Source organism: Blastococcus sp. VKM Ac-2987 (assembly GCF_026967805.1).
Lineage (GTDB): Bacteria > Actinomycetota > Actinomycetes > Mycobacteriales > Geodermatophilaceae > Blastococcus.
This window is the reverse complement of record NZ_JAPVBG010000002.1, coordinates 1-178,529: the sequence shown is the minus strand read 5'-3', so window position 1 is coordinate 178,529 and position 178,529 is coordinate 1. Positions and strand designations below refer to the sequence as shown.

The window sequence follows — 178,529 nt, the reverse complement described above, 5'->3', positions numbered from 1 at the left end:
CCCCGTGACTGAACAGTCCGTCCTCTGACGTGTTGCGCGCGGCCGGTCGGCCGGGGCCGCCTAGACTCTCCAAGGTGGCCACCCTCCCGCCCGGCACGCCTGCCGGTCCCGGACAGCAGGGGGCGCACCCTGGTGCGCACCCCCATCCCGCGCCGCGGCATCCGCGGCTCGACCCGCTGGCCGACCGGTACGCAGCACGCACGCACGGGATGAAGAGCTCGGAGATCCGGGCGCTGTTCTCCGTGGTGAGCCGTCCCGAGGTGGTCTCCCTCGCCGGCGGCATGCCCGCCGTCACCGCCCTCCCGCTGGACGCCGTCGGCTCGATGATCGGCGACCTGGTCTCAGGGATGGGCGCGCAGACGCTGCAGTACGGCTCGGGTCAGGGCGACCCGCGGCTGCGCGAGCGGATCTGCGACGTCATGGCGCTCGAGGGCATCACCGACGCCTCACCCAGCGAGGTCGTCGTCACCGTGGGCTCCCAGCAGGGCCTCGACCTGGTCACCCGTGTCTTCTGCGACCCGGGCGACGTCATCCTCGCCGAGGGTCCGTCCTACGTGGGGGCTCTCGGCGTCTTCCAGGCCGCCCAGGCGCGCGTCCGGCACGTGGCCATGGACGACGACGGGCTGGTCCCCGAGGCCCTCGAGGAGGCGCTGGTCGCCTGCCGCGCCGCCGGCGACCGGGTGAAGTTCCTCTACACGGTGCCCAACTTCCACAACCCGGCCGGCGTCACGCTCTCCGAGCCGCGCCGCGAGGCGATCATGGCGATCGCCGAGCGCTGGGACCTGCTCATCATCGAGGACAACCCCTACGGGCTGCTGGGCTTCGAGCAGGAGCCGATGCGCGCGCTGCGCGCGCGGGACGCCCAGCGGGTCATCTACCTCGGCTCGTTCTCCAAGACCTTCTCCCCGGGGCTGCGCGTCGGCTGGGTCCTCGCCCCGCTGGCGGTCCGCGAGAAGCTGGTCCTGGCCACCGAGGCGCAGGTCCTCTGCCCGCCGTCGCTGACCCAGTACGCGGTCGCCCGCTACCTGGACACCCAACCCTGGCGGGAGCAGATCAAGCTGTTCGCCGAGCTGTACCGCGAGCGACGGGACGCCTGCCTGGAGTCCCTCGAGGCGATGATGCCGGCCGGCACCACCTGGACCCACCCGTACGGCGGGTTCTACGTCTGGCTGAAGCTGCCCGCCGGTCTCGACGCCAAGCTCATGCAGCCCCGCGCCGTGGGGTCGCTGGTGGCCTACGTGCCGGGGATCGGGTTCTACGCCGATGGCAGCGGCCAGGAGTACATGCGGCTGTCCTACTGCTACCCGGAGCCGGACCAGATCCGCGAAGGGGTGCGCCGCCTGGCGCGCGTCATCGAGGCCGAACTGGACCTGCACGCCACCTTCGACAAGGTCGACACCGGGACGTTCCGGGCCGTCCGGGCCGGTTCCGGCCACGACGCCGAGTCCATGGTCGGACCGGCCAACAGCGACCGATTCGAGGACGGCCGAGCATGACCGAGTCCGCCGCCGCGCCGGCACCGGCACCGGACACCCCGCCGGATCCGCTGCGCGCCGTCGTCCTCGCCGGTGGGCTGACGTTCGAGCGCGAGGTCAGCCTCTCCTCGGGCACCCAGGTCGTCGAGGAGCTGACCCGCGCCGGGCTGGACGCGGAGCTGCGGGACGCCGACGCGGAGCTGCTGCCCGGCCTTGCCGCCGCACCCGCCGACGCGGTCTTCATCGCCCTGCACGGTGCCACCGGTGAGGACGGCGCCCTGCGGGCCGTCCTCGACCTGGCGGGGGTGCCCTACGTGGGCTCCCCTGCGGCCGCCTGCCGCCTCGCCTGGGACAAGCCCGCCGCCAAGTCGGTGATCCGGACGGCCGGGGTGACGACGCCGGACTGGGTCGCGCTCCCGCACAGCACCTTCCGCGAGCTCGGCGCCGGCGCGGTCCTGGACCTGATGGTCGCCCGGCTGGGCCTGCCGCTCATGGTGAAGCCGGCCTCCGGCGGCTCCGCCCTGGGCGTGCAGAAGGTCGACCGGGTCGAGGATCTCCCCGCCGCCATGGTGAGCTGCTTCGCCTACGGCGACACCGTCATGGTCGAGCGCTTCGTCGAGGGGGTGGAGGTGGCCCTGGCCGTCATCGACCTCGGCGACGGGCCGGAGGCGCTGCCCGCGGTCGAGATCGAGCCGGAGTCGGGCGTCTTCGACTACACCTCCCGGTACACCCCGGGGCTCACCGAGTACCACGCGCCGGCGCGCATCCCCGACGACGCCGCTGCCCGCGCCGCCGACGTGGCCGTCCGGGTGCACGAGGTCCTCGGGCTGGCCGACCTCTCCCGCACCGACGCGATCATCACGCCGGACGGCGACGTCCACTTCCTGGAGGTGAACGTCTCGCCGGGGCTCACCGAGACCTCCATGTTCCCCATGGCGGTGGAGGCAGCCGGTTACGAGCTCGGCGACGTCCTGGCCCGGCTGCTGGCCCGCCGGGCAGGAGTCGGCGGCTGATCCGGGCGATCACACGTGTAAGGCCCCTTACGTCAGTGACGTAAGGGGCCTTACTCGCGTGGTCGGAGGTTCTCAGACCTCCGGACGCCGTCCGGTGATCTCCGGGGCCATGACGCCGATGATCCGCTGGAGGTCGTCCACCGATCCGAACTCGACGACGATCTTGCCCTTGGCCCGGCCGATCTGGATCTTCACGTTCGTCTCGAACATGTCGGACAGGCGCGACCCCAGCTCCTCGACCCCGGGGGCGCTGATGTTGCGCGCGCGGCGCTTGGCCGTCGGCTGCTCGGCCGCCGCCATGGCCACGGCCTCCTCCGTCGCGCGCACCGACATCCCCTCGGCGACGATGCGGGTGGCCAGCGCATCCTGGGCCTCGGCGTCCGGCAGCCCGAGCAGCGCCCGCGCGTGACCCGCGGAGATGACGCCGGCGGCGACCCGGGTCTGCACCTTCACCGGCAGCTTCATCAGCCGGATCGTGTTGGTGACCTGCGAGCGGCTCCGGCCGATCCGCTGGGCGAGCTCCTCGTGCGTCGCCCCGAACTCCTCGAGCAGCTGCTGGTAGGCGGCGGCCTCCTCGAGCGGGTTCAGCTGGACGCGGTGGATGTTCTCCAGCAGGGCGTCCCGCAGCATGGCGTCGTCGGTGGTGTCGCGGACGATCGCCGGGACGCTCTCCAGCCCGGCCGCGCGCGATGCGCGCAGCCGGCGCTCGCCCATGATGAGCTCGTACCGGCCGTCGCCGGCCTCGCGGACGACGATCGGCTGCAGGAGGCCGAACTCCCGGACGCTGTGGGCCAGCTCCTCGAGCGCTTCGTCGTCGAACACCTGCCGCGGCTGCTTGGGGTTCGGGACGACGTCCTCGACCGCGACCTCGCGCAGCTGGGCGCCGGGCACGCCGACCGCGGCGGTCCCCGGGGCGGCCACGGGTGCGGGGACCAGGCTCACCGGCGAGGCCGGGGTCCCGGGCACCGGCCGGCCCGAGCCGTCCGCCGCGGAGCCGTCCGCGGCGGACCCGCCCGGCTGCGCCTCGGGCCGGGCAGCGTGCTCGGCCGGCTGCGGAGCGGGCGGGGCAGTTGTCGGGGGCGGCCCGGTAGGGATCAGGGCCGCCAGCCCGCGTCCCAGGCCGCCTCGCTTCGTCATGACTGCTCCTCGCTGGCAGTGGTGCTCACTGGGAATCCTGGGTGCGGAAGGGGACCGCCGTCTCGCCGAAGGCGAGGGCGCCGACCGGGGTGGCCCCGTTGCTGCCGGCTCCGCTGTCGAGCGGCTGCAGAGCGGCTCCGCGCTGGGCCAGCTCGCGCGCCGCCTCGACGTAGCTGGTCGACCCGCGGGACCCCGGGTCGTAAGTGAGCACGGACTGCCCGTAGCCCGGCGCCTCGGAGACGCGGACGTTCCGGGGGATCACCGCGTTGAGGACGAGCTCGCCGAAGTGGTTCCGGACCTCGTCGGCCACCTGGTCGGCGAGCTTGGTCCGCCCGTCGTACATCGTCAGGAGGATGGTCCGCACCGCGATCCCCGGGTTGAGGTGCTGGCGGACCAGGTCGATGTTGTTGAGCAGCTGGCCCAGCCCCTCGAGCGCGTAGTACTCGCACTGGATGGGGATGAGCACCTCGTCGCCCGCCACCAGGGCGTTGAGCGTGAGCAGCCCCAGCGACGGCGGGCAGTCGATGAGCACGTAGTGCGGCCGGCGCTCCTGCGGGAGGGCCGCGACGTAGGCCTCGATCGCGCGGCGCAGCCGGTGCTCGCGGGCGACGACCGAGACGAGCTCGATCTCCGCGCCGGCCAGGTCGATGGTCGCGGGGACGCACAGCAGGTTCGGGCTGGCCGTCGTCGGGTGCACGACCTCCGACAGCGTGCTGTCGCCGACGAGGGCGTCGTAGATGCTCGGCGTGCCCACGGTGTGCTCCACCCCGAGGGCGGTGCTGGTGTTCCCCTGGGGGTCGAGGTCGATCACCAGGGTCCGCAGCCCGTAGAGCGCGAGCGCCACCCCGAGGTTGACCGTGGACGTGGTCTTGCCGACCCCGCCCTTCTGGTTGGCGATGGTGATGACCCTGATCCGGCCGGGTGCCGGGAAGGGCTCCTGGTCGGCGGCGTGGAGGACGCGCGTGGCACGCAGCGCCTCCATCGCGATCGGGCTGTCGAAGTCCGCCAGGCTCCCGGAGGACGGCGCCGACGACTGGTCTGCGGCGAGGTTGCTGCGCAGCCGCTCGCCCGGGTCGGTCATCGCGAGTCCTTCCTCTGCCGCTGGCGTTTCACGTGGAACGGGTCGGGTACCGGCACCTGTTCCACGTGGAACAGGACTCCGCGCGAGGAGACTGTCACCGTTCTCCACGCGTCATGACCACCACGGTAGTGGCAGCGTCTCCCAGGGACGCACCGACGGCACGCGCCTCGATGTCGCGCATCCCCGCAGCCCGGAGTTCCGGCAACAGGCCGGGGAGCTCCTCCAGGGCCCGCGCACCGACGAGGGCCACCAGCTGGGCGCCCGGGCGGAGCAGGCCGCGGCACCAGCCCACGAGCCGGGGGAGCGGTGCGACCGCCCGCGCGGTGACCACGTCCACCCGGCCGACGGCCGTGACGACGCCCCGGTCCTCGGCACGCCCCCGCACGACCCGCCACGTCGACGTACCTGCGAGGTCCGCCACCGCCTCCTCGAGGAACTCCACCCGGCGGGCCATCGGCTCCACCAGCGTCAGCTCGACGTCCGGCCGGGCCAGGCCCAGCGGGATCCCCGGCAGCCCCGCCCCGCTGCCGACGTCGACGACGCGGGCGCCCGGCGGTACTGCCTCGGCCACCGCCGCGCTGTTGAGCACGTGCCGCTCCCACAGCCGGGACACCTCCCGCGGACCGATCAGCCCGCGGGTGACCCCGTCGGTGGCGAGCCGGGCCACGTACCGCTGGGCCGCCGGCAACGCACTGCCGAAGACGCCGGCGGCCGCGGCCGGCGGCGCGGGCGGGACCGGTTCCCCGGGACCGGCCTCCGTGCCCGGCGCCGGACGTCCGTCGGTCACTTGTCGGGCAGGACCACGACGCGGCGGTTGGGCTCCTCACCCTCCGACTCGCTGTGCACGCCGGCGACCGACGCGATGACGTCGTGGACGACCTTGCGCTCGAACGGGTTCATCGGGCTCAGCCGCTCCGGCTGGCCGCTGGCGGAGACCCGGCGCGCGGTCTCGCCGGCGAGGGCGGTGAGGTCGGCCCGTCGCTTGGCCCGGTAGCCGCCGACGTCGAGCATCAGCCGGCTGCGGACACCCGTCGACTGGGCGACGGCGAGCCGGGTCAGCTCCTGCAGCGCCTCGAGGGTGGCGCCGTCGGGGCCGATCAGGTCTGTGAGCCGGCCGCCGACGATGGCGACCGACGCACGGTCGCCCTCCACGTCGAGATCGATGTCGCCGTCGACGTCGAGGATGTCGAGGAGGCGCTCCAGGTAGTCACCGGCCACGTCCCCCTCACGGACCAGCAGGTCGTCACCGGACCCACCGGCCCCACCCGCCTCACGCGTCTCGACGTCGACGGGCTCCACGACGGCGTCGTCGCTCGCCGGGTCGGCGTCGGGCAGGGCGGGCGGGTTGTCTGTCACGGGCTGCTGCGGAGCACTCACGGGTGTTCCTCCCAGTTCGGTGCGGCGGCCGGGTGTCCCCGGTGGTCGGTGTGCCGGACGTGCCGGCGGGGGAGCGGTCGAGCGGTGGTCAGCGACGCTTCCGCTTGCCTCGGTTGGCCGGGCCCTGACCGGAGCCGGGGCGGGACCCGCCACCGGCGCGGGGCGTCCCGTTGGCCGAGCCGCCGGACGCGGGCCCCGCGCCGTTGCTCCCGGCCGTCGGCGACCCGTCCGCTCCGGACGCCGTCCTGCCCGACGCCGTGCTGCCGCTCGCCTCGGCGGTAGGGGTGGCCGGGGGCGCGCTGGGCCGGCCCTGCTTCGGGCGGACCGGCTTGGCGCCGGGCTTGGGCGCGAGCGTGCGCGGGTCGACCACCGGCTTGCCCTCCGCGGCCTTGGCCTTGGCGGCGTCGGAACCGGGGGGCGGCATCTTGCGCAGGATGAAGAACTGCTGGCCCAGCGTCCAGAGGTTGTTGACCATCCAGTAGATGAGGACGCCGATGGGGAAGATGAAGCCGGAGACGAAGAGGCTGATCGGGACGCCGTAGAGCATCAGCTTCTGGATCATGGCGGCCTGACCCTCGACCGGGCCCGAGCGCGACATGATCTGCTTCTGCGTGAAGTACGTCGTGAAGACCATGACCAGGATCAGCGCGAAGGCGACGACCCGGATCGTGGTGTAGCTGGCGATCTCCAGGATCGCCTGCTCCTTGGGCCCGCTCATGTTGAACGAGGCGGAGATCGGGGCGCCGAAGAGCTTGGCCCGGGCGGCCTGGTCGGTCAGCTCGTCCGACCACGAGTACAGGCCCTGCTTGTCCGGCGCCAGCCGGCGCAGCACGTGGAAGAGCGAGAGGAAGATCGGGATCTGCGGCAGGATCGGCAGGCAGCCGGCCAGCGGGTTGACCCCGCGCTCCTTCTGGAGCTGCTGCATCGCGACGGCCATCCCCTGGCGGTCGCTGCCGTACTGCTTGCGCAGCTTGGCGATCTCCGGCTGCAGCTCCTGCATCGCCCGCTGAGACTTCACCTGCTTCACGAACAGCGGGAAGAGGATCAGCCGGATCGTGACGACCAGGAACACGATCGCCAGGACCCAGGTGAGCCCGGACAGACCGGACTCGGCCGGCGGGTCGCCGAAGACGGTGTTCCACAGCGAGTGCCACCGGGCCATCACCCAGGAGATGGCGGTGTACAGCCAGTCAAGCAACGGAGGACTCCTCCTGCGGGGTCCGGCACGCGGCCGGCGGGGTGGCCTCGCGGCCGGGGTCATCGGACGGCGCACCCGGAGGGCGTGCCGCTGTGCTGGACGAGCGGGCGCCCGTCGCGGTTCCGCGCTGCTCGCTCACCGGCGGGACGAAGTCGACGCCCCCGGGGTGCCAGGGGGCGCACTTGAGCAGCCGCACGAGAGCGAGCCAGGTGCCGCGGCCCGCGCCGTGCCGGGCCACGGCCTCGGCCGCGTAGGCGCTGCAGGTCGGGTAGAACCGGCAACGCGGGGGCAGCGCCGGGCTGATGGCGCGGGAGTAGAAGCCCACCGCCCGCAGCAGCAGCCGGGCGACGGGGGAGTGCGACGTGGCGCGGGAAGCGTTCACCGCGGACGCGCCCGGTCGCCCAGCAACCGGTCCAGGCCCACGGCCAGGTCGCGGTGCAGCACGGCGGAGTCCGCCGCGGCGGCCTCCGGACGGGCACGGACCACGAGGTCCGCCCCGGGCGGCAGCCGGTCCAGCTCGGCTCGGACGACGGCGCGCAGGCGACGGGTCACCCGGTGGCGGACCACCGAGTTGCCCACGCTCCTGCCCACCACGAAACCGGCCCGCGCAGCGACCGGCGACGCGGGGTCGCCGGCCGGCTGCTCGGGCCGTTCGGGGAGGAGGTGCAGCACCATGGTCGGCCGCCCGGCGCGGCGGCCGGAACGGACGACCGCGGTGAAATCCGGGCGCCGGCGCAGGCGTGCCTGCGCAGGCAGCACGTCAGGCGGAGAGCTTCTCGCGGCCCTTGCGCCGGCGGGTGGCGAGGATCGCCCGGCCCGCGCGGGTCCGCATGCGCAGCCGGAAGCCGTGTGTCTTGGACCGGCGACGGTTGTTCGGCTGGAACGTGCGCTTGCTCACGAGGTACTCCCACTACACGGCATCGGCGGTGCGACCCCGTCGGTGGACGGGGACGCGCAGGGTGTCGGGTCGGCGCGACGGCCACCCCCGGCACCCCGGAAGCTGGCACTGCGGAGCGCCGGACCGGTACCCGACCGTGCAGGCGCGCTGCAGCGGCCGGGAACGGGCAGACCCGTCCACAGACTCCGGCCAGCATAGCCGAGGACCGGTCGTCGCCGGTGAGCGACCGCCCATGATGGCCCGGCCGGTCCGCCGGCGGTCCCCCGGCGCGCCGGGGGCCGGGCGCCATCGAGGGACGGCCGCCGGCCACCTGCCGGGCGCCCGTCGGCCACCGCGGCGTTGCCGGGCTGTGGATGGGGCTGTTAGCGTCGCCGTCGCTCCGCGTCGGGCGTCAGGGTCACGGCGCGCGGGCCGACCCCGTCGGTCGACCGACCGCCGAGCCACTCCTCCAGCCGCCCGATCCCGGCCGTGACCAGCGAATCTGCTGCACCGGCCGACGTCCCGTGCGGAGCCGGCACACGATTCCGCCGGCCGTGCACAGCCTGTGGACACCGATGTGGACCACATGCGTTCGTGTGTCCACAGCCGGGGCATCCACCGGTGGACGGACCGCCGGCGCGGGGAGACGGGCACGGCAGGTGCCGGGCACCGGGAGCGGCCGCGGGGTCGACTGCATGGGAGGACGACACGGCATGGCCGATGCCACGCTGGACCTGGCCACGGTCTGGGACCAGATCCGGGAACGACTCGCGACCAGCCTGTCCCCGCAGCAGAACGCGATGCTGAACCTCACCCGGCCCCTGGGCCTGGTCGAGGACACCGCCGTGCTCGCCGCGCCCAACGAGTTCACCCAGACGGTGCTGGAATCGCGCATGCGACGAGTGCTCGCCGAGGCGCTGTCCGAGCAGTTCGGCCGCGACATCCGCGTCGCCGTCCAGCTCGAGGACGCGCCCCCCGCGCCCCCGGCCGACAGCCGCGACGACGAACCGGTCCGCCGGCCGTGGTCGGCGGCCGAGGCGCAGCGGGCGGAGGAGGACCGCGCCACCCGCGACCGCGCCGACGACGGTCGCAGCGCGTTCGGGGTCCGCACCGACGTCGTCGGGACCGCGGCCCCCTGGGACCGCGACGCCACGGCCGAACGCCCCGCGCCCTCGGACTTCCCCGAGGTCCGCGAGCTGCACCCCGCCGACGGGCCGCAGCGACCCCCCGTGGACCGCGGCGCCCCGGAGGACTGGAGCACCACGACGTGGGGCGCCGGCGGGGCGAGCGGCTCCGGCGGTCGCGACTGGGGCGGCGCCGACGAGCGCAGCGCGGACGTGCTGCCCTTCGACGTCGACGGCCCCGGGGGTGACCAGCGCCGTCCCGGCGCCGGCCCCGCCGGCCGGACGCGCCGTCCCGAGGCCGGCCGCCCCTCCGGGCTCGACCCGGGCCTGAACTCCAAGTACGTCTTCGACAGCTTCGTCATCGGCAACAGCAACCGGTTCGCCCACGCGGCGGCGGTCGCGGTCGCCGAAGCCCCGGCGCGTGCCTACAACCCGCTGTTCATCTACGGCGAGTCCGGGCTCGGCAAGACGCACCTGCTGCACGCGATCGGGCACTACGCGGCGCGGATGTTCCCCAACGTCCGGGTGCGCTACGTCAGCACCGAGGAGTTCACCAACGAGTTCATCAACCTGGTGCACTCCGGCCGGGCGGAGGAGTTCCGCCGCCGGTTCCGCGACATCGACTTCCTGCTGATCGACGACATCCAGTTCCTCGAGCGGGCCGAGCGCACGCAGGAGGAGTTCTTCCACACCTTCAACACGCTGCACAACGCCAGCAAGCAGATCGTGATCACCTCCGACCGTCCGCCGAAGAAGCTGACGACGCTGGAGGACCGGCTGCGCACCCGGTTCGAGTGGGGCCTGATCACCGACGTCCAGGCGCCGGACCTCGAGACCCGCATCGCCATCCTGCGGAAGAAGGCCTGGGGCGAGCGGCTCCAGGTCCCCGACCCGGTGCTGGAGTTCATCGCCAGCAAGGTGCAGACCAACATCCGCGAGCTCGAGGGCGCCCTCATCCGGGTGACCGCCTTCGCCAGCCTCAACAAGCAGCAGGTCGACCTGCCGCTCGCCGAGCTGGTGCTCAAGGACCTGATCAGCGACGAGCAGGGCCCGCAGATCACCGCGGCGATCATCATGGCGGCCACGGCGGAGTACTTCTCCGTGACGATGGAGGAGCTGCAGGGCACCAACCGCAGCCGCACCCTCGTCAACGCCCGGCAGATCGCCATGTACCTCTGCCGCGAGCTCACCGAGCTGTCGCTGCCGCGGATCGGTGCCTCGTTCGGCGGCAAGGACCACACCACGGTCATGCACGCCGTCAAGAAGATCACCAACCTGATGAGCGAGCGTCGGGCCACGTACACCCAGGTCACGGAGCTGACCGCCCGCATCAAGAGCCGCGCCCGGCAATGACATCGCGGTCCTCGGGACCGCACCGAACAGGGCGGTTCGGGCACGTGGCGCGGCTCGGAAGCGGGGCTGTCGGGCGGGGGATCCGGGGCTGCCGGCGGTGACGGTGCGGTGCCGGGGCGGTCACCGTCCGGACGCCTCCCGGTCACCGTCGCGACGTGGTCGACAAGTCGTTGTCCACACCTGTGTGGATCCCTGGGGACGACGGAATCGCCGGATCTCCGCACGATGCGCCGCAGGACGTCGGCGACCGCCGTCGACACATCGAGAAGTTGTCCCCAGGGATGTGCACAGCTGGGGGAAAGTCGTACCGACGCCGTTCCGCGTGGTCCCGGCCCCGCACCGCCGCCGCCCGGGCAGAAGCAGCCCCGATCGCCGTCGCACGTCGCTGACCTGCGCCGATGCCGCGACGGCGCATCCGGCCCCCCGTCACCACCCCGGTGGCCGGCCGCGCCGTGCACACGACCTGGGGACGGACCGGGGAGACGCAGGGGACAGCAGGTGGACCACCGCCGGTCACGGTGCACAACCGTCGATCTGTCCACGTGTCGACAACAGGAAGACGCCGACCACCCACATCCGGCCAACAGCCCCGAACACCCGCTGACCTGCGGGAAGGGGCCCGATCCCCAGCTTCCACACGTGTGATGACGAGGATGAGGGAGTTATCTCGAGAAATTCTTGAACCACACTCTGGGTGGGGACGCTGCGCTCCGGGGCTCCCGGACCGCATCGGGAACGACCGATCAACGACCCACCGAGGGACCGGGGTTTCCCCACCGGGCACTGCAACAGGCACGATGAGCAACGCAGCGGAGCCCTCGCCCCGCAGCAGCACGAACGACGAGCTCCGTGCCGTGCCGACCGCCGCTCCCGGTGGCCGCAGGGACCGGACCGAACATGGGTGGGTCGAGAGATGAAGTTCCGGGTGGCACGTGAGGTGCTCGCCGACGCCGTCGCCTGGACGGCGCGCAGCCTGCCGCCGCGACCGTCGGTGCCGGTGCTGGCGGGCATCCTCCTCGAGGCCGACGGGAACGTGCTGTCGGTCTCCGGTTTCGACTACGAGGTGTCGGCCCGTTCCGAGGTCGACGTCCAGACCAGCGAGAGCGGGCGGGTCCTGGTCCCCGGCCGTCTCCTCGCCGAGATCACCCGTGCGCTGCCGCCGCACCCGGTGGAGATCACCGCCGAGGGCCCGCGGCTGGCCATCACCTGCAGCAACGCGCGGTTCAGCCTGCCGACCCTCCCGGTCGAGGACTACCCGTCGCTGCCGTCCATGCCGTCCGCGGCCGGGATCGTCGACAGCGACGTCTTCGCCGAGGCCGTGGCCCAGGTGGCCGTCGCCGCGGGCCGGGACGACACGCTGCCGATGCTCACCGGCGTGCGGCTGGAGATCGAGGACGACCAGATCACCCTCGCCGCCACCGACCGGTACCGCCTCGCCGTGCGCGAGTTCAGCTGGCGGCCGGGGACCCCGGGGCTGTCGGCCGCGGTGCTCGTCCCCGCCCGCACGCTCGCCGAGGCGGCCAAGACGCTGACCAGTGGCCCGGAGATCACCCTGTCGCTGTCCTCGGGCAACTCCGGCGAGGGCATCCTCGGCCTCTCCGGCAAGGACCGGCAGACCACCACCCGGCTGCTGGACGCCGAGTTCGTCAAGTACCGCGCGATCATGCCCAACGAGTCGCTGGCCAACGCCACGCTGCCGGTGGGACTGTTCACCGACGCCGCCAAGCGGGTGGCCCTGGTCGCCGAGCGGGGCACGCCGCTGCGCTGCGAGTTCACCCCGGGCCAGGTGACCCTGCGGGCCGGCGGCAGCGACGACGAGGGCCAGGCCGAGGAGCGCTGCGACGTCGACTTCGACGGTGAGCCGCTGACCATCGGCTTCAACCCGACGTTCCTGCTCGACGGGCTGGCCGCGGTGCACACCGGCCGGGCGCGGATGGACTTCACCAGCCCGCTCAAGCCCGCCGTGCTGTCGGGCGTCGAGGAGCCGGCCGCCGACGACGACAAACCGGCGCCGGTCGAGCGTCCCGGGAGCTACCGGTACCTGATCATGCCGGTGCGGCTGCCGGGCTGACCGATGACCGGCCCCTGGCTCCTCCGCGGAACCGGGGTCGGCCGCCGGGCGGGAGTCGCCCGGCACGAGCACGATGGATCGCGACCACGACGGCGGAGAGAGGCGGGACCGTGCAGCTGGGGCTGATCGGGCTGGGCAAGATGGGCGGCAACATGGCCGAGCGGCTGCGCCGCGCCGGGCACGAGATCGTGGGATACGACCACGCTCCCGGCAAGCGCGACGTCGACAGCCTGCCCGCACTGATCGAGGCGCTCGAGGCGCCCCGCGTCGTGTGGGTGATGGTGCCCGCGGGTGACCCGACGAAGGCGACGATCAAGGAGCTGGGCGAGCTGCTCAGCCCGGGCGACGTCGTGATCGACGGCGGCAACTCGAAGTACACCGACGACCAGGTGCACGACGTCATGATGCGCGAGAAGGGCATCGGCTACATCGACGCCGGGGTCTCCGGCGGCGTCTGGGGTCTGGAGAACGGCTACGCCCTGATGGTCGGCGGGACGAAGGAGGACGTCGCGAAGGCCCAGCCGATCTTCGACGCCCTCAAGCCGCCGGCACCGCACGACGAGTCCGGGCAGGAGATGCCCGGCGCCGGGTTCGTGCACGCCGGGCCGGTGGGCGCCGGCCACTTCAGCAAGATGGTCCACAACGGCATCGAGTACGCGCTCATGCAGGCCTACGGCGAGGGCTACGAGCTGCTGGCCGCCGTCGACCTCGTCGAGGACGTCCCGGGCGTGATTGCCTCCTGGACGCAGGGCACCGTCATCCGCTCCTGGCTGCTCGACCTGCTGGTCCGGGCGCTGGACGAGGACCCGGAGCTCGACCAGATCAGCGGCTACGCCGAGGACTCCGGCGAGGGCCGCTGGACCGTCGAGCAGGCGATCGAGAACGCCGTCCCCGTGCCGACCATCGCGGCCTCGCTGTTCGCCCGCTTCTCCTCCCGGCAGGAGGACTCCCCGACCATGAAGGCGGTCGCCGCGCTGCGCAACCAGTTCGGCGGGCACTCGGTGCGCGCCGTCCAGGCGCAGGAGGCCGAGCGGCCGGCGTGAGGAAGGACCCCCGTGCCCCCCACCACCCGCAGGCTCGTGCCGGGACCCTGCACGGGGGCCGTTCCACTCACCCACCACGGGTGCTGAGGTGTACCTGAGGCACCTGCAGGTCGGCTCCTTCCGCAGCTGGGACCGGGTGGACCTGGCCCTGGGGCCGGGTCCGACGGTGTTCGTCGGCCGCAACGGCGAGGGCAAGACCAACCTCGTCGAGGCGGTGGGCTACCTCGCGACCATGAGCAGCCACCGGGTCTCCGGTGACGCCCCGCTGGTCGGTCACGGTGCGGCTCAGGCGGTGGTCCGCGCGGCGCTGCGCCGCGGTGACCGGGAGCTGCTCGTCGAGATCGAGATCAACCCGGGCAGGGCGAACCGGGTGCGGGTGAACCGGGCCGCGCTGCCCCGCCCGCGCGAGGTCCTCGGGCTGGTGCGCACGGTGCTGTTCGCGCCGGAGGACCTCTCGCTGATCCGCGGCGACCCCACCGAGCGGCGCCGCTTCCTCGACGAGCTGCTCGCCACCCGGACGCCCCGCCTCGCCGGCGTGCGCAGCGACTACGAGCGGGTGCTCAAGCAGCGCAACGCGCTGCTGAAGACCGCCCGCCTGGCCCGCGGCAAGGCGATGGAGACCCTCGACGTCTGGGACGGGCACCTCACCGACCTCGGCGGCCAGCTGCTGGCCGCCCGGCTCCGGCTGGTGGCCGACCTGGCGCCGCACGTCGCCGAGTCCTACGCCGGCGTCGCCGGGGAGGGTGCTGCGGTGGCGGGCCTGGGTTACAGCTCGACCGTGCCGTCGGCCGGGGACGGCGCCGCGCTGCGGACCGGCGACGAGCTGCCCTCGGCCGCCGAGCTCACCGAGGCGATGCGGGCCCGGGTCGCCGAGCGCCGCGGCGACGAGCTGGACCGGGGCATGACGCTGGTGGGGCCGCACCGCGACGACCTGGTGATCCACCTCGGCCCCGCTCCCGCCAAGGGTTTCGCCAGCCACGGCGAGAGCTGGTCGCTGGCCCTGGCGCTCAAGCTGGCCACCTTCGCGCTGCTCCGGAGCGACGGCGAGGACCCCATCCTCATCCTCGACGACGTCTTCGCCACGCTCGACGCCGAACGGCGGGCCGCCCTCGCCGAGGTCGCACGGTCGGCCGAGCAGACGCTGATCACCGCGGCGGTCATCGACGACGTGCCGGCCGAGCTCCGGGAGACGCGCGTCGAGGTGGGCGGCGGGATGGCGCTGGTCGTGAAAGATGCGATCCCGGTGGGCGAGGGGGGCATGCCATGAGCGACGACCGGCCGGCGCGGCCCAGCGACATCGCGCGCGCCGCCCTGGAGGCCGCCCGCGCGGCCTCCGCCGCGCGACCGAAGCCGACCCGCCGGCGCATCGCCGGCCCGCGGCGCGCCTGGAGCGGGCCCCGGCCGGGCGCCGACGACCCCCAGCCGCTGGGCCGCCTGGTCGACTCGCTGGTCAGCTCGGAGGACTGGTCCTCGCGTACGAAGGTGGGCTCGGTGTTCGGCCGGTGGGACACCATCGTCGGACCGGACATCGCCTCGCACTGCCGGCCGGAGACCCTCACCGAGGGCGAACTGCTCGTCGTCGCCGAGTCCACCGCCTGGGCGACCCAGCTGCGCCTGCTCGCACCGTCGATCCTCGGCAAGCTGCGTGCCCAGGTCGGCGGGGACGTCGTGCGGACGTTGCGCGTTGTCGGTCCGACGGCTCCCAGCTGGAAGAAGGGCCCGCGCTCCGTGCGTGGGCGGGGGCCCCGCGACACCTACGGATGAGGCGCCCGCCGGACGGGCCGGCGCCGGGAGGACGATGCAGGGATGAGCACCCCCCGCGACGGTGACCGGGACGGCTTCGACGACGACGGCGGCCGCGGCTGGCGCGAGCCGCCGCACCTCGGCTCCGGCGCCGGAGGCGACGACGACGAGGACCGCCCCAACTTCGTCGACCGCCGGAAGAAGCCCCGGGACGAGCAGCCCGCCGGCCAGGCCTGGCAGCCCCCGGGCTGGGACCTGCCTGCCGTGGAGCCGACCCGTCCGGCGCAGCAGCCGCCGGCCCCGGGCCCCCAGGACGCCCCTCCGCCGGTCGAACCGCCGGCCCCGGGCCCCCAGGACGCCCCGCCGCCGGTCGAGCCGCCGGCCCGCGGGGGCGGCCTGTTCGGCCGCCGCCGGAAGCCGGGCGCCGTGGAGCGGGTGTTCTCCTACGGGGGTGACCTCGTCGGCGCCCAGGGCTGGGCGCTGCAGCACGGTTGGACGGTGTCCGACGGCACCGCTCCCGAGGACGCCGCTCTCGCCGAGCTGATCGCGACCTCGCCGGTCCGTGCCACCAAGGAGCACCGCGCCGGCAACGTGCTGCGCGGCCGGGCCGGCGGGCTGGAGCTGGTGGCGTTCGACATCGTCTTCGTGGAGCGGCGCGGCGTCGTCCCGGAGTACGCGGTGACCGCCTTCCCGATGCTGGGCAGCGTGCCCGGCTTCCGGCTCAGCCCGGCCCGGTTCTGGCGGCACCGCACCGGCGGCATGATGCCCATGCCGAGCGGCGACGAGGCCTTCGACGCCCGCTGGCTGCTGCTGGCCGCGGAGGACGACCCGCGGCTGCGGCGGCTCGTCCAGGACCCGGCCGTGCGCGGCCTCCTGCTCGGCAGCGACGACGGCGACGAGTTCTGGTCCGGCGCCGGCTACGTGGCCGCGGTCCGGCCCGACGGGCACCGGCCGGAGCTGCTGGAGCACCACTCGCGCCTGCTCACGGCCATCGCCGGCGCCCTCGCCGCCGGCGCCTGAGGGAGCCGGAGCGGGTGGCCACCGCGGTCCCGGACCTGGGCCCCGACACCGGCGTGGGCCTCCGGGACCTGCTGCCGCTGCTGCGGCCCCACCGCCGCTCGTTCCTGCTGGCCGCCGGGCTGTCGCTGCTCGGTGCGGCCGGCGCCCTGGCCCAGCCGGCGCTGGTCGCCCGCGTGATCGACGTCGTCGGTGCGGGTGAGCCGCTGCTGCCCGCGGTGGGGCTGCTGGTCGTGGTCCTGCTGCTGGCCTCGGCGCTGGGCGCGCTCCAGCAGTTCGTCCTCCAGCGGACGGCCGAGGGCGTCGTCCTCACCACCCGGCTGACCCTCACCGACCGGCTGCTGCGGCTGCCGGTGGCGGAGTACGACCGCCGGCGCACCGGCGACCTGATGTCCCGGGTGGGCTCGGACACCACGCTGCTGCGGGCGACGGTGACCTCCGGCGTCGTCGAGGTGGCGGGCTCGGCGGTGGTCGGCGTCGGCGCGCTGGTGGCCATGGCCGTGGTCGACGTCTGGCTGCTGCTGGTCACCGTCCTGGCCGTCACGATCGGTGCGGTGACCGCCGTCCTCGCGTCGCGCGGGGTGCGGCGGCTCTCCCGGCGGGCCCAGGAGGAGGTCGGCGCGATGACCGCCGCCGTCGAGCGGGCGCTGTCGGCGGTCCGCACGATCCGGGCCAGCGGGGCGACGGCGCGGGAGGTGGCGACCGTGGGCGCCAGCGCCCGGCGCGCCTACCAGGCGGGCGTGCAGGTGGCCCGGCTCGAGGCGCTGGTCTCCCCGGCCGGCTCCATCGCCGTCCAGGGCGCGTTCCTGGCGGTGCTGGGTGTCGGCGGCTACCGGGTGGCCGACGGGACCATCTCCGTGTCGGCCCTCGTCGCCTTCATCCTGTACCTGTTCCTGCTGGTCATGCCCCTGGGGCAGGCGATCAGCGCCTGGACCCAGCTGCAGACCGGGCTGGGTGCCCTCTCCCGCATCCAGGAGGTCCTCCGGCTGGACCCGGAGGACGACGAGCGCCCGGAGCGGGCCGGCGGCGGTGCTCCGGTCGTCCGCACCGGCGGGGCGCCGCTGCTGGAGCTCGACGACGTCTCGTTCGGCTACCCGGACGGCACCCCGGTGCTGCGCGGGGTGTCGCTGCAGGTCCCGGCCGGCAGCCGGGTGGCCCTGGTCGGCCCGTCCGGTGCGGGCAAGTCCACGGTCCTGACGCTGATCGAGGGCTTCTACCCGCTCACCGGCGGGGCGATCCGCTGGTCCGGTACCGACGTCCGGGACCTCCCGCGTGCGGGGCTGCGCGCGCGGCTGGGCTACGTCGAGCAGGAGGCGCCGGTGCTGGCCGGGACGGTGCGGGACAACCTGCTGCTGACCCGCCCCGACGCCACCGACCCCGAGCTGTGGGCGGTGCTCGCCGACGTCGGCCTCACCGAGGTCGTCCGGCGGTCGCCGCGCGGGCTCGACGTCCTCGTCGGCGACGAGGGGGTGCTGCTCTCCGGCGGCGAGCGGCAGCGGCTGGCCATCGCCCGCTCGCTGCTGGCGCGGCCGGAGCTGCTGCTGCTCGACGAGCCGACGGCCAGCCTGGACGCGCGCAACGAGGGGCTGCTGCGGGCGACGCTGGCCGCGGCGTCGTCCGGCCGCGCGCTGCTGGTCGTCGCCCACCGGCTGTCCACCGTGCTCGACAGCGACCAGATCGTGGTGCTCGACGAGGGGCGGGTCGTCGCCCGCGGGACGCACGCCGAGCTCGTCGACAGCAGCCCGCTCTACCGGGAGCTCGCCGCCGCCCAGCTGCTCGTCTGACGCCCGTGATGATCAGGTGACCTGGTCGTCCGGGGTCCTGGCTCAGCACCGGTGGTGAGCCAGGACCCCGTGCGGTGAGCCAGGAAGGCGGTCGCCGGTCAGCGACGTCGCTCGGCGGCGCGGGCCATCCCGCGGAGCATGCCCCCGAAGACGAACCCGTGGAACGCCGCGACCGCCCACCAGTACAGGTGCCCGAACAGGCCCCGGGGCGCGAAGGTGGCCCGCTGGCGCAGCGCCGTCCCCCCGGTCTCGGCGTCCTGTTCCACGTGGAACTCCAGCCAGGCGAGGCCCGGCACCCGCATCTCCGCGCGCAGCCGCAGCAGCTCCCCCTCCTCGCGTTCCTCCACCCGCCAGAAGTCGAGGGCGTCGCCGACGTAGAGCCGGTCGGGGTCGCGACGGCCGCGCCGCAGCCCCACCCCGCCGACCGCCCGGTCGAGCCAGCCGCGCACCCGCCAGGCCAGCGGCCACGAGTACCAGCCGCGATCCCCGCCGATCCCCTCGACGACCGCCCAGACGTCCTCGGGCGCAGCCGCCACCGGACGGACCCGCTCGTCGAGGTAGAGGCTGCCGCCGGCCCAGCCGGGGTCGGTGGGCAGCGGGTCCGAGGGGGCGCCGGGCACCGATGCCGAGGCCCAGCGGGTGGACACCGCCGAGTCCTGGACCCGCTTGACGGCCAGCCGGACGGCCTCGTCGAACCCGAGCAGGCCCTCCGGCGGATCGGGCACGTACTCCGCGATGTCGTGCTCGGCGCAGACGACGGTGTTGCGCAGCGACTCGACCAGCGGGCGCGCGATGCCGGCGGGCACCGGGGTGATCACGCCGACCCAGTGGCTCGACAGCGACGGCGTGAAGATCGGCACCGGCAGGATCCGGCGCCGCGGCAGGCCGGCGACCCGGGCGTACCGCTGCATCATCTCCGCGTAGTTCATGACGTCCGGGCCGCCGACGTCGAAGCAGCGGTGCACGTCGGCCGGCAGCCGGGCGCAGGCCACGAGGTAGCGCAGCACGTCGCGGATCGCGATCGGCTGGATACGGCTGTGCACCCAGCGCGGGGTGACCATCACCGGCAGGCGCTCGGTCAGGTGCCGGAGCATCTCGAACGAGGCCGACCCGGACCCGAGCACCACGGCAGCGCGCAGCACGACCGTCGGGACGCCGGAGCCGAGCAGGATCCGGGCGACCTCGGCCCGCGAGCGCAGGTGCGGCGAGAGCTCCTCGTCCTCGGGCTCGAGCCCGCTCAGGTAGACCAGCCTGCCGACCCCGGCCTCGCGCACGGCCCGCGCCATCACCGTCGCGGTGTGCCGGTCGGCCGCCTCGAACTCCGGGCCCGAGCCCAGCGCGTGGATCAGGTAGTAGACGACGTCGACCCCGGTGCACGCCTCGGCGACCGATGCCGCGTCGCCGGCGTCGGCGCGCACGATCTCCACGTTCCCGGCCCACGGGTGGTCCCGCAGCCGTTCCGGCGAGCGGCTCATGACGCGGACCCGGTGGCCGGCGGCGAGCAGCTCGGGCACCAGCCGGCCGCCCACGTACCCGGTGGCCCCGGTGACCAGGCAGGTGAGCGGGGGGCCCGCCGGCGCGGGGGCCGGCGGGACGTCGGGGGATGCCATGCGGCCGAGTGTGCGCCCCCGCCGTCGCGCCCGTCCGGCCCTCCGGGCCGCGCATCGGGCCGACGACGGCGTGTCGACCCGGGGGGCAGGATCGATGGTGGCGGACCTCCCGGGAGACGCGCAGACACGACGTCAGGGCGTGGACGGCGCTGTTCCTGTCAGACCTCGCGGTATCGTCTCGGTTGGAAACCGTCAGCAACCGGCTGAGCGCCGTTCTGCGCCGTTCCGCCCCCGTCCCCCGAGTCGGGGCCCGAGGTCGCCGGTTGCTCGAGAGGAAGGCCCCACGTGGTCGCAGCACCCCAGACCGAGTCCGCCTACTCGGGCAGCTCCATCACCGTCCTCGAGGGGCTCGAGGCGGTGCGCAAGCGCCCCGGTATGTACATCGGCTCGACCGGTGAGCGCGGCCTGCACCACATGGTGTGGGAGGTCGTCGACAACGCCGTCGACGAGGCGCTGGCGGGCTACTGCGACACCGTGCGCGTGACGCTGCTGGCCGACGGCGGGGTCCGGGTCGAGGACAACGGCCGCGGCATCCCGGTGGACATGCACCCGGTCCAGAAGCGGCCCACCGTCGAGGTGATCATGACCGTCCTGCACGCGGGCGGGAAGTTCGACGGCAAGAGCTACGGCGTCTCCGGCGGTCTGCACGGCGTCGGCGTCACCGTCGTCAACGCCCTCTCCACGCGGCTGGACGTCAGCGTCTGGCTCAACGGCGACGAGTGGCACCAGACCTACACCGAGGCCAAGCCCGGCCCGCTGGAGCAGGTCGGCCCGACGAAGAAGCGCGGCACCTCGATCACCTTCTGGGCCGACCCCTCGATCTTCGAGACGACGACGTACTCGTTCGACACGATCAGCCGGCGCCTGCAGGAGATGGCCTTCCTGAACAAGGGCCTGACCATCATCGTGCGCGACGAGCGCCCCGGTCAGGGCAAGGCCGAGACCGGCATCGGCGAGGAGTCGCTGGCCGAGGCGGCCGCGCCGGTCGAGGCCGAGGGCGAGGCGTTCGAGCCCACCGAGGTCACCTACCGCTACGAGAACGGCCTGGTCGACTACGTCGCCCACCTGAACAAGCGCAAGAGCGCGATCCACAAGTCCGTCATCGGCTTCGCCGCCGACGGCGTGGGCAAGAACGACACGGCGATGTCGCTCGAGGTCGCGATGCAGTGGTCCGACGCCTACTCCGAGTCGGTGCACACCTTCGCGAACATCATCAACACCCACGAGGGCGGCACCCACGAGGAAGGCTTCCGGGCGGCGCTGACCTCCATCGTGAACCGCTACGCGGTGGAGAAGAAGCTGCTCAAGGAGAAGGACGACAAGCTCACCGGCGACGACATCCGCGAGGGCCTGGCGGCGATCGTCTCGGTCAAGCTCGGAGACCCGCAGTTCGAGGGCCAGACGAAGACCAAGCTCGGCAACACCGAGGTCAAGGGCTTCGTGCAGCGGGTGTGCAACGAGCAGATCGGCCACTGGTTCGAGGCCAACCCGACCGAGGCGAAGACGATCATCACCAAGGCCGCCTCGGCCGCCCGCGCGCGCCGTGCGGCGCAGGACGCCCGCAAGCTGGCCCGCAAGAGCCTGCTCTCGGTCAGCGGACTGCCCGGCAAGCTGGCCGACTGCCGCTCCACCGACCCGCGCAACTCCGAGGTCTACATCGTCGAGGGCGACTCGGCCGGCGGCTCGGCGAAGTCCGGCCGCGACTCGATGTACCAGGCGATCCTGCCCATCCGAGGCAAGATCATCAACGTCGAGAAGGCGCGCATCGACCGGGTGCTCAAGAACACCGAGGTCCAGTCGATGATCACCGCGTTCGGCACCGGCATCCACGACGAGTTCGACATCTCGAAGCTCCGGTACCACAAGATCGTGCTGATGGCCGACGCCGACGTCGACGGCCAGCACATCAGCACGCTGCTGCTCACCCTGCTGTTCCGGTTCATGCGCCCGCTGGTCGAGGGCCAGTACGTCTACCTGGCCAAGCCCCCGCTCTACAAGATCAAGTGGGGTGGCAAGGTCGGTGACGAGTACGCCTACAGCGACAAGGAGCGCGACGCGGTCGTGCGTGCCGGCGTCGAGGGCGGCCGCAAGATCAAGGACGAGATGATCCAGCGGTTCAAGGGGCTCGGCGAGATGAACGCCAGCGAGCTGTGGGAGACCACGATGAACCCGGAGACCCGGATCCTGCGGCAGGTCACCCTCGAGGACGCCGCCGCGGCCGACGAGATCTTCAGCATCCTCATGGGCGAGGACGTCGAGGCCCGGCGCAGCTTCATCACCCGCAACGCCAAGGACGTCCGCTTCCTCGACGTCTGACCGGCGCGCCGGCGGCGGTCGGGTGAACACCTCCCCACCGCCGCCTGACGCCCCGGTTGACCAGCACCTTTGTCCACCTCTGTGCACCGACCTGTGGAGACCTGAACCGTGACGGAGACCCCACCCCGCGACCGCGTCGAAGCGGTCGACCTCCAGCAGGAGATGCAGCGCAGCTACATCGACTACGCGATGAGCGTGATCGTCGGGCGCGCGCTGCCCGAGGTGCGTGACGGCCTCAAGCCGGTCCACCGGCGCGTGCTGTTCGCGATGTACGACCAGGGGTTCCGCCCCGACCGCGGGTACGTCAAGTGCGCCCGCCCGGTCGCCGAGGTGATGGGTAACTACCACCCGCACGGTGACTCGGCGATCTACGACGCCCTCGTCCGGCTGGCCCAGCCCTGGTCCATGCGCTACCCGCTGATCGACGGGCAGGGCAACTTCGGCTCCCCGGGCAACGACCCGGCGGCCGCCATGCGGTACACCGAGTGCCGGCTGACGCCGCTGGCCATGGAGATGCTGGCCGGCATCGACGAGGAGACCGTCGACTTCCAGGGCAACTACGACGGCCGCACCGAGGAGCCCGTCGTCCTGCCCGCGCGCATCCCGAACCTGCTGATCAACGGCTCGGCCGGGATCGCGGTCGGCATGGCGACGAACATGCCGCCGCACAACCTGCGCGAGGTCGCCGCCGCCGTCTTCTGGATGCTCGACCACCCCGAGGCGGAGGCCGAGGAGGCCCTCACCGCGTGCATGGAGCGGATCAAGGGCCCGGACTTCCCGACCCACGGCCTGATCGTCGGCCGCGAGGGGATCGAGGACGCCTACCGCACCGGTCGGGGCTCGGTGCGGATGCGCGCCGTCGTCACCGTCGAGGAGGACGGTCGTGGCCGGGTGCAGCTGGTGGTCACCGAGCTGCCCTACCAGGTCAACCCGGACAACCTGGCCGAGGCGATCGCCGAGGGGGTCAAGGAGGGCCGGCTGCAGGGCATCAGCGAGATCGCCGACGAGTCGAGCGACCGGGTCGGCCGCCGGCTCGTCATCACGCTGCGCCGCGACGCCGTCGCCAAGGTCGTGCTGAACAACCTCTACAAGCACACCCAGCTGCAGACCTCCTTCGGCTGCAACATGCTCTCCATCGTCGACGGCGTGCCGCGCACGCTGCGCCTCGACGAGCTGGTGCGGAACTGGGTGCTGCACCAGATCGAGGTCATCCAGCGGCGCACCCGCTACCGCCTGCGCAAGGCCGAGGAGCGCGCGCACATCCTGCGCGGGTACGCCAAGGCGCTCGACCAGCTGGACGCGGTCATCGCCCTCATCCGGAGCAGCGAGTCGGCCGACGCCGCGCGCACCGGCCTGATGGAGCTGCTCGACGTCGACGAGATCCAGGCCGTCTCGATCCTGGACCTGCAGCTGCGCCGGCTCGCGGCCCTGGAGCGGCAGCGGATCATCGACGAGCTCGCCGAGATCGAGGCCCGGATCGCCGACCTCGAGGCCATCCTCGCCTCGCCCGAGCGGCAGCGGCAGATCGTCCGCGACGAGCTGGCCGAGATCGTCGAGAAGTACGGCGACGACCGGCGCACCCAGTTCGTCGCGAACGAGGGCGACGTCTCCATGGAGGACCTCATCGCCGAGGAGGAGGTCGTCGTCACCATCACCCGCACCGGGTACGCCAAGCGGACTAAGAGCGACCTCTACCGGTCGCAGCGCCGGGGTGGCAAGGGCGTGATGGGCGCCCAGCTGAAGCAGGACGACCTCGTCGACCACTTCTTCGTGGGCTCCACCCACGACTGGATCCTGTTCTTCACGAACAAGGGCCGGGTCTACCGGGCGAAGGCCTACGAGCTGCCGGAGGCCAACCGCACCGCCCGCGGGGCGCACGTGGCGAACATCCTGGCCTTCCAGCCGGACGAGAAGATCGCCCAGGTCATGCAGATCAAGGACTACGGGGTCGCCCCGTACCTGGTCCTGGCCACGGCGAAGGGCCAGGTCAAGAAGACCCGGCTGACCGACTTCGACTCCCCGCGCCAGGGCGGCGTCATCGCCATCAACCTGCGCGACGGCGACGAGCTCGTCGGCGCGGCGCTGATCGACCCCGAGCAGGACCTGCTCCTGGTCACCCGGAAGGCCATGTCGATCCGGTTCAAGGCCGATGACGCCGCGCTGCGACCGATGGGGCGGGCGACCGAGGGCGTCCGCGGCATCTCGCTGACCGACGACGACCGGCTGCTGTCGATGATGGTCGCGCAGGAGGGGGTCGACGTCCTCGTCGCCACCGAGCGCGGGTTCGCCAAACGGACGGGCATCGAGAACTACCCGAACCAGGGCCGGGGCGGCAAGGGCGTGCTCACCGCCGACCCGAAGGCGCGGAAGGGGGCTCTCGTCGGCGCCCTGGTCGTCACCCTCGGCGACGAGCTCTACGCGATCACCTCCGGCGGTGGGGTCATCCGTACGCCGGTCAACGGCGTGCGCCACAACAAGGATCGCGCCACCATGGGTGTCAAGCTCATGAACTTGCCGGAAGACGTCACCATCGTGGCAATTGCGCGTACGACGGACAACGACGAACCTGCGGCCTAGGGTGAGTGGTCAGACAGGCATGCGACCGCGGCTCCGTGGCGCCCTCACGGGGTCGCCGCGGAGGCGGGCATCGAGGGAGCGGCACCGCCGCCGGGGAACGGGAGACTTGTATGAGCGACCGGACGCAGGGTTCGGTGCGCAGCGACTCCCGGGCCGGGGACGGTGCTCCGGTGGAGGGTGCGTCCGCCGGCGGTAACGCCTCCGCGACGCAGTCCATCCCGACCACCGGCGCCCAGCGGGCCCAGGGCACAGGTGCGGCGCCCGCGGCCGCCCAGCCGGTCGGCCCGGAGACCGGTAGCGGTGCGGCGCAGACCGGCTCCACGCCGGCGACCGCAGCCACCCCGGACCCCACCGGCCCGGCGGACGGCTCCAGCGGTGGTCTGGGTCTCGGTGACGGCGCGACCGGCCCGGTGAACGGCGCCGCAGCGGCGCCCAAGCCCGCCCGCGGCAAGCTGTCCGGCCGTGGCCCGCGCCGGGCGCGGCTGCAGCTCCGTCACATCGACACGTGGTCGGCGCTGAAGATCTCGCTGGTGCTGTCGATCGCGCTCTTCTTCATCTGGATGGTCGCCGTCGGCCTGCTGTACCTCGTGCTCAACGGGCTCGGTGTCTTCGACGCCGTCAACGACCTGTTCGGGCAGATCGGCAGCGCCTCGGGGTCGGAGGACACCGGCGATCTGCTGACGCCCGGTGTGGTGTTCGGTGGCGCCGCGGTCATCGGCGCCATCAACGTCGTCCTGCTCACCGCGCTGTGCACGGTGGGGACGTTCATCTACAACCTGTGCTCCGACCTGGTCGGCGGCCTCGAGGTCACCCTCTCCGAGCGGGACTGAGCACTCTGTCGTCCTCCGGACGACACCGCGGCCAGGTGCCGTCCCCAGTTGCGACGAGCGTGTCAGTCGTGCAGGCGCGCTCTGGGGGTCCATCTCGCGCTCGGGGAGTCCTGCAGGAGCCTGGGAGCACGAGGAACACCCCTAGAGCGGCGCGCAGCGATCGGGCGCGGACAGGGGGCACCCCGTGCGGGTGGGCCCCCTGCGGGCGGAGACAGCGGGTCAGGTACGCTTTTCGAGGTTCACGGGCCTGTAGCTCAGGCGGTTAGAGCGCATCCCTGATAAGGATGAGGCCGGAGGTTCAAGTCCTCCCAGGCCCACCCGTGTGCCGGAGCTCCGGCTCCGCGCCCCCGCGCACGTCGCCTCCGCGGCGAGCGAAGCGCTCGAGGAGGTTCTCCGCGTGCTGAAGAAGCTGGCGCTCGCCGCCGCCGCGGCCGGCGCCCTTGCCGCCGTCCGCAAGAGATCGACCGGCAAGCACGAGGCCGACCTGTGGCACGAGGCCACCAGCGGTCCGGGGGCGGTCAGCACCCCTACCCGCTGAACCACCGGCCCTCGGGCCACCCGGGGACGTAGCTCAATTGGCAGAGCACCGCCTTTGCAAGGCGGGGGTTAGGGGTTCGATTCCCCTCGTCTCCACGCATGACGCCGAGGCGTCCTGCTCCACGTGAAACCGGGCCCGCGACACCCGGCCGGCGCGACGGTGGGAGAGTGGAGCCGTGACTGAATCGACTCCCGCCCGCCGCGCGGTCCTGCACACCAACCACGGCGACATCACGGTGGACCTGTTCCCCGACCACGCCCCCAAGACGGTCGCCAACTTCGCCGATCTCGCCGAGGGTGCCCGCGAGTGGACGCACCCCGCGACCCGCGAGAAGACGACGGACAAGCTCTACGACGGCACCGTCTTCCACCGGATCATCTCCGGCTTCATGATCCAGGGCGGTGACCCGCTGGGTCAGGGCATCGGCGGCCCCGGCTACCAGTTCGGCGACGAGATCCACCCCGACCTGGCGTTCACCAAGCCCTACCTGCTGGCCATGGCCAACGCCGGCCCGGGCACGAACGGCTCCCAGTTCTTCATCACCGTCGCCCCCACGTCGTGGCTGACCGGCAAGCACACCATCTTCGGTGAGGTCGCCGACCAGGCCGGCCGCGACGTCGTGGACCGGATCGCCGCCGTCCCCACCGGCCGCAACGACCGCCCGGCCGAGGACGTCGTGATCGAGTCCGTCGAGGTGCAGCGCAGCTGACCACGGAACCGCACGGCGGGGGTGCGGGCGACCAGCCCGCACCCCCGCCCCCGGTCTGCTACCGCCACCCCGAGCGGCCCACGGGCATCTCGTGCACGCGGTGCGGCCGTCCCATCTGCCCCGACTGCATGATCCCGGCGTCGGTCGGCTTCCAGTGCCCCGCCTGCGTGCGGGAAGGCGCGGCCACGGTCCGCGCACCGCGCCGCGGCTCCGGGCTGCGCGCGGCCGCCTCCCGCTGGGGCACGGTCACGCTGACGCTCATCGCGATCAACGTCGTCATGTTCCTGGTGACCGCGGTCTCGGCCGGGCTGGCGGGCAACGCGCCGCTCGAGAACTACCGCTCCCCGGTCTTCGCCGACCTGTCCCAGTACCCGCTGGCCGTCGAGTTCGGCGAGCCCTGGCGGCTGCTCACCGCGGCGTTCCTGCACATCGGCCTGCTGCACCTGGCGCTGAACATGCTGGCGCTGCTGGTCTTCGGCTCCGAGCTGGAGCGGCAGCTGGGCCGGTGGCGCTACCTGGCCCTCTACCTCGTGGCTGCCCTGGGCGGCTCCACGGCCATCCAGCTCCTCGGTGACCCCCTGCGGCCCGTGGCGGGGGCCTCGACGGCCATCTACGGCCTCCTGGGAGCGTTGGGGGTGTTCATGGTGGTCCGCCGGCAGGACGTGCGGGGCATCCTGGTCCTGCTCGGGATCAACATCTTCATCAGCTTCCTGCCCGGCGTCTCGCTGCTCGGGCACCTCGGCGGCCTCGTCACCGGGGCGGCCGTCGCCGGGCTGATCGTGCTCACCCGCCGGCGGACGGGGCTTCAGGCCGCCGGCCTGGCGGTGCTGGTCCTGGTTCTCCTCGCCCTCGCCCTGGGTGTGCCCACGGGCACGGTGGGCTGAGCCGCCGGGGCGTGCCTACGCCCGGCCCGGAGCGGCCCGCTCCAGCTCCCGGGCCACGATCTCCGGGTCGGCGCCGAGGTCCCACCGGCCTAGGACGACGAGGACGCCGTCGTCGTCCGCGGTCCCGTCCGTCTCCAACTCCAGCGTGCGTACCGTCGTCCCCCATCTCCGGGCGCTGCGGACGCGCACCCGGACCAGCGCCCAGGGCAGCACGCGGGCACCGGTGAGCGTGCGCACCGCGACGCCGTCCGGCCCGGCGCGCAGCCGCGGGCGCAGCACCGCCTCCCGGGCGGCGAGCGCGACCAGCAGCAGCGCCGCCCCGCCCACCAGCACCCGGCCGGGCGTGTCCAGCAGCAGGGTGGTCGCGCCGAGCAGCACCGCACCCGCCAGGAGGACGGCGGGGACGTAGGCGGGAGGGGACCAGTGCACGCCGCCAGCCTGCCAGGGGTGACGTGGAACATACGATCGCAGCGGGGTGGCCGAATCCCGGCCGCGCCGGACCGTCGTCGACGAGGAGTGGGTCCATGCGTGATGCCGTCATCTGTGCCGCCGTCCGTACACCGGTGGGCAAGCGCGGGGGAGGTCTGTCCGGCGTGCACGCCGTCGATCTCTCCGCGCACGTGCTGAACGCGCTCGCGGAGCGCTCGGGCATCGACCCGGCCGTGGTGGAGGACGTCTTCTGGGGCTGCGTGAGCCAGGTCGGCGAGCAGACGTTCAACATCGGCCGCAACGCCCCGCTGGCCGCCGGTTGGCCCGAGTCGGTGCCGGGCACCACGATCGACCGGCAGTGCGGCTCCTCCCAGCAGGCGGTCGCCTTCGCCGCCGCCACCGTCATCAGCGGGCAGGCCGACGTCGTCGTCGCCGGTGGCGTCGAGTCCATGAGCCGGGTGCCGATGGGTTCCGCCCGCGCCGACGGCGTGGCGGGCAAGCCGCTGGGCCCCCGGTTCCTCGAGCGCTACGACGGGGTCTTTCCCAACCAGGGCATCGGCGCCGAGATGATCGCCGAGCGCTGGGGCTTCTCCCGCACCCAGCTCGACGAGTTCGCGCTGGCCTCGCACGAGAAGGCGGCCAAGGCCCAGGCCGACGGCGCCTTCGACGAGGAGATCGCCCCGGTGACCCTCGCCGACGGCACCGTGATCAGCGCCGACGAGGGCATCCGGTCGGGCGGCACGCTGGAGAAGCTGGCCTCGCTGAAGACGCCGTTCAAGGAGGACGGCGTGATCAGCGCCGGCAACGCCAGCCAGATCTCCGACGGCTCGGCCGCGCTCCTGGTCACGACCAGCGAGAAGGCCCGCGAGCTGGGGCTGCGCCCGCTGGTGCGGATCCACACCACGGTCATGGCCGGCGACGACCCGGTCATCATGCTCACCGCCCCCATCCCGGCGACGCAGAAGGTGCTCGCCCGCTCCGGCCTGTCGGTCGACGACATCGGCGTCTTCGAGGTCAACGAGGCGTTCGCCCCGGTGCCGCTGGCCTGGGCGGCCGACATCGGCGGCGACCCGGCACGGATGAACCCTCTCGGCGGCGCCATCGCCCTGGGCCACCCGCTGGGCGGCTCCGGCGCGCGCATCATGACGACGCTCGTCCACCACATGCAGGCCACCGGCACCCGCTACGGGCTGCAGACGATGTGCGAGGGCGGCGGCACCGCGAACGCGACGATCCTCGAGCTGATCGACGCCTGACCCTGCCGCGCACCGGCGTCCCGGTGCCCCGCCAGCCCCCGGCCGCCCGGCCGGGGGCTGGCGTCGTCGTGGGGCCGCTGCGGTCGAGGACCCGATCGCCGGCTGTGGAGATCCGTGCCGGTCCGTGCACGGTCGGGAACGGGATGTGACCGGACAGGTCCGTCCCCCCGCGCCTCCGCGCGGGGTGTAACCGCAGGTCAGGGCGGGTAAGGCAGGCCGGCGGTCACCGCCTCGGGAGACGGACAAGTCGACTCGTCCACAGCTGGGTACACAGCTGGGGACAGACTCACACTGCTGTAGTTACGGCGATGGACCCCTCGTCACACGCGTCCCATGCGGGGAGAAACCGCAGGTCACCGGCGAGTGGACCCGATCGGTCCCTCCACACTCGGTGGACAACCCTGGGGGTGGGGCGCCATGTCGACCTGTGGACGCAGCCGGTCGCTGTGCACAGCGTCCCCCGGCGCCCGGAGGCCGTCCGGGAAAGCGACGAGGCCCCCGTCCCAGGGAGGGACGGGGGCCTCGTGAGCGCCGGTGCGGCCGGGTCGTCAGCGCCAGCGCATCGACATGATCAAGCCGGCCACCATCGCGCCGAAGCCGATGGCGAAGTTCCACGCCCCCAGCGACACCATGAACGGGATCTGGTCACCGGCGACGTAGTAGACGACGATCCACAGCAGACCGAGCAGCATCAGCGTGACCATCACCGGCGCGTACCAGCGCGGGCTCGGCTGCAGCGCCTTGGCCTGCGCGCCCCGCGAGCGGAGCGCGTCCTCCGGCGGCGTGTACACCGACTTCTTGCGCACCTTCGACTTGGGCACGTGCGTACTCCCTCCCGGGGCCGGGCTCAGTCCTCCCCGGCCGGATCTGTCACCCAGACTAAACTTCGCGGGGACGACGACGGTGGTACGGCACCTGCGCGTGCCGCCGTCCGTCCCCGCCGGAGGAGGTGCTCGTGTTCCGCTCCCCGCTGCGCGGCCGGCGCCCGTCCGGCTGGAGCGTGCTGGTGCCCGTGGTCGCCGTGGCGGCCGGGCTGCTGTTCGCCACGTCCGGGCGGACCGCGCAGGGCACCGATCTGCGTGCCGGGGAGGTCACCCAGCTCTCCGAGCTGATGGAGCAGCGCGACGCCGCGGTCGCCCGGCTGGGCCGCCAGCTGACCGGGCTCGAGCAGCGGGTGCAGCTGCTCACCCAGGAGGCGGCCACCAGCGACGGCGCCGTCGCGGAGGCCCGGGCCGTCGGCGAGGCGGGCGCTCCCTCCGCCGGTCTGACACCGGTGGAGGGCTCCGGGGTGGTCATCACCCTCGACGACGCCCCCCAGCGCTCCGACGGCAGCCTCCCCGGGGGTGCCCGCCCCGACGACCTCGTCATCCACCAGAGCGACGTCCAGGCGGTCGTGAACGCCGTGTGGGCCGCCGGAGCCGACGGCGTCGCGGTCATGGACCAGCGGCTGATCTCCACCTCCGCGGTGCGCTGCGTCGGCAATACGCTGCTGCTGCAGGGGCGCACCTACTCGCCACCGTTCGTCATCACCGCCGTGGCCGACGCCGCCGCGGTGGAGGCGGCCCTGGACGCCTCGCCGCAGATCGCCGTCCTGGAGCAGGCCGTCGACGCGTTCGGCCTCGAGTTCGAGGTACGCGCCCGGCCCCAGGTGACCGTGCCCGCCTACGATGACGGGCTGACCCTGCAGTACGCGGACGCCGGCTAGCCGGACGGTCGCGCACCGGCAGGTGCCCGCGCTGCCCGCCCGCCCTCCGAGGAGCCCCGACCGCGATGACCGCCGCCGACCGTCCGGTCCTCGTCGTCGACAACTTCGACAGCTTCGTCTACAACCTGGTCCAGTACCTGGGCCAGCTGGGCGTCCGCTGCGTGGTGCGCCGCAACGACGCGGTCACCGTCGAGGAGCTGTCCGACCTGGACGTCGCCGGCGTGCTCCTGTCCCCCGGCCCCGGCACGCCGGCGGACGCGGGCGTGACCGTGCCCATGGTCCGGGCCGCCGCCGAGCAGGGCACCCCGGTGCTGGGCGTCTGCCTGGGTCACCAGGCGATCGCCGAGGCGTTCGGCGCCGAGGTAGTCCGGGCGCCGGAGCTGCTGCACGGCAAGACCAGCCAGGTGGTCCACGAGGGCTCCGGCGTGCTGGCCGGGCTGCCCTCGCCGTTCACCGCGACGCGCTACCACTCGCTCGCCGTCGACCCGGGGACGGTGCCCGATGAACTCGAGGTCACCGGGCACACCCCTTCCGGGCTGGTGATGGCCCTGCGGCACCGGGAGCTGCCCATCGAGGGCGTCCAGTTCCACCCGGAGTCGGTGCTCACCGAGGGTGGCCACCGGATGCTGGCCACCTGGCTGGCGGCCTGCGGCCTGGCGCCCGACGAGGACGTGGTGGCCGCCGCCACGGCGACCGCCCAGCGGCTGACCTCCGCCACCGCCTGAGCCCGCCCCGGGCCGCGACGCAGCCCGCAGATGCAGCAGGGCCCCCTCCCGGGCGGGAGGGGGCCCTGCTGCGTTCCTGCGGTCGATCAGCCCTCGGTCTCGGTCTCGGTCTCGGTCTCGACCGCAGGGTCCGGAGGCGCAGGGGTGGTCGTCGGGGTCACCGGGGGCGCGGTGGGCGTTGTGGGCTCCTCCGCGGGCGTCGGGACGGCCACCACCAGGGTGATGGTGTCGCCGGAGCCGACGTCCTGGCCGGCCGCCGGATCGGTCTCCACGACGGTGCCCGGAGCGACGTCGTCGCGCTCGACGTCCTGCGTCTGGATCTGGCCGGCGCCGAAGCCGGCCTCCTGCAGGGCGGCCCGCGCCTGGGCCTCGGACCGGTTGACGACGTTCGGCAGCTCGATCGTGCCGGTGGAGACGCTCAGCGTGATGACGTCGTCCTCGCCGGCCTGGCTGTTCTCGGCCGGGGTGACGGCGGCGACCTGGCCCTCGTCGTACTCGATCGAGTCGACCGGCCGGACCGAGATGTTCGTGAAGCCCTGCTGCTGCAGGTTCGCCCGCGCCTGGCTCTCGGTCAGCCCGACGACGTTGGGCACCAGCACGGTGTCCGGGCCGCCGCTGATGACCAGCGAGACCGCCGACCCCTCCTCGACCTGCACGCCGCTGCGCGGGTCGCTCTCGACGACCTGCCCCTCGGGGACGGTGGCGCTCGCCTGGGTCTCGACGCCGCCGAGGACGAGGCCCGCATCGGCGAGGGCCCGCTCGGCGGCGGCCTGGTCCAGGCCGGAGAACGGCGGCACCGCGACCTGGGTGGCGACCGGGGCGTCCTCGCCCCCGTTGAGCGCGACGGCCGCGGCGATGGCCCCGCCGAGCAGCAGCACGGCGAGCACCGACACGATCGCGATGATCCGGCGCTTGCGGCGCCGGTCGGCGTCGTCGTCCCAGTCGTCGTCGCCGTAGCCGCTGGCGTAGCCGCCCACCGGGGCGCCGATGATGGCGGTCTTCTCGGCGTCACCCATGACCGGCGTCGCCTCGACCCGCTGCCCGGCCAGCGCCCGGAGCAGGTCGTTGCGCATGTCCGCGGCGGACTGGTACCGGTTGGCCGGGTTCTTGCTCATCGCCTTGAGCAGGATCGCGTCGAGCTCCGGCGGCACGTCGGGGTTGATCGACGACGGCAGCCGCGGGTCCTCGCGCACGTGCTGGTAGGCCACGGACACCGGGGAGTCACCGGTGAACGGCGGCGCGCCGGTGACCAGCTCGTAGAGCAGGCAGCCCAGCGAGTAGACGTCGGAGCGGGCGTCGACGCCCTCGCCGCGGGCCTGCTCGGGGGAGAGGTACTGGGCGGTCCCTATCACCGCCGCCGTGGAGGTCATCGTGGCCGCGGAGTCGGAGACCGCGCGGGCGATCCCGAAGTCCATGACCTTGACCGTGCCCTGCGGCGTGATCATCACGTTCCCGGGCTTCACGTCCCGGTGCACGATGCCGTTCCGGTGGCTGAAGTCCAGCGCGCCGCAGATGTCGGCGGCCAGGCTCATGGCCCGCTCGATGGGCAGCCGGCCCTCGCGGCGGAGCACGTCGCGCAGCGTCTCGCCCTCCACGTACTCCATGACGATGTACGGGGTGGCGCCGGTGGGCGTGCGGTCCTCGCCGGTGTCGTACACGGCGACGATCGCCGGGTGGTTCAGCGACGCGGATGCCTGCGCCTCGCGCCGGAAGCGCACCTGGAACGACGGGTCGCGGGCCAGGTCGTGGCGCAGCACCTTCACCGCCACCTCGCGCCCCAGGCGCAGGTCACGTCCGTGGTGCACCTCGGCCATGCCGCCGCGGCCCAGCACGCCACCGATCTCGTAGCGCTCGCCGAGCACGTTCGGCGTGGTCATCGGAGGTCCTCTCGGGCGGTTCGGTACGGCCTCCGCGGCCCAGCGGTGCACGCCGCTCGGGCGGTGGTCACCGCGGACGGGGAGCCGGCGGCGAGCCTAACCGCCGCACCGGCCGGAACTCGGGATGCGAGAACCAGGGGGCTCACCGGGCGCCACCCGCCACTCCCGGTGCACCGGGGCTGCCGGTGGCGGTAGATCCGTCGGCCTCGGGGTCGATGACGGTGCCGTCGCCCGGCGGCGGGGGGGTCGAGGTGACCGGCGGCGGGGGAGCCGTGGTGCCCGGGGCCGACGTCGACGTCGCGGAGGTCGTCGTGGTGGTGGTGGTGGCCGTCGTCGTGGGAGCGGTGGTGGCTGTGGTCGCCGGCGGCGTGCTCGTCGAGGGGGTGGGCTCGGCGGTCGGCACCGGCTCCTCGTCCACCTCCTCCTCCTGGTCCTCCTCGGCGTCGGGCCGCCAGCCGTCGACGGCGACGTACAGCGTCACCTCGGTATCCGGCCCGGCCTCGACACCGGAGGGGTCCAGGCCGGCGACGTCGTCCTCGTCCAGCGGCTGCCCGAGCTCGGCCAGCAACTGCTCGGGTGCCTCGCGGCGCGAGATGAGCGTCAGACCCGCCTCGCGGAGGTCCTCCTCCACGTCGTCGGCGTCGCGGCCGACGAAGAGGGCCGGGTCCAGGAGGACGCCGATCGCCTCGGCGGAGGTGGTCGCCGCGCTGGTGGCGGTCGGCTCGGCCTGCGGCCGCGCCGCGTCATCGCCGTCCCCGGAGAGCAGCACGACGGTGGTGCCCACGACCGCGAGCAGCAGCACCAGGGCGGCGGCCAGCCAGGCCCACCGCCGGCTGCCGCCACCGGCCGGCGGCTCCGCGTCGCCCGCCCAGTCGTCGTCCTCCGGCGGACCGGACAGCGGGGGCATGGGACGCCCGCCGGTGGCCGGGGACACCGCCGGGATGCCGGCGGCCGGGGTGGCGAAGACCTGGGTGTGCCCGTCGGACCCGGTCCCCACGGTCACGATCTGGGTGGGGGCCGTGGCCGGCCCGGAGGCCGGGACCCCGGCCAGGGCGCCGCCGTCGGCGATCCGCCGCACCGCGTCGGCGAACGCGCCGCCGTCGGCGAACCGGTCGGCCGGATCCTTCGCCAGGGCGCGCTCGATGAGCAGCCGCACCGCCGGCGGGATGTCGGCGGGCAGCGGCGGCGGCGGGCGGTTGATGTGCGCCAGCGCGATCGCGACCTGCGAGGCGCCGTCGAAGGGCCGCACCCCGGCCAGGCACTCGAACCCGAGGACGCCGAGGGAGTAGACGTCGGAGGCGGCGTTGACCTCCATGCCCTGGGCCTGCTCGGGCGAGAGGTACTGGGCGGTGCCGACCACCATGCCGGTGCGGGTGAGCGGGGCGGCGTCCCGCGCCTGCGCGATGCCGAAGTCGGTCAGCTTGACCACGCCGTCGGGGCGGACGATCAGGTTGCCCGGCTTGATGTCGCGGTGCACGACGCCGGCCCGGTGGGCGGCGGAGAGCCCGTCCGCGGACTGACCGAGGACGTGCAGCGTCCAGTCGACCGGCAGCCGGCCCTCCTCGTGGAGGATCGTCACCAGCGGCTGGCCCTCGACGAACTCCATGACCAGGAACGCCAGCGTCTGGACGCCGCTGTCGTCGGTCGTCTCGCCGTAGTCGTAGACCGACGCGATGTTGGGGTGCGAGAGGGCTGCGGTGTGCCGCGCCTCGTTGCGGAACCGCGCCAGGAAGCTGGGGTCGTTGGTGTACTCGGTCTTGAGGACCTTGGCCGCGACGATGCGGTCCAGCACGCGGTCGCGCGCCTTCCAGACCTCGCCCATCCCGCCGGTGGCGATGGGGGCGGTGATCTCGTAGCGCCCGGCCAGCATGCTCCCGATGCCCAGCGCCATCAGCCCTGCCCCTCGAAGTAGGCCGCCATCACGTCGCGTGCGATGGGGGCGGAGAGGTCGCCCCCGGTGCTGCCGCCGTTGGCCACGAAGACGGCGACGGCGATCTCCGGGTCGTCGGCCGGCGCGAACCCCATGAACCAGTTGTGGTCGGGAACGCCCTCGCGCACCTGGGCGGTACCGGTCTTGCCGGCCACCTCCATGCCGGGCAGCCGCGCCGCCCGGCCCGATCCCCGGGCGACCACGCTGACCATCATCTCGGTGAGCTGGTCGGCGATCTCCGCGGAGATCGGCTCGCGCAGCACCTCGGGGTCGGTCGACTCGAGCACCGACAGGTCCGGGGCGCGCTGCTCGTCGATGAGGTAGGGCCTCATCTGCCTGCCGTCGTTGGCCACCGTGGCGGCGACCAGAGCGGCCTGCAGCACGGTCATCCGGACGTCGCGCTGACCGATGGAGGTCTGCCCCAGGGCGGCGGCGCTCTCGATCTCGCCGATCGTGCTCGGTGCGACGTCCAGCGGGATCTCCTGGCCCTCGTCGTCCAGGCCGAAGGCCTCCGCCATCTCGCGGATCGACTCCTCGCCCAGGTCGATGCCGAGCTGGGCGAACGCGGTGTTGCAGGAGATGGTGAGGGAGTCGATGAGCCGCTGCTCCTGGCTGCTGCTGCAGCTCGAGCCGTTGAAGTTGCTCAGCGTCTGCGTCGTCTGGGGGAGGGTCAGGAGGTCGACCGCCGGGACGACCGTCTCGGGGGTGTAGCCCTCCTGCAGGGCGGCGGCCGCGGTGATCACCTTGAACAGCGAGCCGGGCGGGTAGTTGTCCGCGATCGCCCGGTTCACCCGCGGGTCGGGGTCGGAACCGGTGATCTGCTCCATGTTCTGCCGGATGGCCTCCGGGTCGTGTCCCGCGACCAGGCCCGGGTCGTACGTGGGGGTGCTCGCCATGCCCAGGATCGCGCCGGTCGCGGGGTCGAGCGCCACGACGGCGCCGGTGAGGCCGTCGAGGCCGGCCATCGCGGCGGCCTGCACGTCCGGGTCGAGGGTCAGCACGACGTCGCCACCGGCCGGGTCGCGCCCGGTGAAGAGGTCGGCGATCCGCCGGACGAAGAGCCGGTCGTCCTCCCCGGAGAGCACGTCGTCCATGACGTCCTCCAGGTAGGTGTTGCCGTACACCAGCGAGTGGTACCCGGTGATCGGCGCGTACAGCGGCCCCTGGGGGTAGGTCCGCAGGTAGGTGAGCCGGCCGTCGGTGGGCACGGACATCGCGACCTCGTTGCCGTCGACGATGATCGAGCCCCGTTCCCGGTCGTAGGTCTCCGCCAGGACGCGGGTGTTCCGGTTGTCGCCGCGCAGCGACTCCGACCGGACCACCTGGATGATGTTGACGTTGACGATGAGCAGCGTGAACAGCACGAGCACGCTGATCGCCACCCGCCGCAGCGGTGCGTTCACGGGGTGACCACCTCCGTGGGGGCGTCCCCGAGCCGCATCGACGGCGCGTGCGGGGTGGCCGGGCGCCGGGCGGCGTCGCTGATCCGGACCAGCAGCGCCACGAGCACGAAGTTCGCCACGAGCGAGGACCCGCCGTAGGCGAGGAAGGGCGTGGTCAGGCCGGTGAGCGGCAGCAGGCCGGTGACCCCGCCGAGGACGACGAACACCTGCCACGCGATGGCGAACGCCAGGCCGGCGGCCAGCAGCTTGCCGAAGGCGTCGCGGACCACCAGGGAGGTGCGCAGCCCGCGCTCCACCAGGATCAGGTAGACGACGATCACGGCCACCAGCCCGAACAGGCCGAGCTCCTCGCCCACGGCGGCGGCGATGAAGTCGCTCTTCGCGACCGGCACCTGGTCGGGGCGGCCACCACCGAGGCCGGCGCCGAACAGCCCGCCGGTGCCCAGCCCGAACAGCGACTGCATCAGCTGGTACCCGGCGCCGTCGTAGTACGCGGAGGGATCCAGCCAGGTGTCCACGCGGGCCTGCACGTGCGCGAAGATCTGGTAGGCGATCATCGCCCCGCCGGCGAACAGGGCCAGGCCGATGAACAGCCAGCTGGCCCGCTCGGTGGCCACGTAGAGCATCACGACGAAGATGCCGAACAGCAGCAGCGAGCTGCCGAGGTCGCGCTCGAACACCAGCACCAGGATCGACAGGATCCAGGCGAGCAGCACCGGCCCGAGGTCGCGGCCGCGGGGCAGCTCCAGGCCCGCGACCTTCTTGCTGGCCAGCGCCAGCACGTCGCGCTTGTCGACCAGGTAGGCGGCGAAGAAGACGACCAGGCAGATCTTCGCGAACTCCCCCGGCTGGATGGAGAAGCCGGCGACCCGGATCCAGATCTTGGCGCCGTTGACCTCCGAGATGGAGGCGGGCAGCACGGCCGGCAGCGCCAGCAGGGCGATCCCCAGCAGCGCGAGCGTGTAGGCGAAGCGCGACAGCGTCCGGTGGTCGCGCACGACGACGAGGACGGCGACGAACAGCGTGACGCCCAGGGTGGCCCAGACCAGCTGGACGGGCGCGTCCTCGCGGGCCACCTCGCCGGCCCGCTCGGAGGCGAGGTCCAGCCGGTGGATGACGGTCAGGCCGAGCCCGACCAGGAGCGCGACGGCCGGCAGCAGCAGCGGGTCGGCGTAGGAGGCCCACCTGCGCACGACGAGGTGCGCGACGACCCAGAGGACGGTGATCCACGCGCTGAACGTGGCCATCTCCGGGCGCAGCGAGCCGGTCACGGTCAGGTCGACGATCGCCTGGGCGACGACGGTGATGAGCACGGCGAAGGCGAGCAGCGCCGCCTCGGTGCCCCGCCGGGTGGGCGTGGTGGCCCCGGGGCCGCGCGGGTCGGTCACGGGCCCGGCCATCAGCTCGCCTCCCGGCAGTCCACCCCCGGCTCGGACGACGAGGTCGTCCGAGCCGACGACGAGGTCGTCGTCTCCTCGGCCACCGGCACCTCGGGGAGGGCCGGCTCGCCGGGGGCGGGCTCCTGCGCGGTGGTGGGCGCGGCCACCGGCGGCGGCCCCGGCTGCGTCGCGTCGTCGTCGGACGCCGTGCGGCACAGCGGCAGCCGCTGGTCCGCCAGCGCCGAGAGGATCCGGTCGGCGTCGCCGGGGTCGTCGGCGGTGATGCTGTCGCGGACCCGGCTGCGGGCCGCCGGGACCAGATCGGTGACCGCGAGGTCGGTGCCGCGGTCCAGGCGGAAGAAGTCCAGGCCCAGGACGGAGACGTCCAGACCCCGGTAGACGGCGACCTGCTCGTCGTCGCCCGAGCCGCTCACACCCACGAACCAGTGGTTGAGCGCCCACACGTACATGCCGATCGCCCCCGCCACCAGCACGGTGAGGAGGGCCCCCGCCACCAGGAGGATGCGTAGCGGGCGGCGGCGGGCGGAGGGGCCGCCGCCCGTCGGCAGTGTGGGTGGCGGCGGGGGAGGAGGACCGGGATCGGCGAGCGCCGCTCGGCCGGCGGCCGAGCGGGCGTCGACCTGGCGCTGCCCGACGTTGTCACCGGCCGCCCCGTCGACGACGGGGTCGAAGCGGCCGTTGCCGCCGGTGTCCTCGAGGACGTCGGCGACGATCACGGTGATGTTGTCCGGCCCGCCGCTGCGCAGCGCCAGCTCGATCAGGCGGTCGGCGGTGGCCTCGGGGTCCGGGTCCTTCAGGGCCTCGGCCAGGGTCTCCTCGCTGACGACGCCGGAGAGGCCGTCGGAGCACAGCAGGTACCGGTCGCCGGGACGCGCCTCGCGCATGGACAGGTCCGGCTCGACCTCCTGCCCGTTGAGCGCGCGCAGCAGGAGCGACCGCTGCGGATGGGTGTTGGCCTCCTCCGGGGTGATCCGGCCGTCGTCGATCAACGTCTGCACGAACGTGTCGTCGTGCGTGATCTGGGCGAACTCGCCGTCGCGCAGGAGGTAGGCGCGGGAGTCGCCCACGTGGCACAGCGCCAGCCGGCCCCCGGCGAAGAGGATCGCGGTGAGCGTGGTGCCCATGCCCTCCAGCTGCGGCGACTCCCGGATCACCTCGCGCAGGTGCTCGCTGCCCTCGAAGACCGCCGCCCGCATCGCCTGCAGCATGTCGCCGGAGGGCGTGTCGTCGTCGAGGTGCTCGAGGGCGGCGATCACCACCTTGCTCGCGACGTCACCGGCGGCGTGGCCGCCCATGCCGTCGGCCACGGCCAGCAACCGGGGCCCGGCGTACACCGAGTCCTGGTTGTTGCCGCGGATGAGGCCGCGGTCGGAACGCGCGGCGTAGCGGAGAACCAGGGTCACGAACGAAGCTCCAGTGCGGTCTGGCCGATGCGGATCGGCTGGCCGGGGGCCACCAGCAGCGGGCCCTGCACGCGCTGCTGGTCCAGGTAGGTCCCGTTGGTGGAACCCAGGTCCTCGACGTACCACTGGCCGCCCCGGTTGGTCAGGCGGGCGTGCCGGGAACTGGCGAAGTCGTCGGTGAGGACCAGGGTGGAGTCGTCGGCCCGGCCGATGAGGATCGGCTGGTCACCGAGGGTGATCTTGGTGCCGCTCAGCGGGCCGGCGGTGACGACCAGGGACTTGGGGCCGCGGGCGCCCCGCTTCTTCGGCGTCGCCGAGCGCGGCGGCACGGCGGCCACCCGGCCCGGGCGCCCGCCGAACAGGTCGGCCCGCACCACGCGGAACGCGGCGAAGATGAACAGCCACAGCAGGAGGAGGAAGCCGAAGCGGAAGATCTGGACGACGAGCTCGGTCACGGCGTCGCCCCCGCAGGAGCCGGCCCGGCATCGCGGCGGAGCCGGCCCTGCCGGATCCCGTCGTGCTGCGACCGCGGGTGACCGGTCACGCCCCGTCCTGCCGGTAGACCAGGACCGAGTGGCCGATGCGGATGACGTCGCCGTCGCTGAGCGGCTGGCGGGTGACGCGGCGGCCGTTGACGAGCGTGCCGTTGGTCGACCCGAGGTCCTCCACCACGGCGACGTCGCCGTCGAGGACGACGTCCACGTGCTTGCGGCTCACGCCGGTGTCGGGCAGCCGGATGTCGGCCTCGGTGCCCCGGCCGATGACGTTGCGTCCGGTGGTGAGCTCGTGGCGGGTGCCGGGGCCGTCGACAAGGAGCACGTGGGTGGAGGTGCTCCGCGACCCGGCCCGCCCGACGACCGACGGCTCCTGCTTGCCGGTGTCGGTGGCCATCCGGCCGCGCAGCGGCGGGAGCGGGGGCAGCGGCGGGTGCCCGCCCACGGGGGCCGACGCCATGGGCGGGACGTCGACGCGGGCGGACCGGCGGGCCGGGTCGGCGACCTGGGAGCTGACCTCGAAGACGCCGGTGGTCAGCTCGTCGTCCTGCTCGAGCGCGACGGTGACCTTGTCGAAGACCTGGTAGCCCTCGTCGTCGATGTGCTCGGTGACCATGTCGGCGAGCTCGCCGGCCAGCTGGTCGGACCACTGGCCCAGGTGCGCGAAGTCGGTCTCGCCCAGGCGGACGACGTAGACGTTGGGGGCGAGGACGCGGCCCTCGCCGATGATCGAGCGCTGCTCGTCGGCCTCGCGCTGCAGCGCCTTGGCGATCTCCGCCGGGTGCACCTTGCCCTTGAAGAGCCGCGCGAAGGCCAGACCGACCATGCCTTCCAGCCGGCGCTCGAAGCGCTGCAGCACACCCACAGTCGCTCCCTCGCGCTCGCCCGGACGTCCCACTCTGCCACCCGTGATCGTAGCCGGGCCCGGCGCGCCTGACCGCCCAGCGACCCGCGACGCCCCGCACGTCGTCGCCGGACGCGCCCGCCGATCAGCCCCCCACCGGGGGCCGGGCGCGCGGCTGCTACTGTCTTCCCTCGCCAGGGCAAGTGGCGGAATGGCAGACGCGCACGGTTCAGGTCCGTGTGTCCGAAAGGACGTGGGGGTTCAACTCCCCCCTTGCCCACCAGGCACGACGAGCGCCGGTCCCCTCGGGGGCCGGCGCTCGTCGCACGTGGCGGTCAGGCCGATCCGCCGGTCCCCTGCACGAAGGCCGCCGAGTCGTAGTAGGTGCGGACGCCGCTGAGCCGGTCCTCGTCGCCCTCGATGACCGTGACGCCCCGGTAGGTGAACGGCTTGCCGCTGCGCAGCGTGCCGGTCGAGGTCCACTCGAGGGCGGCGCTGCTCTCCCCGATCACGGAGGAGGTGAAGGTCGTCTCCAGGTCGCCGAAGACGTTGCGGTAGTCTTCCCAGAAGGCCTTCGCGCCGTCCTTGCCGGAGGTCTCGTGGTGCTCGTCGAGCTTGACGAGCTGGGCGTCGTCGCCGGTGAGGTCGAGCATCGGCCCGACGTCGCGGTCGCGGTCGATCGTGTGCAGTGCGGCGGTGAAGCGCTCGGTCATCGAGTGCACGGTTCCTCCTGGGACGTCGGTGCGGCGGTGCTCCGCCGCGGGCCGGGCCTCGCCCCACCCCGTCGCGCCCTACCCCGTCGTGCGCGGCCCACCCGTCCGCTCCGCGTGCCGAGCCCGGTCCCGGGCTCCCCGGCTCCCCGGCGGGCGGCCGCCGATCGGGAGGGCTCGGGCCGGGCCGGCCGTCAGGTCAGCCGTGCAGCCGGCGGTGGTCCCGGTCGCCGGGCCGCAGGCGGTCGCCGAGCGTGCCGAACGCGAGCATGGCGCCCCAGGGGACGATCACCCAGAACGGCCAGAAGTAGAGGAACTCCCCCGCGCCGATGGAGCTGACCGCCCACACCGCCAGCACGATCAGCGCGGTGCTCGCCCAGGAGCCCCACACCGCCCAGAGGTGCCGGCCCGGGACGCCCCCGCACGCCGCGGCCGGGTCGGCGGCCGTCTCCGCCACGGCACCCGCCGGGCGGGCGGCCGACGCACCGGCGCTGCGGGGCAGGTCGGCGGTGAGCGGTGCCAGCTCGCCGAAGGTGCGGGCCGTGTAGGCCCGGGCGAGGCGCTCGTCGTACTCGGCGACGGTGAGCCGCCCGTCCGACATCGCCTGGCCCAGGACGGTGGCGACGGCGGCGCGGTCGGAGTCGGCCGCACGCAGGTGGGGCTCGGGCATGTCGTTCTCCTCGCTCGGGATGCCCCCAGTCTGATCCGGCGCGACGCACGCGGTCCACTGACAGGTGTCACCGGTTCCACGTGGAACGCGTCAGGTCCGACGCCCCGGCTCAGCCGGCGGGAGGCACGGCCTCCGCAGCGAGGTGCCGGCCGATGACCATCCGCTGGATCTGGTTGGTGCCCTCGAAGATCTGCATGACCTTCGCCTCGCGCATGTAGCGCTCGGCCGGGTGGTCGCGGGTGTAGCCGGCGCCACCCAGCACCTGGACGGCGTCGGTGGTCACCTTCATGGCGGCGTCGGTGGCGATCAGCTTGGCGATGCTGGCCTGCCGCGAGAACGGCTTGCCGGCGTCCTTGCGGCGGGCGGCGACCAGGTAGGTGGCGCGGGCGGACTCCACGGCCGCGGCCATGTCGGCCAGCAGGAACGCCACCCCCTGGTGGTCGGCGATCGGGCGGCCGAAGGCCTCCCGCTCCACCGCGTAGCCGACGGCGACGTCGAGGGCCGACTGCGCCAGCCCCACGGCGACCGCGCTGATCCCCAGGCGCCCGGAGTCGAGGGCGCCGAGCGCGATGGCCATGCCGCGGCCGGGCTCGCCCACCAGCCGGTCGGCCGGGATCGGTACGTCGTCGAGCCGGATGGCCGCGGTGGTCGAGCCGGTCAGCCCCATCTTCTCCTCGGGCTTCGCGGTGCTGAACCCGGGCAGGTCCGGGGTCAGGTGGAAGCAGGAGATGGCCCGGTCGCCGTCGGCCGGCGTGCGCAGGAACGTCGAGTAGAAGTCGGCGTGCCCGCCGTGCGTGACCCAGGCCTTCTCCCCGCGGGCCACCCAGCCGTCCCCGGCGGGCGTCGCGTTCGCGCGCATGGCCGCCACGTCGGAGCCGGCGTGCGCCTCGGACAGCGAGTAGGCGCCGATCAGGGTGCCGCCGACCATCTCCGGCAGGAGGTCGCGACGCTGGGCGCCGGTGCCGAAGACGGCGATGGGGGAGCAGGCCAGGGTGTGCACGCTGATGCCGAGGGCGACGCTCGCCCAGCGGGCCGCCAGCTCCTCGAGCACCTGCAGGTAGACGGCGTAGGGCTGGCCGCCCCCGCCGATCTCCTCGGGGAACGGCAGGCCCATCAGCCCGGCGTCGCCGAGGAGGCGGAACACCTCGCGCGGGAAGCGCTCCTCGCGCTCGTACCGCGCCGCCTTCGGGACCAGCTCGGCGTCGGCGATCTCGCGGACGAGGGCCAGCAGGTCCTCGGCCTCGGAGGTGGGCAGTTCGCGGTCGACCGGCACGGTGCTCCTTCGCGGTGGGGCGTCCAGCGGACGGTACCTCCGGAGCGGCTCCCCGGCCGTTGGCAGGATCCGCTCCGTGATCATCGAGGCGGCTGCCTGGGACGACCCCGACGTCCGGCGGCTCACCACCGATCAGCAGACCGAGATCCGGGCCCGCTACGGCGGCAAGGAGGAGCCGGGCCGGCCGCCGTCGGCCGCCGACGTCAGCGTGGTGCTGGTCGCCCGGGACGACGACGGCACGGCGCTCGGCTGCGGTGCCCTGCGGGAGCTGGGTGACGGGGTGGCCGAGGTGAAGCGCATGTACGTGGCGCCGGTCGCGCGGGGGCGCGGGGTGTCGAGGTCGGTCCTGGCGGGGCTGGAGGCCGGCGCCCGCGCCCGCGGCTGGTTCGTGCTCCGGCTGGAGACCGGGCCGCTGCAGCCCGAGGCGGTCGGTCTCTACACCGGCGCCGGCTACCGGCCGATCGGTGCGTTCGGGTCCTACGCCGGTGATCCGGACGCGGCCGGCTCGCTGTTCTTCGAGAAGGTCCTGGACGCCGGCTGCTGAGGTTCGGGTACGGCCCGGTCCGGTCCTCCGGCCGGGGTGTGTGAAGGTGGTCGGACGTCGTCGACCGCGAGGCCGGGCCGCCCGCCCCGGGAAGGAAGCCCCATGCGCATCCGGAAGATCGTCCTGGTCGCCGCCGCGGTCACCCTCCCCGTCGGGCTGAGCGGCTGCGGTGGTGGCAGCGTCGAGGAGTTCTGCGCGCAGTACCTGGCGACGGCCGAGATCGAGCCGAGGGACGGGGACGAGGCGCAGCGGGTGCTGGAGTCGATGGCCGACAGCGTTCCCGACGGGGCGGACGAGGTCGAGGACGCCGTCCGGTACATGGCCGACACCTTCCCCGACGACGCCGACCTGGAGGGGGCGGTGGCGGGCGGCGAGCTGGGCGACGAGCAGCTGGCGGAGTTCCTCGCGGCCGCCGACACCGTGAGCGCCTACGGCGACGAGAACTGCTCCGGATAGCTGCTTCTCCGCGGAAAGTCCGGTGCGCTTCTCCGCGGAAGAGCTCGGGAGGGCGGGGACGTCGGCAGCGGACCGCGGACCGGCCGTGAACCCGATCCGCCGCTCCGGACATCAACGGGTGTGACGACTTCACCGATCGCGGCCGGATCATCACCTGCCGTGACCCCGACGGCGCTGCACCGGTCCGCCGGTCCACCCGCCGAGCCCCTCCGGCTGCGCGCCCTGCCCGACTCGCTGCCGGGCGACGCCGAGCTGATCGCCCGGTCGGTGGCGGACCCGGCCGAGTTCGCGCCGCTGTTCGACCGGCACGCGGCGACCGTGCACAGCTACCTGGGCCGCCGGGTGGGGGAGCTGGCCGACGACCTGCTCAGCGAGACCTTCCTGATCGCCTTCCGACGCCGGGCCGCCTACCGGCCCGAGCACGTCGAGGTGCGGCCGTGGCTGCTGGGCATCGCGACCAACGTCGTGCGCGGGCACCTGCGCACCGAGCAGCGCCGGTACAAGGCCCTGGCCCGGGCCGCCGCCGAGCCCGAGCGGCACGGCACCGATCCGGGCGACGCGGCGGACCGGCTGGACGCCCAGGCGCTGCGCGGCCCGCTCGCCGCGGCGCTGGCCGGGCTGAAGCCCCGTGACCGCGACGCGCTGCTCCTGCTCGCGTGGGGGGAGCTCGGCTACGAGGAGATCGCGGCCGTCCTCGACGTCCCCGTCGGCACGGTGCGCTCCCGGTTGCACCGCGCCCGCCGTCAGACCCGCGCCGCGCTCAGCGGCCTCTCCGTGCTCGACCCGACCTCCGAGGAGGGGGACCGATGAACGACCTCACGCTGCTCCGCGAGGGGGGCCCCGACGCCCCGCCGCTGTCCTCCGCCGCCCGCTCGGCCGCTCGCGCCGCGCTGCTCGCCGAGATCGACGGCCCGGCGCCCCGGCGCGCGCGGGTGCCCGGCCGGCGGGCCGTCCTCCGCCTCGGGCTGGCCGCCGGCACGGTCGCGGCCGCCTGGGCCGCCGCCGTCGTCATCGCCGCGCCGGACGGTCCCGGCACCCCGGCGGAGAGCGTCACCCTCGTCGACTTCCGGATGCCGACCTTCCCGCTGTCGCTCGACCCCGAGCCGGCCGGGATGCGGCCGGCGTTCAGCGGGGACCGCGACTCGGCGGGATTCGCCGAGTACGACTCCGCGGACGGCGACGACCGGTTCACTATGGGGGTCCACGAGGACGAGCCCGACTGGCTGGAGGAGGCCTACGAGCACGTCCACGTCACCGAGCGCGCGGAGGTCGGCGTCGACGGCAGGGATGCCGACGTGGTCCGCGGATCCCGGGACGTCTACTGCGAGGACGGCCTGACCGTCTGCGAGCGCGACCTGTTCGCCGAGCTCGTGTGGGAACGCCGGGACGACCAGTGGGTGGTGCTGACCGGCGAGGGCGCCTACAGCCGGACCTCCGAGCTCGTCGCCGTCGCCGAGTCCCTGGTCGACCGGCCGCAGCGGGCCACGCTGACGGCCGAGCTGGCGCCGGCCGGCTGGTCCCTGCAGGCGTACAAGATGGGGCGGGTCCTGACCCTGGTCAACGACGCCTACGAGCAGCAGACGATCACCGTGCACGTGCCGCTGCCCGAGGACGTCGTCCCCGTGGACCAGCTGCTCGACCAGCTGATGGGGCCGGTCGGCCCGGTCGTGCCGGTCACCGTGCACGGTCGGCCCGCGCAGCTGGTCACCGTCGACAACGGTCCTGGGACGGCGGGTTGGTTCCTGCAGGCGCAGTTCGAGGACGGCACCACGTTCACGGTGCAGGCGCCGGACGCGTTGACCGAGCAGCAGGTGGTCGAGCTGGCCGAGCAGGTCACCTACCACCCCTGACCGGGGGCGCCCGCATCCGTCCCGCGGTGGTCTCCGGGCGGCCGGACACCACCGCGCGGCGGATGCGGGTGCGTCGGGTGTGGTGAGCTGACGCCATGCCCGACACCTGGCCCGACGCCGACCGCACCGAGGTGGAGCTGACCGCCGGCGACGCCCGGCTGGCCGTGGACCTGCGCGGCGGCACGCTGCGCCGGCTCGCCGTCGGGGGCTGGGAGGTGCTGGACGGCTACGCCGCCGGCACCGTCGCGCCCGGCTGGCGCGGTGCGGTCCTCGTCCCCTGGCCCAACCGGCTGCGGCACGGCCGGTGGACCTGGGCCGGCGAGGAGCTGCAGCTGGAGGTCCGGTCGCCCGAGGAGCCGCACGCCATCCACGGGCTCGTCGGCTGGCAGCCGTGGGAGGTGCTGGGCGAGGCGGACGGTTCCGTCACGGTCGGGACGACGGTCGAGCCGCACCCGGGCTACCCCTTCCGGCTGGACGTCGCGGTCGACCACCGGCTCACCGCCGACCGGCTCACCAGCACCCTGCGGGTGCGGAACCCCGGCGGGGCGCCCGCCCCGTTCGGCGCCGGGTTCCACCCCTACCTCTCCGTCGGGGCGACGGCGGACGGCGGCATCGGGGCCGCCGAGCTGACCCTCCCCGCCCGGACCGAGCTGGTCCTCGACGGCGGCCTGCCCACCGGTGAGCGCCGGCCGGTCGAGGGCGCGGTCGGCGAGATCGGGGACCGCCCCCTCGACGCCCCGCTCACCGATCTCGACCGCGACGCCGACGGCTGGGCGCACGTGCGGTTGCGCGGCAGCGCGGGCGAGCTGGTGATCTCCGCCGACGCGTCCTGGCCGTGGCTGCAGGTCTACAGCGGCGACGACCTGCCCGCCGGTCAGCGGCGGCGCAGCCTGGCCGTCGAGCCGATGACCTGCCCGCCGAACGCGCTGGCCGACGGCGTCGACCTGATCACCCTCGGGCCGGGGGAGACCTGGTCGGGCACCTGGTCCCTGGCGTGGACCCCGGAGGGCTGAGATGCGGGTGCTGGAGCTGTGGCGCTACCCGGTGAAGTCGCTGCAGGGGGAGCGGCTGGCCGAGGCGGCGATCGGGCCGCTCGGGATCGCCGGTGACCGGGCGTGGGCGCTGTTCGACCGGGACACCGGGCTGGGCCTCACCGCCCGGCGGGTGCCCGACCTGCTGTTCGGCGCGGCCCGGCTGCGGCCCGACGGCGGCGTGGAGGTGGTCCTGCCCGACGGCACGGTCACCGCCGACGAGGCGGTGCTGTCGCGCTGGATGGGCCGCCGGGTGGAGTTCCGGGCGGCACCGGAGGACGACGCCGACGTCCCCGTCTACGAGTCCGCGGTAGACGACGACGAGCCCGATCCCGCGGAGTGGCTGCAGTGGGAGGGGGCGCCCGGGCCGTTCCACGACAGCCCGCGCATCCGGCTCTCGCTGGTCTCCACCGGCACCCTCGGTACCTGGGACCGCCGTCGCTTCCGGGCCAACGTCTTCCTCGACGGCGAGGGCGAGGACGCGCTGCGCGGCAAGGAGGTCGAGCTGGGCGGGGCGCGGCTGCGCCTCGGCAGCGGCATCCCGCGGTGCGTGATGACCACCCGGCCGCAGCCCGGCGGCATCGCGCGTGACACCTCGGTGCTCAAGACCGTCCACCGCGAGCGGGACGGGCTGCTCGCGGTGCGGGCCGCCGTCCTGGCGTCCGGGACGGTCCGGGTCGGCGACGTCCTGGCGCCGGCGGCAGACTGAGCACCGTGCGCACCATCGACCTGCGGCCCGGCGAGGACAGCATCCGGCTCGGCCAGCTGCTGAAGCTCGTCGACGCCGTCCCCACCGGCGCCCAGGTGAAGGACGTCCTGCTCTCCGGGGCGGTGACCGTCAACGGGGAGCCGGAGGAGCGCCGGGGGCGGCAGCTGCGCTCCGGCGACGTCGTCGCCATCGACGGCACCGAGGACATCCGGATCGGCTGACCGGCGAACGTGGGAGCGGCACAGCGGTTCCACGTGGAACGAGCGGGGAGGAGCACGGTGCGGGATCCACTAGCGTCCCGGCTGCACGGCTTCGGGACGACGGTCTTCGCCGAGATGAGCGCGCTCGCGGTCGCGACCGGCTCGCTCAACCTCGGCCAGGGCTTCCCCGACTACCCGGGCCCACCCGAGGTGCTCGACGTCGCCCGGGCCGCGATCGGCACCGGCGCCGACCAGTACCCGCCCGGCCCGGGCATCCCCGAGCTGCGGGCCGCCGTCGCCGAGCACCAGCAGCGCTTCTCCGGGCTGGCCTACGACCCGGACACCGAGGTGCTGGTGACCGCGGGCGCCACCGAGGCGCTCGCCGCGGCCATGCTGGCGCTGCTCGAGCCCGGTGACGAGGTCGTCCTCTTCGAGCCGATCTACGACAGCTACAGCGCGTCGGTGGCCATGGCCGGCGGCGTGGTCCGGCCGGTTCCGCTGCACCCGCCTGCCGGGTCCTCCCCCGACCGGCCGGGCCGGTGGACCTTCGACGAGGCCGAGCTGCGCGCCGCCGTCACGCCGCGCACCCGCATCCTGCTGGTCAACTCGCCGCACAACCCCACCGGCACGGTGCTGACGGCCGCCGAGCTGGCGGTGCTCGCCGAGCTGGCCACCACCCACGACCTCCTGGTGGTCACCGACGAGGTGTACGAGCACCTGGTGTTCGACGGCGCCCGGCACGTCTCCCCGGCCACCCTGCCGGGCATGCGCGAGCGCACCCTCGTCGTCTCCAGCGCGGGCAAGACCTTCGACGTCACCGGCTGGAAGGTGGGCTGGGTCTGCGGCCCGGCGCCCCTGGTCGCCGCCGTCCGCACCGCCAAGCAGTTCCTCACCTACGTCAACGCCGGGCCGTTCCAGCCCGCGGTGGCCGCCGGGCTGCGGCTGCCCGACGCCTACTTCACCGGCGTCGCCCGCGACCTGCAGGCCCGTCGGGACGTGCTGGTCCAGGGGCTGCGGGACGCCGGTCTGCCGGTGATCAGCCCGGAGGCCACCTACTTCGCCACGGTGGACGTCCGCGGGGTCCGGCCGGACGGGGACGGGCTGGCGTTCTGCCGGGAGCTGCCGGAGCGCGCCGGCCTGGTGGCCATCCCCACCGTGGTCTTCTACACACCGGCGCACGCCTCCCTGGGGCGGCACCTGGTGCGGTTCGCGTTCTGCAAGAGCGATGCGGTGCTCGCCGAGGCGGTCGAGCGGTTGAGGAGGCTGGGATGAAGGTCGCGGCGGTGCAGCACGACATCGTCTGGGAGGACCGGGAGGCCAACTTCGCCCGGCTCGCCCCGCAGGTCGGCCGGGCGGCGGCCGCCGGTGCGGAGCTGGTGCTCCTCACCGAGACGTTCTCCACCGGCTTCTCGATGACGCCGGGCATCGGGGAGCCCGAGGACGGCCCGTCGGCCCGGTTCCTCGCCGCTCAGGCGGCCGAGCACGGGGTGTGGGTGGGCGGCAGCTGCCCGGAGATCGCCGACGACGGCGGGGGAGAGGCGGCGCTGCCCTACAACTCGTTCGTCCTGGCCGGTCCGGACGGCACCACCCACCGCTACCGCAAGCTGCACCCGTTCACCCACGGCGGCGAGCACGAGCGCTTCCGGGCCGGCGACGGGCCGGTGACCGTGGAGATCGGCGACCTGCGGGTGACCCCGTTCGTCTGCTACGACCTGCGCTTCGCCGACGTCTTCTGGCGGGCGGCGCCGGGCACCGACCTCTACGTGGTGGTGGCCAACTGGCCGGCCGCCCGCCGGCTGCACTGGCAGACGCTGCTGCAGGCCCGGGCCATCGAGAACCAGGCCTACGTCGTGGGCTGCAACCGGGTGGGCACCGCCGGCGACGGCACCGAGCACACCGGTGACAGCCGGGTCGTCAGCCCCATGGGGGAGCTGCTGGCCACGGCCGCGGGCACCGAGACCCTCGTGCTGGCCGACGTCGACCCCGCGGAGGTGACGGCGACCCGCGACCGGCTGCGCTTCCTCCCCGACCGGCGCGGCTGACCGGGCCGGCCGCTCAGCGCCGCTCGGTGCCGTCCTGGTCGACGACGACCTGCTCGCGCTGGATCTGCTCGGTGACGGTCTCCTGCCCCTCGACCAGCTCGGTGCGCAGCCGCACCCGCTCGGTGGGCACGACCTCGAGGCTGATCAGCGGCCGCTCGGTGTGCAGGATGATCTCGCCCGGGAGCCCGGGGCCGGCCGTCGTGCCGTCCGGGACCAGCGACTCGCCGGCGTCCACCCCGCCGGTGGTGTCGTCCGCTCCTACCGGGATCTCCTCGAGGCGGATCTCCTCGCGCCGGATCGGCACGGTGACCTGCACCTCCTCGGTGACGACGTACTTCACCAGGCGGACGCGGCGCGTGGCCACCTGCTCGGTGCCGATCCGCAGCTGCTCCTCGCTGCGGGTCATGGCGCCGTCGGTGCCGCCGGCCGTGTCGGTGGGCCCGGCCGGTGGGGCGTCCGCGATCGGCGTCACCGGGTCGGGGCTCCGGTGGCGTCCCTCGCCGTTGGCGGCATCGATGCCGTAGTGGCGGCGCAGCTCGGCCTCCTCGCCCGGGTCGAGGTGGTTGCCGCCGACCGACGGGGCGTTCTTGACGGCGTCGGCGCTGACCGGCAGCTGCAGCCGTCCGTCGTCCCAGGTCGCCTGACCGGCCGGCACGATCGAGTGCCGGGTGCCGAACATGCCGGTGGTGACCGCCACCCAGGTCGGCTCCCCCGTCCGGTCGTCGACGAAGAAGTGTTCGACGGTGCCCAGCTTGTCGCCACCGTCGCCGTAGGCGGTGCTGCCGATGGCGGCGGACACCTCGCGCTCGCTCAACATGGGTCGGCTCCCCTCCGTGCGGCGCTCGGGGCGCGCCACGCCCTCAGGCCTGCCCAGCGGAGGGCGTCGGTGAACATCGCGCCCGAGGTCAGCCGCGCGGCAGCACCAGATCGACGACCAGGGACCGGTGGTCGCTGCCCGTCACCGGCACCGTCGCGCAGCCGGTGACGGCGAGGCGCGGGTCGACCAGGACGTGGTCCAGCACCAGCCGCGGGAGGCGGAGGCGCAGCGGGCGCCAGGTCCACGCGCGGCCCCGGCCCACCGCCCGGGCGGCGTCCCGGTACCCCTGGCGCAGCACCGCGCGCAGCGCGGCGTGGTCGTGGGTGGCGTTGAAGTCGCCGGCCAGCACGCGCAGCACCGACGGGTCGGGCGCCGGCAGGTCGGCGAGGTCCTCGGCCCAGCCGCGGACGGCGGCCGGGGAGGTCGACGGGGGCCGGGTGTGGACGGCGCCGACCTCCACGTCGGGCCCGGCGCCGCCGGGCAGCCGGACCGTCGGCTGCTCGAAGCCGCCGGGCAGCAGCCCGCGGCCGGTGATCGGCCACCGGCTCCAGACGGCGCCGGACGCGGAGGCGACGCTGCCCGGCCGCGCCGGGACGACGTGGGCGTGCGGGAGCGCCCGGTCCAGGCCGGCCGCGGCGAGGCGCCGCTGGGCGTCCGGGGTGAGCTCCTGCACCGCCAGGACGTCGACGTCGTGCTCGCGCACGAACTCGACGACCGGTTCGGCGGGGACCAGGCCCAGCCGCAGGCTGACGGTGGCGATCCGCAGGCGGGTGCCCGCCGGGGCCGGTCCGGCCGGCGGCTCGCCCCGCGCGGCCCGGACCGCCACCCCGAGCGAGGCGCCGGCGGCGGCGGACAGCAGGGCGCCGGTCAGCGAGCGGGCCCGCACGGCGGCGGCCAGCGGGAGCACGGCGGTGGCGGCCGCGTACGGGGTGAAGGCCAGCGCTGGCACGAGCGGGAAGCCGCGCTCGGTGCCGGTGCCGCGCACGGCCGCCCAGACCGCCCACGGCAGCGCCGCCGCCACCGCCCACCGCTGCTCGGGGCGCGTCGGGGGCATGGTGGTCACGGTAGCCAGCGGGCGCAGGAGCCGCCGACCGCCGGCTGCCCTACGGTCGGGTCCGTGGTCACCGAGCAGCTGGAGGTCGAGCGCAAGTTCGACGTCGACGAGGCGTTCGCCCTGCCCCCGCTCGAGGCGGTCCCCGGCGTCGCCGCCGCCGACCCGCCGGAGGCGCACGAGCTGGAGGCGGTCTACCACGACACCCCCGGGCTGCGGCTGGTCCGCGGCCGGGTCACCCTGCGCCGCCGCACCGGCGGGCCCGACGCGGGCTGGCACCTCAAGCTGCCCGCCGGCGCCGCCCGCCGGGAGCTGCACCTGCCGCTGGACGACGGCGCCGGCAGCGCTCCCGCTGAGCTGCTGGACGCGGTCGCCGGCCTCCTGGCGGGCGAGGTGCCGGAGCCGGTCGTGACCATGCGCACCCGGCGGGTGGTCACCGTCCTCCGGGACGCCCGGGGCCGGGCTCTGGCCGAGGTCGCCGACGACACCGTGACGGCGACCGTGCGGGCCGCAGCCCGGGGCGGGACCCCGGAGGTGCGCTCCTGGCGGGAGGTGGAGGTGGAGCTGGTGGAGGGGGAGGAGCCCCTGCTGGGTGCCGTGGGCGAGGTCCTGGTGGCCGCGGGCGCCCGCCCGTCCCCGCGCGCCTCGAAGCTGGCGTTCGCGCTGTCGTCCAGGCTGGGCATCGCCGGCTGACCGCCCGACGGGAACGCGGCGCAGCTCTCCGTCGTCTCCCCTCTGCACCGGCGCACACCGCGCCGACGCCCCACCCGTTCGCGTGCTCCGGAGGCCTGCCCTGTCCCTCATCGGTCTGCTGGGCTTCGGGACGGTGGTCCTGCTGGCCGTGGGGCTGCTGCACGCCTACCTGTGGCTGCGCCTGGTCCGCGGGACCACGCGGCCGGGCCGGCTGCGCCGCCGGCTGACGGCGCTCACCGCCGTCCTCGCGGTGCTGCCGGTCCTGGCGGTCACGCTGCGCGGCGCCCTTCCCCAGGACGCCCTCACCCCGCTGAGCTGGGTCGGGTACAGCTGGCTCGGCATCGCGCTCTACGCCGTCGTCGCCCTGCTGGCGCTCGAGCCGGTCCGCCTGGTCGGGAACGCCCTGATCAGGCGCAAGGAGGGCACGCTCGTCCCGAGCGGGCCCCGGAGGGGTTCGCGCAGGGACGACGCAGCGGCTCCGCCCGACGGGGGGACGGCACCTGGTGGCGGTGCTGTCCGGGAGGACGGCAGTGTCACGGCCGGTGTCATCGCCGAGGTCAGGACCGGTGACGTTGCGGACGACGGGGCTGCCGCCCCCGGCGCCGACCCGGGCCTCCCCCGGCGGCTCTTCCTGGCCCGGGGGCTGGCGGTGACCGCGGGGGCGGTGGCGCTCGGCACGGCCGGGACGGGGGCGTACTTCGCCAACTCGGCGCCGGTGGTCCGGCGGGTCCCGGTGACGCTGCAGGGGCTGGACCCGGCGCTGGACGGCCTGCGCGTCGTCACCTTCTCCGACGGCCACCTCTCGGCCACCTACGGCGGCCGGCGCTTCGAGCGGGTGGTCGAGATCGTCAACGAGCAGCGACCCGACGTGGTGGCGATCGTCGGCGACCTGGTCGACGGCGACGTCGACGACCTCCGCGAGGACGTCGCGCCGCTGGCCGACCTGGTGAGCGAGCAGGGCGTCTACTTCGTCACCGGCAACCACGAGTACTTCGTCGACACCCGGGCCTGGCTGCGCCACCTGCCGACCCTCGGCGTGGACGTGCTCCGGAACGAGCGGGTGGCCATCCGCCGCGGCGGCGCGTCCTTCGACCTCGCCGGCATCGACGACCGGACGGCGGCGGCCTCCGGGCTGCCGGGCCACGGCGCCGACCTCGACGCCGCCCTGGACGGGCGGGACGACGCCACCCCGGTGGTGCTGCTGGCGCACCAGCCGGTGCAGGTGCAGCAGGCGGCGGCCGCCGGGGTGGGCCTGCAGCTGTCCGGGCACACCCACGGCGGGCAGCTGTGGCCCTTCGACTACGCCGTGCGGCTGGACCAGCCGGCGGTGGAGGGTCTCTCCCGGCACGGGGACACCCAGCTGTACGTCACCTCGGGAGCCGGGTACTGGGGGCCGCCGATGCGGATCGGGGCGCGGCCGGAGGTCACGGTCGTGGAGCTGCGGGCGCCGCGGAGCTGACGGTCAGGCCTGCTCGAGGGCGTCGAAGGCCGCCTGGACGCACTCCTCGAGGGAGGTTGCGTCGCCGCTGTCGGCCCAGGCGAGCAGGCCGGTCGTGTAGGCGGCCATGTAGGCGCTGGCCACCACCAGGTCGACCGTGCGCGGAGGGCCGCCGTCGGCGAGCGCCTCGGCGACCATGGTCGCGGTGATCCGGTCGAACTCGCCGGCCCGGTGCCGCAGCGCGGGGCTGCCGGCGATGATCTGCCAGCGGGCGTGCAGCTGCGCGCGGTGCTCGCCGTCGACGCCGTCGAGCGAGCTGACCGCGGCCCGGCGGATGCGCGCTGCCAGGGGGAGCGTGAGCGGCTGGGCGGCGATGAGCGCGGCCACCTGCTCCGGTGCCGTGAGCCGCATGACGAGGTGTTCCTTGCTCGGGTAGTGCGCGTAGAAGGTCGGCACGGACACGCCGGACGCCGTGGCGATGGCGCCGACGCTCACCTGGTCGAAACCGAGCTCCTCGAACAACCCCACGGCGGCGGTGAAGATCCGCTCGTGGGTGGCCTCCCACCTGCGCCTTCGCCAGTCCGGAGCATCGGTCACCGGCTGATCTTCGACCCCCGGCCCGGATCCGTGCCACCCGGCCCCGGCTGTCATCTCTCCGTGGCGTGCCGCCCGTCCCGGACCCGTTCGGATGTGACGTCTCATACGACATGACGACCAGACGTCTGCCCGGGCAGTACCTTTGTCCCGTGGCCAGCCCCGTGTACGGACCGAAGTACCTGTCGGTCCGGGAGCATCTCCGCCGCCGCGTGGCCGCACTGCCGGAGCTGACCCTCCTGCCGCCCGAGCCGGTGCTCTGCGCCGAGTACGGGGTCAGCCGCATCACGCTGCGCCGCGCCGTGGACGGCCTGGTCGCCGACGGCCACCTCGTCCGCGAGCAGGGCCGGGGCACCTATGTGACCCGCCCGGCCATCCGGCACGAGTACCGCGAGAGCTTCGTGCACCGCATCGCCGGGTTCAACTCGGTCATGACCGAGCAGGGTGCCCAGGTCGGGACCACGGTCCTCACCCAGCGGATCGTGCCGGTGCCGGCTCCGGTGGTCCCGGAGCTCAAGCTGGAGCCCGCTGCCGACGTGGTGGAGCTGGTCCGGCTGCGCAGCGTCGACGGCACGCCCAACCACGTGGCGCACAGCTTCCTGCCCGCCGAGCTCTACCCGCGGGCCGCGGAGGCGGACTTCGGCGAGGGGTCGCTCTACGAGTTCCTCCGGCGGGAGTACTCCGCCGACCTGGCTCACGCGCGGATCGTCGTCGACGTCGGGACCGCCGCGCCCGAGGAGGCCGACCTGCTCAACGTGGTGGCCGGTTCCCCGCTGCTGGTGGTGCGGACCACCGTGCGGGACAGCGACGGGCGGCCGCTGGTGCACAGCTTCTCCCGGCTGCGACCGGACGTCAGCCAGGTCGAGTTCGAGGTCTCCGTGGGAGGGCGCTGAGGTGACGACCGCGAGCGGTACCCGCGAGGTGCCCGAGCCACGGGCCGACGTCTGGCGGGCCCTGGCGGTGCTCGAGCCCTACTGCGCCGTCTGCGACGTCTCGTACGTCCTCGGGGGTGCCGGGGCGCCGGGGGTCGGGACGACGTTCGTCTGCGCGCCCGGGCAGCTCGACGGCACGCCCCCGGGCGCCGGTGCCCCGCGGGGCGAGATCCTGGAGTGGGACGAGCCCCGGCTGGTCGTCTCCCGCCTGGACCTGACGCCGGAGCGCTGGACGACGCGGATCGAGCTGGCCGAGACCCCGGCCGGCGGGACCCGCGTGTCGATCACCCTGACGCACGAGCCGGTCGGCGGCAGCCGGGTGGTCCGCAGCCTGCAGCGCAGCGCCCTCCGGAAGCTGGTCGCGCGGACCGTCGAGGAGGAGCTGGCGAAGGTGCCCGCACATGTGGCGCGGGCCACGGGTACCTCCTGACCTGCTGTGATCGCCACCCCGATCGGGGGATCGACGCATCACTGTCACATGACCGGGTACCTGCTCCAGTCGTGCACCGGCGTGGTGTGCCCGGCCTCCTGCCGGTAGCGCAGCGCCGGTCGAACGAAGGAGAACCCTGTGCTTTTCGACATCCTCGGCCTCATCGTGATCGGTCTCGTCATCGGCGCCCTCGCCCGGCTGCTGCTCCCGGGCAAGCAGCACATCAGCATCGTCGCCACCCTGGTGCTGGGTGTCCTCGGCGCCATCATCGGTGGTCTCATCGCCAGCTTCTTCGGCACCGGTGACATCTTCGAGCTCAACATCCTGGGCTTCGTGCTCGCCGTCGTCGCCGCCCTCGTGCTGGTCGGCGGCTACGCGGGCACGGCGGGTCGCTCGAACCGCTCCGTCCGGCACTGACCCGGCCGGCCCCGGGGGGACTCAGAGCTCGACGGTCTCCCCCGGGGTCAGCAGGCTGACGGGGGTCGGGGTCCCCGGACCCCGCTCCCCGAGCAGCCCGCCGACGACGCCCTTCCCGGTGTCGTTGAGCAGCCCGTCGTGCACCGCGAACGCCTGGTCGGCGTGCACCGCCCGCAGGTAGTCGATGACCTCGGCCGTCCGGGACCACGGCGCGTGCAGCGGCAGCAGCAACGTCGCGACCGGCGCGTCGGGCACCGTGAAGGCGTCGCCGGGGTGGAAGACCGTGCCGTCGACGAGGAAGCCCACGTTGGCCACCCGGGGCAGGTCCGCGTGGATCTCCGCGTGCAGCTCCCCGTGCACCTGCACCTCGAAGCCCGCGGCGGTGACCACGTCGCCGGCGCCCACCACGTGCACCCGGTCCCCGGCACCTTCCAGCTGGGCGGCCACCGAGCGGTTGGTCCACACCTCGAGACCCGGGCTCGCCTCCATCGCCGCGCGCAGCCGGTCGGGCACGAAGTGGTCGGCGTGCTCGTGCGTGACGAGCACCGCCGTCGCGCCGTCCAGCGCCACCGGATCGGTGAAGGCGCCGGGATCGATGACCAGTCGCCGGTCCCCCTCGGCGAGGACCACGCAGGCATGACCGTGCTTGGTGAGCTCCATGCCGCCGATCCTGCACCGCGGGCGGCGCCCCTCACCCTTCGGGGTGGGACGCGGCCCCGGCCCCGTCTCGCGGGCCGCCCGCCCTGCCGACGTCCTCCGCATGATGCTGCAGACGACCGTGTTCGCCGCCGCGCGCAGCCGCGCCCACGGGCCCACCGCCGCGCTGTGGCACGCCGTGGAGCTGCACCGGCCGCCGGCCGAGCTGGACGGGGCCTGCGAGCTCACCGTCTGCGGTTCGCTGGCCCGCATCGCCCCGGAGCAGGCGTGGCCGCTGCGCGCCGCCGACGTCTGCCCCTCGTGCACCACGCTCGCCCGCTGATCACGTCGCCGGCGACGGCGACCCCCTGACGCCCTGCCGTCGGCTCGGACCCGCCCGCCCGACGGCAGGTGCACGTATCCCGGCGCGAGCGGCCCGGCGTCAGCGGCCGGTGAAGCGCGGCGCCCGCTTCTCGAGGAACGCCTCGACCGCCTCGCGGTGGTCGGCGGTCTGCCCGACCTCGGACTGCAGCCGCGCCTCGAGGGCGAGGGTCTCCGCCAGCGAGTCGGTGGCCGCGGTGGCCAGCACGGTCTTCACCGCGCGGTAGGCGGCGGTCGGGCCCGCGGCCAGCCGCATCGCGAGCTCCTGCGCCTCGGGCAGCACCTGCTCGGGCGCCACGACGCGGTGCACCAGCCCCCACTCCGCGGCGGTCTCGGCCAGGAACGGCTCGGGCATCAGCAGCAGCTGCGCCGCGCGGGAGCCGCCCACGCTGTGCACCAGCCGCGCCGCCAGCGCCGAGTCGCTGGACAGCCCGATGCCGGTGAACGCCGTCGTGAACTTGGCCCCGGCGGCCGCGACCCGGAGGTCACCGGCCAGGGCCATGCCCAGCCCGGCGCCCGCGCAGGCCCCGTTGATGCCGACGACGACCGGCACCCGGAGCCCGGCCAGCGCCAGCACCAGCGGGTTGTACTCGCGCTCCACCACCGACAGCGGCGGCTCGCCCTCCCCCTGCAGCTTCTGCAGGTGCTCACCGAGATCCTGGCCCACGCAGAACGCCCGACCGGTGCCGGTGAGCAGCACGGCCCGCACCGACTCGTCCGCCGCGACGTCCTCGACCGCGGCGCGCAGGTCCTGACGCAGCGCCGACGTGAGCCCCGCGCGCAGCAGGGTGAGGGTGGCGACGCCGCCGGCGTCCTCCCGGGTCACGGTGTCGGACATCGTCGTCCTGCCTTCCGGCTCGTTCGGTGCGGCCACGGCTGCGCGGCCCTGTCGGCCGTCACCTTGCCAGGCTGCACCGGGGCGTGGTCCGCGTCCTCGGTCGAGCCCTCCGGCGCCCGTCGCCACCGGGTCGACCCGGGCGCGGCGAGGTGGAGCCGGCTGCGCACCCGGCTCCACCCTGTCCGATGGGGGTCGACCCGGGTCGCGGCGATGACGGGACGACCGCGGAGCGGGTCGAGGAGCGAGCGACGACGTGGCGCCGCGCCTACGCGGCGCAACCGGCACGCCGGGGATGGCGAGCGTCGCAGCAGGACCGGTCCGGAGCACCCGCACCCGTCGGGGACGATGTGGCCGAACCGTGATGTGTAGCCCGGGCCCGGGCTGGACACCAGACGTCGGGGTGCTGCGCGGTTCCCCGGACGGACAGGGCCCGGCGCACGGGCCGGACGAGGAGCGACCTCCGTGGTGGAACCGGGACGCAGGTGCCTGGGCAACCGCTACGAACTGCACCAGCTGATCGCCGCCGGCGGCATGGGCCAGGTCTGGCGGGCGCTGGACACCGCACTGGACCGCCCGGTCGCCGTGAAGGTCCTGCGCAGCGAGTACACCGGCGACCCGACCTTCGTCGCCCGCTTCCGCGCCGAGGCGCAGCACGCCGCCTCGCTCGGGAACCCGAACATCGCGGCGGTCTTCGACTACGGGGAGGAGACCGCCCAGGACGGGTCGGGGGAGACGCTCGCCTACCTGGTGATGGAGCTGGTGGAGGGGGAGCCGCTGTCGGCCCTGCTCCGGCGCGAGGGCCCGCTCCGCCCGGAGACGACGCTGTCGCTGCTGCACCAGACCGCCTCGGGGCTGGCCGAGGCCCACCGGCTCGGCATGGTGCACCGCGACGTCAAGCCCGGGAACATCCTGGTCCGCCCCGACGGCACGGTGAAGATCACCGACTTCGGCATCGCCTGGTCGGCGCGCAGCGTGGCGCTCACCCGTACCGGCCAGGTCATCGGCACGCCGCAGTACCTGTCCCCCGAGCAGGCCGAGGGGCGGCACGCCACCCCCGCCAGCGACGTCTACGCCCTCGGGCTGATCGGCTACGAGTGCCTCACCGGGCACCCGGCGTTCGAGGGCGACAACGCCGTCACCATCGCGCTCAAGCAGGTGCGGGAGGACCCCGACCCGCTGCCCGGCGGGCTGCCCCCCGGCGTCCGGACCCTGATCGGCCACGCCCTGGTCAAGGACCCCGACGCCCGCATCCCGGACGGCGCCAGCTTCGCCGCGGCCGTCGCCGACCTGCAGGCCGGCCGCCGGCCCCGGTACGCGACCACCGGCGCGGACCGGCCGCGGCCCCGGCGGCGCCGGGCCGGCGGGTCCCGCCCGGCCGGGGCGCACCCGTCGGGGGCACCGACCGAGCTCGGCGTCGCGCGTCCGCCGGGAGCCCGCCGGCGCGGGAGGGCGACCGTGGTGCTCCTGCCGCTGCTGGGCCTGCTGGCCGGGGCGGGGATCAGCGCGGCCGTGCTGCAGTCGCTCACCGACGGGCCGCCGCCTCCGAGCCCGGTGGCCGCCGAGCAGCGCCTCGCGGGCAGCCTCGTCCTGGCGGAGGGCGACTACCTGGGCCGGCCGGTGGGCGAGGTCGCCGAGCGGCTGGCCGCGCTGGGGCTGACCGTCACCGTGCGGGCCGAGGTCCGCGACGACGTCGTCCCCGACCGGGTGACCGGGATCTCGCCCGCGGGCCGTCCCCTGCAGAACGGCGACCGGGTGGTCGTCCGCTACGCCGCGGCCGCGCCCCAGCAGCGCGAGGAGCCCCGCGGCTCGGTGGTGACCGGCGCGGCGGTGGAGCGCCCCGCGCCGTCGACCACGCGGCGCACGACCGAGCCGGTGGCTCCACCCCCTCCCACGCCGGCGGCGACGACGACCCCCACGCTCCCGGCGACGACCACCAGCGAGCCGCCCGAGGAGACGGCGACCGAGCCGACCGCGACGACGCCGACCGGGACGACGACGGCCACGTCGACCAGCGCGGCCCCCACGTCGACCTCGACGTCGACCCCCACCTCGTCCTCGCCCCCGCCCCCTACGACGACGTCAGCGCCGTCGACCGCGCCCCCCGCTCCGTGACGGCGGGGCGCCGGCCGCCCTCGACGAGACTGCTCGGCGGCCGCTACGAGCTGCTCTCCCTGCTCGCCACCGGCGGCATGGGCCAGGTGTGGCGGGCGCGCGACGTCGTCCTCCGGCGGCCCGTCGCGGCGAAGGTGCTGCGCAGCGAGTACACCGGCGACGCCACGTTCGTGGCCCGGTTCCGCGCCGAGGCCCAGCACAGCGCGCTGCTGACCCACCGCAACATCGCGGCGCTGTTCGACTACGGCGAGGGCGTCGCGGACGACGGGGAGCCGCTGGCCTACCTGGTGATGGAGCTGGTCGAGGGCGAGTCGCTCGCGCAGCTCCTGGAGCGGGAGGGGCGGCTCACCGTCGCCCGCACCCTGGAGGTGCTGCGCCAGACGGCCGCCGGCCTGGCCGCCGCGCACGACGCCGGGCTGGTGCACCGGGACGTCAAGCCGGGGAACGTGCTGGTGGGCACCGACGGCACCGTGAAGATCACCGACTTCGGCATCGCCTGGTCGGCCGCCAGCGCACCGCTGACCCAGACCGGGCAGGTGGTGGGCACCGCGCACTACCTCTCCCCCGAGCAGGCCGCCGGCAGCAAGGCCGGCCCGGCCAGCGACGTCTACGCGCTGGGCATGATCGGCTACGAGTGCCTCGCCGGGCGCCGGGCCTTCGACGGCGAGAACTCGGTGCAGATCGCCCTGCGCCAGCTCCGGGAGGTGCCCGACCCGCTGCCGGCCGACGTCCCCGCGCAGGTGCGCGCGCTCATCGACCGGGCCCTGCTGAAGGACCCGGCCGAGCGTTTCCCCGACGGTGCCGCGTTCCGGGACGCCGTCGACGACATCCGCGCCGGCCGGCCGCTGCCGCCGGTGGCCCCGCGCGGCGACACGCGGGCCTTCGCCGCCACCGCGTTCCCCGCCGCCTCCGCCGGCGCGAGTGCTCCGGCACCGCGTCCTGCCCGCCGGCGGCTCGTCGCCCCGCTCGCCGCGCTCCTGATCGGCGCGGGGCTCGGCGTGGCCGCGCTGCAGGTGTGGGGCGACGCCCCGGTCGGCCCCGGAACCGGTACCACCGAGGCTCCGGAGACCGTGGTGCTCGCCGCCTCCGACCACCTCGGGCGGCCGGTCGCCGACGTGGCGGCCGAGCTGACCGCCGCCGGGCTGGGCGTGGACCTGGTCGGGGCGGAGAGCTCGGCCGTGCCCGCCGACCACGTGCTCGACCTCGGCCCGGTGGGCACGCTGACCCGCGGCTCCGTCGTCACCGTCACCTACGCGATCGCACCGCCCGACCCCGAGCCGGTCCCGGCGCCGGACCCGGCGCCCGTGGTCCCCGCCCCGGCGCCCGTGGTCCCCCTCCCGGTGGACCCCGGACCGGTCCCCGACGGCGAGCAGGACCAGGGGGACGACGACAGCGACGACGGGGCCGACGACGAGCCGCCCGGCAACCCCGGCGGGAACGGCAACGGCAATGCGGGCGGGAACGGCAACGCGGGCGGGAACGGCAACGCGGGCGGGAACGGCAACGGCAGCGGCAACGGCAATGCCGGCGGGAACGGCAACGGGGCCGCCAACGGACGGGGTCGCGGCCTGAGCCGGGCGACCTAGCCGCTCACCCCGCGGCGGTCCGGTCGGCGCGACCCGTGGCGAGCCACACCGCGCCGCCGAGAGCGGCGAGTGCGGCGGTGTGCAGGAAACCGCGGTCGGTGTCGGCGTTCGGCAGCACGACGAGCACCCAGAACACCGCGAGGCCGGCCAGGCCGCCGGCGGCGATCCGCCGGCCGGTGCGCTCGCCCAGCCGCCGGCCGGTCGGCACCAGCCCGGCGAACCCGGCGAGGCCCAGGAGGACGCAGCCGGTGGCGAACGCCGACCACAGCGGGATGGCCGACCAGAACGACCCGGTGCCGAACGCCAGGGCCAGCCCCAGCTGGAGCAGCACCAGGGCGAGCGCCACCAGCCCCGCGCCGGCGAGCGCGGTGCGGTCCCGGGGGGCGCGCGGCTGCTTCGTGGCCGCGGCCTCGTCCGCGGACTCACCGGCCTCGAGGATCTCCGGCCAGGACGACGTCGCCGGCTGGGCCGGCGGAGCAGGGGAGCCGGCGCCGGGCGGGCCGGGGACGAAGTCGACCGGGCCGGTGGGCTGCGGCGCCGTCGCGGGGTCCGGCTGCGGCACGGACGCGGACGGAGCTGCCGACGCCGACGTGGCTCCCGACGCCGACGTGGACTCGGACCCGGCCCTCGGCGAGGAGGGCGGCGGGAGCTGCTGCACCGTCGTCCTGGCCGCGGCGGGTGCGACCACGGGGATCTCCGCCGTGTCGGGCTGCGCGAAACCCGTGCCCGGGGCGGGGGTCTGCGGGTCGGACGGCGTGCTCACGGGTGCCTCCTCGGGACGGCTCCGGCGGGAACCGGTCGGTGCGGTGCCCCCGCACGCTAGCGGCGGCGGGTGCCCGCGTCCGCACGCCACCCGGGGACCGCGTCGGTCGTGCGCCGGAAGCGGCACGCCTAGGGTCGGGCCGTGGTCACCCGAGCGGGAATCGTCGTCACCGGGACCGAGGTCCTCACCGGTCGGGTCGCCGACCGGAACGGTCCCTGGCTCGCCGAGCAGCTGCGGCGGGCCGGCGTCGACGTCGGCCACGTCGTGGTGGTCGGGGACCGGCCCGAGGACCTCCTGGCCGCGCTGGCCTTCCTGACCGCTACCGGCGCCGACCTGATCATCACCACCGGCGGGCTCGGGCCCACCGCCGACGACCTGACCGCGCAGGTGGTCGGCGAGTTCCAGGGCCGTCCCTCGGCCGTCGACCCCGGGCTGGAGGAGCGGGTCGGGCAGGTCGTCGAGCGGCTGATGGCCCGCCGCGGCTGGCGTTCGGACCCGGCGGCGACCGCGGCGGGCGTCCGCAAGCAGGCCCTGGTCCCCGACGGCGCCACGGTCCTCGAACCAGTGGGCACCGCCCCGGGCCTGGTGGTGCCCCCCGCGGCGGGCCGCACCGGCCCGCCGGTGCTCGTGCTGCCCGGGCCGCCCGGGGAGCTGCGCGGCATGTGGCCGGCGTCGGTCGCGGCGGAACCCGTCCGCGCGGCGTTGTCCGGCGCTACGGAGCTCCGGCAGGAGACGCTCCGGCTGTGGGGCACCCTCGAGGCGCAGCTGGCCGCCACGCTCCGGGAGGTCGAGCCCGAGCTCGCCGAGCTGGAGATCACCACGTGCCTGCGCGAGGGCGAGCTGGAGATCGTGACGCGCTTCCCCGCCGCCGCCCAGCCCGCCTACGACCGCTTCGCCGCGGTCCTCGGCGAGCGGTACGCCGGCACCCTCTTCTCCACCGGGCCCACCCTCGACGAGCTCGTCGCGGCGGCGCTGACCGGGCGGGACCTGACGGTGGCGACCGCCGAGTCGTGCACCGGTGGCCTCCTGGCGGCGCGGCTCACCGAGCGCCCCGGCGCCTCGGCCGCGGTGCTCGGCGGGGTGGTGGCCTACGCCGACGACGCCAAGGAGCAGCTGCTCGGCGTCCCCACCGCGGTCCTCGCCGAGCACGGTGCCGTGAGCCCCCCGGTCGCCCGCGCCCTCGCCGAGGGGGCGCGGTCCCGGTTCGGCGCCGACGTCGGCGTCGGCATCACCGGGGTGGCCGGCCCCGGCGGGGGGACGGCGGAGAAGCCGGTGGGCACGGTGCACCTGTGCGTGCTCGGCCCCGACGGCGAGCGGACGCGGTCGCTGGCGCTGCCCGGGTCCCGGTCGGCCGTCCGGGACCGGTCCGTCACGATGGCTATGCACCTGCTGCGCGAGCTGCTGCTGGGCGGCCCGCCCGCCTGATCCGGCAGGTGTCCGTCCCGCCCCTCGCGGGCACCCCCTCGCCGTGACGACCCTCACCCTGCGCGCGACCGGGACCGCTTCCCCCGACGAGGTCTGGGACCGCTACGCCGTCCCCGCCCGCTGGCCGGAGTGGTCGCCGCAGATCACCGGCGTGGAGCTGCCGGTCGAGCGGCTGACCGGCGGGGTCTCCGGCCGGGTGCGCGGCCCGCTGGGGCTGGCCGTGCCCGTCACCGTCGAGCACGTCGACGAGGCCGCCCGCCGGTGGTCGTGGCACGTGGCGGTCGGCCCGCTGCGCCTGTCGCTGCTGCACTGGGTGTCCGACGGGCCGGACGGCGGCACGACCACCGGCCTGCGGCTCTCCGGGCCGGCACCGGTCGTGCTGGCCTACGCCCCGCCGGCGCGCCTGGCCCTGGGCCGCCTGGTGCGCCGCTGAGCCCTTCCCCGCGCCGCCCCGCCGGGGAACGGCGGGCACGGCCACGCGCGGGCGCCGGTTAGCGTGCGGGCATGACCGCCACCCACGAGGTCACCAACCAGGTCCCGTCGCTGGTCGGGCACGACCCGATCGCCGGGGACGCCGCGCTCGCCGAGGCGTGCACCCGGCACGCCGACGAGGCCACGCTGCGGTCCCTGCGCGACCTCGGGGAGCTCGCGGGCAGCGCGCAGGCCCAGGAGTGGGGCCGGCTGGCGAACGAGAACCCGCCCACGCTGCGCACCCACGACCGGTACGGCCACCGGGTGGACGAGGTGGAGTTCCACCCGGCCTGGCACGAGCTGATGCGCACGGCCATGCAGCACGGCCTCGGCGGCGCCCCGTGGGCGGACCAGGACGGCGGTGACCCGCACGCCCACGTGCGCCGCGCGGTGGGCTACCTCGGCTGGACGCAGGTCGAGATGGGCCACGGCTGCCCGACCACCATGACCTACGCCGTCGTCCCGGCGCTGCGCGGCGCCCCGGAGCTCGCCGCCCGCTACGAACCCGGCCTCACCGCGCGCGCCTACGAGTTCGGCCTGACCCCGCCGGCGGCCAAGAGCGGCCTGGTCGCCGGCATGGGGATGACCGAGAAGCAGGGCGGCTCCGACGTCCGCGCCAACACCACGCGGGCCGTCGCCCGGCCCGACGGGAGCTACGCGCTCACCGGCCACAAGTGGTTCACGTCGGCGCCGATGGGCGACCTGTTCCTCGTGCTCGCCCGGCTGGAGGAGGGCGTCTCATGCTTCGCCGTCCCGCGGGTGCTGCCCGACGGAAGCCGCAACGTGTTCCGGCTGCAGCGGCTCAAGGACAAGCTGGGCGACCGCTCCAACGCCTCCAGCGAGGTGGAGTTCGACGGCACCACCGGCTGGCTGGTGGGGGAGCCCGGTCGCGGCGTCCCCGCGATCATCGAGATGGTCAGCACGACCCGGCTGGACTGCGTCCTCGGTTCGGCCGCGACGGTCCGGGCGGCCCTGACGCAGGCGATCCACCACGCCCGGCACCGCCGGGCCTTCGGAGCCCTGCTGGCCGACCAGCCGCTCATGCAGAACGTGCTCGCCGATCTCGCCGTGGAGAGCGAGGCCGCCACCGCGCTCGGCATCCGGCTGGCCGCGGCGGTGGACGCCGGGGAGGCGGCCTTCCTGCGGCTCGCGGGGGCGGCGGCCAAGTACTGGGTCTGCAAGCGCACGCCCGGCGTCGTGGCCGAGGCCATGGAGGTCCTCGGCGGCAACGGCTACGTCGAGGAGTCGGGGCTGCCGCGGCTCTACCGGCAGGCGCCGCTGAACTCCATCTGGGAGGGCTCGGGCAACGTCATCGCGCTCGACGTGCTGCGCGCCCTGGAGCGCTCGTCGGAGTCGCTGGCCGCCGTCTCGGCCGAGATCGAGCTGGCGCGCGGCGCCGACCGGCGGTTCGACGACGCCGTGAAGGGGCTGTCGGCCGAGCTCGGGAACCGCGACGGGCTGCCCTTCCGCGCCCGGCGGGTCGCCGGGCTGCTCGCGCTGTGCCTGCAGGGCTCGCTGCTGCTGCGGCACGCCCCGGCGGCGGTGGCCGACGCCTTCTGCGCCTCCCGCCTGGGCGGGGAGGCCGGAACCGTCCTCGGCACCCTGCCGGCGGGGACCGCCGCGGCCGGGATCGTGCAGCGGTCTGGCATCGTCCCGCGCTGAGGTGGCCCCCGGGCTATTACTCTCGGGGACGGCTCACGTGCTGCCCGTGCCCATCTCGGGCGGCCGTGCCGTCTCCGTGCGAGCGGACGCGAACCACCACCGGACGAGAGCGGGCAGCGTGCTACCAGGTGACGACCGGCCCGGGGAGGGCCGGCCCGACCCGTTGAGCGGCGTGCCCGATGCGGTCTACCGCCTGGACGCGCAGGGGCGTTTCGCCTACCTCAACGAGGCCGCCGAACGCCTCCTGGGGCAACGTGCCGACGAGCTGCTCGGCCGCGACGTCCGCGAGGCGTTCCCGGGACTGCGCGGCTCGGTGGCCGAGGAGCAGGTCCGCCAGGTGCTCGACGACGGCCGGTCGCGGGAGTTCCACTTCTTCTACGAACCGACGTCCCGCTGGTACGAGGTGCGGGTCTTCGCCGATCCCGCGGGCGCGGCGGTGCTGTTCCGCGACATCGACACCCGCCGGCGCAGCGAGCAGGAGCGCGACACCCAGCTCCGCGAGCTGGCCGCCGTGCTCGACGCACTGCCCACGCCCACGGTCCTCATCGGCCCGGACGGGCGGATCCTGTCGACGAACGGGGCCTGGAACCGCAACGGCCGGCGGCTGCTGCCGGACGCGGCCTGGCCCGGGCGGGTGGGTGAGGACTACCTGGCGAGCATGACTCGCAGCCTGGACCGCTCCGCGCACGACGACCTCGCCTCGGGCGTCCGGTCGCTGCTCACCGACGCCGCCCGCTCCGACGGCCGATCCTTCCACCTCGACTACGCCTCCCCGACGCGGGAGGGGGTGCTCTGGTTCCACCTGCAGGCCACCCGGGTCGACGCCGAGGGACGCGTGGTCATCACCCACACCGACATCACCGATCAGGTGCGGGCCCGCGACGAGCTGGTCTGGAAGGTCCGGCACGACGACCTCACCGGGCTCCCCAACCGCGCCCGCCTGCTGGAGCTGACCACCGAGGCCCTGGCTGCCGACCACCGCGCCGGTGTCGCCCTGCTGGTCCTGGACCTGGACGCGTTCAAGACGGTCAACGACTCGCTGGGGCACCAGATCGGCGACGAGCTGCTGCGCCTGGTGGCCGGCCGGCTCTCCGAGCAGCTGCGCCCGGGTGACGCCGTCGCGCGCCTGGGAGCCGACCAGTTCGTGGTGCTCGCGCACGGGTGCGACGCGTCCGAGGCCGCGGCGCTGGCCTTCCGCCTGCAGACGGTGTTCGCCCGCCCCTTCGCGGTCGGGGAGATCACCGTCCCGCTGAGCGCCAGCATCGGCGTGGCGGTGGCGCGACCCGACGTCCGGGACGCCCACCACCTGCTCAGCGACGCCGACGCGGCGATGTTCGCGGCCAAGAGCTCCGGCCGGGACCGCGTGCACCTGTTCTCCCCCGTGCTGCGGGAGGCGGCCCGCTGGCGGCTGGAGGTCGCCACCCGGCTGCGCGGCGAGGCCATCGACCAGCTGGTGGTGCACTACCAGCCGGTCGTGCGCCTGGACACCGGGGAGATCGAGGGCGTGGAGGCGCTGGTGCGGTGGCAGCACCCCGAGCGCGGCCTGCTCTCCCCGGACACCTTCCTCTCGGTGGCGGAGGAGACCGGCCAGATCATCCCGATCACCCGCTGGCTGCTGCGGGAGACCACCCGCAAGGCGGCCGAGTGGGCCGCCCAGGGCCTGAACCTGCGGATGTCGGTGAACGTCAGCGCCCGGCACTTCTCCGCCGAGACGCTGGTCCGCGACGTCCGGGTCGCCCTGCAGCAGTCCGGCCTGCCGGCGGACCAGCTCGTCCTCGAGCTCACCGAGACCAGCGTCGCGGAGGACCCCACCCGGGCCGAGGACCAGCTCTCGGTGCTGCGCGGGTTCGGCGTCCGGGTGGCCATCGACGACTTCGGCACCGGCTGGTCCTCGCTGGCGCAGCTGTTCTCGCTGCCGATCGGCACCCTCAAGATCGACCGCTCGCTGCTCGCCGCGGCCGAGCGGGTGGCCGCGGGCGAGACGGGTGCGGTGCTCGCGGCGATCGTCGGGCTCACCCGGACGCTGGGCATCCGCTCGGTGGCCGAGGGGATCGAGACCACGGAGCACCTCCGGATGGTCCGCGAGGCCGGCTGCGACCTCGCCCAGGGCTGGCTGCTGGGCCACCCCATGCCCGCCGACCGGCTGCCGGGCTGGGTCCGCGAGGTGCAGCTGGCCGGCGGGGACCTCTGCGCCCTCGCGATGGCCGGCCACGCCGTTCCCGCACCCGGGTGATCCTCCGCCGTCCCGGGCGCCGTGCGACCGCGCCCGCCGGTCCGCCGCGCCCGGCCGCCACGCCCGCACCGTCGCCCCCGGGGACGCCGGGCACCGGCGCCGGGCAGACTGTCCCCGTGCTGGACACTTCCGAGGCCACGGCCGGGATCGGTGCGAAGCCGGCGCGGGCCGCCGACGACGGGCGGCCGCGCCCCCCGCTGGACCTGCTGATCTGGGACGCCCCCAACATCGACATGACCCTGTCGACGGTCATCGGTGCCCGGCCCACGGCAGCCTCGCGGCCGCGCTTCGACGCGATCGCCGCCTGGTTCGTCGAGGGCGCCGGCGGGGCCGAGACCGCCCCCGACGTGCCCGACGTCGAGGCCTGCGTCTTCGCCAACATCCCGCCGCAGCCGGGCTCGCTGCAGCGCTGGGTGGAGGCGCTGCGGGGCTTCGGCTACTCGGTGTTCGCCCGGCCGAAGTCGCAGCCCGACGACGACATCGACCAGGACATGCTCGACCACATCGCCGTCCGGCAGCACAGCCACCGGCTCCGGCGGCTGGTGGTGTTCTCCGGTGACGGCCGCAACTTCGCCGAGCCCCTCGAGGAGCTCGTCCGGCAGGGCACCGAGGTCGTCGTGGTGGCCTTCAGCGAGGTGGCCGGGTACGCGATCGGCTCGGACCTGCTGCAGTTCATCGACATCGAGGACGTCCCGGGCGCTTTCGTCGAGCCCCTGGACCGGGTCCGCCTCGACGCCCTGCCGCCGGACGGTGCCTGGCTGCGGCCGACCCGCAGCCTGCGCGAGTTCGTCGCCGGGTTCACGGCCCGCCGCAACGGCTGACCTGGGCGGCTGACCTGGGCGGATGCCGTCCGGGTCACCCGTCCGGGTGGCATCTCCCCGGATCGTTCAGGGAGCCCCCGGACCTGCCGATCGCAGAACCGTGCCGTTCTCGATCCCCCTGCGCCTGCTGGGGATGCTGCGCCGGAGCGACGTGCTGCCCGCAGTGGCGCCGTCCCCGGTGCCCGGCGGCATGCCGGTGGGCGGGCGGGGAGGCGCCGCGACGGTCGGCCAGCTGGCCCAGGCCGTCCCCGGCCTGCCCGAGGAGCTGGCCGACCGGGCCCGCACCGCCGGGCTGCTGGTCGCCGGGGTCGCCGTCGCCGCCGTCCCGCTGTGGTCGCTGGTCGACCTGGTGACCGAGGCCGAGGCCGAGAACGCCACCACCTTCCTGGCGGTGCGCCTCCTGTGCGAGATCCCGATGCTGCTGGCCCTGCTCGCGCTCTGGCGCCTGCCGCTGGGCCGTCGCCGACCCGAGCTGCTCACCTTCCTGGTGCTGGCCGTGGTGCAGTCGGAGGTGGCGTGGATCGTGACGCGGTCGGCCGATCCGCAGTACCACCTGCTCGGCTTCACCCTCGCCATCTACGGCAGCGGCTGCGTGCTCGTCGCGCGGCCGCGCTGGACCGTGGCCCTGGTCGCCGTCTCCTGGGCCGCCCTGGGGTTCTTCTCCCTCAGCACCGGCACCGGGCTGTCGGCCGCGGACCTGCTGGCCGTGAGCGTCTACCTGGCCACCGCGTCCCTGATCGCCGTGCTCGCCCACCTGCGCCGGCACACGCTCACCACCCGGGAGCTGCTCACCCGGGCGCGGCTGGAGCACGAGCAGCAGCGGACCGGCCTGCTGCTCGCCCAGCTGGAACGGCTCAGCCACGAGGACCCGCTCACCGGGCTGGCCAATCGCCGCCGGTGGGACGCCGAGCTGACCGCGCTGTGCACGAGGGCCAGGCAGCGCGGCGAGGTCCTGAGCGTGGTGCTCGTCGACCTCGACCACTTCAAGGACGTCAACGACCGGCACGGGCACGGCGGCGGTGACGACGCGCTGCGCGCGGTCGCCGGCCTGCTGTCCGCCCGGGTGCGCGGGGGCGACCTCGTCGCCCGCCTCGGTGGCGACGAGCTCGCCGTCCTCCTGCCCGGCGCCGACGCGGTGCGGGCGGCCGAGGTGGCCGAGCAGCTGCGTCGCGAGGCCCGCCTGCTGCAGCCGCCGGGGTTCTCGCCGGGGGAGCTCAGCCTGTCCCTCGGGGTGGCCGCCGCAGCCGGCGCGGACGCCCACCCGCCGGAGCTGATGTCCCGGGCCGACGAGCGGCTCTACCGGGCCAAGACCACGCGGAACGCCGTCGGCGCCGCGGAACCCGTCGCCGCAGCGGCAGCCCGCCCGGTGATCGGGACCCGTCCGTCCCCCTGACCTGCGGGGACGGGACGACGGCGAGTCGCCACGGCGCGTCGCCGGGCGGGCGCACCGGCGGCCGCCCCGGACCGGGTTACCGTTCCCGCGCGGGTCGGCGGAGCACCAGGGCGCCGGCGCGAGCACCGAATCGGAAGAGGATCCATGACCAGCGTTCCCGGCGTCGACCACCCGGCCGAGCAGACCGAGGCCGAGGTCCGGCTGGCCGGCACGAACGTCGCCGTGAGCTCGCGGGTGGAGGTCGTCCACTCCGGGGTGATCTCCGTGCGGCCGTCCGCCGGCGAGTACGTGGCGGAGACCGTCGTGCAGCCCGGCGACGCGGTCGAGGTGTTCTGGCGCACCACCGAGGGGCAGCGCGCGCTGCCGGCCGAGGTGCTCGAGGTCCAGCAGGGTGCGGTCGTGCGCTGGCGGCTCACGGTCACCGGCCCGGCCGAGCACAGCCAGCGCCGGGCAGCGGTCCGGGGCCGGGTGGTCCTGCCGGTGGAGGCCGGCCTCGGCTCCGTGGAGCTCTCGGGCGAGACGCTGGACGTCAGCGAGGCCGGCCTGCGGGTCCAGTTCGAGGGCTTCGGCATCCCGCCCGAGCCCGGGACCACGCTGGCGCTGACCCTCCGCTTCGAGGACGGACCGCTCCGGGTCACCGGCGAGGTGATCCGCCTGCAGGCCCGCGGCGCCCGCTGGGTGATGAGCATCCGGTTCGTCGGCATCGCCGAGAAGGAGGAGGACCGGGTCCGGCGGAGGGTGTTCCAGGCGCTGCGCGAGGAGCGCGCGCGGCTCGCCGAGTGACCGCGGGAGAACCGGCGGGTAGCGGGCGGCGTCCCGGGGCAGAGCAGCAGGTGTGACCACGTCGACGCCTCGCCTGCCCGAGGCCCTCATGGTCCTCCGGGACCGGCTGGCCACCGCACCGCTGGGGCTGGCGACGCCGGCGCGCGACGACGCCGTCCGGGCCGCCCGGAGCGTCGCCGACCAGATCGACGACTACCTGTTGCCCCGCCTGCTCGACCTCGACGCCCCGCTGCTCACCGTCATCGGCGGCTCCACGGGCGCCGGGAAGTCGACCCTGGTCAACAGCCTGGTCGGCGCGCCGGTCACGACCGCCGGGGTGCTGCGCCCGACGACGCGGGCCCCGGTGCTGGTCTGCTCCCGGGCCGACGCCGGCAGCTTCTCCGGCGACCGCGTCCTCCCCGGGCTGGCCCGGGTCACCGGCGGCGACGGCGGGCCCGGGACGGTGCAACTCGTCGTCCGCGACGACGTCCCCGCCGGCCTGGCCGTCCTCGACGCGCCGGACGTCGACTCGGTGGTCGCCTCCAACCGCGACCTCGCCGGGCAGCTGCTGGCCGCCGCCGACCTGTGGGTCTTCGTCACGACGGCGGCCCGCTACGCCGACGCGGTGCCCTGGGACCTGCTGCGCACCGCCGAGGAGCGGGGCACGGCGCTGGCCGTCGTCCTGGACCGGGTGCCGCCCGAGGCGGCCGCGGAGATCACGGCCGACCTCGCGGGCATGCTCGAGCGGTCCGGCCTGGCCGCGGCCCGGTTGTTCGTGATCGAGGAGCGCCCCCTCACCGAGGGCCGGCTGCCCGAGGACCAGGTCGCCCCGCTGCGGAGCTGGCTGCACGGCCTGGCGGCCGACCAGGAGCAGCGGGCGGCCGTGGTGCGCCAGACGCTCGGCGGTGCCCTGGACAGCCTGCAGGAGCGCACCGCCGTGGTGGCCGCGGCCGTGGACGAGCAGCTCGCCGTCGCCGGGGCCCTGCACGACGCCGCGGCCGCCGCGTACGACGCGGCGCGCGACGGGATCGACGAGGGCGTCCGTAGCGGCAGCCTGCTGCGCGGGGAGGTGCTCGCCCGCTGGCAGGAGTTCGTCGGCACGGGGGAGTGGATGCGGACGCTGCAGAACCGGGTCGGGTGGGTGCGCGACCGGGTCGCCGCGGCGCTGACCGGCCGTCCCGCGCCGGCCGAGAGCCTGCAGGGCGCGCTGGAGAGCAGCGTGGAGCAGCTCCTCCGGGCCGAGGCGGACCGGGCCGCGGAGCGGACGGTCACGGCCTGGCGGTCGCTCCCGGCCGGCCCGGCGCTGCTGGCGGGCGACGAGCGCGAGCTCGCCGGCGTGTCCCCGGACTTCCCCGAGGCCGCCGCCGCGCAGGTGCGTGACTGGCAGGGCACGGTGCTGGACCTGGTGCGCAGCGAGGGCGCCGACAAGCGCTCGCGCGCCCGGCTGCTGTCGTGGGGGGTCAACGGTGCGGGGGCGGTGGTCATGGTGGCGGTCTTCGCCCAGACCGGCGGGCTGACCGGCGGCGAGGTCGCGGTGGCCGGCGGGACGACGGCCGTCGGCCAGCGGGTGCTGGAGGCGGTGTTCGGCGACGCCGCGGTGCGGGCGCTGGCCGAGCGGGCGCGGGCCGATCTGGACGATCGGGCGGAGACGCTGCTGGCCTACGAGCAGGACCGCTTCGACGACCGGATCGCCGCGGCGGCCCCGCTGCCACCCGCCGCGGACGAGTTGCGCGCGGCCGCCCGGGCCCTGGCCGGGATCCGCCGGGCATGAGGGGCAAGGACACGTCGCTGGCCGACCGGCTGGCGGCCCTGCGGGAGGCCGTCGAGGTCGCCGACGGACGGCTGGAGGTCCCGGAGATCGCCCAGGCCCGGGCCGTGCTCGCCAAGGCCGGGGCCCGCGAGGCACTCGGCGACGCCACGGTCGTCGCGCTGGCGGGGGCCACCGGCAGCGGGAAGTCGACCCTGTTCAACGCCCTGTCCGGCAGCGAGGTGAGCACGCCGGGCGTGCGGCGGCCCACCACCGGCGTCGCGCACGCCACCGTCTGGGGCCGGCCGGACGACGGCACCGACCGGTTGCTGGACTGGCTGGAGGTGCCCCGGCGGCACCGCCGCGAGCCGGAGGCCGCCCTGGACGGGCTGGTCCTGCTCGACCTGCCCGACCACGACAGCGTGCGCGTCGAGCACCGGCTGGAGGTCGACCGGCTGGTCGGGCTGGTCGACGTCCTGGTCTGGGTGCTGGACCCGCAGAAGTACGCCGACGCCGCCGTCCACGAGCGCTACCTGGCGCCCCTGGCCGGCCACGCGGGGGTGCTGCTGGTCGTGCTCAACCAGGTCGACCGGCTCGACGAGGCGGCCGCCCGCGCGTGCCTGGCCGACCTGCGCGGCCTGCTCGACCGGGAGGGGCTGGCCGCCACGCCGCTGCTCGCGGTCTCCGCACGCACCGGCGCTGGGCTGGCGGAGCTGCGCGGTGAGATGGCCCGCCGGGTGGGCGCCCGGCGGGCGGCCGGCGAGCGGCTGCTGGCCGATGTGCGCGGCAGCGCCGCGGGCCTGGCGGCGCACTGCCCCGAGTCCCCGGACGGCGGCGGCCGCCGCTGGGGCCGGTCGGCCGGCGGGCCGCCCGACGAGGGGCTCGCCGAGGACCTCACCGGCGCCCTGGCCGACGCGGCCGGGGTGCCCACGGTGACCGCCGCCGTCGAGCGCTCGACCCGCAGGGAGGGGACCGGGTACACCGGCTGGCCGCTGCTGCGCTGGACGCGCAAGCTGCGCGCCGACCCGCTCGACCGCCTGCACCTGGGCGACGCCCGGGCGCGCACCTCCCTGCCGGCGGCCGGCGTGGTGGAGCGCGCGCGCATGGCGACCGCCGTGCGAGAAGCCCGCGAGACCGTCGGGGAGGGGCTGGCGCCGGCCTGGCGGGACGAGCTGCGGCGGACGGCCGAGGTGTCCGAGGACCGGCTGGCCGATGCGCTGGACCGGGCGGTCGGCGGTACCGACCTCGGCCCCGACCGGGTGCCGCTCTGGCAGCGGGCGGCCGCCGGGCTGCAGTGGCTGCTGCTCGCCACCGCGCTCGTGGGCGCGCTCTGGCTGCTGGCGCTCGTCGCGCTCGGGTTCTTCCAGCTCGACGAGATCGTGCCGCTGCCCCGGGTGGAGGGCGTGCCGCTGCCCACCCTGCTGGTGGTCGGCGGGCTGCTGGCCGGCCTGCTGCTCGCCGTGCTGTGCCGCCCGCTCGTGGCGCTGCGCGCTCGCCGGCGGGCCCGGACGGCCGACCGGCGGCTGCGGGCGGCCGTCCGGGAGGTGGCGGTGGAGGAGCTGCTGGCCCCCATGGGGGAGGTGCGCACCGACGCCGGCCGGTTCTGCGCCGCGGTGGCCGCCGCCCGGCGCTGAGGTCAGTCCCGGGGGATCCCCGGGGAGCGCTGCTCGGGGAGCCGGTCGCGGAACGGCTCGGCCACCTCCCGGCCGGTGGGCAGCAGCGCCCAGACGTGCTTGCGGCCGGGCCGCTCCTCCCACCCGTAGGCGGTGGACAGCTGGGCCACCAGGTGCAGGCCCATGCCGCCGAGCGCGGGATCGCGGTCCACGGCCGGTACCGGCGGGCGGTCGGGAGCCTCGTCGCTCAGGTCCAGCAGCCAGCCGGCGGGGCCGGCCACCACCAGGGCGCGCACGTCGCCGCCACCGTGCCGCAGCGCGTTGGAGGCCAGCTCCTCGAACACCAGGAGCAGCCCGTCGCGGGCGTCCTCGGTCGACGCCGCGGAGACCGACGGGTGCGCGATCCGGGCGCGCAGGTCGGTGCGCACCCGGGAGACGACCTGCATGGCCTCCAGCTGCCAGTGCCAGACGTCGCCGGGGACGGAGGGGACGGGCGCGCTCGGCCACGCGTCGTGGGCCAGCTCGTCGGCCATCGCTTCCTCTCGCGTCTGCTCCGCAGGCGGCACCGGGACCCGGCTTGGTCGCACCATCCTGACCGATGCCGCGCCGGCGCGCGAAGGGGGGCGACCGGCGAGTTCCGCACCAGGCACACTGGACGGGTGGACGACGCGCTGCGCGAGCTCAGCCGGGTGGCCCTCGGTGGGCGGGAGCTCGCCGACGTCCTGGGCGACATCACCGCCATCGCGGCGCGGGTGATCCCGGGCGCCGAGTCCGTGTCGACCACCCTCATCCGGGGTGAGAAGGCCTTCACCGCCGCGCACGCCGGGGCGATGTCGCTGGAGGCCGACGAGCTCCAGTACGAGGAGGGCAGCGGCCCCTGCATCGACGCCGGCCGCGGCGGGGTCGTCCTGCGCATCGACGACGTGCGCACCGAGGAGCGCTGGCCGGACTACATGGCCCGGGTCCGGACGACCCGGGTGCGCAGCTCGCTCTCGGTGCCGCTGCCCTACCAGGGCACGAGCATCGGCGCCCTGAACGTCTACTCGACCGAGGTGGCGGCCTTCGCGTCGCCGGACTCGCTGGCCGCGGGGCTGGGGGCGGCGGAGATGATCGCGGTGGCCGTCGCCAACGCCGACGCGCACGCCCGGCTGGCCGACGACGCCCGGAACATGCGCATCGCCATGGAGTCGCGCGCGGTCATCGAGCAGGCCAAGGGCGTCCTCATGGCGCAGCAGGGCGTCGACGCCGAGCAGGCGTTCGAGGTCCTCCGGCAGGCCTCCCAGCGGTACAACCGCAAGCTGCGCGACATCGCCGCCGGCATCGTCGACGGGGTCGTGGCGCGTTCCTAGGCGAGGTCCAGGCGGGCCAGCCGGGACACCAGGAACTCCACCGCGGCCGCGGGGTCGACGTGCTCGGCCACCTCCACGGCCGTGCCGGCCGCGGAGACCGACCGCCGGTCGACCAGCGTCTGGCCGCGGCCGGCACCGAGCGTGGTGTCGACGACGACGTCGCGCCGCACGGTGCCCAGGGTGCCCGGGACGATCGCCTCGGTGAGCGCCAGGGCGTCGTGCACCACGACGCCGGCCGTGCCGTACGCGTCCCGGGCGTGGTCGACGTACTGCTGCAGGATCGCCGCGGCGGAGCGGCCGACCGGACCGGCCGCGGCGAAGCGGGCGATGCCCTCCACGGTCAGGACCGTGGGCAGGGTGACGTCCAGCCCCACCAGCACCGTGGGCAGCCCGGAGGTGAACACCGCCTGGGCCGCCTCGGGGTCGGACCAGATGTTGAACTCCGCCGCGGCGGTGACGTTGCCGCCCCGGCCGGCGGAGCCGCCCATGACCACCAGCCGCCCGATGCGCGCGGCCGCGTCCGGGGAGACGGCGAGCAGCAGCGCGATGTTGGTGAGCGGGCCGATGGCGGCCACGGTCACCGGCTCCGGGGAGGACAGCAGCAGCTCGGCCAGGGCGACCACGGCGGGGCGCGGGTCGACCGCGGCCGGGGACGGCGGTAGCTCCACGCCCCCGAGCCCGGCGGCGCCGTGCACGTGCCCGGCCCGCTCCGGCTGGGGGTGGATCAGCGAGGCCCGCGCGCCGGCGGCGACCGGCACGTCCGAGCGGCCGGCCAGGTGCAGCACCCGCAGCGCGTTCTCGGTGACCTGCGCCAGCTCGACGTTGCCGTGCACGGTCGTGACCAGCCGCAGGTCCACCTCCGGGCTGGCCAGGGCGAGCAGGACGGCGAGGGCGTCGTCGATGCCCGGATCGGTGTCGATCACCAGCGGGGTGCGGTCGGTCACCGCGGGATCCTCCCAGCCGGCTCGGCGGGTGCGTCCGGGCCGGCCCGGTCGGCTCCCGCCCACCACGGCGCCCGCGCCAGGAGGTAGAGGAGCACGCCGACGGCCAGCTCCGCGCCGGCCAGCAGCCAGGTGCGGCCCTCCTGCTGCCACAGCAGCAGCAGGCAGGAGGCGATCGCCAGCACCGGCAGCACCGCCGGCGCGCGGAAGTGCTCCTGCTCGACCCGGTCGCGGCGCAGCACGAGCACGGCGACGTTGGTGCTGAGGAAGACCAGGAGCAGCAGCAGGACGACGGCGTTGGCCAGGGCGCCGAGGTCGCCGACGAGCGTGAGCCCCATCGCCACCAGCGTGGTGAGCACGATGGCCACCCACGGGGTGCGGCGCCCGGGCAGCACCCGGCCCAGGGGGCTGGGGAGCAGCCGCTGCTCGGCCATCCCGAAGACCAGCCGGCTGGCCATGATCATGGTCAGCAGCGCGCCGTTGGCCACCGCGATCAGCGCGACGAGGCTGAACAGCTGGTCGGGCACGCCGACGTCGGCCGCCTGGACGACGGCGAGCAGCGGGCCGGAGGAGGCGGCCAGCTCGTCCGGCGCGAGCACCACCGACGCCGCCAGGCCCACGAGCAGGTAGACCAGCCCGGCCACCAGCAGCGAACCGAACAGCGCCCGCGGGTAGACGCGGCGCACGTCGCGCACCTCCTCGGCGATGTTGGCCGAGGTCTCGAACCCCACGAAGGAGTAGTAGGCCAGCAGCGCCGCGGCCAGCACGCCGGAGGTCACCGACACCCCCGCCGGGAACTCGAGCACCCGGCCGGGGTCGCCGTCGCCCCGGCCGAGCACCAGCGCCCCCAGCACCACGACCAGGACCAGCCCGGAGACCTCGATGACGGTCATCCCGACGTTGGCGCGCACCGACTCATGGATGCCGCGCGCGTTGAGCAGCCCGACGAGCAGCAGGAAGACCACGGCGGCCGGGACGGCGGGCACGTCGAGGAAGACGCCGAGGTAGTCGCCGGCGAAGGCCAGCGACAGGCCCGCCGCGCTGGTGACACCGGCCGCGAGCATGCAGAACCCGACGAGGAACGAGATCAGCGGGCTCCGGTAGGCCCGCTGCGCGAACACCGCCGAGCCGCCCGCGCGGGGGTACTTGGTGACCAGCTCGGCGTAGCTGGCGGCCGTGAGCAGCGCGAGGCCGAGCGCGACCAGCAGCGGTAGCCACACGGCCCCGCCCACCTCGCCGGCGATGACGCCGATCAGCGCGTAGATCCCGGCGCCGAGCACGTCGCCGAGGATGAACAGGAACAGCAGCCGCCCGCTGACCGCGCGGCGCAACCGGGTGGGGTCCGCCTCGGCGGGGTCGCTGCCGTCGGCGGCTCCATGATCACTCACCGGCTGAGTCTGCGAGCGGCCCGGAGCGGCGGCAATTCGGCGGGCGCCCGACCGGGCGAGACGTCCGACACGCCAGGCGCAGCGCGCAGCCCCCGGCATGACCGGGCCCTCCGTCCGCTCTTTCCACGCTCAGGGCGCACCGGTAAGTCGACAAGGGAATGCGCCGGGAAAGGGGTCACCGGCCATTCGGGAAAGGCCCGGCAACGGTTGGGTCACGCGCTTCCGGAGGCGTGTCGGAACAGCGCCGTCAGGACGCTCCCGGTCCCTACCTTTCTCCTTGTCCGCAGCACCTTCCCCGGCTGCGGACACGACTTCGGGAGGCGACATGAGCAGCAGCCAGCCAGCCGTACGGCCGGCCGCGGCGGCCGTGCGCGCCGGCCTGCCCGGGCGGGAGCCGGCCGGCACGCTGGCGGGGCTCATCGGCGTCCTCGACCGGGCCGACGAGGCCCGGCCGCGCCAGCGCCCCCGTCCGGCTCCGCACCGCGCGGCCGCCCGCCCCGTGCCGCTGCGGTCCGTCCCGCCGGCACCGCCGGCCCGCGCCGCGCGGGTGCCCGCCCCGCTCACCCCGCGCGTCGTCGTCGTCCCCGAGCGGGTCCGCCGGCCCCTCGGCGGGCTGCGCGGGATCACCCGGCGGATGGCGCTCTGGGGCGCCGGGGAGCAGGGCGAGAACCTGGCCTGGCGCGTCGCCGCGCACCCCGCTCCGGAGCCGGGCCGCCGCCGCGCCGCCGTGCGCGCCTTCGGCCGCCGGATGGCCCTCTGGGGCGCCGGCGAGCACGGCGAGCACCTCGCCTGGGGCGGGCCCGCCCGCTCCACGCGGCCCGGCGTCGACGCTCCCGTGGTGCTGCGCGAGCTGCCCAGCACCCCCTCGATCCAGCCCGTGGCGTCTTCCCCCGTCGCGGCGCTCCTTCCCGCGGGACCGGCCTCGTCGCCGGGGTCGCGAACCGGTACGGCCGCACCTGACGCGACCGCCCGTCCCACCGCCCCGAGCTCCACGGAGCCCTCGGCACGGAGCCGGCCAGGCGTCGGCTGGCGTCCACCGCGGGACCGGCCGTCCTCGGTTCGGTACGGGGCGCGGTCCACGCCGCCGTCCTCCCCGGTCCGCACCTCCGGCCCGACGAGCCGCACCCCCCGGGTGCCGGCACCGAGATCCCCCGGGGGGTCCGGTGGCGCCGGGGCACGGGGCGATCCGTCCGGGTGCCCGGTCCGGGGTTCGCCCCTCCCGCCGCGACGAACCTGGCCCGCGAACGGACCTCCTCCTGAGCCGTTCCCCGTGCGGCCACCCTCGTCGCACCCCCGCCCGGCGCCCCCCGCGCCGAGCTGAACCTGCCGCGCGACCACGGCACCCAGCCGCGGAACGCCGTCTCCCGCTCTCCTGTCGAGCACGCCGGAACCGGCCACCCTCTTCCCCGGGTGGCACGGATCGTCGACTCGGTTCCCGAGCACGTCCCCCCTCGGCCGACCTCGGCCGCACCTGGCCCACCTCCGACGGTGCCCCTCCGGGCGCCCGCAGACCGCTCCGCTCGACGTATCCGGCCTCGTCCCCCCGCACGGCTCCTGCTCCGCAGGCAGCGCGCGGACCCTCCAGGGAGGCACGGATCGCCGGCGGCCGGACCGCGGACCCGGAACCGTCCCGCGAGGTGGACGACAGGCCTCCTGCCGGTGCCCGCTGGCGCGATCCCCCTCGCGACCACCGGGTCTCTGACCGGCCGGTGCCTGGCCGGGTTGCGGCGCGGCGCGCCACCGGCCCGCCGGCCGGCAGGGGTGCCGACGTCCCCGGGACCCGGGGTCCGACGTCCACGGACCAGCGCTCCGGGGCAGCGCGGGGACGACGTCCCGGCGACCGTGGCCCGTGCCGGTGGACGGGACGCCCCGTCCGCTCTCCCCGCCGGACGGCGGGCGCCCCGCCGGAGCGGGCCGGACCGCTGGACGGTCCGGCCCCCGGCCGGGCGCCCGCCCCGGCTCCGGGTACCGCCCGGTCCCCTTCCCCTTGCGGACCCCGCCCGAGTCGCGCACGTCCGGTCCGGGGGTGTGACAGGCTCTACCTCCCGCCGCGGCACCGGAGCCGACCGTGCCGTCGGCCCCGCGGACCGTCTGTGGAGGCAAGTCCCGTGAGCGCCGCCGAGCTCCCCGACGGGCCGGCCCCCCAGGGGTCCCCGGACGGGGTCGCGTCCGGTCCCGGGGACCGCGCCGAACTGGTGCGCCGGCTGGCCGGCGAGGCCCTCGGCAACCGCAGCCTGCAGCGGCTCACCGATCTGGCCACCCGGCTGCTCGACTGCGACTCCGCCCAGGTGTCGCTCGTGGGCGAGGTCCAGACCGCGGTGGCCGGCACGGGGCTGCCGCCCGGCGGCATCGGGGCACGGCTGCCGCTGACCGAGTCGCTGTGCGCCGTCGCCGTCATGGCCGACGAGCCCCTCGTCGTGCCGGACGCCGCCCGCGACGAGCGGGTGTCCGACCGGGAACCGGTCCGCGCGGGGGAGGTCGGCGCCTACCTGGGCATCCCGCTCCGGGTCATGGGCGGCGAGCCGATCGGTGCGCTGTGCGTCTACGAGCCCCGGGCGCGGACCTGGACCGACCGGGACGTCGCCCTGCTCCGCCAGCTCGCCGACTCCGTGGGCACGGAGCTGCAGCTCATGGCCCTCACGGCCGAGTACGAGGCCCACCGGCTGCGCTTCGAGCTGGCGATCGACGCCGCGGGCATCGGCAGCTTCGACTGGAACCTGGAGACCGGGCGGCTGCTCTGGGACGACCGGCTGCTCGCCCTGTTCGGCTACGAGCGGGCGGAGTTCGACGAGACCATCGACTCCTTCCTCGCGCGCATCCACCCCGACGACCGGGAGCGGACGACGGACGCCCTGCAGGCTGCCGTCGACGGGGAGCGCGACTACGACGCCGAGTTCCGCGTCGTGCTGCCGACGGGGGCGACCCGCTGGGTGCGGGGCAGCGGCCGCGCGGTCGCCGACGACGGCGGGACGGCGGTGCGGCTGCTCGGGGCGGGGTACGACACCACGCCGCAGCGGCAGGGGGACGTGCGGATCGCCCGTCTGCTCGAGGCGATGAAGGCCTCGTTCTTCTCCCTGGACCGGGAGTGGCGCTTCACCTACGTCAACGCCGAGGCCGAGCGCGTCCTGGGCGCCTCGCGCGAGGAGCTGCTCGGCGGGGTGGTCTGGGAGCTGTTCCCGGCGGCCCTGGGCAGCGACTTCGAGCGGCACTACCGGGCCGCGGTGACCAGCGGCGACGAGCAGCTGTTCGAGGCCTACTACCCGCCGCCGCTGGACGCGTGGTTCGAGGTGCGCGCCTGGCCCACGCCCGACGGGCTGTCGGTGTCCTTCCTCGACGTGACCGAACGCCGGGCGGCCGAGGAGCGGGCCCGGCGCAGCGCCTCCCGCCTCGCACTCGTCGCGCACAGCACGACGGCCATGGCCGCCTCGCTCGACAGCCGGGGGCAGGAGGAGGCCGCGCTGCAGCGGGTCGCCGGGTTGCTCGTCCCCGAGCTCGGGGACTGGGTGATCCTCAGCCTCGTCGACGCCGAGGGGCGGATGCGCGACGTCGCCAGCGCGCACCGCGACGCGGACCGCGGGGGCGTGGTCGCCGACTACGCGGCCACCCGGCTCGCGGCCCTGCGGCCGGACGCCCCCGTCCTGCGGGCGCTCGCCTCGGGCCAGGCGCTCGTCGTCCCCGACGTCGGCGCGGCCGTCGGCCGGACGCTGCCGCCGGGTCCGGCGAGCGACGCGTTCTGGTCGCTCTCCCCGCGGTCGGCGATGACGCTGCCGATGGCGACCCGCGGCCGGACGCTCGGCGCGATCAGCCTCTACCGGTCGGCCGACCGGCCGGTACCCGGTGAGGAGGACGTCGCGACGGCGCGGGACATCGCCGGGCGGGTCGCGCTGGCGCTGGACAACGCGCGGCTCTACCAGCAGCAGCGGCGGCTGGCCGAGGGGCTCCAGCGCAGCCTGCTCACCGCCCCGCCGCAGCCGGACCACTCCGAGATCGTGGTGCGGTACCACCCGGCGATGGCCGTCGCCGAGGTCGGTGGTGACTGGTACGACGCCTTCCTGCAGCCGTCGGGCGCCACGATGCTGGTCATCGGCGACGTCGTCGGCCACGACACCGAGGCGGCCGCGGCCATGGGGCAGCTGCGCGGCATGCTGCGCGGCATCGGCTACCGGGACGGCATCGGCCCGGCCACCGTCCTGGCCGACCTCGACGCCGCCGTCCAGGGGTTGGGCATGGGCACCCTGGCGACCGCCGCGATCGTCCGCGTCGAGCAGACCGCCGAGGAACGCGTCGCAGGCGTCACCCGGCTGCGCTGGTCCAACGCCGGTCACCCGCCGCCGCTGGTGCTCCGCCCGGACGGCCGGATCGAGGAGCTGGCCGGCGAGCGCGCCGAGCTGATGCTGGGGGTGGACGCCGGCGCGCGACGGACCGAGACGGTGGTGACCGTGCCGCGGGGCACGACCGTGCTCCTCTACACCGACGGCCTGGTGGAGGGGCGCGACCTCTCGCTCGACGAGGGCACGGACCGGTTGCGGTCAGCGCTGGTCGAGCTTGCCGACCGGCCGCTCCCGGAGCTGTGCGACGCGGTGATCGAGCGCCTGCGGCCCGAGGGGCTGCAGGACGACGTCGCCCTGGTGGCCATCCGCCTGCACCCGCAGGACTGAGCGGGCTCAGCTCGCGAGCAGGGCCCAGACGTGCTTCGCGCCGTCGCCGACGTACCACCCGTGCTGCGGCGCGAGCTCGGCGATGAGGTAGAGCCCGAGCCCGCCGAAGCTGGGATCGCGGCCCACGGCCGGCGTCGGTGGGGTCTGCGTCGCCTGGTCGGAGACCTCGACGAGAAAGGCGCTGCCGGTGCTGCGCAGCGCCGCCCGCACCTCCCCGCCGCCGTGGCGCAGCGCGTTGGAGGCCATCTCGTCCAGGGCGAGCACCAGCCGGTCGAGGAGGTCGTCGACCGCGCACCCGTGCACGCACCGCCGCACCTCCGCGCGGACGGCGGGGAGCTGCGCGACGTCGCGCAGCTGCCAGGAGAGCACGGTCTCGGCGGGAGGGGGGAACGCCGACGGCCAGATGGTGCCGGCCGCCTGCCCTGTCACGCGCGCTCCTCGATCCCCCGGGCCGGCGTGGTTCCGCGTCGGCCGAACAATCTCGTATCGGCCTCTCCGGCGGGGATCAAACCTGAAGTCGCCCAGATCACACGGATCGGTCAGCCGATGAACACCGGTGACCAGTACCCGGTGAGGACGCTGACGGTGACGGCGACCGCGCAGACGGCTCCCGTGGCCAGCACGAACCAGGTGTCGCGCGGGTGGAGCAGGGACCCCCGCGCGTTCGTGCGGGTGATCCCGGAGTCGAAGCCCCGGGCGTCCATCGCCGTCGCCAGCCGGGAGCCGCGGCGCACCGCGCCGACCAGCAGCGTGAAGCCCACCCCGGCCAGCAGCCGGACGCGGGCCACGGGGTTGCGGCCGGCCTCCACCCCGCGGGTCCGCCGGGCCAGCCGCACCGCCTCGAACTCCGCCACCAGCAGCGGGGCCAGGCGCAGCGCGGCCAGCGCGCCGTAGGCGAAGCGGGTGGAGACCCCCCAGTGGATGGTCAGCGCGTCGGCGAGCCGGACGGGGTCGGTGGAGGCGACCAGCAGCACCCCCGGCAGGGCCAGCCCGATCACCCGCAGCGCCAGTCCGGCGCCGGTCACCGGATCGGCGTCGGAGGCCAGCAGCACGTTGACCACGCCGACCGAGGCGGCGCCGAGCAGCAGCGGCCAGGTGCGCCGCCACAGGTCGCGCAGGTCGGTGAGGCCGGCGGCCGGCAGGAGGCACAGCTCGGCCGCGAGCACGATCGCCGGGGTGACGATGTCGAGGCTGGTGAGCAGCACGACGGTGACGATCCCGATGGCGGTCAGCTGCGCCACCGGGTTGATCCGGGACAGCGGGACGTCGGCCACCGGCCCCAGCACCATGACCATCAGAGCGCCAGCTCTGCGTCGGCCAGGACCTCGACCAGGTCACGGTCGTGGGTGACCGTGACGACGGCGCAGCCCCGGGCCCGCTGCTCGGCGAGCAGGGTCACCACCTCGCGCCAGGTGGCGGCGTCCTGCCCGAAGGTGGGCTCGTCGAGCACCAGCACGCGCGGGGAGGTGGCCAGCACGGTGGCCACCGACAGCCGGCGCTGCTGCCCGCCGGAGAGCGTGTAGGGGTTGGCGTCGGCGAACGCGGTGAGCCCGAGCCGCTCCAGCAGCTCCTCGGCCGTGGCCCGGGCGGCGGCGTCCCCGGTGCCCGACCGCAGCGGCCCCAGCGCCAGCTCGTCGCGCAACCGCCCGGTCAGGAACTGCTGCTCGGGGTGCTGGAACACCGTGCCGATGCGGGTGACCAGCTCGCCGGCCCGCCAGCGGATGGGCGCCCGGTGCCCGCCGCGCACCCCGGCGGCCAGCTCCCCGGCCGCCTCCACGCGGCCGGTGGTCGGCGAGCGGAGGCCGGCCAGCAGGAGCGCGAGCGTGGACTTGCCGCTCCCGTTGGGCCCGGTCACCGCGAGGGCCCGTCCGCCCTGCAGGGCGGCGCCGGTGGGGCGCAGCGCCGGGGTCGCCGTCCCGGGGTAGGTGAAGCCGGCCGCGTCGGCGGTGAGCAGGACCGGTCCGTCCGCTCCGGGGAGGAGCTCGAGCCCGGCGGTGCGGCGGGCCGGCCGCCAGCCCGGGGGCTGCTCGACCAGCCCGCCCGGCAGGAGCTCCACCACGCGGTCCACCAGCGGCAGCCACGGGCCGGCGTCGTGGTCGACGACGACCACGGTCGCCCGCCGGTCGGCCGTCGCCCGGGCGACGGCGGCCCGGACCACGTCGGCTCCCGCGGGGTCGAGCTGGGCGGTCGGCTCGTCGAGCAGCAGCAGGCCGGGGCGACGGGCCAGCGCACCGGCGAGCACCAGCCGCTGCTTCTCCCCGCCGGACAGCGCCTGCGTCGGCCGCTCCCGCCCGTAGCCGAACCCGACCGCCGCCAGGGCCTCGTCCACGCGCGGCCAGATCTCGTCGGCGGGCAGGCCGGCGTTCTCCAGCCCGAAGGCGACGTCGTCACCGGCGCGGGTCATGACCAGCTGGCTGTCGGGGTCCTGGGCGAGCATCCCGAGCCGCCCGCGGGCGGCGTGCGGCGCGACGCCGTCCACGGTGAGCTGGCCGGCCTGCTCGGCGGCCTCCGGGTCGAGGATGCCGGCCAGCGCCGCCAGCAGCGTCGACTTCCCGGCCCCGGACGCACCCGTCAGGAGCACCCGTTCACCGGGTTCGACGGTCAGGTCGACGTCGGCCAGCGCCCAGGCCCGCCGCGAGGCGTGCCGGACGCCGAGGCCGCGGGCCACGATCCGGGACGGGCCCCCGGCGACGGTCCCGGACGCACCGCCCTCCCCGGACGGTCGGTCTCTGCCCACGGTGGTGGGCAGAGACCGACCGCCGGGGGTGCTCCTCCTGAGCACGCGGCGCCGGGTCAGACCCGCTGGCGGCCCGCGGCGAAGGAGCTGAGCGCTCCCGTGCGGGCCAGCGCGCGCACCAGCAGCAGCCCGACGACGCCGGCGAGCAGCACGCTGGAGAGCACGGTGAACACGGCGTAGGCGACGTTCAGCCCGAACGCGACCTCGGCGTAGTAGAGCGTGATGTCGAGCGTCGCCGTGGAGAGCCCGGCGGTGACGGCGGCCAGGATCGCGGTGCCCCAGCCGAAGCTGCGGTAGCGGGTGAGCAGGAAGCCCAGCTCACCGCCGAGGCCCTGCACCAGGCCGTAGACGACGATGATGCCGCCGTAGGGGGACCCCAGCAGCAGGCTGACCGCGGCGGCCAGCGTGGAGGCGAACACCGCCGCCCCCGGCTTGCGCACCAGCAGCCCGGCGACCACGCCCGGCATCAGGTAGACGCCGTTCAGCAGCCCCTTGATCGGCGGGAAGAAGTCCAGCGGCGTGGACGCCGCCTCGCCGACCAGGTTCCAGGCCCAGAAGACGACGCCGAAGGCGACGCCCAGGACGGCGGTGACGACGATGTCGACGGTGCGCCAGCGCACGCCACCAGGGTTGCGCTCGGTGGTGTCGGCGGACGACGGATGGACGGCCGGTCGGGCCATGTCTCTTCCTCCAGGCTCCCTGCGCCGGCATGACCCGGATCAGGTTCGAGGGTCTGCGGTGTCCCGCACTCTCAGCGCCGAAGCGCTCCCCTGCTGTGAATGTGTCTTCAGTTGTGCCGCCGAGCGTAGACCAGCCCGCCGACCGCCGCCCCACCCCCGCTTTCCGCGGGGACCCGCCCCGCCCCGCGGAGGAGCGGCTCAGCCGAGCAGGCCGAGGAGCAGGTGGGCGTTGAGCCCGATGATCAGCGCCGCGATCACGGCCCCGGCGATCGTGGTGACCCGGCGGTTCACCCAGCCGGCCATCAGGTCGCGGCGGCTGGTCAGCCACAGCAGCGGCACCAGCGCGAACGGGATGCCGAAGGACAGCACCACCTGCGACCACACCAGGGCGGTCGTCGGGTCGCCGCCCAGCACCAGCACCGCCAGCGCCGGCGCCAGGGTGATCAGCCGGCGGGTGAGCACCGGGATGTGCCTGCGCAGGAAGCCGGCCATGACGACCTGACCGGCGTGCGTGCCGACCGAGGAGGAGGCGAACCCGGAGGCCAGCAGGGCGACGGCGAAGGCGAGCGCGGCACCGGTGCCCAGCTGGTCGCCCAGCCCGGCGTGCACGCCCTCGAGGGTGTCGGCGCCGCTGCCGCTGGTGAACAGCTGCGCGGCGATGATCAGCATCGCGGCGTTGACCAGCCCCGCCAGCCCCATCGCCAGCAGCACGTCCAGCCGCTGGGCCCGCAGCAGCCGCCGCCGTCCCTGGTGGGTGCGGCCGGCGGTGACCGCGTCGCCGTAGCGACCGGGGGTGAGCGCGGAGTGCACGTAGATGACGTGCGGCATGACCGTGGCGCCGAGGATGCCGGTGGCCAGCAGGATGCTGTCGGCGCCCTCGAACGAGGGCACCATGCCGCCGGCCACGCCGCCCATGTCGACCCCGGCGCCGACCAGCGTGTAGCCGAAGCCCAGGCCGACGACCAGCAGCAGCCCGGTGATGACCCGCTCGAACGGCCGGTGCCCGCGGGACTGGGCCGCCAGCAGGATGAAGGCGACGACCGCGGTGATCAGCCCGCCGATCGGCAGCGGCACCCCGAACAGCAGGTTCAGGGCGATCGCGCCGCCGACGATCTCGGCCAGGTCGGTGGCGATGGCGACGGCCTCCGCCTGCAGCCACAGGCCCCAGGTGACCGGCCGGGGGAGGCGCTCGCGGCAGAGGGTGGCCAGGTCGCGGCCGGTGGCCAGCCCGAGCTTCGCCGTCAGCGACTGGATCAGCATCGCCATGAGGTTGGCCGCGACGATGACCCACAGCAGCGTGTACCCGAACGCCGCGCCACCGGAGAAGTTGGTCGCGAAGTTGCCCGGATCGACGTAGGCGACGGCGGCGACGAAGGCCGGGCCCAGCATCGACCACAGCCGCCGGCGGCCCGGCGCGGGCGGTGCGGGGCGCACGGGCGCCCCGAGGGTCGTCGGCAGCACGGCGGCCTCGGTCTTCGACAGGTACACGTAGGCCTCCGGGCGGATCAGGACTGGGCGGTCGCTCCTGTCCTGCCCGCCCGGGGTGTCACGCCGGGGCCGACCGGTGGCCCCCGGGGGCCAAGGTCAGGCTCGCCTTGCCGGCGACGGCCGGGGCGCGCGGACGGCGGGGATCCGGATGGGTCGGCAGCGGCCCGGCTGGGCAGGGACGGGGGCACACCCGTCGCTCCTGGAGGTCCCGTGCCCGACACCGCCGTCCGCCCCCTCGCCCTCGTCACCGGTGCCTCCAGCGGCATCGGGCTCGAGCTGGCCAAGCAGTTCGCCGAGAACGGCTACGACCTGATCGTCGCCGCGGAGGACACCGCGCTGGAGGCGGCGGCCCTGCAGCTGCGCCAGCGCGGCGCCGCCGTCTCCCCGGTGCGCGCCGACCTGGCCCGCCGCGAGGAGGTGGAGAAGCTGGTGGCCGCCGTGCGCGGCGCGGGCCGCCCGCTCGACGCGGCCGCCCTGAACGCCGGCGTCGGCGTCGGCGGCCGCTTCGTCGAGACCGACCTGGAGGCGGAGCTGGACCTGGTGGCGCTGAACTGCGTCTCCACGATGCACCTCGCCAAGCGGGTCGCCCAGGACATGGTGGTCCGCGGCGAGGGGCGCATCCTGTTCACCTCGTCGGTCGCCTCCCAGGCGCCGCAGCCCTTCCAGGCGGTCTACGGGGCGTCGAAGGCGTTCGTCCAGTCCCTGGCGCTGGCGCTGCGCGAGGAGGTCGCCGACACCGGCGTCACCGTCACCGCCATGCTCCCCGGCCCGACCGACACCGAGTTCTTCGACCGCGGCGACCTCACCGACACCAAGCTGGGCGCCTCGGACAAGAAGGACGACCCGGCGCAGGTGGCCGAGCAGGGCTTCCGCGCCCTGATGAAGGGCGAGGCCACCGTGTTCGCCGGGTCCCTGGCCAGCAGGGCGATGGGGCGCATGTCGGCGATGACCCCCGACACGGTCGCCGCGAAGACCATGAAGCCGATGACCGCCCCGGGGTCCGCCGACGGGTGAGCCGTCGGGCACGATCGGGCGCGGGACGCCGCCGGAGCTGACCGCTGGTCCGCTGCGGATGCGGCCGTGGCGGGAGACCGACGTGGACGCCGTGTTCGCCGCGCAGACGGCGGACCCGGCGTCCCGGCTGTGGGCCGGCGGTGGCGCCCTCGACACCCGCGAGGACGCGGTCGCGCTGGTCGAGCGGCTGCGCATCCAGCCCGGCCGCGCCTCGTGGGCGGTGGTGGACGGCGGCACGGGCGACCTGCTCGGGTCCGTGACGGTGCACTCGATCGACCTGCGCCAGGGCAACGCGCGGATCGGCTACCGGACGACCGGGGCCCCGGGGACCGCCCCCGGCAGCTGACCCGCAGCTGATCCGCGGGACGGCGGCGGTGCGTCCTCAGAGCGGGACGGCCAGGCCCTCCGGCGCCGGCCGGGCCAGCGCCGCGGCGACGTCGGGCCGCATCGGCGCCAGCCCCGCCCCGGCCAGGACGACGTCACGGGTGAAGGCGTGCCAGCGGTGCGCGGAGCGCAGCATGCTGTGCCCGCCCGGAACGGTGAACCGGGCCACCCGGGCGCCCGCCCGCTGGGCCCGCACGGCGAAGTCGGCGGAGAGCTGGGCGGGGACCCACCGGTCCCCGCTGCCGTGGAGGATCGCGACGGTGCGGTCCCGCAGGTGCCCCACCGGCTCGCCGGGCGGCGTCCAGGGCGCGAGCGCGCACACCGCCGTCACGCCGTCGTGCCCGCCGGCGCGCAACGCCGCCCGGCCGCCCATCGAGTGGCCGACGAGCACCACCGGCAGGTCGCCGTGCTCGGCGCGGATCCGGTCCAGCGCCCAGCGCACGTCGGCGTAGGCGTCGGCCGCCGCACCGTTCCAGCCGGCCACCCGGTAGCGCAGCAGGCAGGTGGTCAGCCCCTGGCCGGCGGCGGCCGAGGACACGAACTGCTCGATCGCCCGCATCCGCACGACCGACAGGGCGCGTTCCTTGGGCGGCTCCACGCTCGCGACCGTCCCGCCGTGGCAGAACAGCGCGACCGCGCGGGGCTCGGTGGTCGCCGCCCGGGTCTCGAGAACCGGCTCGGTCACGCCCGGCGGGATCGGCGGGACCGGCGTCCGCCGCCCAGGCTGGCCCGGGCTCGGTCGCCGAGGTCACCGGCCTTGAGCAGGGCGTTGCTGATCGTGGACGGGCCGCGGCGCCGTTCGAGCGCCCGCCCGAGCCGGCGCAGCACGCCGGTGGCCAGGGGGACGACGAAGGTCAGGAGCAGCCACATGCGCAGCCGGCGGGTGAAGAAGAGCCACATGAGGTGCAGTCTGCCCGCCGACGGCCGACGGTGAACCCCGGGCACCCCTCACCGGGGTGGGGCCTCGCGGTCGCCGTCCTGCCACGACCAGAATCGGGTCGTGCCCGACTCCCTGCGCCCGACCCGCTGGCTCATCCCGTTCGTGGTCGTGACGCTCGGTCTCGTCGTCCTCAGCGGTGCCCTGGCCTGGTCGGCCTCGCCGATGCTCGTCGAGCGCGGTCAGTGGCGGATGTACGTCGACGTCTACGACGAGACGAACCTGACGACGTGGTGGTCCACGGTCGTGCTGGCGCTCGGGGCCGTCTCCTACGCGGTGGTGGCCGCGCTGTCAGGGCCGGGCTGGCAGCGCCGCCGGTGGGCGGTGCTGGCCGCGGTCGTCGCGTTGCTCTCCCTCGACGAGGCGACGGTGCTGCACGAGCGGCTGGACAGGTTCGTGCTCGACTGGCTGAGTCCCGAGGACTTCCCCTACCTGTGGGTGGTGCCCGGGCTGGCCATCGGCGCGGCCGTCGTGATCTGCGTCGTCGTGCTCACCTGGACCGCGCCGCGTCAGGCCCGTCGCTGGCTGGTGCTGGGCTTCCTCCTCCTGCTGGGCTCTGCTCTCGGCGGGGAGCTGGTGCAGGGCTGGCTGGTGTCGGAGGGTCGGCTGGGCCTGCCCTTCGTCCTCTGCTACCACCTCGAGGAGGCGGGCGAGATGCTCGGTGGGGTGGCGCTGCTGGGCGGTGGCCTGCGCATGCTGGTGCTGCGGCGTGCCGCGCCGGGGGTCCGGCTGGAGCTGGTGGGGGCCGGAACGGCGGACCGGGCGGACGACGTGACCACCGACGTCGCAGCTCTCCGCTAGCAGACCTCGTCGGCGCGCCCGGTCCTCGGGAACCGCCCGGGTCAGTCGGCCAGCTTGACGATCATCTTCCCGGTGTTCCCCCCGCGGAGGAGGTCGAGGAACGTGTCCACCGCGTTGTCCAGCCCCTCGCGGACGGTCTCGCGGACGACGAGCTGCCCCGAGGTGAGCAGGCCGCCGACCTTCTCGGTGAACTCGTCGCGCATGTCCGCGTGGTCGCCGACGATGAAGCCGCGCAGGCTGAGCTTCTTCGTCACCATCATGAACATGTTGCGCGGCCCGGGCTGGGGCTCGACGGCGTTGTAGCCCGAGATGGCCCCGCACAGCGCGCCCCGGCCGAACTCGTTGAACGCGCCGATGGCCGCCTCGAGGTGCTCACCGCCGACGTTGTCGAAGAAGACGTCGATGCCGCCGGGCGCCGCCGCCGCGAGCTGCTCCCGCACCGGCCCGTCGTGGTAGTCGAAGGCCGCGGTGAACCCGAGCTCCTCGGTCAACCAGCGCACCTTCTCCGGCGTGCCCGCGCTGCCGATGACCGCGGAGGCGCCGTTTAGCTTCGCGAACTGGCCGACCAGGCTGCCCACCGCGCCGGCGGCGCCGGAGACGAAGACGGCGTCGCCCTCCTGGAAGCCGGCCAGCCGGAACAGCCCCACCCAGGCGGTGAGGCCGGGCATGCCGAGGACGCCGAGGTGGTAGCTGGGCGGGATGCCCGGCAGCTCGGGCAGCACCCGGACGTGCGCGGCGTCGAGCACGGCGACGTCCCGCCAGGCCGCGTCGGCGAGGACGAGGGCCCCCTCGGGCACGTCGGGGGAGCGGGAGGCGACCACCCGGCCGACCGCCCCGCCCTTCATCGTCTCGCCGATCTCCCAGCTGGCGGCGTAGGACTTCCCCGCGTTCATGCGGCCGCGCATGTACGGGTCGACGCTCATCACCAGCATCCGGACGACGACCTGGCCGTCGGCCGGGTCGGGCCGCTCCAGCTCGACCAGGCGGAAGTCGTCGGGGGTCGGCTCGCCGTGCGGCCGGGCCGCCAGCTGCCATTCACGCGTCGTCACGGGCACACCCGCGATCCTGCCCCGTGCAGGTCAGGGCCGCAGCGGCCGGTCCGGTCGTGCACCGCCGGGTTGCGACGCGGGCCTACGCTCGGGGCATGTTCCTCTCCCGGTCCAAGACGCAGCCCGTCCCGGCCGAGGACGCGCTGCCCGGCCGTCCCGACCCGCTGCCGCACGTGCCCGAGGTGCACGCGATCAACGGCAACCGCATCCAGCCGCCCTTCCCCGACGGCATGCAGACCGCGGTCTTCGGCGCCGGCTGCTTCTGGGGCGTGGAGAAGGTGTTCTGGGAGCTGCCCGGGGTCTACTCCACCGCCGCGGGCTACGCCGGCGGGCACACGCCGAACCCCACCTACGACGAGGTCTGCTCCGCGCGGACCGGGCACACCGAGGTGGTCCTCGTGGTCTTCGACCCCGCCGTGACCTCCTACGAGCAGCTGCTCAAGGCGTTCTGGGAGGACCACGACCCGACGCAGGGCATGCGGCAGGGCAACGACATCGGCACCCAGTACCGCTCGGCGATCTACTACGCCTCGCCGGAGCAGGAGAAGGCCGCCCTCGCCACCCGCGACGCCTACCAGGAGCGGCTGAAGGCGGCCGGCTACGGCGAGATCACCACCGAGATCGCGCCGCTGGGGGAGTTCTTCTACGCGGAGGACTACCACCAGCAGTACCTCTACAAGGTGCCCAACGGTTACTGCCCGGTGCACTCGACCGGCGTCTCCTGCCCGGTGGGCCTGCCCGGCGTCTGACCCGCTCTCCCCGGGCATAGGAGGCAATGCCTACGGTTCAGACCCCGAAACCGTAGGCATAGCTTCCTATGCCTGGAACGGAGAGGCTGGTTCATGGAGACCCTGCGGACGCCCGACGAGTGCTTCACCGACCTGCCCGACTTCCCGTACGAGCCCCGCTACGTCGAGGTCGACGACGACGAGGGCGGACGGCTGCGGATCGCGTACCTGGACGAGGGCCCCGCGGACGGCGAGACGGTGCTGCTCCTGCACGGCGAACCGTCGTGGTCGTTCCTCTACCGCCGGATGATCCCCGTGCTGACGGCGGCGGGCCTGCGCGTCGTGGTCCCGGACCTCGTCGGCTTCGGGCGCTCGGACAAGCCGGTCGACCGCGCGTCCTACACCTACGCCCGGCACGTGGCGTGGATGCGGCAGGCGCTGCTGGACGAGCTGGACCTCCGCGACGTCACGCTGGTCTGCCAGGACTGGGGCGGGCTGATCGGGCTGCGGCTGGTCGCGGAGGACCCCGACCGGTTCGCCCGGGTCGTGGTGGCCAACACCGGCCTGCCGACCGGTGACCAAAAGATGAGCGAGGCGTTCCTGGCCTGGCAGCGGTTCTCCCAGGAGAGCCCGGAGTTCCAGATCGGCCGGATCGTCGGGAACGGCACCGCCGGCGGGCTCGCGCCCGAGGTGGTCGCCGCCTACGACGCCCCCTTCCCGGACGACCGGTACACCGCCGGGGCCCGGCAGTTCCCCGCCCTGGTGCCGACCTCGCCCGACGACCCGGCGGCCGCGGCGAACCGGGCGGCCTGGGAGGTGCTGACCCGCTGGGAGAAGCCCTTCCTGACGGCGTTCTCCGACGGCGACCCGATCACCGGCGGGGGCGAGCGGGTGTTCCAGAAGCTCGTGCCCGGCGCTCGGGACATGGCGCACACGACGCTCCCCGGTGGCGGGCACTTCCTCCAGGAGGACGTCGGCCCCGAGCTCGCCCGGGTGGTCGCCGATCTCGTCGCCGCCACCCCCCGGTCCTGAGCGCGGACGTGCCCGTCCCCGCGGCGGAGGTGCTCGGGGCGCTGCGGCGGGAGCCGGACGTCGAGGCGCCCGACCTGGTCGCCGTCGACGCGACCGACCGGCTGCTGCTCGACCTCGCGGCCGACCTCGTCGCCGGCTGCGCGGGCGGGGAGGTCGCCGTCGTCGACGACTCCTACGGCGCGCTGGCCCTGGGGCTCGCCGCCCGGCACGGCCTCACCGGCGTGCGGGTGAGCCAGGACCTGCTGGTGGGGGAGCGGGCGCTGGCCGCGAACGCCGAGCGGGTCGGCCTGGCCGGCAGCTCCCGGTCGCTGCCGCTGGGCCCGGAGCTGGCCGCCGGCGCCCGCGTGGTGCTGGTCAAGGCGCCCAAGGCGCTGGACGCGCTGCGCGAGATCGCCGAGGTGATCGCGGCGTCCGCGGCCCCCGACGTCACCGTCCTGGTGGGTGGTCGGGTGAAGCACATGACGCACGCCATGAACGACGTCCTCGGGGCGTCCTTCGGCGAGGTGTCGGCGACGCTGGCCCGGCAGAAGTCCCGGGTGCTCGTCGCGCGGGGGCCGAGGCCCGGGCCGTCGTCGTTCCCCCGGCAGCAGGTGCACCCCGATCCGGGGCTGACCGTCTGCGCCCACGGCGCCGCGTTCGCCGGCACGAAGATCGACGTCGGCACCCGGGCGCTGCTCCGCTCGCTGCCGGAGATGGCCGCCGACGCGCGGACCGCCCTGGACCTCGGCTGCGGCACCGGCGTGCTGGCCACCCTGCTCGCCCGCAGCCGGCCGGAGCTGCGGGTGCTGGCGGTGGACCAGTCCGCGGCGGCGGTCGCCTCCGCCGCGGCGACCGCCGCCGCCAACGGGGTCGCCGACCGCGTGACGGCGATCCGGGACGACGCCGCGGCCACCGTCCCCGACCGCAGCGTCGACCTCGTCGTCTGCAACCCCCCGTTCCACGTCGGCGCCGCGGTCGTGACCACGGCGGCCGACCGGCTCTTCGCGGCAGCCGCGCGGCTGCTGCGGCCCGGGGGCGAGCTCTGGACGGTCTACAACTCCGCGCTGCGGTACCGGCCGGCGCTGAACCGGGTGGTCGGGCCGACGCGCGTCGCCGGGCAGGACCCCAAGTTCACGGTGACGGTGTCCCGCCGCCGCTGAGGCTTCTGCGGACCGCGGTGATCCACGTGGAACATGCTCGTGCCCGACGGCACCCCGGGAGCCGCCCCATGGGGTGAACCGACCCGGTCCCGCCGCGCCCCGGCGGCGAGGCGCGGCGGATGATGTCGCAGAATGCTCAACCAGTCGGCCGGGACGTCCCGGTCCCGGATGGCGCAGGGGTCGGGATGTCTCAGGTGGTCGGAGGGGACGCGGCCGTGGCCCGCCCCGCCTCCGGCGCCCGCGCGCCCAGCGTCCACCTGGCCGCACTGGTCGGTTCCGACGAGGAGCTGCTCGCCTGCGTCCTGCCGTACCTGGACGAGGGCCTGCGCGACGACGAGCTCGTCGTCCTCTCCTGCCTTCCGGACACCGCGGCGCTGATCTCCGACGCGCTCGGCGAGCGAGCGGGGTCGGTCGAGTCCGACACCCGGCTGTGCCTGCTGGACACCTCGGTGCCCGACGCCGCCGCCGCCACCTGGGAGCTGATGCGGCGGGCCAGGGAGACCCCCTCGGGGCGGCTGCGCCTGGCCGGCGGGCTCGAGTTCGGCCCCGAGCCGCGGAACTGGCGGGAGGGGCTCCGCTACGAGGCGGCGATCAACATGCTCCTGGCCGCCCGGCCGGTGTCGGCGCTGTGCGTGTTCGACGGGCGGGTGCTGCCGGCCGAGGTGCTGGCCGGCGCCGCCGCCACGCACCCCCAGCTGCTGGACGGGCGCGGCACCCGCGCCAGTGCGCAGTTCCAGGAGCCGGCCGACTTCGTGCGCCGGCTGCCCCTGCCGCGCGAGCCGGTGGAGGACGCCGCCCCCGACGTCGCCATCGACGACGCACCGTCGCTGGCCGTACTGCGCCGCGAGCTGCGGGTGGTCCTCGAGAGCCGGGTGCCCGACCCCGACCAGGCCGCCGACCTGCACTTCGCGCTCAGCGAGATCGCCTCCAACGCCTTCCGGCACGGCGCCCGGCCGGTCTCCGCCCGGGTGTGGGCGACCGCCGACCGGCTGGTGTGCGCGATCACCGACTCCGGTTGCGGTTTCGACGTGCCCTTCGCCGGCTTCCGGCCGGCCCACGGCGTGGACCTGGCCAACGGCGGCATGGGCCTGTGGCTGGCCCGCAAGCTCTGGGACCACGTCGACGTGCTGCCGGACCAGGTGGGGTGCACCGTCCGGCTCAGCGCCCGGCTGCGCTGACGCGCGGCGTCCGGGCTGGGCGGGCGGGGCAACTACGGTGAGCGACGTGGAGGACGCCGTCGACCTGATCCTGCGGCAGTGGGCCCGGGAGCGGCCGGACCTGGACTGCTCGCCCATGGGGGTCGTCGGGCGCATCACCCAGCTCCAGCGGGAGGTGCACCTGGCCCAGCGGGCGACCTTCGCGCGGCACGGCCTCGACGCGCCGTCCTTCGACGTGCTGGCGGCCCTGCGCCGGGCGGGGGAGCCCTACCAGCTCACGCCCACCGCCCTCATGCGCACGGCGCTGGTGACCTCCGGGGCCATCACCCAGCGGCTGGACCGGCTCGAGGAGAAGGGCCTGATCACCCGCGAGCGCAGCGAGGCCGACGGCCGCGCCGTCGTCGTCACGCTGACCGGCGCCGGCCGGGCGGCGCTGGACACCGCGCTGCCCGACCACCTGGAGACCGAGCGGCGGCTGCTCGACGCCCTCCCGTCCGAGGACCGGGAGCAGCTCGCCGCGCTGCTGCGCCGCCTCCTGGTCGGCCTGGGCCGGGTGCCGCAGGAGCCCTGACGGGCCCGCCCGTCAGGACAGCGCGGTCTCGGCCACGCCCAGTAGGGCGCGGGAGTCCTTGCCCGCCCGCTTGGCGGTGTACATCGCGGTGTCCGCGCGGTGCAGCAGCTGCTCGGCGGTGCAGCCGGCGTCGGCCAGCGCGCCGCCGATGCTCGCCGTGACCGTGACCGTGCGGTCGGCGAGCTGCACCGGGGCGCGCAGTGCGGCGAGCAGGCGGTCGGCGACGTCGCGCAGCCGCGCTCCGTCGGCGTCGGTGAGCAGGACGGCGAACTCGTCGCCGCCCAGCCGCGCCACCACGTCCTCGCCCCGCACGTCGGCGGAGAGCCGGGCCGCCACGGTCAGCAGCAGCTCGTCGCCGGCGGCGTGCCCCAGGGTGTCGTTCACGCCCTTGAAGTCGTCGACGTCGACGAAGAGCACCGCCGGGCGGGCGTCCGGGTCGGCGGCGGCGGTGGCCGCGGCCAGCCGCTCGTTGAACGCCGCCCGGTTGAGCAGGCCGGTGAGCGGGTCGGTCCGGGCCTGGCGGCGGAGCTCGTCCTCGAACAGCTTGCGGTCGGTGACCTCGCGGAGGACGACCACCCAGCCCTCCAGGCCGGCCTCCTCCACCTTGCCGCTGATCCGCACCTCGACCCAGCGGCTGCCGCCCGAGCTGTGCTGGACGCGGATGTCGGCGTCGACGAACCCGGCCACGGCGGCGCCGGCCTCGCCCGCGGCCGCGACCGCTGCCCGCAGCCGGACCTGGTCGCGGGGATCGGCCAGCGCGATGGCCGAGCGGCCGACGTAGCTGCTGCTGGGCTGGCCGAGCAGGCCCTCCGCGGCCGGGCTCAGATAGGTGATCGTGCCGGTGGGGTCGATGGTGGCGATGACGTCGGAGGCGTTCGCCAGCAGCAGCCGCATCCGCCCCTCGCTGGCGGCGAGGGCCGCCCGGGTCCGCTCGCGCTCGCGGCTCAGCGTCACCAGCCGCCACAGGGCCAGTCCGGTGAGCAGCGCGCTGCCCCCGCCGAGCAGGTAACCCTCGCCGCCGTGGCTGAAGCTCCACAGCAGCAGGAGCGCGGGGCTGACCAGCAGGGTGACGCACAGGCCGAGCACCCGGCTCGACGCGGCGTCGTGCTCGGAGTCCGGCCGCCGGCCCAGCGCGGCCACCGACGGGTGCCGCCCGGCGAGGACGAGGGCGGCGACCGCGAGCAGCGGCAGCGGGTCGATCAGCGGGGTGTCGCGCAGCGCCCCGAAGAGCAACCGGCCGGTGTAGCCGGCCACGGTGAGGACCGCGGCGGCGAGCAGGGCCAGCGAGCTGACCGAGCGGCGGCCGCGGGCCGCGACGAGCGGGAGGCAGACGAGCAGGAGCACGACCGTGAGCAGCGGGGTGCCCACGCCGGTCTCGACGTGGTCGGCCGTGACGGCGCCGTCGTCCCCGCGGACGGCCAGCAGGGCGAGCCCGGCGGCCAGCAGCAGGGTGGCGGTGTCGGCCCAGGCGGCCCAGTCCCGGCTGCGGCGACCGTCGCGGACGACGCCGAGCGCCCCTACGACCAGGGACGCGTACGCCGCGACGTCGAAGCCGGACTCCAGGCTCCCGAAGGTCCCGGGGAGGACGCCGGCCTGCGCGGGCACCTCCACCGCGCAGCTCAGGGCGAAGAGGACGAGCGCGGCGGTCAGCGCACCCCAGGCGACGCGCTGCGGCGCGGCGTGGCGGCGCAGCGCGGTGAGGGTGCCGGCGATGCCGAGCAGGAAGAGCGGTATCTCGGCCGCGGGCCGCCACGGGCCCACCGGGACGAGGAGGACCACGACGGCGACCACGAGCACGGCCAGGCCGGCGTGCAGCCACGCGGCACGAGCGGTGGCCGGGGGCGCGGGAGTGGTCACCCGGTCCCATCGGCGGGCAGCGGCCACCGGTCGACCCCCGCTCATCCGCAGGGGGGATGCGGTGCGCCGGCTCAGACCGGGGGGAGGTCCTCGGGCCGGAGGTCGGGGCGGACCCGGACGAAGCGCAGGGGGTGGCGGAACACCCCGGCCTGCAGCGCGGCGTCGGCGCTGACCTCGACGACGGTGGCCGGCTCGACGCGGGTGAGGGGGACCGACAGCCGGCCGCCGCCGAACCGGCCGGTGCCGATCCGCTCGGGCCAGGGGTGGTCCGGCCCCGCCGGGCGCAGCACCGCGGCCAGCTCCGCCGACTGCGCGGGCGTGAGCGGGCTGGTCCGGCCGACGACGACCAGCTCGCCGTCGCGGTAGCGGCCGGCCACCAGCTGGCTCGGTCGTTCCAGGGCGCCGATCACGCCGCCGGCGAGCACCTCGGTGGTCTCCCAGCTCTTCACCTTGAGCCACTCCCGGCGGCCGGGGGCGTACCGGGTGGCCGCGCCCTTCACCACCAGGCCCTCGACGCCGGCGGGCCGGAAGTCGTCGAACCACTGCCGCGCCTGCGCGGCGTCGGCGGTGACCGGGGAGAGCTGCAGCGGTGGCGCCCACCGGCGGGCCAGCCGCTCCAGGGCCGCCCGGCGGCGGGTGAGGGTCTGGCCGCGCAGGTCCTCCCCGCCGGCCGCGATCAGGTCGAAGGCGACGTAGGAGGCCGGTGCGGCGGCGGCCAGGGCGGCGATGCGGCCGGCGGCGGCGACCATCCGGCGTTGCAGCAGCCCGAAGTCCAGCCGGTCCCCGTTCCAGATGACGACCTCGCCGTCGACCACCGAGCCCGGCGGCACCTGCGCCAGGGCGGCCGCGGCGACGTCGGGGAAGCGGTCGGTGAGGTCCCGGCCCTGCTTCGACCACAGCCGGGCGGTGTTCCGCTCGCGCACGACCACCAGGCGGTAGCCGTCCCACTTGGGCTCGTAGCGGCAGCCGCCGGTCAGGGCGCCCGGGTGCGGGATCTCCCGGACGGGCTTGGCCAGCTCCACGGCGACCGGCCCGGCCAGCTCGGGCGGCAGCGCGGGCAGACCCGGGACGGACATCGGCACGGCGCCCAGCCTGTGGTATCGCGATCCCGCGTGCAGCGCCGTGAGCTCGCGGTTCACCCCTTCGTGGCCGGTCGCCACGCTCCGCAGCCGGGCTCGGGCCCGGGCGAGCAGGAGCGGTGCGCAGGCCGGGAGCGAGGCCCCGTCGGTGGACCGGCCGTCCACGGGGCGCGGTGGACCCCCCTGCTGTCCGTCGCCCGCACGGTGGCGCGCCTCTGGCACAGGCGTGGACCATGGACGGTGATGACCGAGCGGAAGCCACCGGGGGTCTCCTTCGAGACGTGGGTGGACACGCAGATCGCGCGGGCCCGGGAGCGCGGGGACTTCGACGGTCTCAGCGGCGCCGGCAAGCCGATCGCCGACCTCCACCGGGATCTGACGGCCTACGACTGGGCCGTGGCCAAGGCGCGGCGGGAGGGCGTCGAGACCGCGGAGATGCTGCCGCCGGGCCTCGCGCTGCGCCGGGAGCGCGACGTGCTGCCCGAGCGCGCGGCGCGGCTGGGCACCGAGGCCGCCGTCCGGGCGCTGGCCGAGGACTACAACGCCCGCGTCGAGGCGTTCTGGCGCACGCCGCAGCCCAGCCGCTGGGCGCCGGTGCCCGGCCTGGCCGACGTCGAGGCGCTCGTCGACGGGTGGCGGCTGGCCCGCCCGCCGGAGCCGCCGCCCGCCCTCCCGGTGGTGGTCGCGCGGCGGCGGTCCTGGTGGCGCCGCCGCCGGCCCTGATCCCCGGCTCAGTCGTCGTCGGCCGCCGCCTCCTGCTCGTGGGCGGCGAGCTCGCGGGTGGCCATGCCGCCGGTCCCGCCCTCGTCGTGCTGCCCCGGCCGGAGGTTCGGCTGGTCGGTCTCCTGCTGCGGCTCACTCATGCAGCCGAGCCTGCCGCCGCCCGCGGAGACCGGCGACCCGGAGGGCGCGCTTCCTCAGCACGGTGACCCGCTTCGGCCACCGCCGTCGACCGGCGTGCGCCGGGAGCGAACGCGCGCCTGCCTCCGGGTCGGCCGGGTAGGGGACCGGCACCCCATCCCGAGGAGGTCCCATGACCGAGGTGCCCGGCACCGACCGCGACCAGGCCCGCGAGAACGTGGAGGAGCAGACCCCGCTCGTCCCCGATGACGTCGAGGGGGCCGGCGACGAGGCCCGCCCGACGGGCGACGAGGGCGTGACGGGCGACGACGCCAAGCCGTCGTCCGGCAGCACCGACCCCGTTCGCTGATCCGCGCGAGGTCCGGCTCTGCCCAGCCTCGCCGGGCAGAGCCGGACCGTCCGCGGAGGAGTCAGCTCCGCCGGGCGTCGCGGACGAAGACCAGCCCGTCGACGCCGGCCAGGTGCGCCGGGTCGAACGGGGCGTAGCCGAACCAGGGGGACACCCGCGGCGCGGGTGCAGTCCCGTCGAGGGCCGTTCCCAGCCGCCGGGGGTCGACGACGTACCGGTTCTCCGGCAGCGCGTGCAGCAGCCCCTCGACGGTGTCCGGCGGCGGGGTGTGCACGCCCTCGTCGCGGAGCGTGCCGAGGGCCGTGGCCAGGAACGCGTACCCGTCGCGCAGGTGCGTGCCGACGAGCGCGCCGGCGCTCCACCACGCCACCGGCAGGTCGCCCATCCGCATCCGGCTCAGCTCCCGCTGCAGGTGGGCGTTGTGCGCGTGCACCAGGGTCGGGCCCCGCTCGGCGAGGGCGAGCAGGTTGGCGGCCATCATCGAGTCGCGGACGCCGAGCAGCTGCGCCAGGCGGCGCGGCGACGGGTCGGCCATCGCGGAGTGGTAGCGCAGCAGCCCCGTGGCGGTGCGCCCGTGCAGTCGTGCCCGGTCCCACTCCTGCCGCGAGGACGCCGCGACCAGCCCCGGCGTCTGCGCGTCGAGCAGCGCTCCCAGGTCGTCGGCGAGCAGCCGCAGCTGCCGGGCCTCCGGCGTCCGCCCCACCGAGCGGGCCGGGTCCCGCATCACGGCCGGGTCGGTCCACCGGTCGTCGGCGCCGAGCAGCCGGTCCAGCGTGCCGGCGTCGCAGGGGAGCAGGTCGGCGTCGACCCGGTCGGCGAGGTAGCCGTGGAGCGCGGTGAGGGCCTGCCGGGCGCTCGCCGCGCCGGTGATCTCCAGCGGGCCGTCGAACCCGGCGAAGCGCAGCTGCTCGGACGCCGGCCGGCCGTCGTTGTGCGCGCGCATCCAGCGCACCAGCTCCCGGTTGGCCGGGTAGGCGCCCCAGCCGTGGCTGAAGCCGCGCGCCACGACGTCGTCGAGGGTGCCGGTGCCGGACCGGACGTGGTCGTCGACGACCAGGCCCCTCAGGCAGTCGCTCTCCAGGGCGATCGTCCGGTAGCCCTGCTGCTCGACGAGCTGCCGGAAGAGGTCGTTGCGCAGCTCGAGCAGCTCGGTCGCGCCGTGGGTGGGTTCGCCCAGGGCGAGCAGCCGCGGTCGGGCCGGGAGCAGCGCCATGACGGCCGCGGCGTCGACGGCGCAGGTGGACTCTGCGATGCGTGCGTTCATGCACCTGAACGGTATCGTTGAAACGACGGTGGAGACTCCGCGGCGACGAGGGCGGGATGGCGCGGGCGAACTCTCAAAGCGGCGTGCGGCTCAGGCCCGTCGACCTGGCGCGCGCCCACGGACTGTCCACCCAGGCGATCCGCAACTACGAGGCGGCCGGCGTCCTCCCGGCGGCGGAGCGCACGCCGTCCGGCTACCGCACGTACACGCCGCTGCACGCGCAGGCGCTGCGGGCGTTCCTCGCGCTCGTGGCCGGGCACGGGCACCGGACGGCCACGGCGATCATGCGGGCGGTCGACCGGGGCGCGGTCGAGGAGGCGCTCCGGCTCGTCGACGAGAGCCACGTGCAGCTCGTCGACGACCGGCGCACCCTGCAGGCCGTCGAAGCCGCCGTCCGCGATCTGGAACCGGAGGCGCCGGGGCGCGGCGACGTCTTCGTCGGGCCGCTCGCGCACCGGCTCGGCATCGGCCCGGCCACGCTGCGCACGTGGGAGCGCGCCGGCCTGGTCCGGCCGCGCCGCGATCCGCGGACCGGCTACCGGGTCTACGGGCCGGCGGACGTGCGCGACGCGCTGCTGGCCGCCCAGCTGCGACGGGGTGGCTACCTGCTGGAGCAGATCGCCCCGGTGATCGCCCAGGTCCGGTCCGCCGGCGGCGTCGCAGAGCTGGAGGCCGTGCTCGACGACTGGCACGCCCGCGTGGCCGCCCGGGGCCGCGCGATGCTCCGCGGCGCTGCCGCGCTGGACGCCTACCTCGACCGGCGACCGGCCCCGGCCGCCGGACCGGCCGGAACCGCGCAGGAGCCCCCGCCGGCACGCTGACGGGGGCTCCTGCGCAGAGCGCGCGGGGTGGGTCTACAGGACGTCGAACTCGTTGAACGCGGCGCCGCCGGAGAGGGTCGCGTAGCCCGGGCCGCGGTCGAAGAACGGCTCCTCGCCGGTCCGGGCGCCCCGCAGCTCCGCGCGCAGCGCCTCGGTGGCGGCCTCGTCGGCCGTCCCGTCCTCGCGGACGACCACGCCGTAGTCCGCGCGGGCGCCCTCCACCGACACCTTGCGCCAGGCGATGTCCCGCAGGACCTCCTCGACCGGCCGGTCCAGCGGGTCGCCCCAGCCGCCGCCGCCCGTCGTCCGGATCCGCACGACCGTGCCGGCGCGCAGCGGCTCGGCGTCGGCCAGCGCGTCCACCTCGTGCTCGTCCGGCCCGCCCGGGTCCACGGTGATCTGGAACGGCCGCCCGGCCTTGCCGCCCTTCACGCCCCAGCACGCCAGGATCGACCGGTCGGCGATCGACATGAAGTGCGCGTCGCGCAGCACCCGGATGTGCTTCTCGTAGCCGCAGCCGCCGCGGTAGCGCCCCGGGCCGCCGGAGTCCATCGCCAGCCCGAGCCGCTCGACGCGCAGCGGGAAACGGCCCTCGGTGAACTCGGTGGGCAGGTTCCGGGAGTCGGGGACGACGTGGATGGTGTCCTCGCCGTCGGCGTAGTACCGCCCGCCCGAGCCGCCGCCGAGCACCTCGCGCATGAGGTAGGGCTCGCCGTCGACGTCGGTCCCGTAGACGCCGGTGTAGCGGATCGTCTCCTGGTCGGCGGGCATCCGGCCGCCGGTCGCCTTGGCCAGCACGCCGGCGAGGACGCCGAGCAGCCGTAGGATCACGAACGTCCGGGCGTTGGTCGGTGCCGGGAAGATCGGGGTGAGCAGCGTGCCCTTCTCCGGGAAGCGCATCTCGATCAGCGGCACGACGCCCTCGTTGACGTCGAGCTGGGCCATCCGCTCGGGCGACTCCGCCAGGTTGCGCAGGATCGGCGCCAGCCACTTCTTCAGGAAGTTGCCGTCGGCGTAGTCCCCGCAGTGGTTGATCGGGCCCTTCGCCTGCGGGCCGGTGCCGGTGAAGTCGATCACCAGCGGCGTCTCCTGGGTGGAGTCCATGATCAGCGTGATCCGCTGCCGGTGCAGCTGCGGCTCCTCGACGCCGTCGTGCTCGGCGTAGTCCTCCCAGACGTAGGTGCCGTCGGGGATCTGCGACAGGATCTCGCGCCGGTAGATCTCGGTGGAGCTGTCCAGGATCGCGTCGAAGCAGGCCTCGACCGCCTCGACGCCGTAGCGGTCGAACAGCTCGCCCAGGCGCCGCGCGCCGGCCAGGCAGGCCGAGCACTCGGCGTCCAGGTCGGCGGCCAGCGAGTCGGGCATCCGCGAGTTGCGGGTCATGATCTTCAGCGCGCTCTCGTTGGGCACGCCGCGGTCCCACAGCTTGATCGGGGGGACCATCAGGCCCTCCTCGTACACGCTGGTCGCCGCGCTCGGCATCGAGCCCGGGACGGCGCCGCCGATGTCGTCGTGGTGGCCGAAGGCCTGCACGAAGGCGACCACGCGCTCGGCGCCGTCCACGGTGGCGAACACCGGCACGGTCACGCAGAGGTCCGGCAGGTGGCCGATGCCGCCCTCGGAGAGGTAGACGTCGTTGTGGAAGTAGACGTCCCCGGCGTTCATCGTCTCGAGCGGGTAGTCGCGCACCACCGGGTGCACCAGCGCCGAGTACGAGCGCCCGGTGAGCTTGCGCAGCTCACGGTCGTGGATGCCGGCCCGGAAGTCGTGGGCATCCCGGATCATGGGGGACCTCGACGTCCGGCCGATGGAGGTCTCCACCTCCTTCTCGATCGCGGCCAGCGTGCCGGCGACGATCTCGACGAGGACGGGGTCGGCGGCGACGGAGCTGTCGGTGAGGCTCATCGGCCGGTCTCCTTCGTGAGCAGCAGGTTCCCGTAGGCGTCGACGGTCGCGGCGAAGCCCGGGTGGACGGGGACGGTGGAGCCGAACTCCTCGACGATCGCCGGGCCGGGGACGACGTCGCCCGGGGCGAGGCGGGGCCGGTCGTAGGTGGGCGTGTCGACCCAGTCGTCGAAGAAGACCGGGCGGGAGCCGGTGCGGGCCCGCTCGGGCCCGCCGTCCTGGGCGGGCAGCTCGACCAGGTCGGGACGGCGGATCGGCCCGATCCCGCTGACCCGGAGGTTGACCCACTCGACGGCCTGGCGCGGGTCGTCGGCGAAGTCGTAGCCGTAGAGCTGGCGGTGGGCCGCGTGGAAGGCCTGGGCGACCTCCTCGGCCGCGGCGCGGTCGAGCTCCCCGTCGGTGACCGGCACCCGCACCTCGAACGCCTGGCCGACGTAGCGGAGGTCCGCCGTCCGCTGCATGCGCTGCTCGTCGGGGCCGAAGCCCTCGCCGTCCAGCGCCTCGCGGGCCTGGCCCTCCAGCCCGGCGTAGACCGTGGCCACCCGGTCCAGGTCGAGGTCCAGGTGCTTGCTGACGACGGTCTGCACGTAGTCGTTGCGGACGTCGACGGTCAGCAGCCCGAAGGCGCTGACGTTGCCCGGGTTCGGCGGCACCAGCGTGCGCGGCAGGTTGAGGATGTCCATCAGCCGGCAGGCCAGCAGCGAGCCGGAGCCGCCGAACGTGGTGAGCGTGAAGTCCCGGACGTCGAGGCCCTTGGCCACCGTCACCTGGCGCAGCGCGTTGGCCTGGTTCCAGGCGGAGATCTCCAGGATGCCGGTGGCGGCGCGCTCCAGCGAGAGGTCCAGCTTCGCGCCGAGCTGCTCGAGACCCTCGCGAGCGGCATCCACCGACAGCGGGATCTCCCCGCCCAGCAGGTGCGGGGGGATCCGGCCGAGGACGACGTGCGCGTCGGTGACCGTCGGCTGGTCGCCCCCGTCGGGGTAGCAGATCGGGCCGGGGTCGGCGCCGGCCGACTTCGGGCCCACCTTGAGGGTGCCCTCCGGCGAGAGCCAGGCGATCGAGCCGCCGCCCGCACCCACGGTGACGACGTCGATCATCGGGATCTTCGACGGGTAGTCGCCGACCGAGCCCTCGGTGGTGAGGGCCGGCTCCCCGTCGATGACGACGGTGACGTCCGTTGAGGTGCCGCCGCCGTCGCAGGTGAGCACCCGGTCGAAGCCGGCGGTGCCCGCGATCAGCGCGGCGCCCAGGGCGCCGGCCGCCGGGCCGGAGAGCATCGTGGTGATCGGCTGGTGCACCACCTCGGCCGCCGACAGCACGCCGCCGTTGCTCTTCATCACGTAGAACGGCACGCCGGGCGCGATCTCGTCGAGGCGGGTGCGGATGTTGGTCACGTAGGCGCCGACCTTGGGCTTGACCGCGGCGTCGACCAGCGTGGTCACCGAGCGCTCGTACTCGCGGTACTCGCGCAGCACCTGCGAGCTGATGCTCACCACCGCGCCGGGGTGCTCCTCGCGGATCACCTCGAGCATGGCCTGCTCGTGGGCGTCGTTCGCGTACGCGTGCAGGAAGCAGACGCCGACGGTCGTGATGCCGGCGTCGCGGAAGAACCGGGCGGCGGCGCGGGCGTCGTCCTCGTCGAAGGGGCGCACCTCGGCGCCGGTGTGGTCCAGGCGCCCGCGCACGGTGCGCACGAGGTCGGCCGGGACGATCCGCGGCGGCTTGACCCAGAAGTAGCTGTTGCCGTAGCCGTCGGGCACCGACTGGCGGGCGATCTCCAGCACCGACTCGTAGCCCTCGGTGGTGATGAACCCGATCCGGTCCAGCTTGCCCTCGAGCAGCTGGTTGGTGGCGACCGTCGTCCCGTGGCTGACGGCGGTGACCGACTCGCCGGTCAGGCCCATCAGGTCGAGCACCTTGCGGACGCCGGTGAGGAAGCCCTCCGCCGGGTCGGCGGGGGTGGACGGGGTCTTGGTGGTGGTGGTCGCGCCGGTCTCCTCGTCCACCGCGACGACGTCGGTGAACGTCCCCCCGGTGTCGATGCCGATGCGGACCCGGCGCGCAGTCATGGCGGAAACCTTAGCGGTGAGATACCTGCTCCGGGAAGCACCGGCGGAGAGGTTCCCGCACCGAGCGGCGCGTTGGGCCCCGCGCGGCGGGCGGCGCGTCCGGACCCACCCCGCGGGCGGCGCGCCGGGACCGGCCCTAGGGTCGGGCGGCAGAGAGGGGAGCCGACCGGTGGAGGTGATCGTGGCACCGCCCCTGTGGCAGTCGAGCGGCGTGCCCCGCGGCTTCGCCGAGGTGTGGCACGAGGAGCTGCACTCGATCGCCGCGCTGGCGCGGCTGCGGTCGCGGCTGCGCGCCTCGCTGACCGGCAGCTCCACCGTCGACCACCCGGAGCGGGAGCACTGGTCGGAGCGCATGGTGCTCGTCGTGGACGAGCTCGCCTCGAACGCGCTGCGCCACGGCGCCGCCCCGGCCGGTGCCACGCTGAGCCGCTCGGGCGACCGGTGGCTGATCGCGGTCAGCGACTCCGCGGGGGCCACCCCGCCCTTACCGGCCGTGGGCCGCGATCCGGGCAGCGGCGGCTTCGGCCTGTACCTGGTCGCCGACCTGTCGCAGCAGCACGGGTGGTGCCCGGACGGGAACCGGAAGGTGCTCTGGGCCGTCGTCGTCGACGACGGCTCCTGACCCGCCGGCTACGGCCCGGTCACCTCGACCGCGCCCAGCCGCAGCCCGCGGAACGCGGCCAGCCGCTCGGCCTGCTCGTGGAGGGCGGCGCGGTCCGCCGGGGCCCACAGCTCCACGGCCACCGAGACGCTGTCCCGGGCCTTCCGCGCCCGCCACGTGCCGACGACCTCGCCGTCGGCCAGCACACCCCCGGGCCGGCCGAGCACCCGCCACAGCTCCTTGGCGCGGGCGCCGTCCGGCACGACCAGCGCGCGGTCGCGCGCCTGCAGGAAGAGGTCGAACGGGCCCAGCAGCCGGGTGACCGGCGCGGGGTCGACGGTCAGCCGGTCGACGTCGCCGGCCAGGACCCAGCGCCGCTCGCCGTCGACGGTCACCTCCGCCGCGTCTGCCGGCCAGTGCGCCGCCACGTCCTTGACCGGCGCGTCCAGGTAACCGGCGACGTGCTGGCGGGTGGCCGGGCCGAGCAGCCGCAGGTAGCCGCGGACCACGTCGAGCCCGGCCGGCACCTCCGCCGCCGGCCCGGGACCGGGAACGGGCCGCAGCACCGGCGGCGACGTGCCCTCCTCCAGCTCCAGGCCGGCGCGCAGGGCGGCCAGCCGGAACGGCTGCTCGTGGACGTGGACGGCGTTGCAGGGCCGGCACTCGCGCAGGTAGGGGGCTGGCAGCACCTCGTTGAGCCGGCCGGACACGTCGCCCTTGACCATCGGCCCGGTGACGATCGAGCGCAGGGCCGCCGCCACCTCGTCGAGGGCGGTGAGGACGGGGATCCCCGCGGCGTGGAGCGGCTTGGCGGCGTCGAAGACCCGCTTCGCGGCGTCCGCCTCGGAGAACGGCTGCGTGGCGGCGGCGACGCCGGGGATGTCGGCGCGGCGGTACAGGTGGGGGGCGCCGCGCAGGGTCCACGCGAGGGCCAGTGCGTCGTCCGGCAGCGCCGCGACGTCCACGCCGCGCAGCGCCAGCGCCCAGCGGCCGCCGTCCGCGCCGGTGTCCTGCACGCCCAGGTCGAGCACCGCGGTGTCGGCGACGGTGCCCGCCGCGCGGTCGAGCTGCTGGGCGCGCACCCGGAAGCCGAGGACCTGGCGCCGGCTCACCGTGGGGGTCACGAGGGGACCGTAGCCCGGACCACCGACGTCGCCCCTGTGCCCGGTCGCGCGGCCGGGAACGGCTCCCTACGGTGGGTCGATGGACACCGCCGACCTGCTCGCGCTGCGGTCCGACGACCGCGCGGCCCTGCTCCTGATCGGCCTGCGGGGCGACTGGTAGCCCTACTGCTGCGCCCAGGCGGTCCGCCTGGCCCGGTCACTGTCCCGGCTCGCCGCAGCGGGCACCGAGGTCGTCCTCGCGTCGGTCGACCCCCCGGAGGTCCAGCTGGCCTTCGACCGCACCTGGCACGTCCCGTTCCGCTGGGCGAGCGATCCCGACGGCGCCCGGCTGGCCAGGCCCCTGGGCGCCTGGGACGAGGACGCCTCGATCTTCCGGCCGCTGGTGGTCGCCGTCGCCCCGGACGGCACCGAGGTCTTCCGCGAGCTCTCCCGGGACTTCACCGACCGCACCGACGACGAGCCCTTCCTGACCGCCCTGGAGGGGCTGGGGCTCCCGGCGCTGCCGGAGCCCGCGCCGTGGGCGCTGGAGGGCGTCGAGCCCCGGCCGTCGAAGCGGGCCTTCACGCCCGGCTCGTTCATCCCCTACTTCCGCGCCATCAAGTTCAACACCCTGGCGCTGACCGACCGGATGCGCGACGACCGGGACCGGGAGGAGGTGCGCGCCGAGCACCGGATGGCGGTGTCGTTCCTCGACGCCTTCGACGAGTGGCGCGCCGAGCACCCGCCGGAGCGGTAGCGGTCAGGACGACGTCCGCCGGGCGTCGGGCTCCGCTGCCCCGCAGAGGCGCTCGGCGCCGGGCACGTCGGAGAACAGCCACGGGTCCAGCGGCTCCGACCGGCGCACCACGCTCACCGCCCCGGTGCGCTCGAGGACGACGCAGCGCACCTCGGCGAGGTTGCGGATCCCGGCCAGCCGCAGCTTCTGCCGCAGCTCGTCCTCCGCGACGTGGGCGGCCCGCATGTTCTCCCGCAGCGGGGTGTCCCCGGCCATGAGCAGCACCGGGCGGCGGTTCATCAGCCGGTCGGCCCACCGGTTCCGGCGGAGCAGGGAGAGGATCGCCTGCGTCGCGAACAGCGTCCCCAGAGCGACCACCCCGACGCCCAGGGTGGGATCGAGCAGCAGTGCGGTCCGGCCCACCACGGCGCCCAGCGCCACGACGCATCCGAGGTCGAAGCTCGACATGGTGGCGAGGCTGCGCTGGCCCACCAGCCGGACGCAGAGCACCAGCAGCAGGTACATGGCGACGGTGGACAGGACGACCAGCCCGGCCCGCTGCCAGTCGATCCCCAGCTGATCCATCATCGGGCCTCCCCCGGACGGCGGCGGACGGGTAGCCCGACCCCCGTCCGCGGACCCGCGCGGGATGGCCGGCTGCGGCGGTGGACCACCGCGGCTCCCTCCCACCGGGGAGGAGCCTGGCCACGGTAGGTCACGGACCGGTGGGGGCGCGCCGATCGTGGCGCAGAGCTCGACCTCGCCGTCGCCGGGTCAGTCGGCGAGCGTGCGCAGGATCCGGGCCAGCGTCGCCCGGTCCTCGGGCCCCAGCCGGGCGAAGAGGTCCGCGGAGTCGGCGGTCCGGGCGCGCCCGACCTCGGCCCGGACCCGCCGGCCCGCGGCGGTGGGGCGCAGCAGGACCGCGCGGCGGTCGCCGGGATCCGGGCTGCGCTCGACCAGGCCGCGCTCCTGCAGCCCGTCGGCCACCTCGGTCGCCGACCGCGGGGCGATGTGCAGCGACTCGGCGAGGTCGGACAACCGGACGCCGTCCCGCTCGCAGACCACCCGCAGGGCGCGGGCCTGGTGCGGGGAGAGGTCCCAGGGGGCGAGGGCCTCCCGCCAGCGACGGCGCTGGGTGCGGGCGACCCGCATCAGCAGGTCGCCCAGCTCGCCGGTCCCGTCGTCCGCCACGGGGGAACAGTAGCCGAACAAAGAGGCGCTACCACATCATGAGGTAACCTCAGCACCGATCGGCGCCCCCACCGCGGACCCGCGGGCAGGTGCACCGCGACGACCCCCGGTCCGCGAGCGGGCCGGGGGTCGCCGGGTGGGGGTGGAGCGGTGTCACTGCGCCAGGGTGATGTCCTCCACCTGGACGTAGAAGTCGCCGGTCGTCAGCTCCTCCGAGGCGTCGTAGAGCCGCAGCTCGGAGAGGAACTCGTCGTCCACCTGCTGGAGCGCGCCGGTGAAGCTCACCGTGTCCCCCGCCTCGACCTCGAAGGGCGACTCGGGGGCGTCCCCGCCGGCGAAGCTCTGCAGCCGGACGAGGATCGTCTGCCCGGCCTCCGGGCCGACGTAGAACGCCTCGTCGGCCACGACCTCCTGGACCTGCACGGTGTCGGCCTCGACCGGCTGGTCGAGGTTGGCGCTCAGGTCGACGTCCGGGGCGAGCGCGTCGAGGTCGCCGACGAGGACGGCGCCCGGGACGGCCACGGCCGCGGCGGTCGGCGAGGCCGGAGCCCCGTCCGTGGGGTCGGCCTCCGTGGTGGTCTCGGTGGCCTCGGTCGTCTCGGTGACCTCGGTGGTGGTCGTGCCGGGCGCCGCGTCGGTGTCGACGTCGGCGTCGTCGTCACCGGTCAGCGCGGCGACGAGCCACCAGACGAGCAGCGCGGCGATGAGGGCCGCCAGCAGCAGCCACGGCCAGAGCGTCCGCTTGTCGTCCTCGGCCACTCTGGTGGCGCCGTGCGGAGGGGTCTGCGTCATGGGGAAGAGTCCTTGATCGGTAGCGGCGGTCACCTCTCCCTGCCCCCTCTCCGCCGCGCGGCCGCCCTCGACGGCGGAACGTCACCCGATGGACATGTGCAGCCCCGCCCGGGAAGAGCGGCGGAAGAAGAGTGGTTACCGCACGGTGAGGTAACCTCAGCAATCGGGACGGAGGTGGCGACATCAGCGAGATGATGACGGGCGGCCGGGGCGGCGGCCGGGGCGGCGGCCCCGGTGGCGGCGGCGGTGGTGGGCGGAGGCCCGACCCCGCCGACCGCGCCCAGCTCGACCGGTCCCCCGTCCGCTGGAGCCGCGTGGCCGCGCTGTTCCGCCCCTACCGGTGGCAGCTGGCCGTGGTGGTGGCCCTGATCGTGGCGTCCTCGGCGGTCGCGCTGGCCACCCCCTTCCTCATCCGGCTGGTCATCGACGAGGCGATTCCCGAGCAGGACGTCGCGCTGCTGCTCTGGGCCGTCGGCGGGATGCTCGCCGTCACCGTGGTGACGTCGGTCTTCGGCGTCGTCCAGACCTGGCTGTCCACCACCGTCGGGCAGCGGGTCATGCACCGCCTGCGGACGGCGGTCTTCACCCACCTGCAACGCCAGTCGCTGGGCTTCTTCACCCGCACCAAGGGCGGGGAGGTGCAGTCGCGGCTGATGAACGACATCGGCAGCATGCAGTCGGTCGTCACCTCGACCGCGACGTCGTTCGCCTCCAGCGCCACCACGGTCATCGGGACGGTCGTCGCCATGGCGGTGCTGAGCTGGCGGCTGTCCCTGCTGTCGCTGGTCGTGCTGCCCCCGGCGGTCTGGCTCACCCGCCGGGTGGCCCGCATGCGCCGCACGATCACCGCCCAGCGCCAGCGCCACCTGGCCGACCTGCACTCGCAGGTGGAGGAGGGGCTGAGCGTCAGCGGCGTCCTGCTCGGCAAGACCCTGGGCGCGGGGCCGGCGCAGTCGCAGCGGTTCGCCGGCACCTCGGAGTTCCTGGTCGACCTCGAGGTGCGCTCGCAGCTGGCCGGCCGCTGGCGGATGGCCACGATGAGCGTGGTCTTCGCCGGCATCCCGGCGCTGATCTACCTGGCCGCAGGGCTGCCGGCGACCTCCGGCGGGATGACCATCGGCACCCTGGTCGCCTTCACCACGCTGCAGGGCGCGCTGTTCCGCCCGCTCATGCAGCTGCTGGACATCGGTGTCTCGCTGACCGCCTCGATGGCGCTGTTCAGCCGGGTCTTCGAGTACCTCGACCTGCCCGTCGACATCGACGACCCCGCCGACCCGGTACCGCTGGACGCCGCCGCCGTGCGCGGCGACGTGCGGTTCGAGCACGTCGGCTTCGCCTACCCCGACGGCGTCCGCCCGGCGCTCAGCGACGTCGACGTCGCCGTGCCGGCCGGTGCGACGCTCGCGCTGGTCGGCGAGACCGGCTCGGGCAAGAGCACGCTGGCCTCGCTCGTGGCGCGGCTGAACGATCCCACCTCCGGGCGGGTGCTGATCGACGGCATCGACGTCCGGGAGGTGGCGCTGGCCGATCTCGCCCGCGTCGTCGGCGTCGTCTCCCAGGAGACCTACCTGCTGCACGGCACCGTGCGGGAGAACCTGCTGCACGCCAGGCCCGACGCCACCGACGCCGAGCTGGTCGATGCCGCCCGCCGGGCCCAGGTGCACCAGGTGATCGCCGCGCTGCCCGAGGGCTACGAGACGGTCGTCGGTGCGCGCGGGCACCGGTTCTCCGGCGGGGAGAAGCAGCGGCTGGCCATCGCCCGCACGCTGCTGCGCGACCCGCGGGTGCTCGTGCTCGACGAGGCGACCAGCGCCCTGGACAACGAGACCGAGCGCGCGGTGCAGGCCGCGCTCGACGAGGCCGCCCGCGGCCGCACGACGATCACCATCGCGCACCGGCTCTCCACCGTGCGCGACGCCGACCGGATCATCGTCCTGGACGCCGGGCGGGTGGCCGAGCAGGGCACGCACGAGGAGCTCCTGGCGCTCGGCGGCCGGTACGCCCGGCTGGCCGGCATCGCCCAGCGCGACGCCGTCCTCGCCGGCTGAACCGCCGGGAGCGCCCTCGCCACCCCGCGGTCCTGTCACCCGCCCGCGGACGTAGCCGGCCTCGCCGCCGACCGCGAGGCCGGCTGCACCACCGCGAGGTCGAGGGGGTCCCCCGCGGCGGCGTGATGATCGCCGCACCGCGGAATCCCGGCCGCTCGGCGGGTGGTTGCGCCCGGCATGGACCTGTTCTCCCCTGTCCGGCTCGGTGACCTCGAGCTGGCCAACCGCGTCGTCATGGCCCCGCTGACCCGGATGCGCTCCGGCCGCGCCGGCATCCCCCGAGACATCGTCGTCGAGCACTACGAGCAGCGGGCCGGTGTCGGGCTGATCATCACCGAGGGCACCTTCCCGAACGACGAGTCCCGCGCGTTCGCCGGTCAGCCGGGCATCGTCACCGACGAGCAGGCCGAGGGCTGGCGGAAGGTCGCCGACGCCGTCCACGCCCGCGGCGGCCGCCTCGTCCTGCAGGTCATGCACGGTGGCCGGGTCTCGCACCCGGAGCTCACCGGCACCCGGGTGGTTGCGCCGAGCGCGCTGGCCATCAGGGGTGAGGTGCACATCGGTGGGGGAGTGAAGAAGCCCTTCCCGGTGCCGCACGCGCTCACCACCGAGGAGGCGCGTGCCACCATCGCCGACCTCGTCGCCGCCTCGGTGCGGGCCGTCGAGGCCGGGCTCGACGGCGTCGAGCTGCACTCCGCCAACGGCTACCTGCTGCACGAGTTCCTGTCGCCGGCGTCCAACCAGCGCGACGACGTCTACGGCGGGAGCCCGGAGAACCGCGCCCGCTTCGTCGTCGAGGTGGCCACGGCCGTGGCCGGGGCGATCGGCGCCGGCCGGGTCGGCATCCGCATCTCGCCGGAGCACAACATCCAGGACGCCCTGGAGACCGACCGCGAGGACGTGCTCGCCACCTACGGCGCGCTCGTCGACGGGCTGCGCCCGCTGGGCCTGGCCTACCTGAGCGTGTTGCACGTGGAACCTGCCGGCGACCTGGTGCAGGAGCTGCGCCGCCGGTTCGGCGGGCCGCTGATCGCCAACAGCGGTTTCGGCACGGTCACCACCCGGGAGGAGGCGCTGGCGCTGATCGACGAGTCGCACGCCGAGGCCGTCGCCGTCGGGCGCCCCGTCCTGGCCAACCCCGACCTCGTCGAGCGGTGGCAGGGCGAGCACCCCGAGAACGAGCCCGACCCGCTCACCTTCTACGCGTCCGGGCCCGAGGGCTACATCGACTACCCGTCGCTGGCCGCCGCCCGCTGACGGCCGGCGTGCACCCGCCGCGCCCTCGGGGCGCGGCGGGTGCACGCGCCGGTGCTCAGTCGAGGTCGGCCTGCCACAGGTCGGGACCGAACACCTCGTACTGGATGTCCCTGGCCGGGACGCCGCGGTCGATGAGCTCGCTGCGCACGGCCTGCATGAACGGCAGCGGGCCGCAGAGGTAGTAGACCGCACCCTCCGGCAGCTCCACCCGGGACAGGTCCATCTGCCCCGCGTGCACGCCGTCGACCGGCAGCGAGCACTCGGCGCCCCGCTCGAACCAGACGTGCACCGACGACTTCGGCAGCTTCTGCACGTCACCGACGACCTGCTCCCGCAGCGCCCACGACGCCTCGTCGACGTCGGCGTGCCACAGCCGGACGTCGAGGCCTGAGCCGGCGTGCGCGAGGTGCGAGAGCATCCCGGCCATCGGGGTGATCCCGATGCCGGCGCTGGCGAACACCACCGGGCGCCCGGAGTCGTCGAGGACGACGTCGCCGAAGGGGACCGACATCTCCAGCCGGTCGCCGACGTCCACGGAGTCGTGCAGCAGGGTGGAGACCTCCCCGTCGGGCTTGTCCCCGCCGTGCACGCGCTTGACCGAGAACTGGCGGTGCTCGCCGTCGTCGGCCCGGGTGAGGCTGTACTGCCGCGGCTGGCGGACGCCGTCGGCCATGACCAGCCGCACGGTCACGTACTGGCCGGGCAGCGAGGTCTTGACCAGCCGGTCGTCGACCCGCCGCACCCGGAAGGTGACGACGTCGTCGGTCTCCCGGGTCTTCTCCGCCACCTCCCACTGCCGCCAGACGGTGTCCGGCCGCACCCCGCGGGCGCTGTAGAGACCGCGCTCCTGGTTGATCAGCGCGTGGGCCATCAGCCAGTAGACCTCGTCCCAGGCGGCGGCCACCTCGGGCGTGACGGCGTCGCCGAGGACGTCGACGATCGCCCAGAACAGGTTGTCGTGCACGACCTGGTACTGCCCGGGCGTGATGCCCAGCGAGGTGTGCTTGTGCGCGATCCGGCTCATCAGGTGCTCGGGCAGCCGGTCGGGGTGGTTGACCAGCGCGCTGGCGAAGACGGCCACCGAGCCGGCCAGCGCGAGCTGCTGGGTCCCCTCGGCCTGGTTGCCGCGGTTGAAGGTCCCGTCGAGCAGTTCGGGGTGCTCCCCGAACAGGTGCGCGTAGAAGCGCCGGGCGATCTCCTGGATGTTCTCGGCCACCACCGGCAGCGTCGCCTGGATGACGGGTGCGGACCTCTCGGAGAGCATGCGGATTCCTTCCCCCTGGTATCGCGGCGTACTGGTTGCTCGATCCACGTTAGGCAACCCGGGGTGTCGGGGCAGCTCCGGAAGGGTCCCGCGACGCCGTGCGCCGCCGTATGTTCGCGGCCCCAGGTGCGGAACGAGTCCGTCCGACGACTGCCGGGAGTGACGCCTGATGTCTGCGCAGGGAGGCTCGTGCTCGCCGGGCGCCGCGAGCCCCGCGCTGCTGGAGGCGGACCTGGCGCAGGCCTTCATCCAGTCGGTGGACGCGCTGCTGTGCATCATCGACGCCGACGGCCGCATCGTGCTCGCCAACCCGGCGCTGCAGCGCTTCACCGGCCAGGACGGCGACGCGCTGCTCGGCCGGCGGTTCGTCGACGTGTGGGTGATCCCCCGGGACGTCCCCTACGCCGAGGACGCCGTGCGGATGGCGATCGCGAGCGGCAAGGCCTTCCCGCAGGAGGCCGACTGGATCGACGCCCGGGGCGAGCTGCGCCGGGTGACCATGCGCAACACCGTCCTGCACGACGAGGAGGGGCGGCCCTACGGGATCGCCTGCGTGGGCCTCGACGTCACCGACGACCGGGCGCGCGAGGCCCGGCTGCACGAGCAGACCCGGACCGACCTGCTGACCGGCGTGGCCAACCGCGGGGCGCTGTTCGACCAGCTCGGCACCCTGCTCGGAGCCGGCGGCTGCGGCTTGCTGTTCTGCGATCTCGACGACTTCAAGACGGTCAACGACCAGTACGGGCACGGGGTGGGCGACCGGCTGCTCGCCGAGGCGGCCACCCGCCTGGTCGAGGTGGCCGGTACCGACCAGCTGGTGGCGCGGTTCGGCGGGGACGAGTTCGTGATCCTCTGCCCCCGGGGCGACGAGCAGGAGCTCTCCGGCCTCGTGCGGCGCGTCGTCGCCCGGCTGGACGCGCCGTTCCACGGCCCGGACGGGCCGCTGTCGATCGGGGTGAGCGTGGGGGCGACCGTCGGGCACCCCGGCGAGGTGGCCGACGACGTCATCGCCCGCGCCGACCGCGCCATGTACGGCGCGAAGAGCTCGCAGCGCCGGCGGACCGCGCGCCCGACCTGACCGGACCGATGAGTTCGCGCGCCGCGGACCGTCATGACCGGGCGTACCGACTGCCGACAGGAGGAAGCCGTGCGCCCGCTCGTCGTCACCACGTTCCTGACCATGGACGGGGTCATGCAGGCCCCCGGCGGCCCGGAGGAGGACCCCTCCGGCGGGTTCCGCTGGGGAGGCTGGCTGGTCCCTCTCTTCGACGACGCCCTGGGCGCCCAGATGGAGGCGTGGTTCGCGCCGGCGCAGGACTTCCTGCTCGGGCGCGGCACCTACGAGATCTTCGCCGCGCACTGGCCCAACGTCCCCACCGAGGGCGACCCGGTCGGGACGGCGCTCAACACGAAGACCAAGTACGTCGCTTCGCGGTCGCTGACGTCGCTGGACTGGGCGACCGCCCGTCTGCTGGAGGGCGACGTCCCCACCGCGGTGCGCGCGCTCAAGGAGCAGGACGGCGGTGAGCTGCAGGTCCACGGGTCGGCGGGTCTGCTGCAGACCCTGCTGCGGGACGACCTGGTCGACGAGCTGCGGTTGATCACCTTCCCGGTCGTGGTGGGGGAGGGGAAGCGGCTGTTCACCGCCGGTACCGCGGCGCTGACCTGGCAACTGGTGACGTCGTCGGTCACCTCGACCGGCGCCGTCATGGCCGCGTACCGACGGGTCGGGGAGGTCATGACCGGTGACTTCACCCTCCCGGGCTGACCGGAGCGGGGTGCGTTCCTCCTGGATGCCCGGCCGGTCGGGCGGTCAGCAGGCGACGGTGAAGCGCGCCCGGCGGTGAGCCGGGTGCTCGATCTCGTCGACCAGGGCGACGGCGAAGTCGGCGCCGCCGATGGAGGAGCCGCCCCGCTCGTCGGTCAGCAGGTCGCCGCGATGAGAAGTGCCGCCGCCCGCGGTCTGCCCTGCACGTCGTCGAACCCGACCGGAGGTGGCTGATGGAGACGGTGGACGAGTACCTGGGAGCGCTGCCCGGCGACGTCCGGGAGCGGATGGCCGAGCTGCGGGTGCTGGTGCACCGCGAGCTGCCCGAGGCCGGTGAGCGGATCAGCTACGGGATGCCGACGTTCACCGCGGCCGGCCGGCCGGTGGTGCACCTGGCCGCGTGGCGGCACCACATAGCGCTGTACCCCCTGCCGGAGCTGCCGGCCGGGCTCGCGGACCGGGTCGCCCCGTGGCGCGGGACGAAGGACGCGATGCGCCTGCCGCACGACCGTCCGCTGCCGTCGGACCTCGTGGCCGAGGTGGTCCGGGTGCTGCTGGCCGCGCACGCGGCCTGAGCCAGGAGCGAGAGGAGGGGCGGTGGGGCCGCGGGTGGCGGACCCCGGCGGCGGCGGCGAGTGTGTGCGTGGTCCCATCCGGGCAGGCGGCAGACGGGTCGCGACGACGAGGAGGAGTTCATGGCCGAGGTCCACGGCAGGTGCGACGAGCGCTTCGCGGGGGTGCGCGAGGCGCTGGCGCAGCAGCTGGACGGCGAGGAGCTCGGCGCGTCGGTCGCCGTCGACCTGGACGGCGAGACCGTCGTCGACCTCTGGGGTGGCTACCGGGACGAGGCGCGCACCCAGCCCTGGTCGGAGCACACGATCGTCAACGTCTGGTCGACCACCAAGTGCGTGCTGGCGCTCGCCGCGCTGCTGCTGGTCGAGCGCGGCGAGCTGGACCTGGACGCGCCGGTGGGCGACTACTGGCCCGAGTTCTGCGCCAAGGGGAAGAAGGACGTGCGGGTGCGGCACCTGCTGGCGCACACCTCCGGCGTCTCGGGGTGGGAGCAGCCGTTCTCCATCCGCGACATGTACGACTGGACCTCCGCCACCGAGCGGCTGGCCCAGCAGCGGCCGTGGTGGGAGCCGGGTACCGCGTCGGGCTACCACGCCAACAACCAGGGGCACCTGGTCGGCGAGGTCATCCGGCGGATCACGAACACCACCTTCAAGAAGTTCGTCGCCGACAACATCGCCGACCCGCTGGGCGCGGACTTCCAGATCGGGGCGCGCGAGTCGGAGGTCTCCCGGATCGCGCCGGTGGTGGCGCCGCCGCGTCCCGACGTCGACCCGCGCACGCTGGACCCGGAGTCGGTGAGCGTCAAGACCTTCACCGGCCCGACCGCGTCGGCGAAGGCTGCGAACTCCCCGGAGTGGCGGGCCGCCGATCTCGGCGCGCTGAACGGGCACTCCAACGCCCGCGGTGTCATGACGGTGCTGCGGACCCTGTCGCTGGGCGGCGAGGCCGGCGGGGTCCGGCTGCTCTCGCCGGAGACGGTCGAGAAGGTGTTCGACCAGCAGGCCGACGGCGTGGACCTGGTGCTCGGCGCGCCGTTCCGGTGGGGGACCGGCTTCTGCCTGGGCTCCCCCACGGTGCCCTACGTGCCCCCGGGCCGGACCTGCTTCTGGGGCGGCTGGGGTGGCTCGCTGGTGGTGATGGACCTCGACCGGCGGCTGACCATCAGCTACATGATGAACAGGATGGGCGCCGGGCTGATCGGTTCGCCGCGCAGCGAGGCCTACGTCCGCGCGGTCTACGGCGCGCTCGGCTGATGGAGCTCGACGACGTCCTCCCCCGGCCCGAGCACGTCACCCGGCAGGCGCGGTGGATCGCCGCCCCGCCGCCGGTGGTCTGGGCCGCGCTGCACGAGGTGCGGCTGTCGGGGCTGCCGGTGACGCTGGCGCTCGGCGCCGCCCGGTTCCTGCCGGTCGCGCTGTCCGGCAGGGGCCTCGGCCGGCTGCACGACCGGCCGTTCCTCGATGCGCTGCCGGTGCCGCTGCTGGCCGCCGAGGCGCCGTCGTCGGTGGTGTTCGGCGGTGCGCTGCAGCCGTGGCGGCTCGACGGCGGCGACGCCGGGCCGGTCCTGGACGCCGGGGAGTTCCGCCGCTTCACCCAGCGCGGCTGGGTGAAGGCCGCGATGGACTTCCGGCTGACGCCCCGGGGCGACGGGACGGAGCTGAGCTCGGAGACCCGGGTGACGTCGACCGACGCCACGACCCGGCGACGGTTCGACCGCTACTGGCGGCTGATCCGGCCGGGCAGCTCGGCGATCCGCTGGGAGGTGCTGACGGCGGTCGAGCTGCGGGCCACCGGCCGTCTCCGCTGAGCGCGTCGCGACGACCGGGTGCGCCGGCGGCACCGCACCGGTGCCGTGGTCAGCCCTCCGGGTGCCAGTCGTCGGCCTGCCACCGGTGGAAGACCGTGGCCACCGAGTCCCTCGGGGTCTGCCAGGTCTCCGGGCGGTACGGGCTGAGGTACGGGCGGAGCTGCTCCATGATCCTGGTGAAGGCGGGCCGGAACGACTCGTGGCTGGCCCGGACAGCCGCGGCCTTCTCCGGGTCCTGCTCCAGCAGGTGCACGAAGACGTCCTCCATGGAGTACAGCCAGCGCCCGGTCACCCCGGTCTCGACCGGTAGGTCCCCCGCGTCGGACTCGGCGAAGACGCGGGCGATGTCGTCCTCGGCCCCGGGCTTCATCCGCTGCACGATCACGGTCAGCTCCCGGTGCTCGGGCACGTCCCCGTCCGGTACCCACTGGTAGAACGGCTTGGCGACGGAGTGGGACGGGTTCTGCCAGTAGCTGGGGTACGGCGTCACGTAGGGCGCGATCTCGTCGGCGATCTTCTGGAAGGCGGGCAGACCGCGGCGCTGACCCGAGATCTCCGGGTCCTCCTTGCGCTCGATGACGTGCAGGTAGAGGTCGTCGTGCGACAGCAGGTACCGCCCGACGACCCCGAGGTCCTGGGGGCGCGTGGTGGTGTCGTAGTAGGCGAAGACGCGGCCGACCTTGTCCTCGCTGCCGGGCACCATGCGGCAGACGATCACGTTGCGGAACGGGCGGAAGGTCATCTTTCCTCCTGTGGTTCTGTGCCGGATGGCGATGGCCGGGCACGGCTGACCCGGCGTGGACGTCCTCGGGGTGGACCGGCCGGGTCCGGGCCCGTCCACCACCGAACTCCTGCACGGGTCAGACGGTCGGGGAGCCCGCCGGCCGCGGCCCGGGCGTGCCGTCGTCGGCGATGCGGTCCAGCTCCGCCAGGTCGGCGGGACCGAGCGCCAGGGCGGCCGCTGCGACGTTCTCCTCGAGCTGGGCCACCGAGGTCGCCCCCGGGATCACCAGCAGGTTGGGCGAGCGGGCCAGGATCCAGGCCATGGCCACCTGCGACCGGGTGGCGTCCAGCCGCCGCGCGACGGCGTCCAGGGCGGCCTCCTGTCGCGGCGCCAGGTCCCGTACCGGGAAGAACGTCGTGTAGGAGAGGCCCTCCATGGCCACGTAGGGGATGCCCTCCCGGGCGAGCGCGTCGACCTGCCCGTCGTCGTCGCGGTGGACGATGTTGTAGTGGTTCTGCACGCAGGCCAGCGGCGCGACCGCCCGCGTCGCGGCCACCTGCTCGGCGGTCACGTGACTCAGCCCCAGGTGACGGACGAGCCCCTCCTGCTGCAGCTGCGCCAGCGCCCCGAACGGTTCGACGATGTCGCCGGTCATCTGCTCACCCAGACCCGGCATGCGCAGCAGGACCACGTCCAGCACGTCCACCCCGAGGCTGTCGAGGTCGTCGTGCACTGCGTGGCGCAGCTCCGCTGCGCCCAGTGCGGGCACCCACCCCCCGTCCGGCGTCCGCCTGGCACCCACCTTGGTGACGACGACGAGCTCCTCCGGGTAGGGGTGCAGCGCCTCGCGCACCAGCGCGTTCACCACGTCGGGGCCGTAGTGGGCGCTGGTCTCGAGGTGCTGCACGCCCAGCTCGACGGCCCTGCGGAGGACGGCGACCGCGGTGCCGCGCTCGGTCGAGGAACCCATCAGACGGCGGCCGCTCAGCTTCATCCCGCCGAAGCCCAGCCGGGCCACCGACCGGTCGCCGAGCGGGTAGCGCTCCGAGCGCGCCGCGACCACCGGCGCGCCGGCGACCGTCCCGGTCACCGCGGGTCCCGCACCGGGGTGGCGGTGAAGCGCAGCGGCAGCTCGAGCAGCCCGCGGAAGGCCGAGGCGGCCGGGAGCCACTGCAGCTCCTCCACGGGGACGTCGAGCTGGAGGTCGGGCAGGCGGACCAGGATCCGGCGCAGCGCCGTGGTGGCCTCCAGGCGGGCGAGGGCGGTGCCCAGGCAGTAGTGGACGCCGTGACCGAAGGACATGTGCTGGACGTCGCCCCGGGTCACGTCCAGCCCGTCCGGTTCCGCGACCAGCTGCGGATCGTGGTTGGCCGAGCTGAGCACGACCGTGACGATCGAACCCTGGGGGATCGGCACGCCGCCGATCTCCAGGTCCTCGGTGGCGAACCGGAAGCTGGACACCGGGACCGAGCCGTCGAAGCGCAGCAGCTCCTCCACGGCCTCCGGCACCAGGCCCGGGTCGGCCAGGAGCTTCGTCAGCTCGTCGGGATGGGTGAGCAGCGCGACCACCGCGTTGCCCAGGAAGTCCGAGGTGGTCTGGTACCCGGCGAACAGGAGCAGGAAGCAGGTCGACACCAGCTCGGGCTCCGAGAGCCGGCCGTCGCCGTCGCGGGCCGCGATCAGGGCGCTCACCAGGTCCTCGCCGGGCTCCCGGCGCTTGGCGGCGACCAGGCCGGTGAAGTAGGCGTGCAGCCGTTCCTGGGCCTGCCCGATGGCCGCCCGGTTCTCCTGGGGGCTGCGCCCGCCGGTGCCGACGGTCCGGATGACCTGGGTGCCGGCCAGGATCTCCTCGTGGTCGGCCTCGGGGATCCCGAGCAGGTCGCCGATCACCGCCAGCGGCAGCCGGAGGGCGAAGTCGTCCACGAACTCGGTGCGGCCGTGCGGCGCCATCCGGTCCAGCAGGCGCTCGACGATCGCCTCCACGCGGGGTCGCATCGCCTCGATCCGCCGCGGGGTGAACGCCTGGGTCACCAGGCGCCGCAGCCGGCTGTGCTCCGGCGGGTCGGAGTTGAGCATGTTGGTGTTGATCTGCCGCGCCTTCTCGCCGAACACCTGCAGGTAGGTGTCCCCGGCGCGGTAGAGGTCCTTGGACAGCCGCGGGTCCGACAGCGCCTTCCGCGCGTCGTCGTAGCGGGTGACGAGGAAGGAGTCGAACCGGGGCGTCCGCACCCGCACGACGGGCCGCTCCCGGCGCAGCCGGGCGTAGACCGGGTACGGGTCGGCCCGGAACTCGGGTGTGTAGATCTCCTCACCCGGCACGATCTCCTCGTCCGGGACCGGGGCTGCCGGTGCGGTCTGCGTCATGTCGTCTCCCTGGGCTGGGTGTGGTCGTGGGGTTGCGGTGCGGTCACTGCGCGAACACCCCGGCCAGGTGGAGGACGAGCGCGGCCTCGTTGACCGGCCGGGTGCGGAAGCCGACGTGGCCGTCGGGGCGGACCAGGTAGGCCGCCGTCCCCGCGCCGGTGACGCCGTAGGCGGCGGCGAAGGCGCCGTCCGGGTCGGCGATCACCGGCAGGTCGACGACCAGGGGCGCCGGAGTGCCCGGGGCGACCAGCAGGTAGGTGGTCACCTCGCCGCGGCTCTGCTGCCGCACTCCCACGGCGAGCTTCTCCAGACCGAGCAGCTGCTCCTCCGAGGCGCCGGCGTCGGCGTGCAGCAGCAAGGTGGAGCGGGTGCCGCGGGTCAGGTCGAACAGCCGCAGCGGGTGGGAGACGCCGAAGCGCCGCAGGCCCTGGACGTCCGGCGCGCGGTGCCCGGGCTCCGGCCCGGTGGGGAAGCCCCCCGGTGCCGCCTCGCCGACCAGCGGGCTGCCGGCGTAGTTCATGGTCATCTGCATCTCGAGCAGGAACTGCGCCTTCTCGTCGTCCATGTCCATCTCGTCGGTGAACGCGATGGCCACGGCCCGGTCGACGATCATCTTCCCGGCGGGACGGCGCTCGGCCTCGTAGCTCTCCAGCAGTCCGGGCGCGCCCCGCTCCCGGACGACGAGGGCGAGCTTCCAGCCGAGGTTCCACGCGTCCTGGATGCCGGTGTTCATCCCCTGCCCGCCCGCCGGCGGGTGCAGGTGCGCGGCGTCGCCGGCGACGAAGACGCGTCCCTCGCGGTAGCGGTCGACGATGCCGTGCTTGATCCGGAAGATCGACGACCAGCGCAGGTTGCTCGCCGTCGTCCCGGGCGGGCCCAGGTCGTCGATCGCGGCCTGCAGGTCCGCCAGCGTCGGCGGCTCGTACTCCTGCCAGAACCCGGCCGGGACGGCGCCGGAGCCGACCGCCTCCTGCCACCGCTCGGGGGCCAGCGTCGCGATCCGGTAGCGGTTGCGCCCCTTGAGCGGGACGCACACCAGCATCCCGGTGAAGTCGTCGCCCTCGATCCGGACGAAGCGCACCAGGTGCCCGGCCGGCAGGTCCCAGTCGACGTCGACGTCCCCGAGCATGAACAGCTGCGGGAACATCGACAGCCCGCCCTCGAAGGCCAGCCCCAGCCCCGAGCGGACGGCGCTGTGCGCCCCGTCGCAGCCCACCAGGTACTGCGCCGGGGTCGTCTCGACCTCGCCCGCGGCGGACCGCAGCTGTGCGGTGACGCCGTCGTCGTCCTGGGTGAAGCCGACCAGCTCGACCCCGCGCTCGACGGCGACGCCCAGGGAGGCCAGCTTCGCCCCGAGGATGCGCTCGGTGTCGTACTGCGGAAGCCCCAGGTGGGCGTAGGGCAGCTCGTCGAGCCCCGACCAGTCGACCTGGTGGGTCTGCTCGCCGTTGACGAACACCGTCTGCCCGTGCAGCCAGATGCCCGCGTCCATCGCCTCGGTGACGATGCCCTGGTCCTCCCAGATCTCCATCGTCCGGCAGTGGATGCCGATCGCCTTGTCCGCCTGCGTGGAGGCCTGCGGGCGCTTGTCCACGATCCGGACGGCGATGCCGCGACGGGCCAGCTCGATGGCGTGGGTGAGCCCGGCCGGCCCGGCACCGACGACGAGCACCTCGACCGGCCGACCGGGAGCGCGGACGCCGCCGGCGGGGTCGGCCGCGGCCGGCATCGGCACGGCGGCTGTGTGGGCGCCGGCGTCGTCCGGCTTCTCCACGAACTCCTGCACGCTGGCGCTGGGGACCGTGCTGCCGGCGAGCGGTACGGCCGGGGCGGGCACGGTGCCGGCGGCCTCGTCCACGCGGACCTGCACCGGCCGCACCGCGGCCACCGACGGCGGCTCCGGACGGACGCGCAGCGAGAAGACGCGGCGGTCCTCGCCCCGCGCCAGCCACCGGCCCAGCGGCCCGGCGGCCCAGTTCCCCGGCCCCGCCGCCCAGTCGGTGAACCGCTGCTCGGATTCCCACTCGGCGACGACGTGGTAGCGGCCTCCGCCGGGCTCGCGGAGCAGCTCCTCGCGGGCGTGGCCGGGGGCGCTGCGGGCGAGCTGCGCGGCGGCGCAGTACGCCAGCTCGAACGCCTCCTGCTCCCAGGGCTCGACGGCGACGGCGGAGTCGACGCGGACCCGCTCCACCTCGACGGTGCCGCCGGGCGGGGGCAGCGGCGGAAAGTCGGTGCCGGACCGCTGGCGGATCTCCAGGACCTCGCGCCGGAATTCCACCGAGTGCCACCGGGCCAGCGGTGCGCCGATCGCCATGTGCGACGGGTCCTCCACCCACGCGACGAAGTCGTCCTCGGACTTCCACTCCGCGAAGATGTGGTATCGCAGGCCCGTGGCGTCGCGCAGCAGCTCCTCGCGCACGTAGCCCGGTGAGTCCTCGATGCGCTTGGTGACCGTCGTGTACGCGCGCTCGAAGGCCTCCTGCTCGCCCGGCTTGACGCTGGTGGAGAAGTCGATGCGCACCGGCCGCGACGGCTCGGCCGGCACCGTCGCCAGCACGGTGAACGTCGAGCGCGTGGCGTCGTCCCGCAGGTCGCGCAGCGCCTCGGTGAACGCATCCCGGGCGGAGCTGCGCTCGAAGGCGTCCACCGACGCCCGGTCGGTCCAGTCGCTGACGACGCCGAACCAGCGCGGGTCGTCCTCGTCGCACATCAGCTCTTGGCGCAGGTTCCCCGGCACCCGGCTGATCTCCGCGGCCGCCCGGCGCCAGGCCGTCTGAAACCGGCCCTCGCAGCCCTCCCGCGCACGCATCCGCAGGACGGTCCGCACCCCGGTCCGCTCGCCCGGCACCGTTGCAGGCTCCGTCATGCCGGTTCCCCCAGCGACCGCCCGGCACCGGGCACGGCTGCCAGCACCTCGTAGGTGTTCCGGGCCGCGTCCTCCCGCAGGTCGCGCAGCGCCTCGGTGAGCGTCTCCCGGGCGGGGCTGCGGCCGAAGGCGTCGACCGCAGCCCGGTCGGTCCAGTCGCTGGTGATCAGGAAGGTCCGCGGGTCGTCGGCGTCGCGGATCAGCTCCTGCCACAGGTTCCCGGGTACCCGGCTGATCTCCGCGGCGGCTCGGCGCCAGGCCGTCTCGAACGCGGCCTCGCACCCTTCGCGGGCCCGCATGCGCAGGATGGTGCGCACCGCGGGTGCGTCGCCCACCGCCGTCATGCCGCTCCCTCCTCCCCGACGTGCCGGCGGAGCACCAGGCTGCTGTTGAAGCCCCCGAAGCCCCGGGCCAGGACCACCACGACCTCGAGGTCCAGCACCCGGGTCCGTTGCACGAGGTCGACGCCCTCGGCCTCGACCGGGTCGTCGAGGTGGGCGATCCCCGGCACGATCCCGTCGCGCATCGCCAGCAGGGCGGTGGCCACGTTCAGGGCCGAGCCACCGGCCATCAGCCGCCCGGTCCACGACGACGGCGCGGTCACCGGCACCGGCGTCCGCCGCCGGCCGAAGACCGACGCCAGGGCCTGCAGCTCGTGCGCGTCCAGCTCCGGCGTCCCCGCGGCGTCGGCCACGACCAGGTCGACGTCCTCCGGCGTCACCCCGGCGTCGGCCAGCGAGAGCCGGATCGCCCGCGCGTACTGCGTCGCGTCCGGCGCGGGGGCCTCGTGGTGGTAGGCGTCGTGGGTAGCGCCGTAGCCCGCCACCTCGCCCCACACCTGCTGTACCCCGCGGGCACGGGCGGCGTCGGCCTCCTCGAGCAGCAGGATCGCCCCGCCTTCGCCGACGACGTGCCCGGAGGCCCGCCGGTCGAACGGCTTGTAGGCGTCCTCGGCGCGCTCCGCCGTGGACAGCCGGCCACTGGTCTCCGTGCACAGCAGGGCGTACGGGCACAGCCCGGCCTCGGTGCCGCCGACCAGCACCGCCGGAGTTCCGCGGCGGACCACCCGGCGGGCCCAGCCGATGCTGTCCAGTCCGCCCGCGCCCTCGCTGACCACGACGCCGGACGGTCCCTTGCGGCCGTCCCGGATGGAGATCTGGCCGGTGCTGGCCGCGTAGAACCACGCGATCGACTGGTAGGCGCCGACGGACTTCGGCCCCTTCGCCCACAGCCCCTGGATCTCGTGCTGGCTGAACTCGTTGCCGCCGGAGCCGGCGGCCAGGAAGACCGAGGTGGCGTAGGCGTCCTCGGGGTCGTCGTAGCCGGCGTCCTCGGCGGCCAGGGTGGCCGCCGCCAGGGACATCCACGTCCACCGGTCGGTCTGCACCAGCAACTGCGGGGCCACGTGGTCCGTGGGCACGAAGTCGAGCACCTGGCCGGCCAGCGAGATGCCGTACCGCGCCGGGTCGAAGCCCTGGATCGGCCGGATCGCCGGCTCGCCCCGCAGCAGCGACGCCCAGTGCGCCTCGGCGCCGACGCCGGTCGGCGCGACGACGCCCATCCCCGTCACGAGCAGGCCGCTCATGACGCCCGCCGCGAGGCGCTGGCCAGCACGATGGCCGACTGGAACCCGCCGAACCCGCTGCCCACCGAGATCGCGACGTCGACCTTCTGCTCGCGGGCGGTGTTGGGCACGTAGTCCAGATCGCACTCCGGGTCGGGGACCTCGTAGTTCGCCGTGGGCGGCAGGACCCCCCGGTGCACCGCCAGCGCCGTCGCGGCGATCTCGATCGAGCCGATCGCGCCGAGCGAGTGCCCCACCATCGACTTGATCGAGCTCATGGCGACCTGCTGCGCGGCCGGTCCGAGGCTGCGTTTGACCGCTGCGGTCTCGTGCCGGTCGTTCTGCTTGGTGCCCGATCCGTGCGCGTTGACGTAGCCGACCTCGGCGGGATCGGTCCGGCCCTGGTCCAGGGCCCGGCCGATCGCCTCGGCCATCTCCACGCCATCGGGGCGCAGGCCGGTCATGTGGAAGGCGTTGCAGCGATTGGCGTAGCCGGTGACCTCGCAGTAGATGGTCGCCCCGCGCCGGCGGGCGTGCTGGAGCTCCTCCAGCACGAGCACCGCCGCGCCCTCGCCCATGACGAAGCCGTCCCGCCGGGCGTCGAAGGGCTTGGCTGCGTGCTCGGGATCGGAGTTGCAGGCCGTCGTGGCCCGGATCGTGTCGAAGCAGGCCATGGAGATCGGGGAGATGGGGGCGTCGCTGGCACCGGAGAGGACGACGTCGGCGTCGCCGTCCTCGATCAGCTGGCTGCCGTACCCGACGGCGTCGATGCCGGAGGTGCAGCCGGTGGAGACCACCGTGGCCGGCCCGTGGGCGCCGAACCGCACCGCCAGCTCCGTGGCGCCGCAGCTGGGCACGAGCGCGTGGTGCAGGAAGCGGGAGGCGTAGCGGGGGTCGACCAGCCAGTGGGCGCCGGCGTCGCTGACCGCCACGTACTCCTTCTCCAGCCGCATCGTGGCACCGACCGCGCTGCCGAGCGTGATCCCGACCCGGTCCGGATCGGGGGCGTCGTCCCCGCCGCCGGCCCCGAGGGAGAGGCCGGAATCGGCGACCGCCTCGTCGGCGGCGACGAGGGCCATCTGCACGAAGCGGTCGTTGCGGTGCACCTCCTGGGCGGTCAGCCCCAGGCGGACGCCGTCGAAGTCGACCTCCGCCGCCACCTGCGACCGGAACGGGCCGGGGTCGAAGAAGGTGATCCGCCGGGTGGCCGTCCGCCCTGCGGTCAGCATGTCCCAGAAGCCTTCGCGGCCCATGGAGCCGGGCGCGACCACGCCGATGCCGGTGATGACGACCCGGCGCCGCTCGGTGTCCATCACCGGGCGCCGAGCGAGCCCGGTGAGGGCTCGGTGTCGACGTGGCCGAGCTCCGGCCGCGGGGCCAGCGGGCCGCAGAGGAACACGAAGAAGGCGGTCCCGGTGCCGTCGTTGACGATGCGGTGGCGCACGCCGATCGGGATGTGCACGGCGGACTCGGCGGTCAGCCGCCGCTGCTCGCCGTCGAGCGTGACCAGCACGTCACCGGTCTGGCAGTAGAGGTACTCCTCGGAGTAGGGGTGCCAGTGCTCGGTCACGACCTCGCCCGGCTCCAGGGTGAGGGTTCCCATGAACCCTGCGGTGGCGCCCACGCTCGTCGGCGAGAGCAGCACCCGGATGTCACCACCCCGTCGGCGGTTCGGGGGCGCATCGGCCCGGGACACGACCGGGCCGATGTGCACCGCGCTGGGGGCGTGCTGGATCGTCGTCATCTCTCTCCTCGGGTGGGCACGGTGCCCGCGAGTGCGAGCTCCGGGGGATCGGTGGGTACGGAGGCTCCGGGGCCGGCGGCCAGGGAGATCGGGAGATCGGGGTGCACCTGCCGGACGAGCCGCCCGAGCACGGGGACGGCGCCGATCTCGACCACCGCCGTCGCGCCCGCCGCGACCAGCGACCGCGAGGTCGCCTCCCACTGCACCGGGGAGGTCAGGTGGTGCCGCAGCCGCGTCGCCAGCCGGTCCGGGTCGAGGGTCGGTTCCCCGTCGACGTTGGGCACCACGCACACGGCCGGCACCGACCAGTCGAGGTCGGCCAGGGCCGCAGCCAGGTGGTCGGCGACCGGCTGCACCAGCGGGCTGTGGCAGGGTGCCCGCCCGGGCAGCGGGACCAGGACCAGGCCGGCGGCTTCGACCACCGCCCTGGCCCGGGTCAGCGCCTCCGAGGTGCCGGCGAGGACCACCTGGCCGGGCGCGTCGCAGCAGGCGATCCTCAGCGGCCCGGCGTCGGACAGCTCGTCGACGGCGGCCCGGGCGACGTCGCCCGCACCCGGTCCGACGACGGCGGCGGCACCGGCGCGGCCGGGGCGCGTGGCATGCGCCAGGAGCTCCGCCCGCCAGTGCACCAGTTCCACGACCTGGGTCAGCTCCAGCGCCCCGGCGGCCACGAGGGCGGCGTACTCGCCGATGCCGTGCCCGGCCACGACGACCGGAGCCAGGCCCCGCGCCGCCAGGCTGCGGTAGCCGGCGATCCCGGTGACGACGACCTCGAGGTGCGTCGCGACCGGGTCGGCGGCAGCCGCCGGGTCCCGCCACCAGGCGGCGACGTCGCGGCCGACCACCTCCGAGGTCTCGTCCACCACTGCGGCGGCCACCGGATCGGCGAGCCAGACGTCGACCATCCCGGGCCGGACGCCGCTCTCGCCCGGGAGGACGACGGCGGCCTCCCGGAGGCCGGTCACGTCACCCGCTCCGGTCCTGGGGCGGCGGCCTCGACCTTGTCGCGGATGATCGCCATCTGGATCTTGCTGTTGGCGTCGATCCGCCGGGCCATCGCCTCGGTGTCGATCGGCGCGTCCGGGCGCATCCGGAAGTCCTGCACCCAGCGCATCCGGGTGCCGTCGCCCTCCGGGGCGTAGGACCACCGAATGTCCATGAACTCGAACGGCCCGGGTTCCACGCGCCGGGCCCGGACCTCGCGGGCGGCCTCGTCGAGCGTGCGCTCGGAGACCCAGCTCCAGACCCGCCCCGACTCGTCGGGGTGCATCTTGAGCTGGAAGCGGAACCAGGTGTCGGTCTGCGCGAGGATCGTCACCTCGCTGTACTCGGTGAACAGGTCGGGCCAGGTGGTCAGGTCGTTGGTCATCCGCCAGACGTGGTCGATGCCCGCGTCGATGTAGATCGAGTTGTCGGTGTGACCGGCCGTCGGGGTGGCCTGCTCGATGGTGGTGCTCATCTCGTCGCTCCTCCGGCTGGGGTGATCAGGTCAGCTGCTGGGTCTGGGCCCGGGAGACGGTCGCGACGATCTCGCCGAACGTGTAGCGCGCGGGGCTGTCGTCGGGCATCTCCATGCCGTAGCGGTCGTTCAGCTCGGACTGCATCGACAGGAAGGCCAGCGAGTCCAGGCCGATGTCCTCGAAGTGGGCGTCGGGGTCGGACGTGTGGTTCTCCCGCGGGAGACCGACCTTCTCCGAGAGCAGGTCCATGAGGTCGGCCTGGGTGAACGTGGTTCCGGGCATGGCGGTGTTCCTTTCGTGCGGTGCGGTGGACGGTGCGGGGACGAGTTGGAGACGGCCGCGGGCAGCGCCGGGCAGGCCCGGCTCCGGGGCCTCGGTGAGTCCGGCGGCCCGGGCGAGGAGGGCGGGCAGCCGGCGGTCCATGAACTGGACGTCGTGCCGATCGGCGCGGACGTCGGGGTCCCTCAGCAGCGCGCGGTGGAGCGCGGCGGTGGTGCGGACCCCGCGCCCCTCGACCCGGAGCTCGGCCAGCGCCCGGTCCATCCGCCGGATCGCCTGGTCGCGGTCGGGAGCCCAGACGACGAGCTTGCCCAGCAGCGAGTCGTAGTGCGGGCTGATGTCGTCGCCCTGGCGGTAGCCGCTGTCGAACCTGGTCCAGGGCCCGTCGGGCGCCTGCAGGACGTCGAGGTGACCGGGGGCCGGGGCGAAACCGCGGGCGGGGTCCTCGGCGTTGATGCGGCACTCGATCGCGGCTCCGCGGGGGACGACGTCCTCCTGCCGCAGCCGCAGCCGACGTCCTCCGGCGACGAGGAGCTGCTCGCGTACGAGGTCCACCCCGGTGAGCAGCTCGGTGACCGGGTGCTCGACCTGGATGCGGGCGTTCATCTCCATGAAGTACGGGCGACCGCTGCCGTCGACGAGGAACTCCATCGTCCCCGCGCCGACGTAGCCGACCGACAGGGCGCCGCGGACGGCGAGCGCACCGAGCTCGGCCCGCTGGTCGGGGCTGAGGTGCCCGGCCGGGCCCTCCTCGAGCAGCTTCTGGTGCCGCCGTTGCAGCGAGCAGTCGCGCTCGCCCAGGTGGATGCCCTGCCCGTGCGCGTCGCAGAGGACCTGCACCTCGACGTGGCGGGCCCGCGGCAGGTAGCGCTCGACGTAGACGGTCGGGTCGCGGAACACCGCCCGGGCCACGGCGCGCGTGTCGTCGAACGCCCGGGCGAAGTCCTCGGGCCCGGCCACCACGGTCATCCCGCGCCCGCCGCCACCCGCCGCGGCCTTGATGATGACCGGGTAGCCGATGCCGGCCGCGATGGCGAGCCCCTCGTCCGCCGTCCGGACCGGCTCGACGACCCCGGGCAGCAGGGGGAGCCCGGCGTCGGCCATGAGCCGTCGCGCCGTCGCCTTGTTCCCCATCTGCTGCATGACCGCGGGCGGCGGTCCCACGAAGGTCAGGCCCTCCATCTCGCAGATCTCGGCGAAGTCCGGGTCCTCGGACAGGAACCCGTAGCCGGGATGGACGGCATCGGCGCCGCTGCGCAGCGCCGCCTCGACGATGTTCGGCACGTGCAGGTAGCTCGCCCGGGGCGCCGAGGGGCCGATGTGCACCGATTCGTCGGCCATCTCGACGACCGCGGAGTGCCGGTCGGAGGTCGAGTGCACGGCCACGACCTCGATCCCGAGCTCGCGGCAGGCCCGGGCGATGCGGACGGCGATCTCCCCCCGGTTCGCGATGAGCAGCCGGCTGATCATCACGGCCGCCCCGGCGGGCGCAGCACCATCAGGACCTGGTCGTACTCGACCGATTCGGCGTCCGCGACGCGGATCTCGTGCACCGTTCCCGACTCCTCGGCGACGATCGGGTTCATCAGCTTCATCGCCTCGACGATCCCGAGGGTCTGGCCGGCCTCCACCTCGTCGCCCACACGGACGAACGGGTCCGCCTCGGGCGAGGGGCCGGCGTAGAACGTGCCGACCAGCGGCGCGCGGACGGGGGTGCCGCCCACCGGGACGTCCGGCGCCTGCTCCTCCGCTTCCGCGGCGGCCGCCCGCCGGGAGGGAGTGCTCCCGGTGTCGGCGGTGGGGAGGTCCGGAGCCCACTCCACCTCGATCGCCCGGTCCCCGTCGCGGACGGTGAGGCGCCGCAGGTCACCGGGCAGGGACCGGGCCAGGTCGACGACCTCGTCGCTCAGGTCCCGGGCCCGGCCCGGCGGCTCCGCGGACGGCCCGCCGCTGAGTTGTCCGGCGCGGTGCGCCAGGTCGCTCGGTGTCATGGTCGGCTCCCCAACGGTGCGGCGGGCTGCAGCGTCCGCAGCGGACGGGCGTCGTCGCCGATGCCGGCCAGCCGCCGGGCGCGGGCGTCGAGGAGGTCGGCCACCTCGACGCCGGCGAGGTCGTCGAGCTCGCGGACCAGCGCGGACCGCAGCAGGCGCGCGGCCGCCATCGGGTCGGTCTGCGCGCCGCCCGGTGGCTCGGCCACCACGGAGGTCGCGATGCCCGACTCGCGGAGGTGCGCGGCGCCCAGCCGCATCGCCCGGGCGGCGGTCGGCGCCGCGGTGGCGGTCCGCCAGAGGATGGCGGCGCAGCCCTCGGGGCTGATCACCGACAGGTAGGCGTTCTGGAGCACCAGCAGCCGGTCGGAGGTGCACAGCGCCAGCGCGCCGCCGCTGCCGCCCTCCCCGGTCACCACCGCGACCACGGGGACGCGCAGCCGGCTGCTGCGCATGATGATCTCGGCGATCGCGTGCGACTGGCCGCGTTCCTCGGCCTCCGGTCCGGGGTGGGCGCCGGGGGTGTCCACCAGGGTGACCACCGGGAGGGACGACGCCTCTGCGTGCTCGAGCAGGCGCAGCGCCTTGCGGTACCCCTCGGGGTGCGGCATGCCGAAGTTGCGGGCCACCCGTTCCCGGACGGTGTGCCCCTTCTCGTGGCCGATCACCACGACCGATCGGCCGCCGATCGATGCGATCCCTCCCACGACGGCGGGGTCGTCGGCGAAGGCCCGGTCGCCGTGCAGCTCGATGAAGTCGTCGAACGCCGTGTGCAGGTAGTCCAGCGTCGTCGGCCGGTCGACGACGCGGGCCCGCTCGACGACCTCCCACGGGTCCTGGTGCCCGGAGGCCGAGTGCGGCTCGGCCGGCGCGGGCCCGTCGTCACCGGGCACGGGGGCGGGCGGGGCGGCGGCGCCGTGCAGCGCGATCAGCCGGATCAGCAGCGGGCGCAGCTCGGCACGGCTCTCGACCCGGTCCACCAGGCCGTGCTCGAGCAGGAACTCCGCCGTCTGGAAGTTGCGGGGCAGCTCGGCGCGGATGGTCTCCTGCACGACCCGCGGCCCGGCGAAGCCGATGTGCGCGCCGCGCTCGGCGACCAGCACCGACGCCAGGGTGGCGAACGAGGCGGACACGCCGCCGTAGGTGGGGTCGGTGAGCACGCAGACGGAGAGCAGGCCGGCCTCGCGCAGCCGGCCGAAGGCATGGCTGACCCGGGCCATCTGGAACAGCGAGAAGACGCCCTCCTGCATCCGGGCGCCGCCGCTGGCGCAGACGGTGACCAGGGGCAGCCCGCGTTCCAGCGCGAGGGCCGCCGCGCCGCTGACCCGCCGCCCCACCTCCACGCCCATGCTGCCGCCGAGGAAGGCGAAGTCCATGATCGCCAGCACGACGTCCGCACCGCCGAGGCGGGCCGTGCCGACGACGACCGCCTCCGATCCGCCGGACCGCCGGGCGGCCTCCTGCAGCCGCTCCGGGTACTCGCGGAGGTCGATGAACGTCAACGGGTCGGGGGCGCCCGGCGGGAAGGTCGTCTCGGTGAAGCTGCCCGGGTCGACGAGCAGGTCGATGCGGGCCCGCGCGCCGAGGCGCAGGTGGTGGTCGCACTCCGGGCAGACGTGCATGTTGCGGTCGAGCCGCTTGCCGTAGAGGAGCCACCCGCACGCCGGGCACAGGACCCATTCCACCCGCTCGGCGGCCGGGGCGGACGTGGACCGCGCCTGGGTCACGGCGTCGGCCCCCCGTCCGCCGTCCAGCTGTAGAAGCGGCGGGCCATCGCGTCCTGCGGTGAACGCCACCCCGGGTCGTAGGCCTCGATGTAGGGGCGCAGTTCGTCGCTCACCGCGCGGAAGTCCGGCAGCGCCTGCGCGATCCGCATGGCCTCCTGGGGCGGGCGGTCGAAGTCGATGAGGTGCACGTAGATGCCGTGGAACTGGTACAGCGAGCGCCGCTGCACCCCGATCCGGTGCGGCATGGACGTCGCGTCGTAGCGGCCGAAGACGGCGGCGACGTCGTCGGCGTCGGTCGGCGCCATCTTCGCGATGATCATCGTCTGGTGCACGGGGACTCCAGCGTTTGCTGCGGGGCTCGGAGGGAGGTCGCGAGCGATGCCGGAACGCTAGGGCGGTGCACCGGCCCGGCGGGATCCGTCTCGGGTCGGAATCGTGGTCGGGCCCCGCAGGGGATGGCCGGCGTCGTCCGGCCGCACCGGAGGACGGATCGGGGATCCGACCTGGAGCCCGGAGGTGGGGCCCCCACCCCCCCAGCGGGGCGGGGGGAAGGCGCCCTTGCGGCACGGAGCACCCCTACCCCGGTATGAAACGGCCGGGCAGTACGGCACGGCGCGCCGGGACCCGATGGCGGCGGCGGCGCAGGGTCGTTAGCTTTTGCCACCCGGAAGAGGCGGCGCCGCGCGGCGCCGGACCCCGGAACGGAGCTTGCGCATGGGTGGCGAACCGGACGACGCCGGTCACCGGCGGGCCCCGTCCGGCTGCGGCGCGCCGGTGCGCGTGCTGATCTGCGACGGCCACGAGGTCCTGCGCCACGGTCTGCGCACCGTGCTCCGCCGGACCCCCGACCTCGCCGCCGTGGCCGAGGCCGCCGACGGCGACGAGGCCCTGGCCCTCGCGGCCGCCCACCGGCCCGATGTCACCCTGGTGGGCCTGGACGCGGCCGACCCGGTCGTCCAGGACCTGGTGCGGGCGCTGACCGCGCTCGGCAGCCGGGTCGTCTGGCTCGGCGAGCCCGGCGCCGGCAGCGACCTCGTCGACGCGCTCCGGGCGGGGGTCCGCGGCTACGTGCACACGACCGTCACCCCCCAGCGGCTGGTCGAGGTGGTGCGCGCCGTCGTGCGGGGGGAGACGGTCCTCGACGCGGCCGTCACCGGCGAGCTCCTGCACCGCCTCGACGGCGGGCGGCAGCCGACCGTCGACAGCGGGACGTCCCCGCACAACCCCCTGACGGCCCGTCAGCAGGCCGTGTCGCAGCTCGTCGCCGAGGGTCTGACGAACGCCGAGATCGCGGAGCGGCTGCAGGTGAGCCGGGTCACGGTCAAGGGTCACATCACCGTGGCGCTGCGCCGCCTCGGTCTGCGGGACCGCACCCAGCTGGCGATCTACGTCAACCGGGCCGCCGGCTCGGCGAAGGGGCGGGCCGCCGGCCCGCGGGAAGGCTGACCTCCTCGCCGGCCCAGCCGTTCCGGTCCCGAGATCCTGGGTGGGGGCTGTGATTCACGTGAGAGTTCGCTGTCAAAGACCGTCGGTTGTGCGTTACCGTCTGTGTGCCCGGTGGGACGGGCGGGAGTCGGAACCCTGTCGTTGCCAATCCTCTTCCCGCCCCGTCGTCAGTGCGGGCAGGGGGAAGCATGAGCGATGACCTGAGCACCGGGTCGCCACCCGGCAGCCTCGCGCTGCGCCGTCCGGCAGGTAGCTCCCCTCCGGGCGGCGCCGGCAGACGGCCCGGGACGTCCCGGCCGGTGACCCCGCTGCATCCTCAGGCGGCCAGGCCACCGGTCAGCCTGGTCCGGGTACTGCTGTGCGAGGACCACGAGGTCTTCCGCCTCGGGATGCGCGTGGTGCTCGAGGCGCAGCCGGACATGGCGGTGGTCGCCGAGACACCCCACCTCTCGGGCGCGGTCGCTGCGGCCGGTGGGGTGGAGGCGCAGGTCGTGGTCGTCCGGCAAGGACTCGTCGGGGGTCCCACCCTGCCGCTGCTGCACGACCTCTCCTGCCGCGGCACCGCGGTCCTGGTGCTGGCCGAGCCGGGGGAGGAGGCCGAGTCGGCGCTGGTCGCGGTCCTCAAGAGCGGCGTCCGGGGCTACCTGCCCCGGTGCTCCGCCGGCCAGCGGCTCGTCGACGCCGTCCGCGCGCTGGCCCGGCACGAAGCGGCGCTCGACTCCAGTGCGACGACGCAGCTCGTGCGGTACCTGATCGACTCCCCGGCGGGCACTCCACCGGCGAGCCGCCCGCTCGACCGGCTCACCGAGCGGCAGCGGGAGGTGGCCGAGCTGGTGGCGGAGGGCCTGAGCAACGACGAGATCGCCCGTGAGCTGTTCCTGAGCCTGGCGACCGTCAAGAGCCACCTGACGGCGTCCATGCGACGTCTCGGCGTCCGGACGCGTACCCAGCTGGCCATCCTCGTCAACCGGGACGCCTTCCCGGCCGCCTGAGATCCGACGTCCGGGCGCGGTCAGGTGATGTCGCGCCGGGCGAGCAGCAGCGCCGTGAGCGCCGTGAACAGGACGACCGAACCGGCCAGCACCCAGGCGGCCTGGCCGCCGTCGACGATGGCGGCGAACCCGGGGGTGCGCACGGTGGCGTCGGGCCCGGCCAGCGCCGCGACGTTCACGACGAGGCTCTCGACGGCGAGGATCCACACCAGCCCGAGCGCGACCGGCAGGGCGGGGCTGCGCAGCGCGGTGCCCAGCAGCATGCCCAGCAGGCCCCAGGTGGTCGCGATGAGCAGCCCGCTGCCCAGGCCCCGGGCGAGCTCCCCACCCCGGGCCAGGCGATCGGCGCGGCCTCGGCGGCGGCGATCCCCCAGCTCACGGCCGCGGTGAGCAGGAAGCTGACCACCACGGCGGCGGCCAGCGCGGCCAGCAGGGCCAGGAGCTGGCCGGCGAGGACGGTGAGCCGCCGGGGACCCTGGCCGAGCAAGGTCGTGAGCGTGCCCCAGCCGTACTCCCCGGCGGCCAGCAGCGCGCCCAGCGCCAGCAGGAGCGCGCCGCCGAAGAGCGGCAGCCCCGACAGCGCGTTCTGGACCAGCCGGTCGGGCAGGGTGCCGGCGAGCAGGGCTTCGAGACTGTGCTCCCCGGTCGTCCGCTGTGTCGACGGCGTACGCGGCTCTGCCGCGGGTCCTACCCGGGGGACTGGACCTTCCGGTCGCTCCGCCGGCCGACGACCGCGACCTGGGTGGGGGTCGGCCTCCGACCTGCGGCGTGGCCACCCTCCACCCCGGGGCGCGGTCTCCGACCCGGGGACCGGTCAACAACCGACCTCGGTCGGCTGGATGCCGCCCGTCCCGTCCCGGAAGGTTGTCGGCGCACCAGGCCGGGCCGGGAGCCGACGTGCTCCGCCGTCTCCCGCCGGCACCTCATCGGCAGCACATCGGCGCGGCCGGGATTCGGGAGGGCGTTCCATGCGCGGTACCGGGACAACGACAGCCACCTACCGGTCGACGGCGGTCAGGGGCGGAGCGGTCGTCGCGGCGACCGGTCTCCTGCTCGCCGCCTTCCCGGCGACGGCGACGGCCCACGGGGATCGCGCAGGCGCGAGAACCTGGGACGTGCACCCGGGTCAGTCGATCCAGGAGGCCGTGGACCGGGCCGCGTCCGGCGACACGATCACCATCGCGCCGGGCGAGTACGAGGAAGCGGTCTGCATCGAGGGCAAAGGCCTGACCATCCGGGGCGCGGGTGCGGACCGGACGGTCATCTCCTGGCCCGAGTGGGCGACCGTCGGCGACCTGCCGGACGTCGAGGCGACCGCGTGCTGGACGGCGCAGCAGGAGGTGGACGGCGAGGACGTCGAGCCCACCCTGGCCGACAACGTCTCCGGCCTCTTCTTCCTGAGGCCGGACCAGCCGGTGAAGGTGACCGGGTTGACGACGCGCAACCACCCGGCCAGCGGGATCCTCGCCTGGGGCGCCGACGGGTTCACCGTGCACGGGCACGAGGGGCACGCGCACGACCGGTACGGCATCCTCGCCCTGGACTCGACCGACATCGAGCTGGGTGGCAACGTCGAGATCGGCCTCGACCGCAGCAGCGACCCCCTCGTGCCCGACTCGGGGACCGCCGGCATCGGTGTCGGTGACAGCCCGGACGCCCGTGCGCGCATCTCGGGCAACCACCTCGAGGGCTACAACCTCGGGCTCTTCCTCCGCGAGGCCCGGGGCGGCCGGGTCGCCGGCAACTCCTTCACCGGCAACTGCATCGGACTGCTCGTGTTCGACGACGTCGGCACCGAGGTCGCCGACACCAGCGGCGACGTGCAGACCGGCGACTTCCGGGTCACCGGCAACTCCTCGACGGCCAACAACCGGTACTGCCTGCAGGGCCGGGAGGGCGACCAGCACGTCTCCGGCGTGGGGATGCAGGTGGTCAACGCCGACGGGTTGTCCTTCCACGGCAACAGGATCGAGGACAACCGGCCCGTGCTGCCGGCGGGCGTGCAGCGGCTGACCAACCCGGCCGGTGGCCTCACGCTGTTCACCCTCCCGCCGTTCGGCATCCAGCCCGGCCAGGTGCCGGCGGGCCCGGTGGAGGACGTCCGGGCTAGCGGCAACCGCTTCGGGGACAACTGGGGCATCCTCGGCCCCGGCGGACCGGTGCAGATGGACATCTTCGTCGGCGCGCCGGGGGAGAACGTGCCGTTCCTCCCGGCCGGAGACGGCCTGGAGTTCCGGGGCAACCGCTGTGACGCCAGCATCCCGCCGACCATCTGCGGCGAGCCCTACCCGGTCACGCCGTGACCGGCTGAGCAGCCGACCCCGAGGGGCCCCCTCCCGTCAGGGTGGGGGCCCTTCGGCGCGTCCGCTGGTACCGGCCCCCGGGCCGGGGGTCACGCGTCGGTGAGCTGGAGGACCCCGGCGGCCGCTCCCACCCCGGGGCCGCTGAGCCCGTCCAGGCCGGCCGCCCGGCCCGTGGCGAGCAGCAGCAGGTCGCCGACCGCGCCCCGGACCTCCGGGCCGTCCGTGCCGGCGGACCAGTCGGCGTCGGTGGCGACCATCCGGAGCCCGGCGAAGCGCTTGCCCGGCCGGCCGTAGAAGCCGTTGGACCAGACGTGCCGGAGCGCCGGCAGTGCCCGGTCGGGGCGCATCTCCCGGCGGTGCCCGAGCGGGCGGGCGATGTCCTGGCCGTGCACGAGGACGTCGGTCAGCGGGTCGAGCGGTCCGCTCAGCGGGACCCGGTGGTCCACGGCGGCCGTCTCGCGCAGCAGGGCGATCAGCTCGGCGGGGGAGTGCTCCGCCGACAGCTCGTGCGCCCACTCCGCCTCGGCCCGGTCGAGGTCCCCGCGGGCCAGGACGACGTGGGCCAGCGTCGCCCGCAGGGTCTGCCGGTGCGACAGCGTGAGGTGGGCGAGGAGGTCGTGCACGGTCCACGCCGGGCAGAGGGAGCGCACCTGCCAGTCCCGGTCGTCGAGCGTCTCGAGGTAGTCGCAGAGGTCGTGGCGCTCGGCCGCGACGTGGGCGAGCAGGGCGACACGGGGTCTCCGGGACGCAGGCACGGTTCGGGCTCCTCGCCGGTCACGGGTGCGGACGCGAGGGGAGACCGGAACCCGGGCCCGAACTCATCGCCGGGTCCCGCGGCCCGGCCCGGCCGGTCGGGGAGGATCGGCGCCATGGCCTGGACGGAGAAGGACATCCCCGACCTGAGCGGGCGCACCGCGGTGGTGACCGGTGCCAACGGCGGCCTCGGCTTCCAGACGGCGCTGGCGCTGGCCGGGGCGGGTGCGCACGTGGTGGTGGCCGCCCGGGACGGCGCCAAGACCACGGCCGCGGTGGCGCGGATCGCGCAGCGGTACCCGGCCGCGTCGCTGGAGATCGTGCCGCTGGACCTCGGCGACCTCTCGGGGGTGTCGGCGGCGGCCGGCGCGGTGCTGGCCCGGCACGAGCGCGTCGATCTCCTGGTGAGCAACGCGGGGGTGATGGCGATGCCGCAGCGGGCCACCGCCGACGGGTTCGAGATGCAGTTCGGCGTGAACCACCTGGGGCACTGGGCGCTCACCGCGCACCTGCTGCCGGCGCTGCTGGCGGCCCCGGCCGCGCGGGTGGTGACGGTGACGAGCACGGCGCGGCACCGCGCCCGGCGGCTGGACCCGGACGACCCGCACATGGCGGCGGGCTACGGGGCGTGGGCCTCGTACGCGCGGGCCAAGATGGCCAACCTGCACTTCGGGCTGGGGCTCCAGCAGCGGTTCGCGCGGGCCGGGGTGGCGGCGTCCTCGCTCGTCGCCCACCCCGGGCTGTCGAACACCGACCTGCAGGCGCGGTCGGTGCGGGAGGGCGGCGCCGGCTGGGTGGGTGCCTTCTTCGAGGCGCTGACGGCGCGGTCGGGGATGACGCCGTTCGAGGGGGCGCGGCCGCAGCTGCGCGCCGCCGCCGATCCGCGCGCCCATGGCGGTGAGCTCTACGCGCCGCGGTTCGGCTCGCACGGTCCGGCGGTGCGCCGGCCGGTCCTGCGCCGGGTGGGCCTGCAGGAGCAGATCGACGTCCTGTGGGAGGTCTCCGAGCGGGAGACCGGCATCCCGCTGAGGGTGCCGGCGGCCTGACCGCCGCAGCCCCCGGGCCATGCTCCGGGGGAACCGGGGTCCCACGGCGCCGCCGGGGCCCACCTCCCCGGAGTCCGCGTCCCCGGGTCAGCGGGGGACCGGACCGTGCCCCGGCTCGCTGCCGTCGGGCACCCGGCGCTCGGTGCCGCGCCCCACCGGCTCGCCGCAGACGTCGCACACCCAGGAGGCGGCGATGCGGTGCCCGTGGTGGTGCAGCTCGACCGGCGGGGTGTCGGCGACGTGGCGGTCGCCCCACTGCATGAGCGCCTGGAGGACCGGCAGCAGGTCGCGGCCGGCCTTCGTCAGGTGGTAGTCGGCGCGCGGCGGGTTCGAGCTGTACCCGCGCCGCTCCAGCACGCCGGCGTCGACCAGGGCGTTCAGCCGGGCGGTCAGCCGCTCCCGCGGGGCGCCGGTGCCGCGCAGGATCTCGCTGAACCGGTGCGCCCCCAGCGACACCTCGCGGACGATCAGCAGCGCCCACCGGTCACCGACGACGTCGAGCGCGCCCGCGATGGAGCAGCGCCGGCCCGGGAGCTCGTCCAGTCGCGTCGTCATGCCACCAGGTTCGCATATCGAACCGAGTCGTGTAGCGTCCCGGCCAGTCGGTTCGGTTGTCGAACCACCGGTGGCAGGGGTGCGCATGCGGACGACGGCGGAACCGCGGACCCCGGCGCCCACCCGACCGGGTCTGGTGCTGCTGGTGGTCTCGGCGGCGGTCTTCCTGGCCGCCCTCGACCTGTTCATCGTCAACGTCGCCTTCCCGGCGCTGAGCCGCTCGCTCGACGCCTCCACCACGGCGCTGTCCTGGGTGCTCAACGGCTACACGATCGGCTTCGCGGCACTGCTCGCCCCGGCCGGCCGGGTCGCCGACCGCATCGGCCGGCGGCGGGTCTTCCTCACCGGCCTCGCCACCTTCGGCGCCGGGTCGCTCGGGTGCGCGCTCGCCTGGGGTGTCGGCAGCCTGGTCGCCTTCCGGGTCGTGCAGTCCGTCGGCGCCGCGATGGTGACGGCGACGTCGCTGGCCCTGCTGCTGCACACCTTCCCGCCGGCCCGCCGGGCGCGGGCCATCGCGATCTGGTCCGCCGTCGGGGGGGTGGCCGCCGCGCTCGGGCCGCCGATCGGCGGGCTGCTGGTCGAGGCGTCCTGGCGGTGGGTGTTCCTCGTCAACCTGCCGGTCGTCGTGGTCGCGCTGGTGGTCGGCCTGCGGGTCCTCCCGGAGTCGCGGGACGACGCCGAGACGCGCCGTCCCGACCTCGTGGGCACCATCCTGCTGGTGCTCGCCGTGGGCCTGCCGGCGTACGCCCTGGTCGACGCCCCCGAGCGGGGCTGGACCGACGGCGTCGTCCTCGGCGCGCTGACCGGGGCCGTCGTCGCCGGCGTGCTCGTCGTGGTCCGGGCCGCCCGCGCTCCGGCGGGCCTGGTGCCGGTGCTGCCGCTGCCGCTCTTCCGCGCCCGCGCGTTCTCGCTGGCCTGCCTGTCCATCGCCGCCTTCATGGCGGCCTTCGCCGCGATGCTGCTGGGCAACGTGCTGTGGCTGACCGGCGGCTGGGGCTACTCGGCGATCGAGGCCGGCGTCGCGCTCGTGCCCGGGCCGCTGCTGGCCGCGCTGACGGCGGTGCCGGCGGGCCGGCTCGGCGCCCGGGTGGGCTGCGGGGTGGTCGCCGCGGCCGGGACGGCGCTGTTCGCCCTCGGCGGGCTCTGGTGGCTCACGCAGGTCGGCGCCGATCCGGCGTACCTCACCGGCTTCCTGCCCGGGCAGCTGCTCACCGGCCTCGGCGTCGGGCTGACGCTCACCAACCTCTCGGCGGCGGCGTCGTCCGCGCTGCCCCCCGGTGCGCTCGCCACCGGCACGGCGACCTTCGGTGCCGCCCGCCAGCTCGGCGCCACCCTGGGCGTCGCCCTGCTGCTGGCCGCCGTGGCCCGCAGCGGTGGGGACCTGCCCGGCGCGGACCGCGGCTGGCTGCTCGTCGCCGTCCTGGCGCTGGGCGCCAGCGCCCTCGCGCTCGCCATCGGCCGTGCCCAGCACCCCGATCTCCGTCCCGCCCCGTGAGAGGAACCCCATGACCGCCGTCACCGCCCCCGGACGTCAGCTCTCCTTCGACCCGAGCTGGCGGTCGTTCAGCAGCACGCAGGGCGGCCTGGTCGTCGGCCACCTGCTGGCGGCCGCGGCGTCGCTGGCCGGGGCGCCACCGCGGGCGGTGACCGCGCACCTGGTGGGCGGCGTCGCGCCCGGCGTCGCCGCGGTGGTGACGGCGACGGCCGATCGCAGCGGACGCACCGGCAGCGTGCGCAGCGAGCTGGTCCAGGACGGCGTCCTGCGCGCGGTGGCGCAGACGCTCACCCTGGCCGGCCCGGCGTCGCCGGGGATCGAGCACGGGGCGCCGGCGGAGCTGCCGCAGGTCGCCGACGGCGTCCCGTTCGAGCTGCCGCGCGCGTACGTGCCGGTCGCCGAGCACACCGAGATCCGGGCGCTGGGCACCTCGCGCCCGCTGGCCGGTGGCGCCGAGCCGCGGCTGCACGCGTGGGTGCGGATCAGGGGCGTGGAGCTCGAGCCGCTGGTGCAGCTCGGGGTGCTGCTGGACGCGCTGCCGCCGTCGCTGTTCGCCGTCCGCACCGTCCCGGCGGCGATGCCGACCGTCGAGCTGACCGCCCATCTCGCCGGGCCGGTGCCCGGGGCGGGCGCCTGGGTGCGGGTGGACCAGCGTACGGTCTGGTGCGACGCCGACGTCGCGATCGACGACGTGGAGCTGCGGGCGGAGGACGGGTCGCTCCTGGCCCGCGGCCGCCAGACCCGGCGGCTGCTGGGCGCGTGAGCCGGGTGCGCGCCGGTCCTGGTCGACCGCCGCCCAGGACCACCGTCCGCGCGCAGTCGCGCTCGGCCGGCGGTCAGCCGTCGAGCAAGCCGGCCTCGTGGGCGAGGATCGCCGCCTGGGTGCGGTTGACCAGGTCGAGCTTGGTGAGCAGCCGCGAGACGTAGGTCTTCACCGTCGCCTCGCTGACGAACAGCCGCCGGGCCAGCTCGGCGTTGGGCTCGCCGGTGCCGAGCAGCGCGAGCACCTCCCGCTCGCGGTCGGACAAGCCTGCGACCTTGCGCAGCGCCTCCGCCCGCCGCGGCGCGGCCTTGCGGTCGACGTAGGACTCGATGATCGCGGCGGTCACGGCGGGGGAGAGGGTCGCCGTCCCGTCGGCCACCGCCCGCACGGCGGCGGCGATCTCGCGGGGCGGGGTGTCCTTCAGCAGGAAGCCGCCGGCACCCGCGGCCAGCGCCGCGTGCACGTACTCGTCGACGTGGAACGTGGTGAGGACGGCGACCCTCGGCGCCTGCGGCATCGCCAGGATCTGCCGGGTTGCGGTGAGGCCGTCCACCACCGGCATGCGGATGTCGATCAGGACGACGTCCGGCCGCAGCTCGCGGGCGGCGCGGACGCCGTCGGCCCCGTTGCCCGCCTCGCCCACCACCTCGAACCCGCCGGCGGACTCCAGCACCGTCCGCAGCCCGAACCGCACCAGCTCCTCGTCGTCGACCAGCAGCACGCGGATGCGGCTTCCCGGTCCGCTCATGACGGCAACACCGCCTCGACGCAGAAGCCGCCGTCCAGCCGTGGCCCGGCCGTCAGCCGGCCGCCGAGGGTGCGCACCCGCTCGCTCAACCCCACCAGCCCGTAGCCGCCGCCCGGCGTTCCCGCGGGGACGCCGCGCGCGGGCCCGTTGAGCACCTGGACGGTCAGCTCGTCGCGGCCCCGGTGGATCGTCACCGTCACGCGCGCGCCGGGTGCGTGCCGGCCGGCGTTGGTGAGCGCCTCCTGGACGATCCGGTACGCGGCCCGGCTGGTGGCCGGACCGACCGGCACGGCGGGGACGGCGGGCAACCGGACGTCCATCCCGGCGGCCCGCGCCTGCGCGACCAGACCGGGCAGGTCGGCCAGCCCCGGCTGCGGGCCGAGCGGCGCCTCGTCGTCGATCTCGCCGCCGCGGAGGACGCCGACCATCTGCCGCAGCTCGTCCAGGGCCTGCCGCCCGGCGGCCTGCACGTTGCCGGCGAGCTGCTCGACCCGGCCGGCATCGGCCGCAGCCATCTCGATCGCCCCGGCCTGGAGCACCATGAGGCTCACCCGGTGCCCGACGGCGTCGTGCATCTCGCGGGCGATCCGGGTCCGCTCGGTGAGGACGGCGTCGCGCGCCAGCAGCTCGCGCTCGGCCTCGGCGCTCTCCGCCCGCGACCGCAGGGCGGTGATCAGCTCGGCGCGCGTGCGCTGCCACACACCCAGCGCACCGGGGAGCACGACGAGCAGCGCGGCGGTGGCGATGCCGCCGACCCACTCGTCGGGCGTCTGGTGCTCCCACGGCTGCAGCGCCGCGAGGCTTCCCACGGTCCCGGCGACCGCGAGGGTGCGCCACGAGCTCACGTACCGGGCGACGGCGTAGGCCGCGACGAGCGCACCGGTGGAGATGTCGATGGCGCTCAGCGCCGCCCCCAGCGCGAACGGCACCAGGGGCGCCCGTCGGCGCAGGACGAGCAGCAGCACGCCGAAGGCCACGCCGGTGAGGACGAGCAGGAGCGAGCCGAGCGATCCCGGGTCGATCGCCGCCACCTCGAAGGCGACGAGCGCGGCGCAGGTCCCCGCCACGTGCAGCTCGAGCCAGACCCCGCGCGTGGTCACGCCCGGCCACAGGCGGTCGCGGAGGCTCATGCGCCGGAGCGTATTTCCGCGACGGCCGCCTGGGGGTCGGCCGCGAGGTGGTCCCCGGTGTTCCCTTTCGGATGACGCCGATCGCGCCGTCCGGCGGTCGATCCCGCTGCTCCCGGCCGACGCGGTGACCCGCGCCGTCCCGGCACGTTCGTCGGCACCACCCGACGAGCTGCGGAGGCTCCCATGATCACCGTGAGCGGACTGACCAAGAAGTACGGCGAGCGGACCGTCGTCGACGACGTCTCGTTCGCCCTGGAGCCGGGCACGGTCACCGGCTTCCTCGGCCCGAACGGCGCCGGCAAGACGACGACGATGCGGATGATGACCGGCCTGGTCCCGGCGTCGGCGGGCTCGGCGACCGTGGACGGGCGGCCGTACGCGCAGCTGCCCAACCCCGGTGCCGTCGTCGGGACGCTGCTCGACGCGGGCGCCGTGCACCCCGGGCGCTCCGGCCGGACGCACCTGCGGTTGCTCGCCGCGACGATCGGCGTCGCGGCTGCGCGGGTGGACGAGCTGCTCGAGGTGGTGGGTCTGGCCGACGCGGCGCGGCGGCGGGTGGGCGGCTACTCGCTGGGCATGCGGCAGCGGCTCGGCATCGCCGGTGCGCTGCTCGCCGATCCGCCGGTGCTGGTGTTCGACGAGCCGGTCAACGGGCTGGACCCCGAGGGCATCCGCTGGATGCGCGACCTGCTGCGCGGGCACGCGGCGCGCGGCGGGACGGTGCTGCTCTCCTCGCACCTGCTCGGGGAGGTCGAGCACACCGTCGACCGGTTGCTGGTGATCGGCAACGGACGGGTCGTCGCCGACGGCACGGTCGCCTCGCTGCTGGGCGGGGACGACGTCGTCGTCCGCGCCGTGGACGCCGCCGCGCTCGCCACCGCCCTGGAGCGGGCGGGGTTCCACGTGCAACACGGCGGCGACGGCGCGCTCGTCGTCGCCGGTGCGTCGCCGGCCGCCGTCGGCGCGGTGGCCGCCGCGGGCGGCCACGTCCTGGTCGACCTGCGCCCGGCGCAGCGCGGCCTCGAGGACGTCTTCTTCCAGCTCACCGCCGCTTCCTGACCATCGCTCCCGGAGGAGTTCGCCATGACCGCAACCCTGACCCTCACCCCCGTCCGCAGCGACGTCGCCGTGCGCCGGACCGGTCCGTCACTGCCGGCCCTGGTCGGCATCGAGGTGCGCAAGTCGCTGTCCCACCGCTCGGGGACGGCGCTCGCCGGAGCCGCCGTGCTGCTCGGCCCGGTGGGCATCGCCCTCGCCGCGCTCGAGGCGGAGATCGGCTGGGCCGCCGGGCCGATCGGCATCGCCGGGATGCTCACCGGGATGGTGCTGCTCTCGCTCGGCGTGGTGTCCACCGCGTCCGAGTGGACCCACCGGACGGTGCAGACGACCTTCCTGCTCGTGCCGCACCGCGGCCGGGTGCTGGCGGCCAAGGCGACGGCTGTTGCGCTGCTGGGCGCGGCCTTCGCCGCGGTGTCGGCAGCGCTGTCGCTCGCGGTGATCGCCGTCGTGGGGGTCGACGATGTCAACTGGGACGGCACGGCGCGGGCACTGGTGGCCGTGGTGGGCGCCGGGGCGGCGTTCGCGGTGACCGGCGCGGGGGTGGGGGCCGCGGTGGCCAACACGCCGGCCGCGCTCACGGCGCTGTACCTGCTGATCCTGGGCGTGCTGCCGCTGGTGCGGATGGGGAAGCCCGAGCTGGGCGAGAAGCTCGACCCGGCCCAGGCGACCCTGGAGCTGGCCCAGGGGGTGCACGGAACCCAGTCGGTGCTCGTCCTGGTGGGCTGGGTGGTCGTCTCGTCCGTGGCCGGCTGGGTCCTCACCCACCGGCGGGCCGTCCAGTGACCGACGGTGCCCGGTCGCGGACGGAGAGCCTCCCGTCCGCGGCCGGGTCTCACCCGCTGTTCTCCCCGGCCGCGCCGGCACCGACCGCTGCCTGCAGCCGAGCCGGGGCGCGGGGACATCTTCTCCGGCAGTCCGCCTCTGCCCACTCCGGCTGGGCAGAGGCGGACTGCCCGGGCCCCTGGCGCGCCCGCCCCGTTGGGGCCGGCCCCGGGCTCGGGATGAGGGTCGACCGAGGCCCCTACCGGCCGGCGATCCGCTGCTCCATGCGCTGCCGCCGGTCGGCGGGCATGCCGGGGCTGGCGAGCGCCTGCACCTCGGCTTCGTGTCCGACCAGCGCGAGTGGCGGGACACCGTCATCCGCTTCGACGTCTCGCCCGTGGCCGGCGGCAGCGAGGTCCGCTTCACCCACGTCGGGTTGACCCCCGCCGACGAGTGCTACGACGTCTGCTCGCCCTCGTGGGACCGGTACGCCGGCGACAGCCTCCGGCGCGGCCGCCGGCCCTGCCGCCGGGCCCGCTGGGGGTCAGCCCTTCCTGGAGCCGTGCGCCGCCACGGAGAGAGGCTCCCAGCCGCGCCACTCGGCCAGCCGGGACTCGTAGTCGCGCTCGGCGAGAGTGAGCGGGCCGTCGCCGAAGAAGATCCGCAGCGGCGGGTTCTTCGCGTCGACGAGCTGGAGCACGGCCTCACGGGTGGCCAGCGGGTCGCCCGGGTTGCCGGCGCGGGCCTGGCGCTGCTCGGCGGCCTTCTCGCGGAAGGCGTCGTAGGCCGGTTCCGGGGTGGCGTGCCTGGCCGAGGCGCCGCCCCACTCGGTGGCGTAGGCGCCGGGCTCGATGATCGTCACCTTGATCCCGAAGTCGGCGACCTCCGCGGCCAGCGACTGGCTGAAGCCCTCGAGCGCCCACTTGGAGGCGTTGTAGATGCCGATGTTCGGAAAGGCGGTGATCCCGCCGATGCTGCTGACCTGCAGGATGTGGCCCGATCGCTGGGCGCGCAGGTAGGGCAGCGCGGCCTGGGTGACGAACAGGGCGCCGAAGACGTTGGTGTCGAACTGGGCGCGGGCCTCGGCCTCGCTGATCTCCTCGACCATGCCGAACTGGCCGTAGCCGGCGTTGTTGACGACGACGTCCAGCGAGCCGAAGCGGTCGTGCGCCTGCCGCACGGCCGCGACGACGGCGTCCCGGTCGTCCACGTCGAGGCGGATCGGCAGCACCTTGTCGCCGAACTGCTGCACGAGGTCGTCGAGGCTCGCCGTGTCGCGGGCGGTGGCGGCGACGACGTCGCCGCGTTCGAGGGCGGCGATCGACCACTCGCGGCCGAAGCCGCGGGAGGCGCCGGTGATGAACCAGGTCCTGGGCATGCGGAGGTCTCCTTCGTCGGGCGTCGCCGTCGTCAGCGCCCGGATCCCCCCTCCTGTTCCGCCCGGAGCGCCCGGACGGAGGGAGCGTGGTGGGCGCGGAGTTCGACGACGAGTTCGCCGACTTCGCCCGGCGGTGGTCCCCGGCACTGCTGCGGGTGGCGTTCCTGCTGACGTCGGACCGCGGCAGGCTACGGTCCCCACCGGTTCCAGAAAGGGGCGGGGCGGACCCGCGCCTGGTCGACGGGAAGGGGCAGGCCGGTGCTCTGCTGCTGGACGACGGCGGCCGGGGTGCCCGCGACGTGACCGGCCGGAGCAAGGCCGTCCGGTCGGCCGTCTCCGCCGTGATCGTGCTCGTGGTGGTGGGCGTGATCGTCGCCTGGTGGGACGACGACCCCTACGACCTCGCGCGGACCGACGCCGCCGAGCGGGCGAGGGAGGTGGCCGGGCGAGACATGCGGGACTACGTCGACGGCGTGCTCGGCGGACGGGATCCGCTGGCGACCACGTTCCTCGACAGCTGCGCGGTGGACGAGATCTCGAACACCGGAGCGATCTTCTCGACCGGGCCGGAGGAGGTGCGGTGCACGTTCGACTACGCGGCCGTCGTCGGGCTGCCCGCCGAGACGGAGGCCGACGCCGTGCGGCTCACCCAGGAGATGGTCGGGGCGCTGTGCGAGGTGCCGGCCGCTGCGTCCCGGATCGAGCGGACCCACTGCTCAGGCGGCTTCCGGTACGGCCTGTTCGACGTCGATGCCACCGACACGGCCCGACTGCTGGGGTACCGGCTCGGCGGCGCCGGGTCGCACGTCGTCGCCGGAGGTGGGCAGTTCGACGGGGCAGCGCTCACCGACCGCGCCCGGGGCGACGAGGTGGGCTACCTGCTCTACCTCGAGTCGGGCACGGAGTACTTCAGCGCCCCGCTCGACGAGCCCGAGCAGGCGCCGGAGCCGGCGCGCGAGCCCACGTGCCAGGAGCGCAGCGGGTATCCCAGCACGTGCCCCGGCGGCTGAGCTGCCGTGCGGCGATCCGGCTACGCCGCGAGCCACGTCATCGGCGGCCGAGGCGGTAGCCGACCAGGATGCCGATCAGCGTCAGCACGGCACCGCCGACGGCGCCGAGCGCCAGGGTCTGCGCGTCGCCGGACGTTCCCGCGGCAGCGCCGGCCCTGCCGGCGAACACCGCCGGCGCGGCCTCGGCGGCCGGAGCGGCGTGCTTGCCGGAGACGTCCTCCGCCGCCGTCGAGCTCACCGCGGCGGCCGACGGGACGGCGGCGGCAGGGACGGCCTTGCCGGTCAGCTCGTCGTCGATCGCCTTGAAGAACTGCCCGGCCATCCGCTTGGCGACGCCGGTGATCATCCGCTGGCCCACGCCCGCGACCGGCCCGCCGATGACGGCGTCGGCGGAGTAGGTCAGGTTGGTCGTGCCCTCGTCGGCCGGGGCGAGCGTGATCGTCACCTGGGCCCGCGCGTTGCCCGGCGCACCCGCGCCCGCGGCGTGCATGACGTACGACGTCGGGTGCTGCTTGTCGGCCAGCTTCACCTCGCCCGCGTACGTGCCCTTGATGGCTCCGACGCCGACGGAGACGTTCATCTTGTACTCGTCGTCGCCGACCTGCTCGAGCGTCTCGCAGCCGGGGATCGTCCGGGCCAGCACGGCCGGGTCGGTGATCACGGCCCAGACCTTCTCGGGGTCGCCGTGCAGCACCGCAGAGCCGTCGAGCTTCACGCCATCACTCCAGTCCCCGCGCGGCGCTGCGCCGCGGCGGTCATCTCCGACGAGTCGTTCCGAACCAGGTCGTACAGCTCCGTGGGCGAGATCGGCATCGAGGCGATCCGCCGTCCCACCGCGTCCTCGATCGCCGAGGCGATCGCCGCCGTCCCCGGGATGACGCCGGCCTCACCGGCGCCCTTGATGCCCAGCGGGTTCAGCGGCGACGGCGTCTGCTGGTGGTCGATGTCGATGTCCGGGACCTCCGACGCGTACGGCATCAGGAAGTCCATGAACGAGGCGTTCTGCAGCTGCCCGTCGGCGTCGTAGGCCATCCGCTCGTACAGCGCACCACCCACGCCCTGCGCGACGCCGCCGTGCACCTGACCCTCGACGATCATCGGGTTGACCACGTTCCCGCAGTCGTGCACCACGGCGTACTTGACGACGTCGATCTCCCACGTCGCCGGGTCGATCTCCACGATCGCCGCGTGGGCACCCGAGGCGAACGTCGACCGGATCGGTGAGTAGTAGTCGCGGTGCTCCAGGCCCGGCGCGTCGCCCGGCGCCACCGGGGGCTTCGAGTCGTCGCCCGGACCGGCGAACTGCGTCGCCTGGCGGGCCGCCTCGTCGAAGGCGTACCGCAGCGGGTTGGACAGCACCGCCACCGTGCGCAGCGGGATCGACGTGCCCGGCACGCCCTTCACCTGCACGACGCCCTCGTCGATCTCCAGGTCCTCCGGCGAGGCCTCCAGCACCTCCGCGGCGATCCGCAGCGCCTTCTCCTTCACGCCGCGGGCGGCCAGCGCGATCGCGTTGCCGCTCATCACCGCGGCCCGGGAGGCGAACGTGCCGACGGCGTACCCGAAGCGCCGGGTGTCGCCGGTGGTCACCTCGATGTCCTCGATCGGCACCCCGAGCTCCGACGCGACGATCTGCGCGAACGCCGTCTCGTGCCCCTGCCCCTGCGACGTCAGCCCGGTCGAGACCAGCACCTTGCCGCTGCCGAGCACCTGCACGTGCCCGCCCTCGTACGGCCCGGGCCCGGTGCCCTCCACGTACATGGCCATCCCGACGCCGAGCAGCTTGCCGCGCGCGCCGGCGTCGGCCCGCAGCTGCTCGGCCTCCGACCAGCCGACCAGCGTCCGCAGCTTGTCCAGCAGCCCCGGGTAGTCACCCGAGTCGTAGATGACCGGCCGGCCGTCCTGGAACGTCAGCTGGTGGTCGTAGGGGAACTGATCGGGCTGGATCAGGTTCCGCTCGCGGACAACGGCGCGGTCCAGGCCCAGCTCGTCGGCGATGCGGTCCATCGTCCGCTCCATCGCGTAGCAGCCCTGCGGCCGCCCGGCGCCGCGGTACGGCGTCACGATGACGGTGTTCGTGTAGACCGACTCGACGATCACCCGGTACACCGGGAGCGCGTACGGCCCGACCAGTTGGGTCGCCGTCACGATCGGCACGATGATCCCGTAGGGCGTGTAGGCGCCGTTGTCGTGCCAGATGTGCACGTCGAGCGCGGTGATCCGGCCGTCGTCGTCGTACCCGACGGTGATCTCCTGCCGCTGCTGGCGCTCGTGCGCCGAGCCGATGAAGTGCTCGCGGCGGTCCTCCGACCACTTCACCTCCTGGCCCAGCGCGATCGCCGCCATCGGGATCAGCAGCTCCTCGGGCCACGGGTGCATGATCTTCACGCCGAAGCCGCCGCCGACGTCGGGGGCGATCACCTCGACCTTGTCCAGCGAGAGCTGCAGCTTCGCCGCGATCGCCGCGCGCACCGACGTCGACGCCTGGGTGCTGGTGTAGACCCGCAGCGAGTCGTCGTCGGCGTCCCACTTCGCGTGCACGCCCTTGCCCTCCATGGGCATGCACGCGCTGCGCTCGATGTACTGCGTGAAGCTCAGCGTGCGGGGGGAGTCGGCCAGCACCGGCTCGACGTCGCCGGTCTCCTGGTGGTGCCGGGCCGCGACGTTGTCGGGGATCTCCTCGTGCACGCACGAGCGCGCCGCGCGGGCGGCGTCCACGCCGACGACGACGGGCAGCTCCTCGTAGCTCACCACGATGCGGTCGCAGACGTCCTCGGCCACGTACCGGTCGGTGGCCACCACCATGACGACGGGCTCGCCGACGTGGTTCACCTCGCCGTTGGCCAGCGGGTAGCCGGTGCGCGGGGCGTGCAGCTGCGGGTGCGGGATGAGCACCGGCAGCGGCTCGGCCATCGGGCCGGCGAGGTCCTCGTAGGTGTAGAGGGCGACCAGGCCCTCGACCTCGAGGGCGGCGTCGACGTCGATGCCGGTGATCCGGGCGTGCGCGTGCGGGCTGCGCACGAACGCGGCGGCCAGGGCGTCGTGGCCGATGTCGTCGAGGTAGCGGCCCTTGCCGGTGATCAGCCGGGCGTCCTCGCGCCGGCGGACCGGCTCCCCGAACAGCTTCGTCGTCACCGCTCGCCCCCCTCAGGCATAGGAACCTTTGCCTGCGTTTCCGGGCTCAGGACGTAGGCATAGCTTCCTATGCCTGGAGCGGCCGGAGTCATCAGGCGTCGTCCTTCATCGCGGCGGCCGCGTGGTGCACGGCCTTCTTGATGTTGGCGTAGCCGGTGCACCGGCACAGGTTGCCGCCGACCATCTCGTCGACCTCCTCCTCGGAGATCTCCACCGAGTTGTCCCGGCCCTCGAGCCCGGCGGCGATCGTCATCAGGAAGCCCGGCGTGCAGAACCCGCACTGCAGCGCGTGGCACTCGCGGAACGCCTCCTGCACCGGGTGCATCACCTGCCCGCCCTGGTGGTCGTCGTGCGCCAGGCCCTCGACGGTGCGCACCTCCGACCCGTCCACCTGGACGGCGAGCATCAGGCACGAGCGCACCGGGGCGCCGTCGACGATCACCGTGCAGGCCCCGCACACCCCGTGCTCGCAGCCCACGTGGGTGCCGGTGAGCCCGAGGTCGTGGCGCAGCGCGTCGGACAGCAGCCGGCGCACCGGCACGGTGGCTTCACGTGGAACACCGTTCACCGTGACGGTGATCGTGCGCTCCGTGTCGACTCTGGTCATGCGGCCCTCCCGATGGTGTTTGCTCCGCACTCGTTCCGCTCCTCGCTCGCCGGCGCTCGCTGCGATGCTCACTCGCGCGTCGCTCTCGCGGAGGCCTCGGCGGCAGCCTCGGCCAGAGTTCTCTCGGTCAGCACGCCCACCAGGAGACGCCGGTAGTCGGCGCTGGCGTGGATGTCGGTGTCCGGCTCGACCAGCGTCCGCGCCAGCGCGCCGGCGGCGGCCCAGTCGGCCTTCTCCACCGGCGCCCCGGCGACGGCCTCCGTCAGGTCGTGCACCTCGGGGACGATGCCCACCGAGACGTAGGAGGCGCGGGCGGAGGTCACGCGCCGGTCGTCGTCCAGCGTGACGACGACGCCCGCACCGCAGACGGCGTAGTCGCCCTTGCGGCGGGCGATCTCGGCGAAGGCCGTCCCCGAGCGCGGCGGCAGCGCGGGGAAGAAGGCGGAGGTGACGACGGCGGGCCCGGCGATCGACGTCTCCAGCGGCCCGACGAAGAAGTCGCGCCAGCCCACGGTGTCGGTGCCGGCAGCGCCCGCCACGGTGACCGAGCCGTCGGTCAGCGCGAGCACCGACGTCATCTCCCCCGACGGGTCGGCGTGCGCGATCGAGCCGACGGTGGTGCCCCGGTTGCGGATGGCCGGATGCGCGACGTTCGCCGTCGCGCGGGCCAGCAGCGGCTGGACGCGGGCGGCGGCGTCGTGGTGCAGGAGGGCGTGGTGGCGGACCAGGGCGCCGACGGTCACGCCGTCGTCGGTGACGTCGACCGCGTCCAGGCCCGGGACCCGGTTGATGTCCACGAGCGTGGCCGGCGCCGCGAGGCGCATCGAGAGCAGCGGCAGGAGCGACTGGCCCCCGGCGAGCACCTTGGCGCCCTCCTCGGCGAGGACCTCGAGGGCCTCGTCCAGGGAGCCTGGGTCGGCGTAGCTGAAAGGAGCTGGCTTCACCGGCTGCGGTCACCTCCGTGCGAGCGGCTGCGGGGATTCACTCTTTCACCGGCCGGAGGCAGGCGAAAGTACCTCAGCGCTAAAACTTCGCGACATCGTCGCCGGGACGTCAGCGGGCGGCCGGAACCGGTCCTCGCCGGTACCGCGCGGTCCCGGTGCCCCCGGACGCGCGCCGTCCCCGGGCCCGGACGGTGTCGAGGACCTCGTCGGGGCGCCGGGGACGGCGGGGGCGGTGCAGCGGCCGGGCTTACCGGTCGTGGTTGTCCCTGCCCGGCGTGCGGCCGCCGAGCACGCCGGGGCGGCCGACCTCGTCCACCGACGACGGGTCGGGGGACACCTCCTCGCCGGGGGCGTGGCCGAGCGTGCTGCCGGCCGCGGGATGGACGCCCTCGCGGAGCAGTGCGTCCTTCATGTCGGCCGGGGCCAGCCAGCGGGCCAGGTGCCAGGCCACCACCGCGACGATCGAGCCCAGCGCGATGCCGTTGAGCACGAAGTCGTCGGAGAAGACCAGGGTGACGTTGCCGATGCCGATGATGATCCCGGCGGCCAGCGGCACCAGGTTGATCGGGTTGGCGAAGTCGACCCGGTTCTCCTTCCAGATCTTGGCGCCGAGCAGGCCGATCATCCCGTAGAGGACGACGGTGATGCCGCCGAGCACGCCACCCGGGACGATGTTGATCAGGGCGCCGAACTTGGGGATGAGGCCGAGCAGGATCGCCACCAGCGCGGCGATGTAGTAGGCCGCCGTCGAGTAGACGCGGGTGGCGGCCATGACGCCGATGTTCTCGGCGTAGGTGGTGGTGGGGGAGCCGCCGACCGAGGTGGCGACGACGGTGGCGAACCCGTCGGCGAAGACCGCGCGGCCCATGACCGGGTCGAGGTCGCGCTTGGTCATCTCCGCGACCGCCTTGACGTGGCCGGCGTTCTCCGCGACCAGGGCGATGACGGCGGGGATGACCAGGAGGCTGAAGTTCAGCGAGAACGACGGCGCGGTGAAGTCCGGCAGGCCGAACCAGTTCGCGTCGGCGACGGAGTCGAAGTTGATCCGGTCGCGGGTGGACACCGCGCCGGTGCCGTCGACCGAGGTGATCTGGCCGGCCGTCGCGTCCAGGAGGATCGACAGCAGGTAGCCGAAGATCAGCCCCAGCAGGATCGAGATGCGGGCGATGAAACCGCGCAGCGCCAGCGAGGCGACGATGACGAAGGTCATCGTGGCCAGCGCGACCCACTGGTCCTGGGGCCAGTAGATGCCGGCCGCCACCGGGGCGAGGTTGAACCCGATGAGCATTACCACCGCGCCGGTCACCGCCGGCGGCAGCACCCTGTTGATCATGCCCAGGCCCGCGAAGTGGATCAGCAGACCGACGAGGGCGAGCACGACACCGGCGACCAGCAGGGCGCCCACGACGTCGCTGGAGTCACCGCCGTTGGTGCGGATCGCGGCAACGCCGCCGACGAAGGCGGCGCTGGTGCCCAGGTAGCTCGGTACCTGGTTCTTCACGATCAGCAGGAAGATGATCGTGGCGATGCCGCTCATCATGATCGCCAGGTTGGGGTCCAGCCCCATGACGATCGGGAAGACGAAGGTCGCCCCGAACATGGCGACGACGTGCTGCGCGCCGATGCCGGCCGTGCGTGGCCAGGAGAGGCGCTCGTCGGGGGCGACGGCCTCTCCGAGCGGGGGAGTCTTGCCGTCCCCGTAGAGCTTCCACCCGAACGCCATGAGTGCCTCCTCGACGTGCACTTGCGACTCGTGCCGGTGCTGGTCGACGGTGGTGTCGGCGCAGCGAGAGGCGTCAATGTGGCACGGCTCGCACCGTGGGCGGAAGTACCTCAGTGCTAAATCGTTATTGCGGGTAGATGCCGATACTTCACCGCTGAGAGATCCGCCGGTACGGTCCGGGGATGAGCTCCTCAGCCCCCGCCGGGGGAGACGCGACGGTCTCGGTGCAGCTTCGGTCCGGGGTCTACGCCGACTCCGTCAAGCTGATGCAGGTCAGCCGCCGCATCGGCGCCCGCGACGGCGTCTCGGCCGTCCTCGTGGCCATGGCGACCCCGCTGAACCTCGAGCTCGCCGCGAACATGGGGCTGGCCCCCGACGGCGACGCCTCACCCGAGCAGCTGCTGATCGCCGTCCGCGCCGACGACGACGCCGCGCTGGCCGATGCGCTCGCCGACGTCGACGCCGCGCTGGCCGAGCGGGAGCGCTCCACCGGCACCGCCACCGCCGTCGCGCACCGCACGGTCGGCGCGGGCCTGGACGAGCTGGCGCCCGAGGCCCCGGCCCTGGCCATCGTGAGCGTCCCCGGTCAGTACGCCGTCGCCGAGGCGGCCGACGCGATCGCCGCCGGGCGCAGCGTGCTGGTCTTCTCCGACGGCGTCCCGGTCGAGCACGAGGTCGCGCTCAAGCGCGCCGCGCACGACGCCGGCGTGCTGGTGATGGGCCCCGACTGCGGCACCGCGATCGTCTCCGGCGTCGCCCTCGGGTTCGCCAACGTCGTCCGCCCCGGCCCGGTCGGGCTGGTCGCGGCGTCGGGCACCGGCGCCCAGCAGGTGTCCTGCCTGCTCGACATGGCCGGCGTCGGCGTCTCGCACGTGCTCGGCGTCGGCGGCCGCGACCTGTCGGAGGCCGTCGGGGGCCTGGCCACCCTCGACGCGCTCGCCGCGCTGGACGCCGACCCGGCCACCGAGCGGGTGCTGGTGGTGTCCAAGCCCCCGGCTCCGTCGGTGGCCGCCGCGGTGACGGAGTTCGCCGACGGTCTCTCCGTGCCGGTCCGCAGCGCCGCGCTCTCGGCCGAGACGCCCGACCTCACCGCCGCCGTCGAGGCGCTGCTGACCGACATGGGGCTCGACGTCCCGGTGTGGCCCGCGCGCCCCGGGCCCGCCGAGGCCGCCGTCCCCGGCGCGGCGCTCAAGGGCCTCTACTCCGGCGGCACGCTCGCCGACGAGGCGATGCTGCTGGCCTCCCCGGCGCTGGGCGGCATCCGCTCGAACACCCCGCTGGAGCCCGGGCTCGACCTCGGGACGGACCTGTCCGCCTCGGGCCACCTCGTCGTCGACTTCGGCGACGACGCCCTCACCGTGGGCCGCGCGCACCCGATGATCGACCCGACCCTGCGGCTGGAGGCGATCGCCGAGCTGGCCGCTTCCGACGAGCCCGCCGTCCTGCTCCTGGATGTCGTCCTCGGTCACGGGGCCGACCCCGATCCGGCCGGGGCACTGGTCCCCGCGCTGCGGGCCGCCCGCGAGCAGCGGGCGCTGCCGGTCGTCGTCGCACTGATCGGCACCGAGGGCGATCCGCAGGGCTGGTCGGCCCAGGCCGACGCCCTCGCCGCCGCCGGCGCAAGTGTCTTTGCCAGCAACGCCGCCGCAACGCGGTACGCCCTCCGTCTGCTCGGAGCGGCCTCGTGACGTCTCCAGGATCCAACGCCGCGGCCACGCGGTACGCCCTCGACCTGCTGGGAGCCTCCGCATGAGCCTCGGGAACCTGCTCTCCGGTCCGCCGTCCATCGTGGCGGCCGGCGTCGACGTCTTCTCCGACGCGCTGCGCGCCCAGGGCGCCGAGGTGGCCGACGTCGACTGGCGGCCGCCGGGCTTCGGCGACCCGGCCGACCTCGCCGCGCTCGCCCTGGACTCCCGCCGCGCCGCGGCCAACCGCACCGCCGTCGAGCGGCTGCTCGCCGCCGGGTCGGTGCTGGTCGACGTCCGTCCGGCCCGCGAGGTCATCGGCCTGGCCGACCGCACGTTGCTGCACTCGGGACCCCCGCTGACCTGGGAGGCCGCCTCCGGCCCGATGCGGGGCGCGCTCGTCGGCGCCTGCCTGTTCGAGGGCTGGGCGGCCGACGTCGAGGAGGCGGAGATCCTGCTCTCCACCGGCGCGGTCACCCTCGACCCCTGCCACCACCACCGCACGGTCGGCCCGATGGCCGGCGTCACCAGCCCCTCGATGTGGATGTGGTGCCTGGAGGACCCGGTCACCGGCGGGCAGGCGTTCTGCAACCTCAACGAGGGCCTCGGCAAGGTGCTGCGGATGGGCGCCTTCAACGAGGAGGTGCAGGTCCGGCTGCGCTGGATGCGCGACGTGCTCGGCCCGGTGCTCTCCAAGGCCGTGCGCGGCTCGATCGACGCCGGCAACGACCCGCTCGACGTGAAGGCCGTGCTGGCGCAGATGCTCCAGATGGGCGACGAGGGGCACAACCGCAACCGCGCGGGCTCCCTGATGGCGCTGCGCGAGCTGTCGCCGTCGATCGTCGCGGTGGAGGGCGTGCCGTCGTCGGACATCGCCGCCGTGCTGAAGTTCATCGGCGGCAACGAGCACTTCTTCCTCAACCTCGGCATGCCGACGGCGAAGCTCGCGCTCGACGCCGCCCGCGACGTCCCCGGCTCGACGATGCTCACCGTGATGTCGCGCAACGGCACGGAGTTCGGCATCCAGACCGCCGGCACCGGCGACCGCTGGTTCACCGGCCCGGCGAACACCCCGGTCGGGCTGTTCCTGGGCGACTACGGCCCCGACGACGCCAACCCCGACATCGGCGACTCCGCGATCATGGAGACCTACGGCATCGGCGGCTTCGCCATGGCCGCCGCGCCGGCGATCGTCCGGTTCGTCGGCGGCACCGTCCCCGACGCCCTGGCGACGACGGAGCGGATGTACCAGCTGACGCTTACCGAGAACCCGGCCATGGCGATCCCGATCATGGGCTTCCGCGGCTCGCCGACCGGCATCGACGTGCTGAAGGTGGCCCGGACCGGCTGGCTGCCGCAGATCAACACCGGTATGGCCGGGCGGGTCGCCGGCACCGGTCAGGTCGGTGCCGGGCTGGTGCAGCCGCCGCAGCAGTGCTTCGAGCAGGCGCTCGCCGCGCTCGCCGAGGAGGCCCGCACCGCCTGAGCGCGGGCGGACCTGCGCAGTGCCCCCATCAGGCCTTCGATGGGGGCCACTGCGCAGATCTCGCGCGCCGCGATGCACACCCTCCGGCGCCGCCGCGGCTCAGAGCATGCCCCGGGCGCGCAGCGACCGCAGCCCGGCGAACACGTGCCGGCGGACCAGGTCCTGGGTCTTCTCGGGCATGTCGACGAACCGCAGGCTCAGCTCGATGCCGCCGTCCTGGCGCGGGATCCGCCGGATCACCTCACCCCGGCAGGGCAGCTCCTCCCGCTCCTCCAGGCAGACGACCAGCGGGAGGACGGCGCCGATGCGCAGCGGGCCCTCCGCCTCCCCGCGGGAACGGTCCTCCGCCACGGGCTGCTCCGGCGGGGAGTCCCCTGCGGGCTGCTCGCCTGTCGCTCCGGGCGCGGTGGCGCGCGCCGGGTCGAGCGGCGAGAAGAGGGCACGGATGCCGCCCTCGCTGATGTCCACCGTCAGGCCGTTGAGCACGTCCGCGCCCACGGTCATCTGCACCTGCAGGCTCAGCGGCGCGCGCACCGCGGACCGCCGCTGGCCCCGGGTGGACGGGCCGACGGGGCGCAGCCGCCACTGCGGTGGGTGGAGCTCGGCGGCGACCAGTTCCGTGGGGAGGGAGCGCAGCTCCTCCGGCCCGCGCCACAGCACCTCGACGTGCTCGCCGGGCTCCAACCGGACCCGCCGTCGCGAGCGGTCCTCGCCGATGGACACCACGATCTCGGTGGGGTCCGCGGACTCGACGAGGCTGATCAGCACGTCACCCCGGCTGGTGGCGAGCAGGTCGACCACCGTCCGTGCTTCCGGGTAGTCCACCCCCGCGTTCTCCAGCATCCTGGCCCCTCCTCCTTCTAGAACGGACGCGTCTTGGATCGCGCGCAGGTTAGTGGGGCCAGCTGAGAAGCAGGGCGTGCTGGCGTCGCAGGCGCCCTTCGGCGTGTCGTCGCAATGGGCAAGTGGCTCTTCGGGCCTGCGTCAGGACCGGCCGCGGGTGAGTACCGCTCCCGCTGGACGCGGCGCTTGCCGGGCGGGTCGGAACCGACAGGGTCCGGGACTATGTGGACCGAGCACGGCCCCGACGACCTCCACCGGCGGATGGTCGCCCCGACGAACGAGATCCCGGTCGCCCTGCCGGTGAACGCGGTGCTGGCGCGCACGGACGACGCCGGTATCCGCCGCGCGGCCGAACAGATCGTTCCCCTCTGGCCGTGGTCGCCGCCCACCCCGCGCGAGGACCGCGACCGGCGCGGGCCCGACCTCCCGGGCGACAGCTGGTTCGCCGGCTGAGTCAGACCGCCGCGAGCAGGTCGTCGACGGCGGCGAGCAGCGTCGCCCGGGCCGTCCGCGGATCGGCCGGGTATCCGGCCACCATCGCGCCGTCGCGGAGCATCACGAACCGGCGGGCCGCCTCTGCGGGGTCCGGGTGCCCGGCGACGGCGAAGGTGCGGCGCACCGTCTCGTCCAGCAACCGGCGGTGGGCGAGGACGGCGCGGTGCACCGGGTGCGCGGGGTCGGGGAACTCGGCCGCGGCGTTCAGGTGTGCCCCTACTCCCATGCCACCCGCGGCAACGTCCCGGTGACGCTGGAGACCACCGTCGCCTGATCGCGCAGCAGTGGACGCCGCCCGGGCGGGTGGCCGGTCGCCCGGGCGGAGCGGGCGTTCCCGGGGAGGCCTGTGCGCCCCCATAGGTAGTGCCCGATTCACCTGTGGGCGGCCCGGATGGGACGATGCACCCGGCATGACCGGGCGCCGGCAGGGCGGCGTGGCGCGTGCCGGGCCGGGAGGGGGAAGCGCTGAACAGGCATCTGGCGGAGCTGATCCCCGGCTGGCCCCGGACCGAACTGCAGCGCATGGTCCTCGAGCACGACTGGGGAGAGACCGCTCTAGGTCCGCAGGCCGACTGGTCGCCGACGCTCGGGACAGCGGTCAGCGCCACGCTGAACTCGCGCTTCCCCTTCCTGCTCATGTGGGGCCCGGAGCTCGTCATGGTCTACAACGACGCCTACGCCCCCATGCTCGGTGACCGGCACCCCTCGGCACTGGGCCGGTCGGCGCGGGAGGTCTGGTCCGACATCTGGCCGGCCCTCGACCCCATGGTCGCCGAGGTGATGGCCGGGCGGGCCACCTACTCCGAGGACCTGCCGCTCGTCATGACCCGGCACGGTTTCGAGGAGGAGACCTACTTCTCGTTCTCGTTCAGCCCGGTGGTCGAGCCGGGTGGCCAGGTGGCCGGGCTGCTGGACACGGTCGTCGAGACCACCCACCGCGTGCTGGCGGCCCGCCGGCTCGGCGTCCTGCAGCGGCTGGGCAGCCTGCCGCGTGCTGCGCACGGGGACACGACCGAGGCGGTGTCCACCGCGCTCGGGGTGCTCGCCGACGCCCGCGCCGACTGCCCTTTCGGGCTCGTCTACCTCGCGGACCCCGACGGGGCCCCGAGGTTCGTCGCCGGGCAGGGTGTGGGGGTGCACGGTGAGCTGGCCACCAGCCCCATCCCCGAGCAGGTCAGCCTGGCGATGGCCACGGGGAGGGCTCAGACCGTGACCGGGCTGGCCGCTCTTCTGCCAGGGCTGGCGAACGTGGGCGCGAGCTCGGCCGGCCAGGCCGACGTCGACACCGCGGTGGCTCTCCCGCTCACGGCCGCCGGTGCCGAGCGGCCGATCGGCGCACTGGTGCTGGGCGCCAGCCCGCACCTCCCTCTCGACGACGACTACCGGATCTTCATGGCGCTGGCCGCGGGGCAGGTGGCCGCAGCGGTCGCGGACGCGCAGGCGGTGGCGGCCGAGCGTCGCCGGTCGGAGGAGCGGGCGCGGTCCGAACGCGCCCGAGCCCAGTTCTTCACCGACGTCGCGGTCACCCTGCAGCGTGCGGTGCTCGGCCCCACCGTGCTGCCCGAGGGCTTCGCCGTCCACTACGAGCCGGCCACCGGCACGCTGGAGGTGGGCGGCGACTGGTACGACGTGGTGGACCTGCCCGACGGTGGCTATGGCGTCGTGGTCGGCGACGTCGTCGGCCGCGGCCTGCCCGCCGCGGCGGTGATGGGGCAGCTGCGCAGCGCCGGCCGGGCTCTGCTGCTGGAGAGCCGGTCGCCCGCCCACGTGCTCGCCGCCCTCGACCGATTCGCCGCGCTGGTCCCCGGGGCGGCCGTGAGCACCGTGTTCTGCGCCGTCATCGACCCCCGCGCGGGCACCCTCTGCTACAGCAGCGCCGGCCACCTGCCGGCGCTGCTCGTGGAGCACGGCGGTGCTCCCCGGCTGCTGGCGGCCGGGCGCGGCCTGCCACTCGCCGTCGTGGAGAGGTGCGAGCGCGTCGAGACCGAGCTGGCGCTGCCCGCCGGTTCCACGCTGCTGCTGTACACCGACGGCCTGGTGGAGCGGCGGGACGAGGTGCTCGACGACGGGATCGCGCGGGCCGTGGCGGCGCTGGTCGAGGGCCGGCACCTCGCGCCCGCCGAGCTGAAGGTGCGCCTCACCGAGCGGTTGCTCGGTGACGCCCCGGGCGACGACGTCGCGTTCGTCCTCTTCCGCAGCTGACGCCCGCGGGGACGGCGGTGGACGTCGTCCCCCGCGGTGCCTGACCGTCGGGGAACGGCACGGCCGCCCCCGCCGGCTGGTCGCCGCTCGCTCAGCCGGTCATCACGTCGCGGAAGGTCTCCTCGGTCTCCACGAACAGCTCGCCGAGGCCGTCGCTGCCGATGAACTCCTCGGGCACGTAGCGCTCGTCCAGCGTCTCCACGACCGCCGGCTCCTCGGCCGCGCTCTGCAGCGTGGCCTCGAGGGTCTGCTGCACGTCGTCGGGGATGCCGGCCGGCGCGATCACGCCGAACGTGGTCGTGCTCTGCACCAGCTCGGGGAACCCTTCCTCGACGAACGTGGGGGCGTCCACGTACGGGAGGGTCTCCTCGCTGCCGACGGCGAGGACGCGCAGGTCGCCGGACTCGACCGCCGGGAGCATGTCCTGCGAGAGGTTCACGAACCCGGCGGTCACGTTCTCGCCGAGGAGCGCCGTCTGCACCTCCGCGTTGCCGTCGAACGGAACCACCGTCAGCGGCACGTCGTAGAGCTGGGTGATCCGCTGCGTCTCGGCGGCGTGCGTGTTGGTCGCGCCCGGCGTGCCCACGGTGACCGACCCCGGGTCGGCCTTCGCGGCTTCGAACAGCGACTCCACGTCCTGGTACGGCGAGTCGGCGGGCACCACGATCCCGGACGGCACGCGCGTGACGACGCCGATCGGCGTGAAGTCCTCGCGGGTGTAGCCGACGTCGTTGCTCAGGTAGTTGAGCACCGCGGTCGGCAGCGCGGTCATGGAGAGCGTGTGCCCGTCCGCCTCGGCGGAGATCAGCTGCTGGTAGGCCGTGGCGCCCGAGGCCCCCGGCAGGTTCTCGACGACGACCGACTGGTCGAGCTCCTCCTCCATGTGCGCGGCGAGGGCCCGTGCCGCGATGTCGGTCGGCCCGCCCGCGGTGTAGGGCACGATCAGCCGGACGTTCTGCGACGGGAAGTCAGCCGCGGCCTCCCCGCCGGAGCCGGACTCCTCCCCGCCGCAGGCGGCGAGCAGGGAGGTGGCGAACACGGCGGCGAGCACGCGGGCAGGGCGCATCGAGACTCCAGACGTGAGGGCGGTGGACACATCCTGCGGTATCCCGCCCGCCGCAGCACCTGCTGACCGGGACGGCGCCGGTCAGGCGGGGAGCCGGACCGCCAGCAGCGCGATGTCGTCGTCCCCGCGGGTGCCCAGTGCGCTCAGCAAGCCGTCGCACATCCGGTCCAGCGGCTCCCGGCCCAGCTGCCGGAGCGCGCGCACCAGCCAGCTGGTGCCGTCGTCGAGGGTCATGCCACGCCGTTCGACGAGCCCGTCGGTGTAGAGCAGCAACGTGTCCCCCCGGTGCAGCACGAGCTCGTGGTCGCTGCGCGGGACGCCGGAGGAGACGGCCCCGAGCAGCCGGTCGGGCACCCGCTCGAGCACCTCGGCGGTGCCGTCGGCCCGCACGAGCAGCGGGGGCGGGTGACCGGCGTTGGACCAGTGCAGCGGCACGGCGTCCGCGGGGAGCCCGCGCACGTCGACGGTGGCCACCGCGACGGTCACCAGCGTCTCCAGCGACAGCCCCGAGAGGACGTCGTCCAGCGCGGTGAGGACGCCCGCCGGGGACGTGCGCCCCGACCGGGCCAGTGCCCGCAGCATGCCCCGGGTCTGCGCCATCGTCGCCGCGGCGGGGGCGTCGTGCCCGGCGACGTCGCCGATGACCAGCATGGTGGAGCCGTCGGCGAGCGGGAAGGCGTCGTACCAGTCCCCGCCGACCTGGGCCTCGCGCGCGCCCGGCAGGTAGCGGGCGGCGGTCTCCAGGCCGGGTACCCGCGGGGCGTCGCCGAGCAGCGCCCGCTGCAGGCTCTCGCCGGTCCGGACGACGGCCCGCGTCGCGGCGGCTTCCGCGCCGAGGCGGGCCATCTGGGCCTCCCGGCGCAGCCGCACGTCGCAGGTGACCACGGCCAGCACCCCACCCAGGGCGACGGCGACCAGCCGGACCGTCTGCGCCACCGCCGTCTCGGCCGTGTACTGCTGCCCGTAGAGCCCGAGGAGGGTGGCGACGACGAAGGCGAGCGCCGCATAGACGACGGTGGACCGGCGGTCGAGGAACGTCGCCGCGGCCAGGGGCGCGATCACGCTCAGCCCCAGGACCACCTGGTTCCGGCCGCTGGCGACGTCCGCGGCCACGACCAGCAGGAGGACGACGGCGGGCAGCGCGGCGACGACACGTGCCGACCGGTTCACCACATCCCCCTCGTCCGGCCCAGCGGTGCGGCGGCCTCGCCCCTCAACCTAGAGGACCCCGGCCGCGGGACCCCGGTTCCGGGCGAGAGCGGCCCGTCAGCGACCCGAGCCCGGCATCGTGTCCAGGGGCAGGCCGACGTAGAGCATGCCGATCAGCGCGCCGGCGTCGTCGTGCAGCCCGGTGTAGGCGGTGAAGTACGGCCGGTCGGCCACCGTCGCCGCCCCGGTGTAGGTGGTGCCGGCCAGCACCGCCGCGAGCACCGGGTTGGGGCTGCCGCCGCCGTCGGTCCGGGAGATGCAGGTGCCGACGTTCCGCCGCCCGGCCGGGGTGAGCACGGACGTCGCGACCCGCACCATGCCGCCGTCGTCCAGGCGCTGAAAGACCGTGCAGCTGCCGCCGACCTGGCGGACGACCTCGTCGACGAGGACGGCCGGGCGGCGCGGGTCGTCGCTGCGGTCCAGCACCCGTTCCCCGATCAGCAGGTCGGGCAGCCGGGCGGTGTGCGTGGCACCGGTGGACTGGTCGCGCACGGGGAGGGTGCTGCGCCCCGCGCCGAGCCGCGCGCCGCCGAGGTCGGCCAGCTGCTGCTCGGCGACCGCCAGCGCCCGGCGCACGTAGACGACCCGCTGGCTCTCGGCCAGCCTGGCCACCGCCTCGGTGATCCGTGCGGAACCGCCGGCGGCGCGGTCGACGTTCGCCACGACCCGGTCGGTGGCCACCCGCTGCTGCGCCACCGCGGCGGCGATGGCGTCCTGGGCCTGGGTGATCGCGCCGAGCGTGCCGGTGATCCGCTGCACCACCTCGACGGCCTGCCGGGTCTCCTGCTGCACCGCCGTGATCTGCGCGTCGATGTCCCGGGCGGCCTGCGCGGTGCGGTCGGCGAGCTCCTTCACCTCGTCGGCGACGACGGCGAAGCCGCGGCCGAGATCGCCGGCGCGTGCCGCCTCGACGGAGGCGTTCAGCGCGAGGAACCGGCTCTGCTGGCTGATCGCGCTGATCAACCGCACGAACCCGGTGATCGCCGCGCTCGCGGTCTGCAGCGCGGCGATCCGCTCGTCGACGGCGCGCGCGTCGCCCACTGCCCCCTCGGCGATGGCCGACGCCCGGCCGGTGCTGCTCGAGATGTCGCCGATGGCGGCGCGCAGCTCGGCCAGCGAGGCGGCCGCTTCCGCGGAGGTGTCGGAGACCTCCCGCGATGCCTGGGCCAGGACGCCGGCCTGCTGGGCCGCCGCCTCCATGCTGGTGTCCCGCTCGACGGTCCGCCGCGGGGCCGGAGGTTCCGCGGCGGTGGGCGGCGCCGCCACGGACGGGGGCGAGACCGGGCCTCGCGACGTCGACGAGCGCACGACCGATCCCTTCCACAGCCACTGGGAACCATGCTCCCTGCCGTGGCAGGGCGGTTCCGGAACACCGTAGGGCGCCCGCTCCAGGGGCCGGGAAGGCGCGCCGACCGGGCCCCGCTGCGGCACCGGAGCGACCATTCCCGACCATTCGGTGACCGTCCCGGAATTGTCGACTCAGCGACTCCTGATCATTTCAGGGACAGGAGTTGAGAATGCGTGGACCGGTGCCGAGAACTGGGGCGTCAATGAATCGGCGCAGCCAGCACGTGGACCGGGCGACCAGCATCCCGGCGGGCCTGAGCCACTGAGAGAGAACAGGACCCACTGCCATGCGCCTGTCGCGCGTTCTGCTTGCCGGTGTCGCGGTTGCCGGCGTCGCCGCCACGACCTCCGCCTTCACCGCCAGCAACACGTTCACCGGCCTCGACAACAACGTCGCCGGCTACGGCGAGGTGACGGCGACCGGTGTGAACGTCAACAACATCGCCTACACGCCCACCACCGCGGACAGCGGACGCCTGCAGTCGGTGGCCTTCACCGTCGACCAGGCAGTCGCGTCGCCGGGCATGTCGGCGCGCATGACGCTCTACAGCGGCACGACGCCGATCGCCTCCGGTGCCAACACCTGCAGCTACACGCTGTCCGGCTCGGACCACGTCGTCACCTGCACCCTGACGACGCCGCCCCTCATCTCCTCCTTCGACAAGACCTCGCTGACGGTCACCTCGAACTAGCAGTCCGCCTGGGCGAGGCGGCCTCGCGGCCGCCTCGCCCGAACCTCCGATCGGTGCCTTCGCATGACCGCCGCATCACGAGTCGCAAGCACCAGCGCCGTCGTCGCGCTGGTGCTCGCGACCATGTGGCTGTTCTGGCCGCTGGCGCTGGGCGGTGGCACGACCTACGTCACCACCTACGGCCAGAGCATGGAGCCGCAGTTCTCCGCCGGCGACCTCGCCGTCCTGAGCTCGGCGAGCACCTACTCGGTCGGCGACGTCGTCGCCTACCGCAGCGAGTCCCTCGACGCGGTGGTCATGCACCGGATCGTCGCCGCGGACACGGACGGGTTCGTGACGCAGGGGGACAACAACAGCTGGCTCGACGAGGACCGGCCGACGCAGGAAGAGGTCCTCGGCCGGCTGTTCGTCCGCATCCCGCAGGGCGGCAAGGCGCTCGAGGCCCTCGGCTCCCCGTGGGTGCTGGCGGTCGTGGGCCTCGCGGCGTCCCTGGTCCTGGGCTCCACCCGCCGGAAGGGCGGCAGCTCGCGCGCCCGCGCCCTCCGGCGACGGCTGCCGGCGTTGCGTGCGCCGTCCCTGTCGGTTCCGGCCTTCTCCGTGCCCTCGGTGTCGCTGCCGCAGGTCTCCGGGGGCTCGCTGCCGATGCTGGTCCGGGCCCGCGCCCGCCAGGTCGCGCTGGGCGCTGCGGCCGTCGCGCTGCTGGCGACCGTGGGCGCCGCCGTCCTGGTCGCCGTCCCCTCCACCGAGACCGTCGAGGACACCCTGCAGGTCAGCCAGCAGGGCCGCTTCTCCTACGCCGGCACCGCCGAGCGCGGCACCACCTACCCCACGGGCGCCGTCGCGACCGGGGACACCGTCTGGACCAGGCTCGCGACCGGTCTGACCGTCTCCTACGAGGACACCGTCAGCGGCCCCGACCTCGCCGACGTCCGGGGCGCGCTGCGCCTCGACGTCTCGGTGCAGGCGGCCGACGGCTGGAGCGCCTACCTGGGCAGCGGTCCCGTCGTCGGCTTCACCGACGGGGTGGCGACGGCGTCGGTGGACGTCGACGCGGCGCGCGCGGCCGAGGTGCTCAGCCGGCACTACGCCGAGGTCGGGGTCCCGGGCAGCAGCGCGACGCTGACCGTCACCCCCACCGTGGCGCTGGCCGGCACCGCCCGCGGCACCGCCTTCGAGGCCGCGTCGCCGGCCGATCTCGACTTCACGCTGGACCCGACCGCGCTGCGCCTGGCCGGTGACCCCGACGCCGTGCTGGCGACGACGACCGACACCGCCGTGCCGGTGACCGCGGTCGCTCCCCGCTCGTTCGACGTCCTGGGCCTGGCCGTCCCGGTCGGTGTGGCCCGGGCCGGCGTCCTCGCCGTGCTCGCCCTCGCGCTGCTCACGGCCGCCGCCGGGGCGGTGCTCGGCCGGTCCGGCCGCGGCGACGCCGCCGACGAGTTCCTGGTCCGGCACGCCGACCGGATCGTGCCGGTCACCGCGTTCGCGCCCGGCGGGACCGTCATCGACGTCTCCGACGCCGAGTCCCTGCGCCGGGTCGCGGAGCGCTTCGACACCGTCGTCCTGCACCACGCCGCGGCGGAGGAGGACGTCTTCGCCGTCCGCGACGTCGACGCCACCTACCGGTTCGTGGTGCCGGGCGGGGCTGAGGCCCGGCGCGGCAGGCCGCCGGTCCCGGCGCCGTCCCGCGCGCGCCGGTCGGCCGCCGCGGAGGAGGACCTCACCGCGCCGCTCCCGCCGGTGGCCCTCCGCACCCTCCTGGCCTGAACCCCCGGGAACGACGTCGGGGAAGCAGGGGTCCGGAACGTCGTCCGGACCCCCACTTCCCCGAAGCAGGCCGTGCTGTCGACTACGCCTTGACGATCGCGGCCACCGGGCCGCCGCCCGACGGGCCCTGGTGCACGGCGGCGACCGAGACGAACACGGCCGGGTCGCCGGTCACCGACGCCGTCACGCCGCCGACGGTCGCCTTGATCTGGCGGTGCCAGGAGACGTCGGAGTCGTCGAGCATCGCGTTGCGCCGCCCGCGGACCTTGCCGTCCGGCGAGGCCTCGCACTTGAGGAAGACGTTGACCAGCCGGTCGCCGAGGTCGGTGTGGTGCGGGCGCTCGGGCAGCTCGAGGCCGGCATCGCGGATGGCGTTCCAGATGCCGTCCTGGTCGAGGGCGTCCTTCATCACCGAGTGGCCGACCCGGTAGCCGCCGCCGTGCCCGCGGGCGTTGCCGACGACGACGATCTGCGCCCGGTCCAGCTCCACGCCCGACGAGCAGGAGGCGACGGCACTGAAGAGGGAGAGATCGCGCATGATCTGCTCCTGCTTCGGCAGCTCGATCTCGCCGAGGGCCACCGCGATGCCCAGCGCCGTCGTGCCGTTCGAGATGTCCATGGAGCCGTGCGGCTCCTCCAGGATGGTCGTCTCGCCGCGCTCGTGGGCGTCGCGGATGGTGTCGATGGTCAGCAGCGGCGTCTTGGTCTGCACGTAGTGCACGTCGGCCGGGTCGGTGATGCCCGCGGCCGCCATCGCCTTCTTCACGCCTTCGGCGACCTTCTCCACCATCGCCACGCGGCCGATGTCCTCGGGCAGCAGGACGTCGCTCATCGCGTAGCCCACGGTCAGCCGCGGCTCGTCGGTCTTCTCCACCGAGTCCTCGGGCAGCGTCGCGAAGACGGTGGCGTGCGGGCTGATGACGCCGTCGGTGCCGCCGGACCACACGATCGGGATGTCGCCGACCTCTTCCTTCGACCGGCTGCCCTTCTCCAGCAGCACCTCGCGGAAGGCGCGGTCGGCGATGATCCGGGTGTAGTCGTTGATCCCGCCGTTGCCCTCGGTCTTGCCGATCACGGCGATGACCCGGTCGGCGTCCATGACGCCGTCGTCGATGAGCTTGGCCAGCTCGGAGGCGTCGCTGACGTTGTGCAGCGGGACCTTGCGGACCTCGATCGGTGCGGGCATGCGGGTTCCCTTCAGGAGTTGGTGACGACGGTGCCGACGGAGTCATCGCTGACGGCGTCGGCGATGTGCTCGAGCGAGGTGACGACGGCGCGCGCGCCGCCGTGGGACAGGAATCGCAGCGCCGCCTCGACCTTGGGGCCCATCGATCCTCGGGCGAACTGCCCGGCCGCCGCCAGTTCACGCATCTCGGCGGCGGTCACCCGGCCCAGCGCGCGCTGCGACGGGGTGCCGAAGTCGACCATCACGTTCGGGACGTCGGTGGCGATGACCAGGGTGTCGGCCTCGACGTCCCGGGCCAGGATGGCCGCGGTGAGGTCCTTGTCGATGACGGCCTCGACGCCGCGCAGCGCGTGCCGGACCCCGTCGTGGTCCCGGCCGTCGTCCACCACGGGGATGCCCCCGCCGCCGGCGCAGACGACGACGAAGCCCGCACCGGCCAGCGCGTGGATCGCCGCGGAGTCGACCACGGCCTGCGGCTCGGGCGAGGCGACGACCCGGCGCCAGCCGCGCTCGCCGCGGTCCTCCCACGTCTGGCCGAGCGCGACGAACCGGTCCGCCTTCTCGCGCGGGAGGTAGCGGCCGACCGGCTTGGACGGCTCGGCGAAGTGCGGGTCGTCGGCGTCGACCAGCGTCCGGGTGATCAGGCCGGCGGTGCGCTGGGGGAGACCGCGGGCCTGCAGGGCGGCGTCCAGCTCGTCGGCGAGGGTGAAGCCGATGGTGGCCTGCGTCTGCGCGACGTTCCAGTCAAGCGGCACCGGCGGCACCTCGTGCGCGGCCAGCTCGTTCTTCACCAGCAGGTTGCCCACCTGGGGGCCGTTGCCGTGGGTGAGCACCACCTGGGCGCCCGCGGCGACGACGTCGGCGATGTGCGTGGCGGCCTCGGCGAGCGCGGCGCGCTGGGCCGACGGCGTCGCCGACCCGTCGGCTCCGGTCATGGCGTTGCCCCCGAGGGCGATGACCACGCGGCTGGACGTCACCCCGCCGACCCTAGACGGATTTTCCTTAGCGGTGAAGTACCTGGCCGGATGAGCTCAGCGCGGATCCGCGGGCGGGTCGTCGCCGGAGGCGATCGATCGCTGCGCCCAGGCGACATCCCGCCACCGGCCGTGCTTCCAGCCGATCCGCCGGTAGGTGCCGATCGGCTCGAAGCCCAGCGCCGCGTGCAGGCCCTCGCTCGGCTCGTTCGGCAGCGTCATGCCCGCGACGGCGGTGCGGTAGCCCCGGGCGCCCAGCCGCTGGAACAGCGCCTCGTACAGCGCCCGCCCGCTGCCGCGGCGCCGTCGCCCGGGCTCCAGGTAGACGCTGACCTCGCACGACCAGCGGTAGGCGGCGCGCTCCTTGTACGGCCCGGCGTAGGCGTAACCGACGACGCGGCCGCCGTCCTCGAGCACCACCCAGGCATGCGCGGCCAGCGCCGTCGCGATCCGCCCGGCCATCTGCTCGGGCGTCGGCGGCTCGGTCTCGAAGGTGATCGCGGTGTCGCTGACGTACGGCGCGTAGATCGCCGCACAGGCCGCGGCGTCGGCCACGGTGGCGTCGCGGACGGCCGGGGCGGGAGCATCCACGACCAGCAACGTAGAGCGGTCTCGCCGGCTCCGGAGGTGACGTCGGCCACCTGCGCCCGGCCGTCGGTCCGCGACGGGGCCGGATCGCGAGCGGCTCCGCTAGCGTCCCGCGCCGTGCCCGCCCCGTCGTCGACCACCGTCGCCGGGCTGGTCACCGCCCTGGTCGGTTTCCTCAGCTCCTTCGCGGTCGTGCTCACCGGGCTCCGCGCGGTCGGTGCCTCACCGGCGCAGGCGGCCTCCGGGCTGGTGGTCCTGTCGGTCGCGATGGGCCTGGCCACCGTGCTGCTGGCCCAGCGGACGCGCATGCCGATCACCGTGGCGTGGTCCACGCCGGGCGCCGCTCTGCTGGCGACCGCCTCCGCGCCGTCCTGGCCGGTGGCCGTCGCCGCCTTCGTCCTGGTCGGCGTCCTGGTGCTGCTCACCGCGGCGTGGCCCCGGCTGGGCCGCGCGATCGCCGCCATCCCGCCGGTGCTGGCGCAGGCGATGCTGGCCGGCGTCCTCGTCCCGCTGTGCCTGCAGCCCGTCCGGTCCGCGCTGGAGATGCCCTGGCTGGTGGTGCCGGTGATCGTGGTGTGGGCGGTGCTGCTGCGGTTCTCCTCCCGCTGGGCCGTGCCGGCCGCCTTCGCGGTCACCCTCGGCATCATCGGCTGGCTGGCCGCCCGGGGAGGTGGTGTGCCGGTCGCCGCGCTGGTCCCCGCCCTGGAGTGGACGACGCCGGACTTCAGCTCTCCCGCGGTGATCGGGCTGGCGCTGCCGCTGTTCCTGGTCACCATGGCCTCGCAGAACGTGCCGGGCATGGCGGTGCTGGCCGCCTACGGCTACCGCGCCCCCTGGCGCCCGGCCATGGCCGTCACCGGTGCTGGGACGGTGCTCGGCGCCCCCTTCGGCGGGCACGCGATCAACCTGGCCGCCATCAGCGCCGCCCTGGCGGCCGGCCCGGAGGCGGACGCCGACCCGGGCCGCCGCTACCTCGCCGCCCGCACCGCGGGGTTCACCTACGTCGGCTTCGCGCTCGTCTCGGCCGCGGTCGCCGCCCTCGTCGCCACGGCTCCGGCGGGCTTCGTGGCCGCGGCCGCCGGCCTGGCGCTGTGGCCGGTGCTGGCTGCGTCGCTGAGCGGGGCGCTGGCGCGGCCGGAGGACCGGATCCCCGTCGTCGCCACCTTCCTCGTGGCGATCAGCGGCATCACCGTGGGCGGCATCGGGTCCGCGTTCTGGTCGCTGGCCGTCGGGCTGGTGTTCTGGGCCTGGTACCGGCCCCAGCTCGCCGTCTCCCCGGCCTGACCGGGCTGGTCAGCGGCGCCAGAAGTCGAACCGGTCGCGGCCGGGGCGGAAGCCCGCCGCCTCCACGACGTCGACGGCCAGGTCGAACTTCTGCCCGACCGCGGACGGGGTGTGCGCGTCGCTGCCGAAGCTCACCGCCTCCCCGCCCTCCTCGTGGAACCAGCGCATCTGGTCCGCCGAGGCGAGCGGGCTGCTGGTGTTGATCTCCAGCGCGCGCCCGGTACCGGCCAGCGCCCGGAAGACGGCGCGGTACTCCTCCTCGTAGTCCTTCTCGACGAACCGGTGCGTGCCGCCCGGCCAGTAGCGCCGGGGGAAGTCCACGTGGGCGAGCACCTGGAAGACGGCGCTGCTCTCGACCATGTCCACCAGCTCGGCGAGGTAGCGGCGCATCGTGCCGTCGTCGTCCTGCCACAGGAGGTGGCCGACGCCGTACAGCCGGCCGTCCTGGGACAGCGAGTGCAGCGAGCCGAGGACCCGGTCGACCGGCGCCTGGCGCAGGTAGGAGGCCACGCTGCTGCCGAACAGGTGCGGCTCGCCGGTCTCGACGCCGGACAGGATGCGCAGCTCCGGGAACCGGCCGCGCGCCTCTTCCAGCTCGGCGAAGTAGCCCTCGACGTCGATCTCCGCGTGCCGGGACGCGTGCCGCTCGACCAGGCCCTCGTCGGTGGCCCGGTCGTCGGGGTCCCAGACGGTGAAGTCGAGGTGCTCGGTGAACGCGATGGCCGGCAGGCCCAGCTGCACGGCCTTCTCGCAGGCGCGGCGCATGGTCGAGGAGTCGGCCGTGTCCCACGACCAGTGGGTGTGCACGTGGTTGTCGGCCGGTCGCTGCCCCTGGGATGCCATCGCCTGTGGATTCTCCACCGTCGTCCCCAGGTCGCGCGCGGGCACCCGTTCTGTCCCTCCGCATGCCTACTGTCGTCGCCATGAGCACCGCCGCGCCGCCGTCCTCGATCGCCGACGAGGCCCTGGAGATCCTGCGGGAGCTCACCGGCCGCCCCGACGCGGTCTTCCGCGAGGGTCAGGACGCCGCCGTCGCCGCGCTGGTCGAGCGGTCCCAGCGGGCGCTGGTCGTGCAGCGCACCGGGTGGGGCAAGTCGGCCGTCTACTTCGTCTCGACCGCGCTGCTGCGCCGCCGCGGGGCCGGTCCCACGCTCCTGGTGAGCCCGCTGCTGGCCCTGATGCGCGACCAGGTCGCCGCCGCCGCCCGCGCCGGCATCCGGGCCGTGGAGATCTCCAGCGCCAACATGACCGAGTGGGACGACATCGCCGCCCGCCTGGCCGCCGACGACGTCGACGTCCTGCTCGTCTCGCCCGAGCGGCTCACCAATCCCCGGTTCCGCGAGGAGCAGCTGCCCGGCCTGGTCGCCCGCTGCGGGCTGGTCGTCGTCGACGAGGCGCACTGCGTCTCCGACTGGGGGCACGACTTCCGCCCCGACTACCGCCGCATCCGCGACCTGCTGGGCACCCTGCCCGCGGGCACGCCGGTCCTGGCGACGACGGCGACGGCGAACGAGCGGGTGGTCGCCGACGTCGCCGAGCAGCTCGGCGCCGGCGGCGTGGAGGTCACCACGGTGCGCGGCCCGCTCTCCCGCGACTCGCTGCGGCTGGGCGTGCTCCGGCTGCCCAGCGACCGGGCGCGGCTGGCCTGGCTGGCCTCCCACGTGGGCGACCTGCCGGGCAGCGGCATCGTCTACACGCTGACCGTCGCGGCGGCCGAGGAGACGGCCAACCTGCTCCGCGACGCCGGCCACGAGGTGCGCGCCTACACGGGCCGGCTCGACGACGCCGACCGCAAGGACGCCGAGGCGGCGCTGCGGAGCAACGAGGTGAAGGCGCTCGTGGCCACCTCGGCGCTGGGCATGGGCTTCGACAAGCCCGACCTGGGCTTCGTCGTCCACCTGGGCGCGCCGTCGTCGCCGGTGAGCTACTACCAGCAGGTTGGCCGTGCGGGCCGCGCCGTCGAGCACGCCGACGTGCTGCTGCTGCCCGGGCCGGAGGACATCGCGATCTGGCAGTGGTTCGCCACGTCGTCGATGCCGCGGGAGGACCACGCCGCGGCGGTGCTGACGGCGATGGCCGACGGCAGGGCCTGGTCGGTCGCGCGGCTGGAGACGGTGGCCGACGTGCGCCGCTCGCGGCTCGAGCTGCTGCTCAAGGTCCTCGCCGTCGACGGCGCGGTGGAGCGGGTGCAGGGCGGCTGGCGCTCCACGGGGCAGCCGTGGGTGTACGACGCCGACCGCTACGCCCGCGTGACGCGCACCCGGGAGGCCGAGCAGCGCGCGATGCTGACCTACGCCAAGCCGGTCGACGAGGCCGAGTGCCGCATGGCCTTCCTGCAGTCCGCGCTCGACGACCCCACCGCCGCACCGTGCGGCCGCTGCGACGTCTGCGCCGGCCCCTGGTACGCCACCGACGTCCCCGAGGCGGCGTCCGAGGCGGCGTCGGCCGCGCTCGACCGGCCCGGCGTCGAGCTGGCACCGCGCGCCATGTGGCCCACCGGCGCCGATCGGCTGGGCGTCGACGTGAAGGGCAAGATCGCGCCGGCGGAGCAGCTGGAGAACGGCCGCGCGGTCGCCCGGCTCACCGACCTCGGCTGGGGGCAGCGCCTGCGGTCCCTGCTCGGTGACGACGGGGTCGGGGGTGTGGTCGAGCTCGACCTCGAGGCGCCGAGCATCGAGGAGGACCCGGACGCCGCGTTCGACGTGCCCGTGCGCCGCTCGGTCTCCGACGTCGGGCCGGACGAGGAGCTCCTGCGGGCGTGCGGCCGGGTGCTCGCCGCATGGGACTGGAAGGAGCGGCCGGCCGCCGTGGTGGCCGTGCCCTCGCGCCGGCGACCGCAGCTGGTGACCGGGGTGGCCCAGGGGCTCGCCCGCATGGGCCGGCTGCCGTACCTGGGGGAGCTATCGCTCGCGCACGGCGGCCCCACCGGTCAGCCCGGGGGCAACAGCGCCTTCCGGCTGGCCGCGGTGTGGGACCGGATCGTCGTCGGGCCCGAGCTGCGCGAGGCCCTCGCCTCGGTGGACGGCCCGGTGCTGCTCGTCGACGACCTCGCCGACTCCCGCTGGACCATGACGGTCGCCGGCCGCGAGCTCCGCCGGGCCGGTGCGTCCGCCGTGCTCCCGTTCGCCCTCGCCCTCAGCGCCTGAGGAGGGCCCGGCCAGCCGTCCGGGACCGGGCGCCGGGCAGGGCCGGGGCTCCGTCCACAGCTTTTCGCACACATGTGCGAAAAGTCGGGGTAGCGTGCCGGCATGACGCTGGCGCACCAGCCCTCGATGTGGGATCTCGCCGAGGAAGCGACGCTCGAGCCCCTGGACGGCGTGACCCGGCAGGTCCTCGGCCGGGGGGCCTGGGTCGACCACCTCCCGGGATGGGTGTCGGGCTCCGATGAGGTGCTCGAGGTCCTGCTCGGTGACATCGGCTGGCGGGAGGACCGCCGGCAGATGTACGAGCGGGAGGTCGCGGTCCCGCGGCTGCTCCGGTGGTACTCCGGCCGGGAGACGCTGCCCCATCCGCTGCTCACCGAGGCCCGCGCGCAGCTGAACCGCCGCTACGGGCCCGAGCTGGGCGAGCCGTTCGTCACCGCGGGGATGTGCCTGTACCGCGACGGCAGGGACAGCGTGGCCTGGCACGGTGACCGCATCGGCCGTGGCCGGTCGGCCGACACGATGGTCGCGATCGTCTCCTTCGGCTCCCCGCGCCCCCTGCTGCTGCGTCCCGTCGGTGGGGGTGAGTCCCTGCGCTTCCCGCTGGGGCACGGCGACCTCGTGGTCATGGGTGGCTCCTGCCAGCGCACCTGGGAGCACTGCATCCCCAAGACCACCAGACCGGTGGGGCCGCGCGTGAGCGTGCAGTTCCGGCCGCGCGGCGTCGCCTGACCCCTGCCGGCGCAGGAGCGTCCCCGGCCCCGGGAGCCGTCCCCGACCCGGTCGCCGGCAGGCGGATCGCAGCGTCGGGAGGGGACCTCCGGCCCCCCCCTGCACGACCCCCTGGAACGCGTGTATGGTTCCTCCTGCACCGAGCGAGAACGGACCGGGCCGCGAGGCCCGGGAAACCGCCGGAGGAACCCCCGAGGTTCAGCCGCTGCGGAGCCCGGGGTACATTGAGAAAATCGCCTGGAACGAAGGCCAAGAAATTGGCTGGGTTTCCTGCGCGTCCGCTCCTTGAGAACTCAACAGCGTGCCGAAAGTCAGTGCCAAGTAATACCCCGTGTTCTGGC

The 178,529-nt window shown here is 74.9% G+C and carries 169 protein-coding genes, 3 tRNA genes, 1 pseudogene and 1 riboswitch; of the genes and pseudogenes, 88 read left to right on the top strand and 85 right to left on the bottom strand.

Annotated features, from left to right (window positions below; all coding sequences use genetic code 11):
• The first annotated feature begins 209 nt into the window (after window positions 1–209).
• Both O2W17_RS09715 and O2W17_RS09710 read left to right on the top strand, forming a co-directional pair.
• Window positions 210–1,496, top strand: a complete 1,287-nt coding sequence (locus tag O2W17_RS09715) for an aminotransferase-like domain-containing protein (protein WP_269192224.1) — start codon at window positions 210–212, stop codon at window positions 1,494–1,496.
• Entirely contained in the window at window positions 1,493–2,488 is a 996-nt protein-coding gene (locus O2W17_RS09710) for a D-alanine--D-alanine ligase family protein (RefSeq protein WP_269192223.1), read from the top strand. Before O2W17_RS09715 ends, O2W17_RS09710 begins: the two co-directional genes overlap by 4 nt.
• A 72-nt stretch (window positions 2,489–2,560) precedes the next feature.
• On the opposite strand, the gene O2W17_RS09705 is transcribed toward O2W17_RS09710, so the two are convergent.
• The 8 genes from O2W17_RS09705 to rpmH all read right to left on the bottom strand — a co-directional run bounded on the left by O2W17_RS09705 (window position 2,561) and on the right by rpmH (window position 8,179).
• A complete protein-coding gene (locus tag O2W17_RS09705) occupies window positions 2,561–3,625 on the bottom strand; it encodes a ParB/RepB/Spo0J family partition protein (protein ID WP_269192222.1) in 1,065 nt (354 codons plus the stop codon).
• 25 nt (window positions 3,626–3,650) lie between these two features.
• Window positions 3,651–4,706, bottom strand: coding sequence for a ParA family protein (locus O2W17_RS09700; RefSeq protein WP_331254285.1), 1,056 nt, complete (start codon window positions 4,704–4,706; stop codon window positions 3,651–3,653).
• Between the two features lie 94 nt (window positions 4,707–4,800).
• Window positions 4,801–5,493, bottom strand: coding sequence for a 16S rRNA (guanine(527)-N(7))-methyltransferase RsmG (gene rsmG, locus O2W17_RS09695; protein WP_269192221.1), 693 nt, complete (start codon window positions 5,491–5,493; stop codon window positions 4,801–4,803).
• Window positions 5,490–6,083 (bottom strand): Jag family protein, encoded by a 594-nt coding sequence (locus O2W17_RS09690; protein WP_269192220.1) that lies wholly within the window; start codon window positions 6,081–6,083, stop codon window positions 5,490–5,492. The genes rsmG and O2W17_RS09690 overlap by 4 nt, the downstream gene beginning before the upstream one ends.
• An 88-nt stretch (window positions 6,084–6,171) precedes the next feature.
• A complete protein-coding gene (gene yidC, locus O2W17_RS09685) occupies window positions 6,172–7,281 on the bottom strand; it encodes a membrane protein insertase YidC (RefSeq protein ID WP_269192219.1) in 1,110 nt (369 codons plus the stop codon).
• On the bottom strand, window positions 7,274–7,663 hold the full coding sequence (gene yidD, locus O2W17_RS09680) for a membrane protein insertion efficiency factor YidD (protein ID WP_269192218.1): 390 nt from the start codon (window positions 7,661–7,663) through the stop codon (window positions 7,274–7,276). The genes yidC and yidD overlap by 8 nt, the downstream gene beginning before the upstream one ends.
• Window positions 7,660–8,040 (bottom strand): ribonuclease P protein component, encoded by a 381-nt coding sequence (rnpA, locus tag O2W17_RS09675; RefSeq protein ID WP_269192217.1) that lies wholly within the window; start codon window positions 8,038–8,040, stop codon window positions 7,660–7,662. The genes yidD and rnpA overlap by 4 nt, the downstream gene beginning before the upstream one ends.
• A gap of 1 nt (window position 8,041) precedes the next feature.
• The gene (gene rpmH / locus O2W17_RS09670; protein ID WP_091930872.1) at window positions 8,042–8,179 is read right to left on the bottom strand and encodes a 50S ribosomal protein L34; all 138 of its coding nucleotides are present in this window, start codon (window positions 8,177–8,179) and stop codon (window positions 8,042–8,044) included.
• A gap of 692 nt (window positions 8,180–8,871) precedes the next feature.
• On the opposite strand from rpmH, the gene dnaA reads away from it, so the two are divergent.
• The 7 genes from dnaA to O2W17_RS09635 all read left to right on the top strand — a co-directional run bounded on the left by dnaA (window position 8,872) and on the right by O2W17_RS09635 (window position 18,293).
• Window positions 8,872–10,635 carry a chromosomal replication initiator protein DnaA gene (dnaA, locus tag O2W17_RS09665; RefSeq protein WP_269192216.1) on the top strand — a complete coding sequence of 588 codons (1,764 nt, stop codon included), beginning with the start codon at window positions 8,872–8,874 and terminating at the stop codon, window positions 10,633–10,635.
• Window positions 10,636–11,548: 913 nt separating this feature from the next.
• Window positions 11,549–12,706 carry a DNA polymerase III subunit beta gene (gene dnaN, locus O2W17_RS09660; RefSeq protein WP_269192215.1) on the top strand — a complete coding sequence of 386 codons (1,158 nt, stop codon included), beginning with the start codon at window positions 11,549–11,551 and terminating at the stop codon, window positions 12,704–12,706.
• 110 nt (window positions 12,707–12,816) lie between these two features.
• Entirely contained in the window at window positions 12,817–13,749 is a 933-nt protein-coding gene (gene gnd / locus O2W17_RS09655; RefSeq protein ID WP_269192214.1) for a phosphogluconate dehydrogenase (NAD(+)-dependent, decarboxylating), read from the top strand.
• Window positions 13,750–13,837: 88 nt separating this feature from the next.
• Window positions 13,838–15,016, top strand: coding sequence for a DNA replication/repair protein RecF (gene recF, locus O2W17_RS09650; RefSeq protein WP_269192213.1), 1,179 nt, complete (start codon window positions 13,838–13,840; stop codon window positions 15,014–15,016).
• On the top strand, window positions 15,013–15,513 hold the full coding sequence (locus O2W17_RS09645) for a DUF721 domain-containing protein (protein ID WP_269192212.1): 501 nt from the start codon (window positions 15,013–15,015) through the stop codon (window positions 15,511–15,513). Before recF ends, O2W17_RS09645 begins: the two co-directional genes overlap by 4 nt.
• 42 nt (window positions 15,514–15,555) lie before the next feature.
• Entirely contained in the window at window positions 15,556–16,512 is a 957-nt protein-coding gene (locus O2W17_RS09640) for a hypothetical protein (RefSeq protein ID WP_269192211.1), read from the top strand.
• 14 nt (window positions 16,513–16,526) lie between these two features.
• Window positions 16,527–18,293, top strand: coding sequence for an ABC transporter ATP-binding protein (locus tag O2W17_RS09635; protein ID WP_269192210.1), 1,767 nt, complete (start codon window positions 16,527–16,529; stop codon window positions 18,291–18,293).
• A 98-nt stretch (window positions 18,294–18,391) separates the two neighbouring features.
• On the opposite strand, the gene O2W17_RS09630 is transcribed toward O2W17_RS09635, so the two are convergent.
• Window positions 18,392–19,903: an SDR family oxidoreductase gene (locus O2W17_RS09630; protein ID WP_269192209.1), complete on the bottom strand. Its 1,512-nt coding sequence runs from the start codon at window positions 19,901–19,903 to the stop codon at window positions 18,392–18,394.
• 285 nt (window positions 19,904–20,188) lie between these two features.
• Here O2W17_RS09630 and gyrB point away from each other — a divergent pair, with 285 nt between their 5' ends.
• The 8 genes from gyrB (at window position 20,189) to O2W17_RS09590 (ending at window position 27,757) form a co-directional block, all read left to right on the top strand.
• Complete coding sequence (gyrB, locus tag O2W17_RS09625; protein ID WP_269192208.1) at window positions 20,189–22,219, top strand: DNA topoisomerase (ATP-hydrolyzing) subunit B; 2,031 nt, start codon at window positions 20,189–20,191, stop codon at window positions 22,217–22,219.
• A 108-nt stretch (window positions 22,220–22,327) separates the two neighbouring features.
• A complete protein-coding gene (gene gyrA / locus O2W17_RS09620) occupies window positions 22,328–24,796 on the top strand; it encodes a DNA gyrase subunit A (RefSeq protein ID WP_269192207.1) in 2,469 nt (822 codons plus the stop codon).
• A 110-nt stretch (window positions 24,797–24,906) separates the two neighbouring features.
• Window positions 24,907–25,626: a DUF3566 domain-containing protein gene (locus O2W17_RS09615; protein WP_269192206.1), complete on the top strand. Its 720-nt coding sequence runs from the start codon at window positions 24,907–24,909 to the stop codon at window positions 25,624–25,626.
• A gap of 243 nt (window positions 25,627–25,869) precedes the next feature.
• Window positions 25,870–25,943, top strand: a tRNA-Ile gene (locus O2W17_RS09610).
• 80 nt (window positions 25,944–26,023) lie between these two features.
• A complete protein-coding gene (locus tag O2W17_RS09605; protein ID WP_269192205.1) occupies window positions 26,024–26,164 on the top strand; it encodes a DLW-39 family protein in 141 nt (46 codons plus the stop codon).
• A gap of 22 nt (window positions 26,165–26,186) precedes the next feature.
• Window positions 26,187–26,259, top strand: a tRNA-Ala gene (locus O2W17_RS09600).
• Between the two features lie 80 nt (window positions 26,260–26,339).
• Window positions 26,340–26,873, top strand: a complete 534-nt coding sequence (locus O2W17_RS09595; RefSeq protein WP_269192204.1) for a peptidylprolyl isomerase — start codon at window positions 26,340–26,342, stop codon at window positions 26,871–26,873.
• Between the two features lie 128 nt (window positions 26,874–27,001).
• A complete protein-coding gene (locus O2W17_RS09590) occupies window positions 27,002–27,757 on the top strand; it encodes a rhomboid family intramembrane serine protease (RefSeq protein ID WP_269192203.1) in 756 nt (251 codons plus the stop codon).
• A gap of 15 nt (window positions 27,758–27,772) precedes the next feature.
• Here O2W17_RS09590 and O2W17_RS09585 read toward each other — a convergent pair whose 3' ends face one another.
• Window positions 27,773–28,186 carry a PH domain-containing protein gene (locus tag O2W17_RS09585; protein WP_269192202.1) on the bottom strand — a complete coding sequence of 138 codons (414 nt, stop codon included), beginning with the start codon at window positions 28,184–28,186 and terminating at the stop codon, window positions 27,773–27,775.
• A gap of 95 nt (window positions 28,187–28,281) precedes the next feature.
• Between O2W17_RS09585 and O2W17_RS09580 the strand changes: the two genes are divergently transcribed.
• Window positions 28,282–29,442, top strand: coding sequence for a thiolase family protein (locus O2W17_RS09580; protein ID WP_269192201.1), 1,161 nt, complete (start codon window positions 28,282–28,284; stop codon window positions 29,440–29,442).
• A 548-nt stretch (window positions 29,443–29,990) separates the two neighbouring features.
• Here the strand turns inward: O2W17_RS09580 and crgA are convergent.
• Window positions 29,991–30,263, bottom strand: a complete 273-nt coding sequence (gene crgA, locus O2W17_RS09575; protein WP_269192200.1) for a cell division protein CrgA — start codon at window positions 30,261–30,263, stop codon at window positions 29,991–29,993.
• Between the two features lie 134 nt (window positions 30,264–30,397).
• Here crgA and O2W17_RS09570 point away from each other — a divergent pair, with 134 nt between their 5' ends.
• Together O2W17_RS09570 and O2W17_RS09565 are read left to right on the top strand one after the other, a co-directional pair.
• The gene (locus O2W17_RS09570) at window positions 30,398–31,147 is read left to right on the top strand and encodes a DUF881 domain-containing protein (RefSeq protein WP_269192199.1); all 750 of its coding nucleotides are present in this window, start codon (window positions 30,398–30,400) and stop codon (window positions 31,145–31,147) included.
• A gap of 65 nt (window positions 31,148–31,212) precedes the next feature.
• On the top strand, window positions 31,213–31,872 hold the full coding sequence (locus O2W17_RS09565; RefSeq protein ID WP_269192198.1) for an aminodeoxychorismate/anthranilate synthase component II: 660 nt from the start codon (window positions 31,213–31,215) through the stop codon (window positions 31,870–31,872).
• A gap of 86 nt (window positions 31,873–31,958) precedes the next feature.
• Here O2W17_RS09565 and pknB read toward each other — a convergent pair whose 3' ends face one another.
• The 7 genes from pknB to O2W17_RS09530 form a co-directional block, all read right to left on the bottom strand.
• Window positions 31,959–33,749, bottom strand: coding sequence for a Stk1 family PASTA domain-containing Ser/Thr kinase (pknB, locus tag O2W17_RS09560; RefSeq protein WP_269192197.1), 1,791 nt, complete (start codon window positions 33,747–33,749; stop codon window positions 31,959–31,961).
• A gap of 142 nt (window positions 33,750–33,891) precedes the next feature.
• Window positions 33,892–35,640 (bottom strand): serine/threonine-protein kinase, encoded by a 1,749-nt coding sequence (locus O2W17_RS09555; RefSeq protein ID WP_269192196.1) that lies wholly within the window; start codon window positions 35,638–35,640, stop codon window positions 33,892–33,894.
• Window positions 35,640–37,082 carry a peptidoglycan D,D-transpeptidase FtsI family protein gene (locus O2W17_RS09550; RefSeq protein ID WP_269192195.1) on the bottom strand — a complete coding sequence of 481 codons (1,443 nt, stop codon included), beginning with the start codon at window positions 37,080–37,082 and terminating at the stop codon, window positions 35,640–35,642. The genes O2W17_RS09555 and O2W17_RS09550 overlap by 1 nt, the downstream gene beginning before the upstream one ends.
• Window positions 37,079–38,482, bottom strand: a complete 1,404-nt coding sequence (locus O2W17_RS09545) for an FtsW/RodA/SpoVE family cell cycle protein (protein ID WP_269192194.1) — start codon at window positions 38,480–38,482, stop codon at window positions 37,079–37,081. The genes O2W17_RS09550 and O2W17_RS09545 overlap by 4 nt, the downstream gene beginning before the upstream one ends.
• Window positions 38,482–39,885, bottom strand: a complete 1,404-nt coding sequence (locus O2W17_RS09540) for a PP2C family protein-serine/threonine phosphatase (protein ID WP_269192193.1) — start codon at window positions 39,883–39,885, stop codon at window positions 38,482–38,484. The genes O2W17_RS09545 and O2W17_RS09540 overlap by 1 nt, the downstream gene beginning before the upstream one ends.
• Window positions 39,882–40,340 (bottom strand): FHA domain-containing protein FhaB/FipA, encoded by a 459-nt coding sequence (locus O2W17_RS09535; RefSeq protein ID WP_269192192.1) that lies wholly within the window; start codon window positions 40,338–40,340, stop codon window positions 39,882–39,884. The genes O2W17_RS09540 and O2W17_RS09535 overlap by 4 nt, the downstream gene beginning before the upstream one ends.
• Window positions 40,341–40,425: 85 nt before the next feature.
• Window positions 40,426–41,244 (bottom strand): FhaA domain-containing protein, encoded by an 819-nt coding sequence (locus O2W17_RS09530; RefSeq protein WP_269192191.1) that lies wholly within the window; start codon window positions 41,242–41,244, stop codon window positions 40,426–40,428.
• A gap of 176 nt (window positions 41,245–41,420) precedes the next feature.
• Between O2W17_RS09530 and O2W17_RS09525 the strand changes: the two genes are divergently transcribed.
• Window positions 41,421–41,506 (top strand) — tRNA-Leu (locus O2W17_RS09525).
• Window positions 41,507–41,558: 52 nt separating this feature from the next.
• Here the strand turns inward: O2W17_RS09525 and O2W17_RS09520 are convergent.
• From O2W17_RS09520 to O2W17_RS09510, 3 genes are all read right to left on the bottom strand, one after another.
• Window positions 41,559–41,936 carry a nuclear transport factor 2 family protein gene (locus tag O2W17_RS09520; protein ID WP_269193288.1) on the bottom strand — a complete coding sequence of 126 codons (378 nt, stop codon included), beginning with the start codon at window positions 41,934–41,936 and terminating at the stop codon, window positions 41,559–41,561.
• A 196-nt stretch (window positions 41,937–42,132) separates the two neighbouring features.
• Complete coding sequence (locus O2W17_RS09515) at window positions 42,133–42,603, bottom strand: DUF1707 SHOCT-like domain-containing protein (RefSeq protein WP_269192190.1); 471 nt, start codon at window positions 42,601–42,603, stop codon at window positions 42,133–42,135.
• A 109-nt stretch (window positions 42,604–42,712) separates the two neighbouring features.
• A complete protein-coding gene (locus O2W17_RS09510) occupies window positions 42,713–43,876 on the bottom strand; it encodes an acyl-CoA dehydrogenase family protein (RefSeq protein ID WP_269192189.1) in 1,164 nt (387 codons plus the stop codon).
• Window positions 43,877–43,952: 76 nt separating this feature from the next.
• Between O2W17_RS09510 and O2W17_RS09505 the strand changes: the two genes are divergently transcribed.
• The 9 genes from O2W17_RS09505 (at window position 43,953) to O2W17_RS09465 (ending at window position 50,708) form a co-directional block, all read left to right on the top strand.
• Window positions 43,953–44,420, top strand: a complete 468-nt coding sequence (locus O2W17_RS09505) for a GNAT family N-acetyltransferase (protein WP_269192188.1) — start codon at window positions 43,953–43,955, stop codon at window positions 44,418–44,420.
• Between the two features lie 102 nt (window positions 44,421–44,522).
• A complete protein-coding gene (locus tag O2W17_RS09500) occupies window positions 44,523–44,876 on the top strand; it encodes a hypothetical protein (protein ID WP_269192187.1) in 354 nt (117 codons plus the stop codon).
• Between the two features lie 159 nt (window positions 44,877–45,035).
• Window positions 45,036–45,686 carry an RNA polymerase sigma factor gene (locus O2W17_RS09495; RefSeq protein WP_269192186.1) on the top strand — a complete coding sequence of 217 codons (651 nt, stop codon included), beginning with the start codon at window positions 45,036–45,038 and terminating at the stop codon, window positions 45,684–45,686.
• Entirely contained in the window at window positions 45,683–46,726 is a 1,044-nt protein-coding gene (locus tag O2W17_RS09490) for a hypothetical protein (protein ID WP_269192185.1), read from the top strand. Before O2W17_RS09495 ends, O2W17_RS09490 begins: the two co-directional genes overlap by 4 nt.
• 95 nt (window positions 46,727–46,821) lie before the next feature.
• Window positions 46,822–47,739: an aldose 1-epimerase family protein gene (locus O2W17_RS09485; RefSeq protein WP_269192184.1), complete on the top strand. Its 918-nt coding sequence runs from the start codon at window positions 46,822–46,824 to the stop codon at window positions 47,737–47,739.
• A 1-nt stretch (window position 47,740) separates the two neighbouring features.
• Window positions 47,741–48,466, top strand: a complete 726-nt coding sequence (locus O2W17_RS09480; protein WP_269192183.1) for an MOSC domain-containing protein — start codon at window positions 47,741–47,743, stop codon at window positions 48,464–48,466.
• 5 nt (window positions 48,467–48,471) lie between these two features.
• Entirely contained in the window at window positions 48,472–48,687 is a 216-nt protein-coding gene (locus O2W17_RS09475; protein WP_269192182.1) for an RNA-binding S4 domain-containing protein, read from the top strand.
• Window positions 48,688–48,744: 57 nt separating this feature from the next.
• Window positions 48,745–49,938, top strand: coding sequence for a pyridoxal phosphate-dependent aminotransferase (locus O2W17_RS09470; RefSeq protein ID WP_269192181.1), 1,194 nt, complete (start codon window positions 48,745–48,747; stop codon window positions 49,936–49,938).
• Window positions 49,935–50,708, top strand: coding sequence for a nitrilase-related carbon-nitrogen hydrolase (locus O2W17_RS09465; protein ID WP_269192180.1), 774 nt, complete (start codon window positions 49,935–49,937; stop codon window positions 50,706–50,708). The genes O2W17_RS09470 and O2W17_RS09465 overlap by 4 nt, the downstream gene beginning before the upstream one ends.
• Before the next feature lie 13 nt (window positions 50,709–50,721).
• Here O2W17_RS09465 and O2W17_RS09460 read toward each other — a convergent pair whose 3' ends face one another.
• Both O2W17_RS09460 and O2W17_RS09455 read right to left on the bottom strand, forming a co-directional pair.
• Window positions 50,722–51,525: a PRC and DUF2382 domain-containing protein gene (locus tag O2W17_RS09460; protein WP_269192179.1), complete on the bottom strand. Its 804-nt coding sequence runs from the start codon at window positions 51,523–51,525 to the stop codon at window positions 50,722–50,724.
• A gap of 88 nt (window positions 51,526–51,613) precedes the next feature.
• Window positions 51,614–52,579, bottom strand: a complete 966-nt coding sequence (locus O2W17_RS09455) for an endonuclease/exonuclease/phosphatase family protein (protein ID WP_269192178.1) — start codon at window positions 52,577–52,579, stop codon at window positions 51,614–51,616.
• Between the two features lie 63 nt (window positions 52,580–52,642).
• Here O2W17_RS09455 and O2W17_RS09450 point away from each other — a divergent pair, with 63 nt between their 5' ends.
• On the top strand, window positions 52,643–53,269 hold the full coding sequence (locus O2W17_RS09450; RefSeq protein ID WP_269192177.1) for a CYTH domain-containing protein: 627 nt from the start codon (window positions 52,643–52,645) through the stop codon (window positions 53,267–53,269).
• 82 nt (window positions 53,270–53,351) lie between these two features.
• On the top strand, window positions 53,352–54,728 hold the full coding sequence (locus tag O2W17_RS09445) for a metallophosphoesterase (RefSeq protein ID WP_269192176.1): 1,377 nt from the start codon (window positions 53,352–53,354) through the stop codon (window positions 54,726–54,728).
• A 3-nt stretch (window positions 54,729–54,731) separates the two neighbouring features.
• Here the strand turns inward: O2W17_RS09445 and O2W17_RS09440 are convergent, their stop codons facing one another.
• Complete coding sequence (locus tag O2W17_RS09440; RefSeq protein ID WP_269192175.1) at window positions 54,732–55,304, bottom strand: TetR/AcrR family transcriptional regulator; 573 nt, start codon at window positions 55,302–55,304, stop codon at window positions 54,732–54,734.
• A gap of 149 nt (window positions 55,305–55,453) precedes the next feature.
• Here O2W17_RS09440 and O2W17_RS09435 point away from each other — a divergent pair, with 149 nt between their 5' ends.
• The 3 genes from O2W17_RS09435 to O2W17_RS09425 all read left to right on the top strand — a co-directional run bounded on the left by O2W17_RS09435 (window position 55,454) and on the right by O2W17_RS09425 (window position 57,080).
• Window positions 55,454–56,194 carry a GntR family transcriptional regulator gene (locus O2W17_RS09435; protein WP_269192174.1) on the top strand — a complete coding sequence of 247 codons (741 nt, stop codon included), beginning with the start codon at window positions 55,454–55,456 and terminating at the stop codon, window positions 56,192–56,194.
• 1 nt (window position 56,195) lies between these two features.
• Complete coding sequence (locus O2W17_RS09430) at window positions 56,196–56,663, top strand: SRPBCC family protein (RefSeq protein WP_269192173.1); 468 nt, start codon at window positions 56,196–56,198, stop codon at window positions 56,661–56,663.
• A gap of 138 nt (window positions 56,664–56,801) precedes the next feature.
• Window positions 56,802–57,080 (top strand): GlsB/YeaQ/YmgE family stress response membrane protein, encoded by a 279-nt coding sequence (locus O2W17_RS09425; protein WP_269192172.1) that lies wholly within the window; start codon window positions 56,802–56,804, stop codon window positions 57,078–57,080.
• A gap of 21 nt (window positions 57,081–57,101) precedes the next feature.
• On the opposite strand, the gene O2W17_RS09420 is transcribed toward O2W17_RS09425, so the two are convergent.
• Window positions 57,102–57,740, bottom strand: coding sequence for an MBL fold metallo-hydrolase (locus O2W17_RS09420; protein WP_269192171.1), 639 nt, complete (start codon window positions 57,738–57,740; stop codon window positions 57,102–57,104).
• Between the two features lie 100 nt (window positions 57,741–57,840).
• Between O2W17_RS09420 and O2W17_RS09415 the strand changes: the two genes are divergently transcribed.
• Window positions 57,841–58,059: a hypothetical protein gene (locus tag O2W17_RS09415; protein WP_269192170.1), complete on the top strand. Its 219-nt coding sequence runs from the start codon at window positions 57,841–57,843 to the stop codon at window positions 58,057–58,059.
• Window positions 58,060–58,158: 99 nt separating this feature from the next.
• On the opposite strand, the gene O2W17_RS09410 is transcribed toward O2W17_RS09415, so the two are convergent.
• The gene (locus tag O2W17_RS09410; protein WP_269192169.1) at window positions 58,159–58,935 is read right to left on the bottom strand and encodes an enoyl-CoA hydratase-related protein; all 777 of its coding nucleotides are present in this window, start codon (window positions 58,933–58,935) and stop codon (window positions 58,159–58,161) included.
• Window positions 58,936–59,397: 462 nt separating this feature from the next.
• Between O2W17_RS09410 and O2W17_RS09405 the strand changes: the two genes are divergently transcribed.
• Both O2W17_RS09405 and O2W17_RS09400 read left to right on the top strand, forming a co-directional pair.
• Window positions 59,398–61,047, top strand: coding sequence for a serine/threonine-protein kinase (locus O2W17_RS09405; RefSeq protein WP_269192168.1), 1,650 nt, complete (start codon window positions 59,398–59,400; stop codon window positions 61,045–61,047).
• A complete protein-coding gene (locus O2W17_RS09400; protein ID WP_269192167.1) occupies window positions 61,044–62,633 on the top strand; it encodes a protein kinase domain-containing protein in 1,590 nt (529 codons plus the stop codon). Before O2W17_RS09405 ends, O2W17_RS09400 begins: the two co-directional genes overlap by 4 nt.
• A gap of 4 nt (window positions 62,634–62,637) precedes the next feature.
• On the opposite strand, the gene O2W17_RS09395 is transcribed toward O2W17_RS09400, so the two are convergent.
• Window positions 62,638–63,396, bottom strand: a complete 759-nt coding sequence (locus O2W17_RS09395) for a hypothetical protein (protein WP_269192166.1) — start codon at window positions 63,394–63,396, stop codon at window positions 62,638–62,640.
• 141 nt (window positions 63,397–63,537) lie between these two features.
• On the opposite strand from O2W17_RS09395, the gene O2W17_RS09390 reads away from it, so the two are divergent.
• The 9 genes from O2W17_RS09390 (at window position 63,538) to O2W17_RS09350 (ending at window position 75,544) form a co-directional block, all read left to right on the top strand.
• Complete coding sequence (locus O2W17_RS09390) at window positions 63,538–64,821, top strand: competence/damage-inducible protein A (RefSeq protein ID WP_269192165.1); 1,284 nt, start codon at window positions 63,538–63,540, stop codon at window positions 64,819–64,821.
• Between the two features lie 43 nt (window positions 64,822–64,864).
• Entirely contained in the window at window positions 64,865–65,254 is a 390-nt protein-coding gene (locus tag O2W17_RS09385) for an SRPBCC family protein (protein ID WP_269192164.1), read from the top strand.
• A 71-nt stretch (window positions 65,255–65,325) separates the two neighbouring features.
• Complete coding sequence (locus O2W17_RS09380; RefSeq protein WP_269192163.1) at window positions 65,326–66,954, top strand: acyl-CoA dehydrogenase family protein; 1,629 nt, start codon at window positions 65,326–65,328, stop codon at window positions 66,952–66,954.
• A 172-nt stretch (window positions 66,955–67,126) separates the two neighbouring features.
• On the top strand, window positions 67,127–69,187 hold the full coding sequence (locus O2W17_RS09375) for a putative bifunctional diguanylate cyclase/phosphodiesterase (RefSeq protein ID WP_269192162.1): 2,061 nt from the start codon (window positions 67,127–67,129) through the stop codon (window positions 69,185–69,187).
• A gap of 116 nt (window positions 69,188–69,303) precedes the next feature.
• Complete coding sequence (locus O2W17_RS09370) at window positions 69,304–70,008, top strand: NYN domain-containing protein (RefSeq protein WP_269192161.1); 705 nt, start codon at window positions 69,304–69,306, stop codon at window positions 70,006–70,008.
• Window positions 70,009–70,108: 100 nt separating this feature from the next.
• A complete protein-coding gene (locus O2W17_RS09365) occupies window positions 70,109–71,401 on the top strand; it encodes a GGDEF domain-containing protein (protein WP_269192160.1) in 1,293 nt (430 codons plus the stop codon).
• A 144-nt stretch (window positions 71,402–71,545) separates the two neighbouring features.
• The gene (locus O2W17_RS09360) at window positions 71,546–72,184 is read left to right on the top strand and encodes a flagellar brake protein (protein WP_269192159.1); all 639 of its coding nucleotides are present in this window, start codon (window positions 71,546–71,548) and stop codon (window positions 72,182–72,184) included.
• A 52-nt stretch (window positions 72,185–72,236) separates the two neighbouring features.
• The gene (locus O2W17_RS09355; RefSeq protein WP_269192158.1) at window positions 72,237–73,934 is read left to right on the top strand and encodes an ABC transporter; all 1,698 of its coding nucleotides are present in this window, start codon (window positions 72,237–72,239) and stop codon (window positions 73,932–73,934) included.
• Window positions 73,931–75,544, top strand: a complete 1,614-nt coding sequence (locus O2W17_RS09350; RefSeq protein WP_269192157.1) for a GTPase — start codon at window positions 73,931–73,933, stop codon at window positions 75,542–75,544. The genes O2W17_RS09355 and O2W17_RS09350 overlap by 4 nt, the downstream gene beginning before the upstream one ends.
• A gap of 2 nt (window positions 75,545–75,546) precedes the next feature.
• Here O2W17_RS09350 and O2W17_RS09345 read toward each other — a convergent pair whose 3' ends face one another.
• Window positions 75,547–76,056, bottom strand: a complete 510-nt coding sequence (locus tag O2W17_RS09345) for an ATP-binding protein (RefSeq protein ID WP_269192156.1) — start codon at window positions 76,054–76,056, stop codon at window positions 75,547–75,549.
• 126 nt (window positions 76,057–76,182) lie between these two features.
• On the opposite strand from O2W17_RS09345, the gene O2W17_RS09340 reads away from it, so the two are divergent.
• On the top strand, window positions 76,183–76,872 hold the full coding sequence (locus O2W17_RS09340; RefSeq protein ID WP_269192155.1) for a GAF and ANTAR domain-containing protein: 690 nt from the start codon (window positions 76,183–76,185) through the stop codon (window positions 76,870–76,872).
• On the opposite strand, the gene O2W17_RS09335 is transcribed toward O2W17_RS09340, so the two are convergent.
• Window positions 76,869–77,816, bottom strand: a complete 948-nt coding sequence (locus O2W17_RS09335; protein WP_269192154.1) for a nucleoside hydrolase — start codon at window positions 77,814–77,816, stop codon at window positions 76,869–76,871. The genes O2W17_RS09340 and O2W17_RS09335 overlap by 4 nt on opposite strands.
• Window positions 77,813–79,201, bottom strand: a complete 1,389-nt coding sequence (locus tag O2W17_RS09330) for an APC family permease (RefSeq protein WP_269192153.1) — start codon at window positions 79,199–79,201, stop codon at window positions 77,813–77,815. The genes O2W17_RS09335 and O2W17_RS09330 overlap by 4 nt, the downstream gene beginning before the upstream one ends.
• A 2,108-nt stretch (window positions 79,202–81,309) precedes the next feature.
• On the opposite strand from O2W17_RS09330, the gene O2W17_RS09325 reads away from it, so the two are divergent.
• The gene (locus O2W17_RS09325; protein WP_269192152.1) at window positions 81,310–83,859 is read left to right on the top strand and encodes a SpoIIE family protein phosphatase; all 2,550 of its coding nucleotides are present in this window, start codon (window positions 81,310–81,312) and stop codon (window positions 83,857–83,859) included.
• 6 nt (window positions 83,860–83,865) lie between these two features.
• Here O2W17_RS09325 and O2W17_RS09320 read toward each other — a convergent pair whose 3' ends face one another.
• The 5 genes from O2W17_RS09320 to O2W17_RS09300 all read right to left on the bottom strand — a co-directional run bounded on the left by O2W17_RS09320 (window position 83,866) and on the right by O2W17_RS09300 (window position 88,764).
• Window positions 83,866–84,288 carry an ATP-binding protein gene (locus tag O2W17_RS09320; protein WP_269192151.1) on the bottom strand — a complete coding sequence of 141 codons (423 nt, stop codon included), beginning with the start codon at window positions 84,286–84,288 and terminating at the stop codon, window positions 83,866–83,868.
• Between the two features lie 110 nt (window positions 84,289–84,398).
• Window positions 84,399–85,154 (bottom strand): energy-coupling factor transporter transmembrane component T family protein, encoded by a 756-nt coding sequence (locus O2W17_RS09315; RefSeq protein ID WP_269192150.1) that lies wholly within the window; start codon window positions 85,152–85,154, stop codon window positions 84,399–84,401.
• The gene (locus O2W17_RS09310; RefSeq protein ID WP_269192149.1) at window positions 85,154–86,527 is read right to left on the bottom strand and encodes an ABC transporter ATP-binding protein; all 1,374 of its coding nucleotides are present in this window, start codon (window positions 86,525–86,527) and stop codon (window positions 85,154–85,156) included. The genes O2W17_RS09315 and O2W17_RS09310 overlap by 1 nt, the downstream gene beginning before the upstream one ends.
• A 125-nt stretch (window positions 86,528–86,652) precedes the next feature.
• Window positions 86,653–87,276: an ECF transporter S component gene (locus O2W17_RS09305; RefSeq protein WP_269192148.1), complete on the bottom strand. Its 624-nt coding sequence runs from the start codon at window positions 87,274–87,276 to the stop codon at window positions 86,653–86,655.
• Window positions 87,275–87,378, bottom strand: a riboswitch (TPP riboswitch). Its footprint overlaps the gene before it by 2 nt.
• Before the next feature lie 96 nt (window positions 87,379–87,474).
• Window positions 87,475–88,764 carry an Nramp family divalent metal transporter gene (locus O2W17_RS09300; protein WP_269192147.1) on the bottom strand — a complete coding sequence of 430 codons (1,290 nt, stop codon included), beginning with the start codon at window positions 88,762–88,764 and terminating at the stop codon, window positions 87,475–87,477.
• 210 nt (window positions 88,765–88,974) lie between these two features.
• Here O2W17_RS09300 and O2W17_RS09295 point away from each other — a divergent pair, with 210 nt between their 5' ends.
• Both O2W17_RS09295 and O2W17_RS09290 read left to right on the top strand, forming a co-directional pair.
• Window positions 88,975–89,778, top strand: coding sequence for an SDR family NAD(P)-dependent oxidoreductase (locus O2W17_RS09295; RefSeq protein ID WP_269192146.1), 804 nt, complete (start codon window positions 88,975–88,977; stop codon window positions 89,776–89,778).
• Window positions 89,779–89,836: 58 nt separating this feature from the next.
• Window positions 89,837–90,124 (top strand): GNAT family N-acetyltransferase, encoded by a 288-nt coding sequence (locus O2W17_RS09290; protein WP_269192145.1) that lies wholly within the window; start codon window positions 89,837–89,839, stop codon window positions 90,122–90,124.
• 36 nt (window positions 90,125–90,160) lie between these two features.
• Here O2W17_RS09290 and O2W17_RS09285 read toward each other — a convergent pair whose 3' ends face one another.
• The gene (locus tag O2W17_RS09285) at window positions 90,161–90,847 is read right to left on the bottom strand and encodes an alpha/beta hydrolase (RefSeq protein WP_269192144.1); all 687 of its coding nucleotides are present in this window, start codon (window positions 90,845–90,847) and stop codon (window positions 90,161–90,163) included.
• Window positions 90,844–91,062 carry a hypothetical protein gene (locus O2W17_RS09280; protein ID WP_269192143.1) on the bottom strand — a complete coding sequence of 73 codons (219 nt, stop codon included), beginning with the start codon at window positions 91,060–91,062 and terminating at the stop codon, window positions 90,844–90,846. The genes O2W17_RS09285 and O2W17_RS09280 overlap by 4 nt, the downstream gene beginning before the upstream one ends.
• A 100-nt stretch (window positions 91,063–91,162) precedes the next feature.
• Here O2W17_RS09280 and O2W17_RS09275 point away from each other — a divergent pair, with 100 nt between their 5' ends.
• A complete protein-coding gene (locus O2W17_RS09275) occupies window positions 91,163–91,900 on the top strand; it encodes a hypothetical protein (RefSeq protein WP_269192142.1) in 738 nt (245 codons plus the stop codon).
• A 41-nt stretch (window positions 91,901–91,941) separates the two neighbouring features.
• Here O2W17_RS09275 and O2W17_RS09270 read toward each other — a convergent pair whose 3' ends face one another.
• Entirely contained in the window at window positions 91,942–92,949 is a 1,008-nt protein-coding gene (locus O2W17_RS09270; protein WP_269192141.1) for an MDR family NADP-dependent oxidoreductase, read from the bottom strand.
• Window positions 92,950–93,044: 95 nt separating this feature from the next.
• On the opposite strand from O2W17_RS09270, the gene msrA reads away from it, so the two are divergent.
• The 5 genes from msrA (at window position 93,045) to O2W17_RS09245 (ending at window position 97,576) form a co-directional block, all read left to right on the top strand.
• Window positions 93,045–93,698 carry a peptide-methionine (S)-S-oxide reductase MsrA gene (msrA, locus tag O2W17_RS09265; RefSeq protein WP_269192140.1) on the top strand — a complete coding sequence of 218 codons (654 nt, stop codon included), beginning with the start codon at window positions 93,045–93,047 and terminating at the stop codon, window positions 93,696–93,698.
• 93 nt (window positions 93,699–93,791) lie between these two features.
• Window positions 93,792–94,709, top strand: a complete 918-nt coding sequence (locus tag O2W17_RS09260) for a haloalkane dehalogenase (RefSeq protein WP_269192139.1) — start codon at window positions 93,792–93,794, stop codon at window positions 94,707–94,709.
• An 8-nt stretch (window positions 94,710–94,717) separates the two neighbouring features.
• Window positions 94,718–95,848: a class I SAM-dependent methyltransferase gene (locus tag O2W17_RS09255; protein ID WP_269192138.1), complete on the top strand. Its 1,131-nt coding sequence runs from the start codon at window positions 94,718–94,720 to the stop codon at window positions 95,846–95,848.
• A gap of 215 nt (window positions 95,849–96,063) precedes the next feature.
• Window positions 96,064–97,026: a sensor histidine kinase gene (locus O2W17_RS09250; protein ID WP_269192137.1), complete on the top strand. Its 963-nt coding sequence runs from the start codon at window positions 96,064–96,066 to the stop codon at window positions 97,024–97,026.
• 46 nt (window positions 97,027–97,072) lie between these two features.
• Entirely contained in the window at window positions 97,073–97,576 is a 504-nt protein-coding gene (locus tag O2W17_RS09245) for a MarR family winged helix-turn-helix transcriptional regulator (protein ID WP_269192136.1), read from the top strand.
• 12 nt (window positions 97,577–97,588) lie between these two features.
• Here the strand turns inward: O2W17_RS09245 and O2W17_RS09240 are convergent, their stop codons facing one another.
• Complete coding sequence (locus O2W17_RS09240) at window positions 97,589–99,433, bottom strand: sensor domain-containing diguanylate cyclase (protein WP_269192135.1); 1,845 nt, start codon at window positions 99,431–99,433, stop codon at window positions 97,589–97,591.
• Between the two features lie 71 nt (window positions 99,434–99,504).
• Window positions 99,505–100,509: an ATP-dependent DNA ligase gene (locus tag O2W17_RS09235; protein WP_269193287.1), complete on the bottom strand. Its 1,005-nt coding sequence runs from the start codon at window positions 100,507–100,509 to the stop codon at window positions 99,505–99,507.
• A 246-nt stretch (window positions 100,510–100,755) separates the two neighbouring features.
• Here O2W17_RS09235 and O2W17_RS09230 point away from each other — a divergent pair, with 246 nt between their 5' ends.
• Complete coding sequence (locus tag O2W17_RS09230; RefSeq protein WP_269192134.1) at window positions 100,756–101,235, top strand: J-domain-containing protein; 480 nt, start codon at window positions 100,756–100,758, stop codon at window positions 101,233–101,235.
• A gap of 8 nt (window positions 101,236–101,243) precedes the next feature.
• Here O2W17_RS09230 and O2W17_RS09225 read toward each other — a convergent pair whose 3' ends face one another.
• Window positions 101,244–101,375, bottom strand: coding sequence for a hypothetical protein (locus tag O2W17_RS09225; protein ID WP_269192133.1), 132 nt, complete (start codon window positions 101,373–101,375; stop codon window positions 101,244–101,246).
• 170 nt (window positions 101,376–101,545) lie between these two features.
• Here O2W17_RS09225 and O2W17_RS09220 point away from each other — a divergent pair, with 170 nt between their 5' ends.
• Window positions 101,546–101,722 carry a hypothetical protein gene (locus O2W17_RS09220; RefSeq protein WP_269192132.1) on the top strand — a complete coding sequence of 59 codons (177 nt, stop codon included), beginning with the start codon at window positions 101,546–101,548 and terminating at the stop codon, window positions 101,720–101,722.
• Window positions 101,723–101,783: 61 nt separating this feature from the next.
• Here the strand turns inward: O2W17_RS09220 and O2W17_RS09215 are convergent, their stop codons facing one another.
• Window positions 101,784–102,986 (bottom strand): erythromycin esterase family protein, encoded by a 1,203-nt coding sequence (locus O2W17_RS09215; RefSeq protein ID WP_269192131.1) that lies wholly within the window; start codon window positions 102,984–102,986, stop codon window positions 101,784–101,786.
• 83 nt (window positions 102,987–103,069) lie between these two features.
• On the opposite strand from O2W17_RS09215, the gene O2W17_RS09210 reads away from it, so the two are divergent.
• Window positions 103,070–103,807, top strand: coding sequence for a TioE family transcriptional regulator (locus tag O2W17_RS09210; protein WP_269192130.1), 738 nt, complete (start codon window positions 103,070–103,072; stop codon window positions 103,805–103,807).
• Window positions 103,808–103,840: 33 nt separating this feature from the next.
• On the opposite strand, the gene O2W17_RS09205 is transcribed toward O2W17_RS09210, so the two are convergent.
• Entirely contained in the window at window positions 103,841–105,712 is a 1,872-nt protein-coding gene (locus tag O2W17_RS09205; protein WP_269192129.1) for a hydantoinase B/oxoprolinase family protein, read from the bottom strand.
• On the bottom strand, window positions 105,709–107,781 hold the full coding sequence (locus tag O2W17_RS09200) for a hydantoinase/oxoprolinase family protein (RefSeq protein ID WP_269192128.1): 2,073 nt from the start codon (window positions 107,779–107,781) through the stop codon (window positions 105,709–105,711). The genes O2W17_RS09205 and O2W17_RS09200 overlap by 4 nt, the downstream gene beginning before the upstream one ends.
• A 181-nt stretch (window positions 107,782–107,962) precedes the next feature.
• Here O2W17_RS09200 and O2W17_RS09195 point away from each other — a divergent pair, with 181 nt between their 5' ends.
• Window positions 107,963–108,403 carry an ATP-binding protein gene (locus tag O2W17_RS09195; protein WP_269192127.1) on the top strand — a complete coding sequence of 147 codons (441 nt, stop codon included), beginning with the start codon at window positions 107,963–107,965 and terminating at the stop codon, window positions 108,401–108,403.
• An 8-nt stretch (window positions 108,404–108,411) separates the two neighbouring features.
• On the opposite strand, the gene O2W17_RS09190 is transcribed toward O2W17_RS09195, so the two are convergent.
• Window positions 108,412–109,506, bottom strand: a complete 1,095-nt coding sequence (locus O2W17_RS09190) for a winged helix DNA-binding domain-containing protein (protein WP_269192126.1) — start codon at window positions 109,504–109,506, stop codon at window positions 108,412–108,414.
• A gap of 172 nt (window positions 109,507–109,678) precedes the next feature.
• Between O2W17_RS09190 and O2W17_RS09185 the strand changes: the two are divergent.
• Window positions 109,679–110,242: pseudogene (locus O2W17_RS09185) on the top strand (peroxiredoxin family protein); the annotation flags it as partial.
• A 3-nt stretch (window positions 110,243–110,245) separates the two neighbouring features.
• Here O2W17_RS09185 and O2W17_RS09180 read toward each other — a convergent pair.
• The 3 genes from O2W17_RS09180 to O2W17_RS09170 form a co-directional block, all read right to left on the bottom strand.
• Window positions 110,246–110,809, bottom strand: a complete 564-nt coding sequence (locus O2W17_RS09180) for a DUF421 domain-containing protein (RefSeq protein WP_269192125.1) — start codon at window positions 110,807–110,809, stop codon at window positions 110,246–110,248.
• 186 nt (window positions 110,810–110,995) lie between these two features.
• Entirely contained in the window at window positions 110,996–111,412 is a 417-nt protein-coding gene (locus O2W17_RS09175; protein WP_269192124.1) for a MarR family winged helix-turn-helix transcriptional regulator, read from the bottom strand.
• Window positions 111,413–111,565: 153 nt separating this feature from the next.
• Entirely contained in the window at window positions 111,566–112,204 is a 639-nt protein-coding gene (locus tag O2W17_RS09170) for a hypothetical protein (RefSeq protein WP_269192123.1), read from the bottom strand.
• Window positions 112,205–112,518: 314 nt separating this feature from the next.
• Between O2W17_RS09170 and O2W17_RS09165 the strand changes: the two genes are divergently transcribed.
• Both O2W17_RS09165 and O2W17_RS09160 read left to right on the top strand, forming a co-directional pair.
• The gene (locus O2W17_RS09165; protein ID WP_269192122.1) at window positions 112,519–114,252 is read left to right on the top strand and encodes an ABC transporter ATP-binding protein; all 1,734 of its coding nucleotides are present in this window, start codon (window positions 112,519–112,521) and stop codon (window positions 114,250–114,252) included.
• 177 nt (window positions 114,253–114,429) lie between these two features.
• Complete coding sequence (locus tag O2W17_RS09160) at window positions 114,430–115,509, top strand: alkene reductase (protein WP_269192121.1); 1,080 nt, start codon at window positions 114,430–114,432, stop codon at window positions 115,507–115,509.
• A 55-nt stretch (window positions 115,510–115,564) separates the two neighbouring features.
• On the opposite strand, the gene O2W17_RS09155 is transcribed toward O2W17_RS09160, so the two are convergent.
• A complete protein-coding gene (locus O2W17_RS09155; RefSeq protein ID WP_269192120.1) occupies window positions 115,565–116,773 on the bottom strand; it encodes an FAD-binding oxidoreductase in 1,209 nt (402 codons plus the stop codon).
• Window positions 116,774–116,942: 169 nt separating this feature from the next.
• Here O2W17_RS09155 and O2W17_RS09150 point away from each other — a divergent pair, with 169 nt between their 5' ends.
• The 6 genes from O2W17_RS09150 to O2W17_RS09125 all read left to right on the top strand — a co-directional run bounded on the left by O2W17_RS09150 (window position 116,943) and on the right by O2W17_RS09125 (window position 120,924).
• Window positions 116,943–117,851 carry a diguanylate cyclase domain-containing protein gene (locus tag O2W17_RS09150; protein WP_269192119.1) on the top strand — a complete coding sequence of 303 codons (909 nt, stop codon included), beginning with the start codon at window positions 116,943–116,945 and terminating at the stop codon, window positions 117,849–117,851.
• A gap of 69 nt (window positions 117,852–117,920) precedes the next feature.
• Window positions 117,921–118,541, top strand: coding sequence for a dihydrofolate reductase family protein (locus tag O2W17_RS09145; protein WP_269192118.1), 621 nt, complete (start codon window positions 117,921–117,923; stop codon window positions 118,539–118,541).
• Window positions 118,542–118,625: 84 nt separating this feature from the next.
• Complete coding sequence (locus O2W17_RS09140) at window positions 118,626–118,775, top strand: hypothetical protein (protein ID WP_269192117.1); 150 nt, start codon at window positions 118,626–118,628, stop codon at window positions 118,773–118,775.
• Window positions 118,775–119,116: an iron chaperone gene (locus O2W17_RS09135; RefSeq protein ID WP_269192116.1), complete on the top strand. Its 342-nt coding sequence runs from the start codon at window positions 118,775–118,777 to the stop codon at window positions 119,114–119,116. Before O2W17_RS09140 ends, O2W17_RS09135 begins: the two co-directional genes overlap by 1 nt.
• A gap of 120 nt (window positions 119,117–119,236) precedes the next feature.
• Window positions 119,237–120,370 (top strand): serine hydrolase domain-containing protein, encoded by a 1,134-nt coding sequence (locus O2W17_RS09130; RefSeq protein ID WP_269192115.1) that lies wholly within the window; start codon window positions 119,237–119,239, stop codon window positions 120,368–120,370.
• Complete coding sequence (locus O2W17_RS09125; protein ID WP_269192114.1) at window positions 120,370–120,924, top strand: hypothetical protein; 555 nt, start codon at window positions 120,370–120,372, stop codon at window positions 120,922–120,924. The genes O2W17_RS09130 and O2W17_RS09125 overlap by 1 nt, the downstream gene beginning before the upstream one ends.
• Before the next feature lie 49 nt (window positions 120,925–120,973).
• Here O2W17_RS09125 and O2W17_RS09120 read toward each other — a convergent pair whose 3' ends face one another.
• The 14 genes from O2W17_RS09120 to O2W17_RS09055 all read right to left on the bottom strand — a co-directional run bounded on the left by O2W17_RS09120 (window position 120,974) and on the right by O2W17_RS09055 (window position 135,972).
• On the bottom strand, window positions 120,974–121,666 hold the full coding sequence (locus O2W17_RS09120; RefSeq protein WP_269192113.1) for a TcmI family type II polyketide cyclase: 693 nt from the start codon (window positions 121,664–121,666) through the stop codon (window positions 120,974–120,976).
• Window positions 121,667–121,784: 118 nt separating this feature from the next.
• Complete coding sequence (locus O2W17_RS09115; RefSeq protein WP_269192112.1) at window positions 121,785–122,738, bottom strand: oxidoreductase; 954 nt, start codon at window positions 122,736–122,738, stop codon at window positions 121,785–121,787.
• Window positions 122,735–124,012, bottom strand: a complete 1,278-nt coding sequence (locus O2W17_RS09110; protein ID WP_269192111.1) for a cytochrome P450 family protein — start codon at window positions 124,010–124,012, stop codon at window positions 122,735–122,737. Before O2W17_RS09110 ends, O2W17_RS09115 begins: the two co-directional genes overlap by 4 nt.
• 43 nt (window positions 124,013–124,055) lie before the next feature.
• Window positions 124,056–126,878, bottom strand: a complete 2,823-nt coding sequence (locus tag O2W17_RS09105; RefSeq protein WP_269192110.1) for an FAD-dependent monooxygenase — start codon at window positions 126,876–126,878, stop codon at window positions 124,056–124,058.
• Complete coding sequence (locus tag O2W17_RS09100; protein WP_269192109.1) at window positions 126,875–127,222, bottom strand: putative quinol monooxygenase; 348 nt, start codon at window positions 127,220–127,222, stop codon at window positions 126,875–126,877. The genes O2W17_RS09105 and O2W17_RS09100 overlap by 4 nt, the downstream gene beginning before the upstream one ends.
• Window positions 127,219–128,463 carry a beta-ketoacyl synthase N-terminal-like domain-containing protein gene (locus tag O2W17_RS09095; protein WP_269192108.1) on the bottom strand — a complete coding sequence of 415 codons (1,245 nt, stop codon included), beginning with the start codon at window positions 128,461–128,463 and terminating at the stop codon, window positions 127,219–127,221. The genes O2W17_RS09100 and O2W17_RS09095 overlap by 4 nt, the downstream gene beginning before the upstream one ends.
• Window positions 128,460–129,755 carry a beta-ketoacyl-[acyl-carrier-protein] synthase family protein gene (locus O2W17_RS09090; protein WP_269193286.1) on the bottom strand — a complete coding sequence of 432 codons (1,296 nt, stop codon included), beginning with the start codon at window positions 129,753–129,755 and terminating at the stop codon, window positions 128,460–128,462. The genes O2W17_RS09095 and O2W17_RS09090 overlap by 4 nt, the downstream gene beginning before the upstream one ends.
• The gene (locus O2W17_RS09085) at window positions 129,755–130,186 is read right to left on the bottom strand and encodes a cupin domain-containing protein (RefSeq protein ID WP_269192107.1); all 432 of its coding nucleotides are present in this window, start codon (window positions 130,184–130,186) and stop codon (window positions 129,755–129,757) included. Before O2W17_RS09085 ends, O2W17_RS09090 begins: the two co-directional genes overlap by 1 nt.
• On the bottom strand, window positions 130,183–131,151 hold the full coding sequence (locus tag O2W17_RS09080) for an ACP S-malonyltransferase (RefSeq protein ID WP_269192106.1): 969 nt from the start codon (window positions 131,149–131,151) through the stop codon (window positions 130,183–130,185). The genes O2W17_RS09085 and O2W17_RS09080 overlap by 4 nt, the downstream gene beginning before the upstream one ends.
• Window positions 131,148–131,645, bottom strand: coding sequence for an SRPBCC family protein (locus tag O2W17_RS09075; protein WP_269192105.1), 498 nt, complete (start codon window positions 131,643–131,645; stop codon window positions 131,148–131,150). The genes O2W17_RS09080 and O2W17_RS09075 overlap by 4 nt, the downstream gene beginning before the upstream one ends.
• Window positions 131,646–131,670: 25 nt before the next feature.
• Complete coding sequence (locus O2W17_RS09070) at window positions 131,671–133,395, bottom strand: acetyl-CoA carboxylase biotin carboxylase subunit (RefSeq protein WP_269192104.1); 1,725 nt, start codon at window positions 133,393–133,395, stop codon at window positions 131,671–131,673.
• Window positions 133,395–133,916: an acetyl-CoA carboxylase biotin carboxyl carrier protein gene (locus O2W17_RS09065; protein WP_269192103.1), complete on the bottom strand. Its 522-nt coding sequence runs from the start codon at window positions 133,914–133,916 to the stop codon at window positions 133,395–133,397. Before O2W17_RS09065 ends, O2W17_RS09070 begins: the two co-directional genes overlap by 1 nt.
• Window positions 133,913–135,640 carry an acetyl-CoA carboxylase carboxyl transferase subunit alpha gene (gene accA, locus O2W17_RS09060; protein ID WP_269192102.1) on the bottom strand — a complete coding sequence of 576 codons (1,728 nt, stop codon included), beginning with the start codon at window positions 135,638–135,640 and terminating at the stop codon, window positions 133,913–133,915. The genes O2W17_RS09065 and accA overlap by 4 nt, the downstream gene beginning before the upstream one ends.
• Complete coding sequence (locus O2W17_RS09055; protein ID WP_269192101.1) at window positions 135,637–135,972, bottom strand: TcmI family type II polyketide cyclase; 336 nt, start codon at window positions 135,970–135,972, stop codon at window positions 135,637–135,639. Before O2W17_RS09055 ends, accA begins: the two co-directional genes overlap by 4 nt.
• Before the next feature lie 382 nt (window positions 135,973–136,354).
• On the opposite strand from O2W17_RS09055, the gene O2W17_RS09050 reads away from it, so the two are divergent.
• Both O2W17_RS09050 and O2W17_RS09045 read left to right on the top strand, forming a co-directional pair.
• Window positions 136,355–137,086: a LuxR C-terminal-related transcriptional regulator gene (locus O2W17_RS09050; protein ID WP_269192100.1), complete on the top strand. Its 732-nt coding sequence runs from the start codon at window positions 136,355–136,357 to the stop codon at window positions 137,084–137,086.
• Window positions 137,087–137,385: 299 nt separating this feature from the next.
• Window positions 137,386–138,078 carry a response regulator transcription factor gene (locus O2W17_RS09045; RefSeq protein WP_269192099.1) on the top strand — a complete coding sequence of 231 codons (693 nt, stop codon included), beginning with the start codon at window positions 137,386–137,388 and terminating at the stop codon, window positions 138,076–138,078.
• A gap of 20 nt (window positions 138,079–138,098) precedes the next feature.
• Here the strand turns inward: O2W17_RS09045 and O2W17_RS09040 are convergent, their stop codons facing one another.
• A complete protein-coding gene (locus tag O2W17_RS09040; RefSeq protein WP_269192098.1) occupies window positions 138,099–138,341 on the bottom strand; it encodes a hypothetical protein in 243 nt (80 codons plus the stop codon).
• Window positions 138,254–138,604 carry a hypothetical protein gene (locus O2W17_RS09035; protein ID WP_269193285.1) on the bottom strand — a complete coding sequence of 117 codons (351 nt, stop codon included), beginning with the start codon at window positions 138,602–138,604 and terminating at the stop codon, window positions 138,254–138,256. The genes O2W17_RS09040 and O2W17_RS09035 overlap by 88 nt, the downstream gene beginning before the upstream one ends.
• Window positions 138,605–139,223: 619 nt before the next feature.
• Between O2W17_RS09035 and O2W17_RS09030 the strand changes: the two genes are divergently transcribed.
• A complete protein-coding gene (locus O2W17_RS09030; protein ID WP_269192097.1) occupies window positions 139,224–140,381 on the top strand; it encodes a right-handed parallel beta-helix repeat-containing protein in 1,158 nt (385 codons plus the stop codon).
• Between the two features lie 89 nt (window positions 140,382–140,470).
• On the opposite strand, the gene O2W17_RS09025 is transcribed toward O2W17_RS09030, so the two are convergent.
• A complete protein-coding gene (locus O2W17_RS09025) occupies window positions 140,471–141,136 on the bottom strand; it encodes a maleylpyruvate isomerase family mycothiol-dependent enzyme (protein ID WP_269192096.1) in 666 nt (221 codons plus the stop codon).
• A 114-nt stretch (window positions 141,137–141,250) separates the two neighbouring features.
• Between O2W17_RS09025 and O2W17_RS09020 the strand changes: the two genes are divergently transcribed.
• Window positions 141,251–142,180 (top strand): oxidoreductase, encoded by a 930-nt coding sequence (locus tag O2W17_RS09020; RefSeq protein ID WP_269192095.1) that lies wholly within the window; start codon window positions 141,251–141,253, stop codon window positions 142,178–142,180.
• 87 nt (window positions 142,181–142,267) lie between these two features.
• On the opposite strand, the gene O2W17_RS09015 is transcribed toward O2W17_RS09020, so the two are convergent.
• A complete protein-coding gene (locus O2W17_RS09015; RefSeq protein ID WP_269192094.1) occupies window positions 142,268–142,735 on the bottom strand; it encodes a winged helix-turn-helix transcriptional regulator in 468 nt (155 codons plus the stop codon).
• 85 nt (window positions 142,736–142,820) lie between these two features.
• On the opposite strand from O2W17_RS09015, the gene O2W17_RS09010 reads away from it, so the two are divergent.
• Together O2W17_RS09010 and O2W17_RS09005 are read left to right on the top strand one after the other, a co-directional pair.
• The gene (locus tag O2W17_RS09010; RefSeq protein WP_269192093.1) at window positions 142,821–144,230 is read left to right on the top strand and encodes an MFS transporter; all 1,410 of its coding nucleotides are present in this window, start codon (window positions 142,821–142,823) and stop codon (window positions 144,228–144,230) included.
• Between the two features lie 10 nt (window positions 144,231–144,240).
• On the top strand, window positions 144,241–144,993 hold the full coding sequence (locus O2W17_RS09005; RefSeq protein WP_269192092.1) for a thioesterase family protein: 753 nt from the start codon (window positions 144,241–144,243) through the stop codon (window positions 144,991–144,993).
• Between the two features lie 73 nt (window positions 144,994–145,066).
• On the opposite strand, the gene O2W17_RS09000 is transcribed toward O2W17_RS09005, so the two are convergent.
• Window positions 145,067–145,741: a response regulator transcription factor gene (locus O2W17_RS09000; protein WP_269192091.1), complete on the bottom strand. Its 675-nt coding sequence runs from the start codon at window positions 145,739–145,741 to the stop codon at window positions 145,067–145,069.
• A complete protein-coding gene (locus O2W17_RS08995) occupies window positions 145,738–146,871 on the bottom strand; it encodes a sensor histidine kinase (protein ID WP_269192090.1) in 1,134 nt (377 codons plus the stop codon). Before O2W17_RS08995 ends, O2W17_RS09000 begins: the two co-directional genes overlap by 4 nt.
• Before the next feature lie 183 nt (window positions 146,872–147,054).
• Here O2W17_RS08995 and O2W17_RS08990 point away from each other — a divergent pair, with 183 nt between their 5' ends.
• Window positions 147,055–147,930, top strand: coding sequence for an ABC transporter ATP-binding protein (locus tag O2W17_RS08990; protein WP_269192089.1), 876 nt, complete (start codon window positions 147,055–147,057; stop codon window positions 147,928–147,930).
• Window positions 147,931–147,954: 24 nt separating this feature from the next.
• Window positions 147,955–148,713, top strand: a complete 759-nt coding sequence (locus tag O2W17_RS08985) for a hypothetical protein (protein ID WP_269192088.1) — start codon at window positions 147,955–147,957, stop codon at window positions 148,711–148,713.
• Between the two features lie 238 nt (window positions 148,714–148,951).
• On the opposite strand, the gene O2W17_RS08980 is transcribed toward O2W17_RS08985, so the two are convergent.
• Window positions 148,952–149,122, bottom strand: a complete 171-nt coding sequence (locus O2W17_RS08980; protein ID WP_269192087.1) for a hypothetical protein — start codon at window positions 149,120–149,122, stop codon at window positions 148,952–148,954.
• Window positions 149,123–149,236: 114 nt separating this feature from the next.
• A complete protein-coding gene (locus O2W17_RS08975) occupies window positions 149,237–150,070 on the bottom strand; it encodes an SDR family oxidoreductase (protein ID WP_269192086.1) in 834 nt (277 codons plus the stop codon).
• Window positions 150,071–150,156: 86 nt separating this feature from the next.
• Here O2W17_RS08975 and O2W17_RS08970 point away from each other — a divergent pair, with 86 nt between their 5' ends.
• Window positions 150,157–151,080, top strand: coding sequence for a hypothetical protein (locus tag O2W17_RS08970; RefSeq protein ID WP_269192085.1), 924 nt, complete (start codon window positions 150,157–150,159; stop codon window positions 151,078–151,080).
• A gap of 37 nt (window positions 151,081–151,117) precedes the next feature.
• Here the strand turns inward: O2W17_RS08970 and O2W17_RS08965 are convergent, their stop codons facing one another.
• The 5 genes from O2W17_RS08965 to O2W17_RS08945 form a co-directional block, all read right to left on the bottom strand.
• Entirely contained in the window at window positions 151,118–151,795 is a 678-nt protein-coding gene (locus O2W17_RS08965; protein WP_269192084.1) for an SRPBCC family protein, read from the bottom strand.
• Complete coding sequence (gene cutA, locus O2W17_RS08960; RefSeq protein ID WP_269192083.1) at window positions 151,792–154,215, bottom strand: aerobic carbon-monoxide dehydrogenase large subunit; 2,424 nt, start codon at window positions 154,213–154,215, stop codon at window positions 151,792–151,794. Before cutA ends, O2W17_RS08965 begins: the two co-directional genes overlap by 4 nt.
• Before the next feature lie 91 nt (window positions 154,216–154,306).
• The gene (locus tag O2W17_RS08955) at window positions 154,307–154,822 is read right to left on the bottom strand and encodes a (2Fe-2S)-binding protein (protein ID WP_269192082.1); all 516 of its coding nucleotides are present in this window, start codon (window positions 154,820–154,822) and stop codon (window positions 154,307–154,309) included.
• Window positions 154,823–154,890: 68 nt separating this feature from the next.
• Window positions 154,891–155,766, bottom strand: coding sequence for an FAD binding domain-containing protein (locus O2W17_RS08950; RefSeq protein WP_269192081.1), 876 nt, complete (start codon window positions 155,764–155,766; stop codon window positions 154,891–154,893).
• 247 nt (window positions 155,767–156,013) lie between these two features.
• Window positions 156,014–157,489 (bottom strand): uracil-xanthine permease family protein, encoded by a 1,476-nt coding sequence (locus O2W17_RS08945; protein ID WP_269192080.1) that lies wholly within the window; start codon window positions 157,487–157,489, stop codon window positions 156,014–156,016.
• A gap of 182 nt (window positions 157,490–157,671) precedes the next feature.
• On the opposite strand from O2W17_RS08945, the gene O2W17_RS08940 reads away from it, so the two are divergent.
• Window positions 157,672–159,177 carry an FdrA family protein gene (locus tag O2W17_RS08940; RefSeq protein WP_269192079.1) on the top strand — a complete coding sequence of 502 codons (1,506 nt, stop codon included), beginning with the start codon at window positions 157,672–157,674 and terminating at the stop codon, window positions 159,175–159,177.
• Between the two features lie 61 nt (window positions 159,178–159,238).
• Window positions 159,239–160,660: a DUF1116 domain-containing protein gene (locus O2W17_RS08935; protein WP_269192078.1), complete on the top strand. Its 1,422-nt coding sequence runs from the start codon at window positions 159,239–159,241 to the stop codon at window positions 160,658–160,660.
• A 99-nt stretch (window positions 160,661–160,759) separates the two neighbouring features.
• Here the strand turns inward: O2W17_RS08935 and O2W17_RS08930 are convergent, their stop codons facing one another.
• A complete protein-coding gene (locus tag O2W17_RS08930) occupies window positions 160,760–161,503 on the bottom strand; it encodes a PilZ domain-containing protein (RefSeq protein ID WP_269192077.1) in 744 nt (247 codons plus the stop codon).
• A 222-nt stretch (window positions 161,504–161,725) separates the two neighbouring features.
• Between O2W17_RS08930 and O2W17_RS08925 the strand changes: the two genes are divergently transcribed.
• Complete coding sequence (locus O2W17_RS08925) at window positions 161,726–161,956, top strand: hypothetical protein (RefSeq protein WP_269192076.1); 231 nt, start codon at window positions 161,726–161,728, stop codon at window positions 161,954–161,956.
• Between the two features lies 1 nt (window position 161,957).
• Here the strand turns inward: O2W17_RS08925 and O2W17_RS08920 are convergent, their stop codons facing one another.
• Window positions 161,958–162,224 carry a hypothetical protein gene (locus tag O2W17_RS08920; RefSeq protein ID WP_269192075.1) on the bottom strand — a complete coding sequence of 89 codons (267 nt, stop codon included), beginning with the start codon at window positions 162,222–162,224 and terminating at the stop codon, window positions 161,958–161,960.
• A 296-nt stretch (window positions 162,225–162,520) separates the two neighbouring features.
• Between O2W17_RS08920 and O2W17_RS08915 the strand changes: the two genes are divergently transcribed.
• Window positions 162,521–164,200, top strand: a complete 1,680-nt coding sequence (locus tag O2W17_RS08915) for a SpoIIE family protein phosphatase (RefSeq protein ID WP_269192074.1) — start codon at window positions 162,521–162,523, stop codon at window positions 164,198–164,200.
• 91 nt (window positions 164,201–164,291) lie between these two features.
• Here O2W17_RS08915 and O2W17_RS08910 read toward each other — a convergent pair whose 3' ends face one another.
• From O2W17_RS08910 to O2W17_RS08900, 3 genes are all read right to left on the bottom strand, one after another.
• Window positions 164,292–165,266, bottom strand: a complete 975-nt coding sequence (locus O2W17_RS08910; protein WP_269192073.1) for a tripartite tricarboxylate transporter substrate binding protein — start codon at window positions 165,264–165,266, stop codon at window positions 164,292–164,294.
• A gap of 81 nt (window positions 165,267–165,347) precedes the next feature.
• Window positions 165,348–166,436, bottom strand: coding sequence for a PP2C family protein-serine/threonine phosphatase (locus O2W17_RS08905; RefSeq protein WP_269192072.1), 1,089 nt, complete (start codon window positions 166,434–166,436; stop codon window positions 165,348–165,350).
• Window positions 166,437–166,532: 96 nt separating this feature from the next.
• Window positions 166,533–167,675: a Cache 3/Cache 2 fusion domain-containing protein gene (locus tag O2W17_RS08900; RefSeq protein ID WP_269192071.1), complete on the bottom strand. Its 1,143-nt coding sequence runs from the start codon at window positions 167,673–167,675 to the stop codon at window positions 166,533–166,535.
• A 434-nt stretch (window positions 167,676–168,109) separates the two neighbouring features.
• Between O2W17_RS08900 and O2W17_RS08895 the strand changes: the two genes are divergently transcribed.
• Both O2W17_RS08895 and O2W17_RS08890 read left to right on the top strand, forming a co-directional pair.
• Complete coding sequence (locus tag O2W17_RS08895; protein ID WP_269192070.1) at window positions 168,110–168,514, top strand: hypothetical protein; 405 nt, start codon at window positions 168,110–168,112, stop codon at window positions 168,512–168,514.
• Window positions 168,515–168,577: 63 nt separating this feature from the next.
• The gene (locus tag O2W17_RS08890) at window positions 168,578–170,281 is read left to right on the top strand and encodes a signal peptidase I (RefSeq protein ID WP_269192069.1); all 1,704 of its coding nucleotides are present in this window, start codon (window positions 168,578–168,580) and stop codon (window positions 170,279–170,281) included.
• Window positions 170,282–170,363: 82 nt separating this feature from the next.
• Here O2W17_RS08890 and O2W17_RS08885 read toward each other — a convergent pair whose 3' ends face one another.
• Genes O2W17_RS08885 through O2W17_RS08875 form a run of 3 tightly spaced genes read right to left on the bottom strand, consistent with a single transcriptional unit; the run spans window position 170,364 to window position 173,032 of the window.
• On the bottom strand, window positions 170,364–171,467 hold the full coding sequence (locus O2W17_RS08885; protein WP_269192068.1) for a ring-opening amidohydrolase: 1,104 nt from the start codon (window positions 171,465–171,467) through the stop codon (window positions 170,364–170,366).
• Window positions 171,468–171,478: 11 nt separating this feature from the next.
• On the bottom strand, window positions 171,479–172,444 hold the full coding sequence (locus O2W17_RS08880; protein WP_269192067.1) for a carbamate kinase: 966 nt from the start codon (window positions 172,442–172,444) through the stop codon (window positions 171,479–171,481).
• Window positions 172,445–172,498: 54 nt separating this feature from the next.
• A complete protein-coding gene (locus O2W17_RS08875) occupies window positions 172,499–173,032 on the bottom strand; it encodes a GNAT family N-acetyltransferase (RefSeq protein WP_269192066.1) in 534 nt (177 codons plus the stop codon).
• A gap of 114 nt (window positions 173,033–173,146) precedes the next feature.
• Here O2W17_RS08875 and O2W17_RS08870 point away from each other — a divergent pair, with 114 nt between their 5' ends.
• Complete coding sequence (locus O2W17_RS08870) at window positions 173,147–174,313, top strand: benzoate/H(+) symporter BenE family transporter (protein WP_269192065.1); 1,167 nt, start codon at window positions 173,147–173,149, stop codon at window positions 174,311–174,313.
• A 9-nt stretch (window positions 174,314–174,322) separates the two neighbouring features.
• On the opposite strand, the gene O2W17_RS08865 is transcribed toward O2W17_RS08870, so the two are convergent.
• Entirely contained in the window at window positions 174,323–175,201 is an 879-nt protein-coding gene (locus O2W17_RS08865; protein ID WP_269192064.1) for a histidinol-phosphatase HisJ family protein, read from the bottom strand.
• Between the two features lie 35 nt (window positions 175,202–175,236).
• Between O2W17_RS08865 and O2W17_RS08860 the strand changes: the two genes are divergently transcribed.
• Window positions 175,237–177,459, top strand: a complete 2,223-nt coding sequence (locus tag O2W17_RS08860; protein ID WP_269192063.1) for a RecQ family ATP-dependent DNA helicase — start codon at window positions 175,237–175,239, stop codon at window positions 177,457–177,459.
• A 102-nt stretch (window positions 177,460–177,561) separates the two neighbouring features.
• Window positions 177,562–178,188 carry an alpha-ketoglutarate-dependent dioxygenase AlkB gene (locus tag O2W17_RS08855; RefSeq protein WP_269192062.1) on the top strand — a complete coding sequence of 209 codons (627 nt, stop codon included), beginning with the start codon at window positions 177,562–177,564 and terminating at the stop codon, window positions 178,186–178,188.
• Window positions 178,189–178,529 lie beyond the last annotated feature (341 nt).

Coding starts and splice junctions, on each gene's coding strand:
- O2W17_RS09465 (WP_269192180.1), top strand. CDS start 49,935: ATGAAGGTCGCGGCGGTGCAGCACGACATCGTCTGGGAGGACCGGGAG.
- O2W17_RS09415 (WP_269192170.1), top strand. CDS start 57,841: ATGATGCTGCAGACGACCGTGTTCGCCGCCGCGCGCAGCCGCGCCCAC.
- O2W17_RS09290 (WP_269192145.1), top strand. CDS start 89,837: ATGCGGCCGTGGCGGGAGACCGACGTGGACGCCGTGTTCGCCGCGCAG.
- O2W17_RS09130 (WP_269192115.1), top strand. CDS start 119,237: ATGGCCGAGGTCCACGGCAGGTGCGACGAGCGCTTCGCGGGGGTGCGC.
- O2W17_RS09315 (WP_269192150.1), bottom strand. CDS start 85,154: ATGGTCATGGTGCTGGGGCCGGTGGCCGACGTCCCGCTGTCCCGGATC.
- O2W17_RS09155 (WP_269192120.1), bottom strand. CDS start 116,773: ATGCTCTCCGAGAGGTCCGCACCCGTCATCCAGGCGACGCTGCCGGTG.
- O2W17_RS09090 (WP_269193286.1), bottom strand. CDS start 129,755: ATGGACACCGAGCGGCGCCGGGTCGTCATCACCGGCATCGGCGTGGTC.
- O2W17_RS09170 (WP_269192123.1), bottom strand. CDS start 112,204: ATGACGCAGACCCCTCCGCACGGCGCCACCAGAGTGGCCGAGGACGAC.
- O2W17_RS09230 (WP_269192134.1), top strand. CDS start 100,756: ATGACCGAGCGGAAGCCACCGGGGGTCTCCTTCGAGACGTGGGTGGAC.
- O2W17_RS09715 (WP_269192224.1), top strand. CDS start 210: ATGAAGAGCTCGGAGATCCGGGCGCTGTTCTCCGTGGTGAGCCGTCCC.
- O2W17_RS09580 (WP_269192201.1), top strand. CDS start 28,282: ATGCGTGATGCCGTCATCTGTGCCGCCGTCCGTACACCGGTGGGCAAG.
- O2W17_RS08945 (WP_269192080.1), bottom strand. CDS start 157,489: ATGGCGTTCGGGTGGAAGCTCTACGGGGACGGCAAGACTCCCCCGCTC.
- O2W17_RS08855 (WP_269192062.1), top strand. CDS start 177,562: ATGACGCTGGCGCACCAGCCCTCGATGTGGGATCTCGCCGAGGAAGCG.
- O2W17_RS09110 (WP_269192111.1), bottom strand. CDS start 124,012: ATGACGCAGACCGCACCGGCAGCCCCGGTCCCGGACGAGGAGATCGTG.
- O2W17_RS09565 (WP_269192198.1), top strand. CDS start 31,213: ATGACCGCCGCCGACCGTCCGGTCCTCGTCGTCGACAACTTCGACAGC.
- O2W17_RS09220 (WP_269192132.1), top strand. CDS start 101,546: ATGACCGAGGTGCCCGGCACCGACCGCGACCAGGCCCGCGAGAACGTG.
- O2W17_RS08895 (WP_269192070.1), top strand. CDS start 168,110: ATGCGCCTGTCGCGCGTTCTGCTTGCCGGTGTCGCGGTTGCCGGCGTC.
- O2W17_RS09105 (WP_269192110.1), bottom strand. CDS start 126,878: ATGACGGAGCCTGCAACGGTGCCGGGCGAGCGGACCGGGGTGCGGACC.
- O2W17_RS09070 (WP_269192104.1), bottom strand. CDS start 133,395: ATGATCAGCCGGCTGCTCATCGCGAACCGGGGGGAGATCGCCGTCCGC.
- O2W17_RS08860 (WP_269192063.1), top strand. CDS start 175,237: ATGAGCACCGCCGCGCCGCCGTCCTCGATCGCCGACGAGGCCCTGGAG.
- O2W17_RS08910 (WP_269192073.1), bottom strand. CDS start 165,266: ATGCGCCCTGCCCGCGTGCTCGCCGCCGTGTTCGCCACCTCCCTGCTC.
- O2W17_RS09205 (WP_269192129.1), bottom strand. CDS start 105,712: ATGAGCCTCACCGACAGCTCCGTCGCCGCCGACCCCGTCCTCGTCGAG.
- msrA (WP_269192140.1), top strand. CDS start 93,045: ATGTTCCTCTCCCGGTCCAAGACGCAGCCCGTCCCGGCCGAGGACGCG.
- O2W17_RS09380 (WP_269192163.1), top strand. CDS start 65,326: ATGACCGCCACCCACGAGGTCACCAACCAGGTCCCGTCGCTGGTCGGG.
- O2W17_RS09615 (WP_269192206.1), top strand. CDS start 24,907: ATGAGCGACCGGACGCAGGGTTCGGTGCGCAGCGACTCCCGGGCCGGG.
- O2W17_RS09485 (WP_269192184.1), top strand. CDS start 46,822: ATGCCCGACACCTGGCCCGACGCCGACCGCACCGAGGTGGAGCTGACC.
- O2W17_RS08975 (WP_269192086.1), bottom strand. CDS start 150,070: ATGCCCAGGACCTGGTTCATCACCGGCGCCTCCCGCGGCTTCGGCCGC.
- O2W17_RS09200 (WP_269192128.1), bottom strand. CDS start 107,781: ATGACTGCGCGCCGGGTCCGCATCGGCATCGACACCGGGGGGACGTTC.
- O2W17_RS09700 (WP_331254285.1), bottom strand. CDS start 4,706: ATGACCGACCCGGGCGAGCGGCTGCGCAGCAACCTCGCCGCAGACCAG.
- O2W17_RS09260 (WP_269192139.1), top strand. CDS start 93,792: ATGGAGACCCTGCGGACGCCCGACGAGTGCTTCACCGACCTGCCCGAC.
- O2W17_RS09280 (WP_269192143.1), bottom strand. CDS start 91,062: ATGTGGCTCTTCTTCACCCGCCGGCTGCGCATGTGGCTGCTCCTGACC.
- O2W17_RS09500 (WP_269192187.1), top strand. CDS start 44,523: ATGCGCATCCGGAAGATCGTCCTGGTCGCCGCCGCGGTCACCCTCCCC.
- O2W17_RS09100 (WP_269192109.1), bottom strand. CDS start 127,222: ATGACGGCGGTGGGCGACGCACCCGCGGTGCGCACCATCCTGCGCATG.
- O2W17_RS09520 (WP_269193288.1), bottom strand. CDS start 41,936: ATGACCGAGCGCTTCACCGCCGCACTGCACACGATCGACCGCGACCGC.
- O2W17_RS08985 (WP_269192088.1), top strand. CDS start 147,955: ATGACCGCAACCCTGACCCTCACCCCCGTCCGCAGCGACGTCGCCGTG.
- O2W17_RS09710 (WP_269192223.1), top strand. CDS start 1,493: ATGACCGAGTCCGCCGCCGCGCCGGCACCGGCACCGGACACCCCGCCG.
- O2W17_RS09345 (WP_269192156.1), bottom strand. CDS start 76,056: ATGGCCGACGAGCTGGCCCACGACGCGTGGCCGAGCGCGCCCGTCCCC.
- dnaA (WP_269192216.1), top strand. CDS start 8,872: ATGGCCGATGCCACGCTGGACCTGGCCACGGTCTGGGACCAGATCCGG.
- O2W17_RS08995 (WP_269192090.1), bottom strand. CDS start 146,871: ATGAGCCTCCGCGACCGCCTGTGGCCGGGCGTGACCACGCGCGGGGTC.
- O2W17_RS09640 (WP_269192211.1), top strand. CDS start 15,556: ATGAGCACCCCCCGCGACGGTGACCGGGACGGCTTCGACGACGACGGC.
- pknB (WP_269192197.1), bottom strand. CDS start 33,749: ATGACCACGCCGAACGTGCTCGGCGAGCGCTACGAGATCGGTGGCGTG.
- O2W17_RS09005 (WP_269192092.1), top strand. CDS start 144,241: ATGACCGCCGTCACCGCCCCCGGACGTCAGCTCTCCTTCGACCCGAGC.
- O2W17_RS09015 (WP_269192094.1), bottom strand. CDS start 142,735: ATGACGACGCGACTGGACGAGCTCCCGGGCCGGCGCTGCTCCATCGCG.
- O2W17_RS09050 (WP_269192100.1), top strand. CDS start 136,355: ATGGGTGGCGAACCGGACGACGCCGGTCACCGGCGGGCCCCGTCCGGC.
- O2W17_RS09515 (WP_269192190.1), bottom strand. CDS start 42,603: ATGCCCGAGCCCCACCTGCGTGCGGCCGACTCCGACCGCGCCGCCGTC.
- O2W17_RS09490 (WP_269192185.1), top strand. CDS start 45,683: ATGAACGACCTCACGCTGCTCCGCGAGGGGGGCCCCGACGCCCCGCCG.
- O2W17_RS08940 (WP_269192079.1), top strand. CDS start 157,672: ATGAGCTCCTCAGCCCCCGCCGGGGGAGACGCGACGGTCTCGGTGCAG.
- O2W17_RS09455 (WP_269192178.1), bottom strand. CDS start 52,579: ATGCCCCCGACGCGCCCCGAGCAGCGGTGGGCGGTGGCGGCGGCGCTG.
- O2W17_RS08920 (WP_269192075.1), bottom strand. CDS start 162,224: ATGGGAGTAGGGGCACACCTGAACGCCGCGGCCGAGTTCCCCGACCCC.
- O2W17_RS08915 (WP_269192074.1), top strand. CDS start 162,521: ATGGTCCTCGAGCACGACTGGGGAGAGACCGCTCTAGGTCCGCAGGCC.
- O2W17_RS09065 (WP_269192103.1), bottom strand. CDS start 133,916: ATGACACCGAGCGACCTGGCGCACCGCGCCGGACAACTCAGCGGCGGG.
- O2W17_RS09360 (WP_269192159.1), top strand. CDS start 71,546: ATGACCAGCGTTCCCGGCGTCGACCACCCGGCCGAGCAGACCGAGGCC.
- dnaN (WP_269192215.1), top strand. CDS start 11,549: ATGAAGTTCCGGGTGGCACGTGAGGTGCTCGCCGACGCCGTCGCCTGG.
- O2W17_RS09120 (WP_269192113.1), bottom strand. CDS start 121,666: ATGACCTTCCGCCCGTTCCGCAACGTGATCGTCTGCCGCATGGTGCCC.
- O2W17_RS08955 (WP_269192082.1), bottom strand. CDS start 154,822: ATGACCAGAGTCGACACGGAGCGCACGATCACCGTCACGGTGAACGGT.
- O2W17_RS09125 (WP_269192114.1), top strand. CDS start 120,370: ATGGAGCTCGACGACGTCCTCCCCCGGCCCGAGCACGTCACCCGGCAG.
- O2W17_RS09075 (WP_269192105.1), bottom strand. CDS start 131,645: ATGAGCACCACCATCGAGCAGGCCACCCCGACGGCCGGTCACACCGAC.
- O2W17_RS09305 (WP_269192148.1), bottom strand. CDS start 87,276: ATGGCCCGACCGGCCGTCCATCCGTCGTCCGCCGACACCACCGAGCGC.
- O2W17_RS09630 (WP_269192209.1), bottom strand. CDS start 19,903: ATGGCATCCCCCGACGTCCCGCCGGCCCCCGCGCCGGCGGGCCCCCCG.
- O2W17_RS09000 (WP_269192091.1), bottom strand. CDS start 145,741: ATGAGCGGACCGGGAAGCCGCATCCGCGTGCTGCTGGTCGACGACGAG.
- O2W17_RS08930 (WP_269192077.1), bottom strand. CDS start 161,503: ATGCTGGAGAACGCGGGGGTGGACTACCCGGAAGCACGGACGGTGGTC.
- O2W17_RS09645 (WP_269192212.1), top strand. CDS start 15,013: ATGAGCGACGACCGGCCGGCGCGGCCCAGCGACATCGCGCGCGCCGCC.
- O2W17_RS08890 (WP_269192069.1), top strand. CDS start 168,578: ATGACCGCCGCATCACGAGTCGCAAGCACCAGCGCCGTCGTCGCGCTG.
- O2W17_RS08935 (WP_269192078.1), top strand. CDS start 159,239: ATGAGCCTCGGGAACCTGCTCTCCGGTCCGCCGTCCATCGTGGCGGCC.
- O2W17_RS08990 (WP_269192089.1), top strand. CDS start 147,055: ATGATCACCGTGAGCGGACTGACCAAGAAGTACGGCGAGCGGACCGTC.
- O2W17_RS09085 (WP_269192107.1), bottom strand. CDS start 130,186: ATGACGACGATCCAGCACGCCCCCAGCGCGGTGCACATCGGCCCGGTC.
- O2W17_RS09095 (WP_269192108.1), bottom strand. CDS start 128,463: ATGAGCGGCCTGCTCGTGACGGGGATGGGCGTCGTCGCGCCGACCGGC.
- O2W17_RS09150 (WP_269192119.1), top strand. CDS start 116,943: ATGTCTGCGCAGGGAGGCTCGTGCTCGCCGGGCGCCGCGAGCCCCGCG.
- O2W17_RS09420 (WP_269192171.1), bottom strand. CDS start 57,740: ATGGAGCTCACCAAGCACGGTCATGCCTGCGTGGTCCTCGCCGAGGGG.
- O2W17_RS08900 (WP_269192071.1), bottom strand. CDS start 167,675: ATGGAGGCGGCGGCCCAGCAGGCCGGCGTCCTGGCCCAGGCATCGCGG.
- O2W17_RS08885 (WP_269192068.1), bottom strand. CDS start 171,467: ATGCCCGCACCGATCGAGGTCCGCAAGGTCCCGCTGCACAACGTCAGC.
- O2W17_RS09705 (WP_269192222.1), bottom strand. CDS start 3,625: ATGACGAAGCGAGGCGGCCTGGGACGCGGGCTGGCGGCCCTGATCCCT.
- O2W17_RS09460 (WP_269192179.1), bottom strand. CDS start 51,525: ATGTTGAGCGAGCGCGAGGTGTCCGCCGCCATCGGCAGCACCGCCTAC.
- O2W17_RS09010 (WP_269192093.1), top strand. CDS start 142,821: ATGCGGACGACGGCGGAACCGCGGACCCCGGCGCCCACCCGACCGGGT.
- O2W17_RS09350 (WP_269192157.1), top strand. CDS start 73,931: ATGAGGGGCAAGGACACGTCGCTGGCCGACCGGCTGGCGGCCCTGCGG.
- O2W17_RS09545 (WP_269192194.1), bottom strand. CDS start 38,482: ATGGCCGGGCCCGTGACCGACCCGCGCGGCCCCGGGGCCACCACGCCC.
- O2W17_RS09135 (WP_269192116.1), top strand. CDS start 118,775: ATGGAGACGGTGGACGAGTACCTGGGAGCGCTGCCCGGCGACGTCCGG.
- O2W17_RS09235 (WP_269193287.1), bottom strand. CDS start 100,509: ATGTCCGTCCCGGGTCTGCCCGCGCTGCCGCCCGAGCTGGCCGGGCCG.
- O2W17_RS09040 (WP_269192098.1), bottom strand. CDS start 138,341: ATGCTGCTGGGCACCGCGCTGCGCAGCCCCGCCCTGCCGGTCGCGCTC.
- O2W17_RS09555 (WP_269192196.1), bottom strand. CDS start 35,640: ATGGCGCTGGGCATCGGGAGCATGCTGGCCGGGCGCTACGAGATCACC.
- O2W17_RS09160 (WP_269192121.1), top strand. CDS start 114,430: ATGGACCTGTTCTCCCCTGTCCGGCTCGGTGACCTCGAGCTGGCCAAC.
- O2W17_RS09225 (WP_269192133.1), bottom strand. CDS start 101,375: ATGAGTGAGCCGCAGCAGGAGACCGACCAGCCGAACCTCCGGCCGGGG.
- O2W17_RS09410 (WP_269192169.1), bottom strand. CDS start 58,935: ATGTCCGACACCGTGACCCGGGAGGACGCCGGCGGCGTCGCCACCCTC.
- O2W17_RS09590 (WP_269192203.1), top strand. CDS start 27,002: ATGATCCCGGCGTCGGTCGGCTTCCAGTGCCCCGCCTGCGTGCGGGAA.
- O2W17_RS09480 (WP_269192183.1), top strand. CDS start 47,741: ATGCGGGTGCTGGAGCTGTGGCGCTACCCGGTGAAGTCGCTGCAGGGG.
- O2W17_RS09020 (WP_269192095.1), top strand. CDS start 141,251: ATGGCCTGGACGGAGAAGGACATCCCCGACCTGAGCGGGCGCACCGCG.
- O2W17_RS08925 (WP_269192076.1), top strand. CDS start 161,726: ATGTGGACCGAGCACGGCCCCGACGACCTCCACCGGCGGATGGTCGCC.
- O2W17_RS09180 (WP_269192125.1), bottom strand. CDS start 110,809: ATGATGGATCAGCTGGGGATCGACTGGCAGCGGGCCGGGCTGGTCGTC.
- O2W17_RS09215 (WP_269192131.1), bottom strand. CDS start 102,986: ATGAACGCACGCATCGCAGAGTCCACCTGCGCCGTCGACGCCGCGGCC.